The organism is Schaalia sp. 19OD2882, assembly GCF_018986735.1.
In the GTDB taxonomy this organism is placed as follows: domain Bacteria; phylum Actinomycetota; class Actinomycetes; order Actinomycetales; family Actinomycetaceae; genus Pauljensenia.
The window spans coordinates 1,781,238-2,011,923 of record NZ_CP065521.1 but is presented as its reverse complement, the minus strand read 5'-3'; the positions used below and the strand labels follow the sequence as shown (position 1 = coordinate 2,011,923).

Annotated in this window: 169 protein-coding genes, 7 tRNA genes, 3 rRNA genes and 2 riboswitches (2 of these 181 only partly in view); of the genes, 134 read left to right on the top strand and 45 right to left on the bottom strand. The window is 67.7% G+C overall.

The features are described from left to right. On the bottom strand, positions 1-747 hold the start of the coding sequence (gene pta, locus I6B53_RS08770; RefSeq protein WP_216763863.1) for a phosphate acetyltransferase. It extends 753 nt beyond the left edge of the window; the window shows 747 of its 1,500 coding nt (coding positions 1-747); it begins with the start codon at positions 745-747; its stop codon lies beyond the left edge, outside the window. A gap of 98 nt (positions 748-845) precedes the next feature. Here pta and I6B53_RS08765 point away from each other — a divergent pair, with 98 nt between their 5' ends. The 5 genes from I6B53_RS08765 (at position 846) to pgi (ending at position 8,119) form a co-directional block, all read left to right on the top strand. After that, positions 846-1,175, top strand: a complete 330-nt coding sequence (locus I6B53_RS08765; RefSeq protein WP_253953842.1) for a DUF3017 domain-containing protein — start codon at positions 846-848, stop codon at positions 1,173-1,175. A gap of 93 nt (positions 1,176-1,268) precedes the next feature. Next, the gene (locus tag I6B53_RS08760) at positions 1,269-2,486 is read left to right on the top strand and encodes an NADP-dependent isocitrate dehydrogenase (protein WP_216763861.1); all 1,218 of its coding nucleotides are present in this window, start codon (positions 1,269-1,271) and stop codon (positions 2,484-2,486) included. A 115-nt stretch (positions 2,487-2,601) separates the two neighbouring features. Further along, positions 2,602-3,939: a dicarboxylate/amino acid:cation symporter gene (locus I6B53_RS08755; protein WP_216763860.1), complete on the top strand. Its 1,338-nt coding sequence runs from the start codon at positions 2,602-2,604 to the stop codon at positions 3,937-3,939. A gap of 99 nt (positions 3,940-4,038) precedes the next feature. Further along, the gene (locus I6B53_RS08750) at positions 4,039-6,321 is read left to right on the top strand and encodes a 6-phosphofructokinase (protein WP_216763859.1); all 2,283 of its coding nucleotides are present in this window, start codon (positions 4,039-4,041) and stop codon (positions 6,319-6,321) included. Between the two features lie 115 nt (positions 6,322-6,436). Next, positions 6,437-8,119: a glucose-6-phosphate isomerase gene (gene pgi, locus I6B53_RS08745; protein WP_216763858.1), complete on the top strand. Its 1,683-nt coding sequence runs from the start codon at positions 6,437-6,439 to the stop codon at positions 8,117-8,119. Positions 8,120-8,250: 131 nt separating this feature from the next. Here pgi and I6B53_RS08740 read toward each other — a convergent pair whose 3' ends face one another. Then, positions 8,251-9,870, bottom strand: coding sequence for an alpha/beta hydrolase (locus I6B53_RS08740; protein ID WP_216763857.1), 1,620 nt, complete (start codon positions 9,868-9,870; stop codon positions 8,251-8,253). A 361-nt stretch (positions 9,871-10,231) separates the two neighbouring features. Here I6B53_RS08740 and I6B53_RS08735 point away from each other — a divergent pair, with 361 nt between their 5' ends. From I6B53_RS08735 to I6B53_RS08700, 8 genes are all read left to right on the top strand, one after another. Beyond that, positions 10,232-11,221 carry a malate dehydrogenase gene (locus I6B53_RS08735; protein ID WP_216763856.1) on the top strand — a complete coding sequence of 330 codons (990 nt, stop codon included), beginning with the start codon at positions 10,232-10,234 and terminating at the stop codon, positions 11,219-11,221. Between the two features lie 161 nt (positions 11,222-11,382). Then, complete coding sequence (purU, locus tag I6B53_RS08730) at positions 11,383-12,249, top strand: formyltetrahydrofolate deformylase (protein ID WP_216763855.1); 867 nt, start codon at positions 11,383-11,385, stop codon at positions 12,247-12,249. A 58-nt stretch (positions 12,250-12,307) separates the two neighbouring features. Then, positions 12,308-12,811 carry an adenylyltransferase/cytidyltransferase family protein gene (locus I6B53_RS08725; RefSeq protein WP_216763854.1) on the top strand — a complete coding sequence of 168 codons (504 nt, stop codon included), beginning with the start codon at positions 12,308-12,310 and terminating at the stop codon, positions 12,809-12,811. Continuing rightward, the gene (locus tag I6B53_RS08720) at positions 12,808-13,566 is read left to right on the top strand and encodes a CDP-alcohol phosphatidyltransferase family protein (protein WP_216763853.1); all 759 of its coding nucleotides are present in this window, start codon (positions 12,808-12,810) and stop codon (positions 13,564-13,566) included. The genes I6B53_RS08725 and I6B53_RS08720 overlap by 4 nt, the downstream gene beginning before the upstream one ends. Next, positions 13,559-14,488, top strand: coding sequence for a glycosyltransferase (locus I6B53_RS08715; protein WP_216763852.1), 930 nt, complete (start codon positions 13,559-13,561; stop codon positions 14,486-14,488). The genes I6B53_RS08720 and I6B53_RS08715 overlap by 8 nt, the downstream gene beginning before the upstream one ends. Then, positions 14,485-15,753 carry a Wzz/FepE/Etk N-terminal domain-containing protein gene (locus I6B53_RS08710; RefSeq protein ID WP_216763851.1) on the top strand — a complete coding sequence of 423 codons (1,269 nt, stop codon included), beginning with the start codon at positions 14,485-14,487 and terminating at the stop codon, positions 15,751-15,753. Before I6B53_RS08715 ends, I6B53_RS08710 begins: the two co-directional genes overlap by 4 nt. Beyond that, positions 15,740-17,017, top strand: coding sequence for a glycosyltransferase family 2 protein (locus I6B53_RS08705; protein WP_216763850.1), 1,278 nt, complete (start codon positions 15,740-15,742; stop codon positions 17,015-17,017). The genes I6B53_RS08710 and I6B53_RS08705 overlap by 14 nt, the downstream gene beginning before the upstream one ends. Continuing rightward, on the top strand, positions 17,014-18,423 hold the full coding sequence (locus I6B53_RS08700; RefSeq protein ID WP_216763849.1) for an O-antigen ligase: 1,410 nt from the start codon (positions 17,014-17,016) through the stop codon (positions 18,421-18,423). Before I6B53_RS08705 ends, I6B53_RS08700 begins: the two co-directional genes overlap by 4 nt. Here the strand turns inward: I6B53_RS08700 and I6B53_RS08695 are convergent. Then, on the bottom strand, positions 18,353-18,982 hold the full coding sequence (locus tag I6B53_RS08695) for an IMS domain-containing protein (RefSeq protein ID WP_216763848.1): 630 nt from the start codon (positions 18,980-18,982) through the stop codon (positions 18,353-18,355). The two genes, I6B53_RS08700 and I6B53_RS08695, sit on opposite strands and share 71 nt — an antisense overlap. 70 nt (positions 18,983-19,052) lie before the next feature. Between I6B53_RS08695 and I6B53_RS08690 the strand changes: the two genes are divergently transcribed. From I6B53_RS08690 to I6B53_RS08680, 3 genes are all read left to right on the top strand, one after another. Beyond that, positions 19,053-20,558, top strand: a complete 1,506-nt coding sequence (locus tag I6B53_RS08690; RefSeq protein WP_216763847.1) for an oligosaccharide flippase family protein — start codon at positions 19,053-19,055, stop codon at positions 20,556-20,558. Between the two features lie 105 nt (positions 20,559-20,663). After that, positions 20,664-23,558, top strand: a complete 2,895-nt coding sequence (locus I6B53_RS08685) for a fibrinogen-like YCDxxxxGGGW domain-containing protein (RefSeq protein WP_216763846.1) — start codon at positions 20,664-20,666, stop codon at positions 23,556-23,558. A gap of 5 nt (positions 23,559-23,563) precedes the next feature. Next, positions 23,564-24,292, top strand: coding sequence for a WecB/TagA/CpsF family glycosyltransferase (locus I6B53_RS08680; protein ID WP_253953841.1), 729 nt, complete (start codon positions 23,564-23,566; stop codon positions 24,290-24,292). Here the strand turns inward: I6B53_RS08680 and I6B53_RS08675 are convergent. Further along, complete coding sequence (locus I6B53_RS08675; protein WP_216763845.1) at positions 24,286-25,698, bottom strand: sugar transferase; 1,413 nt, start codon at positions 25,696-25,698, stop codon at positions 24,286-24,288. The genes I6B53_RS08680 and I6B53_RS08675 overlap by 7 nt on opposite strands. Before the next feature lie 198 nt (positions 25,699-25,896). Next, positions 25,897-25,982, top strand: a riboswitch (ZMP/ZTP riboswitch). A gap of 29 nt (positions 25,983-26,011) precedes the next feature. Here I6B53_RS08675 and glyA point away from each other — a divergent pair. From glyA to I6B53_RS08610, 13 genes are all read left to right on the top strand, one after another. Beyond that, on the top strand, positions 26,012-27,298 hold the full coding sequence (gene glyA, locus I6B53_RS08670; RefSeq protein ID WP_216763844.1) for a serine hydroxymethyltransferase: 1,287 nt from the start codon (positions 26,012-26,014) through the stop codon (positions 27,296-27,298). Continuing rightward, positions 27,298-28,191 carry a bifunctional methylenetetrahydrofolate dehydrogenase/methenyltetrahydrofolate cyclohydrolase gene (locus tag I6B53_RS08665; RefSeq protein ID WP_216763843.1) on the top strand — a complete coding sequence of 298 codons (894 nt, stop codon included), beginning with the start codon at positions 27,298-27,300 and terminating at the stop codon, positions 28,189-28,191. Before glyA ends, I6B53_RS08665 begins: the two co-directional genes overlap by 1 nt. 168 nt (positions 28,192-28,359) lie before the next feature. Next, positions 28,360-34,455, top strand: a complete 6,096-nt coding sequence (locus I6B53_RS08660) for an Ig-like domain-containing protein (RefSeq protein ID WP_216763842.1) — start codon at positions 28,360-28,362, stop codon at positions 34,453-34,455. A 40-nt stretch (positions 34,456-34,495) separates the two neighbouring features. Then, positions 34,496-35,461, top strand: coding sequence for a MoxR family ATPase (locus tag I6B53_RS08655; protein ID WP_216763841.1), 966 nt, complete (start codon positions 34,496-34,498; stop codon positions 35,459-35,461). A 41-nt stretch (positions 35,462-35,502) separates the two neighbouring features. After that, positions 35,503-36,765, top strand: a complete 1,263-nt coding sequence (locus tag I6B53_RS08650) for a DUF58 domain-containing protein (RefSeq protein ID WP_216763840.1) — start codon at positions 35,503-35,505, stop codon at positions 36,763-36,765. Further along, entirely contained in the window at positions 36,762-39,236 is a 2,475-nt protein-coding gene (locus I6B53_RS08645) for a transglutaminase domain-containing protein (RefSeq protein ID WP_216763839.1), read from the top strand. The genes I6B53_RS08650 and I6B53_RS08645 overlap by 4 nt, the downstream gene beginning before the upstream one ends. Next, the gene (locus I6B53_RS08640) at positions 39,229-40,329 is read left to right on the top strand and encodes an RDD family protein (protein ID WP_216763838.1); all 1,101 of its coding nucleotides are present in this window, start codon (positions 39,229-39,231) and stop codon (positions 40,327-40,329) included. The genes I6B53_RS08645 and I6B53_RS08640 overlap by 8 nt, the downstream gene beginning before the upstream one ends. A 77-nt stretch (positions 40,330-40,406) precedes the next feature. Beyond that, a complete protein-coding gene (locus tag I6B53_RS08635; RefSeq protein ID WP_216763837.1) occupies positions 40,407-41,792 on the top strand; it encodes an FHA domain-containing protein in 1,386 nt (461 codons plus the stop codon). Further along, a complete protein-coding gene (locus I6B53_RS08630) occupies positions 41,792-43,345 on the top strand; it encodes a serine/threonine-protein kinase (RefSeq protein ID WP_216763836.1) in 1,554 nt (517 codons plus the stop codon). Before I6B53_RS08635 ends, I6B53_RS08630 begins: the two co-directional genes overlap by 1 nt. A gap of 97 nt (positions 43,346-43,442) precedes the next feature. Continuing rightward, the gene (locus tag I6B53_RS08625) at positions 43,443-44,663 is read left to right on the top strand and encodes an arginine deiminase (protein WP_216763835.1); all 1,221 of its coding nucleotides are present in this window, start codon (positions 43,443-43,445) and stop codon (positions 44,661-44,663) included. A gap of 134 nt (positions 44,664-44,797) precedes the next feature. Further along, the gene (gene argF / locus I6B53_RS08620; protein WP_216763834.1) at positions 44,798-45,802 is read left to right on the top strand and encodes an ornithine carbamoyltransferase; all 1,005 of its coding nucleotides are present in this window, start codon (positions 44,798-44,800) and stop codon (positions 45,800-45,802) included. Between the two features lie 47 nt (positions 45,803-45,849). Continuing rightward, positions 45,850-46,767 (top strand): acetylglutamate kinase, encoded by a 918-nt coding sequence (gene argB, locus I6B53_RS08615; protein WP_216763833.1) that lies wholly within the window; start codon positions 45,850-45,852, stop codon positions 46,765-46,767. Beyond that, positions 46,764-47,654: an exodeoxyribonuclease III gene (locus tag I6B53_RS08610; protein ID WP_216763832.1), complete on the top strand. Its 891-nt coding sequence runs from the start codon at positions 46,764-46,766 to the stop codon at positions 47,652-47,654. The genes argB and I6B53_RS08610 overlap by 4 nt, the downstream gene beginning before the upstream one ends. Here the strand turns inward: I6B53_RS08610 and I6B53_RS08605 are convergent. After that, positions 47,642-48,823, bottom strand: a complete 1,182-nt coding sequence (locus tag I6B53_RS08605; protein ID WP_216763831.1) for a YhjD/YihY/BrkB family envelope integrity protein — start codon at positions 48,821-48,823, stop codon at positions 47,642-47,644. The two genes, I6B53_RS08610 and I6B53_RS08605, sit on opposite strands and share 13 nt — an antisense overlap. A gap of 26 nt (positions 48,824-48,849) precedes the next feature. Further along, positions 48,850-49,392 (bottom strand): 2'-5' RNA ligase family protein, encoded by a 543-nt coding sequence (locus I6B53_RS08600; RefSeq protein ID WP_216765437.1) that lies wholly within the window; start codon positions 49,390-49,392, stop codon positions 48,850-48,852. 144 nt (positions 49,393-49,536) lie between these two features. On the opposite strand from I6B53_RS08600, the gene galK reads away from it, so the two are divergent. From galK to eno, 6 genes are all read left to right on the top strand, one after another. Next, entirely contained in the window at positions 49,537-50,781 is a 1,245-nt protein-coding gene (galK, locus tag I6B53_RS08595; protein WP_216763830.1) for a galactokinase, read from the top strand. A 143-nt stretch (positions 50,782-50,924) separates the two neighbouring features. Further along, positions 50,925-51,425 (top strand): GtrA family protein, encoded by a 501-nt coding sequence (locus tag I6B53_RS08590; RefSeq protein WP_216763829.1) that lies wholly within the window; start codon positions 50,925-50,927, stop codon positions 51,423-51,425. A gap of 36 nt (positions 51,426-51,461) precedes the next feature. Further along, the gene (pth, locus tag I6B53_RS08585) at positions 51,462-52,061 is read left to right on the top strand and encodes an aminoacyl-tRNA hydrolase (RefSeq protein WP_216763828.1); all 600 of its coding nucleotides are present in this window, start codon (positions 51,462-51,464) and stop codon (positions 52,059-52,061) included. 39 nt (positions 52,062-52,100) lie between these two features. After that, entirely contained in the window at positions 52,101-55,778 is a 3,678-nt protein-coding gene (mfd, locus tag I6B53_RS08580; protein ID WP_216763827.1) for a transcription-repair coupling factor, read from the top strand. A gap of 55 nt (positions 55,779-55,833) precedes the next feature. Beyond that, the gene (locus tag I6B53_RS08575; protein ID WP_216763826.1) at positions 55,834-56,427 is read left to right on the top strand and encodes a hypothetical protein; all 594 of its coding nucleotides are present in this window, start codon (positions 55,834-55,836) and stop codon (positions 56,425-56,427) included. Between the two features lie 217 nt (positions 56,428-56,644). After that, positions 56,645-57,925, top strand: a complete 1,281-nt coding sequence (gene eno / locus I6B53_RS08570; protein WP_216763825.1) for a phosphopyruvate hydratase — start codon at positions 56,645-56,647, stop codon at positions 57,923-57,925. 136 nt (positions 57,926-58,061) lie between these two features. Here the strand turns inward: eno and I6B53_RS08565 are convergent, their stop codons facing one another. Then, positions 58,062-59,537 carry a zinc-dependent metalloprotease gene (locus I6B53_RS08565; protein WP_253953840.1) on the bottom strand — a complete coding sequence of 492 codons (1,476 nt, stop codon included), beginning with the start codon at positions 59,535-59,537 and terminating at the stop codon, positions 58,062-58,064. 126 nt (positions 59,538-59,663) lie between these two features. On the opposite strand from I6B53_RS08565, the gene I6B53_RS08560 reads away from it, so the two are divergent. Then, entirely contained in the window at positions 59,664-60,893 is a 1,230-nt protein-coding gene (locus I6B53_RS08560; protein ID WP_253953839.1) for a PDZ domain-containing protein, read from the top strand. 23 nt (positions 60,894-60,916) lie between these two features. Here I6B53_RS08560 and I6B53_RS08555 read toward each other — a convergent pair whose 3' ends face one another. Next, positions 60,917-61,483, bottom strand: a complete 567-nt coding sequence (locus I6B53_RS08555; protein WP_216763824.1) for a PPA1309 family protein — start codon at positions 61,481-61,483, stop codon at positions 60,917-60,919. A gap of 133 nt (positions 61,484-61,616) precedes the next feature. On the opposite strand from I6B53_RS08555, the gene I6B53_RS08550 reads away from it, so the two are divergent. The 10 genes from I6B53_RS08550 to I6B53_RS08505 all read left to right on the top strand — a co-directional run bounded on the left by I6B53_RS08550 (position 61,617) and on the right by I6B53_RS08505 (position 74,157). Next, positions 61,617-64,712 carry a UPF0182 family protein gene (locus I6B53_RS08550; protein ID WP_253953838.1) on the top strand — a complete coding sequence of 1,032 codons (3,096 nt, stop codon included), beginning with the start codon at positions 61,617-61,619 and terminating at the stop codon, positions 64,710-64,712. Positions 64,713-64,823: 111 nt separating this feature from the next. Further along, positions 64,824-64,900 (top strand) — tRNA-Met (locus I6B53_RS08545). A gap of 440 nt (positions 64,901-65,340) precedes the next feature. After that, a complete protein-coding gene (locus tag I6B53_RS08540) occupies positions 65,341-65,697 on the top strand; it encodes a type IIL restriction-modification enzyme MmeI (protein WP_367880380.1) in 357 nt (118 codons plus the stop codon). Further along, entirely contained in the window at positions 65,694-66,776 is a 1,083-nt protein-coding gene (locus I6B53_RS08535; RefSeq protein ID WP_216763822.1) for a DUF3320 domain-containing protein, read from the top strand. Before I6B53_RS08540 ends, I6B53_RS08535 begins: the two co-directional genes overlap by 4 nt. A 45-nt stretch (positions 66,777-66,821) precedes the next feature. Next, a complete protein-coding gene (locus tag I6B53_RS08530; protein WP_216763821.1) occupies positions 66,822-68,822 on the top strand; it encodes a hypothetical protein in 2,001 nt (666 codons plus the stop codon). 13 nt (positions 68,823-68,835) lie between these two features. After that, entirely contained in the window at positions 68,836-69,036 is a 201-nt protein-coding gene (locus I6B53_RS11310) for a zinc ribbon domain-containing protein (protein ID WP_216763820.1), read from the top strand. Positions 69,037-69,262: 226 nt separating this feature from the next. Further along, entirely contained in the window at positions 69,263-69,877 is a 615-nt protein-coding gene (locus I6B53_RS08520) for a hypothetical protein (RefSeq protein ID WP_216763819.1), read from the top strand. Positions 69,878-70,584: 707 nt separating this feature from the next. Next, positions 70,585-72,528 (top strand): HNH endonuclease signature motif containing protein, encoded by a 1,944-nt coding sequence (locus tag I6B53_RS08515; protein ID WP_216763818.1) that lies wholly within the window; start codon positions 70,585-70,587, stop codon positions 72,526-72,528. A gap of 11 nt (positions 72,529-72,539) precedes the next feature. Next, positions 72,540-73,370, top strand: coding sequence for a sulfite exporter TauE/SafE family protein (locus I6B53_RS08510; RefSeq protein ID WP_216763817.1), 831 nt, complete (start codon positions 72,540-72,542; stop codon positions 73,368-73,370). Between the two features lie 52 nt (positions 73,371-73,422). Then, the gene (locus I6B53_RS08505) at positions 73,423-74,157 is read left to right on the top strand and encodes an SGNH/GDSL hydrolase family protein (protein ID WP_253953837.1); all 735 of its coding nucleotides are present in this window, start codon (positions 73,423-73,425) and stop codon (positions 74,155-74,157) included. Between the two features lie 43 nt (positions 74,158-74,200). Here I6B53_RS08505 and I6B53_RS08500 read toward each other — a convergent pair whose 3' ends face one another. Then, the gene (locus tag I6B53_RS08500; RefSeq protein ID WP_216765432.1) at positions 74,201-75,484 is read right to left on the bottom strand and encodes an MFS transporter; all 1,284 of its coding nucleotides are present in this window, start codon (positions 75,482-75,484) and stop codon (positions 74,201-74,203) included. Between the two features lie 115 nt (positions 75,485-75,599). Here I6B53_RS08500 and I6B53_RS08495 point away from each other — a divergent pair, with 115 nt between their 5' ends. Then, entirely contained in the window at positions 75,600-76,148 is a 549-nt protein-coding gene (locus tag I6B53_RS08495; protein ID WP_216763816.1) for a flavodoxin domain-containing protein, read from the top strand. A 3-nt stretch (positions 76,149-76,151) separates the two neighbouring features. On the opposite strand, the gene I6B53_RS08490 is transcribed toward I6B53_RS08495, so the two are convergent. The 6 genes from I6B53_RS08490 to I6B53_RS08465 form a co-directional block, all read right to left on the bottom strand. Continuing rightward, positions 76,152-77,207 carry a glycosyltransferase family 1 protein gene (locus I6B53_RS08490; protein WP_216763815.1) on the bottom strand — a complete coding sequence of 352 codons (1,056 nt, stop codon included), beginning with the start codon at positions 77,205-77,207 and terminating at the stop codon, positions 76,152-76,154. Positions 77,208-77,333: 126 nt separating this feature from the next. Beyond that, positions 77,334-77,891 (bottom strand): dihydrofolate reductase, encoded by a 558-nt coding sequence (locus I6B53_RS08485; RefSeq protein WP_301554132.1) that lies wholly within the window; start codon positions 77,889-77,891, stop codon positions 77,334-77,336. Further along, a complete protein-coding gene (locus I6B53_RS08480; protein WP_216763814.1) occupies positions 77,888-78,700 on the bottom strand; it encodes a thymidylate synthase in 813 nt (270 codons plus the stop codon). The genes I6B53_RS08485 and I6B53_RS08480 overlap by 4 nt, the downstream gene beginning before the upstream one ends. Further along, positions 78,697-79,446, bottom strand: a complete 750-nt coding sequence (locus I6B53_RS08475) for a VPDSG-CTERM exosortase interaction domain protein (protein WP_216763813.1) — start codon at positions 79,444-79,446, stop codon at positions 78,697-78,699. Before I6B53_RS08475 ends, I6B53_RS08480 begins: the two co-directional genes overlap by 4 nt. Position 79,447: 1 nt before the next feature. After that, on the bottom strand, positions 79,448-79,927 hold the full coding sequence (locus I6B53_RS08470; RefSeq protein WP_216763812.1) for an OsmC family protein: 480 nt from the start codon (positions 79,925-79,927) through the stop codon (positions 79,448-79,450). 36 nt (positions 79,928-79,963) lie between these two features. Beyond that, positions 79,964-80,458 carry a DUF2505 domain-containing protein gene (locus tag I6B53_RS08465; protein WP_216763811.1) on the bottom strand — a complete coding sequence of 165 codons (495 nt, stop codon included), beginning with the start codon at positions 80,456-80,458 and terminating at the stop codon, positions 79,964-79,966. A gap of 59 nt (positions 80,459-80,517) precedes the next feature. On the opposite strand from I6B53_RS08465, the gene I6B53_RS08460 reads away from it, so the two are divergent. Next, on the top strand, positions 80,518-81,999 hold the full coding sequence (locus I6B53_RS08460; protein WP_216763810.1) for a sensor histidine kinase: 1,482 nt from the start codon (positions 80,518-80,520) through the stop codon (positions 81,997-81,999). 123 nt (positions 82,000-82,122) lie between these two features. Here I6B53_RS08460 and I6B53_RS08455 read toward each other — a convergent pair whose 3' ends face one another. After that, a complete protein-coding gene (locus I6B53_RS08455; protein ID WP_216763809.1) occupies positions 82,123-82,371 on the bottom strand; it encodes a WhiB family transcriptional regulator in 249 nt (82 codons plus the stop codon). 145 nt (positions 82,372-82,516) lie between these two features. Next, entirely contained in the window at positions 82,517-85,654 is a 3,138-nt protein-coding gene (locus I6B53_RS08450) for an FtsK/SpoIIIE domain-containing protein (protein ID WP_216763808.1), read from the bottom strand. 104 nt (positions 85,655-85,758) lie between these two features. Between I6B53_RS08450 and ligA the strand changes: the two genes are divergently transcribed. Then, entirely contained in the window at positions 85,759-88,122 is a 2,364-nt protein-coding gene (ligA, locus tag I6B53_RS08445; RefSeq protein ID WP_216763807.1) for an NAD-dependent DNA ligase LigA, read from the top strand. 10 nt (positions 88,123-88,132) lie between these two features. Here ligA and I6B53_RS08440 read toward each other — a convergent pair whose 3' ends face one another. Beyond that, on the bottom strand, positions 88,133-89,398 hold the full coding sequence (locus tag I6B53_RS08440) for a phosphatidylserine/phosphatidylglycerophosphate/cardiolipin synthase family protein (RefSeq protein ID WP_216763806.1): 1,266 nt from the start codon (positions 89,396-89,398) through the stop codon (positions 88,133-88,135). Positions 89,399-89,474: 76 nt separating this feature from the next. Between I6B53_RS08440 and gatC the strand changes: the two genes are divergently transcribed. Genes gatC through gatB form a run of 3 tightly spaced genes read left to right on the top strand, consistent with a single transcriptional unit; the run spans position 89,475 to position 92,775 of the window. Next, the gene (gene gatC / locus I6B53_RS08435; protein ID WP_216763805.1) at positions 89,475-89,771 is read left to right on the top strand and encodes an Asp-tRNA(Asn)/Glu-tRNA(Gln) amidotransferase subunit GatC; all 297 of its coding nucleotides are present in this window, start codon (positions 89,475-89,477) and stop codon (positions 89,769-89,771) included. Next, complete coding sequence (gatA, locus tag I6B53_RS08430; RefSeq protein ID WP_216763804.1) at positions 89,771-91,279, top strand: Asp-tRNA(Asn)/Glu-tRNA(Gln) amidotransferase subunit GatA; 1,509 nt, start codon at positions 89,771-89,773, stop codon at positions 91,277-91,279. Before gatC ends, gatA begins: the two co-directional genes overlap by 1 nt. Then, positions 91,279-92,775, top strand: a complete 1,497-nt coding sequence (gene gatB, locus I6B53_RS08425; RefSeq protein WP_216763803.1) for an Asp-tRNA(Asn)/Glu-tRNA(Gln) amidotransferase subunit GatB — start codon at positions 91,279-91,281, stop codon at positions 92,773-92,775. The genes gatA and gatB overlap by 1 nt, the downstream gene beginning before the upstream one ends. Positions 92,776-92,790: 15 nt before the next feature. Here gatB and I6B53_RS08420 read toward each other — a convergent pair whose 3' ends face one another. Continuing rightward, a complete protein-coding gene (locus I6B53_RS08420) occupies positions 92,791-93,546 on the bottom strand; it encodes an ATP-binding cassette domain-containing protein (RefSeq protein ID WP_216763802.1) in 756 nt (251 codons plus the stop codon). Continuing rightward, complete coding sequence (locus I6B53_RS08415) at positions 93,543-94,718, bottom strand: ROK family transcriptional regulator (protein ID WP_216763801.1); 1,176 nt, start codon at positions 94,716-94,718, stop codon at positions 93,543-93,545. Before I6B53_RS08415 ends, I6B53_RS08420 begins: the two co-directional genes overlap by 4 nt. 197 nt (positions 94,719-94,915) lie before the next feature. Between I6B53_RS08415 and I6B53_RS08410 the strand changes: the two genes are divergently transcribed. From I6B53_RS08410 to I6B53_RS08375, 8 genes are all read left to right on the top strand, one after another. Next, positions 94,916-96,466 carry a sugar ABC transporter ATP-binding protein gene (locus tag I6B53_RS08410; protein ID WP_216763800.1) on the top strand — a complete coding sequence of 517 codons (1,551 nt, stop codon included), beginning with the start codon at positions 94,916-94,918 and terminating at the stop codon, positions 96,464-96,466. Between the two features lie 27 nt (positions 96,467-96,493). After that, positions 96,494-97,759: a sugar ABC transporter permease gene (locus tag I6B53_RS08405; protein WP_216763799.1), complete on the top strand. Its 1,266-nt coding sequence runs from the start codon at positions 96,494-96,496 to the stop codon at positions 97,757-97,759. Positions 97,760-97,811: 52 nt separating this feature from the next. Beyond that, the gene (locus I6B53_RS08400; RefSeq protein ID WP_216763798.1) at positions 97,812-98,936 is read left to right on the top strand and encodes a sugar-binding protein; all 1,125 of its coding nucleotides are present in this window, start codon (positions 97,812-97,814) and stop codon (positions 98,934-98,936) included. Positions 98,937-99,122: 186 nt separating this feature from the next. After that, positions 99,123-100,550 (top strand): NADP-dependent malic enzyme, encoded by a 1,428-nt coding sequence (locus tag I6B53_RS08395; protein WP_216763797.1) that lies wholly within the window; start codon positions 99,123-99,125, stop codon positions 100,548-100,550. A 343-nt stretch (positions 100,551-100,893) separates the two neighbouring features. Next, a 16S ribosomal RNA gene (locus I6B53_RS08390) occupies positions 100,894-102,429 on the top strand. A gap of 270 nt (positions 102,430-102,699) precedes the next feature. Continuing rightward, positions 102,700-105,827: ribosomal RNA gene (locus I6B53_RS08385) — 23S ribosomal RNA — on the top strand. A gap of 111 nt (positions 105,828-105,938) precedes the next feature. Then, positions 105,939-106,056 (top strand): 5S ribosomal RNA (gene rrf, locus I6B53_RS08380). The 16S, 23S and 5S rRNA genes sit together here, the layout of an rRNA operon. Before the next feature lie 322 nt (positions 106,057-106,378). Then, a complete protein-coding gene (locus tag I6B53_RS08375) occupies positions 106,379-107,662 on the top strand; it encodes a threonine/serine exporter ThrE family protein (RefSeq protein ID WP_216765430.1) in 1,284 nt (427 codons plus the stop codon). A gap of 75 nt (positions 107,663-107,737) precedes the next feature. On the opposite strand, the gene I6B53_RS08370 is transcribed toward I6B53_RS08375, so the two are convergent. Then, positions 107,738-109,330, bottom strand: coding sequence for an aspartate:alanine exchanger family transporter (locus I6B53_RS08370; protein ID WP_216765429.1), 1,593 nt, complete (start codon positions 109,328-109,330; stop codon positions 107,738-107,740). Between the two features lie 382 nt (positions 109,331-109,712). On the opposite strand from I6B53_RS08370, the gene I6B53_RS08365 reads away from it, so the two are divergent. From I6B53_RS08365 to cydC, 12 genes are all read left to right on the top strand, one after another. Continuing rightward, on the top strand, positions 109,713-111,479 hold the full coding sequence (locus tag I6B53_RS08365; RefSeq protein WP_216765428.1) for an acetolactate synthase large subunit: 1,767 nt from the start codon (positions 109,713-109,715) through the stop codon (positions 111,477-111,479). A gap of 2 nt (positions 111,480-111,481) precedes the next feature. Continuing rightward, positions 111,482-111,994, top strand: a complete 513-nt coding sequence (gene ilvN, locus I6B53_RS08360) for an acetolactate synthase small subunit (RefSeq protein WP_216763796.1) — start codon at positions 111,482-111,484, stop codon at positions 111,992-111,994. Between the two features lie 2 nt (positions 111,995-111,996). Continuing rightward, positions 111,997-113,022, top strand: coding sequence for a ketol-acid reductoisomerase (gene ilvC / locus I6B53_RS08355; protein WP_216763795.1), 1,026 nt, complete (start codon positions 111,997-111,999; stop codon positions 113,020-113,022). 137 nt (positions 113,023-113,159) lie between these two features. Then, a complete protein-coding gene (locus tag I6B53_RS08350; RefSeq protein ID WP_216763794.1) occupies positions 113,160-114,218 on the top strand; it encodes a 3-isopropylmalate dehydrogenase in 1,059 nt (352 codons plus the stop codon). Positions 114,219-114,260: 42 nt separating this feature from the next. Further along, positions 114,261-114,369, top strand: a riboswitch (TPP riboswitch). Between the two features lie 34 nt (positions 114,370-114,403). Then, positions 114,404-115,597: a phosphotransferase enzyme family protein gene (locus tag I6B53_RS08345; RefSeq protein ID WP_216763793.1), complete on the top strand. Its 1,194-nt coding sequence runs from the start codon at positions 114,404-114,406 to the stop codon at positions 115,595-115,597. Beyond that, positions 115,594-116,652, top strand: coding sequence for an ABC transporter substrate-binding protein (locus tag I6B53_RS08340; RefSeq protein ID WP_253953836.1), 1,059 nt, complete (start codon positions 115,594-115,596; stop codon positions 116,650-116,652). The genes I6B53_RS08345 and I6B53_RS08340 overlap by 4 nt, the downstream gene beginning before the upstream one ends. 20 nt (positions 116,653-116,672) lie before the next feature. Beyond that, positions 116,673-118,259, top strand: coding sequence for an ATP-binding cassette domain-containing protein (locus I6B53_RS08335; RefSeq protein ID WP_253953835.1), 1,587 nt, complete (start codon positions 116,673-116,675; stop codon positions 118,257-118,259). After that, positions 118,259-118,729 carry an ABC transporter substrate-binding protein gene (locus I6B53_RS11110; protein ID WP_253953834.1) on the top strand — a complete coding sequence of 157 codons (471 nt, stop codon included), beginning with the start codon at positions 118,259-118,261 and terminating at the stop codon, positions 118,727-118,729. The genes I6B53_RS08335 and I6B53_RS11110 overlap by 1 nt, the downstream gene beginning before the upstream one ends. Next, entirely contained in the window at positions 118,726-119,067 is a 342-nt protein-coding gene (locus I6B53_RS11105; protein ID WP_253953833.1) for a hypothetical protein, read from the top strand. Before I6B53_RS11110 ends, I6B53_RS11105 begins: the two co-directional genes overlap by 4 nt. An 83-nt stretch (positions 119,068-119,150) precedes the next feature. Continuing rightward, positions 119,151-120,296 carry a branched-chain amino acid aminotransferase gene (locus tag I6B53_RS08325; protein ID WP_216763792.1) on the top strand — a complete coding sequence of 382 codons (1,146 nt, stop codon included), beginning with the start codon at positions 119,151-119,153 and terminating at the stop codon, positions 120,294-120,296. Between the two features lie 92 nt (positions 120,297-120,388). Then, the gene (locus I6B53_RS08320) at positions 120,389-122,023 is read left to right on the top strand and encodes an ABC transporter ATP-binding protein/permease (protein WP_253953832.1); all 1,635 of its coding nucleotides are present in this window, start codon (positions 120,389-120,391) and stop codon (positions 122,021-122,023) included. 32 nt (positions 122,024-122,055) lie between these two features. Continuing rightward, entirely contained in the window at positions 122,056-123,825 is a 1,770-nt protein-coding gene (gene cydC / locus I6B53_RS08315; RefSeq protein WP_216765424.1) for a thiol reductant ABC exporter subunit CydC, read from the top strand. On the opposite strand, the gene I6B53_RS08310 is transcribed toward cydC, so the two are convergent. Further along, positions 123,815-124,519, bottom strand: a complete 705-nt coding sequence (locus tag I6B53_RS08310; protein WP_216763791.1) for a type 1 glutamine amidotransferase — start codon at positions 124,517-124,519, stop codon at positions 123,815-123,817. The two genes, cydC and I6B53_RS08310, sit on opposite strands and share 11 nt — an antisense overlap. 60 nt (positions 124,520-124,579) lie before the next feature. Further along, positions 124,580-125,770 (bottom strand): cobalamin-independent methionine synthase II family protein, encoded by a 1,191-nt coding sequence (locus I6B53_RS08305; protein WP_216763790.1) that lies wholly within the window; start codon positions 125,768-125,770, stop codon positions 124,580-124,582. Positions 125,771-125,951: 181 nt separating this feature from the next. Here I6B53_RS08305 and I6B53_RS08300 point away from each other — a divergent pair, with 181 nt between their 5' ends. From I6B53_RS08300 to I6B53_RS08270, 7 genes are all read left to right on the top strand, one after another. Next, positions 125,952-126,788: a type II CAAX endopeptidase family protein gene (locus tag I6B53_RS08300; protein ID WP_216763789.1), complete on the top strand. Its 837-nt coding sequence runs from the start codon at positions 125,952-125,954 to the stop codon at positions 126,786-126,788. A gap of 60 nt (positions 126,789-126,848) precedes the next feature. Continuing rightward, the gene (gene ilvD, locus I6B53_RS08295; RefSeq protein WP_216763788.1) at positions 126,849-128,747 is read left to right on the top strand and encodes a dihydroxy-acid dehydratase; all 1,899 of its coding nucleotides are present in this window, start codon (positions 126,849-126,851) and stop codon (positions 128,745-128,747) included. A 3-nt stretch (positions 128,748-128,750) separates the two neighbouring features. Beyond that, entirely contained in the window at positions 128,751-130,511 is a 1,761-nt protein-coding gene (cimA, locus tag I6B53_RS08290) for a citramalate synthase (protein ID WP_367880379.1), read from the top strand. Between the two features lie 63 nt (positions 130,512-130,574). Then, on the top strand, positions 130,575-131,324 hold the full coding sequence (locus I6B53_RS08285; protein ID WP_216763787.1) for a hypothetical protein: 750 nt from the start codon (positions 130,575-130,577) through the stop codon (positions 131,322-131,324). A gap of 242 nt (positions 131,325-131,566) precedes the next feature. Beyond that, positions 131,567-132,253, top strand: coding sequence for a hypothetical protein (locus I6B53_RS08280; protein WP_216763786.1), 687 nt, complete (start codon positions 131,567-131,569; stop codon positions 132,251-132,253). A 52-nt stretch (positions 132,254-132,305) separates the two neighbouring features. Then, positions 132,306-135,152 (top strand): cell wall-binding repeat-containing protein, encoded by a 2,847-nt coding sequence (locus I6B53_RS08275; protein WP_216763785.1) that lies wholly within the window; start codon positions 132,306-132,308, stop codon positions 135,150-135,152. Positions 135,153-135,242: 90 nt separating this feature from the next. Continuing rightward, the gene (locus I6B53_RS08270; protein WP_216763784.1) at positions 135,243-136,292 is read left to right on the top strand and encodes a biotin/lipoate A/B protein ligase family protein; all 1,050 of its coding nucleotides are present in this window, start codon (positions 135,243-135,245) and stop codon (positions 136,290-136,292) included. An 85-nt stretch (positions 136,293-136,377) separates the two neighbouring features. Here the strand turns inward: I6B53_RS08270 and I6B53_RS08265 are convergent, their stop codons facing one another. Continuing rightward, entirely contained in the window at positions 136,378-137,094 is a 717-nt protein-coding gene (locus I6B53_RS08265; RefSeq protein WP_216763783.1) for a YggS family pyridoxal phosphate-dependent enzyme, read from the bottom strand. A gap of 128 nt (positions 137,095-137,222) precedes the next feature. Here I6B53_RS08265 and I6B53_RS08260 point away from each other — a divergent pair, with 128 nt between their 5' ends. Together I6B53_RS08260 and I6B53_RS08255 are read left to right on the top strand one after the other, a co-directional pair. Next, complete coding sequence (locus I6B53_RS08260; RefSeq protein WP_216763782.1) at positions 137,223-137,612, top strand: YccF domain-containing protein; 390 nt, start codon at positions 137,223-137,225, stop codon at positions 137,610-137,612. 6 nt (positions 137,613-137,618) lie between these two features. Then, a complete protein-coding gene (locus tag I6B53_RS08255) occupies positions 137,619-138,137 on the top strand; it encodes an aminoacyl-tRNA deacylase (protein ID WP_216763781.1) in 519 nt (172 codons plus the stop codon). Between the two features lie 15 nt (positions 138,138-138,152). On the opposite strand, the gene I6B53_RS08250 is transcribed toward I6B53_RS08255, so the two are convergent. Beyond that, a complete protein-coding gene (locus tag I6B53_RS08250) occupies positions 138,153-140,879 on the bottom strand; it encodes an RNA helicase (protein ID WP_216763780.1) in 2,727 nt (908 codons plus the stop codon). A gap of 133 nt (positions 140,880-141,012) precedes the next feature. Here I6B53_RS08250 and I6B53_RS08245 point away from each other — a divergent pair, with 133 nt between their 5' ends. From I6B53_RS08245 to I6B53_RS08235, 3 genes are all read left to right on the top strand, one after another. Continuing rightward, positions 141,013-146,949, top strand: coding sequence for a DUF6531 domain-containing protein (locus I6B53_RS08245; RefSeq protein ID WP_216763779.1), 5,937 nt, complete (start codon positions 141,013-141,015; stop codon positions 146,947-146,949). Then, on the top strand, positions 146,946-147,557 hold the full coding sequence (locus tag I6B53_RS08240; RefSeq protein WP_216763778.1) for a hypothetical protein: 612 nt from the start codon (positions 146,946-146,948) through the stop codon (positions 147,555-147,557). The genes I6B53_RS08245 and I6B53_RS08240 overlap by 4 nt, the downstream gene beginning before the upstream one ends. Before the next feature lie 871 nt (positions 147,558-148,428). Continuing rightward, a complete protein-coding gene (locus I6B53_RS08235) occupies positions 148,429-149,187 on the top strand; it encodes a pentapeptide repeat-containing protein (RefSeq protein WP_216763777.1) in 759 nt (252 codons plus the stop codon). 264 nt (positions 149,188-149,451) lie between these two features. On the opposite strand, the gene I6B53_RS08230 is transcribed toward I6B53_RS08235, so the two are convergent. Then, positions 149,452-150,519: a hypothetical protein gene (locus tag I6B53_RS08230; RefSeq protein ID WP_216763776.1), complete on the bottom strand. Its 1,068-nt coding sequence runs from the start codon at positions 150,517-150,519 to the stop codon at positions 149,452-149,454. 147 nt (positions 150,520-150,666) lie between these two features. Between I6B53_RS08230 and I6B53_RS08225 the strand changes: the two genes are divergently transcribed. After that, positions 150,667-151,275, top strand: coding sequence for a hypothetical protein (locus I6B53_RS08225; protein ID WP_216763775.1), 609 nt, complete (start codon positions 150,667-150,669; stop codon positions 151,273-151,275). A 32-nt stretch (positions 151,276-151,307) separates the two neighbouring features. Here the strand turns inward: I6B53_RS08225 and I6B53_RS08220 are convergent, their stop codons facing one another. Beyond that, positions 151,308-152,120 (bottom strand): hypothetical protein, encoded by an 813-nt coding sequence (locus I6B53_RS08220; protein WP_216763774.1) that lies wholly within the window; start codon positions 152,118-152,120, stop codon positions 151,308-151,310. A gap of 200 nt (positions 152,121-152,320) precedes the next feature. Here I6B53_RS08220 and I6B53_RS08215 point away from each other — a divergent pair, with 200 nt between their 5' ends. The 9 genes from I6B53_RS08215 (at position 152,321) to I6B53_RS08175 (ending at position 161,215) form a co-directional block, all read left to right on the top strand. After that, complete coding sequence (locus I6B53_RS08215) at positions 152,321-152,569, top strand: hypothetical protein (RefSeq protein ID WP_216763773.1); 249 nt, start codon at positions 152,321-152,323, stop codon at positions 152,567-152,569. A gap of 68 nt (positions 152,570-152,637) precedes the next feature. After that, complete coding sequence (locus I6B53_RS08210) at positions 152,638-153,393, top strand: pentapeptide repeat-containing protein (RefSeq protein ID WP_216763772.1); 756 nt, start codon at positions 152,638-152,640, stop codon at positions 153,391-153,393. 22 nt (positions 153,394-153,415) lie between these two features. Beyond that, entirely contained in the window at positions 153,416-154,027 is a 612-nt protein-coding gene (locus I6B53_RS08205; protein WP_216763771.1) for a hypothetical protein, read from the top strand. An 871-nt stretch (positions 154,028-154,898) separates the two neighbouring features. Continuing rightward, on the top strand, positions 154,899-155,657 hold the full coding sequence (locus tag I6B53_RS08200) for a pentapeptide repeat-containing protein (protein ID WP_216763770.1): 759 nt from the start codon (positions 154,899-154,901) through the stop codon (positions 155,655-155,657). Positions 155,658-155,937: 280 nt separating this feature from the next. Further along, on the top strand, positions 155,938-156,381 hold the full coding sequence (locus I6B53_RS08195; RefSeq protein ID WP_216763769.1) for a hypothetical protein: 444 nt from the start codon (positions 155,938-155,940) through the stop codon (positions 156,379-156,381). A 129-nt stretch (positions 156,382-156,510) separates the two neighbouring features. Then, the gene (locus I6B53_RS08190; protein ID WP_216763768.1) at positions 156,511-158,013 is read left to right on the top strand and encodes a sodium:alanine symporter family protein; all 1,503 of its coding nucleotides are present in this window, start codon (positions 156,511-156,513) and stop codon (positions 158,011-158,013) included. Between the two features lie 18 nt (positions 158,014-158,031). Then, a complete protein-coding gene (locus I6B53_RS08185) occupies positions 158,032-158,808 on the top strand; it encodes a fumarylacetoacetate hydrolase family protein (protein WP_216763767.1) in 777 nt (258 codons plus the stop codon). Positions 158,809-158,937: 129 nt separating this feature from the next. Next, entirely contained in the window at positions 158,938-160,410 is a 1,473-nt protein-coding gene (locus I6B53_RS08180; RefSeq protein ID WP_253953831.1) for a cytosine permease, read from the top strand. Between the two features lies 1 nt (position 160,411). Next, positions 160,412-161,215 (top strand): purine-nucleoside phosphorylase, encoded by an 804-nt coding sequence (locus I6B53_RS08175; protein ID WP_216763766.1) that lies wholly within the window; start codon positions 160,412-160,414, stop codon positions 161,213-161,215. Positions 161,216-161,234: 19 nt separating this feature from the next. On the opposite strand, the gene I6B53_RS08170 is transcribed toward I6B53_RS08175, so the two are convergent. Continuing rightward, positions 161,235-162,407 carry a MalY/PatB family protein gene (locus I6B53_RS08170; protein WP_216763765.1) on the bottom strand — a complete coding sequence of 391 codons (1,173 nt, stop codon included), beginning with the start codon at positions 162,405-162,407 and terminating at the stop codon, positions 161,235-161,237. 380 nt (positions 162,408-162,787) lie between these two features. On the opposite strand from I6B53_RS08170, the gene gltX reads away from it, so the two are divergent. The 4 genes from gltX (at position 162,788) to I6B53_RS08150 (ending at position 164,717) form a co-directional block, all read left to right on the top strand. Then, positions 162,788-164,299, top strand: coding sequence for a glutamate--tRNA ligase (gltX, locus tag I6B53_RS08165; RefSeq protein ID WP_216763764.1), 1,512 nt, complete (start codon positions 162,788-162,790; stop codon positions 164,297-164,299). 113 nt (positions 164,300-164,412) lie between these two features. After that, positions 164,413-164,484 (top strand) — tRNA-Gln (locus I6B53_RS08160). A gap of 35 nt (positions 164,485-164,519) precedes the next feature. Next, positions 164,520-164,592 (top strand) — tRNA-Glu (locus tag I6B53_RS08155). A gap of 49 nt (positions 164,593-164,641) precedes the next feature. Continuing rightward, positions 164,642-164,717 (top strand) — tRNA-Glu (locus tag I6B53_RS08150). 347 nt (positions 164,718-165,064) lie between these two features. On the opposite strand, the gene I6B53_RS08145 is transcribed toward I6B53_RS08150, so the two are convergent. Beyond that, positions 165,065-165,523: a rhodanese-like domain-containing protein gene (locus I6B53_RS08145; RefSeq protein WP_253953830.1), complete on the bottom strand. Its 459-nt coding sequence runs from the start codon at positions 165,521-165,523 to the stop codon at positions 165,065-165,067. After that, positions 165,520-166,257, bottom strand: coding sequence for an IclR family transcriptional regulator (locus I6B53_RS08140; RefSeq protein ID WP_216763763.1), 738 nt, complete (start codon positions 166,255-166,257; stop codon positions 165,520-165,522). Before I6B53_RS08140 ends, I6B53_RS08145 begins: the two co-directional genes overlap by 4 nt. 185 nt (positions 166,258-166,442) lie before the next feature. On the opposite strand from I6B53_RS08140, the gene leuC reads away from it, so the two are divergent. From leuC to I6B53_RS08080, 12 genes are all read left to right on the top strand, one after another. Continuing rightward, positions 166,443-167,858, top strand: a complete 1,416-nt coding sequence (leuC, locus tag I6B53_RS08135) for a 3-isopropylmalate dehydratase large subunit (RefSeq protein ID WP_216763762.1) — start codon at positions 166,443-166,445, stop codon at positions 167,856-167,858. 22 nt (positions 167,859-167,880) lie between these two features. Continuing rightward, positions 167,881-168,543: a 3-isopropylmalate dehydratase small subunit gene (gene leuD, locus I6B53_RS08130; protein WP_216763761.1), complete on the top strand. Its 663-nt coding sequence runs from the start codon at positions 167,881-167,883 to the stop codon at positions 168,541-168,543. A gap of 123 nt (positions 168,544-168,666) precedes the next feature. Further along, positions 168,667-170,004, top strand: coding sequence for a UDP-N-acetylglucosamine 1-carboxyvinyltransferase (murA, locus tag I6B53_RS08125; protein WP_216763760.1), 1,338 nt, complete (start codon positions 168,667-168,669; stop codon positions 170,002-170,004). Then, the gene (locus I6B53_RS08120; protein WP_253953829.1) at positions 170,001-170,912 is read left to right on the top strand and encodes a diacylglycerol kinase family protein; all 912 of its coding nucleotides are present in this window, start codon (positions 170,001-170,003) and stop codon (positions 170,910-170,912) included. The genes murA and I6B53_RS08120 overlap by 4 nt, the downstream gene beginning before the upstream one ends. 25 nt (positions 170,913-170,937) lie before the next feature. Further along, complete coding sequence (locus I6B53_RS08115) at positions 170,938-171,669, top strand: 1-acyl-sn-glycerol-3-phosphate acyltransferase (protein ID WP_216763759.1); 732 nt, start codon at positions 170,938-170,940, stop codon at positions 171,667-171,669. Positions 171,670-171,672: 3 nt separating this feature from the next. After that, the gene (locus I6B53_RS08110; RefSeq protein ID WP_216763758.1) at positions 171,673-172,746 is read left to right on the top strand and encodes an NAD(P)H-dependent glycerol-3-phosphate dehydrogenase; all 1,074 of its coding nucleotides are present in this window, start codon (positions 171,673-171,675) and stop codon (positions 172,744-172,746) included. 49 nt (positions 172,747-172,795) lie between these two features. Next, entirely contained in the window at positions 172,796-173,923 is a 1,128-nt protein-coding gene (locus tag I6B53_RS08105) for a D-alanine--D-alanine ligase family protein (protein WP_216763757.1), read from the top strand. 18 nt (positions 173,924-173,941) lie between these two features. Beyond that, positions 173,942-174,856 (top strand): RimK family alpha-L-glutamate ligase, encoded by a 915-nt coding sequence (locus I6B53_RS08100; protein WP_216763756.1) that lies wholly within the window; start codon positions 173,942-173,944, stop codon positions 174,854-174,856. Positions 174,857-174,870: 14 nt separating this feature from the next. Continuing rightward, positions 174,871-175,224 carry a metallopeptidase family protein gene (locus tag I6B53_RS08095; RefSeq protein ID WP_253953828.1) on the top strand — a complete coding sequence of 118 codons (354 nt, stop codon included), beginning with the start codon at positions 174,871-174,873 and terminating at the stop codon, positions 175,222-175,224. Positions 175,225-175,358: 134 nt separating this feature from the next. Further along, positions 175,359-175,434: transfer RNA gene (locus tag I6B53_RS08090), tRNA-His, on the top strand. 17 nt (positions 175,435-175,451) lie between these two features. After that, the gene (locus I6B53_RS08085; protein WP_216763755.1) at positions 175,452-175,598 is read left to right on the top strand and encodes a hypothetical protein; all 147 of its coding nucleotides are present in this window, start codon (positions 175,452-175,454) and stop codon (positions 175,596-175,598) included. Further along, positions 175,599-178,022: an excinuclease ABC subunit UvrA gene (locus I6B53_RS08080; protein ID WP_216763754.1), complete on the top strand. Its 2,424-nt coding sequence runs from the start codon at positions 175,599-175,601 to the stop codon at positions 178,020-178,022. It begins immediately after the preceding gene. On the opposite strand, the gene I6B53_RS08075 is transcribed toward I6B53_RS08080, so the two are convergent. Together I6B53_RS08075 and I6B53_RS08070 are read right to left on the bottom strand one after the other, a co-directional pair. After that, entirely contained in the window at positions 178,006-178,719 is a 714-nt protein-coding gene (locus tag I6B53_RS08075) for a FadR/GntR family transcriptional regulator (RefSeq protein ID WP_216763753.1), read from the bottom strand. The two genes, I6B53_RS08080 and I6B53_RS08075, sit on opposite strands and share 17 nt — an antisense overlap. A gap of 664 nt (positions 178,720-179,383) precedes the next feature. Then, positions 179,384-179,457, bottom strand: a tRNA-Pro gene (locus I6B53_RS08070). 112 nt (positions 179,458-179,569) lie between these two features. On the opposite strand from I6B53_RS08070, the gene I6B53_RS08065 reads away from it, so the two are divergent. The 6 genes from I6B53_RS08065 (at position 179,570) to I6B53_RS08040 (ending at position 186,387) form a co-directional block, all read left to right on the top strand. Continuing rightward, positions 179,570-179,640: transfer RNA gene (locus I6B53_RS08065), tRNA-Gly, on the top strand. 96 nt (positions 179,641-179,736) lie between these two features. Further along, entirely contained in the window at positions 179,737-181,029 is a 1,293-nt protein-coding gene (locus I6B53_RS08060) for an MFS transporter (protein ID WP_216763752.1), read from the top strand. Between the two features lie 195 nt (positions 181,030-181,224). After that, a complete protein-coding gene (locus tag I6B53_RS08055; protein ID WP_216763751.1) occupies positions 181,225-181,872 on the top strand; it encodes a TetR/AcrR family transcriptional regulator in 648 nt (215 codons plus the stop codon). Beyond that, on the top strand, positions 181,869-183,194 hold the full coding sequence (locus I6B53_RS08050) for an MFS transporter (protein ID WP_216763750.1): 1,326 nt from the start codon (positions 181,869-181,871) through the stop codon (positions 183,192-183,194). The genes I6B53_RS08055 and I6B53_RS08050 overlap by 4 nt, the downstream gene beginning before the upstream one ends. After that, positions 183,188-185,524, top strand: coding sequence for an FtsX-like permease family protein (locus tag I6B53_RS08045; protein WP_216763749.1), 2,337 nt, complete (start codon positions 183,188-183,190; stop codon positions 185,522-185,524). Before I6B53_RS08050 ends, I6B53_RS08045 begins: the two co-directional genes overlap by 7 nt. Continuing rightward, the gene (locus I6B53_RS08040) at positions 185,521-186,387 is read left to right on the top strand and encodes an ABC transporter ATP-binding protein (RefSeq protein ID WP_253953827.1); all 867 of its coding nucleotides are present in this window, start codon (positions 185,521-185,523) and stop codon (positions 186,385-186,387) included. The genes I6B53_RS08045 and I6B53_RS08040 overlap by 4 nt, the downstream gene beginning before the upstream one ends. 452 nt (positions 186,388-186,839) lie before the next feature. Here I6B53_RS08040 and I6B53_RS08035 read toward each other — a convergent pair whose 3' ends face one another. Next, on the bottom strand, positions 186,840-188,273 hold the full coding sequence (locus I6B53_RS08035; protein WP_216763748.1) for an MBL fold metallo-hydrolase RNA specificity domain-containing protein: 1,434 nt from the start codon (positions 188,271-188,273) through the stop codon (positions 186,840-186,842). 170 nt (positions 188,274-188,443) lie between these two features. Here I6B53_RS08035 and I6B53_RS08030 point away from each other — a divergent pair, with 170 nt between their 5' ends. From I6B53_RS08030 to I6B53_RS08015, 4 genes are all read left to right on the top strand, one after another. Continuing rightward, entirely contained in the window at positions 188,444-189,004 is a 561-nt protein-coding gene (locus I6B53_RS08030) for a hypothetical protein (RefSeq protein WP_216763747.1), read from the top strand. A 111-nt stretch (positions 189,005-189,115) separates the two neighbouring features. After that, complete coding sequence (gene tig / locus I6B53_RS08025; RefSeq protein WP_216763746.1) at positions 189,116-190,462, top strand: trigger factor; 1,347 nt, start codon at positions 189,116-189,118, stop codon at positions 190,460-190,462. A 440-nt stretch (positions 190,463-190,902) separates the two neighbouring features. Continuing rightward, positions 190,903-191,883, top strand: a complete 981-nt coding sequence (locus I6B53_RS08020) for an ABC transporter ATP-binding protein (protein ID WP_216763745.1) — start codon at positions 190,903-190,905, stop codon at positions 191,881-191,883. A 273-nt stretch (positions 191,884-192,156) separates the two neighbouring features. Continuing rightward, entirely contained in the window at positions 192,157-192,654 is a 498-nt protein-coding gene (locus I6B53_RS08015; protein ID WP_216763744.1) for an ABC transporter permease, read from the top strand. A 36-nt stretch (positions 192,655-192,690) separates the two neighbouring features. Here I6B53_RS08015 and I6B53_RS08010 read toward each other — a convergent pair whose 3' ends face one another. Continuing rightward, positions 192,691-193,329: a response regulator transcription factor gene (locus tag I6B53_RS08010; protein WP_216763743.1), complete on the bottom strand. Its 639-nt coding sequence runs from the start codon at positions 193,327-193,329 to the stop codon at positions 192,691-192,693. A gap of 1 nt (position 193,330) precedes the next feature. After that, the gene (locus I6B53_RS08005; protein ID WP_216763742.1) at positions 193,331-194,464 is read right to left on the bottom strand and encodes a sensor histidine kinase; all 1,134 of its coding nucleotides are present in this window, start codon (positions 194,462-194,464) and stop codon (positions 193,331-193,333) included. A gap of 205 nt (positions 194,465-194,669) precedes the next feature. Between I6B53_RS08005 and I6B53_RS08000 the strand changes: the two genes are divergently transcribed. From I6B53_RS08000 to I6B53_RS07985, 4 genes are all read left to right on the top strand, one after another. Beyond that, complete coding sequence (locus I6B53_RS08000; RefSeq protein ID WP_216763741.1) at positions 194,670-195,293, top strand: ATP-dependent Clp protease proteolytic subunit; 624 nt, start codon at positions 194,670-194,672, stop codon at positions 195,291-195,293. Then, entirely contained in the window at positions 195,290-195,949 is a 660-nt protein-coding gene (locus tag I6B53_RS07995) for an ATP-dependent Clp protease proteolytic subunit (RefSeq protein ID WP_216763740.1), read from the top strand. Before I6B53_RS08000 ends, I6B53_RS07995 begins: the two co-directional genes overlap by 4 nt. 246 nt (positions 195,950-196,195) lie before the next feature. Then, positions 196,196-197,449 carry an ATP-dependent Clp protease ATP-binding subunit ClpX gene (gene clpX, locus I6B53_RS07990; protein ID WP_216763739.1) on the top strand — a complete coding sequence of 418 codons (1,254 nt, stop codon included), beginning with the start codon at positions 196,196-196,198 and terminating at the stop codon, positions 197,447-197,449. 50 nt (positions 197,450-197,499) lie between these two features. Next, on the top strand, positions 197,500-197,877 hold the full coding sequence (locus I6B53_RS07985) for a chorismate mutase (RefSeq protein WP_216763738.1): 378 nt from the start codon (positions 197,500-197,502) through the stop codon (positions 197,875-197,877). A 53-nt stretch (positions 197,878-197,930) separates the two neighbouring features. Here I6B53_RS07985 and I6B53_RS07980 read toward each other — a convergent pair whose 3' ends face one another. The 4 genes from I6B53_RS07980 to valS form a co-directional block, all read right to left on the bottom strand. After that, complete coding sequence (locus tag I6B53_RS07980) at positions 197,931-199,457, bottom strand: hypothetical protein (RefSeq protein ID WP_216763737.1); 1,527 nt, start codon at positions 199,455-199,457, stop codon at positions 197,931-197,933. Between the two features lie 180 nt (positions 199,458-199,637). Further along, on the bottom strand, positions 199,638-204,125 hold the full coding sequence (locus tag I6B53_RS07975; protein ID WP_216763736.1) for a beta-galactosidase: 4,488 nt from the start codon (positions 204,123-204,125) through the stop codon (positions 199,638-199,640). Positions 204,126-204,255: 130 nt separating this feature from the next. Then, complete coding sequence (locus tag I6B53_RS07970) at positions 204,256-207,249, bottom strand: family 20 glycosylhydrolase (RefSeq protein WP_216763735.1); 2,994 nt, start codon at positions 207,247-207,249, stop codon at positions 204,256-204,258. 351 nt (positions 207,250-207,600) lie between these two features. Beyond that, positions 207,601-210,327, bottom strand: coding sequence for a valine--tRNA ligase (gene valS, locus I6B53_RS07965; protein ID WP_216763734.1), 2,727 nt, complete (start codon positions 210,325-210,327; stop codon positions 207,601-207,603). A 193-nt stretch (positions 210,328-210,520) separates the two neighbouring features. On the opposite strand from valS, the gene I6B53_RS07960 reads away from it, so the two are divergent. Beyond that, positions 210,521-211,255 carry a metal-dependent transcriptional regulator gene (locus I6B53_RS07960; protein ID WP_216763733.1) on the top strand — a complete coding sequence of 245 codons (735 nt, stop codon included), beginning with the start codon at positions 210,521-210,523 and terminating at the stop codon, positions 211,253-211,255. Between the two features lie 31 nt (positions 211,256-211,286). Here the strand turns inward: I6B53_RS07960 and I6B53_RS07955 are convergent, their stop codons facing one another. Continuing rightward, positions 211,287-213,125, bottom strand: coding sequence for a phosphoenolpyruvate carboxykinase (GTP) (locus I6B53_RS07955; protein ID WP_216763732.1), 1,839 nt, complete (start codon positions 213,123-213,125; stop codon positions 211,287-211,289). 232 nt (positions 213,126-213,357) lie between these two features. Between I6B53_RS07955 and I6B53_RS07950 the strand changes: the two genes are divergently transcribed. The 6 genes from I6B53_RS07950 to I6B53_RS07925 all read left to right on the top strand — a co-directional run bounded on the left by I6B53_RS07950 (position 213,358) and on the right by I6B53_RS07925 (position 221,117). After that, positions 213,358-214,806, top strand: coding sequence for a M20/M25/M40 family metallo-hydrolase (locus I6B53_RS07950; RefSeq protein ID WP_216763731.1), 1,449 nt, complete (start codon positions 213,358-213,360; stop codon positions 214,804-214,806). 93 nt (positions 214,807-214,899) lie between these two features. Then, on the top strand, positions 214,900-216,492 hold the full coding sequence (locus I6B53_RS07945) for an ABC transporter substrate-binding protein (RefSeq protein ID WP_216763730.1): 1,593 nt from the start codon (positions 214,900-214,902) through the stop codon (positions 216,490-216,492). Between the two features lie 65 nt (positions 216,493-216,557). After that, positions 216,558-217,505 carry an ABC transporter permease gene (locus I6B53_RS07940; protein ID WP_253953826.1) on the top strand — a complete coding sequence of 316 codons (948 nt, stop codon included), beginning with the start codon at positions 216,558-216,560 and terminating at the stop codon, positions 217,503-217,505. Next, positions 217,502-218,365: an ABC transporter permease gene (locus I6B53_RS07935; protein ID WP_216763729.1), complete on the top strand. Its 864-nt coding sequence runs from the start codon at positions 217,502-217,504 to the stop codon at positions 218,363-218,365. Before I6B53_RS07940 ends, I6B53_RS07935 begins: the two co-directional genes overlap by 4 nt. Then, on the top strand, positions 218,362-219,960 hold the full coding sequence (locus tag I6B53_RS07930; protein ID WP_253953825.1) for an ABC transporter ATP-binding protein: 1,599 nt from the start codon (positions 218,362-218,364) through the stop codon (positions 219,958-219,960). The genes I6B53_RS07935 and I6B53_RS07930 overlap by 4 nt, the downstream gene beginning before the upstream one ends. Then, the gene (locus tag I6B53_RS07925; protein WP_216763728.1) at positions 219,957-221,117 is read left to right on the top strand and encodes a peptidase C39 family protein; all 1,161 of its coding nucleotides are present in this window, start codon (positions 219,957-219,959) and stop codon (positions 221,115-221,117) included. Before I6B53_RS07930 ends, I6B53_RS07925 begins: the two co-directional genes overlap by 4 nt. A 33-nt stretch (positions 221,118-221,150) precedes the next feature. Here I6B53_RS07925 and I6B53_RS07920 read toward each other — a convergent pair whose 3' ends face one another. The 3 genes from I6B53_RS07920 to I6B53_RS07910 all read right to left on the bottom strand — a co-directional run bounded on the left by I6B53_RS07920 (position 221,151) and on the right by I6B53_RS07910 (position 225,474). Then, entirely contained in the window at positions 221,151-222,521 is a 1,371-nt protein-coding gene (locus I6B53_RS07920) for a Na+/H+ antiporter family protein (protein ID WP_216763727.1), read from the bottom strand. A gap of 89 nt (positions 222,522-222,610) precedes the next feature. Beyond that, the gene (proC, locus tag I6B53_RS07915; protein WP_216763726.1) at positions 222,611-223,414 is read right to left on the bottom strand and encodes a pyrroline-5-carboxylate reductase; all 804 of its coding nucleotides are present in this window, start codon (positions 223,412-223,414) and stop codon (positions 222,611-222,613) included. A gap of 155 nt (positions 223,415-223,569) precedes the next feature. Beyond that, a complete protein-coding gene (locus I6B53_RS07910) occupies positions 223,570-225,474 on the bottom strand; it encodes a helicase HerA-like domain-containing protein (RefSeq protein WP_216763725.1) in 1,905 nt (634 codons plus the stop codon). Positions 225,475-225,659: 185 nt separating this feature from the next. Between I6B53_RS07910 and I6B53_RS07905 the strand changes: the two genes are divergently transcribed. From I6B53_RS07905 to holA, 3 genes are all read left to right on the top strand, one after another. Next, a complete protein-coding gene (locus tag I6B53_RS07905; RefSeq protein WP_216763724.1) occupies positions 225,660-226,634 on the top strand; it encodes a ComEA family DNA-binding protein in 975 nt (324 codons plus the stop codon). After that, complete coding sequence (locus I6B53_RS07900; RefSeq protein WP_216763723.1) at positions 226,622-228,151, top strand: ComEC/Rec2 family competence protein; 1,530 nt, start codon at positions 226,622-226,624, stop codon at positions 228,149-228,151. The genes I6B53_RS07905 and I6B53_RS07900 overlap by 13 nt, the downstream gene beginning before the upstream one ends. Before the next feature lie 170 nt (positions 228,152-228,321). Further along, positions 228,322-229,308 (top strand): DNA polymerase III subunit delta, encoded by a 987-nt coding sequence (gene holA, locus I6B53_RS07895; protein WP_216763722.1) that lies wholly within the window; start codon positions 228,322-228,324, stop codon positions 229,306-229,308. Positions 229,309-229,869: 561 nt separating this feature from the next. Here holA and rpsT read toward each other — a convergent pair. Both rpsT and I6B53_RS07885 read right to left on the bottom strand, forming a co-directional pair. Further along, entirely contained in the window at positions 229,870-230,133 is a 264-nt protein-coding gene (gene rpsT, locus I6B53_RS07890) for a 30S ribosomal protein S20 (protein ID WP_216763721.1), read from the bottom strand. Positions 230,134-230,370: 237 nt separating this feature from the next. Beyond that, positions 230,371-230,686: the 3' portion of a type II toxin-antitoxin system PemK/MazF family toxin gene (locus I6B53_RS07885; RefSeq protein WP_253953824.1), read on the bottom strand. The gene runs 350 nt beyond the window's last position; 316 of the gene's 666 nt are visible here — the last part of the coding sequence; the start codon falls outside the window, past its right edge; it ends in the stop codon at positions 230,371-230,373.

The window sequence follows — 230,686 nt, the reverse complement described above, 5'->3', positions numbered from 1 at the left end:
CGGGTCCTCCACGCTGACCACGCGGGCGGCGGACACGTCCAGGCCCAGTTCGTCGGCGCGGGCGCGCACGGCGGTCTCGTCACCGACGAGGATCACGTCGGCGATGCCGCGCCGGAGGACTTCGGCGGCGGCGGTCAGGACGCGGTCGTCCTCGGGTTCGGGCAGGACGATCCGCTTCCTGTCGGCGCGGGCCCGGTCGATGAGATCGGCCTGGAAGGCCAGGGGAGTGACGGCGTCGGGTGCGGGGGCGGTGTCGAGAGCGGCCAGGGCGTCCTCTCCGAGGGGCAGCGGCAGGACGATCACGCCCTCTGGGTTCACTTCGGCGGCGGCGGGGGCCGGCAGCGCCACTGCGACGATCTGCGCGTGGTGGGCGGCGGCGCGTGCACGGGCCGAGGCGATCTCAGCGGCGACGAGTTCGGCGGGCAGACCTTCCGTCTCCACGGCCAGGACGACCTTCGCATTCGTCGAGGCGGCCAGGTCGAGATTCCAGCCCAAGGAGTCGAAGGAGCGCACGGGCGTGTCGACGACCCCGTCGACGAGGACGGTTTCGCCCTCAAGTGCGCGGACGGCGGCAACGGCGTCGACCAGGGCGGACTCGGTCCGGGTGGCGGCCGCGCGGGCGTCAGTGCCGACGAGGGCGTCGACACGGGCCAGGGGACCGCGCGCGGCGAGGAGGGCGGCGAGGTCGTCGTTGACCAGGGCTGCGGCGGAGGCCTCGGTGGAGATGACGAGGATTCGGGAAGTCACGGATGCTCCTTCGGGCGTTCAACGGGCGACCTTGCGAGGTCGGCGCAAGGCCAGCGTCAATCGTAGACCCGCTGCGCGGCGCCGGGTCTGGACCGGGTGTGACCTTGCCCGTGACGGCAACTACTGTGGGGCGGGTGAAGAAGGGTGTGACGAGGCGGCGCCTCGGGGTGTGGTTGACGACGGGCAGTGTGGTCTTCGTCGCCCTGGGGGTGTTCACGGTCGCGGTCCTGACGCTGACCAACCACCCGCACCGGGCGGTCCTGCTCCTGTCGGCCCTGCTGGGGGTCATGGGGGTGCTGCGGGCGGTGTGGCCGTCCAGGCCCTGGTTCGCCTCGCGTCACAGGGTCGGCGACGTCGCCCTGTACCTGTCGCTGGCCGCAGGGATCCTCGTGTTCTCACCGTGGACCGCCGCAATGGGGCAGGGCTGAGTCGGCCGAGGGGCCGACAGTCGGACGGGTATCTCGACATCGAGTAATCTTGCGTGGGAGGGACACCCGCAGGTGCGTGACGAAGGAGCCCACATGTCGAAAATCAAGGTCGCAGGCCCGGTCGTCGATCTCGACGGCGACGAGATGACCCGGATCATCTGGCAGTTCATCAAGGATCGCCTGATCTTCCCCTACCTGGACATCGACCTGCGATACTACGACCTGTCGATCCACAATCGTGACGCCACTGAGGACCAGGTGACCGTCGACGCCGCCCACGCCATCAAGGAACACGGGGTCGGCATCAAGTGCGCCACCATCACTCCCGACGAGGCCCGCGTGGAGGAATTCGGCCTGAAGAGGATGTGGAAGAGCCCCAACGGGACCATCCGCAACATCCTGGGCGGAGTCGTCTTCCGCGAGCCCATCATCATGGCCAACGTCCCGCGTCTGGTGCCCGGATGGACAAAGCCCCTCGTCGTGGGCCGCCACGCCTTCGGCGACCAGTACCGCGCCACCGACTTCAAGGTCCCCGGCGCCGGAACCGTCACCCTGACCTTCACCCCCGAGGACGGCTCCGAGCCCATCGTGCACGAGGTCGTGCGCATCCCCGAGGGCGGCGGCGTGACCATGGGCATGTACAACTTCAACGAGTCCATCGCCGACTTCGCACGCGCCTCCTTCGCCTACGGGCTCAAACGCGGCTACCCCGTGTACCTGTCGACGAAGAACACGATCCTCAAGGCCTACGACGGCGCCTTCAAGGACATCTTCCAGGAGGTCTTCGACACCGAGTTCCGCGCCGCCTTCGAAGCTGCGGGCCTGACCTACGAACACCGCCTCATCGACGACATGGTGGCCTCCGCCCTGAAGTGGGAGGGCGGGTACGTGTGGGCGTGCAAGAACTACGACGGCGACGTCCAGTCCGACACCGTCGCCCAGGGCTTCGGCTCCTTGGGCCTGATGACCTCTGTCCTGGTCACCCCCGACGGGCGCACCATGGAGGCCGAGGCCGCCCACGGCACCGTCACCCGCCACTACCGCCAGCACCAGGCCGGAAAGCCGACCTCGACCAACCCCATCGCCTCCATCTACGCCTGGACCCGGGGCCTTGCCCACCGCGGCACCCTGGACGCCACCCCCGAGGTCATCGGATTCGCCGAGACCCTGGAAAAGGTCGTCGTCGACACCGTCGAGGGCGGGCGCATGACGAAGGACCTGGCGATGCTCGTCTCGCCGGAGACCCCGTGGCTGACCACCGAGGAGTTCCTGGCGGCCCTGGACGAGAACCTCGCCCGGCGCCTGGCCTGAGGACTGCGCCCGCTGCCCGAGGCGTCCCGACATGTGGGAGTGCGTCGGGTGGGACAGGGACGAAGTGCATTCTTGACCCATCCTTCAACGCTTCGTGAGAGATGGAGACCTCCCCATGCGCAACTTCCTGACCAAGAGCGGGATCCTGGTGTGGGTGATCGTCGCGATCATCCTGGCCGTGGCCCTCGGATCCATCAGGATCGGCGAGGCCCACCTGGTCCCCGTGGAGCTCGGGCGCGTCTTCGCCACCTTCTCCGCCCTGTTCAGCCAGTTCCTGTCCTTCTCGATCCCCCTCATCATCATCGGCCTGGTGACCCCGGCCATTGCGGACCTTGGCAAGGGGGCCGGCAAGTGGCTGGGCATCACCGCAGCCATCGCCTACGGCTCGACCCTGGTCGCCGGCTTCGTCACCTGGCTCGTGTGCGCCCTGACCTTCCCCACCCTGCTCGGCGGTCGACTGGCCGACGTCAAGAAGCCGGGCGCGGCCCTGGAGACCTACTTCACGGTGGAGATACCGCCGGTCACCGGCGTCATGACCGCGCTTCTGCTCTCCTTCGTCGTCGGCATCGGCTTGTCGATGATCCCGCGAGGGGTCCTGCGCAAGGGATTCATCGAGTTCCGCGCGATCATCTCCAAACTCATCGACAAGATCATCATCCCGCTGCTTCCGCTGCACATCTTCGGCATCTTCCTCAACCTCACCTACACCGGCGAGGCCGGGTCGATCATCCTCACCCTGCTGTCGGTGGTCGTGGTGGTGATGCTGCTGGAGGTCGTCATCCTGGGCACCCAGTACACGGTTGCCGGCACCATCGCCCGAAAGAACCCCCTGACCTCGATCGTGAAGATGCTGCCCGCCTACTTCACGGCGCTGGGCACCTCCTCCTCCGCGGCCACCATCCCCGTGACCCTGCGCTCGGCGCGCAACATGGGGGTCTCCGAGCCGGTCGCGAACTTCACCATCCCCCTGTGCGCCACCATCCACCTGGCAGGATCGGCCTCGAAGATCTTCGCCTTCGCCTTCGCCATCGTCTTCACCCAAGGCATCCAGGTGAGCCTGTGGCAGTGGGTGGGCTTCATCTTCATGCTCGGCATCACCATGGTGGCCGCCCCCGGCGTTCCCGGTGGCGCCATTGCCGCAGCCACCGGCATCCTCACGTCGATGCTGGGCTTCGACGAGGCGGCGGTGGGCCTGATGATCGCCACCTACATCGCCCTGGACGCCTTCGGCACCGCCACGAATGTCACCGGCGACGGGGCGATCGCCCTGGTGGTCGACAAGCTTTCGGGTGGGCGCCTCGGGGACGAGGGAGACCCGCAGAACGCCCGGGAACTCTCCTTCGACGGCATGGCCTACCTGGACAGGGTCTCCGTGGCCGGCGTGGTCAGCCCGGAGGAGCTTGCCGCTTCGGCGGCCGCCAACGGCGGGGGACGGCCAGCGGGCGAACACTGATCCCGGTCCCGCTCCCAGGGCATGGTCAGGTCAGGGCAGGGGCCATAGACTTGAGGGGCCGACGAGGCGTCGGCGCCGACGACGATTGGAGCGCTCGCCATGGAACAGTCCGCGCCCGGTACCGGTGTGCGCATCGGTGTCCTCACCTCCGGCGGTGATGCCCAGGGAATGAATGCGGCGGTGCGGGCCGTCATCCGCACGGCGCTGGCCCACGGCGCCCAGCCGTACGCCATCTACGAAGGATGGTCGGGCGCCGTGGCCGGCGGTTCCGCGATCCGCCCGATGGACTGGGCCTCGGCCTCGAACATCCTCCACGCCGGGGGCACCCTCATCGGCACCGCCCGCTGCGACGAGTTCCGCGAGTACTCGGGCCGCCACCAGGCGGCACGCCACCTGCTGGAACACGACATCGACCGGCTGGTCGTCATCGGCGGGGACGGCTCCCTGTCCGGCACCAACGAATTCCGTGAGGAATGGCCCCAGCACGTCGCCGAACTGGTCGCCGAGGGCGTCATCGACGAGGAACGGGCGGCCGCCCACCCGCGGCTGGTGGTCGTGGGCCTGGTCGGGTCCATCGACAACGACCTCGTCGGCACGGACATGACCATCGGCGCCGACACGGCCCTGCACCGCATCATCGACGCCATCGACCAGATCTCCTCCACGGCGGCCTCGCACCAGCGGACCTTCATCGTCGAGGTCATGGGACGCCACTGCGGCTACCTGCCGCTCATGGCGGCCGTGGCCGGCGGCGCAGACCACGTCTTCACCCCCGAGGACCCGGCCCGCCCCGGCTGGGAGGACGAGATGACCGAGCGCCTCCAACTCGGCCGCAAGGCCGGGCGCCGCGAGTCGATCATCCTCGTCGCCGAAGGCGCCACCGACCACGAGGGCAACGACCTCACCACCGCGCACATCGCCCAGGCCCTCAAGGAACGCACCGGGGAGACCGCGCGCATCACGATCCTCGGCCACGTCCAACGCGGCGGCTCGCCCTCGGCCTACGACCGGTGGATGTCGACCCTGCTGGGATACGCCGCCGTCCAGGAGATCTTCGACTCCCAGGACCAGGAGGAGGCGTGCATCCTCGGTGTGCGCCGCAACCGCCTGACCCGCATCCCCCTGATGAAGGCCGTCACCGACACGCGCGCCGTCAAGGACCTCGTGGCCCGCGGCGACTTCGAGGCCGCCCAGGCCGCCCGGGGCACCTCCTTCACGACAATGGTGCGCATCAACGAGATCCTCTCGCGCCCACCCCAGCTCATGGAACGACCCGCAGAGGGCACGAAGCGCGTGGCCATCATCCACGTGGGGGGCCTGGCCCCCGGGATGAACACCGCCGCACGCACGGCAGTGCGCCTGGGCATCGCCCGCGGCTGGACCATGCTCGGGGTCGAAGGATCCTGGGCCGGCCTGTCGGAGAACAAGGTACGCGAAATGTCCTGGTCGGACGTGGAGGGTTGGGAGTTCCGCGGTGGCGCGGAGCTGGGCACCCGCCGGCCCGTCCCCGCGGTGGAGGAGTACTACTCCATCGGGCGTGCCATTGAACGCAATGACATCGACGCCCTCATCGTCATCGGCGGCATGAACGCCTACCTGGGCGCCCACGCCATGGATGCGGAGAAGGGCCGCTACCCGGCCTTCCGCATCCCGACCGTCCTGGTGCCGGCCACCATCGACAACAACGTGCCCGGCGCGGAACTGGCCATCGGCGCCGACACGGCCCTCAACAACGCCATCTGGACCCTGGATCGCATCAAGGAGTCCGCGGCCGCCTCGCGCCGTTGCTTCGTCGCCCGCATCATGGGGCGCACCTGCGGGTACCTCACCCTCATGTCGGGCATCGCCTCGGGCGCCGAATACGCCTACCTCAACGAGGAACCCGTCACCCTGGAGCGCATCGACGTCGACGCCAAGAAGATGCGCGCCTCCTTCGAAGAGGGGCGCCGCCTGTTCCTGGCCGTCGTCAACGAGGACAACGACACCCACTACACCTCCGAGTTCCTGGCCTCCGCCTTCGAGGCCGAGGGCAGGGGCCTGTTCGACGTGCGCCACAGCTCCGTGGGGCACCTGCTCCAGGGTGGCACGCCCAGCCCCTTCGACCGCCTCCTGGCCACCCGCTTGGCCGCCAACGCCCTGGACGAGGTCGCCGCCCAGTTCGAGTCCGGCAAGCCCAGGTCCGTCTACATCGGACAGGTCGAGGGCGAGAACTCCGTGCGCCCGGTGGACCGCATGTTCGAGGACCTCGATGTGCCCCACCACCGCCCCTTCGTCCAGTGGTGGGAGGAACTGCGCCCGGTGCTGTCCACCGTGTCCTTCAAGGACCCGGAGGCGGAGTTCATCCCCGTGACCATCCACGACCAGCCGGGCGGCGGCAGCTGAACGCGTGCGGCCCCGCCCTCGTCCCCGGACCAGGGGCCCGCGAGGCCGCCACCGGCCACCCCTACCCTTGGACCGACGCACCCGTGCACACGCACGCACCGCCGAAGGAGACACGATGAGTGACCTGACCCCCCTCGACCCGACGATGACCCCCGCGTGGGACGCCCTGGACGCCCGCGCCGAACTCTTCGACCCGGACCTGCGCGCGTGGTTCGCCGCCGACCCGAACCGCGCCACCACGTGGACCCGCACGGCCGGTGACCTGCACGTGGACCTGTCGAAGAACCTCGTCGACGAGGGCGTCCTGGCCGACCTGCTGGCCCTGGCCGAACAGACGAAGGTCGCCGAGCTGCGCGACGCCATGTACGCCGGCGCCCACATCAATGTCACCGAGGACCGCGCGGTCCTGCACACCGCCCTGCGCCGCCCCGAGGGCGATCACCTGGAGGTTGACGGACAGGACGCCGTGGCCGACGTCCACGAGGTCCTGGGCCGCGTCTTCGACTTCGCCGACCGGGTCCGCTCCGGCGAATGGGTGGGCGTCTCCGGCAAGCCCGTGCGCACCGTCGTCAACGTGGGTATCGGCGGCTCCGACCTGGGCCCCGTCATGGCCTACGAGGCCCTCAAGCCCTACGTGCAGGCGGGCCTGGAGTGCCGCTTCATCTCGAACATCGACCCCACGGACGCGGGGGAGACCACGAAGGACCTGGACCCGGAGACCACGCTGGTCATCGTCGCCTCCAAGACCTTCACCACCCAGGAGACCATCACCAACGCCACGGTGGTGCGCGACTGGTTCCTGGGCGCCCTGCGCGAACGCGGCCTGCTGGCCGCAGGGGACGATGCCGCCGAGAAGGACGCCGTCTCCAAACACTTCGTCGCCGTGTCCACCGCTCTGGACAAGGTCGCCGCCTTCGGCATCGATCCGGACAACGCCTTCGGCTTCTGGTCATGGGTGGGCGGGCGCTACTCGGTGGACTCGGCCGTGGGACTGTCCCTGGCAATCGCCATCGGCCCGGACGGCTTCGCCGAGTTCCTCGACGGCTTCCACACGATGGACCGCCACTTCGCCGAGGCCGCTCCGGCTGACAACGTGCCGCTGCTCATGGGCCTGCTGAACGTGTGGTACTCGAACTTCCTGGGCGCCGACACCCACGCGGTGCTGCCCTACTGCCAGTACTTGCACCGTTTCCCCGCCTACCTTCAGCAGCTCGCCATGGAGTCCAACGGCAAGTCCGTGCGTCGCGACGGCGCTCCCGTCACCTACGAGACGGGCGAGGTGTTCTGGGGAGAACCGGGCACCAACGGCCAGCACGCCTTCTACCAACTGATCCACCAGGGCACCCGCATGGTCCCGGCCGATTTCATCGCCTTCGCCAGGCCGGCGTGGCCGCTGAAGGATGGCGAGGCCGACATGCACGAGATGTTGCTGTCGAACTTCTTGGCCCAGACCAAGGCCTTGGCCTTCGGCAGGACCAGCGAGGAGGTGCGTGCGGAGGGCACGCCCGAGGCGGTCGTCCCGGCCCGCGTCTTCACCGGCAACCGTCCGACCACCTCGATCATGGCGGCCGAGTTGACCCCGTTGGTCCTGGGTCAGCTCATCGCCCTGTACGAGCACATCACCTTCGTCCAGGGCGCCGTGTGGGGCATCGACAGCTTCGACCAGTGGGGAGTGGAGTTGGGCAAGGTCCTGGCCAAGCAGATCCTTCCGGCTGTCGAGGGGGACGAGGAGATGCTCGCCCGTCTGGACGCGTCGACCCGGGGGCTCATCGGGTACTACCGGGTGAACCGTGTGTGATCGTCGCGCCGATCCTTGGCAGGGGCCGCCCTTTCGGGGGTGGCCCCTTGCCGTCGTGCCGGGCGAGGTCGGCGCGGGCGCGGCGGAGCCCCCGCCTCGGCGGCGGGGGCTCTCGTCCGTTCGAGGAACCGTCAGGACGCGGGACCGGGGGAACACGTCGTGCCCGCATCAGGCACGACCCCGTCGATGAGGTACTTGCTCGCGATCTTGTCGGCACACGCCGACTTTCCGGAGAATGACGCGCCGTGGCCGACGTCCTCCAGTGTCACGAGGACGGCGTTGCCCAACTGCTTGGTGAGCGACTGGGCGTACTGATAGGGGGTCGCGTGGTCGCCGGTGACCCCGAAGACGAGGATCGGCGTCGTCACCCGGGAGGCGTCGAAGGAGGTCGTGATGTCTTGGCCGAACTCGGGCAGTGTCGAGCACGACAGATCGGCGAAATCCTTGAGGACGTCCTGCGCGGACTGGGCATCGTCCTTGAGGAAGCTCGGCAGCTCCGTCTCCTTGACGTCGCTGACGAGGGCCTGGATGTCGGGCATGCGGGGGAACGAGTGGCAGGCGACGATCTCGCCGGCGGTGTCGACTTCGGCCTTCGACTCCTCGGCCTTGGCGATGAGGGCGTCGACGGCCTCCTGGTTCGAGGAGGTGGCCCGCGTCAACAGGGTGAGGGACTCGGCGCGATCGGCGGGGGAGCCGTAGAGGGAGCTCGTGACGAACTCGATGAGGGACTGACCGTTGAACTCGGCGCCACCGCTTCCCTTCAGCGGGGCGGAGTCGAGGGTCTTCTTCAGGTTGTTGATCCCCGATTCGTCGGTGAAGGGGCACGAGGCAGGAGTGCCGTCGGAGGTGCGCAGAGAGGGGCAAGCGGCGGCCATCGCCGCGGCCGCGCGGCCGACGGCGACCTGCTGGTCGAAGCTGTGGACGAGGGAGCCCCACTGGGCATCCTCGGCGGAGTCGAGGATCATCCGTCCGGCCTTGTCCGGGAAGAGCGTGGCGTAGGTGGCGCCGAGCATCGTCCCGTAGGAGTACCCGAGGTAGTCCAAGCGCTCGGCACCCGACAGGGCGCGCAACATTTCCATGTCACGGGCGACCTGCGAGGTCCCCATGTAGTGGGTGATCGGATTCGCCTCGATGCACTCGGCGAGTTGGACGGCTCGCACTTCCGACTCGGACTTGCAGGAGAGCGGGGTCGACGCCCCGATCCCTCGGGGGTCGAATCCCCACAGGTCATGGGAGGAGAGGATGCCGGAGAAGTCCGGGCTCAGAGGCAGTCCAAGGGTGTACTCGACCCCGGAGGCACCCGGGCCCCCGGGATTGCCGAAGAGGGGGGAGGCCGCGGACGGATCCCCTGTCGAGGGGATGCGGACGATCGCCAGGTCGACGGTCCGCTCATCTGTCGGGTCGGCCCAGTTCATCGGAGCCTTGACGGTCGCACACTTGACGCTCTTGGCGTCGACCCCGGCCTGGGAGAGCGCCTGCGCGTACCCCTCGGGGAGCTCCACTCCTTCACAGGCCGTCCAAGCGATCTCCTGGCTGTAGAAGCTCGAGAAGTGCTCGGCCTGCCAAGAGGCGTCGAGGCCGGTGTCCGAGGCGACGGGGACCGCCGACATCGAGTCCGGATGCGCGGAGGACGACATGTCGACGCCCGGGGCGGAGGAACATGCGGCAAGCAGGAGAGCGCACGACGCGAGGGGGACGAGGCGCGGGAAAAGAGGGGAACGGGGGCGAACTCCGGGTACGACTGGCGTCACGAGGAATCCTCCTTGTCACTTCATGTGGATCGTGGTTTTGGACTGAAGATGCGGATGTTGGTCTGCGCCGACATCCGAGTGCTGATCATCTGGGGACATTCTTGCAAGAAGCTGATCCGAATCTGAAGATTTGCTGGGAGTCGACGTGCTTCGCATGTGGAGATGCGGTGGATGCGAAGGCGAAACACACGGCCGGACAAGAACGAGTGACTCGCCTCACGGGGTGCGGAACGGCCCATTTGGGACCCGTCTCCCTGTGAGCCGCCTGTGCGGGATCGTACGCTTGGGGCATGTGCGCGGCGCAGACCGCCACCGGGGCGACGAACGTCGTCTTTCACCACCACTCAAGGAGTGCCTGATCATGGCAGAACCTCGCATCGTCACCGTCACCGGCGCCGCCGGCAACATCGGCTACGCCCTGCTGTTCCGGATCGCCTCGGGCCAGGTCTTCGGCCCCGACGTGCCCGTCAAGCTCAACCTGCTCGAGATCCCCCAAGGCGCCAAGGCCGCCGAGGGCACCGCGATGGAACTCGACGACTGCGCGTTCCCGCTGCTGGCCGGCGTCGACATCTTCACCGATGCCACCCCTGCCTTCGCCGGCGCCAATGCCGCCTTCCTCGTGGGCGCCATGCCGCGCCGGGCGGGCATGGAGCGCGCCGACCTGCTCGAGGCCAACGCGGGCATCTTCGGTCCGCAGGGTGCCGCCATCAACGCGGGTGCCGCAGACGACATTCGCGTCATCGTTGTCGGCAACCCCGCGAACACGAACGCCACCATCGCCGCCAACGCCGCCCCCGACGTGCCGGCCTCGCGCTTCACCGCCATGATGCGCCTGGACCACAACCGCGCGATCTCGCAGCTGGCAAAGAAGACCGGCGCCGCCGTGGCCGACATCGCGAACCTCGTCGTGTGGGGCAACCACTCGGCCGACCAGTACCCGGACGTGTCCTGGGCGACGGTGGGCGGCAAGCCCGCCACCGAACTGGTCGACGAAGCCTGGCTGGCCTCCGACTTCCGCCCGGTCGTCGCAAAGCGTGGTGCCGCCATCATCGAGGCCCGTGGCGCGTCCTCGGCCGCCTCGGCCGCCAACGCCGCGATCGACCACATGCACGACTGGGTCCTGGGCACCCCCGAAGGCCAGTGGACCACCTCGGCCATCATCTCCGACGGCAGCCACTACGGCGTTCCCGCAGGCCTGTGCTTCGGCCTGCCCGTCACCTCGAAGGGCGGCGAGTGGGAGGTCGTCGAGGACCTGGAGATCTCCGAGGGCTCGCGCGCAGGCATCGACCACAACATCGCCGCCCTCCAGGAGGAGTACGACGCCGTCAAGGCGCTCGGCTTCATCAAGTGAGTCGGGACGGGGGCCGCGGACACCCGGGTGTCCGCGGCCCTTCGCCGTGCCAGGCACGAAGTGTCCCTCTCGGCGGCGCCGGTGGCGGCGCTGTGGTCGGCGGTCTCGCCCTCGTGAGGGCCGAGCCTCATCGCACGCGTGGTCGACTACCCTTGGAACACATGAAGGACACCCCCGAATCCCCGGTCGAATTGGTCGTCACCCTGTCGTGCCCCGACCGGCCCGGCATCGTCCACGCCGTCACCGGCGTCATGACCGGCAACGGATGCAACATCATCCAGTCCCAGCAATTCGGTGCACCCGACTCCGGGATGTTCTTCATGCGGGTCGAGGTCGACTCGCCCGTGGGGCGCCGCCCGGTCGAGGACGGCATGGCCGAGATCGCCTCCCGCTTCGAGGCCACGTGGAACGTGGACGACCTGGGACGCAGACTTCGCACCGTCATCATGGTCTCGCGGGAAGGACACTGCCTCCAGGACCTCCTCTACCGTCAGCGCACCCAGGCCCTGCCCATTGACGTGGTGGCCGTGGTGGGCAACCACCCGGACCTGGCGCCGGTCGCCCAGTTCCACGGCGTGCCCTTCCTCCTGGTGCCCGTCACCGCGGAGTCCAAGGCCGAGGCCGAACAGCGCCTCCTCGACCTCATCCGTGCCGAGGAGGTCGAATTGGTGGTCCTGGCCCGCTACATGCAGATCCTCTCGGAGAAGCTCTGCCGGGCAATGGCAGGACGCATCATCAACATCCACCACTCCTTCCTGCCCTCCTTCAAGGGGGCCCGCCCCTATGCGCAGGCCCACGACCGGGGGGTCAAGCTCATCGGCGCCACCGCCCACTACGTCACCCCGGACCTCGACGAAGGGCCGATCATCGAACAGGACGTCACGCGCGTGACACACGCCGACTCGACCCCGGACATGGTGGCCCTGGGCCAGGACGTCGAACGGCGGGTCCTCGCCCAGGCGGTGAGATGGCACACGGAGCACCGGGTGCTCATGGACGGCACCCGCACCGTGGTCTTCTCCCGCTGAAGTTTCGAAGGCCTGAGGTTCTTTGACAAACGCGAGCACGTCGTCCACCGTTGTGGGCATGACATCTCGTCACACCATCGACGCGCCAGTGGCGCTCGCTCCCGCGCGGCGCGTGACGGGGTACGTTCCGGGCGGTTTCGACATGCTCCACGTCGGCCACCTCAACATCTTGCGGGCAGCGCGGGCACGCTGCGATCGCCTGGTCGTGGGCGTGGCCACCGACGAGTCCCTGCGCCGCATGAAGGGCAAGGACCCCGTCATTCCCCTGAAGGAACGCTGCGAATTGTTGGCCGCCCTGCGTTTCGTCGACGCAGTGGTCGTGGACCTGGACCAGGACAAGCGGGTGGCGTGGCGACTGCAGCCCTTCGACGTCCTCTTCAAGGGCGACGACTGGAAGGACACCCCCAAGGGGGAGCGCCTGGAAGCCGAGCTGGCCGAGGTCGGGGCCCGCGTCGTCTACCTGCCCTACACGGCGTCGACCTCGTCGACGATGCTGCGCAGGTTCCTCTCCCCGGACGAGGTCGAGGCCGAACTGGGCGAGGGCCTGGCGGTGACCAAGTGAGCGCCCCCACCCCCGGACACACCTCGTGGAGCGCGCGTTTCCGGGCCAACCGGGCGCGCCTGGACGCCGCCCAGAAGCCCGGCAACGGAGTACCCGCCTACACGCGGTGGGTGAACCGGCGCGGGGCGCGCCTGGTCGCCGCCGCCGGAGCCGCCAGCGGAATGACCCCAAACGGCATCACCTTCATCTCCCTGGCGTTCAGCGTGGCGGGCATGGTCGCCCTGGTCGCCCTGCCGGACCGGGTGTGGGCCGGAATCCCCGTGGCCGTCCTGCTTGCCACCGGATACCTGCTGGACTCCGCCGACGGGCAGCTCGCACGACTGACAGGAACCTCCTCCAAAGCAGGGGAGTGGCTGGACCACGTGGTCGACGCCTTCCGTACCCCGGCCATCCACTTCACCCTGGCCCTGGCACTCATGGTCCACCGGCCCCACCTGTGGTGGCTGGCCGTCGTCGCCGTTGTCCACGGCTTGGTGGCCTCCGGCCAGTTCCTCAGCCAGATCCTGGCCGAAGCCTTCATCCGCACAGGCGGGGGCACCCAGCGCCGAGGAGGCACCCTGCGTTCCTTCGTCCTGCTGCCCACCGACCCCGGCACCCTGTGCTGGTCCTTCCTCCTGTGGGGCCTGCCGCTCGCTCACGGAGGCCTGTACGCACTGCTCACCGCCGTGGCCATCGCCCACAGCGCCATCTCCCTGACACGCCGCCACGCGGACCTGCGCGCCCTGGACGAGGCCGGGAAGGCCACCCGTGCCTGAGATCAGCGTCCTCCTTCCGGCCCTCGACGCCGCAGCGACCATTGCCGAGGCCGTCACCTCCACCCTGCGCGCCCTGCCCGCCGACGCCGAACTGGTCGTCCTGGACGACGGCTCCACCGACGACACCGCCGACTGCGCCACCCGCGCCGCCGACGAGGTCGGACGCGCCCAGGACCTGCGGATCCTGCGGAACCCGCAGCCCGGGGGAGTGGCCCGCGCACTGAACAGGATGCTCGCCGAGACCGACTCGTGCCTCGTGGGACGCATGGACGCCGACGACGTGTCCCTGCGCGGCCGCTTCACCGCATGCCGTCGCGCGATTGCCGCAGGTGACGACTTCGTCTTCACCCAGGTGGTCAAGACCTCCGGGCGCCGCGTGCGCCCCAACCCTCCATTGACCCTGACGCCCAGCGGCTTCGCCGACGAACTGCTGCTCACCAACCCGGTTGCGCACTCCTCCATGCTGGCCACACGGGCAGCCATCGACACCCTGGGCGGATACCGCGAGGTTCCCGCCGAGGACTACGACCTGTGGCTGCGCGCCGCCACCGCCGACATGCGTCTGCGGCGCCTGGCGCGGTGGGGCCTGGTCTACCGGACCCACCCGAACCAACTCACCGCCACCCAGGGCTGGTTCGGCAAGTCCTGGCGCAACCCCGACCAGGCCGGCGCCTACGCGGACTTCACCGAACACCGCCTCGGCAAGCGACTCCTGCGCCCCGTGGCAATCGCGGCCCTGCCGGAAGCGGAGCGCCTGGCCGCCATGGGCGATTTCCGTGAAGTGGTCGGCGCCCACCTGGCCCGCGTCGGCGGCCTGCACGGAATCCTCCTGCGCAGGCGGCTGAGGCGCAGGATGGAATGGATCACCAGCGCCGCCGGCGACACCCGGGCTGCGGAGTCGAGAAGGAGAGACCAGAGATGACGATCCTCACCCTGCCACCGCGAGACGGCCTGCAGGTGGCCCTGCGCGTGCTGCGCACCCGCAAGTGGACGGTGCTGGCCACCCTGGTCGTCGTCATGGCACTCATGGGCGCCTACCTCATGCTCGTCGGCCGCACCTACACGGCCAGCACCAGTTTGCAGGTGGCGGTCATCGGCGCCGAACCCGCGCCCACGATGCGCACCGGCGTGGCCTCGGTGGACATGACCACCGAGATCGACCTGGTCCGATCCGGCGAGGCCGCCAAGCGCACCGTCGAAAAGGTCGGCGGCACCCTGACCGTCGAGCAACTCATCGAGGGCGTGCGAGTCGTCGCCGACCCCCTGGGCACGGTCCTGACCATCTCGTGGACCGCCGACGACCCCGAGAAGGCCAGGCTCATCTCGGCCACCCACGCCGAGTCCTACCTGCAGGTGCGCAAGGAACTGGTCCTCGAACGCGCCAAGGCCGTCATGGCGGAACTGGACACGCAGATCGGTGACCTCCAGCGTCAACTGGCCTCCGTACCCGGCGACTCCGCCTCCGAGGCCTCCACCCGCCAGGTGCTCACCTCCCGCATCGGCGCCCTCACGCAGCGCCGCGCCGCCCTGCTCGGTTACGACGCGCCCACCGGACGCGTCGTGACCTCGCCGGAACTGGCCGAATTGGTCGTCGGCCCCTCGCGGGTCCTCTACATGGCTTCCGCCGCCGCCCTGGGACTGATCCTCGGCCTGGCGCTGGCCGTCGTGCGCGAGCAGATGGACCACCGGGTCCGCGGCCCCAGGCACCTTGCCCAGATCATCGCCGCCCCCGTCTGGTCGGCAGACGTCACCGGCGCCGGCGACCTGCGCTGGTTCGGCGGCGCCCACCTGGCCACCATCGTCGGCCGCGACCGCGGCACCCCCGCCCTCGTCATCGGGTCCACCGAGAAGGAGTCCCCCTACCTGCTGGCCGCCTACCGGGCCGCCCAAGGAGAGGTGCGCCCCGACCAGAGGGTCGTCCTCCTCGACCTCGACGGGCCGCGCGCCGAGCTGATCCGCGCCCTGGCCGACGTCGACCACGTCGTCATCGCCCCCAACCCGGACATGCCCAAGGAAGAGGTTCGCCAGCTGGCCGACCAGATCGACCTGTCCGGAACGGAACTCATCGGCGCCTTCCACCTGCTGCCCGAGGCACCCATGAAGGGCGCCGACATCCGTGACATCGGAGAGGTCGGCGAAGCCACCACCGCGCGCCACAGGGGCGAGGGTGCGCATGGAATCCGCTGAGACCCCCTGGCACATCCAGGTCGTCGACCTGGAGGGAACTGGCACGCGCACCCGCACCGTCTCCGGCCGGGCCGGGGCCCCCACCACCCAGGCCCTCGTACGCCTCCACGGGCGCAGCCTGGCCCTCGTCACCGGCACCGAGGCGGACCTGGAGGAGGCCCTCAGGGGAGCCGCCACCGGCGAGGCGAACACCGAACGCGGATGGGCGCAGCTGCCACCGGGGCCGACGGACGGCCACGTGCCCACCGCCAGCGTCGTCATCTGCACCACCGGCCGCTGCGACATGCTCGCCCGGGCCGTGCAGGCCGTCCTCGCCCAGGACACGCCACTGCTGGAAGTGCTCGTCGTCGACAACGACCCGGCCTCCGGCGCCACCGGCCGCGCCCTGCGCGAGGTCGACGACCCGCGCCTGAGCATTGTCGCGGCCCCCGAACCGGGACTGTCCCGCGCACGCAACCGCGGCCTCGTGCGCGCTCGCGGCCAGGTCATCGCCTTCACCGACGACGACGCCCTGGTCGACCCCTCATGGCTGCGTCGTCTCCTCGAACCCTTCGCCGCCGACCCGCAGGGCCGCATCGGGGCCGTCACCGGCATCGTCCTTGCCGCGCAGATCGCCCACCCCGCCCAACGCTGGTTCGAATCGCGCGGTGGATTCCCGAAGGACCTCGCCCCCCGCGTGTGGACCCTCAAGGAGGCGGACCCGGCCCTGGCGCGCATGGGCGAGCCGGGCGAGGGCGGCCCCCTGCACCCGCACACGACGGCCCGCGTCGGGGCGGGCGTGTGCATGGCATTGCGCGCCCGGGCACTGCGGCAGGTCGGCCCCTTCGACGTCGCCCTGGGGGCGGGAACCCCCACCAGGGGAGGGGAGGACCTCGACATGTTCGCCCGCATCCTGCGTGCGGGGTGGGCGATCGTCCACACCCCCGACGCCCTCGTCCACCACCGTCACCGCACGGACGAGGACGGCCTGACCCTGCAGATCCGCGGCAACGGCTCCGGAACCGCCGCGCTGCTGACGAAGACCGTCCTGGCCGACCCCCGGGTCCTCGTCGACCTCGCACGCCGGGTGCCCGCAGTCGCCCGGCGGCTCAGGCCCGGCAGTGCGCGCGTCTCCGGTGCCGACCAGGACGTGCCCGCAGGACTCACCCGCGCCGAGATCGCCGGATTCCTCGAAGGACCCTTCGTGTGGGCCCGCGCCAAGGCCCGGGCCCATGCGGTGCGACGCGCGCGGCTGCGCGGCCGCCGACAGGGAGGCACCCGGTGAGGAAGACGCTGGCCGCCCTTGATGCGGCGCGTGAGGACCGGGCCAGGCTCTGGAGTGCACGCGCAGGGCGCCTGTGCGCCCTCGTCCCGCAGGTCGGCCCCCAGGCGGTGGACCTGGGCGCATGGGCCTTCGCCCTGCCCTTCGGCGGATACATCCTGTGGTGGGTCCTCGGATTCGGCGACATGGTGTGGCCGGTGGCGGCCCTGTGGATGGCCGCCTCGTGGTTCGGCGTGCGGGGTTTCAGCGTGCCCTGGCCGTGGGTCCTGTGGGGCGTGTTCGTCCTGTGGATGCCGTTGACCTTCCTCATGCTCGACACGCCGGGGCGCCTCGTGGGCGCCCTGTACCGCTACATCCTGGTGGTGGCGGCGACAGTCTTCGCCATGCACCTGCACAACGCCCGCAAGAACCTGCCGCTGCGCAAGGTGCTCACCGTCATCACGCTCTTCCTCGTCTCGGCGACACTGGGCGGATACCTGGCAATGGCCTTCCCGCAGCTCGTCGTCCACACGCCCCTGTCCTTCGTGCTGCCCAAGGGGCTGCTGGCCAATGAGCTGGTCCACGACATCGCCATCAGACGCACCTCCCAGTGGAACCCGAATTCGTACATCGACTCCGAGCCGCGCCCCTCGGCCCCCTTCCTCTACGCGAACACGTGGGGAAACGTGTACTCGCTGGTCCTGCCTCTGTCGCTGGTCCACCTGCGCCTGGAATGGGCGCTGCATTCACGCTGGCGTTGGCCCGTCGCGGCGGTGATCGCCGCCTCCGTCGTGCCGGCGGTGAACACCTTGAACCGCGGCATGTTCATCGGGCTGGGCGTGGTGGCGCTCTGGGTGGCCGTGCAGTACCTGCTCGCAGGGCGCTGGAAGGGGGTTGGCGCCGGGGCGGGGATGCTCCTGGCGGGCACCTTCATCTGGACGGTCTCGCCGGCGGGTGTGGAGTTCTTCGACCGCCTGGCCACGACGAAGTCCACGGTGGACCGCTTGTCCCTGTATTTCGCGACACTCAAGGACATCGCCGAATCCCCGGTCATCGGCTTCGGTGCCCCCAGGCCCGCCCCGAACCCCTGGCTTCCGGCTCTGGGCACGCAGGGGCACTTCTGGACGGTGCTCTTCTCACACGGTTTCGTCGGGGTGACCCTCTTCGTCGGCTTCCTCGTGGCCGTCATCCTCATGGGAGCGGGCCGCAGGGACCTGCTCGGAGCCGTCCTGGTGGGCACAGTGGCCGCAACCCTGGTCGAATCCGCCTTCTACGGGATGACGACGGGCCTCTTCGTCACTTTGGCGGCGGTGGCCCTGCTCACCCGCGGTGACAGTGTCGAGGCCGAGGTCGCCCGGCTCAGCAGTCCGCTTCCTCGGGGAAGGTCTCGTGGACGAGCTTCCAGGTCCCGCCGGTTTGTTCGAGGGTGAAGAGCATCCGTGAGCGCGTGGGTGCCGACGGGTCGCCGACGGACTGTCCGGCGTCGTCGGTGACGGTGACGCCGGAGGAGTCCACACAGGCCAGGACCGTCACGCGTGCGCCGTCCTTTTCGAGGACCTCACTGGAGACGATTTTCGGGTGGCCGCTCACGCGCATGCCTTCGGCCTGGTACTGGGCGGCCAGGGCCAGGTGCTGGTCCAGGGCGTCCCCGGCGAGCACGGCCGTCATGTCCTGGTCGGGGTTGGGCTGGGCAAGGGCCTGGGAGGTGCGTTCCAGGACTCCTTGGACGGCGGACTGTTCACTGACCCCGTCGGCGGACACGGGGGCCGCCGGAGGAGCCGGCGGGGCGGCGGAGGCGGCCTGGTCGCCGGACGGGCCAAAGTCCGCACCGGAGGTGGAGGCGTCCGCACTGGCCCCGGAGGCGGCGGAGGCACCGCCATCGGGTGTGGTGGTGCCCCGTCCCATCCACATGGCGCCCACAGCGAGGGCGATGACGAGGGCGAGGCCCACTCCGAGGAAGGGCAGGAGTTTGCGAGAAGGTGCTGGCACGGGGGTCCACCTGTGGTTCTAGGATTGCGGACGGATCACGGACAACTGTACAACCGAGGGGAGGACACGCATGACTGAGGGTTCCTCCACCGCCTCCCCCCGTTCCACCAGGGGATGGCTTGCCCGCGGCGGCAGCCTCGGCTTCGTGGGCGCAGCAGGAAGCGCCGTGCTCGGTTTCGCCCTGACGATCATGCTCACCCGCATGCTCGGCAGCCAGGGGGCCGGCGTCGTCATGCAGGCCACAGGTGTCTTCGCCCTGGTCGTGGCCCTGTCGAAGGTGGGCATGGACTCCACCGTCATCTACCTGTTGCCGCGACTGGTCCCCTCCGAGCCGGGGGAGGTGCGCCGCACCCTGACCTTCATGTCCCTCGTGGCCGTCTCGGTCAGCACCGCGGCCGCCCTCGTCCTCATCGCCTTGGCGCCCCTCGTGTGGGCAGCCCAGGGGCAGACCCTCGTCGCCGTCATCCGGGCCGTCGCCTGGTTCCTTCCGGCCCAGGCACTGCTGCTCGTCGCCACAGCCGCCTTGCGGGCACTGGGCGGGATGCGCGAATACGTCCTCGTCCAGAATCTCGCCCTGCCGCTGCTGCGGCCGCCGGCGGTGGCCCTGGCGGTGCTGGCCACCTCGTCACTGGTCATCGTGGGGCTCGCGTGGGCCGCACCCCTGGTCCTGGTCCTGGCGGTGGCACTGCTGCTGCTCTCGCGCAAGCTCCGCGCCTGGCCCTCGGACCCGCCCGGGAGGCTGTTGCCGCAGGGGCGGCGCACGCGGGAGATTCTCGCCTTCGCCACCCCCAGGACCCTTGCCGCCGGCCTGGAACAGGCGATCGTGTGGCTGGACGTGCTGCTGGTCGGCACGCTGCTCGGTGACGGGGCGGCCGGCATCTACGGGGGAGCCAGCCGATTCATCCAGGCGGGCATGCTCGTCGACTCGGCCCTGCGGATCGTCGTCTCGCCCAAGCTGTCCGCCCTGGTCAAGGAGAGGCGCCTGGAGGAACTGCGTGACCTCCACGCCACGGCCACCACGTGGCTGGTCCTCTTCGCCTCCCCGATCTACGTCCTCATGGCCGTGTACTCGCCGACTCTCATGACGGTTCTCGGGGAGGGTTTCGGCCAGGGCGCCCCGGTGGTCGTCGTCCTGTCCGTGGGCGCGTGCACGACCTTCCTGGCAGGCAACATCCACACGCTGCTCATCATGAGCGGGCACAGCGGATGGGCCGCGTGGAACAAGGTCGTCGTGCTCGTCCTCAATGTCGTGGGCAACCTGGTCCTGGTGCCGTGGGCGGGGATCGTCGGGGCGGCGGCCAGTTGGGCGCTGTGCATGGTCGTCGATGCGGTCCTGGCCTCGGTGCAGGTGCGTCACCTGCTCGGGGTGCGGCTGGGATTCGCCCAGTACCTGGTCCCGCTGGGGGTGGTCCTGGTCAGTGTCGGTGTACCTGCGGCACTGGTCCTGACCTGGTGGGGTCAGAGCCTGTGGGCCCTGGCCATTTCGTGTGTCTTGTCACTTCTGTGCTTCGGGGCCGCCTGCATCGTGTGGCGCGGGCCCTTGAAACTCCAAGGGATACTCGACAAACGTTCATGATTGCACACAAATGCATACCGCGAATGTGCAGGAACTGGGGTTCAAGTGTGACACCATTGCATGTCGACAAACTGTCGGCCGTCATCAACACGCAGTGGGGTTCACATGTCCATCCGCCGCGCCCTCGCGGGGTTCGGTGCCGCAGTGCTCGTCGCACTCGCATCAGTCGTCAACATCCAGTCCGTCGCCCTGGCCGACCAGGCCCGGGACGGCTCCTCGGCACAGGCAGCAGCCGCCTCCTGCTGGGAGATCAAGCAGAACCGGCCGGACGCTCCGGACGGCACATACTGGCTGCTGACCCCCCAGATGGACGCCCCCGCGCAGTTCTTCTGCGACCAGAGCACCGACGGTGGCGGCTGGGTCCTCATCGGACGAGGGCGTGAGTACTGGGAGTCGTACTCGCGAGGCCAGGGCGACACCGCCTCCCTGCGCACGCGCGAGCGTTCACCCAAGGCCTTCGCCGCCGCCCAGTACTCGGAGAAGACCGTCAACGAACTGATCGGCGGCACACCCGTCAAGGACCTCGAGGACGGCGTGCGCATCCTGCGAGCCACCGACGAGAACGGCCGTTCCTGGCAGAAGGTCGACATCGCCTTCACCCATCTCAACGCCTTCGAGTGGTTCTTCCACACCTACACCGATGGGCGCATCCGCTTCGACGGCGGGTCATGGCAGCAAGCCCCCCACTTCGTCTCCCGCGTCGGTGACACCGGCGTTGCGGGCCTGGACATCTCCATGTACTCGAACAAGGAGTACCGCACGGGCTTTGCCTTCGGGCCGGCGGTCAAGGCGGGTTCGACCTCCGCCAACTCCTACATCTGGCGTCAGAACTCCGGTGCCCTGCCCTACTCCGAGGTCTATGTGCGTCCCCGCCTGACCTCCACCGAAGGCTTCCAGCGCATCGACGACTCCGGCACCGGCGAGAAACTCGTGCCCGCCACTGTCTCCGACCTGGCTGCGGCGACCCCGTGGGGCGTGGTCGGCAACCTCAACGGCCGCACCTCCGAAGGCAACTCCCTTGCGCAGGCCTTCGTCCAGATCGGCCAGACCATGTACGTCGGAGGCAACTTCACAGGGGTCCAGCGTGGCTCCGGCGCCGCCCCGATCGCCCGCACGGGTGTGGCCGCATTCGACGTCGCCAGCGGAGAGCTTCGCCCTGACTTCGCGGTCACCGTCGACGGCCAGGTCAAGGCCCTGGCGGCTCTGCCCGACGGGCGACTGCTGGTGGGCGGCGAGTTCCGCACGGTCAACGGCTCCGCCCATGCCGGTACGGTCGTCCTGGACCCCACCACCGGAGCCGTCGACGAGTCCTGGGACCTGCAGGTCCTCAACCGCCTGAAGTCCGCGAAGGGCTCGGTGTCCGTGCGCGCACTGGACGTGGACGGCGACCGCATCTACATCGGCGGCTACTTCACTCACCTGCAGCGCCCCGGCAAGGCCCAGGTCTATGCCCGCAGCGCGGGCCGCGTCGGCCTGGACGGCACACCCGACCGTTCGTGGAACCCCGAATTCAACGGCTCCCTCATGGACCTGGACGCCACCGGCGAGAAGGACCGCTTCTACGCGGCCGGATACTTCACCACCTCGGGTGGCGGACGCTTCGAAGCGAACAAGGCCACCGTGCTGCGCACTGCCCCGGGCGCCGAGCCGGCCACCGATTTCCGTTTCGTCGGCTCGACGGACACGCGACGCAACTACCAGCAGACCGTCATCGACTCCGGCCCTCGTGCCTACATCGGCGGCTCGGAGCACTCGCTCTTCGGATACGACCCCACGAGCATGGAGCGCCTGTCCGGCGTCATCACCACGACCCTGGGCGGTGACCTGCAGACCACCACCACCGACGGAGTCACCGTCTACGGCGGCTGCCACTGCTTCTCCCGCGCCTACGACGGCGCCTACCGGTGGAGCGACCCGGGCCGCACATGGACCCGTTCCGTGCGCGTCCAAGGCGTGTTCGCCGTTGACGCCGCCACCGGTGCGATCCACGAATGGACCCCCTACCTGTTGCGTGGCAAGGGCTCCGGCGCCTGGGGATCCGGCATGTCGAATGACGGCACCCTGTGGCTCGGCGGCGACTTCACCGCCTCTCGCACGGTCAGCGGACGCAACCAGTGGAACAGCGGTTTCGTGCGCTACCCGGCCCGTGACCGCGTGGCGCCCGCCACTCCGGGGGGTCTGAAGGCCGCACTGTCCTCCGACAAGTCCACCGTTGCCCTGTCCTGGTCCGGCGTCGAGGGCGCCTCCACCTACCAGGTCCTGCGCGACGACCGTGTCGTGGCGTCGACCCGAAGTGCTTCCGTCAAGGTTCCCGCCGGGGGCGAGAACCGCTACTTCGTTCGTGCCGTGGACTCCGAGGGCAACATCTCCGCCTCCAGCCCCGTGGCCGTGCCCGGCAAGGACTCGGCGCCTGCGCCCAAGCCGGCTCCCAAGCCCGACCCGCGCCCCGAACCGAACCCGTCGCCCAAGCCCGCCCCCGAGCCCAAGGACGGCGCGCTGATCGGCGAGGACGCGCAGTGGAGCTACCTCTACCAGGCGGAGGACCCGGGTGCGAAGTGGTTCGCCCCCGACGCCGACCTCTCCACCTGGAAGACGGGTCAGGCGCCCTTGGGATACGGCGACTCGGATCTGCGCACGGTCCTCACCCCGCCTGACGCATCCCGCCCCGTCACCGCCTACTTCCGCACCCAGTTCACGGTGGAGGACCCGGCCGCCCTGGGCGACCTCGTCCTCAAGTACGTGGCGGACGACGGGGCAGTGGTGCGCATCAACGGGGTCGAGGTCTCCCGCACCCGCATGGCTCCTGGAGCGGTGGGACACTGGACCCGCGCCCACGAGGCGATCAGCACCCACAACGCCGTCTCCGAACCGACGGTGGTCCACGTGCCCGCCGAAGTACTGGTCAAGGGGGTCAACCACGTGAGTGTCGACACCCACGTCAACTGGTCCCGCAGCCGCTCCCTGACCTTCCGGGCGACCCTGGCGGACGAGGGCCGCTGACGGCCGTGCCCGACACCGGCCCCGAGCAGCCGTCCCCCTACGGGGGGATGGCTGCTCTCGTCTCGCGCCCTGGGACCACGACCACCTGGCTCAACCACTGGTCGCTGCTCAACGCCGACTGGCAGGCCCTTTCCCGCCTCGATCTCATCGGCATCGACGGCACCCTTTTGCAGATGCTCCTGGCCGCCTCCGGGGCCACGGTCAAACGCTCGTCGGCGGATCTGGTCCTTCCGGCGGTCCTCGATGGCGTTGACCGTGTGGCACTTGTCGGCGCCGCACCGGGCGTCGCCGCGCGGGCCGCGCGGCGCCTGGCACCGCGTGAGGTCCTCGCCGTGGACGGATTCGGGGAACTGCGCGCCCTGCGCGCCGACATGACCCCCTTGGTCGACTTCGACCCGACGCTGGTCGTCGTGGGTCTTGGTGCCGGCCTGCAGGACGCGGTCGCCCACGAGATCTCCACTGCCCTTCCCGGGGCCGCCGTGTGCACCGCGGGTGGCTGGATCGACCAGTACGCGGCGGCCGCCGACGACTACTTCCCCGCGTGGGTCCATGCCCTGCGTCTGGGGTGGGCGTGGAGGATCGCCCACGAGCCGCGGCGTCTCATCGGGCGTTACACGGTTGACGCCCTTCGTTTCCTTCTGGCCGCTCCCGTCCTGCTCCGGCGTCTGAAGGCGCTGGGCAGTGTCCAGGAGTGGGGGGTGTGCCTCACCACAGGTGACGCGAAGCCTCAGTAGGCCCCCTCTTGGCGCAGCACTGCGGCCACCGTGCGCAGCAGGATCCTCATGTCGAAGAGGAAGCTCCGGTTCTCCACGTAGTGCAGGTCCAGACGCACCGACTCCGTCCACGGAAGATTCGATCGGCCCGAGACCTGCCACAGGCCCGTCATACCCGGACGCACGTTGAACTTGCGCATGACGCGCGGCTCGTACTGCTCGACCTCGTGGGGCAGGGGAGGGCGCGGACCCACCAGCGACATGTGGCCGCACCACACGTTGAACAACTGCGGCAACTCGTCCAGACTCGTGCGACGCAGGAAACGGCCCACCCGCGTGATGCGCGGGTCGTCCTTGAGTTTGAAGAGCACCCCCGTGTCCGGGTCGTCGTCATCTCCGTGGCCGTCGGCCGCCCGCATCGCGCGCTCCTGTTCACGCAATTCGGCCAGGCGCGCTTCCGCGTCCACCGTCATCGTGCGGAACTTCACCATGGGGAAGAGTTGCCGGTGGCGCCCCACCCGCTGCTGGAGGAAGAAGGCGGGGCCGCCGTCCTCGCGGCGCACCAGGACGAAGAGGACGGCGAAGAGGGGGGCCAGGGCCATGAGCAGCAGCGTGGAGGCCACCAGGTCGAAGAGGCGGTGGACGACGGCCTCCAGGGGAGAGTACTGGCGTGTCTCGGCCCGCATGAGGGCCACACCCGGAGCCGAGGTGATCGTCAGGAGTTGCGGGCCCAGGCACGTGGGTTCGAGGACCACCGCCATGGACATTCCGGCGTCCTCCAGGCACCAGCGCAGATTCTGCAGGTCGGTGAGGTCCGTCGCCGAGCCGGAGGTGAGCAGCAGGACTCCTGCCCCGCAGTCCTCCATGGCGGGCACGATCTGGTCGAGTCGGTCCGCCAGGACCGTCGTGCTCAGCGGCACGTGGTCGTCCCACTCCATGAGGCCCCCGATGTGCAGGCCCAGGCGCGAGCTGTGGCGCACGAGAAGTTCCTCGAGGGGCACCGCGGAGCTTCGGGGGGCCAGGAGCAGCGCCGTGGAGGAGCGGTCACGGGAGCGGGTGCGCACACGGGAGTGCAACTCGTGCATGAGGGCGACCAGGGCGGGCAGGATGAGGCCGGCCAGCAGCGGTGAGGGCAGGGGGAGCGAGGTCCAGGACTCGGCCAGCGTCAGTCCCGTGAAACCGACCAGGGCGAGGGCGGCGAAACGCCGGGGCTGCCTGCGGGCGCGCAGGCCGTGACGGTGGGAGAAGACTCCGGTCAAGAGGAAGCCCAGTGCCCAGATTCCCACGGCCAGCAAGGTGCCCAGGAGCGCGTCCCAGAGGTTCCACAGTGCCCCGCCCAGGGGGAGGGTCACCAGCAGTGAGCTCACCAGTGCCACTGCGAGGGAGTCGGCCAGGACCAGGAGGTTCGTTGCCGCATCGGGGTGCACGGAGCGACGTCGAGCGCGCGCGACACCGCGCCGAGAGGCGTGGTGCGGGCCCGGAATTGGTAGATGAAATGTCATCCGTCGTTCTCTGTGCTGATGGTGCGGACGTCGGGACAATGCTCCCACGTCAATGAACCGAAACATGATACCCGGTAATCGAATGGTCATGTCAGTCGCCGCTCAATTGTGCGCGATATGCTGACCCCCGGTCGTGACTGGCGCACAGGTGGGTGACCACCGGGGAGCGATCCGACAGGCCGCGGGGGCCGCCCGCCTGGGTCCCCGAGGTGAGACTGGAACCAGATCAGGAGAACCCATGCCTTCCCTCAACGACATGTCCCTGGCCGAACTCGATCCGGAGATCCGCGCCGTCCTCGACGCCGAACTCCAGCGCCAGCGCACCACCTTGGAGATGATCGCCTCGGAGAACTTCGTTCCCCGCGCGGTCCTGGAGGCGCAGGGGTCGGTCCTGACCAACAAGTACGCCGAGGGATACCCCGGACGCCGCTACTACGGGGGCTGCGAGGCCGTCGACGTCGCCGAATCGCTGGCGATCGCCCGCGCCCTCGACGTCTTCGGCGGCGACTACGCCAATGTCCAACCCCACGCAGGCGCCCAGGCCAATGCCGCCGCCCTCATGGCCATGGCCGAGGTGGGCGACACGATCCTCGGCCTCGATCTGGCCCACGGCGGGCACCTCACCCACGGCATGAGGATCAACTTCTCCGGCAAGAACTACCGGGCCGTGGCCTACGGGGTCTCCCGTGAGAGCGGCCGCATCGAGATGGACGAGGTCCGCCGCATCGCCCTGCAGGAGCGTCCCAGGGTCATCATCGCCGGATGGTCCGCCTACCCGCGCCACCTCGACTTCCAGGCCTTCCGGGACATCGCCGACGAGGTCGGAGCCCACCTGTGGGTCGACATGGCGCACTTCGCCGGCCTCGTCGCCGCGGGTCTGCACCCCAACCCCGTGCCCTTCGCGGACGTCACGACGACCACGGTCCACAAGACCATCGGCGGACCCCGCTCAGGCATGATCCTGTCCTCACGCGGCCGGCAGTGGGGAAAGAAGATCAACTCCGCCGTCTTCCCGGGCCAGCAGGGCGGCCCCCTCATGCACGTGATCGCCGCCAAGGCCATCGCCATGAAGGTCGCCCAGACCGAGGAGTTCAAGGACCGTCAGCGGCGCACCCTCGAAGGGGCGCAACTGCTCGCCGAACGCCTGGGGGCGCCCGACGCCGTCAATGCCGGGATCTCCTTGGTCTCAGGAGGCACCGACGTCCACCTGGTCCTCGTGGATCTCGTGAAGTCGCAGATCGACGGGCGTGACGCCGAGGACCTGCTGCACGAGGTCGGCATCACCGTCAACCGCAATGCGGTCCCCTTCGACCCGCGTCCCCCCATGCGCACCTCCGGCCTGCGCATCGGCACCCCGGCCCTGGCCACCCGCGGCTTCGACGCGGCCGATTTCGCCGAGGTCGCCGACATCATCGTCACCGCCCTCGTCCAGGGGGCCTCCGGCGCCCCTGTCGAGGTCGAGGCACTGCGCACACGCGTGGCCGCCCTGACCGACAGGCACCCCCTCTACGTCGGGCTCGACTGATGCGCGCCCCGTGGAACGGACCCGCCAAGGTCCTCGACGGCAAGGCGACGGCTGCGGCCATCAAGGCCGAACTGGCCCAACGTGTGGCCGCCCTGCGTGAACGGGGGATCGTGCCGGGACTCGGCACGATCCTCGTGGGCGAGGATCCCGGCTCCATGGCCTACGTGGCCGGAAAGCACAGGGACTGTGCGGAGGTCGGCATCGAGTCCATCCGCGTCGACCTGCCTGCCCGGGCCGGCCAGGCCGACGTCGAGTCGGCCATCGACCGCCTGAACGCCGACCCCGCCTGCACCGGCTACATCGTCCAACTGCCCCTGCCTCGCGGCATCGACACCAATGCGGTGCTCGAGCGCATCGACCCGGCCAAGGACGCCGACGGCCTGCACCCGACGAACCTCGGGCGCCTGGTCCTGCGCGGCGCGGAGGACATCGACTCGCCCCTGCCGTGCACCCCGCGCGCGGTCATCGAGCTCGTGGAGCGCCACGGGATCGACCTTGCCGGTGCGGACGTGTGCGTCATCGGACGTGGAGTGACCGTGGGCCGCTCCATCGGGCTGCTGCTCACGCGCCGTGCGGTCAACGCCACCGTCACCTTGTGCCACACGGGCACCCGCAACCTGGCCGACAAGGTGCGCTCCGCGGATGTGGTGGTCGCCGCCGCGGGGTCGGCCGGCCTGGTCACCCCTGACATGGTCAGGCCGGGCGCCGTCGTCCTGGACGTCGGGGTGAGCCGTGTGGTCGGCCCCGACGGTGTGGCGCGCCTGCACGGGGACGTCGCCGACGGGGTGGACGAAGTCGCCTCGTGGCTCTCCCCGAATCCCGCGGGGGTGGGTCCCATGACCCGGGCCCTGCTTGTGACCAACGTCGTCGAAGCGGCCGAAAGGTGCCTGTGACTCTGCGCACGGCGGCGTGGAGATTGCCCCTCCACGTCGCCATTTCGCATTTGTCAATGATTTCTGACTGCCATTTCTCAGACAGTTCGGAGATATTCTCGGTTTCTGCGAATCTGTAGACTGATTCGACGTCGGATTCCCCGACATCCCTCGAATCGGAGTCAAGACGTGAGACAATCGGCCAGGACATTTGCACGACAGGACGCCCGCCGCTTGGCAGGGGCGGCCCTCATCGTGTGCGTCCTGGTCGTCCTGGTCGCCGCGGCCCTGAATCCCGGGGTGCGCGCCACCCACCTCGAACTCGATGACGGGGGCGTGTGGGTGACCAACCCGCGCCTGCAGGCCGTTGCCCACCTCAACCCCGACGCCCGCATCCTCGACTCCTCCCTGCACGTGGACACCGCCAAGGTCGACGTCCACCAGAACGGGGAGACCGTCTTCGTCAAGGACCTCGACACCTCGACCCTGTCGGGTGTGGACGTCGCCCACTCGACCCTGGGCGGTGGCGTCGCCAACCCGGGCCTCGACATCGCAGTCGGCGGGGACTGGATCGCCCTGACGGACGTGGCCAATGGACGCATCTGGCGTCAATCCACCTCCGCCCCGGCCGTCGTCGACAGGGAGGCGCAGGTCCCCGACCTGTCCGACCTGCCCGACGCCCACGTCACCGTCGGCTCCGACGGAGCGATCCACGCCGCCTCGGCCAAGGCCGAACGAGTCGTCACCCTCAGGCCCGGCGTCTCCGGCGAGGACGCCGAGGTCTGGCCCCTCAAGGACCTGCGTGCGGGCCCTCTGCAGATCGCCGCCGTCGGCCAGAACCCCGTCGTCCTGGAGTCCGACAGCGGGCGCCTCCATCTGCCCGGCGGCGTCGTCGTCGAGCTGCCCGGAACAGGGTTCGCCCTGCAGGAGTCCGGACCCGCCTCCGACTCCGTCCTCGTCTCGACGGCCGATGCGTTGCTCTCCGTCCCTTTGGCCGGCGGCGAGCCCCGGACGACTGCGGCTTCGGTCCCCGCCGGGGCGGCTGTGCGTCCCGTCCGACTCGGGGACTGCACCTACGGCGCGTGGGCGCGCAGCGGCTCCTTCATCCGGGACTGCGGGGACCCCGCCGCCGACGTCTCCCTCGTCGTCGACACCCTGGTGCCCGCCACCCACAGCGTCTTCCGCGTCAACCGACGCACCATCGTCCTCAACGACCTCGACAACGGCACCCTGTGGCTGCCGGACGAGAAGATGTTCCTCGTCGACGACTGGGACCAGGTCGACTCGACCCTGAAGTCCGAGAAGGAGGAGGAACAGGACAAGGCCGCCGAACGCACCGACGAGGTCGCCCTGCCCGAACGCTCCCAGGAGAACAAGACTCCCACCGCCAACGACGACGAGTTCGGGGTGCGCGCCGGACGAACCAACCTCCTGCCGGTCACCCAGAACGACGTCGACCCCGACGGAGACGTCCTGACCGTGCAGGAGGTCGGAGCCACGGACCTTGGTGTGGTCTTCGTCACCCGCGAGGGCGCAGCCCTGCAGATCGCCGTTCCCGAGGGCGCCAGCGGGGCGACGACCTTCGAGTACACGGTCTCCGACGGCCGAGGGGGGACCTCCACGGCGACGGTCGCCGTCTCCGTCCACCCCGATGACGTCAACGCCCCGCCGAAGCAACTCGTCGCCCAGTCCCTCTCCCTGGGGGTCGGGCGCTCGGCACGCATCAATGCCCTGACCAGCTGGTACGACCCGGATGGGGACCCCTTCTACCTCTCGGGCGTGCGCGCGCCCCAAGGGCTGACCGCCCGCACCCGCGACAACGGTGCCCTCGACGTCACCGAGGCCGGACACGGAGCCGGAAAGGACGTCGTCACCCTTCTGGTCTCCGACGGTCGAGTCGTGGGGGAGGGGCGTGTGGACGTGAGTGTCGTCGAAGGCGCCAACCAGGCTCCGGTGACCAACGCCGACCACATCGTCGTCCGCGTGGGATCGACCGCGACCTTCACCCCTGCCGCCAATGACACCGACCCCAACGGCGACCAGCTGCGCGTCGTCCAGGTCGAACCCGGCGGCGACATCGTCGGCGCCACCCTCGATGCGGCCCGCGGCATCGTCACCGTCACAGGTATCCGCCCCGGCACCACCTACCTCGGCTACGTCGTCAGCGACGGCCCGGCCTCGACCCCCGGCTTCATCCGCGTCGACGTCGTCCCGGAGGAGTCCGCGCCCCCCAGCGCCGAGGACGACATCGCCGTCCTTCCCGCCGTCGGGCAGGTCCTCGTGGACCTCCTCGCCAACGACTCGGACCCCACGGGAGGCGTCCTGGCCGTCCAGTCGGTGCGTCTGGCACCCGAGTCGCGACTGACCGTGGCCCTCATCGACCGGCGCATCGCCCGCGTGAGCGCCCCCCGCGGAATCAACGCCCCCGAAACCTTCACCTACACCGTCTCCAACGGGGTGGGGTCGGCCGAAGCCAGTGTCACCGTCGTGCCCGGGCCGCCCCTGGACACCACCGTGCCGCCCGACCCCATCGACGACGTCATCGTCGTACGCGCCGAGGACGTGGCCGGGATCTCCGTCCTGGACAACGACAGCTCTCCGACGGGCCTGCCGCTGACCGTCCAGGGGGAACTCCAGCACCAGATCCCCGCCGATGTGGCCACCGTCTTCCGATCCGGGGACCACGTGCGCGTGCGCGGCGGATCGCGGGCCGGCACGGGAACGATCGTCTACACGGTTGCCGACTCCGTGGGCAATGTGGCCTCCGCGCGCGTGGCAGTGACGGTGGTGGGCGCCGACGACGGCACGAACACGGCGCCGCACCCGCGCGACCTGGTCGCCCGGACCACTGTGGGCCAGTCGGTGACCATCCCCGTACCCACTGAAGGCATCGACCCCGAGGGCGACTCCACGACCCTGGTCGGCATGGCGACGGCCCCGACCAAGGGCACTGTGGAGCGCGTCAACAGCGCTTTCGTCTACACCCCCTCCGGAGAGGCCACAGGCACCGACACCTTCACCTACGTCGTCGAGGACCGCTTGGGAAAGCAGGGCACCGGCACGGTGCGCGTGGGGGTCAGTCCCCGCTCCGAAGTGAACGAACCCCCCGTGGCCGAACCGGACGAGGTCCGCGTACGTCCGGGCAGGCGCGTGTCCGTGGACGTCCTGGCCAACGACCTGGACCCCGACGGGGACGACCTCACGCTGGTCCCGGACTCGGCCGACGACCACGGAGCCGGCATGGACGTGGCGCAGAAGGCCGGACGTGTCGTCCTGACCGCCCCCGCCAAGGAAGGTACCCACCTCGTCACCTACATGGTCTCCGACGGCAATGGAGGCCGCTCCCAGGGGGTCCTGTCCGTGCTCGTGCGCGAGCAGGCCCCGCTGCTGCCCCCCATTGCCCGAGACGACGCGCCGGACGACACCCAGGTCGGCCAGGCCCGGCGCACCGGCACGGTGGTGCTGGACGTCCTGCGCAACGACGAAGACCCCGACGGCGACATCTCCCGCGCCACCGTGTCCTCGACCGACTCCGGGGTGCGGGTCCTGGACGGTGGACGCCTCGAAGTCTCCCTCGCGGACGAGGCGCGGATCGTCATCTACACGGTCACCGACGTCGACGGGCTCGCAGCCTCGGCGGTCGTCACCGTCCCCGGCCGACAGATCACCCGACCCACCGTCGACCTCACCACCGTGCCCATCCGCGCGCGTGCGGGCGAAGCCACCGACATCCCCCTCAACGACCACATCGTCTCCAGGGCCGGACGCCAGGTGATCCTCACGCGGGCCGAGTCCGTGAGCGCGGGCGTGGGTGCCGACGGCTCCGCCCTGGTCAAGGACGTCAAGACCCTCACCTTCCGCTCCCGGCCCGACTTCTCCGGCCCCACCCACCTGACCTTCGAGGTCACCGACGGGACGAGCCCCGAGGACCCGACCGGACGCACCGCGATCCTCACCCTGCCCATCGAGGTCGAACCCACTGCCAACCGTGCGCCGACGATCCGCGGGACCACGGTGCGCCTTGCCCGTGGACAGGCCGCGACGACCCTGGACCTGCGTGAGGTCTCCACCGACCCCGACTCGGCCGATGTCGCGGGTCTGCGCTTCTCCCTCGTGGGGGGCGCCCCCGCAGGGATCAACGCGTCGATCAGCGGGGCGACACTGACGATGAGCGCCACCAAGGACGCGTCGCTGGGCGCCGTCGGACAGCTGCGGATCGCCGTCGAGGACGCCCACGGGGGACGTGGTGAAGCCGCCTTCCCCCTGCAGGTCTCGGCCGAGGGCCCACAGGAACTGGTCAAGACGACCGAGGCTCGCGTGAGCGTGCGCGCCGGAGCCAGCGTGGACGTGGACATCGCCGCCTACGCGACGAACCCCGATCCCGCGCGGGGCCCGCTGCGCATCGTCGGTGCGCCGGTCGTGAACGGGGGCGTGCAGGTCAGCGTGCGCGGCACCGTCCTGTCGATCTCCGCTCCTGCGGGGGCCGTCGGGTCCTCCACCGTCTCCTACGTCGTCGTCGACGCCGCAGGCGGGGCCGAACGCGAGGTTCCCGGCGTGGTCCGCGTGGACGTGCAAGGGGTGCCCGGCGCACCCGCCGGCGTGCGCGGCGAGGCCCTGTCCACGCAGGTCGCCAGGATCTCCTGGACCGCCGGTCCCGCCAACGGCTCCGACATCACCTCCTTCACCGTCACCGACCACACCCAGGGCGACTCCGTCCAGTGCGGGGTCACCACCAGTTGCGACATGACGGGGCGTCGTGGCGAGGGCGTCCACGAGTTCTCTGTGACCGCGACCAACGCCGTGGGGGTCTCCGAGGCGTCCGCGCGGGTGCGTGTCCAGATGGTGGCCGCACCCGAGCAGCCGCCGGCGCCGACCATCAGGGCGGGCGACACCACGCTGACCATCGCCTGGCTCTCCGTCGAGCACGGCTTGAGTGCGCCCACCCGCTACGAGGTGAGGGTCACCGGACGCGAAGTCCTCTCCGTCCCCGCCGACGGGTCGAGCACCTACCGTGTGGACCTCAACGGTGTGCCCAACGGGGTCAGCCACGTCGCCCAGGTGCGCGCCGTCAACGCTGCCGGGGCCTCCGCATGGTCCCTGTCGAGTCGCGAGGTGACCCCCTACGGTCGTCCCGCCGCGGTCCCCGGCTTCACCGCCAGCCACAGCCCCTCGGACGACGGGGCCGAAACGGGTACGGTGGAGCTCACGTGGGCAAGCCCGGATCCCAATGGGCGCGCCATCGAGTACTTCACGATCACCGGCGCGGGGCGCACCGTGACCGTGGACGGAACCTCCCGCCGCGCGAGCATCCACGGGGTGCCGGTGGGAGGCGAGACCTCCTTCACGATCACCGCGACGAATGACCGGGGTGCGCCCGCCTCACACACCTCACCGCCCGTCTCCACCAGCGTCATCGTGCTGGGACGCCCGCCGGTGCCGAGCATCGAATCGGTGGCGGCGACCGGGCGCGACGCCGAGGTGCGCCTCAAGTGGAACCGCTCACCCGCCCAAGCGGGCTGGGCCCCGGCGGACCTGTCCTACCAGTGGAGCACCGACGGAGCGTGGCTGCCCCTGACGGGCGAGATCCTGTCCGGCAACGGCCTTCGCAATGGTGCGCCGACGAATGTGCGCATCCGGGCCGTCGCCACCCGCTCGGGCATCACCCTGCACTCCGCCATCGTCTCTTCTGCTCGGGTCGTCCCCTACGGGGCGCCCATCGCGCCGACCCTGGAGTGCGTGAGTCTGGGGGCGAAGGTCGAATGCTCGTGGACGGGCGGTTCGGGCAACGGACGTGAAGCCACATTCCACATCCAGGACGTGGCCGAGGCCGTCGGCGCCGAAGGGTCCCGCACCTTCGACGCCCAGCCCGGACCCACCACGACCGTGTGCATCCGCGTCACCCAGGCGGGCACCGGCACGCAGGCGGAGAACTGCTCGACCGTCAACAACCAGCAGACCGGCCCCCAGAACCCGCCGACGGTATTCTTGTGGGGACTCAGGGTCGACGGACTCAGCGCCACCCTGTACGTGCGCGACTTCCCCAAGCCCGGTGGCTGGTACGGCCACTGCTGGAACTTCGGTCCCGGCGGCAAGCAGGTCGACCTCGGCCCGGCCAACGGCGGTGGCCCCGTCGAGGTTCCGCGGTTCGGTTCCGTGACCTTCACCTGTGCGGGCAATCCCGACGACCCGTCCATCCAGGGCCGGCCCGGTAGCTTTGCCGTCGTCCTGACGAGCCCGACCGACCCCGTCACCTACACCTTCTTCGCCGCCCACGGCGGCAACTGACCCTCCGCCCTGACCCCCATCCACCGAGGAGAAACACCACATGGCCATCACTGCACAGGACGCCCAGCATTTCCAGGAGGGGTTCGCGGCAGCGGTCGAGAACGTCTCGAAGGCGCTCCTGGGCAAGGAGGACGTCATCCGCCTGGCCTTCACGTGCATGTTCGCCGAAGGGCACCTGCTGCTCGAGGACGCCCCCGGAACCGGCAAGACGGCCCTGGCCCGCGCAATGGCCGCGACGATCGACGGGGCGCACTCGCGCATCCAATTCACCCCTGACCTGCTGCCCAGCGACATCACGGGTGTGACCATCTACGACCAGCGCACCGGCGCCTGGGACTTCCACAAGGGTCCCGTCTTCGCCTCCATCGTCCTGGCCGACGAGATCAACCGCGCTTCGCCCAAGACCCAGTCGGCCCTGCTGGAGGTCATGGAGGAGGCGCGGGTGACGGTGGACGGGGTGCGTCACTCCACGGGCCGGCCCTTCATGGTCATCGCCACCCAGAACCCGGTCGAACAGGCCGGCACCTACCGCCTGCCCGAGGCCCAGTTGGACCGTTTCCTCATGAAGACCACCATCGGCTACCCGGACCACGAGGCCGGCGTGGCCATCCTCTCCGGCGCCAAGCAGCCCGACCGTGCCCGTGACCTGCGCCCCGTCCTCGACACCTCGCAGATCGTCGCCATGGCGGAGATGGCGGGGGAGAACCACGTCGACCCGAGCGTCCTCGACTACGTCCAGTCCCTCGTGGAGGCCACCCGCAAGGACCCCTCCGTGCGAGTGGGCGTCTCGACGAGGGCGGCCATCGGCATGGTCCGTGCCGCCCGCGTGTGGGCCCTTGCCCAGGGCCGCAACTACGTGGCCCCCCTGGACGTCCAGGCCCTGGCCGAGACCGTGTGGGCCCACCGTCTGGTCCTCGACCCGGACGCCGAGTTCGCCGGAGCCACCCAGGGCGCTTCCCTGCGTGCCGCCATGCGGGCGGTGTCCGTTCCCGTGGGACGCGCGTGAGCACTCGCTCGGACCTTCCCGCGCCCCGGAGTCCTCGCGCGGTGACCGACCGCCCCCGCCGCCGCATCGTCAGACGCGGCGGAGTGGTGCGTCGCGGCCTCGGCGATGCCGCCTCGCTGCTGCGCCGCACGCCCGTCATCGGTGCATTCGCGCGGGCGTTGGCGGGCATCACGCCGCTCGGATGGTCGGTGGCCCTGGTCGGGGGCCTCGCGGTGCTGGCGGGTCTGCGCTGGTCCTGGCCGGAGCTGCTCGTGCCCGGGGCGGGGGCGCTCGTCCTGGTCGCCGGGGCCTTCGTCCTGTCCTTCGCGCCGACCTCGTCCACGGTGGAACTGCGTCTGCTGCGCGACCGCGTGGTCGCCGGAGAGGACGCCGTCGGTGAGCTCGTCATCGGCAACCCTTCGCCGCGCGGGATGCGTCCGGTCCTGGTCGAGTTCCTCATGGAGGATTCGACGGTGTCGCGTTGGAGCCCCCGGGTGGAGGCCAAGGGCACCCACACCGATCCCTTCGTCGTCCTGACCCGCAGACGAGGGCGACGCGCAGTGGGTCCTGCGAGGATCGTCCGCGGTGACCTTCTCGGCCTCGTGCGACGGGTGCGGGCCCAGTCCGAGGCCCTGGACCTTCGGGTCCACCCACGTTCGGTCCCCTTGCCCTTCGACGCGGTCGGGCCGGTCAAGGACCTTGACGGGGTGGCCACCCAGGACCTGTCCTCGGCGGACGTCGCCTTCCGCTCCCTGCGTGACTACGTGCCCGGCGACGACCGCCGCAATGTCCACTGGCGTACGAGCGCCCGCGTCGGGCACGTCGTCGTGCGCGAATTCGAGGAGTCCCGACGTTCCCACCTGCTCCAGGTCCTCGACCTCGACGAGCAGGCGTGGACCGGTGAGAGCGCCTTCGAGGACGGGGTCGCCGTGGTGGCCTCCCTGGCGCGGGCGGCCCTGGCCGAGTCCGTCGAGGTGGCACTGCGCACCCACGCCGGCACCGTGAACTCGACGACCTCCAGGGCGGTTCTCGACGCCCTGACCGAAGTCGAGATGGAACCGGTCGTGCGCACACTGTCGGAGGTGGTCCACCTGGCGGTGGCCTGCGTGCCCGGCGCCTCCGTCCTCGTCCTGGTCACCGGTGGGGCGCGCTCCGTCACGAGCCTGCACTCCCTGCTCTCCGACCTGCCGCCCACGGTGGTCCCCGTCGTCGTGCGCTGCGTACCCGGCGCCGAGTCGACCACCCGTACCGTCGGGGGCCTGTCCGTCATCACCCTGGGAGCACTGGACGACCTTGCCGCCATGGTGAGGAGGATCGGACGATGACCACTTCTCCTCCGGCGCGACGCACCGGGCGCAGCAAGGCCGAACGCGGGGTCCGCAGACGCCGCACGGCCTCGTGGCGCTGGGGCGAGGTCGTGCTGCTCTCCCTGCTCCTCCTGGCCGCGGCCACACCGTGGGGTGGGGTCTTCTCAGGCACCATCGGCTACCGGGCCGCGTGGGCCGGAGTCCTGGTCGGCATCTGCGTGGCGCTGGTGGCCACCCGCATGCGCCTGGGCATCGCCGGCAGCTTCGTCGTCGCAGTCCTCGGACACCTCCTGGCCGGCGGCATCGCCTGCCTGCCGGGGACCACCACCCAGACGATCCTGCCCACGGTGGAGACCATCAGGCTGCTCACCATCGGCGTGGTCACCGGGTGGAAGGACCTGCTCACCGTCAAGGCGCCCGTCCTGGAGGCCGGGTCGGTCACCGTCGTCCCCTTCCTGGCAGGGGAGGTCGCCGCCTTCATCGCCGTGAGCATCGCCACGCGCCGCAGGAGAACCACCGTGGCGGTCCTTCCTCCGCTCGCACTGGGCCTTGCCGGAATCCTGTGGGGGTCCCAGCACGCCCCCTTCGCCCTGCCCATCGGAGTGGCGGTCGCGGTCCTTGCCCTCGTGTGGGCGGTGCTGGCCGTGGCCCGCGCCCGCAAGGGCCTCGGGGCCTCCGACCTGCGCATCGGGGAGAGCGTGCGCAGGGTCGACACTGCCGGCATCCTCGGCCTGGTGGTCCTGCTGGCCCTGTCGGGCGGCGCGGCGTGGGCCGTGCACCAGGTCACTCCCTCCGGGCTGCATCGCACGGTGCTGCGCGACCACTTCGAGCCGCCGCTGGACCTGCGTGAGTACACCTCTCCTGCCGTCCACTTCCGGTCGTGGCACACGGACGGGGTCGACAAGACCCTTCTGCGGGTCGCCGACCTTCCCCAGGGGGCGCGGGTTCGCCTTGCCACCCTGGACGCCTACGACGGGACCGTCTTCCAGATCGAGGGCAGCGCCCCGGCAAACACCTTCCTCCACGTCGGCCAACGATTCACCGACGATCCACTGCCCGAAGGGGAGAGCCCGACCCGACTCGGAGTCGAAGTGGTCGACTACACGGGGTCGTGGGTGCCGGCGGGGGCACGCACACGCACCCTGGAGTACACGTCGGCCCGCAGGCAGCAGCTGGCCGAAGCCCTGTACACCGCCAGCGGCAATTCCTCGGTCCTTTCAGCGATCCCCCTGGTCAAGGGTGACGCCTACACGGTGGGTGCCGTCCTCGACCGGGCGGTGCCCGACTCGGTCCTGGCCGACCACACGGTGACGGCCCTGCAGATGCCGGCCGACTCCAACGTTCCCGACGCCGTGCGCACCCGTGCGGCGGAACTCACCCAGGGCGCCGCGGCGGGATTCGAACAGGTCCGCATGTTGCAGCGCCAGTTGCACACCCAGGGCTTCTACTCCGACGGCACGGACGGACTGTCCCGGCCCGGACACCGGGCCGACCGCCTCCAGCACTTCCTCGAATCGGACAACATGGTCGGCGACGACGACCAGTACGTGCCCGCCATGGCCCTCATGCTCAGGTCCTTGGGCATCCCGTCGCGGGTCGTCATCGGATTCCTGCCTCCGACGGGCGCCGCAGGAACCGTCGAACTCACCGGCGACGACGTCCACATGTGGGTCGAGGTCCCCTTCGACGGGATCGGCTGGGTGCCCTTCGACCCGACCCCGCCCAAGGACCAGACGCTGCGTTCCCAAGTGCCCGAGCCCAAGCCCCGCCCTCGTCCCGAAGTCCTCCAGCCGCCCGAGCCGCCCGAGGACCCGGCCGAGGCGCCCACGGAGGAGGTCGACGAGAGCGAGGACGACAAGGACGACTCCACCACCGACCAGCGCTGGCCCCTCATCGTGGCGATGGCCTCCGTGGGTGGAATCCTGCTGCTCCTGTCCCCTCTGCTCCTGCTCATCGCCTTGCGCGCCATGCGCATGCGGCGCCGACGGGTCAAGGGCAGTCCGGAGATCCGGTCGCTGTCGGCCTGGGACGAGTTGCTGGACCGCAGCCGCGAGCTCGGCATCACCGTGCCCGCGGGGGTCACCCGCGCCGCGCAGGCGTTGGTCATCGACCGCGCCGCCTTCGGGCAGGAGTCCGGGCAGGCCACGGCCTTCCGCACGGCCGACGCCCAGCGCCGCCACGCGGCCGTCCTTGCCGACACCATCGACGCGGCGGTCTTCGGCCCCGAGGAGGTCGACGAGACGACGAGCCGGACGGTGTGGGGCCAGGTCGACGACTTGGTCCGGGCAGTGAGAAGCGCCGCAGGACGCAGGCGACGCTTCAAGGCGTTGTTCTCCCTGCGAGGACTTCACCGCCGGTGGGTGCGAGCAGAACCACTTCTTGCAAAAGTGGGAGTGGACAGGCGCACCGGCGCGTACGGTACGGTCAAGACCGGCGACGACACGGAAGGCGGCGCCACGGAGCTGACGGAGGAGGTGCACCATGGCTGAGATCAGGGTCGAAGGGCGAGTGCCCGTCACCGTGCCCGACCACTTGGACGGCCTCGTGGCCGCGGGGAACACCCCGCGGGTGAGCGCCCACGTGGTCGACGTGTCGGTCACGGCGGTGCTCCTGGCGGCCGCAGGCGCCACATTCGCCTGGCACTCGACAGGAACCGCCCCCGGCGTGGTCGTCCTTGTCATCCTCGCCTGCTGCCTCGTGGCGGCGCTCGTCCACGGCGCCATCAGCGTCCTCGGCCTCGTCGGACAGGGGCAGACCGTCGGCATGCGCGTGGCCGGGGTGCGGTGGATCGGCATCGAGACCGGCGCCCCCGACCCCGCCCGCAACCTCCTCAAACTCGCCCTCGAAATGATTTTCGCACTGCCGACCGCAGGCGTCGCCACGGCCTTGGTGTCCTACTACTCCCAGGGGGAGATGAACCGGACGTGGTTCGACCGGATCTGCGGGACCCTCAGTGTGCGCGCGGAGTCGGAGGCTCCTGCCCGCCTCCCCGCGCAGCAACTGCCCGAGGAACGTGAGATCGTCGAGGAAGCCTGCGAGCAGCTCGACGCCCCCAGGCACTACACCCTGCTGGACACTCCGACCCTGCCCAGTCTCGAGGAGACCCTCCCACCGGGCCACGAGCCCGTGCCCCAGGAGGTCGTGGCCTCCGACTCTCCCGTGCCCTCCACGTGGGCCAGTGTCGACACCGCGCGTCTCCTGTCGGACTCGCGCGCCCAGTCCGACCTGGAGCGCAGCATCGGGTTGCGACCCAAGGGGGCGGTGCGTCTCGTCTTCGACGACGGCACGAAGTTCGACCTCGTCGACGCCCTGGTCGTGGGACGCGCCCCCACGGCCAGCGGCGAACGCGAAGGAATGGCCACCTACACCCTGGCCGACGAAGAATGCGCCGTCTCCAAGTCCCACCTGCTGCTGCGTGTACGTGAGGGGGCGGTCTTCGTCGAGGACCTCGCCTCGACCAATGGCACGCGCCTGTCCACGCGCAACGGCACCGAGCGTTCGCTGACTCCGGGGGAGCCCGTCGAGGCCCCGCCCGGCACCCTGATCCTCTTCGGGACCCGCATGGTCCTGGTGAGCGGCTGACCCTGACGGTCCGCCACCGTGTCGGCCCCGTGCCGATCCCCCGACGTATCCGTGAAAAGCCCCAAGTGAGGACACTCATGAACATCTGCACCTGGTACCCCGGTGAATGCACTGTCGCACTCACCCCCGCCGGGGCGGTCGTCCTTGACCCCGGTCACGAGGAGATCGCCCCCGAATTCTGGAAGAAACTTGCCGAAGGGACGACCTTCGCGGGCATCGTCGAAGTGCTCACGACCCGTTTCGGCGGCTCCCTGACCGACATGCCCGGTTTCGCCGTGGTCCTTCACGAGGGCGAGGGCGGTCGGATCGCCGTGCGCGGAGACTTCACCATCGAGGTGCGCACCGAGGAGGAGACGGTCCGCCTGGACGGTGGTTCTCTCATCACGTGGTCCGAGCGTCGCGTGGGCCGGATCCAGGCGTGGTCCGTGGAGGCCCCCGGCGCCGACATCGCCAAGGTCCGTCAGACCCACGCCTTCGACGCCCGTGACGCGGTCCTGCCGGTGAGCCTGGTCGAGTACGGGCAGGTCCGCCCGGCCCCCTCCGGTGAGGAGTCCGCCGACGACGCATCGGAGGGCTCCCGGTGGGGTGAGGGATCGCCTGCCGCAGCCGCCACCGGGCACGTTGCCGAGCCCGGGTCCTTGACCGAGGGCGGGGCCGAGCCTTCACCGGAGGTCCGGACCGTGCCCACTGTGGAGCCATCCTCTGAGGACCGCTCCGCCGACGAACAGCCCGCGGCTGCCGAACCCGCCGCTGCCGAACCCTCCACGGAGGAGGCCGGCCCCGCCGGCGAGGCCGCCCAGGAGGCGCCCGCGACCCGCTTCCCCCTGGCCGCCCTTCCCGCAGAGGTCTCCGACACCATGGTGCTCGTGCGCGGGGAGGACGCCGGGGACGCGGTGGAACCCATGCGCACCCGCTGGAACTCCCTTGACCGTGCGCGCGCCGAACATGGGCTCGCCGCCGAAGGAGTCTCCGACACGAGGGTCCTGGAACCCGAGTCCCTCACCTACCACGGGGCCGAGGTCCTGGCCGTCATGTGCCTCGACGACCACCCCAACCCGCCCTTCACCCAGAAGTGCCGCATCTGCGGCAAGGGCATGAGCCAGTCCTTGGCGCGCATCACCCGTCCGCCGGTCGGACGCCTGGTCCTGTCCACGGGTGAGACCGTGCTTCTCGACCGCGACGTGGTCCTGGGCCGAAACCCCACCGCCACCGCGAGCGTGGGCAGGCGGGCCCCGCGCCTGGTCGCCATCGACGACGTCGAGCAGGAGGTCTCACGCAGCCACTGCGAGATCCGCGTCGACGGATGGGATGCGCGCGTGCGCGACCTGGGCTCCCAGAACGGCACCTACCTGCTGCGGGAAGGCGCCGAGGCCGAGAAGGTGGGGGAGGGCTCACCGGTCCTGCTTCGTCCCGGTGACGTGTTCCGGTTGGGGGCGACGGTCACCGTCCGGCTGGAGTCCTGATGGCGCCTGAGCCGGCTCCTCCCCGGATCCCCGGAGCCGACTACGTCCGACACGTCGGCTCGGGCGGGTTCGCGGACGTCTTCCTGTACCGGCAGCACGTCCCGGACCGCAATGTCGCCATCAAGGTGCCCCGCTACACCCTTGACACCGACTCGAGCGACGCCTTCCGTCGTGAGGTCAACCTCATGGCGCGCCTGTCCGCCCACCCCGCGGTCCTCACCGTCCACGGGGTGGGCACCTGCGAGGACGGGCGCCAGTACCTGGTCACCGAGTACTGCCCGCCACCCAGCCTCGTCGACCGCGTGCGTTCGCGCCCCCTTGCCGTCGACGACGTCCTCGACAAGGGGATCCGGCTGGCCGGTGCCTTGGCCTCCCTGCACCGCGAAGGAATCATCCACCGGGACGTCAAACCCGGCAACATCCTCCTGACCGAACTCGGCCTGCCCGTCCTGACCGACTTCGGCTTGGCTGCCTCCATGTCCGCCGGCCAGCACGACGGTGCCCGGGGTCTGTCCCTGCCGTGGTCGCCGCCCGAACAACAGCGCGGCAACTCCGTCCTGGACCCCACCGCCGACGTCTACTCCCTGGGGGCGACCCTGTGGACGATGCTGTGCGGCTACTCCCCCTTCGAAGTGCCCGGCGGCGACAACTCCGAGTCGGCGCTGACCATGAGGATCCTCAACGTCCCCGCGCCCCGCACGGGACGCGAGGACGTGCCCGAGGAACTCGAACGGGTCCTTGCCCGCTCGATGGCCAAGGACCCGGCGGCCCGCCAGTCCAGCGCCGTCGAATTCGCGCGCGGCCTCCAGCAGGTCCAGTGGGACCAGAGCCTGCCCGTCACCTCCTTCGACGTCCTCGAATACGGTGACGGCTCCGCCTCCAACGGGCGCGGCCCCACCTCCTTCCTCGTCGAGCCCGGCTCGCGGGGGGCCGCTCCGGCACCCTTGGGCCGCCAGTACGCGGAGACGAAGGTCTCGCGGGTCATCCTCATCGACGAGGCCGCTGCCGCCACCGCCGCCTCGCCCTCACTCAACTTCGTCCCCGACCAACGCCGCCTCGAAGGCCAGGCCACCTTGCCCCTCCTGCGCTCGCGGGCGGAGAGCCGTGGGGAAAGGGCGCGGCGGCGCAGCGTCCAACGCAACCTGACGACCGTCGTCGTCGGCTTCCTCGCCCTTGTGCTGGCGGTGGGCGTCGTCGCCGGGATGGCATTCAGGCACCTGTGGCAGTCCGCAGTGCCCACCGACTCCCCTCCGGCCGAGACCACCGAGTCCGGCGTCCTGACGAACGTTCCCGTGCCCACCGTCCGCTCGGCGACGGGCCTTTCCGGCACGGTCGGCCCGGACGGTGTCACGTTCTCGTGGGACTCCGCCGGACAAGGAGTGTCCTACCTGTACCGCGTGGTGGACCCCACCGAGGGCCGTCCCGTCCAGGAGACACCGAAGACCTCCGTCATCGTCGCGCCCGTCGAAGGTCGGACCTGCCTTGAACTGGTCGTTCGCCAGGAGAAGGGGGCCACCTCGGCACCCGTGGTCACCTGCGTGGTCACCCCCTGAGCGGGTGAGCGCGGAGTCGGTCGGGGATAGGCTTGTCGAGCGCCGCGCACCCGTGCGGCGCCACCCCGACAGCGGTGAACCCGACAGGAGGACTCGCGTGGCACCTTTCATCTCCTCGGACCTTGCTCCCCTCGAACAGGTCATGGTCCACCGGCCCGGCAAGGAGATGCTGCGCCTGACCCCGTCCAACATGGACGACCTGCTCTTCGACGACCTCCTGTGGTTGGAACGCGCCCAGGAGGAGCACGACACCTTCTGCGCGACCATGGCCTCGCGCGGGGTCGAGGTCCTGCACCTGCAGCGCCTTCTCACGGAGGCACTGGCCACCCCCGGGGGGCGCCGCGCCGCCCTTGAGGGGGCTTTCGACGAGGACGACCTGGGTGTGCTCACGGCCGACGACGTGCGTTCCTGGGCGGAGGGCCTGGACGCGGAGGCCCTGGCGGACCTGCTGGTGGCGGGCCTGACCAAGGAGGAACTGCTCGCGGCGACCTCGGTGAAGGACTCGGTGCTGCTGCGCACGAAGGCGGAGGACGACTTCGTCGTCCCGCCGCTTCCGAATCACCTGTTCACCCGTGACACCTCTGCGTGGATCGACCGGGGGGTGGCGGTGGGCACCATGCGTTGGCCTGCGCGACGACGCGAGTCCCTCAACGCGCGGATCATCTACCGCCACCACCCGATGTTCGCCGACGCCGAGGTGCCCATGTGGGACGACGGCCTGGGGCCGGACAGCGCCGCGGTGGAGGGCGGCGACCTCATCGTCCTGGGTGGGGGAGCGGTGATGATCGGCATGGGTGAGCGCACCAGCGCCCAGGGCGCCGAGCAATTGGCCCGCACACTGCTGCTGGACGGGTGCATCACCCGGGTCATCGCGCTGGAGATGCCCAAGACCCGCGCCCAGATGCATCTGGACACGGTGATGACCATGGCCGACGAGGGCGTGTTCGTGAAGTACGCCGGTTTGGGGATGCTGCGTTCGCACACGATCACCTGCCCGGACGGACGCGAATTGCAGGTGCGTTCGAATGAGGCCGAGGACATGCACCGGGTGATCGCCCAGGCGATGGGCCTGGACTCGGTGGAGGTGCTTTCGGCCCCGATGGGGCGCCATGCGGCCGATCGCGAGCAGTGGCACGACGGGTCGAATCTCGTGGCGCTGGCGCCGGGGGTGGTCGTCGCCTACGAGCGCAACACGACCACGAATGACTTCCTGGCCTCACGCGGCATCGAGGTCCTGCCGATCGCAGGTTCCGAGCTCGGCCGGGGCCGTGGCGGACCGCGCTGCATGACCTGCCCGATCTCCCGAAAGGTCTCCTGAGGGACGAATCTCACCACGCGACGGACGAATCTCGCGCGAGAATCGTCCGTCGTGGACGGCGGACGGATTGCGAGGGGAGGGGGCTTGCGTGGGAAACTGGAGGCACACCGAAGACGTACCCGGAAGGACCTCTGATGCACCACGCGCTCCACGGCCGACACCTGCTCAAGGAACTCGACTTCACCCCGGCCGAGTGGCTCGCTCTCATCGACCTGGCGGCCGAGCTCAAGGCGGCCAAGAAGGAGGGTCGCGAGGTCCGGCGTCTGGTGGGCAAGAACATCGCCCTCGTCTTCGAGAAGACCTCCACCCGCACCCGCTGCGCCTTCGAGGTCGCCGCTGCCGACCAGGGTGCCCACACGACCTTCCTGGACCCCTCTGCCTCGCAGATCGGTCACAAGGAGTCGGTGGCCGACACCGCCCGGGTCCTTGGCCGAATGTTCGACGGCATCGAGTACCGCGGCGATGACCAGTCCAAGGTCGACACCCTGGCCCGCCTGTCGGGTGTGCCCGTGTGGAACGGCCTGACCGACGACTGGCACCCCACCCAGATGCTCTGCGACGCCCTGACCATGCGCGAGCACGCCGGAAAGCCCCTCGACCAGGTCTCCTTCGCCTACGTCGGCGACGCCCGCTTCAACACCGGACGCTCCCTGCTGGTCAACGGCGCTCTCATCGGCGCCGACGTGCGCATCGTCGCCCCGAAGTCCCTGTGGCCCGACGACGAGTGCATTGCCGCCGCCCGCGAGGTCGCCGCGCAGACGGGCGCCACCGTCACCCTGACCGAGTCCGTCGACGAGGGCGTGGCCGACGTGGACTTCGTCCACACCGACATCTGGGTGTCCATGGGAGAGCCCAAGGAGGTCTGGGACGAGCGCATCGCCCTGCTCAAGGACTACCAGGTCAACGCCGCCCTCATGGCCAAGGCCGCTCCCGGCGCCAAGTTCATGCACTGCCTGCCGGCCTTCCACGACCGCAACACCACCGTGGGCGAAGAGATCTTCCAGGCCACCGGCCTGCCCGAACTCGAGGTCACCGACGAGGTCTTCGAAGGCCCTGCCTCCATCGTCTTCGACCAGGCCGAGAACCGCATGCACACCATCAAGGCCGTCATGGTCGCCACCTTGGGCCAGTGGGACTGACTGGCGCCCTCGCCCCGCCCCGCTCGCCCTCGTAGACAGGAGCCCCCATGGCCACCCGGCACGATCCCACAGACCTCAGCGCCACCCAGCGCGCCCAGGTCCTCAGTGAAGCGCTGGGTTGGATGCGCGAGTTCCGCGGCCAGACGGTGGTCGTGAAATACGGCGGACACGCCATGACGGATCCGCAGGCGCAGGTGGCTTTCGCCCAGGACATCCAGTTCCTGCGCCAGGTCGGCATGCGGCCCGTCGTCGTGCACGGCGGAGGCCCGCAGGTCAGCGCCATGATGAAGCGCCTCGGCATTGAAACGCCCTTTTGTGACGGGGTGCGGGTGACCACCGCGGAGGCCATGGAGGTGGTGCGCATGGTCCTCACCGGCCAGGTCCAGCGCACCCTTGTCGCCCAACTCAACTCGGAGGACTCGCTGGCGGTCGGCATCTCCGGCGAGGACGGCGCCCTCTTCCGGGCCACCCGTCGCAGGCGCGTCAGTGAGGACGGCACCGTGGTGGACTACGGGCTGGTGGGGGACATCGTCGAGGTCGACCCGGCGCCCGTCCTCGAATTGCTCGACGCCGGACGCATCCCCGTGATCTCCTCCATCGCCCTGGACGAGGACGACCCGGCGGGGGTGCTCAACATCAACGCCGACGCTGCGGCCTCGGCCCTGGCGGTGGCGCTTGGCGCCGCGAAGCTGCTGATGCTCACCGACGTGGAGGGCATCCACAGCGCCTACCCGGATCCCGACTCGCTCATCAGTTCCATCACGGCCTCCGAGTTGAGGGCCCTGGGTGAGGCAATCTCCTCGGGCATGATTCCGAAGGTCCAGGCCTGCCTTGAGGCCATCGACGGGGGAGTGGGGCAGGTGCATGTGGTGGACGGGCGCCTGGCCCACTCGGTCCTCATCGAGGTCATGACGGACGAGGGCACCGGAACCATGGTCCTTCCGGACGAGGAGGATCTCGCATGAGCGGGGAAACCGGGGTGGGCGGCATCACGGGGGCCGGCGGGCCCGACTCCCTGCTGCGGGTGGCCACCGTCAACCTCAACGGCATCAGGGCCGCCCACAGGCGCGGCCTGACCGCTTGGCTCGACGAGGCCGCCCCCGACGTGCTGCTCCTGCAGGAGGTCCGAGCGCCGGCCGATGTGGCCGCAGACCTTCTGGGCAGCCAGTGGCAGGGGGTGTGGGTGCCGTGCCGCATCAGGGGCCGCGCCGGTGTTGCGATGGCCGTGCATCGCGACCGCGCCGACCTGGTCGGTGCGCAGGGTGGCGTCGACGGCGCTCAGGGGGCACGCCCCTTCCTCTACGCCGACGAGGTCGACGTCGATTCGGGTCGCTGGGTCGAAGCGGAGGTCGAGACCTCATCGGGTGGGCGAGTGCGCGTGGTGTCGGCCTACTTCCATTCCGGTGAGGTGGGCACTGCCAAGCAGGAGGCGAAGATGGCGCACTTGGCGCGCATTGACACGCGCATGGGTGAGCTTCTGTCCTGCGGAGCCAATGTGCTGGTCGCGGGGGACTTCAATGTGGTGCTCTCCCGTGCGGACATCAAGAACTGGACGCCGAACCACAACAAGCGGGCCGGGGTCCTGGACGAGGAGATCGCCCACTTGGCCGGCTGGTTGGACGCCGGGTGGGTGGATGTGACGCGTGTGCTGGCAGGTGAGGTCCAGGGGCCGTACACGTGGTGGTCGTGGCGCGGCAAGGCCTTCGACAACGACGCGGGGTGGCGGATCGACCACCAGTTCACGACCCCCTCACTTGGGCAGATGGCCAAGCGCGTCGAAGTCTGCCGCGCGGCGTCCTATGATGCGCGTTTTTCGGACCACGCGCCCCTGGTCGTCGACTACGAGGTCTGAGGCGGGACGCAGGGCCGGGCGTCAAGCCCTCGGGTTCCTGTCGGCACGATGTCGCCGGAGGCAGCATTGTGCGGCCACAGCAGGGTGTGAGGCGCCGAGACGGTGACGTAGTTCGGGCATTCGACGAAGTGGACGCTGGCGGCGTCGGTGACGACGTGCAGCCGGGGCGGGTTGGCCATCCAGGCGCACATGGTCAGGACCAGACGCATCTGCAGGTTGAGCCACAGGACCAGGGTGACCAGAGCCGTGGCGGTGGTGAGCAGGGGTCCTTTGACGGCGCCTGCGGCCGAGGTGCCGACCATGCGCAGGACCAGGCTGGCGATTCCCGTCAGGGCCAGCCCCCACAGGAGGTCTCGTCGGGGGACCCGCACGCCGGCGACGTGCCTGATGAGCAGCCATGTGGCTGCTGCGAAGACGAGGAATTGGATGCCATTGGACGCGGCGGCGGCGAAGAGTCGGGGTGCGCGCCCTGAGATGCCGACCGTGTCGAAGAAGAGGTCTCCGGCCAGGTCCGTGACCACGGCCAGTCCCGCGCCGAGGACGAAGGCCACTCCGATCCCGAGCACTCCGACGGCATTGCGGGCCAGCAGACGCAGGAAACTGTCGGGGATCGCGGTGACGGCGAACATGGAGCGGATGGATGAGCCCATCTGGCCGACGACGTTGAGGGCCGCCCAGATGGCCAGGGCGAAGGAGACGCTTCCGGTCAGCGACAGGGCATTGGAGTTGATGAGGCTGTCCGGGTCGACGAGGCCGTCGGGGTTGGCTGCCGAGCGGAGCAGGTTCGGCAGGGCCGTGTCAATGCCGGCGTGGACGGCGCCGCGCAGTTCGTCGTTGCCGCCGAGCAGGGCGACGAAGACGGTCAGGCCCGCGGTCAGGGCGGCGGTCAGGGACAGCAGGGTGGTCAGTGCCATTCCTGTGGAGAGCAGGCCCCCGTTGCGGATGGAGTAGCGGGCAAGGGTGCGGGCCAGGCGCGTGTTGGGCCACCACTGTGTCAACGCCCGCAGGCGTTCGAGCGGGGTGCCTTCGCCCAGGGCGCGGGCAAGGGCGCGGAAGCTGCCGGCGGAGGCTTCGCGCAGGATCGTTGCTTGGCGTGAGCGGGTCGGGTTGGCGTTCTTCTCGATCTCGGGGGAGGCGGCGCCAAGGGTGTTGCCGCGTGCATGGCTCATGCCCTCACGCTACGGGACGGCGGGGTTCAGGAGGTGACGAGGTCGAAGAGGGCCTGCGAATGGTACATGCCGTTCTCGTCCACCCGGTCCAGGCGGAAACCCGGGACCATCCACGAGGCCTCGACTCCGCCCGCGAATTCGACCGCCCGCTGCAGGGTTTCATGGTCGACGCCTGCCGCCAGGGTCACATGCGGGTGGTAGGGGAAACGCAGAGGGTGGTCCAGTGGGCCCGACCGCAGGTCCTCGGCCAACATGGTGCACTCGGCGGCGCCTTCGTCGACATTGACGAAGGCCACGGGGGAGACGGGGGCGAAGGACCCTGCCCCGCGCAGGGTGACGCGGAAGGGGCGGTGTTTGAGGGCGATGGAGCGCAGATGTCGGATGACGTCGATGCGGGCGCAGGTGGGAACGGCCAGTGGGGGGACCAGCGTGATGTGTGCCGGGACGGAGGCCCCCATGGCGTCGCCGAGGTCCAGGCGGGCCTTGGTCAGGGCAGAGACCCACGGCTCGGGAATGGCGATGACGACGCCCAACCAGTCCTCGTCTGGGCGGCGCGGGGGTAGGTACATCATTCCTCGATTGCGGGTAACCACGTGAGAGATCATCGTAATTCACTTGGCTTTCCACTCTCTCCGTGTTAACGTTCTCAAAGTGTGGCCGACAGCACGAGGACGTGACGTGGGTCCGCCGAAGTGAAGGAGGTGTGGTGACCCGTGACTGAGATCGTGTGGAACACTGCGGCAGGTGGCGACCAAGGCGCGGCGGCCGCCCGCACGCTGTTCACCCAAGTCTTCGGGGGCGACCCCGTGGGCGTGTGGTCGGCCCCGGGACGGGTCAACGTCATCGGCGAACACGTCGACTACAACGGTGGCCCCTGCCTGCCGATCGCCCTGCCGCACCGGGCCTACGTGGCCGTGCGCCCCCGCGAGGACCGCATCGTGCGCCTCGTCTCCCCGCAGACCGTCGATGCCGTGGACGTCGTCGACCTGGACGAGGTCGCCCCCCGCGGGCAGGCGGGCGAGGTCAGGACGTGGGCGGCCTACCTGGTCGGCGTCGCCTGGGCCCTGGAGCAGGCAGGACACGGCCCCTTGGGTGGCTTCGACGTCGCCCTGTGGAACTGCGTGCCGCAAGGTGGCGGGCTGTCCTCCTCCGCGGCACTGGAGTGTTCGATGGCAGTGGCCCTGGACGAGCTATTCGACCTCGGCCTGGCGGGCACTGCCCAGGCCCCCGACGACCAGGGGCGCAAAGTCCTGGTCGATGCCTGCAGGCGCGCCGAGAACGAGATCGCCGGCGCCAACACGGGGGGCCTGGACCAGACGGCCTCACTGCGTTGCGCCGCCGGACACGCCCTTGCGTTGGACTGTCGGGACATGTCCACCGAGCAGATTCCCTTCGACCTGGCAAGAGATCACCTGGAACTGCTCGTCATCGACACCCGCGCCCCGCACTCCCTCAATGACGGCCAGTACGCCTCGCGCCGTGCGGACTGCGAAGCGGCTGCGGCAGTCCTCGGGGTCGACCTTCTCGTCGAGGTCGAGGACCTCGACGCAGCGCTGGCGAAGGTGGAAGATCCCCGCCAGGTCATGCGGGTGCGTCATGTGGTCTCCGAGGTCGCCCGCACGCGGGCCTTCATCGACCTGCTGCGACAGGGACCCCTCGAAGGTGAACGCCTGGCCGTGGCAGGAGCCCTCCTCGACGACTCCCACGACTCCCTCAGGGACGACTACCAGGTGACCTGCCGTGAGCTCGACCTGGCCGTGGACGTCGCCCGTGCCCACGGGGCCCACGGGGCACGCATGACGGGGGGAGGATTCGGGGGAAGCGCGATCGCCCTCGTCGACCAAGGGCAGGGGGCCGAGGTCGCGGCCCGTGTGGCAGAGGCCTTCGCGCTGGCCCGACTCAATGAACCGCACTTCATGATCGCCGTCCCGGGCGGACCGGCCGGCAGGGAGCAATGAGCATTGACGGTACCGAGGCCGCGACTCTTCGCTGGCGGCTCCTTGTGCGAGCCGCAGTGAGCCACGCGACCCCGCGGGCAGGCGTGTAACCTGCACTGAGGGTGCCGAGGTGGCGCCGTGAGGAAAAAGTGACGGAGGTGGGGATGTCGAGCGAAGTGGAGCACGCGGGCCCGGCAAGTTGGGCACCGCAGGCATTCCTGCGGCTGGTCGGGGGGATCCAGAAGATCATCCCGCCCTTCATGCGCCACTTGGTCCCCACGACCTTCATCGGCTACGCCCTCATCAACGGCAGCGGCTTCCTGGTGGACATCGCCTTCCTGGCCCTGTTCAAGGAGGTTCTCCACTGGGACCTCAAGATCGCCGTCACCGTGGGCTACGCGATCGCGGGACTGTACTCGCTGGTGCTCAACAAGTGGTTGAACTTCCAGGTGCACGGGCACTTCCTGCTGCACGGGTACCGTTACACGGTGGGGCTGGTCGCCCAGTACGTGATCTTCGTCGTCGGCCTGACCGTCGTCCTGCACGACCACTTCGGCATCAATGCGGAAATCGCCCGATTCACCTCCGCCTGCTGTGAAGGCATCTTCTTGTACGTCGTCATGCGAATCTGGGTCTTCAAGGAAGCCCTGAAGAAGAAGGGCTGAAGGGAGCGCCCGGTCCCGCACACTAGGATCGTTGCCATGAGTGAAACCCGGCCCTGGCTCGTCGTGGGCCTTGGCAATCCCGGCGCCCAGTACGCCGACACCCGACACAATGTCGGACACATGACCGTCGACGTGCTGGCGGCGCGTTGCGGGGCGCATCTGACCTCCCACAAGTCCGGCACCCATGTGGCCGACGTGCGCCTGGGGGTCCTCCCCGGTGGCGTACCCGGCCCCCGCGTGGTCCTGGCCGTGTCGGACGGGTACATGAACATCACCGGGGGGCCCGTCTCGCGCCTCATGACCTTCCTCGGCGTGGATGCGGAGCATCTGCTGGTCCTTCACGACGAATTGGACCTTCCCGCCCACGAGCTGCGTCTGAAGAGGGGCGGGGGCGAGGGCGGCCACAACGGCCTGAAATCCATCTCCCAGTCCATCGGCACGAAGGACTACCACCGCCTGCGCATCGGCATCGGACGCCCACCGGGACGCCAGGACCCCGCCGACTACGTCCTGGCCAGGATCACCGCCAAGGACAGGCCCGAGGTCGACGTCACCGTCGAACAGGCCGCTGACGTCGTCGAGGACGTCGTCCTACGAGGGTTCTCCCAGGCGCAGATGAGTTTGCACACCGCCTGAGGCAGATGTGGGGGCCGGCGGCTACCCTTGCATGGCCGCATGACTCCCAGGGGAAGGACCATCGTGAAACTCACGGGCCTGGCCGACCAACTCCTCGACGACCCCGCATTCGCGCAGGTCGTCGACTCCGTCGCGGCCTCCACCCCCGGCGTGGCCGCCGCACCGGTCGGAGTGCGCCCCGCCCTGGTGGCCGCCGTTGCGCAGCACCTGACGGGCACCTCCCGAACGCCGGTGGTCATGCTCACCGCCACCGGCCGTGACGCCGACCAGGCGGGCGCGGCCCTGGCCTCGTGGACGGATCCGGCGGGGGTGGCCGTCTTCCCCGCATGGGAGACCCTGCCCCACGAGCGCCTCTCACCCCAGAGCGACACGATGGCGCGGCGCATCGCGGTTCTGCGGCGCCTGGCCCACCCGGTGGCCGGTGACCCGCACGCCGGCCCCCTCCAGGTGCTCGTCGTCCCGGTACGCGCATTCCTGCAGCCCGTCATCGCGGGTCTGGGTGACTTGGAGCCCGTGCGCGTACGCCGAGGGGACCTCGTCGACCTGCCCGAACTCACCTCCCGGCTGACCGCGCTTGGCTACCAGAGAGTCGACATGGTCGAGCAGCGCGGCCAGGTGAGCGTGCGAGGCGGCATCCTCGACGTCTTCCCCCCGCACGAGCCCCACCCGCTGCGCCTGGAGCTCTGGGGGGACGAGGTCGACGAGATCCGCGCCTTCTCCCTGTCCGACCAGCGCACCCTGGGTGCGGCCGAGGACGGCCTGTGGGCCACCGCCTGCCGCGAACTGCTGCTCACCGAGGAGGTGCGTCGGCGCGCCCGGAACCTGACCACGACCCTGCCGGGCGCGGCCGAGATGCTGGAACTGGCGGCAGAAGGGATCCCGGCGCCGGGGATCGAGTCCCTGGCGCCCGTCCTCGTCGGCGGGATGCGACGCCTTGTCGACCTGCTGCCCCAGGGCAGTCCCGTCCTGGTCTCGGACCCCGAACGTGTGCGCGCCCGCGCCGAGGACCTGGCCCGCACCACCGAGGAATTCCTCACCGCCGCTTGGTCGGTCGCCGCCGGTGGGGGAGGGGTCCCCCTGGAGGCCGGCAGTGCGAGTTTCCTGGACCTGGACGAATTGCGCGGCGAGGGCGGGCGCACCTGGTGGGACCTGACCAGTCTTCCACCCGCCGAACTCGCCGACGCGACCGTGGCCGGTCAGGACCGCGCTGACGAGGGCGCCACCGCACCACAGGGCCGCAGTGGCGAAGGTCCGGGCGGGCCCCTCCTGGCCGACGAGGTGCGCCCACGGGTCGTCAGCCCGTCACTGGTCGGCATCGGCGCCCGCGAAGTGCGCCCCTACCGCGGCGACTTCGAGGCCGCCACCGGCGACATCGCGGAGCTCGCGCGCGCAGGGTGGCACCTCGTGGTCACCACTGAGGGCCCGGGGCCCGCCAAACGCCTCGTGAGCATACTCACGAGCGAGGGCATCGGGGCGCGCCTCGTCGTCGACGTGGCCACCCGCCCGGAGGAGGGTCTGGTCCTGGTGACCACCTCGCGCGCCGGACGCGGATTCGTCGCCCCCACCCAGCGCCTCGCGGTCCTCACCGACGGGGACCTCACGGGGCGGGCGGGCGCCTCCACCCGCGACATGCGCCGCATGCCCTCACGCCGACGCAAGGGAGTCGACCCGTTGTCACTGCACCCCGGTGACCACGTGGTCCACGAGCAGCACGGCATCGGACGCTTCCTCGAACTCACCCAGCGGACCATGGGGCGCGGCGAGGCGGCCGTCACCCGCGACTACCTTGTCATCGAGTACGCCCCCTCCAAACGCGGGCATCCGGGAGACCGCCTCATGGTGCCGACCGACTCGATGGACCAGATCTCCAAGTACACGGGCTCCGACCACCCGACCTTGACGAAGATGGGCGGGGCGGACTGGGCCAAGGCCAAGGCCAAGGCCCGCAAAGCCGTGGACGAGGTCGCCAAGGAACTCGTGCGCCTCTACGCCGTGCGTCAGGCCACCAAGGGCCACGCCTTCAGCCCCGACACCCCGTGGCAGCGCGAATTGGAGGAGGCCTTCCCCTATGTGGAGACCCCCGACCAGCTGGTCACCATCGACGAGGTCAAGGCCGACATGGAGAAGACCGTTCCCATGGACCGTCTGCTCACCGGCGACGTCGGTTACGGAAAGACCGAGATCGCCGTGCGCGCCGCCTTCAAGGCCGTCCAGGACGGCAAGCAGGTCGCGGTGCTCGTCCCCACGACCCTGCTGGTCCAACAGCACCTGGAGACCTTCCAGGAACGCTATGCGGGTTTCCCGGTGACCGTGGGGGCGCTCTCACGCTTCTCCACCCCGAAGGAGGCCGAGAAGGTCAAGGCGGGCCTGGCCTCGGGCGGAGTGGATGTCGTCATCGGCACGCACGCGCTGCTCACCGGGACGGTGGCCTTCAAGGACCTGGGGCTGGTCGTCATCGACGAGGAACAGCGTTTCGGCGTCGAACACAAGGAGACCCTCAAGGCCCTGCGCGCCGATGTCGACGTGCTGTCCATGTCCGCCACCCCCATCCCGCGCACCTTGGAGATGGCGGTGACCGGCATCCGCGAGATGTCGATCCTGCAGACCCCGCCCGAGGAGCGCCAACCCGTCCTGACCTTCGTCGGCGCCCACTCCGACGCTCAGGTGGTGGCCGCCATCCGTCGAGAGCTGCTGCGTGATGGGCAGGTCTTCTTCGTCCACAACCGGGTCGAATCCATCGACGAGGTCGCCTCGCACCTGGCGGACCTGGTGCCCGAGGCCCGCATCCGGGTGGCCCACGGCAAGCTGTCCGAGCACCAGTTGGAAGAGGTCATCATCGACTTCTGGAACCAGCACTTCGACGTCCTGGTGTGCACGACCATCGTGGAGACGGGCCTGGACATCTCCAATGCGAACACGCTGATCGTGGACCGCGCCGACACCTTCGGCCTGTCCCAGTTGCACCAGTTGCGCGGCCGCGTGGGACGAGGCCGGGAACGCGCCTACGCGTACTTCTTCTACCCCGGTGAGCGCACCTTGTCGGAGACCGCCCACGAGAGACTGAAAACCATCGCACAGCACTCGGACCTGGGGTCGGGTCTGGCCGTGGCCCAGAAGGACCTGGAGATCCGTGGAGCCGGAAATCTGCTGGGCGGGGCCCAGTCGGGCCACATCGAAGGAGTCGGCTTCGACCTGTACGTGCGGATGGTGGCCGACGCCGTGGCCGCCGTGCGCGGCAAGAAGCAGGAGCCGAAGGCGGATCTGCGCATGGACCTGCCGGTGGACGCCCATGTGCCCCCCGAATACGTGCCGGGGGAGAGGCTCCGTCTGGAGGTCTACGGCAAGATCGCGGCCGTGACCACTTCCGCCCAGGAAGCGGATCTGCGTGCGGAACTGGCCGACCGTTTCGGTCCCGTACCGCCCGAGGTCGACCTGCTGTTCGCGGTGGCGCGTCTGCGTGAGGTGGTTCGTCGGGCAGGGATCGAAGAGGTCACCGGGCAGGGCAGGTACATGCGTTTCGCGCCGGTGGAATTGACGGACTCGCAGATCGTCAGGCTGAGGCGTCTGCACCCGGGGGCCGTCATCAAGGCGGCCCTCCGGCAGGTGCTGGTCCCGGCCCCCATGACCGCGCGCATCGGCGGGCAGCCGGTCACAGGAGAGCCGCTCCTGGAGTGGGTGGAGACGGTGGTGACGAAGATCCTGCGCCCCCTGTCATAGAATGCTCGGGCCCCGGGGACGCCGCCTCCGAGGGACCGTGGAGTGAGGAGCGCACATGAGGACCACCGTCACCAAGGCCGTCGCAGGGGTGGCGATCGCCGCGTCACTGCTGGGGTTGGGGGCGTGCTCGGCCCAGCCCGGGGGTGCCCTGCGGGTGGGGGAGGAGGTCTTCACGGAGGCCCAGATCGACACTGCGATGCGTGAACTCGGCAGGGCCACCGGCCAGGAGGACGATCGTCTGGCGCTCATCCTGCAACTGGCTGAAGCCCCGGCCAGGCAGAAGCAGGCCGAAGCGGTCGGCATCACTGTCACCGAACAGCAGATTCGCGACCTGACCGACAAGGCGGTGGAGGCCGGCCACTGGAAGGAGCCGTTGCCCACCGACGTCTCCCAGACGACCCTGCTGCTGTTGGAGGACTCGTTGCGCGCCAGCCTGCTCGACCAGACACCGATGACCGCGGAGCAGAGTGCCAAGGGCGCGGCCGCGCGGCAGGCCTTCATGGAGGAGAACCCGGTGGCGATCAACCCGCGTTACGGCAACGACCCCCGGGTGGCCAACGGCGCGGGGCTCGGCCACGCCAAACCGATCTTCGGTGACGTGGTCGAGGTGCAGCCGTCGAAACCCGTGCAGGCCATGGGTGGCAACTGAGTGAGTTCGACGCACACGCGCGTGTCAGGCGGAGCGCATCCCCTCGATGAGGGGGTGCGCTCCTTTCGGGGGACCATTGTCGCCCTCGTCCCCGCCCGCTGGTGCCCCCGGGGGCATTTTGGGCGCCCGAAGGTGCGCATGGGGGTGGTCGGGGCCAGTGGCGCGTACTACCGTTGACCCTGACGTCAGTCACGCAATTGATCGATTGGAGAACAACGTGGCAATGATCGAGGCAATCGGAGCTCGCGAGATCCTGGACTCGCGCGGAAACCCGACCGTTGAGGTCGAGGTCCTGCTCGAGGACGGCACCGTTTCGCGTGCGGCCGTGCCCTCCGGCGCGTCGACAGGCGCGTTCGAGGCGGTCGAGCGCCGTGACGGCGACAAGGGCCGCTACCTCGGCAAGGGCGTCCAGGACGCCGTCGAGGCCGTCACCGAGGCCATCGCTCCCGAGCTCATCGGCGAGGACGCCTCTGACCAGCGTGTCATCGACGAGATCATGATCGATCTCGACGGCACCCCGAACAAGGGCAAGCTGGGTGCGAACGCCATCCTCGGCGTGTCGCTGGCCGTGGCCAAGGCCGCCGCCGACTCGGCGGACCTGCCCCTGTACCGCTACCTGGGCGGCCCCAACGCCCACGTCCTGCCGGTGCCGATGATGAACATCCTCAACGGTGGTTCCCACGCGGACACCAACGTCGACATCCAGGAGTTCATGATCGCCCCCTTGGGTGCGGACTCCTTCCGCGAGGCCCTGCGCTGGGGCGCCGAGGTCTACCACACCCTCAAGGGTGTCATCAAGGAGCGCGGCCTGTCCACGGGTCTGGGTGACGAGGGCGGCTTCGCACCGAACCTGGACTCCAACGCTGCCGCGCTGGACCTGATCCTGGAGGCCATCGAGAAGGCCGGCTTCAAGCCGGGCGATGACGTGGCCCTGGCCCTGGACGTCGCCTCGACCGAGTTCTTCAAGGACGGCGCCTACCAGTTCGAGGGTGAGGCTCGCTCGACGGAGTACATGGTCGATTACTACGAGAAGCTCATCTCCGACTACCCGATGGTCTCCATCGAGGATCCGCTCTCCGAGGACGAGTGGGACGCCTGGAAGTCCCTCACCGACCTCATCGGTGGTCGTGTCCAGCTGGTCGGCGACGACTTCTTCGTCACCAACCCCGAGCGCCTGCGCCGCGGCATCGAGATGGGCGCCGCGAACGCCTTGCTGGTCAAGGTCAACCAGATCGGTTCGCTGACCGAGACCCTGGACGCCGTGGAAGAGGCTCACCGCGCGGGCTACCGTTCGATGACCTCGCACCGTTCCGGCGAGACCGAGGACACCACCATCGCCGACCTGGCCGTTGCCACCAACTCCGGCCAGATCAAGACCGGTGCCCCGGCCCGTTCCGAGCGCGTGGCCAAGTACAACCAACTGCTGCGCATCGAGGAGGACCTGGGCGACGCCGCCCTGTACGCGGGCCGCACCGCCTTCCCGCGTTTCGGCCGCTGAGCGTCTGGTACGCCAGGTCGCCCGAGGTGACCGACACGGAGCCCCCGGACCCCGAGGTCCGGGGGCTCCCCCGTGAGATTCGTCCGTCGTCGACGGACTGGACGAGGAGCGACTGGATGAGTGCCGGCTGGGGCGATCAGGAGGCGCCGCCGGCAGGCAAGTCCGGCCCCAGGCCATCGGCCCACCCCAAGGTCCCGTCAAGCATCCGGGCCAAGGCCTGGTCGATCTCCGCATCCTGTTCGGCTGCGGCACGCCTCATGACCAGGAAGGCGTCCGGCTGGTCCAGGTCCTCCGAGGTCGGGACCACGTGCGGGTGGGCCCACAGGGCGTCACGGGCGGCGACACCGCCGTCGGCTTCGACGATCTGGAAGATGCTGGCAGCCCCCCGGGCCTTGCGGGGGCGCATCTGCAGGCCGATGAGTTGGCCGAAGACCTGCTCGGCGGGGGCGCCGGAAGCTCGTCGGCGTCGCATCATTTCGCGCAATTGGTCGCCGTGCGGCAGATAGGGGGCGGTGGCACGGGCGCTGACCACCTCCACCCAGCCCTCGATGAGGGCCAGCAGGGTCTCCAGGCGCGCCAAGGAGGCCCGCTGTTCGGCGGTCGGTTCGGATGCGAAGATGCCTCCTGACAGCGCGGTCTCCATCGACGAAGGGTCGCTGGGGTCGAAGTGGCGGGCGGCGGAGGCGATGGACTCGGTGTCCAGGGCGATGTGGGAGGAGTAGGTCTCCACGGCCCGCACGAGGTCGCCCGCCAGCCACGGCACCGCATGGAAGAGGCGGTGGTGGGCGCATTCACGTACGGCCAGGAATTGGAGGACCTCCTCGTAGGGGATGTCCAGGCCGTCGGCGAAGGCTTCGACCCCGCTGACTACCAGGGCCGTGGATCCCTGCGGGGCCAGGGGCAGGCCGACGTCGGTGGCTCCGAAACTGTCCCCGGCCAAGGCGGCCAGAGCATTGCCGATCTGGTGGGCGAAGGAGACGGCCGCGAGTTTCGGCATGATCTCCCGCGTCTGCCCGAGAAGGGCGCGCATGGACTCCGGCATCCCCTCGGGCAGGGGAGTGTCCGCGAAGGGGGCGCCGTCCTCGTCCCCGCGGGAGGGGCCCAGGCGTCCCCCCATGGCCTCGGACAGGGCGCGTGAGACATTGGACGCGACGGGCTCACACACGCGTTTCCACACGTCAAGGGTTTGGCTGACCCACTGGGTGCGGTTCCACACCATGCGCGTCACCGTCCCGGGACCCAGGTCGGTGACCGTGTCCAGCCACAGGTCGGCCACCGTCATCGCCTGCTTGGCGCGCTCGGCCTGGACGGCGGTGGGAGTGGGGTCTCCGGCCCCCCAGGCGCGTTGGCGCGCAATGTCGGCGGCCACCCGCCAGTTGACGGGGCCGGTGGTGGTGTCCATCAGATGCTTGAACTGGCCGAGGGCCGCCTGCATGTCGGCGACCGAGGGCACATGGCCGCCCAATTCGGAAGGATCGAAGCCTTGGGCGCGCATGGCATGCAGGGCCTCGGCGGCGGCGTCAGCGCCGAGCATGCCTCGAAGCAGCTCCTCGAAACGCTCGGTCGGATCCTGCCCGTCGTCCGGCTGGCCGGGTGTGCGCATGTCGTCCATGCTTCGACCCTAGTGCCCGCGCCCGTGCGACACCCGTGTGGATCCTGCACGTGCGCTGAGAGCGCAATGGGAATTCACCGTGGGCGGCGGGGCCTGCGCAGGTGCTCGGTGGCCATGGGGTCCACAATGGGGCATGTGGAATCCCCAGTGCCAAGCGCCGTCGTCGACACCCAGGAACGGCGAACCGCAGGTCACGCCCGCAGACCGTGGGTGAGCCTGCGCGCAACCTTTGTCATCTCTTCGCTGGTGACAGCGGTCGTCGTCCTCGTTCTCACGGTCATCCCGATGCCCTATGTCGTCGAGCGCCCCGGCCCCACGCTGGACGTGGGCGCGCGCGTGGGGACCATGCCCGTCATCGAGATCTCCGGTACGGATCCGGACACCGGCCAGTCCGTGTACACCGACCCCCTCCACGAGCCGGGGGACGAGGCCGGGGAGCTGCGCATGGTGACCATCTCGGAGCAGGGTGGGCCGGACTCCAGACTCTCCCTGATGGATCTGGCTCTGGCGTGGTTCGATCCGAAGGTGAAGATCATCCCGTATTCGCAGGTCTACGCTCCGACGACCACCCGCGAGCAGGTCTCGCAGGCGGCGCAGGCGCAGATGAAGTCCTCGCAGAACGCAGCGGCCGTGGTGGCCTTGGAGGAGCTGGGATGGAAGGTGCCGGCCACGATGACGGTCGCAGGCCCGGTCCCGGGAACCGACGCGGAGGGCAAGGTCCACGAGGGTGACGTGCTGCGCTCGATCCGCACCCCGGACGGGACAGTCCACATGGTGGACTCCGCCGAGGTGCCTTTCGCTCTCATGCGGACCGTACCGGTGGACACACCGCTGACGGTGACGGTGCTTCGGAACGGCAAGGAGACCCCGGTGCAATTGACGTCGTCGCCGGGAGCGCCCAAGGAGAAGGGCTCGAAGATGGGCATCTACCTGACGGCGGAGGTGAAGTTGCCCCTGCACATCGGTGTTACCGCCCAGAACATCGGTGGCCCCTCGGCGGGGATGATGTTCGCCTTGGGGATCATGGACCGTCTGACCCCCGGAGACATGACCGGCGGACAGTCGATCGCGGGGACGGGGACGCTGTCCTTCGACGGCAAGGTCGGTCCGATCGGCGGCATCCAGCAGAAAATGTGGGGGGCGGTGCGCGACGGCTCCCACTGGTTCCTGGCGCCGACCTCGAACTGCGACGAGGTCCACGGGCACGTTCCCCACGGGTTGCGCGTGGTCAAGGTCGACGACATCAAGGCGACCCGCGATGCCGTGACCCGCATTGCCGAGGGCCGTGGGCAGTCGCTGCCCACATGTGAGGCCGCTGATGCCGAGGCCGCCAAGCAGGCCCAGTCGGGGCAGTGAGGGTGGCTCCGGATGCGGGCCCCTCACTCCTCCTCGGGCAGCAGCGAGGCCTGGAGGGCCTCGACCAGGCCCGGGACCAGGCGTGATCCCTGGCCGACCTTGTCGTCACTGTCGTGCGAGCGTGAACGCACGGCGGACCACGACTCGCCACTGCGCAGGACGCCGACGGCCAGACGCACATCCGTGGCCTCGGGGTGCGAGGCGATGTAGTCGAGGGCGGCCTCGGGGTCACTGGGAGCCTGTGCTTCGACCTCGGGCGGGACGACGACCCTTTCGACGGTGAGGGCCGCCCCGGCGACCTCGTCCGGCCATGCGAGGTGGCCGAGGATCTCCTCCAGATCCTCCTCGGGCAGGTCCTCCTGGACGATGGCGCTCAGGTGGTCCTCGCCGCCGTCCCAGCTGCCGCGCAACTGTGCCGCCAGGTCCTCCGGCAGCCCGGGCTGGTCCAGCAGACGGCCCGTGGGGACCAGGGCGTAGAGGGTCGGCGCGTGGTCCCACCCCACGCGCGCCGCAGTCCGCTCGATGTCGACGACCACGTTGGCGAGGGCGACCTGGCGGGCGGTGGGGGTGAGGTCCTGTGAGGTGCTCATGGGCCCATCCTTGCACGAGGGCCCTGCGCGCCCACCTTGCTGACCAACCACGAGGGCCGCCCCCGGTCGCGAGGGCGTGGGTGCCCGACGGTAGGATGGCGGGGAATGCTGGCACCGTGAGGGAGGACATATTGTGAGCGCACCGACGAGCTCCACGCGAGGCCGCTCGAATGGCGCAGGCGGGCGCCGGATCGGACCGGGGACCGTCGTCGTCCTGGTCCTGGCTGCGCTCGGATTCTTCATCCACTGGGCGTCGAGTTTCTGGACCGAGATCCTCTGGTTCGACCAGATGGGCTCCCTTCGGGTGCTCCTGACCCGCTGGGGTGCGGTGGCCGGCATGTTCGTCATCGGGTTCTTGCTGGTGGCACTGCCCATGCGCTGGACGCTGGTGTCGGCGTGGAAGAACCGCAAGGCTGCGACCCGTGGGGAGTCCTCGGCCTCGCTTCGCGGATACCAGGAGGCCATCGAGCCTGTGCGAGGCTTCCTCTTCTGGGCGGTCCCCGTCTTCTTCGGCCTGACCAACGGCACGGCGCTGGCCGCGAATTGGCAGACGGTCCTGACCTTCGTCAACCAGACGCCCTTCGGACGCACCGACCCGCAATTCGGATTCGACGTGTCCTTCTACGTATTCACCATGCCCATGCTGGGGCTCCTGGTCGGCTACCTGCTGCGTCTGCTCGCCATGCTGCTCGTCGCCTCCTTGGTGGTGAACTACCTCTACGGGACGATCCGCCTGACTCCGCGCCCGCACGCCTCCAGGCCGGCGCGCCTGCAGGCCGGGATGCTGGCGGCCATGCTGGCGGCGTCGGTGGGCGTGCACTACTGGGTGGGGCGCTACGCACTGCTCACCCAGGACGGTGAGAGGTGGGACGGCGCGATGTTCACCGACATCACGGCGACCCTGCCGGCGCATTCGATCCTGGCCGTCGTCTCCGGCCTGGTCGCCGTCCTCTTCGTCGTCGCCGCCTTCAAGGGCACGTGGCGACTGCCGGCAGCGGGCATGGCGCTGACCGCCGTCTCCGCCCTCGTCATCGGGGCCGCTTACCCGGCGCTGGTCCAACAATTCCGTGTCGTGCCCAACGAACGTCAACTGGAGTCGGACTACATCCAACGCAACATCGACGCCACGCTGGCCGCCTACGGGCTGGAGGGGCTGGACTACAGGACCTACGACGCGAAGACCAGCGTCGAGCCCGGGCAGTTGCGCTCCGACACGCAGACCACCGCACAGATCCGACTCCTGGACCCGCTGGTCATCGAGAAGACCGTCCAGCAGCTGCAGCAGTCCAAGCCCTACTACGCCTTCGCCAACGGTTTCTCGGTGGACAGGTACACCGTGTCCGACGAAAGGCGCGACACCGTCATCGCCATGCGTGAACTCAACTTGGGCGGCCTGGACGAGAACCAGCGGACCTGGGCAAATCTGCACACGGTCTTCACCCACGGTTTCGGTGTGGTGGCCGCATACGGCAACCAGGTGACCGGGGGAGGGCTTCCCGCCTACTGGGAGCAGTCGATTCCCTCCAAGGGGGAGATGGGCGAGTACGAGCCTCGGATCTACTTCTCGCCCTCGGCCACCGACTACTCGATCGTCGGAGCGCCGGAGGGGGCGCCCGACCAGGAACTGGACTACCCGGACGACACCGCCCCCGGAGGCCAGGTGTCGACCACCTTCAAGGGCAATGGAGGCCCCTCGGTGGGCAATGCGTGGAACAAGCTCCTGTATTCGGTGAAGTTCGGGTCCACGGACATCTTCTTCTCCTCGCAGACCAACGAGGCCTCTCAGATCCTCTACGACCGCGACCCGCTGCTTCGCGTGTCCAAGGTGGCGCCCTACCTGACTTTGGAGCAGGAGGCGTATCCGGCGGTCGTCGACATGGACGGTGATCCGGCCACGCCGAAGCGCCTGGTGTGGGTGGTGGACGCCTACACGACCTCCGACGACTACCCCTATTCGGAGCACCGGGCGCTGGACCAGTCGACCGTGGATTCACGCAACTCCCAGGCCGGCGAGTTCGTCCAGGCGAACTCCGTGAACTACATGCGCAACTCGGTCAAAGCCGTCGTCGACGCCTACGACGGGTCGGTGCGCCTGTTCCAGTGGGACCAGCAGGACCCGGTGCTGGCCACATGGATGAAGATCTACCCGGACTCCGTCGAACCGATCAGCGCCATCTCCGGTGACCTCATGGGGCACCTGCGCTACCCGGAGGACCTGTTCAAGGTCCAGCGTGAACTGCTCACCTCCTACCATGTGACTTCCGCTCCGGATTTCTACACGGGTGGCGACAAGTGGCGCCTGGCGCAGGAGACTTCCACCGCGACGGCCGCCACCGTGACCCAGAAGGATCCGCTGGGCAACGAGACCCAGGTGCCCGTCGCCCAGCCCCCGTACTACCTGACGATGAAGATGCCGGGCCAGGACAGCGCCGAATTCTCGCTGACCTCGGTCTTCGTGCCGGGTGGCACGTCCAACAGGCAGGCCATGGCAGGCTTCCTGGCAGTGGACTCGGAGACGGGGTCCGAGCCGGGCAAAGCTCGTGAGGGCTACGGCAAATTGCGCCTCATCGCACTGCCGTCCTCGACGACGGTGCCCGGGCCCGGCCAGATCCAGAACGCCTACGACACGGGCGAGAAGATCGCCCCGCAGTTGAACATCCTCAATCTGTCGGACTCGAAGGTCATCCGCGGCAACCTGTTGACGCTGCCGGTCGGGGGCGGCCTGTTGTACGTGCAGCCGGTGTACATCCAGGGTTCGGGCAACGCCCAGTACCCGATCCTCCGTTTCGTCCTGACGGCCTTCGGCGACCAGGTCGGATTCGCGCCGACCTTGGCCGAGTCCCTGGACCAGACCTTCGGCGGGGATTCGGCGGCGACCTTGGCCCGCGGCGGTGGCACTCCGAGCGCGCCTTCGGACGAGGGCGGGGCCGCTGCGCCGAAGACTGCGCAGCAGCGCCTGGACGAGGCAATCGTGGCCGCCTCCAATGCGATGAAGGAGTCCGAGAAGGCCCGCGTGGCGGGCGACTGGTCCGCCTACGGAAAGGCGCAGAAGGACCTGGACCAGGCGCTCTCGGCCGCAGTGCAGGCCCAGCAGGAGCTGGGGCGCGACACCTCGGGCATTCAGGGGCAAGGCTCTGACGACGCGCAGTCGAGTGCGGCTGGAGCGCCCGGCGGTGCCGGGGCTGGAACGGGCGGTGCCGGAGGGAGTGCCAGCCAGTCGGGCAACTGAGGTGCGGTGACGTGGGCCCGGCGATGGGCGGTGGGTCTGTTGGTGGAGAGCCATCTCACCGGCCCCCGGTTTGAGGCCGGCGTGCTTGCAGGGTAGACTTGTTCTCACCGACGCGGGGTGGAGCAGTTCGGTAGCTCGCCGGGCTCATAACCCGGAGGTCGCAGGTTCAAATCCTGTCCCCGCTACCACCGAGGGCGGGATCCAGATGTGAAGTCATCCGGATCCCGCCCTTTCTCCATGCCTGCGGATGACGCCGGCTCTTGGTCTGCGCACGCAGGGGACACCGGGGTTGAAGGGTGGATCGGTCTGGCACACGGTCCTGGCTGTCGCCTCGGGGCATGTGGGTCTGAGATTCGATACATCGATTCAGTGAATTACTTGCCATCGTGCCGAATTAGTGTGAAGTGGGAGAAAGTCGGATCTTTCGCTGAACTGGAGACGTGGGTCCCCTCCGTATCCTTGATATCGATGTCAGGAAAGGAGCCTCAGCGGTGCGAATATACGACAACTTGCCCACGGAAGGAGTCCGCAAGGGAACCGGCAATGGTGAACGGGGAACTCGTCCGTCGAAGGTTCTTCCAGATTATGAAACCTTGGACATTGCGACAGGTTGCTTTGACCTTCGCGGATGGGCCGTGTTGGACGACGAGATTCGTCGACGCCGCGAACAAGGGGCAGACGGGCCCATCGTGCGTCTGCTCGTTGGGATGGTCACCGCCTCCCAACACGATCAGCGTCTACGCGACTTGGACATGGAGGGCGCAGGCGTCCAGCGCAAGCGTGCAGACCGCCTGATGGCACAGGAACGCAAAGCCGGTGTAGTCCGTGCGCTCGGCGAGCAGCCTTCACGGCGCCAGAGCTTCTGGCCGCTCACCGCCCTCTGGATCAAGTGGTCGATCGCGCTTTCGGCGCTACCCGGCAACTTGACAGCAATGAGGAACGCCTAGAAATCCTCTTCGCCCGCTACCAGGAGATGACCACATGACCATCGAGTCTCGACATGCTGGCGTGACGCTGGTGCTGCAGGTCTTGTCAAAGGAACTGGACCCGATCATCCAGCAGCGTCTCCTTCCGCACCTGAACGGTCTTCCCTGGACCGCCGTGCTATCCGAACTGGACCGGCGGTCCGGTCGTCTGGGTAGGACCTACGACCGCAGTGACCTGCAGTGCCAATTGCGCATGCTCACGGAGCGCCTGGGAGCCTGGGGCTTCCCATTCGACAATCGTGATCGGAGAGTCTCGCTTGCCGCGGGTGAACTGCGCCTTGTGCGCAACCGCTGGGCCCACATGGACGACTTTGATTCCTTGGATCAATGGCGAGCCGCCGATACTGCTCGAAGGCTCGTCGAACACCTTGAGATTCCCAGTGCTGAGCTCAGAAGAATTGCGGATGAAGCTCTCATGCGTCTCATCCGAGAGAATGTCGGACCGCAAGCGTCCCTGTCACCGGTGAGGGAACCCAGGGGTCCGTTGTCCGACACGCCCCGCACAGACGAGGACGAGCTGATTACGCCTCAACCAGAGGCGCTAGTCGACCCTGGTGCAACCACCAATGACCTGACGGGCCCGGAACGTGCGAGATGGGTGCCATGGACCATTGAAGTGCAAGCCGAGGAGTTTGGAGTCATTGAGGACCTGCCGAAGAAGCTGGCGAAGATGAAGGTCCGCGCCACCGCCCGAGAGATCGTCGACATGGAAGGTCCCGTTTCCATCTCACGGGTGGCGACTTTGGTTGCCCGCACGTACGGGGTGGCACGCTTGGGGGAGAAGCGACGCAGACAAATCGAGCGGCAGGTGCGCCAGAGCGTTGACCATGTGGACAGCGATGGATTCCTGTGGCCGACTGGTGTGAATCCGGAGACGTGGACAGGCTTTCGCCCCAATGACAGTCTTGCCGACCGTGACCTGACTGAGATCTGCCCTGCTGAATTGCGCAATGCCGCTGCAGTTGTCGGGCAGGGAATGAAGGGTGAGGAGATGATGCGCGCTGTTCTCCAGACTTTTGGTCGGAGTCGACTCACTAGTCGATACCGCAAGCACCTGACCGCTGCGCTCGAGATATGAGTGCCTTGCGTCACAATGAAGCCAGGCCAGAACTAGGAGGAAAGAATGCTGGGATATCGTAGTTCGTTCACGGTCGATCTGAACGATTCGCTTGAGATAAACGCTGCCAGCGCGGTCGACGTCCTACTGCGTGAGGGTTTCACTTGGCTGAGGAAGAAAGGCCTTCGGGAGATCGATGACCTAGTTCCTTTGTCCGAGCATGCTCTGCCCAATGGGGACAAAGTCATCCACACGATAGGACGGACTGCCGCAGGTGCGCATTACGGCAGACTCATCTACTTCGACCGGCCTCAACCTGCGGGCCAATTCGTCACCAGTTTGTTGGTGGGCCTGGACCCCAACGGGCGCACCTTGGCACCAAAAGTCGTCGTGGACATCGATGTGCCTCCGGATCCCCGAAGAGAAGGGCAACCGTGTTGGGCCAACCGGCCCAAACTCATCCAACAGTTTCTCGAGACATACACGTGTTTGGACGGGCGCATGCAGTTGCGTGACCAGCCGCAGTGGTTGTCGCACGGTGATGGTGTGGAAGCGCTGGTCGATCACTTGCAGGATCCCCACCGTCGAGGGTTGGTCATCGTCTGCGCAGAGGATGGGACGGTTGCCAAGAGTGACTGGACACGTATTCTGCAGGACATCACAGCGGAGACTTCCGGACAGGCCCTAGTCGTCGTATTGGACCAGGAATCCACATCCCATTTCAACGACTTGGTCTCGTCTGCCCATCACATAAAGGCATACTGTCCGCGCACCTTCAAGCGTTCTGTGGATGTGGATGACCCTCGCGATGCACTGCGGCACAGAACGTTGTCCGCCAAGAGGATGCTGGAGTCGCAACCAAGATTTTTGCGGCGCATGTACGGGCGCATCTGCCGCGAACAGGTCAACATGGTCGGCCTCGAGAAGTTCACGCGCCGCCTAGACTTCATCACCGGTCGTGAAATGGACATGGCGAATAAACAGCCTTCAGCTGTTGTTGTCGTGCCAGAAACTGCTGAGCCTGCCCTCCAAGCAGGGAAGCTGTCACTTCTAATCCCGACCATCGAAGCTGTGCCGTCCGATACTCTCATCGCTCCTTCCGCCTCTGCTGACGCACGACACGAGAACCTTGCGCAGAGTGTGATGCCCGCGAGCTCGTCAGCAACTGCTGAAGATCCGGCTCGCGTGGACGCCTTGGCAAGAGCTGAAAGTGCCGAAAAGCAAGTGATGGAACTCGAACGTCATGTTCGTGCTCTCGAGGCCTCGGAGGTCAGTTTGCGCGCAGCACTTGACCAAGCGAACTCTGCCATCAGAAATCTTGAAGAGCAGCGTGAGCTGACCGCCCTGGAACATGATGAGGTGTTGCAGGAAGTAAGTGCGGACCATGCAGCGAAGATCGAAGATCTGCAGTTGGAAATGCGACATCTCGAAGAAGAGAAGCGCATGGAAGGCAAAGCTCGCCGCCAAGCTGAATATCGTCTGGAACAGGCACGGCGGCTCCTGCATGAATCAGGTGTTGATGTTGGACACACGCGGGAGCTGCCGGAGGACCCCTACGACCAAGAAGTCTCAGAATGGGACGAGCTCCAAGTATTCGGGCCGGAGTGCTTCCAAAACCTCATTCTTCCGGTTGACTGGGGTCCCGCATTGGACCTGGCCGATCATGATCCTGCCGGTCAGTGGCTGGCCTACACGTGGGATGCGCTCGTATTCCTGGACGAATACTGCGCCTACCGGCTGTCTGCGGAGGGGCGCGACTTTCGCGGCGGCATCCGAGAGTACCTCAGTGGTGGCGCGCCAGCAGGCAAGCATCTCATCTCTGCCGATCGGTATCGTCCGAATGAATCCAACAGTGTGAAGGTACGAAAGAAGATGAGTGATGAGCGTTGCTTCCGAGTTTCGCCTGAGGTCGATGCCAGTGGGCAGCTCTTCATGTGCAAGCACTTGGTCATCCAGACGCGAGGATCCATCAGCCCGCGGCTGTACTTCGAAGATCGGACTGCTGATCTCGGCAAAATCGTGGTTGGCTACATCGGCCGCCACCTGAAGAACACGAAGACTTGCTGAAGAAGGTCGACCAATGCCGCTGATCAGTTGCCCGGAGTGTGGAACGCGTATCTCCGACACGGCGAGGACGTGCCTTTACTGCGGGGCGTGTGATTCCGAAGGTCGAGCTTTGCTCCACATTTCGACCGGTGAAGGCTCGAAGGTCGATTGGGATTCGGGTGAGCTGGCCCAAGCCTTGGGCGGCTCTCTGCCCTTTTGGGCCACAGCAGCGTGAGCAGCTTTGGCGGGGTTTCCTTCTGCTGCAGCAGATCGATCATGGTGCGCCAAGTCTGCTTCGATTCCTCAATCGAATCGTGCCGGTGGAGGAGCTGTGTCTGGATTCCGAGTCGTTGGCGATGCTCGAGGAAGGTGTTGCAAAGTTGGTGCCAAGGGCTGACGGAAAGGGGCTCCTGTCTACCTTGGTTGAACAGGGTGGGTCGAGTTTCTCTCACTAAGGTCGCTTGGAGAAGGTGTTGAATGTGTCGGATCCCATTGCCGTTCTGGCTCAGTTGCATTCGAACCTGCTCCTGCTGGAGACTCTGCGTGAGATCAACTCCCTTCAGGAAGGCATTATTGCCATTGCCGGCGAGTTCCATAGGGGCAGGATGGCTCTGGCCGAGGCTGCTTGGGTGAACCTCCTGCGTGCCAGAGCAATCGCCGGCAGTCGATTGCGTGAACAAGCCCTTCTCGATCTCGCCATGCGAGCCGAAGAGGACTTGATGAAACTGGAGCGAGAATTTGAGCATCTGCAAGAGTTACTGCATCGTTCGAGCAAAACGAATTTTCTGGGGAGATTCTTTGAATCTGATTCGTCTGACCCTGACACCAAGGCCAAATATGCGCTCGAATCCATCCAGGGAATCATCCGTATGTCCGAGGTGCAAGCAGTTACCTATTCCGTGTTGGATCAGCCGGATGCCACCAAACAGTGTCTGGAGGAGCTAGGTGGCTTCCTTGCAAGATGTCTGCCAGATCGGGACGCGCTGCTCGAAATCGCGCAACACACTTCCAAAGATCAAGGAGATCTGGTGGACCGTCTCTGCCTGGTACTCTCCGGTTATCCCGGCTGTGCCTGATGCGGGACGAGACATGATGTTGCGTGAGGTGGAGCCTGCTGATCGCAACACGACAAAGGGCAAACAGTACTTCGATGACACGTTTGGGAGAGGGAATTGTGGAGAATCCGAACCTCAAGAATGAAGGCGAGTGCTTGGCTAGGAGTGGAGCGGCCGAAATGCGAAGGTGTACGAACCGCTTCTGCAGGAGGGAACTTCCTAGTTCAAGCTCCAGACACGTTTGTGAGAGCTGTCGCACCAAAGGCATTAGAGGTTGCAAGAGCGCGGTGAAGCTGCTTGTCACTGTATTGCTGTTTGTGCTCACCTTGAAGAAGAGTGGTGATCTGCTCGAAGGTGCTGTCAAGTGACTTCTTGGTGCCACCGTCTCCACGATTCGACTTATGCGGTGAGTGGTCATGGTGAACTAGTGATGATAGGTGAGGGATCCTCATGTGCTCAACGGGCGTCGACTCTCCTCGGGGCAGTGAGGGTCTTCCGCACGTGAAATGCTGGGCGTCTGGAGTCGGCAGAACCGCATCGCATTCGTGGGAAAAGAGTCCAGCTCTTACTCGACTGAAGCAGTGCATATTCTGTGAAATGTGCGCGAGCTCCACTGGTCTGAAGAGTATCGCAATTGAGTCGCGAGGAATCGATGTGAGGTGGGGAAATGTTCCGGAAATGTCCAGAAATGGCTGGAACATTTGTACGAACTGGGGTAGACTGGTGTCATGGAGGACGCGAGCATGACCGGGCCTGGCAGTGGCGGAGTTCAGCCACTGCCCGAGGGGCTGCGTCGGTCCGGGGGCGAGGACGGGGCTGGGCTTGCTCTGCTCGTACGCCAAGTGCGATCCGCCCTGCAAGAGCTGGTCGTCGGTGGGCGCAGTGAGGCCTTGGCTGACGCCGAATTGGTCCAGGCCGTTCGAGTTGTGGAGTCCTTGGGGGTCATGGTCGACTCCGCCCGGGCCATCCTTGCCGGAGAAGTCACCAGGCGCTGCAAGCCCGTCGGAGACCAACCCAAACTCCACTTGGCCCACGACGCGCGCTCATCGGTCGACCTGCTCACGCGCCTGACCGGCGCCTCCGGTAGCACCGTCACGCGCAGATCCCGCATGGGCCGCACCTTCGAAGTCGTACGCGCCCTCACCGGCCAGGAGCTTCCCGCCACGCTGCCGTTGACACGTGCCGCCTTTCAAGCAGGCCTCATCGGCACCGACACCGTACGAGCCCTCATGTCCACACTGGGACAGTGCGCAATGCGCCCACACCACCCCGACCTGCTGGAGGTAGCCGAACGCGCCGTGATTGCCCAGACCCTGGGAGTGGGCGCCGGCGACGGGGAAAGGGGCAGGGGAGACGAAGCCTGTACCGGCGACGGGCAAGCCGGCACTGGCGAAGAAGTGAGCGTGGGAGGCGACGAAACTGCCATCGGCAATGAGCTGTCCCGCATCCCCGACCTCACCGTCGACGACCTTCGCGTCATGGGTGGTGCCGACCCGCTGGTCGAGCGAATGGTCCTGCCCGCCGACACGGTTGCGCAGGTGGCACAGCTGTGGGTCGCCGCAATCGACCCCGACGGAACCGCGCCCGACGAACGCGAACGCGACCAGAAGAGGGGCCTGTCCCTGACCGCCACCGACGGCGGAATGATCCGCATCCGCGGGCTGCTGGTGCCAGAAATCGGCGCACAACTGCAAAGACTCATCGACGCAGTCCTCAACCCGCGCGTCAACGATGCCCCGAAACTCACCGGAGAGCGGGCAGGAGGCGAAGGCCTCGGTCAAGGTGAATACCAAGAAGAAATCGTTGACGGAAGAAGAACGGGACAGGAGCCCCAAGGGGCAGCCGTGAGCGTGGACATCTCCTGCGACAACTCAGTCACAGGCCGGACGCGCGCACAGAAGATGCACGACGCCCTGGGCACAATCCTCAGTCGGGCAGCCACCCTGGGCACCATGCCCACCATCGCCGGAGCCGCCCCGACCCTGGTCGTCAACATCAATGTCGCCGACCTCGCCGACCCGCGCGGCTTGGCAAGCCTCACCGACGTACCCGCGGGCCCCGGTCGGATCGCGGCATCCGTCATCAGCTCGCACGCCGCCCGCCACATGGCCTGTGACGGAGTCATCGACAGAGTCGTCACCGCGGCCAACGGCAAGATCATCGCCCTCGACTCACAGTCCCGGACCTTCACCACCCACCAGCGGCGCGCCATCGAAGCCCGCGACGGAGGATGCGTGATCCCCGGCTGCACCGTCGGCCCCGCCTGGTGCGAAGTCCACCACGTGCACGAACACTCCCAAGGTGGCCCCACCCACACCGACAACGGGGTGCTGCTCTGCTGGCACCACCACCGCACCCTCCACCGCAACGGATGGGCCATCCGCTTCCAGGACGGCGCAGTGCAAGTCCGACCACCCGGATGGATGGGTCCCGAACGGTTGAACTGGATTCCCGCCAACTCCTCCCCCGGAAACCAGCTGCATCACCACCGCACAGTCGCCGACCAATTCTGGTCAACGGTGTACCCGCCCGGATCCGACCCACCCGTCCGAATCGGAGCCCCCGTCGGGCACCCGGGGGTCCGGGCCGGGGAAGCGAGCAGGCTCCCCACTTCCGGCGCACCTGCCAAACCCGACAGGCCGCCTGACCGACCTCCGAACCGCCGGGCGTAGGATCAAGGACCGTGACACGCACGCCCACAATCACCGCCGCAAAGGTCCTCGTGCCCGTCCTGGTCGGTCTTGGAGCAGGGCTCCTGTCCGGGCTCTTCGGCATCGGCGGAGGAATCGTCATCGTCCCCGCCCTCGTCGCCTTCCTCGCAATGGACCAACGGCGCGCATCGGCCACCTCCCTGGTCGCCATGATCCCCACCGCCACCGTCGGCGCCATCACCTACGGCATCCGCGGGCAGATCTCACTGACGGCAGCCCTGGTCCTGGTCGCAGGAACACTGGTCGGAACCCAGATCGGAGTGTGGCTGCTACGGCGCCTCCCCGAACGCATCCTGCCGTGGACCTTCGTCGCATTCGTGGCCGCAGTCCTCGTCTCCAGCCAGTTCCAAGTGCCCGTCCGCGACGCCGACCTGGTCCTCGACCTACCGCGCGGCGCCGCCCTCGTACTCGTGGGAGTCACTGCAGGAACCTTCTCAGGACTGGTCGGTGTCGGCGGAGGATCCATCATCGTGCCCGGCATGCAATTGCTCGTCGGCGTCGGCGACCTGCTGGCCCGCGGAACCTCACTGCTGGTCATCATCCCCACCTCGATCACCGGCACCTGGACCAACCTGCGACACGGGCTGGTCGACGTGCGCACGGGCCTGCTGCTCGGCACAGCCTCGTGCTTCACCGCACCCGTGGGAGTCTGGATCGCCGGCCTGGTCAGCCCCCGGGTCGGCGGCATTCTGTTCAGCATCTTCCTGGTCGTCATCATGGTCAACACCATCCTCAAGGCGCGGGCCCGCGAGCGTGCCAGGCGGGCAGCCGGCGGCCCCGAAGTCAACGAGCCCACCCGGTGAAAACGACCTTCCGATCAGTCGCCCGTCAGAACTCGTACTAGGATCCTTCGCTGTGAATCCCCTGCGTCGCATGCTGCTGCTTTCCGAGGCCGCCTGGGCCCGTTCCACCGTGAAACTCGACCCCGAACCGGAGGGGGAACGCTCCGGGCTGGTCCATCCGAAGGGCGTGGACGCGCACATGCCCAGTGACGAGGGCGAGGCGGCGCCTCTGCGATTCGTCGCCGTCGGCGACTCGCTGGTCGCGGCCTGCGGCGTGGACAGCCAAGAGCTCGGCATGGTTCCGGCCATCGCGCAACAGATCGCCGACCGGACCGGACGCCCCGTCCACTGGCGGACCCACGCCAAGCTCGGCGCCACCATGCGTCGCGTGCGCCACCGTTTCCTGCCCGAAGTGGACGGCCCCGTCGACGTGCTGCTGCTGTGTGCCGGCTCCAACGACATCATGGCCCGGCGAGGCGAGGAGGAGTGGGAGAGTGAACTGTCCGCGGTCCTCGACCGCGCGATCGAACTCAGCCCCAGGGTGCTGCTCTCCTCAGCAGGCCAGCCCCACAACAGTCCGCGACTGCCACGCGCCCTGCGCCAGCACCTTCGCGGCAAGATCGACCGCCAGACGGAGATCTCCAAGCGACTGTGCGCCGAACGTGGGGTCGCGTACGCGGATGTGGCCCATGTGGACCTGGTCGAGGGGTTCTGGGCGGGGGACGGCTTCCACCCGAGTGCGCAGGGATACGCCTTCGCCACCCGCTGCCTCGTCGACGCCATGGAGTGGCTGCCCAAGGCCTCCTGAGGCGCGAGCCGTTCGCGAGCGCGAAAAGGTCGAGGCGGTGCCTTCAGGACTCCTGGGGCGTCGGCCGCTTCGCGACCCGACTGGTCAGGGTCCAAGCCGTCGCCGTGCTCACCGTCAACAGCGTCAGCGCCAACAGGAACGGCGCCAGAGGCTGCCAGCCGTACAGGGCCGTGGCCGTCGCAGGGGCGAAGATCCACGTGATCGCGCCGGTTGCATTGAGGATTCCGGCTGCACCGCCCTGCTCCTGCGCGGTGACCGCCAGCGAGCCGCCGGCGGTGAATCCTGGCCCCACGGTGCCCATCCCCGCCCCGATGGAAAATGCGGCCACGCCGATCGTCACCGGATGCCACGTGAAGGTGAGCACCAGCAGTGCGACCAGGCCAACGCCGGCCCCGGTGCGCACCAGTGTCGCCGGAGCCCACCGGAGCCGCGGGACCACCAGCAGCTGCATGACCATCGCACCCGAGGCGATCACCAGCAGCATGACGGCTGTGGCGGGCACCGCCTGCTGAGCGCTGAGGTGAAGGCGGTCCTGCAGGACGAAGCCCGCGAGGATCTGGACGACACCTGCCGCGAAGAAGGTGCCGAAGGCGCCAGCCATCCACGGCAGAAGGCGGCGGTCCGTCCACGAGACCCGCGGTGGCAAAGCGGGAGACTGGCGGGCAGCGGCCGAAGAGGGTCGAGAATCCGGGGGTGAGGACACGGCTGCATCCTCGTCGACGACTGGGCCCTTCTCCCTCTCCCCGGGAAGCGCCCACCAGGCCAAGCCCAATGCGATCGCCACGAACCACGGGGTGGCGTGCACGGGCGCTTGGATCCACCACATGCCCAGCAGGGACGAGACCAGCGACCCCACCATGATCGAGGCGTTGACCACCCCGGAGAAGGTCGCCATTCCCGCCACGCGACTGGCCTGGTCGGGGCTGGCGCGGGCGATGAGGACCTGGGCGGTCGGTGGAATGGCGGCCATCGCGGTGCCGAAGAGCGGCCCGCGTGCCAAGACGATCCCGGCCCCGCTCAGCACTGCGCCGACCAGGCCCGCACTGCGCCCCCACACGAGGGCGGAGAAGAGCGCTCCAGCCGCCAGCGCGCACGTCAGTCCCAGCAGGGTGACTCGCCTCGGGCCCCACGCCACCGAGCGTCGCCCCCAGAACTGGCTGAGCATCGCCACGGCAAGGGCCGCCGCCGACACCGCCACGCCGATGATCCATTCCGGAAGGTCCAGGTCGCGTGACAGGGGAGCGATGGACGCGTTGAGCATGTTCTGGGCCGTGTAGGTGAACAGGACGACCAGCAGAAGGACTCGTAGCGTCGGGTCCGAAGTCATGGGGGAGTGGCGCAGGTGGGTCGATCGCACCGTTCGAGACTAGTCCTGACCTGCACGGTGTTTCATGACACATCGTCGCAGAAGGTCACGTCGATCTCAGGGTACCGTTCACTCCATGCATGTTCTTTCCTTGCATTCCAGCCGCTTCGGACACACCACTCGAATCGTCGCTCGCATGGCCGACATCCTGCACGGCCAAGGGCACCGGGTGACCTTGCGTCCCGCTGAGGTCATGCGCTCCATCGGCGATGATGTCGACGCGGTGCTCATCGGAGCCTCCGTCCGATACGGCTACTACTCGCCCAAGCTGCGTACCTTCACCCGCCGCCACGCCCAGCGTCTCAACGCCGTGCCCACGGCCTTCGTCGGCGTGTCACTGTCGTCGGAGAACCCTGCCAGGTCCGAGCCGATGACGAACACCTACTCGCGCAAGTTCCTGCAGGCCACCCCATGGGAGCCGACCCGGGCCATCCTGCTGGGAGGTGAGATCGACTTCGACCTGTATCGCGGGTTGGACGCCTTCGTCATGGACAAGATCCTCGCCCACACGGGCAAGCCGCACGGGCCGGGCGCGAAGGTCGACTACACGGACTGGGACAAGGTCGAGGCCTTCGCCCGCGAATTCGCGCAGCTCCTGACGCCCGAAGGTGAAGGCCGGGCCTGAGGGTCAATGCCCGAACCAGTCGTGGACCGCGCCTGTCAGGGCCCGCTCGAAGGCCTGGTCGGAATGGCCCGCGTTCACCCAGGCGACGAAGTCCCCACCCACACTCGCATCCACCGCCTGCCGGCAGCCCTCCGGGTCGGTGAGCACCCGGTGGAGCATGGTCGCGGCCTGCGTCGTGTCGCGGTAGACGAAGGGGTAGGCCTCGGGCAGCAGGGCCCGAGCCCACTCGCGGTCGGGGAAGATTCCGATGGCGCCGGCGCCCATCGCCTCCACGCAGCCCAAGCCGTAGGACTCGTCCACCGAGGTGGCCACGAAAGCGCGCGCGTGGGACAGGGCCGCCCAGTAGTCGGGTCTGCCGGTCAACAGCGGAGCAAGGTTCACCCAGTCGCGGGTCGCGATCGACCGGGCCACGTCGGAGTCCAGGTGTGTCTCGTGCAGGCGCATGTCGACGCTGAAGTCGACCTCGTCATGCACCTGGTCGATGACCTCGACGAAGTCCTGCGGGCGTTTGCGCGCCGACAAGTAGATCGACGGGTACAGGACCACGGGTACGGAAGGCTCGCAATGCCTCTGCACGTGCTCCAGGCGGAACCCGGGGTTCACCCATCCGAGTTGCAACCCGGAGGCCACATCCGCCACCGTCCACCGTTCGACGAGGTCACGGACCTCCTGTGCGCTTCGGCGTGAGACGGCGAAGGTGGGGAAGAGGGCGCAGGACAGTGCGATGGTCGCCACCTGCTCGCGTTGGACCAGCGGCGTCGTGGGCCACCACAGGAGATTCATGATGCGAGGATGCTCCACGCCCGTCTCCTGGTGCAGGTGGTTCCACACGGTGGGTGAGTCGGTGACGTCCATGTTGACGACCAGGAACTCCTCGGGGTCCACGAAGTCCAGGGGGACCACGTCGAATCCCTCGCACTGGCGGGCCTGCTCGCCCAGGACCACCGATCCGGGGAAGATGCGCAGCAGGCGCCGCACAAGGGTCGAGCCGGCGTCCTTGCCGGTGACGTGTCCTTCCTCACTGACTGTGGTCGCGTCCCGCTTGACGGCGATCCTCATCGCGCACCTCCTTTGGTCCCACCTCCATTGTCCCGCCCCGAGGTGCAGGTGCGCGAGGGTTTCAGGCGGCCCGGGTCTCGAAAGCCGTGAGGGCGCGATCCACCCTCCGGTGCGGGACGCAGGCCGTCAGGCCCTCACCCAGTGGGTGACCCTCCACCGGGCATCGCCCGAGCACTGGCGCCACTGGGCATCGGAATGCTCGGCGTCCACCCTCCACATCCGGGGGTCGATGTGCGGGGCTCGCACCAGGGGGGCGCCTTCGGGCAGGACCTTCGCCACATCCAGGTCCAGGTCGGTGACCACCAACTCGTCCACCAGGCCCATGGCCTGCTCGTACACCGTGGCCCCACCCGTGACCCACACGGTGTCGGCTCCGCGTCGGCCGGCCCAGTGGCGGCACAGGTCCACTCCCTGCTCCAGCGAGTGGACCACGACGGCGCCCTCGGCCCGGTACCCGGCATCTCCTGTGAGGACGACGTTGAGCCGCCCGGGCAGGGCCCGACCCAGCGCCTCCCACGAGGCGCGCCCCATGAGGATCGGGCATCCCATCGTCGCCGCCTTGAAGTGGGCGAAGTCGGCCGGCACGTGCCAGAGCATTCCCGTGCCCGACCCCAGGACCCGCCCGCGGTCCTGGGCCCAGATCGACGCCAGACGGATCGTGGCATCCCCGTCTGCGGCGCTCACACGGCCACCGGGGCACTGATGCGCGGGTGGTGTCGATAGTCCTGCACCGTGACGTCGTCGAAGTCGTAGTCGAAGAGTGAGGGTGCTTTGCGCAGTGCCAGCGTCGGGAAGGGGAATGGCTCGCGGGAGAGCTGTTCCCTCACCTGCTCAACATGGTTGTCGTAGATGTGGCAGTCGCCTCCCGTCCAGATGAAGTCACCGACCTCCAGGCCCGCCTGCTGGGCGAACATGTGGGTGAGCAGCGAATACGAGGCAATGTTGAAGGGCACGCCCAGGAACATGTCGGCGCTGCGCTGGTAGAGCTGCAGGCTGAGGCGCCCATTGCTCACGTACAACTGGAAGAAGGCGTGACAGGGCTCCAGGGCCATCTCGGGAAGATCGCCGACATTCCACGCGGACACGACCATGCGCCGCGAATCCGGATTGGTGCGCAGCGTCTCCATCACCTGGGAGATCTGGTCGACGCGCCGACCCTCACCCGCGTTCCACGAACGCCACTGGACCCCGTAGACCGGGCCCAGGTTGCCCTCCTCGTCCGCCCACTCGTTCCAGATGCGGATTCCGTTGTCCTGCAGCCACCTCACACTCGATTCGCCGCGCAGGAACCACAGCAGCTCCCCGACGATCGACTTCATGTGGACGGACTTGGTCGTGACCAGAGGGAAGCCTCGGGACAGGTCGTAACGCAGGTGCGCGCCGAAAACGCTGCGAGTGCCCGTGCCCGTGCGGTCTCCCTTGGGGGCGCCCTCGGACATGATCCGCGCCAGCAGGTCCTCGTACTGGCGGTCAAGTGGTGCATGCGTGGTCATCGTGTCTCCTCTTCCTGGCTCACGCCGGGCAGACGCAGGTGGGCAAAACGCCTTTCGACCTCGCCCTCATCGGTTGTGTCGACCTCGACGGCCACGCCCTCGATGAAGGAGTGCGGCGCCGGTCCCAGCGCCAGGTTGAGTCCGTCGACGACTCCGCGCGCCAGCCCCGCGCCGATGCCCCAGCCGACCGCCGCTCCGATCCCGAAGGGGATCATGCGCCCCACGGTCCCCTTCAGGGCCGAGGACGCCGCGCGCTTGCGCACCCACATGAGCATGAGGTCATTGAAGCGTTGGGCGCTGACCGTGCGGATGTCCAGGAAGCTGGAACGGAACCAGGACACCGCCTGGATGCCGACCTGTGCGGAGATGAGTTCGGCGCCCTCCTGGCCGGTCAGCACCGCAAGGACGAGGGCGTGGCGCTTGGCCGGGTCACGCAGGTCGATGCCGTGCAGGTGGGCGACGGTCAGCGCGTGGACGGCGGCCTCGGAGACGAAGGCCAGCAGTTGCACGCTGGAGGCGCCCAAGGACACCGCGGTGCCCACGCCCGGCAGCACGGCGGCACCACCGGCCGCAGCGGACTCGGCGCTCACCCGGCGCGCGAAGCGGCGGTGGGCCAGTTCGACGAGGTTGGCGGGGGTGGCCCTGGGGTACTTGCGTCGCAGGGCATTCGCCTGCGCCAAGGACAGCTCGTAGGGGACGTCGAGGGCCTTGCGCCAGGCGGCGGACAGTGCGTCGCCGACCCCCACGTCAGACCTCTTCCGAGGTGAAGGCCCGCGTGTACGGCATGACGTGTGCGAATGAGTGGCCGATCGTGCAATTGCGGTCGATGGCGGCCTCGGCCCGGCGCAGCGTGGCAGCCACGTCCTCCTCCCCCATGCCGGAGAGGTCCTGGACCAGTTCCACCTGGAAGGACTCGTAACGGTCCTCGGCCTTCACGTAGTTGCCGGACACGCCGACGAGTTGGGCGAAGTCCTCGCCCAGGGCAGCGGCCAGGCGCGCATCGGAAGACATGGCATTGCAGCCGGCCAGCGCGAGTTTCAGCAGGTCGCCGGGGGAGAAGCGGCCTGGGCCGTCACCGATGAGCACTTCGGCGCCGCGGGCGTTGCGGGCCACGTACTGGCGGGTGCCGGTGCGTTCGAGGTACAGGGCGGGGCCGGGGCCGCTTTCAGCGGCGGGTGCAGAGGGGGTGGGCGCGGAGGGGGTTCGTGTCGGGTCAGTGGTCGTCATGTGCCCATTGTGCGACGAGGGCGCCCTCGTCGCGACTCACAGGGCCGGGCGGGCGAGCCATTCAGTGGCGCAGTCCACCTCCGCGCGCAGGAGCACGTCGAGGCGATCGAGCACCTGGGTCTCGATGCGCGGGCCGAAGAGGGGAACCCGCACATGCACCTGCCCGGTCATCTCCCGCAGCGTGGCCGTCTGGCCAGTGGGGCGCAGCACCGACTCCGCACGCGCCTCGACCGGCATGTGCGGCACCTCGACGCTGAAGGTCCCGTGCCACAGGCCGTCCTCGCCGCGGGCCCACGTGTCGGTCAGGACGAGGGTCGGGCGTGCGCCTTCGGGTAGACGCATGAGGGCGATCTGGGGGATGTTCTGTGTCGGCACGACGATCGTCGTGGTCACGGTGGTCCCACGGGTGGAGACTTCGACCTCACTCATGCCGGCCTTGGAGGCGCGCAGGTGGGAGTATGCCTCGTCCAGGCACATGGCGGCGACCTCGTCGGGCAAGGCGGGGTAGGAAAGTGTTCGGGTGAAGTCCACGGTGTCTCCAGGCTCGCTCGTCGTCGGGGCGTTCGTCCTCGACCACTAGACTCTGCCACATGAGAAGCCTGACGCAACTGGCCGAGCAGGCCTCGTCCATCCCCCTCAGTGACGAGGACATCGACTGGCTGCACCTGCTCCTGGCCGACTGGCAGGTCCTCGCCGACCTGTCCGCCGCCGACCTCGTCCTGTGGCTGCCCACACGGGACGACCGGTTCGTCGCCGTGGCCCACTGCCGTCCGGCCACCTCCTCCACCGTGCACGTCGACGACATCATCGGTCTGTACCTGCCCACCGCCCGCGAGGTCGACATGCGGCGCGCTCTGGTGACTGGGCAGGTCGTGCGCTCCTCCTCGGCCAGGTGGGCGGGCACCTATTCGATGATGGAGACCTGTGTGCCCGTGTGGCGCAACGGCAGGGTCATTGCCGTGGTCACGCGGGAGGCGAATCTGTCCTCCCCGCGCCTTGCCCTGGGCTTCGAGGGGTGGACCGACTCTGCGGCGGACATCCTGTGCCACATGATGACCCGCGGCGAGTACCCCTACGACTCGACTCCGACAGTGACCACCCGCGGCGTGCCGCGCGTCCTGGACGGGGTGGTCCTGATGGACCCGGAGGGGCGCGTCATCAAGGCCACGCCGAACGCCATGTCCTGCCTGCGGCGCCTGGGCATCCGCCACAACCCCGTGGGCAAGATCCTCGTCCAGGAGATCACCGAGGTCGTCGGCGAGGAGACCGTCATCGAGGAGTCCTTGCCGGTGGTCGTCATGGGGCGCGCCTCGTGGCGGGCGGAGATCAACGCCCATGCCTCCACTGTCACCATGCGGGCCCTGCCCCTGGTGGAGGGGCGCAAACGCCTGGGAGCCGTCATCCTGACCCGTGACGTGTCGGAGGTGCGACGTCGCGAACAGGAGCTGATGACGAAGGATGCCACCATCCGCGAGATCCACCACCGGGTGAAGAACAACTTGCAGACGGTCTCGGCACTGCTGCGCCTGCAGGCCAGGCGCTCCGGACAGGACGCGGTCAAGGAGGCCCTGACGGAGGCGGAGCGCCGCGTCCAGGCGATCGCCACCGTTCACGACGCCTTGTCTCAGAATGTCGACGAGTCGGTGTCCTTCGACGAGGTCGCCCGTTCCGTGGTGCGCATGTCGGGTGCGGTGTCGACGACCGACCACCAGGTGGAGGTCGTCACCACGGGTGGTTTCGGGACGGTGCGTGCCGCCCAGGCCCAGGCGCTCGCCACCGTCTTGAACGAACTCGTGGCGAATTCCGTGGAGCACGGCTTCAGGCACGGCGGCGGCCACGTGTGGGTGGATGCGCGACGAGGGCGGGGCAAGGGTGAGGCGGACGGCGATGAGTCGACGCTGGTGGTCACCGTGGCCGATGACGGCGCCGGCTTCGAGCCGGGTTCGCCCATGAGCGGACTGGGCACCCAGATCGTGCGGCAGATGGTGCGCGGAGAGCTGCAGGGGTCGATCGACTATTCCCCGCGCGAGGGCGGGGGTACGCTGGTGTCCCTGCGGATGCGCGTCGAATGAGGCTCTGGCGAGGGCAGTCGCGTCGGGGGTCGCAAGCCGCAACCCGGGGGTGCGGACATGCGAAAGGGGGCCCGCAGGCGCGGGCCCCTTCGTCGGGTGTTCTGCGCGTTCGGGTGTCGCGCTTCAGGAGTTGCGGCGGGCGCGGGCTGCGCGGCGCTTGAGGGAGCGACGCTCTTCCTCACTCATGCCGCCCCACACGCCGGAGTCCTGGTTGTTGTCCAGGGCCCACTGCAGGCACACGGACTGGACCGGGCACTGGTGGCACACCGCCTTTGCCTGGGCCGCCTGTGCAATTGCAGGTCCGGTGTTCCCGATGGGGAAGAACAGCTCCGGGTCCACGGTCAGACATGCTGCCTTGCTCCGCCAATCCATGACGTGTTCCTTCCTGTGCTCTGATTGGATGAATGACATGCGCTCGGTCGGTGACGAGCGTGCAACAGGGACAAGTTTCTGACATGTCTGACCTCTGGGCAAGAGTTGACGTTCACATAGTCATAGAAGTGGTATGTGGGAGTGATCACTTTCCGGGTAATGGTGACATGTGCAGACGTGCCCGGTGGAGCACCCCGCTGTGCAGGAAAACGGCGCAGTTGCGGCCTCGGGGCTGGGCGCGAACTGCAAGGGAGCTGTGAATGCTCACCTGCTGCAGGATGCGCATGACCTCCGGCCCGGGATCGTGGACGAGGGCGACTGACCGTGTGTTCAGGCGCATTCTGCTCCAGTGGTCACCGGGTCGGAGCCGCACGTGCAGGGCCGTGTCCCCGGCCTCGCCCCCACCCTCGTCAAGGGCAAGTTCCACGCCGCTCGACGCGCACCACCGCTCAAGGACACCGACCATCCACTGCGGGTCGTCCGTGAGGACCTCAAGGGGGGAGGCAAGTGTCGTCGGAGCGAGTTCCCGTGCGCTGACAGGGCTCCACTCGGCCCCGATGCAGACCGAATGGTCGGAGTGCGGGACGGTGGGACGCACACCCCAGACTCCCTCCATCCCGGCAGGACAAGGCGCAATGGGAACCTGACACTCCCGCAGACGCGAAGCCCCGGTGAGGAAGCGTCCCGGCACGTCAGGGGGCACTGGTGCGCGCGCCACCCCCAGTCGCAGCAACTCATCCGCACTCGTGGCGGTGACGAGCCGCTGGGCGAAGGCCGACCCCAACTCCGCCCCGAGTCCACCTGGAGTGCCGGCCACGACCACCAGCCCTTCCTCCCGCGGGCGGGCCAGCACGGCGGCGACCAGGTCCCGAGCCGCAGGGCCGAGGCGACGTTCAAGGGCGGCGATGGCGCCGGGCAGGTCGTCGATGAGCAACACCCCCGGCCCGTGCTCCGCGATCTCCTCGACAAGGCATGCGAAGTCGCCCACACCTTCGGCCACGGTGGGGCGCACGAGTGAGGACAGCAGCAGGTCCGGGCAGGAGTCGACCTCCATGCGCCCCTGGAGGAGCACCCCGTGCAGGGGCAGCTCCTGCTGCGCGGCGATTCGCGAGGCCAGCGCCGTGGCCGCCCGGGCGAGCTCGCCGGCCAAGGCGCGTGGCCCTTCGACGCGCACGTGCCCGCCCGACCATTGCAGGGGTGAATGAGTGCCCGCCTCGAGGTCCTCCACCAGGGCGAGAGCGCCTGCGGGCAATTGCGACCACTGGAGCTGGAGCGGCAGCGGCGGGATCCACAGGGGCGAGGACTCGATTGCGGCCCGCCGCCACCGGTGCGCGATGGAGGTCACCAGCGCGCCCGGGTCGGCCACATGGCCGATCTGCACCTCGCCGCGCCCCGGGGCCACAGCGGGGATGACGGCGCGGCCCGGGATCCGTGGCAGCGAGGCGGCCACCGTGTTGCCCAACACGTCCAGGGACTCGGCGGCATCCAGGCAGCGCAGTGCCACGCGGAGCTCCATGTTCGCCTTCATCTGCGCGGTGATCGCTCCTGCGGGCCGCTGGGTGGCGGCGACGAGGTGCATTCCCAGGGAGCGTCCTTGGACTGCCAGACGGGTCAGTGCCTCCATGACACCGGGATGGGCCTGGGCGAGGACCCGGAACTCGTCAATGACGACGACCACACGGGGCAAGGCAGGGGAATCGGGCAGAGCCTCCCACCCGGAAAGGTCGGCGACCCCCGCCTCCCGCAGGAGGGCTTCACGTCTGCGCAGGTGGGTCTCCAGTCCGCGCAACGCCCTTTCGCTGGCGGCCTCGTCGAGGTCGGTGAGCACCGCCTCGACATGGGGAAGGTCGACCAGTGGCCCGAAGGCGGCCCCTCCCTTGTAGTCGACGAGCACCAGTCGCACCCGGTCCGGACCGTGTTCGCGACACATGCCGAGCAGCCAGGTCGTCAGGGCGACGGATTTGCCGGCCCCTGTGGTGCCCGCGACCAGGGCGTGCGGCCCGTCCTCGACCAGGTCGAGCGCCAGTGGACCCCGGGCGTCCACCCCGAGGACCGTTCCGAGGCCCCGGCGGGGTGCGGTGCTGCGTTCCCACAGTTCGAGGGCATCCACCTGGGTCGGCAGGGTGGAGGAGTCCTCCGCCGCCCGCACGCATTGCCACCACCAGGTCTGGCACACCGGGTCCTCGGGGGCGTCCACGACGGTGTCGCACCACGGAGGAAGCTGCGCCGCCTCGGGTGCCACACCGACCATGTGCGTGTCGGCGCCCGCGCCTGGACCACTGGGAAGCGGGTCGTCGCGGGTGAGCAGATGGACCTTCGCGCTCCCGTCGCCGAGCAGCCAGCGACTTGGGCCCTCGCCCACATGACCACCCACGTGCACAGTGGCGCCCCCGGTGGTGGCCGCCACCTGGCCGATCCACCACCTGGCGGCGGCAAGGGCGCCTGGTCCGGCGAATCCGGGCCTGCCCGTGAGGCTGGTGCGCAGCACGGGGGCCCGGGGACCGGCAACGGCGCTCCATCCGGCGAGATCCTGCTTCCCCGTGCGGGCCCCTCCTGCATCCCGGGCCGGGTGGGGAGTTTGGAGCGCGCCGGGCGTGTGGGCCGCCCGGGATGCCAGCGTGAGCGCGAGGGCGGCCGCGTCCCGCACGCCCCACCGGGCGCGGTGTCTGCGACGGCGCCGCCAGAACCAGATGAGGCAGACCACGGCGGCCAGGACGGCCAGGCCCAGAAGCAGCGGCCCGACCCAGGGGGCATTCTGCCCGGAGGTCAGGGCCCAGATCCTCCAGCCTCCGAACAATGCGAGAGGAAGAAGGAGGACGAGCGTCCCGGGCAAGCGCCTGCGGGCAGTGGGCGCGGGATCCGGGCCGTGCCATGCGAGGTCCCTGGGGCGCTCGCGGAGGAGGAACCAGTCCTCGCCCATGACGAGCACCTGGCCGGCCCGAAGGGAGACGGCCCGACCAGGCCGGAGTCGTCTGCGAAGGCACAGGGGGCCTCGTCCCGAGCGCACTCGGGTCCCATTGGTCGATCCGGCGTCGCTGACCCGGGCCAGCCCCCGCCCTCGCCCCCGCCCTCCGGAAGGGGTCCCGGTCTGCGGGTTCGGCAGGACGTGGAGGTGGCGGCGTGAGAGTGAGGGGGCAGTGAGCGGAACCTCGCCCTCGCGCCCGAGGACCAGCCCCTCCCGCAGGGGGATGACGACCCCGAGGTCCGGGCCGCGGACGCAGGCGAGGTGGGCCGCGCAGGCCAGGGCCTCGGCGGCGCGTACGCTGTGATCCTCACCGTTCATGGTCCGAGGCTCACCCACCGCGTGGCGTGCCACAAGGGGCGCCGGCACGGCCTGTGGACAATGCCCCTTGGGGGAACGTCCTGTGGATGGGGGACAATGTCGCCATGACTGTCGCCACGAATCCAGTGCCCACGGACCTTGACGCCGCACGAGCCAGGCACGAGGAAGTGGCCGCGACCATCACCCGGGCGCGCGCCGCCTACTACGACCGTGACGCCCCAACCCTGGACGACGCCACCTACGACGCCCTCTACCGCGAGCTCGAACTCATCGAGGCCGCATTCCCACAGCTCGCCGGCGCCGACTCTCCCACGGCCTCAGTGGGCGGCAGCGCCCAGTCGGCCTTCGCGCCCGTCACCCACGGCGAAAGGATGCTGAGCCTTGACGACGTCTTCTCCCTGGAGGAACTGGCGGCATGGGAGGAACGCGTGGCGGGCGAAGTGGGCCGCGAGGTCCCCATGACCGTCGAGGTCAAGGTCGATGGTCTTGCCGTGAACCTCGTCTACGAGGACGGCCGCCTTGTGCGCGCCGCCACACGAGGGGATGGCCGTGTCGGTGAGGACGTCACCGCCAATGTGCGCACCATCGGCTGCATCCCCGAACACCTCGCGGGCGGTGAGCACCCCCACCGCGTGGAGATCCGCGGCGAGGTCCACTTCCCGGTCACCGACTTCGACGAACTCAACCGGGTCCGTGTCGCCGCAGGTGAGAAGCCTTTCGTGAATCCGCGCAATGCTGCGGCCGGGTCCCTTCGCCAAAAGGACCCGTCGGTGACCGCCTCCCGCCCCTTGGCGATGCTCGCCCACGGCATCGGCGCCCTGGACGTGGGGGAGCGCACCTTCGAAGCACCTTCGACCCAACACGGCTGGTACCGGCAGCTCGAAGAGTGGGGACTGCCCGTCTCCCCCCACACCCGACTGGTCACGGGACGGGCGGCAATCGAGGAGCGCATTGCCCGGATCGGCGAGTTGCGCCGGAGCCTGGACCACCAGATCGACGGAGTCGTGGTCAAGGTCGACGACCTGGCGCTCCAACGCTCCTTGGGCACCACCTCGCGAACTCCCCGCTGGGCGGTGGCCTACAAGTTCGCGCCCGAAGAGGTGCACACCCGCCTGCTCGACATCCGCGTCCAGGTCGGCCGCACGGGCCGGGTCACCCCCTTCGGTGTCATGGAGACGGTTCTCGTGGCAGGATCGAATGTCTCGCGCGCCACCTTGCACAATGCCAGCGAGGTCGCCCGCAAGGGCGTACTCGTCGGCGACCTCGTCGTCCTGCGCAAGGCCGGGGACGTCATCCCCGAGATCGTGGGCCCTGTCGTCGACGCCCGAAATGGCAGTGAACGCCCGTTCGTCATGCCCACCCACTGCCCCTCCTGCGGCACCCTGCTGGCCCCCGCCAAGGAGGAGGACGTGGACCTGCGCTGCCCGAACCAGGCCTCATGTCCGGCCCAGATCACCCAACGCCTTGCCTTCATCGGCTCCCGGCAGTGCCTGGACGTCGAAGGCCTGGGGGACGAATCCGCCCTGGCCCTGACCCAGCCGGAGGGAAACAGGGACCAGGTCGTCGCCTCCCTGGTCGCCGGAAGCCCCGTCCTGTTGGAGGAGGGCACCGTCATCTCCTTCGACCCGGACGCGGTGGAGGCCGAGGACCACGCCGACCTCTTCGCCCACGCCGAGGCCCTGCTGCCCGCCCCGCAGGCTCCAGTGCTCACCTCCGAGGCCGACCTCTTCGACCTGGACATCCACTCCGTGCGTGGGCTCCGCGTCTGGCAGCACGGGCCCTTCCCCAAAAGCGTCAAGGACTCCACCGGTGTCGAGGCGGGGTGGAAACACACCCGATTCTTCTGGTCCTCCGGAGCGCGCAAGGCGGACGGCTCCTACCGCAAGGGTTCCGAGGAGCGCCCCTCCAAGGGCTTGGAGAACATGCTCGAGCAGCTGCGACGCGGAAAGGACCAGCCCCTGTGGCGAGTCCTCAATGCCCTGTCGATCAGACATGTGGGCCCCACGGGCGCCCAGGCGCTGACCCGAGCCTTTCCCTCCATGGACGCCCTGCGTGAGGCCAGTGTGGAAGACCTTGCCGGAGTCGAGGGCGTCGGGCTCACCATCGCCTCCTCCCTGCACGAGTGGTTCGAGGTCGACTGGCACGCCGCCATCGTCGAGAAGTGGGCGGCCGCCGGAGTGCGCATGGTGGACGAGGCCTCAGCCCCCGTCTCCGACGTCCTGGCAGGACTGACCATCGTCGTCTCGGGCGCGGTGCCCGGACACGACCGTGACAGCGCCAAGGAGGCGATCGTCGCCCGCGGCGGCAAGGCGGCCGGGTCCGTGTCGAAGAAGACCTCACTGGTGGTCGCCGGCGAGGGCGCAGGGTCCAAGGCCTCCAAGGCCGAGGCGCTGGGGGTGCCGGTCATCTCGGCGGACCTCTTCGAGCAGCTTCTCCAGGGCGGGCCCGCAGCCGTGGGAGTGCAGTGACCGTGGGGTTTCAGACGACGACCTGGAAGGGCTGGACCAATTGCTCCAGGATCCGCGTGGCCCAACTGCGGGCGTCCCACTCCTCGATGGTGAGGCGTCGGGCCGTGGTCAGGTCGTTGTCGAAGACCTGTTCCATGCGCGCGGCCAGTTCCGGGGAGAAGAACTGCATGTTCACCTCGTAGTTGCCCATGAGGGACAGGCGGTCGATGTTGGCCGTACCCACGGTGGACCACACCCCGTCCACCGTCATCGTCTTGGAGTGGACCATGGCGTGCTGGTACAGCCAGATCTCGATGCCCTCACGCAGCAGCTCCCCGTAGTAGGGGCGGGCCACCCAGTCGGCCAGGATGTGGTTGGAGAACTCGGGGATGAGGACCTTCACGCGAACCCCTCGCCCGGCGGCGGCCTTGAGAGCGCCGAGGATCTCCCTGTCGGGGATGAAGTAGGCCTGGGTGATGAGGACGTGGTGGGTGGCCCTCTCGATGGCGTCCACGTACAGGCCCCGCACCGGGTAGAGGATCCGGTTGGGCATGTTGAAGGCGGCGGTGACCTCGGCGGCCCACTGTTTGGCGCCGATGTCGGCCAGGACCGGGTGGTGACGCTTCCTGAAGTGGTTCCAAAAGTCGATGAACCCGTTCTCCAACTCCCACACGGCGTCACCGCTGACCCGCACGTGGGTGTCCCGCCACTCGTTGGCGAAGGGGTTGCCGATGTTGTATCCGCCCACGAAACCCACTGCGCCGTCCACGACGAGGATCTTGCGGTGGTCTCGCCCGGTTCGCCGAAGGTTCAGGGTGAGCATCCCCGGGCGGAAGACGGGGAAGCGGAGGATGTGCAGGTGGGGCAGGTCCGGGAAACTGTAGAAGGCCAGACGCTGGTTGAGCACGGCGAAACCGTCGTAGATGGCGTGGACCTCCACCCCGCGCCTGGCAGCTGCCACCAGGGCGTCCTTGAAACGCTGCCCCCATTCGTCCGAACGCCAGATGAAGGTCTCGAAGTAGACGTACTTCTTCGCCGACTCGATCTCGGCCAGCATGTCCGCGTACAGGGAGTGCCCTTCGGTGTAGGTGCGCACGACATTGTGCGCGATCGGGGTGTCCGCCGGGGGCAGGGTGGGGAATCCGTGACGTCCGCCGGGCACACGTTGCTTGCGCACGTGGTCGACGAGGTGCACGGTGACCAGTGCGGCGACCTGCGCGGCCACCAGGGCCTTGCCGGCGTTCTTGACCACGGTGATGGCCCGGGGGGACAGGATCGCTGAGGGACGCCACTTCATGGCGACAGCCTAGTGGGGGGCCCGCCGGGGTGCCGGGCGGGGCCCGGGCAGCCGCGAGGCGGGTAGGCTTTCGACCATGTCTCGCATCAGTACTGACGAGGTCGCCCGCGTCGCGGGGCTGGCCCACATCGCCCTGACCCCCGAGGAGATCACCCGCATCGCCGGTGAACTCGACGTCATCGCCTCCGCGGTGGCGAAGGTCTCCGAGGTCGCCACCCCGGACATTCCGGCCACCTCGCACCCGATTCCCCTGTCGAATGTGTGGCGCGCCGACGTGGTCGGCCCGACCCTGGACCGCGACGAGGTCCTGGCCCAGGCCCCCGCCAGCGAGGACGGCATGTTCCTCGTCCCGCAGATCCTTCAGGAGGACTGATGAACGAGCTCCTTGCACGCACCGCCCTGGACCTGGCTGCTGCGCTGCGCGCCGGCGAGATCACCGCGGTGGAGTTGACCACCGCGTGCCTGGACCGCATCGAGGCCCTGAATCCCCGCGTCAACGCCTTCCTCCACATCGACCGCGAGGGCGCCCTGGCCACCGCCGCCGAGGTCGACCGTCGCCGGGGAGCAGGCGAGGAGCTGCACCCGCTGGCGGGTGTGCCCATCGCCCTGAAGGACAACATGGTGACCCGCGGGATGCCCACCACCTGCGCCTCGAAGATCCTTGAGGGCTGGTTGCCCCCCTACGACGCAACCGTCGTGGACAGGATCAAGGCGGCGGGCCTGCCGATCGTCGGCAAGACGAACATGGACGAGTTCGCCATGGGCTCGTCCACGGAACACTCCGCCTTCGGGCCGACTCGCAACCCGTGGGACATGGAGCACATTCCCGGCGGCTCGGGCGGCGGTTCGGCGGCAGCGGTCAGCGCCTTCATGGTGCCCCTGGCGCTCGGCTCCGACACCGGTGGTTCCATCCGCCAGCCGGGTTCGGTCACCGGCACCGTCGGCGCCAAACCCACCTATGGTGCAATCTCCCGTTACGGCCTGGTCGCCATGGCCTCCTCCCTGGACCAGATCGGCCCGGTCACCCGCACGGTGGCCGACGCCGCTGCGCTGACCGAATTGGTCGGTGGACACGACCCGCTGGACTCGACCTCGCTGAACGCCCCCGTACCCGACCTTGGCCAGGCGGTGGCTCGTGTGGCCGGGGCCGGGCGCCTGGAGGGACTGCGAGTGGGAGTGGTCACCGAATTGTCCGGCGAGGGCTACCAGGAGGAGGTCCTGGCCTCCTTCACCGCCACCGTCGACGAACTGCGCGGGGCGGGCGCTGAAATCGTCGAGGTCTCCTGCCCGAGCTTCGACTACGCGCTGGCCGCCTACTACCTCATCATGCCCGCAGAGGTGAGTTCGAACCTGGCTCGCTTCGACGGCATGCGTTACGGCATCCGGGTCGAACCCGGCGAAGGCCCCGTCACCGCCGAGCGCGTCATGGCCGCCACCCGTGAAGCGGGTTTCGGCGACGAGGTCAAGCGCCGCATCATCCTGGGCACCCACGTCCTGTCGGCCGGCTACTACGACGCCTACTACGGCAGCGCCCAGAAGGTCCGCACCCTCATCCAGCGTGACTTCGACCGTGTCTTCGCCGACGTGGACGTCCTCGTCTCCCCGACGGCACCGACCACGGCCTTCCGTTTCGGCGACAAGATCGACGATCCGATGGCCATGTACCTCAACGACATCGCCACCATCCCCGCCAACCTCGCGGGTGTGCCGGCCATGTCCGTGCCCTGCGGCCTGGACGGGCAGGGACTGCCCATCGGCTTCCAGGTGATCGCCCCTGCGCACGCCGACCTGAAGATGTACGAGGTTGCCGCCCTCGTCGAGACGCTGGTGGAGGACGTCGCTTCCGCCTGCCCCGCCGCCACCTGGGAGGAGACCCTGTGATGACCGAACTCATGGACTTTGATCGTGCGGTCGCCGACTTCGACCCGGTCCTCGGCATCGAGGTGCATGTCGAACTGGGCACGGCCACGAAGATGTTCGACGCCGCCCCCAACGCCTTCGGCGGCGAAGCGAACACGCACGTCACCCCCGTCTCCTTGGGCCTGCCCGGCTCGCTGCCCGTTGTCAACGGCACTGCGGTGGAGTACGCGGTCAAGATCGGCTTGGCCTTGAACTGCCAGATCGCGCAGACCTGCCGTTTTGCGCGCAAGAGCTACTTCTACCCGGACCTCACCAAAGCCTTCCAGACCTCCCAGTACGACGAGCCCATCGCCCATGACGGATGGGTGGATGTCGAGCTGGAGGACGGCACCTTGTTCCGCGTCGAGATCGAACGCGCCCACATGGAGGAGGACGCCGGCAAGAACACGCATGTGGGTGGCGCGGACGGACGCATCCACGGGGCCGAGTACTCCTTGGTGGACTACAACCGTGCCGGCGTGCCCCTGGTGGAGATCGTCACCCGCCCCATCGAGGGCGCCGGCGAGCGCGCCCCCGAGGTGGCGCGCGCCTACGTCCAGACCCTGCGTGACATCTTTCGCGCGCTGGAGGTCTCCGAGGCGCGCATGGAGCGCGGCAATGTCCGCGCCGACATCAACGTCTCCCTGCGCCCCGACCCGCAGGCCCCCTTCGGCGTGCGCAGCGAGACGAAGAACGTCAACTCCTTCCGTTCCATCGAGCGGGCCGTCCGCTTCGAGATCCAGCGTCAGGCGGCGATCCTGTCCGGCGGCGGTATCGTCATCCAGGAGACCCGCCACTTCCACGAGGACGACGGCTCGACTTCACCCGGACGTGGCAAGTCGGACGCCGAGGACTACCGCTACTTCCCCGAGCCGGACCTGGTGCCGGTGACCGCCTCGCGCGAGTGGGTCGAAGAGCTGCGCGCGGGCCTGCCGGAGCTGCCGGTGGCCAAGAGGCGTCGTCTGCGCCAGGAGTGGGGCTGCTCCGAGATGGAGATGCGTGACGTCGTCAACGCCGGGGCCCTGGAGCTCATCGAGGCGACGACGGCGGCCGGGTGCCCCGCGGGTGCGGCCCGCAAGTGGTGGATGGGCGAATTGGCGCGCAAGGCCAAGGAGAGCGAGACCTCCTTGGCGGACATGCCCGTGACCCCCGCCGCCATTGCGGAGTTGCAGGGCCTGGTGGATTCCGGGCGCCTCACCGACAAGCTGGCGCGTCAGGTCCTCGAGGGTGTCCTTGCCGGCGAGGGCTCACCCGTCCAGGTCGTCGAGGCCCGCGGCCTCGAGGTGGTCTCTGACGAGGGAGCCCTGACCGCTGCCGTCCAGGAGGCGTTGGAGGCCAACCCGGGCATCGTCGAGAAGATCAAGGGCGGCAAGGTCCAGGCGGCCGGCGCCCTGGTCGGCGCGGTGATGAAGGCGACGAAGGGGCAGGCCGACGCCGCCCGCGTGCGCGAACTCATCATGGAGATGGTCGGCGCCTGAGGCGCACGGCGGGGGTCAGGCGCGAGGGGTGTCCCGGTAGCGCCTGGCCCCTGTCATTGCTGCGATGACCTCCTCGGTGCTCACCCGGGAGGCGTCGAATCGCCCGTTGATGCGCCCATGGCGCAGGACGACGATCCTGTCGGCCACGGCCCGCATGTCCGCAAGGTTGTGGCTGATGAGGATCACCCCCAGCCCCAGGTCCCGAAGTCCCGACACGTGGGTGAGGACCTCGGCGGTCTGGGCCACCGACAGTGAGGCGGTGGGTTCGTCCAGGACGACGATCCGCGGGTCGGCGACCAGGGTGCGGGCAATGGCCACGCACTGGCGTTGTCCGGCGGACAGCTGCGTGAGGGGCGCGTGGACGTCGGGGATCCGCGAGCCGAGGGCGTCCAGGAAGCGGCGGGCCTGGCTCTCCATGGTGGCCTCGTCGAGGAGGCGGTCGCCTGTGCGGATCTCCCTGCCGAGGAAGATGTTCGCCGTGACGTCGAGGTTGTCGCACAGGGCGAGTTCCTGGAAGACGGTGGCGATGCCCAGGGTGAAGGCCGCACGCGGCGAGGGGATCGTCACCGGCTGCCCGTCGACGAGGATCCGTCCGCGCGTGGGCTGTTCGACCCCGGTGACCATTTTCGCCAGCGTCGACTTCCCGGCGGCGTTGTCACCGACCAGGGCGACGATCTCGTGCCTGTCGAGGGTCAGGTCGACGTCGACGAGGGCCTCGACACCGCCGAAGAGCTTGGTCAGGCCGTGCAGTTCCAGCAAGGGTGGGGTCATCGTCGACCTGCCTCGGTTTCGGTCTCGCGTGCCAGGGCCAGCGCACCGAGGACCTCGGCGCGTCCTTCCAGGGTCGTCGTGGTCAGCGCGATGTCCGTGGGCAGGAAGGCGCGTCGCGAGAGTGCTTCGTTGACGGGGGTGAGGAAGACGTCTCCGGTGGAGGCCAGTTCTCCACCCAGGACGATGTGGGTGGGGGCGGTGGCCACGGCGAGGTCCGCCACGACGGCGCCGATGGCGGCGGCGGCGTCGGCGACGACCTGTCGGCACCCCGGGTCGCCCTCGTTGGCGCCCCGGACGATGTCGGCCAGTGAACGGATGGAGCGGTTCATGCGCATGAGGCCGAGCAGGGCGTCGGCGCCGACGACGGTTTCCAGGCAGCCGCGCGATCCGCAGCGGCAGATGATCCCTGCGGGGTCGACCTGGACGTGCCCGATCTGTCCTGCCAGCCCGCGGTTGCCGCGGTGCAGGCGGCCGTCGACGACCAGTCCTGCGCCCACGTGGTGCGAGGCGTGGACGTAGATGGCGTTGTCGACTCCGCGCAAGGATCCGAAGCGGGATTCGCCCAGGGCTGCGGCGTGCGCGTCGTTCTCGACGAGTACGGGGGCGCCGAGTCTGCGTCCGAGGACCCCGGCCACATCGAGATTCTCCCAGTCCGACATGTCCGCCATGTGTCCTCCCGGCGAGGGCGTCCCCGTGGCGGGGTCCACGGGCAGGGGCAGGACGAGGGCGAGGGCATTGACCTCCGACAGGGTGGAGTCGACGTTCTCCGCGAGTTCCATGACGAGCAGCGCCGCCCTGTCCAGGGTCGTGTCGGCCCTGTGGTTGCTGGGCAGGGGCAGGCGTTGGCCGGCGCTGACCTCGTGGCTCTCGTCGGCCACTTCGATGCTCAGGTGCCGCGGTCCCACGTGGATCCCCACGCACAGGGAGGAGGAGGTGGCCATGGACACCAGTTGGGCGCGCCTGCCGGAGCGGATGGTGGTGGAGGTGCGCACGACGCCGTTGGCGGTGAGTTGCTTGACGATGTTGGACACGGTCGCGGGGGACAGGCCCGTGGCGGCGGCCAGTTCGACCTGGGTGATACGTCCGAATTTCTTGACCGAGTCGACGATGCGTGCAGAGTTCGCTTCGCGAAGGGATGACGGTGATCCCGGCGCGATGCTCGTCGAACTCATTCCCCCACGCTAGCAGTACTTTCGCCGCATGATCCTGTGGGAGTCCGCGGAGGTGTCCGACATCTGTTGAGTTCGGAGATGTAACGATCTGGTCACGCTTGCGTTCAAGTCTTGATCTCAAGGTCGTGGGGGACCTATCGTTCCAAATGGATGGGCAGTGAAGTCCGTCACCGATTCATCGACGAATTGGAGGAGAGATGACAACAGCCCCCGTCATCCTCGAAATGCAACACATCGTCAAGGAGTTCCCCGGCGTGCGCGCCCTCGACGACGTGACCATGACCGTGCGCAGAGCCGACATCCACGCCATCTGTGGAGAGAACGGAGCCGGCAAGTCCACCCTCATGAAAGTCCTGTCCGGCGTCCACCCGCACGGCTCCTACGGCGGGCGGATCGTGCTGGACGGGGTCGAACAGACCTTCTCCTCAATCAAAGCCTCGGAGAAGGCCGGCATCGTCATCATCCACCAGGAGCTCGCCCTCATCCCCGAACTCTCCGTGGCCGAGAACATCTTCCTCGGCTCGGAGATCACCCGAGGCGGCCTCATCGACTGGGACGCCGCCAAGGTCCGCAGCATCGACCTGCTGGCCAGGGTCGGCCTCGACGTCGACCCCACGACACCGGTGAAGAACCTCGGAGTCGGCCAACAGCAGCTGGTCGAGATCGCCAAGGCCCTGTCCAAGGACGTCAAGGTCCTCATCCTGGACGAGCCCACCTCGGCCCTCAACGAGGAGGATTCGGCGAACCTCCTGTCACTCATGAAAGGACTCAAGGGCAAGGGCATCACTTGCCTGATGATCTCCCACAAACTCAACGAGATCGCCGCCGTCTCCGACGCGGTCACCGTCATCCGTGACGGACGTACTGTCGAGACCTACGACGTCGTCGCCGGCGAGGTCGACGAGGACCGGATCATCCGCGCCATGGTCGGCCGCTCCATCGAGAACCGCTACCCCGAACACACCCCCCACATCGGGGAAATCCTGCTCGAAGTGCGCAACTGGAGCGTCGAATCCGAAACCGTGCCGGGGCGTCTGGCCGTCAAGGGAGCCTCCTTCCACGTGCGACGCGGCGAGATCGTCGGCTTCGCCGGGCTCATGGGAGCCGGCCGCACCGAATTGGCCAGGTCCGTCTTCGGACACTCCTACGGGCGCCATGTGGGTGGAAGCGTCGTCCTCGACGGCGAGGAAGTGGTCATGGACACCGTCTCCAAGGCCATCGACAAGGGCCTGGCATACGTCCCCGAGGACCGAAAGACCCTGGGCCTGAACCTCCTGGACACCATCCGCCAGACCATCGTGTCGGCAAACCTCAAGGCCATCGTCTCCAGCGGCCTGCTCGACATGGACAAGGAACGTCAGATCGCCGAGAAGTACCGCCAAGACCTGCGGATCAAGGCCCCCACCACGCACACCGGGGTGGTCACCCTCTCCGGCGGAAACCAACAGAAGGTCGTCCTGGCCAAGTGGATGTTCCCCGACCCGAAGGTCCTCATCCTCGACGAGCCGACCCGAGGCATCGACGTCGGCGCCAAGTACGAGATCTACAAACTCATCCTCTCCCTGGCCGACCAGGGCCGGGCAGTGGTCGTCATTTCCTCCGAACTTCCGGAACTGCTCGGGATCTGCGACCGCATCTACACCATCTGCGAGGGCGAGATCACCGGCGTCCTCGACCGTGCCGACGCGGACCAGGAGTCCCTCATGCGGCGCATGACCACATCCTCAACCACCCCTGCGGCGCACTGAGCGCCCCTGCCACGAAAGACCGCGACAATGAAGTTCCTCAAGCAGGTTCTCGGGGGCAACCTCCAGCAGTACACGATGGTGCTCGCACTGCTCGCGCTTGTCCTCGCCTTCGAATTCGTCTCCGGTGGGCGCATGCTCACCTCCTCCAACTTCCAGAACCTCGTCTCCGGAAACGCCTACGTCCTCATCCTGGCCATCGGCATGGTCATGGTCATCGTCATCGGCCAGATCGACCTGTCCGTCGGATCGGTGGCAGGTTTCGTCGGGATGTGCGTCGCCCTGGGCATCAAGGATCTGGGGCTGCCCTGGTGGGCGGCACTCCTGGGTGGACTGACCCTGGGTGTCGTCATCGGGGCCTGGCACGGCTTCTGGCTGTCCAAGGTCGGCATCCCCGGGTTCATCACCACCCTTGCCGGCATGATGATCTTCCGCGGTGGAGTCATCTGGATCTCCAACTCCATCTCGGCCCCCGTGCCCGACCAGTTCAAGTACCTCGGCGCCGGCTACCTGCCCGAATGGGGGCCCGCGTGGACCCAGATGAACAACTCGACCCTGGTCCTGGGAATCGCCGCCGCCGTGTGGTTCGTGTGGTCCGAGTTCCGCCGTCGCTCGCGCGCCCAGGCCCACGGCATCGAGGTCCCCGTGTGGATCCCCGCCGTTCGTTCGGCCCTCATCGTCGTCGTCATCGGATATCTCACCTACCTCTTCGGTCACGGTCGCCCGGGGACCTCCTTCCCGATCCCCGGCCTCATCCTGGTCCTGTTGGTCGTGATCTACCACGTCATCACCCAGCGCACGACCTTCGGACGCCACATCTACGCCGTCGGCGGCAACAAGGCCGCAGCCGCCCTCTCAGGTGTCAACACCGCCCGCACCTACTTCCTGGTCATGGTCAACATGTCCTTCCTGGCCGCACTGGCAGGCATCCTCTTCGTCGGTCGAGCCACCTCCGCAGGCCCCTCCGACGGCAACATGTGGGAGCTCGACGCCATCGCCGCCGTCTTCATCGGAGGTGCGGCGGTCTCCGGCGGCATCGGCACCGTGGTCGGATCCATGATCGGTGGCCTGGTCATGGCCGTCCTCAACAACGGCCTCATGCTCATGGGCGTCGGCGCAGACAAGACCCAGGTCATCAAGGGTCTGGTGCTGCTGGCCGCCGTGGCCTTCGACGTCTACAACAAGCAACAGGGCAGGCCCTCGATCCTCGGCCACCTGGCAAAGGGGTTCAAATCCAAGGAACAGGCGGCCCCGACCTCATCCACGACACCGACCCCCTCGGGCACCGACGCCTGAGAACCGGTCGCACTGACTCGTCCAAATTCCCCACACCCGAAAGGAAAGACCCATGAAGAAGAACCTTGTCGGGGCGCTGGCGCTCACAGCCGTCGCCGCCCTCGCCCTGGGAGCATGTTCCGGTGGCGGCCGAGAAGGGGCCTCCTCCGGCGCCAGCACCGACACGGCGGCCTCTGGCTCGGCACCTGCGAGCACCACCGGCTTCCCCGCCGACTCCACGGTCGGCGTCGCACTGCCGTGGCTGGGCACCCAGAACTGGAAGGAGGCCGAGACGATGTTCAACGAGCAGCTCACGGCCGCCGGCTTCAAGCCCCTCGTCCAGTCCGCCGACCAGAAGGTCCCCCAGCAGCAACAGCAGATCGAAGCCATGATCGAGCAGGGCGCAAAGGTCATCGTCGTCGGCCCCATCGACGGCACCCAGCTCGGCTCGGTCCTCGACAAGGCCAAGGAGGCCGGCGTGGCCGTCATCGGCTACGACCGTCTCATCGAGAACACCGCCTCCGTGGATGCAGTCGTCCAATTCGGCTCCGTGCGCACCGGTGAATTGCAGGGACAGTCACTGCTCGACGGCCTCAAGGCCAAGAAGGGCAACGGCCCGTACAACATCGAGCTCTTCGGCGGCGGCCCCGCCGACCCGAACGCCCCGAACTTCTTCAAGGGAGCCATGAGCGTCCTCAAGCCCAAGATCGACGACGGCACCCTCAAGGTCGTCTCCGCTCAGATGGACTTCACCCAGGCCGCCACCCCCGACTGGGACAACGCCAAGGCCCAGTCGCGCATGGACTCGCTGCTGTCCGGCTTCTACGCCGACAAGAAGATCGACGGTGTCCTCTCACCGAATGACGGCATCGCACGCGCCATCCTCACCTCGGCCGAGCAGGCCGGCCAGGAACTGCCCGTGGTCACCGGGCTGGACGCCGAGAACGAGTCCGTGGTCTCCATCTGGCAGGGCAAGCAGTACTCGACCGTGGCCAAGCCCACCCAGGACCTCGTCGTCAAGACCGTCGAGTTGATCCAGGCACTCCAGAAGGGCGAGGCCCTGCCCGAGCCGACCGAGCGCGCCAACAACGGCAAGGTCGACGTGGCCGTCTACGCCCTCGACCCGATCGTCGTCACCAAGGACAACGTCAAGGACGTCTTCAAGGACGACAAGGCCCGCCTCGAACTGCTCAAGTGAGACGCGCCGACTGACAACCGCCTGGACCCCCGCCCTCGTCCCCGCATCCCTTTGCAAACCGGAACGGACGAGGGCGGGGGTTCGTCCGGCCTACGACAGTGCATCGCCGCGAATCCGGCGGGCCCATACGATGGTCCCATCCGTGAAGAAACCGCGTCCGCACGGGACGCCGAACAGAGGAACTCGATGCGCACTTCGCCCTCGTACACCGCCTCCTACAGGCTCGAACTCGACGAGACCCGCGCCTCCGTGGCCACCATCGTCGACGAAGTCACCAAGACCGGCGCCCAGGTCAAGGGCCTGGACGTCGCCGACTCGGACCGCGGCCGCCTGGTCATCGACCTGACCTGCGACACGCGCGACTCCGCCCACCGTCGCGAGGTCGAAGACGCTCTGGACGGCATCGAGGGCGTGCGGACCACCTCGGTGGCCGACCAGACCTTCATGTCGCACATCGGCGGCAAGATCGAAGTCTCCTCCAAGGTGCCGCTGCGCAACCGCGACGACCTCTCGCGCGCCTACACACCGGGTGTGGCCCGCGTGTGCACGGCCATCCACGACTCACCCCAGAAGGCGCATCTGCTCACCATGAAGGCCAACTCGGTGGCAGTGGTCTCCGACGGCACCGCGGTGCTGGGGCTGGGCGACATCGGCCCGGAGGCGGCCCTGCCCGTCATGGAGGGCAAGGCGGTCCTGTTCAAGCAATTCGGCGGCGTCGACGCATGGCCCGTGGTCCTCGACACGAAGGACACCGAGGAGATCATCCGCATCGTCAAGGCCATCGCCCCGGCCTACGGCGGCATCAACCTGGAGGACATTTCGGCGCCGCGATGCTTCGAGATCGAGGAGCGCCTGCGCGCTGAACTCGACATCCCCGTCTTCCACGACGACCAGCACGGCACGGCCATCGTCGTCCTGGCGGCTCTGCTCAACGCCCTGAAAATCGTCGGCAAGAGGATCGAGGACGTGCGCATCGTCGTCTCGGGCGTGGGTGCGGCCGGCAATGCCATCATTCGCCTGCTGCTCGCCCAAGGGGCACTGGACGTGGTCGGCTACGGGCGCACCGGCGCCCTGGCGGCCGACAGGACCGAAGGAATGCACCCCTCGCGCAAGGCCCTGGCCGAGGCGACGAATCCGCGCCTGGTCCACGGCGGCTTGAAGGAAGGGCTGAAGGGCGCAGACGTGTTCATCGGCGTGTCCCAGGGTGGGATCCTCGCGCCCGAGGACGTGGCCACCATGGCTCCTGATGCCATCGTCTTCGCCCTGGCCAACCCCACCCCGGAGGTCGACCCCATCGGAGCCGCCCAGTACGCGCGCATCGTGGCCACTGGGCGCTCCGACTACCCGAACCAGATCAACAACGTCCTGGCCTTCCCGGGTCTGTTCCGCGGCCTGCTGGATGCCAAGGTCAAGGAGATCACCACCGAAGTGCTCCGCGTGGCCGCCGTGGCCATTGCCGGAGTCATTTCCGCTGACGAGTTGAACGCCAGTTACATCATTCCGGGCGTCTTCGACGAGCGCGTGCCGCTGGCGGTGTCCAAGGCCGTCCGCAAGGCCGTGCGCGATCTGCCGACCATCGACATTCCGGTCCAGGAGCACATGGGAACCCGCTGACGCTGCGGATCGGTGCGCCGGGTGAAGGCGCTGGCGACGGGTGGGGGACGCGTGTGGCGACCCTCACCCGTCACTGATTTGACGAGGTCGCGACACCCTGCTTAAAGTATTCCTCGTTGCGCCGAACGGCAGGGCCTCGAAGGCCCGGGAACATGGCGCGGATCGCCTTTCGGAGAAGCGCTTGTGAGTTGCTGATTCGGTTGTGTGGTTGTTGTTTGTGAACTCGATAGCGTGTTTGTTTGTTTATGCCTGTTTTTTGTTTTGAGTTGTTTTTTGGTTGGGATTCCTGTTGGCTGGCTTTCTTGTTTTGGGGGGTTGGTTGGTGGGGTTTTCCGAGTGTTTTTGTTCGGAGAGTTTGATCCTGGCTCAGGACGAACGCTGGCGGCGTGCTTAACACATGCAAGTCGAACGGGCTGCTCTGAGCTTGCTTGGGGTGGTTAGTGGCGAACGGGTGAGTAACACGTGAGTAACCTGCCCTCTTCTTTGGGATAACGGTCGGAAACGGCTGCTAATACCGGGTATTCACTTTGCCTCGCATGGGGTGGGGTGGAAAGGGTTTTTTCTGGTGGGGGATGGGCTCGCGGCCTATCAGCTTGTTGGTGGGGTGATGGCTTACCAAGGCTTTGACGGGTAACCGGCCTGAGAGGGTGACCGGTCACATTGGGACTGAGATACGGCCCAGACTCCTACGGGAGGCAGCAGTGGGGAATTTTGCACAATGGGCGCAAGCCTGATGCAGCGACGCCGCGTGAGGGATGGAGGCCTTCGGGTTGTGAACCTCTTTCGCCCATGGTCAAGGCTAGTTTTTGTTCTAGTTGAGGGTAGTGGGTAAAGAAGCGCCGGCTAACTACGTGCCAGCAGCCGCGGTAATACGTAGGGCGCGAGCGTTGTCCGGAATTATTGGGCGTAAAGGGCTTGTAGGCGGCTTGTCGCGTCTGCCGTGAAATCCTCTGGCTTAACTGGGGGCGTGCGGTGGGTACGGGCTGGCTTGAGTGCGGTAGGGGAGACTGGAATTCCTGGTGTAGCGGTGGAATGCGCAGATATCAGGAGGAACACCGGTGGCGAAGGCGGGTCTCTGGGCCGTTACTGACGCTGAGGAGCGAAAGCGTGGGGAGCGAACAGGATTAGATACCCTGGTAGTCCATGCTGTAAACGTTGGGCACTAGGTGTGGGGGCCACCCGTGGTTTCTGCGCCGTAGCTAACGCTTTAAGTGCCCCGCCTGGGGAGTACGGCCGCAAGGCTAAAACTCAAAGGAATTGACGGGGGCCCGCACAAGCGGCGGAGCATGCGGATTAATTCGATGCAACGCGAAGAACCTTACCAAGGCTTGACATGCACCGCGACACTGCAGAGATGTGGTGGCCTTCGGGGTGGTGTGCAGGTGGTGCATGGTTGTCGTCAGCTCGTGTCGTGAGATGTTGGGTTAAGTCCCGCAACGAGCGCAACCCTTGCCCTATGTTGCCAGCACGTTGTGGTGGGGACTCGTGGGGGACTGCCGGGGTTAACTCGGAGGAAGGTGGGGATGACGTCAAATCATCATGCCCCTTATGTCTTGGGCTTCACGCATGCTACAATGGCTGGTACAGAGGGTTGCGATACTGTGAGGTGGAGCGAATCCCTTAAAGCCGGTCTCAGTTCGGATTGGGGTCTGCAACTCGACCCCATGAAGGTGGAGTCGCTAGTAATCGCAGATCAGCAACGCTGCGGTGAATACGTTCTCGGGCCTTGTACACACCGCCCGTCACGTCACGAAAGTTGGTAACACCCGAAGCTCATGGCCCAACCGTTTGGGGGGAGTGGTCGAAGGTGGGATTGGCGATTGGGACGAAGTCGTAACAAGGTAGCCGTACCGGAAGGTGCGGCTGGATCACCTCCTTTCTAGGGAGCCCGTGTTGGGGGCTGTCCTGCGCGCGTTTGTGTGTGGGATGGTTTCTTGTGCTCATGCTTGGTCGCTGCCTGTGTGGTGGTGGGTGTGGGTGCGTTTGGGTTGCAGGTATGGGTGGGCGGACACGCTGTCGGGTTCACGTTCAACACCTGTTGGGCGTGTGTGCTCGTGCTTGTGGGGCTGCTGTTGGTGGTCGTGTGGGCGTGTGGTGGGTTGTTTGTGTTTTGTATAGTGGTTGTGAGCATCTTTTTGTTCTGTGGTTTTGTTTAGTTTTTGTGGGCATTCGGTGGATGCCTTGGCACCAAGAGCTGATGAAGGACGTTGCGGCCTGCGATATGCCTCGGGGAGTTGGCGAGCGAGCGTTGATCCGAGGGTGTCCGAATGGGGGAACCCAGCCGGGGTTGTGCCTGGTTACCATCATCTGAAGTTCATAGGGTGGTGGGGGGAACGCGGGGAAGTGAAACATCTCAGTACCCGTAGGAGAAGATATTCCGTGAGTAGTGGCGAGCGAAAGCGGAGGATGGCTAAACCGTGTGCGTGTGATAGTCGGCGGGCGTTGCGTGTGCGGTGTTGTGGGGCTCAGCTGTTCCGTCTTCTGCCGGGGGCGGGCATTGCGCGTGTCGTGGAGGTGAACACTCTGGGATGGGTGACCGTAGTGCGTGACAGTCGTGTAGCTGGACGTGGCGCGTGTGGTGTGGGTTGGGTGCCCGAGTAGTGCGGGACTCGTGAAATCTCGTGTGAATCTGCCAGGACCACCTGGTAAGCCTGAATACTACTTGGTGACCGATAGTGCATAGTACCGTGAGGGAATGGTGAAAAGTACCCCGGGAGGGGAGTGAAATAGTGCCTGAAACCGGGTGCCTGTAAGCCGTCAGAGCCTTGTGGGGTGATGGCGTGCCTTTTGAAGAATGAGCCTGCGAGTCAGTGGCACGTGGCGTGCTTAACCCGTGTGGGGTATGCGTAGCGAAAGCGAGTCTGAAATATGGCGTGTGTCGCGTGTTCTGGACCCGAAGCGGGGTGATCTACCCATGGCCAGGTTGAAGCGATGGTAAGACGTCGTGGAGGACCGAACCCACCAGGGTTGAAAACTTGGGGGATGAGCTGTGGGTAGGGGTGAAAGGCCAATCAAACTCCGTGATAGCTGGTTCTCCCCGAAATGCATTTAGGTGCAGCGTCGTGTGTTGCCTTCCGGAGGTAGAGCTACTGGATGGCCGATGGGCCCTCGCGGGTTACTGACGTCAGCCAAACTCCGAATGCCGGTGAGGTCGAGCATGGCAGTGAGACGGCGGGGGATAAGCTTCGTCGTCGAGAGGGAAACAGCCCAGATCATCAGCTAAGGCCCCTAAGCGTGCGCTAAGTGGGAAAGGATGTGGAATCGCGTTGACAACCAGGAGGTTGGCTTAGAAGCAGCCATCCTTGAAAGAGTGCGTAATAGCTCACTGGTCAAGTGGTTCTGCGCCGACAATGTAGCGGGGCTCAAGCGTACCGCCGAAGCTGTGGCACCCACACGTGGCGCCTGGGCAGCGTAGTTGCCTGTGGTGGTGTGGGTGGGTAGGGGAGCGTCCTGCGTGCGGTGAAGCCTGCTGGTGACGGTGGGTGGAGCGTGTGGGAGTGAGAATGCAGGCATGAGTAGCGATTCTGGGGTGGGAATCCCCAGCGCCGATTGACCAAGGGTTCCAGGGCCAGGTTCATCCGCCCTGGGTTAGTCGGGTCCTAAGGCGAGGCCGACAGGCGTAGTCGATGGATGACCAGTTGATATTCTGGTACCGGACACCAACCGACAAGTGTTGAAGCCATTGTGCTAACCACCTGCTCCGCTGTGCTCTTGGTGTCCTTCGGGACGCGGGGTGTGGTGGGGTCGTGGGATCCTGGTGGTGTGTAGGCAAGCGTGTTAACAGGGGTGACGCAGGAAGGTAGCTGCCGCGCGGTGATGGTTTACCGTGTCCAAGGGTGTGGCCCGTCTGCCAGGCAAATCCGGCAGGCTTGTGGGTGAGGCCTGATGGGGGACCCCGCTTGGGGGTACTGGTGGTGATCCTATGCTGTCTAGAAAAGCCTCGACGTGAGGGTGGTGTCCGCCCGTACCCCAAACCGACTCAGGTGGTCAGGTAGAGTATACCGAGGCGTTCGAGTGAATCACGGTCAAGGAACTCGGCAAAATTCCTCCGTAACTTCGGGAGAAGGAGGACCCCCAACCGTCCATCACCAGCGCGTGGGCCGGCGGTGGGGGGTCGCAGAGAATTGGGAGAAGCGACTGTTTATCAAAAACACAGGTGCGTGCGAAGTCGTAAGACGATGTATACGCACTGACGCCTGCCCGGTGCTGGAAGGTCAAGAGGAAGACTCAACACGTTTCGGCGTGTGAAGGTCTGAATTCAAGCCCCAGTAAACGGCGGTGGTAACTATAACCATCCTAAGGTAGCGAAATTCCTTGTCGGGTAAGTTCCGACCTGCACGAATGGCGTAACGACTTCTCCGCTGTCTCGACCGTGAACTCGGCGAAATTGCAGTACGAGTAAAGATGCTCGTTTCGCGCAGAAGGACGGAAAGACCCCGGGACCTTTACTACAGCTTGGTATTGGTGTCCGCTTGTGCTTGTGTAGGATAGGTGGGAGACTGTGAAGCTCCGGCGCCAGCCGGGGTGGAGTCGTCGTTGAAATACCATTCTGGTTCAAGCGGTCATCTAACCTCGGCCCGTGATCCGGGTTGGGGACAGTGCCTGGTGGGTAGTTTAACTGGGGCGGTTGCCTCCTAAAGAGTAACGGAGGCGCTCAAAGGTTCCCTCAGCCTGGTTGGTAATCAGGTGGCGAGTGCAAGTGCACAAGGGAGCTTGACTGTGAGACCGACGGGTCGAGCAGGTGCGAAAGCAGGAACTAGTGATCCGGCCATGGCACGTGGGTGCGTGGTCGCTCAACGGATAAAAGGTACCCTGGGGATAACAGGCTGATCTTGCCCAAGAGTCCATATCGACGGCATGGTTTGGCACCTCGATGTCGGCTCGTCGCATCCTGGGGCTGGAGTTGGTCCCAAGGGTTGGGCTGTTCGCCCATTAAAGCGGTACGCGAGCTGGGTTCAGAACGTCGTGAGACAGTTCGGTCCCTATCCTCTGTGCGCGTAGGAAACTTGTGGAGATCTGTCCCCAGTACGAGAGGACCGGGATGGACGAACCTCTGGTGTGCCAGTTGTACCGCCAGGTGCACGGCTGGTTGGCTACGTTCGGAAGGGATAACCGCTGAAAGCATCTAAGCGGGAAGCCTGCTCCAAGATGAGGTTTCCAACAGGAACCCTGTTCCTGTGAAGGCCCCCCACAGACTATGGGGTTGATAGGCCAGAGGTGGAAGCACCGCAAGGTGCTCGCGAGCCGACTGGTACTAATTGGCCAACACTAAACAACACCCCCACCCCGGTGGGGGGACACGGGACAACACCGCTCACAACCACTGTACAAACCACGACCAACCCACACCCCCCAACACCAGGGGGCGTGGAACACGGTTGACACCATTGCGGCGGTCATGGCGTGGGGGAAACGCCCGGCACCCATTCCGAACCCGGAAGCTAAGCCCCACAGCGCCGATGGTACTGCACCCGACAGGATGTGGGAGAGTAGGACACCACCGCAACACAACCACCCAACATGGGGGCCCAGAGCACACGCTCCGGGCCCCCACAACCACACCCACACAACAACACCAACGATCGCCATGCCCCCACGACCGGATGCAATGAGCGGATCTGGTGTTGGCGTCCTTCTGTCGCCAACACCACCCTCGACACGCCTTGGTCACGGACACACGTCCCTGATCCGGACGGAAGGGCAATGCCACCATGTCCAGCGTGAATCAGAGCGATGACATGACGCCCGCCGAAGGCGAGGCACCGAACGCGACCAATGCCCCGAGTTCCGAGCTGCAGGTCCCCAGCTCGACATTGACCACCCACCGCATGCGGGCCCACGACCGGCTGGCCGTGCAGTCCCGCGTGGTCCTTCGCTTGGGGCAGATGCTCCTGGCCTCGGGGGCCAGCGCTTTCCGCGTCAAGGACACCATGCGGATGCTCGCCAAGGCCGTGGGAATCGAGGAGCACCACGCCCAGGTCACCTACACGGAGATCGTTGCCACCGCCTACGCAAACGGCACCTTCCGCACGGAGCTCGCGGAGAACCGCGTGATGGGCGTCAACGCCGATCGGATCGACCGCCTCAACAACTACGTACGTTCCATCAGGGGCACCAGCGTCCTGGTGGAGGACGTCGAACGCCACCTGGACGAGATCGAGAAGGTCAAGCCTTTGTACGGCTGGCTGCAGAACGCGCTGGCCTCGGGCCTTGCCTGCGCCGCCTTCTCATTCCTCAACAAGGGCGGGTGGGTCGAATGCCTGGTGGTCGCCGTGGCGGCCTTCGCGGGGCAGTGGGTCCGCCGTCAGCTGCTCCACCGGCGCATGAACCACTTCGGCGTGTGGATGGCCAGCGGCGCAGTGGCGGCCCTCATCTACATCGGCGCGGTGGCCGCCGCACAGACCTGGCTGCACCTTGAGCCCACGCACCAGGCGGGTTTCATCTCCGCGATGCTCTTCCTGGTGCCCGGCTTCCCGCTGGTCACCGGCATCATCGACTTGGTGCGCCACGACTTCCAGGGAGGCATCGCCCGCCTGGTGTACGTCGCCCTGCTGGTCATCAGCGCCGGCATGGCCGTGTGGATCGTCTCGGCAACCTTCCAGTGGTCGGTCACCCCGAACCTCGTGTACGAACTGCCCGTACTTGTGCTGTACCTGTTGCGGATCCTCGCGAGCTTCGTGGCCTCCTTCGGATTCGCCATGCTCTTCAACTCTCCGTACAAGGTGTGCGCCGCGGCGGCCGTCATCGGCGCCACGGTCAATGTGGGCCGACTTGCCCTGCAGGACGAATTGGAACTGCCGGTTCAGGCGGCGGTGGGCCTGGCGGCGCTGGCGGCAGGCCTGCTCGCGGCCGAGATCGCACGTCGCACTCGCTTCTCACGTGTGACCCTGTCGGTGCCGGCAGTGGTCATCATGATTCCCGGAGTGCCCTTGTACCGTTCACTGGCCTACCTCAATGACGGAGAGACGGCTCTGGCCTTCGGATCGATCTTCACAGTCCTCTTCTCGATCACCGCGATCGGCGTGGGTCTGGCGGTCTCGCGGATGCTCACCGACAGGACGTGGCTGGTCGAACCCCAGCTTGCCCTGCCCCGGGTCGGTCAGCAGGACTGAAACCGGGAACGAAACGCCAACCGCAACGGCCCGCTCCCCCGGGGGGGCGGGCCGTTGCGGTGCAGTGCCGCAGACTCAGAGCCCGCCCAGGACCTGTGCGACGAAGATCTTGGCGATCATCGCCACCGGGTAGACCAAGGCGTAGCCCAAGGACACGCGCGGGTCGGCATTCGTACGCGAGTTCACGAATGCGAGGACCGCCGGCTGGGTCTGGGCCCCGCCCAGCAGACCGGAAAGTTGGGTGCCACCCATCTTGAAGACCCACCGCATGGTGATGTACAGGCCGATGGCCATGATCGAGGTCATGATGAAGCCCAGGATGAAGATGTTCAGCCATGCGCCCGAGGTGAAGGCCTCGATGATCTGACCGCCCGCCTTCGCGCCCGCCTGTGCGAGGAAGATGAGCAGACCGAGCTCGGCCATGACCTGGCAGGCCGTGAAGGGCAGTGCCGTGACGAAGGAACCGATGCGTCCGATCCTGCCGAAGACCAGGCCGACGATCAGGGTCCCGGCAGCCGAACCGATCGTGAAGTAGGCGCCCGTCGGCGTGAGGATCGGCAGCTCGCCGATGGCAATTCCGAGCGCCATGCCCAAACCCAGGGCGATGGGGTTCAGGTCGGACAAACCGCGCGCGGAGTCGCCGAAGAACTTCGTGATCTCGGCCATCTTCGAGGTCGGGGCCACCACGCGCACTCGGTCGCCCTGTTGGAGGACCAGGCCCGGCTCGGCCACCATGTCGACGTCGCCGCGACGCACACGCGAGATGGTCGCCGAGAACTTCTTCGACATCTCCAGATCTGCCACCGTGCGGCCCGCGAGCTTCGGGTCGGACACCGTCATGCGGCGGAAGTCCAGGTAGGTGCGGTCCTGGATGAGGGAGTGGGAGGATGCGTGGCCGAGTTCAGTGGCCACCCGTGCCACGAGTTCGCGGGGGCCGACGACGGTGACGAGGTCGCCCGGGTCCAGGGTGTCGGTGAGGGAGGGGCGTGAGATGGGGCCGGTCTCTCCGCGGCGCAGACGCGAGAAGGTGACCTTTCCTCCGAGCTTCTCCGCCATGTCGCCGATGCAGGGGTGGTCCTCGCGCTCCACGCGGATGGTCCTGTTGGCCAGGGGCGAGGGCGCGTCCCGGTCGTTCTTGCCGTAGGCCAGAGCCAGGGTCGCGGCGATCATCATGCCGATGACGCCGAAGAGGTAGGCGATCGCATAGCCGACCGTGGCCCGATCCAGCTGGTTCGAGGCCTCACCTGCGGCGGCCAGGGCCGGGGTGTTGGTGACGGAGCCGGCGAAGGTGCCGGCGATGAGGGCCGTGTCCATTCCCATCAGGTGGCCGACCTGGACCCCGACGAGGGCGGTGAGCGCGTAGAGGGCGACCATGGTCACCAGGGGGCCGATGGCGGACTTCAGGTTGTGGAAGAAGGACGCACCCGAGTTGATGCCGATGGCGAAGGTGAACAGTGCCAGGCCGAGCGTTCCGAGCTGTCGGGTGACCTCCAATTCGACGCCGTAGGACTTCGCCCATGCGGCCAGTCCGATCGCGAGGAAGAGAACCGCTGCGGCGCCCAGACCCACGCCCTTGATCTTCAGGTGCCCGAAGGCCATGCCGACGCCGATGAGAAGGAAGAGGAAGAGTACGGGCTGCTCGGACAGCACCTCGAAGACTTGCACCACGGTCACTCGCTCCAAGATCGTGAGGAAGGTGGAAAAGGAATGTCATCCCAAGTATCCCAGTGGGTCCGGGGCCCATCGGCGGCCCATCGTCCCAGCCGGACACGGGCCGAAGGCCGCCCTGCACACCCCGGCGCGGGGCGCCCGGGGAGCAGCCCTTCCCGGGGTGGGCCCGAAGTGTGAGACGAGAGGCACGTGCGGCCGCCACCCGCTTACGGTGGTGGGGTGCTCGACATTCGCATCGCCGGCTCCGCCGCCCTCGTCCTCGTAGCAGGGCGTGCGGTTCCTGCCGTGTGAAAACGGGTGGATCGCACGCCTTGTCCCCACGCCTCAGCCGCGGAGGGGGCTTTTTCATGGGACTCGCCCTTCCACCTGAGAGGACACCCTGGTGAACGACACTGACAACACCCGGACGATGACCGGCGCCGCCGCCATCGTCGCCACCCTCGAAGCCCTGGGCGTCACCGACGTCTTCGGAATGCCGGGCGGTGCGATCCTGCCCACCTACGACCCCCTGATGAGTTCCTCGCTGCGCCACATCCTCGTGCGCCACGAGCAGGGGGCGGGCCACGCCGCCGAAGGCTACGCACTGGCCTCCGGAAAGGTCGGCTGTGCGATCGTCACCTCGGGCCCCGCGGCCACGAATGTCATGACGGCACTGGCCGACGCGAACATGGACTCCGTGCCGATCGTCGTCATCTCCGGCCAGGTCGGCGCCTCCCTCATCGGCACCGACGCCTTCCAGGAGGCCGACATCGTCGGCGCCTCCGTGCCCGTGACGAAGCACTCCTTCCTCGTCACCCGCGCCCAGGACATCCCCGCCCGCATCGCGGAGGCCTTCCACCTGGCCGCCACTGGCCGACCGGGCCCCGTCCTCGTCGACATCACCAAGTCCGCGCAGAACGCCACCATGGAGTTCCACTGGCCACCCACCCTGGACCTGCCCGGATACCGCCCTGCCGGCAAGCCCCACATGAAGCAGGTGCGGGCCGCCGCCAAGGAACTGGCCACCGCCCAGGCGCCCGTCTTCTACGTCGGAGGCGGCATGATCCGCTCCGGCGCCAGCCACGCCCTTGCCCGCCTCGTCGAACTCTCCGACGCCCCCGTGGTCACCACCTTGGCGGCGCGCGGCGCTTTCCCCGACTCCGACCGGCACAACCTCGGCATGCCCGGCATGCACGGCACCGTCGCGGCCGTCGGCGCCCTGCAGCGCGCGGATCTCATCGTCGCCCTCGGGGCGCGTTTCGACGACCGGGTCACCGGCAACCTCGACTCCTTCGCCCCCCGGGCCAAGGTCGTCCACGTCGACATCGACGCGGCCGAGATCTCGAAGAACAGGGTCGCCGACGTGCCCATCGTCGGCGACCTCGCCCTGGTCACGGACGCACTGGTCGACGCCTTCCCCGCCGCCCAGGCCGAAACGGGCAAGGCCGACCTGTCCGGCTGGTGGCGCTACCTGGACCGCCTGCGCAGGAAGTACCCGATGGGGTGGGCCCAGCCCAGCGACTCCATGATGGCCCCGCAGGACGTGCTCACCCGACTGTCGCGCATCGCCGGCCCCGACGCCATCTACGTCACCGGTGTCGGACAGCACCAGATGTGGGCCGCCCAGTTCATCGGCTGCGAACACCCCCGCCACTTCCTGTCCTCGTGCGGGCTGGGAACCATGGGCTTCGCGATCCCTGCGGCCATGGGTGCCCGGGTGGGAGCCCCGGACCAGGTGGTGTGGGCCATCGACGGTGACGGGTCCTTCCAGATGACCAACCAGGAGTTGGCCACCTGCACCGTCAACGGCATCCCCATCAAGGTGTGCCTCATCAACAACTCAGTGCTGGGCATGGTGCGCCAGTGGCAGTCACTGTTCTACGGGCAGCGCTACTCGAACACCACGCTGAACCCCGTCGAGGGGGACCAGGTCCCCAACTTCGAGATGCTGGCCACCGCCTACGGTGCGGCGGCGCGGACCGTGCGCAGCATCGACGAGGTCGACGAGGCCATCGAGTGGGCCATGTCGATCAACGACCGCCCGGTCCTCATCGACTTCCGCGTCTCCAAGGATGCGATGGTGTGGCCGATGGTCGCGGCAGGAGTGTCCAATGACGAGATCCGCTATGCCCAGGGCATGGCGCCCGACTGGGAAGTGGAGGACTGACAATGGCACAGTTCCACACGCTGTCCGTCCTGGTGGAGAACAAACCGGGTGTCCTCATGCGGGTCGCCTCCCTGTTCGCCCGGCGCGCGTTCAACATCAAGTCCCTCACCGTGGGTGAGACCGAGGTCGAGTCCGTTTCACGCATGACGATCATCGTCTCCGCCGAGGACACCCCCTTCGAGCAGGTCACCAAACAGCTGAACAAGCTGGTCAACGTCCTCAAGGTCGTCGAATTGGAGGAGGAGGCGAAGGTCGAGCGTCGCCTGCTCATGCTCAAGGTCCAGGCCGACCAGTCGCGCCGCACCGGCGTCCTGCAGGTCGTCGACCTGTTCCGTGCCCACGTCGTCGACGTCCAACCGGACACGGTCGTCATTGAGTCCATCGGCTCGCTGCCCAAGCTCGAGGCGCTGCTGCGCGCCCTCGAACCCTACGGAATCAAGGAAATCGTCCAGTCGGGCGCCGTGGCGATCGGCCGCGGGTCGCGTTCGATCACGGATCAACTGAAGGAGAAATGACCATGGCAGAGATCATCTACGACGACGGCGCCGACCTGTCGATCATCCAGTCCAAGAAGGTCGCCGTCATCGGCTACGGCTCCCAGGGACACGCGCACGCCCTCAACCTCAAGGACTCCGGAGTGGACGTCGTCGTCGGACTGCGCCCGGGATCGTCCTCGTGGGAGAAGGCCGAAGGCGCGGGCCTGGCCGTCAAGGACATCCCCGAGGCCGTCGAGGGCGCCGACGTCATCATGATCCTGACCCCCGACCAGGCCCAGCGTCACGTCTACGCCGAGCAGATCGCTCCCAACCTGAAGGACGGCGCCGCCCTGTTCTTCGCCCACGGTTTCAACGTCCGCTTCGGCTACATCGCCCCCGAGGCCGGACACGACGTGTGCATGGTCGCCCCCAAGGGCCCGGGCCACACGGTGCGCCGCCAGTACGTCGAGGGCAAGGGGGTGCCGGCCCTGGTCTGCGTCGAGCAGGACGCCTCCGGACAGGCCTGGGAGCTGGCCCTGTCCTACGCCAAGGCCATCGGCGCCACTCGCGCCGGCGTCATCAAGACCACCTTCACCGAGGAGACCGAGACGGACCTCTTCGGCGAGCAGGCCGTCCTGTGCGGTGGCGTCTCGCGCCTCATCCAGTACGGCTTCGAGACCCTGGTCGAGGCGGGCTACCAGCCGGAGATGGCCTACTTCGAGGTCCTCCACGAGCTCAAACTCATTGTCGACCTCATCAACGAGGGCGGGATCTCCAAGCAGCGCTGGTCGATCTCGGACACCGCCGAGTACGGCGACTACGTCTCCGGCCCTCGCGTCATCGGCCCGCAGGTCAAGGAAGCCATGAAGGAGGTCCTTGCGGACATCCAGGACGGCACCTTCGCCCGCCGCTTCATCGCCGACCAGGACAACGGCGGCCTGGAGTTCAAGGCGCTGCGCGCCCAGGGCGAGGGCCACCCGATCGAGGCCACCGGCCGTGAGCTGCGCGCCAAATTCGGTTGGGCCCAGGTTGACGCCGACTACACGGAGGGCTCGGCCGCCCGCTGACCCCCACTGAAGGCCCGGGGCCCGCGTCCGGTGGATCCCACCGCCGGATGCGGGCCCTTCGGAGTCGGCGCCGACCTCCTCGGACCAACGGGTGGACGCTCCGGAAGGGGGCGCCGGGCGGCGGGTTGAATGCTGCCATGACGATTCTTGATCTGGCAGTGATTCCCGGCGACGGCATTGGCAAGGAGGTCGTGCCCGAGGGACTGAAGGTCCTGGCTGCGGCACTGGCCGGCACCGGAGTGGAGTTCACCACCACCCACTACGACTTGGGCGCCGATCGCTGGCACCGCACCGGCGAGACCCTGACCGACGCGGACCTGGAGGCCATCAAGGGTCACGACGCGATCCTCCTCGGAGCCGTCGGAGACCCCAGCGTGCCCTCCGGTGTGCTGGAGCGCGGGCTGCTGCTCAGGCTCCGCTTCGCCCTCGACCACTACGTCAACCTGCGCCCCTCGAAGTACCACGAGGGCGTGCCCAGCCCCCTGGCCAACCCGGGCGACATCGACTTCGTCGTCGTACGCGAAGGCACCGAAGGCCTGTACTGCGGCAACGGGGGAGCCGTGAGGGTCGGCACCCCCCACGAGATCGCCACCGAAGTCTCCGTCAACACCGCTCACGGCGTGGAACGCGTGGTCCGCTACGCCTTCGCCAAGGCCGCCTCGCGCCCCGCCAAGCACCTGACCCTGGTCCACAAGCACAATGTTCTGGTCCACGCCGGACACCTGTGGCGCCGCACCGTCGAGGCGGTGGCCGCCCACTACCCCCAGGTCAGCGTCGACTACTGTCACGTGGACGCCGCCACCATCCACCTGGTGACCGACCCCCAGCGTTTCGACGTCATCGTCACCGACAACCTCTTCGGTGACATCCTCACCGACGAGGCCGGGGCCGTCACCGGCGGCATCGGTCTGGCGGCCTCCGGAAACATCAACCCCGATGGCGTCTTCCCCTCGATGTTCGAACCCGTCCACGGCTCCGCCCCCGACATTGCGGGGCAGGGCAAGGCCGACCCGACGGCCACCATCAGCTCGGTGGCCCTCATGCTCGACCATCTCGGACACGCGGCCCCTGCCCGCCGCATCGAAGCCGCCATCGAGGCGGACATGGCGGCCCGGGCGACTGCGGCTGCGGCAGGAGCGCCCTTGGTGCGTTCGACCAGTCAGATCGGCGACGCGATCGCCGCCCTGGTCCACTGACGGGCGGGGTTGTCTCCCGGCGCACACTGCGCCTATCGTTGAAGGACATTGCACGGGAGCCCTCATCCAAGGGCTGAGAGGGAGGTCGAGCCTCCGACCGGTGAACCTGATCTGGGTCATGCCAGCGAAGGGACGCAAGTCCACCCCCACGGGTGTCCGTGCTCGCACGCGACCTCGGAGGGGACATGGACACCAGCAGTCGGCTTCCCGACCGCCTTCCCGGCGACGACCCGCAGATGAGCGTGGTCGATCCCGTGTGGCCGGTCATCACCCGTGAGGCCGCAGGGGCCGTCCTGGGGGCACTCGCCAGCCCGGTGCGCGCCACACGGGTCCTCACCGTCTCCTCGCGGCCCATGGCCGCCGCCTCCTTGGTCGACACCGACGCCGGTCCCCTCTTCCTCAAACGCTACGGCCACGCCAGCGTGCGCCCCGCACACCTGGAAGCCACCCACCGCTTTGTCGCCCACCTGGCCGACCACGGTGTACCCACCCCGCGCTTCCTCCCCTTCTCATCCGGTAGGACCGCCATGACCTGCGAGGACGGAATCTGGGAGGTGTGCGGGGCCGCCCGCGGCGAGGACCGCTACCGCCTGACCCACTCCTGGCAGCCTCCCCGGAGCACCGCGGACGCCCACGCCCTGGGCAGGGCGGGAGCGGAGATGGCCCTGGCTTCGGCCTCCTTCGATCAGCCGCGCCAGGCCGACGCCATCTACCAGAGCCGCCTGGACCTGTTGGCCGACGCGGACCCGCGCGGCCGCGTCCACGAATGGCTCGGCCGCCACCGCGCGGTCACCGAGGTGTTCGAGCTCCTCGGCGCGGACGTCGACTCGGTGATGGCTCCCCACTTCGAGGCGGCTGCCCGCCTGAACGGTCACCTGGCCGACATGCCCACCCAATGGACCCACGGAGACCTGCACGTCTCCAACGCCTTCTGGGACGAGGACGGGGTGTGCGACCTCGTCGACTTCGGCCTGGCCGACCGCAATGTCGCCGTCCTGGACCTGGCGGTCATGGTCGAACGCAACGCCTTCGAATGGCTGGAGATCATGAACGGGCGCACTGATGCCGTGCGTCGTGACATCGCCGAGGCTCTCGTGCGCGGCTGGCACGAGGTGCGCCCACTGGACCCGGCCGAGCGCGCCGCCCTGCCGGCCATCATGCCCGTCGTCCAGTCCGAGTTCGCCCTCAATGTCATCGAGTACCAGTGGGGGGTCCTCGGCAACGAGGCCTCGGCACGCTGGGCCCTCGACGTGTTCCTCGGCGCGCACACCACCTGGTTCACGTGCCCCCAGGGCCGGCAGTTCACCGCCTGGCTCGGCACTCTGATGTGCGACCTGCCCGAGGGGCCCGCATCGCCCGAAAGGAGAGACCACCGATGACCCGTACGCGCCGCCTGACACCGTTGGCCGCCCTGGCGCTCCTGCCCGCGCTGCTCACAGGACTCCTCGGATCCTGCACCGCCGGGGCGCCCGTGACCCCCGACGCCTCCGGGGCCCGGAGCGCCGAGCCTGCGAAGGTGAGGATCGTCCTGGACTGGACACCGAACACCAACCACACGGGAGTCTTCGTCGCCCAGGAACGCGGCTACTACCGGCAGGAGAACCTGGAGGTCGAGATCCTGCCCTTCAACAAGGCGGGGGTCGAAGCCGTCCTGGCCACCGGCGGCGCCGACTTCGGCTTCTCCGGTGCGCCGTGGACCACGCAGGCCAATGTCAACGGCCAGGACGTCCAGATGGTCCTGACCCTCATGCGCAAACCCGCCGTGGCGATCGCCGTCAAGGCCGACAATCCGTCGATCTCCTCACCCAAGGACCTGGATGGCAGGACCTTCGCCTCCTGGGGCTCCTCCGAACTGGTCGGCTCCGTCCGCGAGATGATCCGCGCCGACGGTGGCACGGGCACCTTCGACCAGGTGATGCTGGGCACCAGCGCCTACGAGGCCGTCCACTCCGGCACCGCCGACTTCGCGCAGGGCCTGGTCACTTGGGAGGGGATCGAGGCCGACCTGCGCGGCACACCCCTGCGATTCTTCCGCCCGGCGGACTTCGGCGTGCCCCTGGTGCCCTCCGAGGTCGGGATCGCCTCGACCCGCACCTACCTGGCGGACCACAGCCAGGTGGCCCGAAGGTTCCTGCGCGCCACCCGCCGGGGGTACGAGGACGCCGTCAAGGACCCGGCGGGCACGGCCGACGTGCTCGTCGCCGCCAACCCGCAGGCCAAGATCGACCCCGAATTGGCCCGGTGTTCCCAGCAGCTTCTGTCCACCGAGTACTGGCCCGACGAGGACGGGCGGGTGGGGCGCTGCGACCGTGATGCCTGGCAGGCCTACCTCGACCACCTCGTCGACAAGGGCTACTTGGTCGACTCCACGGGAGCCCCCGTGACAGTGGCGCCGAAGGTGGACGACCTCGTGACGAACGAGTACCTAGAGTGAGATCTCGGTGGCGTCCGCGCGTGCTCGTCGCCGCGTCGGCGGGTCCGGTGCTCCTGGGAGCCTGGGAGGGGATCGTGCGTGTGGGCGACGTCCCCGCGAGGATCCTTCCTGCCCCGTCGAGCATCGTCGAGGGCGCCGTGGGGGACTGGGTGAACCTCGGCCGCGCCAGCATGACCACCGTGGTCGAGGGAGTGAGCGGGCTGTTGCTGGGCATTGCCGTGGGGGCCCTCCTCGCCCTGGCACTGCACCTGTGTCCGAGTCTGGGAGCAGGGGTCCATCCGCTGCTGGTCGTCTCCCAGGCGGTCCCCCTCATCGCGGTCGCGCCCCTCATGGTCATCTGGTTCGGATTCGGCGTGAGCTCGAAGATCCTCGTGGTCGCCGTCTTCTCCGCCTTCCCGGTGGTCCTTCCTTTCCTCAGAGGTCTGGATCTGGTGCCCCGCTCCCATGTGGAGGTGGTGCGCGCCCTGGGGGCCGGCCGGGCGTGGGTGCTGGCGCAGGTGCGCCTGCCCTGGGCGTGCGAGCGCTTCTTCTCCGGGGTGCGGATCTCGGCGACCTACGCCTTGGCCACCGCGGCGACCGCCGAGTTCATGGGTGCCCGGGACGGGCTGGGCATCTACATCCTGTCCGCCCAGTCCTCATTTCGCACGGACCTCGTGTTCGTCGGCGCAGCAGCCCTCACCCTGCTCACCGTGGTCCTGGTCGGTGTGGTCGTCCTGGTGGAGGAGGCCGTGCGTCCGAGACCGCGGTTGTCGGGCAGGCGCAGGGCCTTGGCGCGGGTGGTATCGGCGTCGGGGCCGAGGGAGTCCCAGGTGAGGCCACCGGTGCGGCCCGGCCCATCGGTGACGGTCCGGGGGCTGGGAAAGACCTTCCGGGGGCAAGGCGGCCCCGTCCCGGCGATCTGCCAGGTCGACCTGGATCTGGAGGCGGGCTCCGTCATTGCCCTGGTCGGCCCCTCCGGATGCGGCAAGTCGACGATTCTGCGGATCCTCGCCGGCCTTGAGGTGGCCGACAGCGCACGCATCGAGGTCGATGGGCAGCTGCGGCGCAATCTCAGGGATCTCATCGCGTGGATGCCGCAGGGGGACTCCCTGCTGCCATGGTTGGACGTGGCCGACAATGTCGCCCTGGCCCGGCGCCTGCAGGGGGCGGACCCGGTGGCGGCGCGCCGTGCCGCCCTGGACAGCCTGAGCGACGTGGACCTGGAGGACTTCGCCGCCAGCGCCCCCTCGCAACTCTCGGGAGGGATGAGGGCCCGGGCGGCCCTGGTACGAACCGTCCTGGCAGCATCCCCGATCGTCCTGTTGGACGAACCCTTCAGCGCCCTCGACTCCCTCACCCGCACCGAGATCCAGGACTGGACCGCGCGGATCCTGCGCACTTGCGGCGCCACGGTGGTCCTGGTCACCCACGACATCTCCGAGGCCGTCCAGATGGCCGACAGGGTCGTCGTCCTGTCGGCGCGGCCCTGCCGAGTCGTCGGCACCGTCGACGTGGACCTGCCCTCACCGCGTGGCGCGCACACGCGCACCCAAGCGCACTTCCACCACCTGTGTGCCCTCGTCGAAGACCTGCTCACCTGCACCCCTCCGATTCGAAAGGAACACTGATGAGCGACACGCTGGTGCGCATGCACCTGGAATACGTCCACCCCTGGCCCAACCACGCCGGGCTCTTCGTCGCCCGCAAGGAAGGCTTCTACGCCGAAGAGGGCCTGGACGTCGACCTGGTCTCCGACGGGGACGACCGCGGCGACGCGGCCGCCAAACTGGCCCGCGGTGAATACGACCTGGCTTCCGTGCGCCTGGGGCAGGTGGTCGAATCGCGTGGTACCGACACGCCCCTGATCTCCATCGGCACCTTCAACCAGCGCCAACTCGGCGCCGTCATGACCACACCCGACACCGGAATCCGCCGCTTCGCCGACCTCGAAGGTCGCAGGGTGGCCATCCCACCGGTGGGCCGCCTGGTCCAGGAACTCCGCGAGGCGGTCCTCGCCGACGGGGCGGACCCGGACCGGGTCATCATCGAACACCCCGAATGGGAGGTCGACATCCGCGCCGTCGAACAAGGACTTTGAGAGGCCGTCTTCAATGTGCGCGCCAGGAGGCCCTGCGACACGACACCGAACTGTACCGGCGCTTCCTTGCCGCCACCGCGCGCGGCTACCGCCGGGCCATGGAGGACGAGGAGGCGGTCGTGCGAGCCATGTCGGCGGCCCTGTGGCACGTCTCTCCCGCAGTCATCCGCGCCTCGACCCGGAAGATCCGCGACTCGTGGTTCACTCCCGAGGGCCGTTGGGGAGAGATCCAGGCCGACTTGGTCGACTCCTACACCCGTTGGATGCGCGAAGGCGGGTGGACCACCGCGCCGGTCGAGGCCACCTGCGGCGCATGGCGCAACGACCTGCTTGCCTGATCCGGGTCACATCACGGAAGAAGGCGTGGGGGGCGCCCGGAGCGGGCATATCCTGTCCACGACGACCAACCGAGGAGGCCCCCATGTCGCTCGACCACACGCCCACGGAATTGGAAACACTGTCCGAGCTGCCGCTGCCCGCGGCCGACGAACTGGTCGAGCGTTTTCCCCTGACCCCCAACCCGGCCCCGGCAAGCGACGCCGTCCACGAGGAGGTCATGTCGAACCCGGGCTTCGGCAAGGCCTTCACCGACCACATGGCGCACATGGTGTGGACCCTCGAGGAGGGCTGGCACGGGCGTGAAGTCCTCCCCTTCGCCAACCTTTCCCTGTCCCCGGCGGCCTCCGTCCTGCACTACGGGCAGGAGGTCTTCGAGGGGATCAAGGCCTACAGGCACGAGGACGGGTCCGTGTGGACCTTCCGGCCCGGATACAACGCCGCCCGCATCAACCACTCCTCTTGGCGATTGGCGATGCCGGCCATCGACCACGAGGACTTCGTCGCCTCCTTGGCCGCCTACGTGCGCGCCGACGAACGCTGGGTGCCCTCCGGCGAGGGCGCCAGCTTGTACCTGCGGCCCTTCGTCGTGGCCACCGAGCCCTTCCTCGGGGTGCGCTCGGCCCACCGTTTCGACTACTACGTCATCGGCTCGCCCTCGGGCCCTTACTTCAAGGGCGGCCCGAAGGGCGTGTCCATCGAGGTCGTCAGGGGCTTCCACCGGGCGGGCCCCGGAGGGACCGGCTCGGCCAAGTGCGGCGGCAACTACGCGGCCTCCCTGCTGCCCCAGATGGAGGCGTGCGAACGCGGCTTCGACCAGGTCTGCTTCCTGGACACCTACGAGGAGAAGTACTTGGAGGAGCTGGGCGGCATGAACGTCTTCGTCGTCATGTCCGACGGCAGCGTGCGCACCCCGCAGCTCTCCGGCACGATTCTCCAGGGGGGGACCCGTTCGGCGATCTGCCGCCTCATGCGCGACCGGGGGGTGGATGTGCGTGAGGAACGCATTGCCGTGGACGACCTGGTGGCGGGAGTCGAGTCCGGCGCCGTGGCGGAGGTCTTCGCCTGTGGAACCGCGGCCGTCGTCACTCCCATCGCGCGCCTGGCCGGCCAGGACTTCGACGTGCGCCTGCCCGTGGGCGACAGGACCCTGGAGATCCTCCACGCGGTCACCGACATCCAGATGGGACGGGCGGAGGACCCCTACGGGTGGACCTACCGGATCCTGTGACGCGGGCGCGTGCTGTGTGACGCGAACCCTACGTGACGAGGTGTCAGTACATGCTTTAGGCTTACCTAAGTTGTGTGCTGACAAGGAGAGTCGTGGAGACGAACGCAGACCTGCGCGTCGAAAGGCTGAGGACCATTGCCCTGGCATGCGGTGCCAGCCTGGCCCTGGGCATCGCCTACCTCTTCGTCGGACGCGCAGTGGACGCCGCGCTCGCGGGAGCCCCACCCCACCTCACCTTCGCCGCCGCCCTCGCCTGCGTCCTCGTCTCCGCCCTGCTGGCCCGCCAGGTCGGCCGCATGTGCGGCCGCGCCCTCGTCCGACACGAGCACGACACCCGCCACACCCTGCTCGCCCACGTCTTCACCCTGGGCGCCACCCAACGCACGAAGGAACGCGCCGGGCGGCTGGTCAACACGATGACCGATGGCGTCGAACGCCGCGCCATGCACACCTCCTCCTTCGTCGCGCCCATGACGGCCTCACTGCTCACCCCACTGCTCGTCGTCGCCCTGGTGGCCCTCACCCTGGACTGGGTGAGCGCCCTCGTCCTGGCCGTGTCCATCCCCGTCGTCCCCGCCACCGTCCTGGCCTTCCAACGGGCCTTCAAACCCGTCTCCTCCCGCTACCGGGCCGCATCCCGGGCGCTGGCCGCACAGGAACTCGACGCCATCCAGGGCCTGTCCACCCTGGCCAGGATGAACGCCGGCAGACGCATGGGCGTCGTTCTGGCCCGCGCCGCCGAGGACGTGCGCGTGCGCGTCATGCGCTACCTCGCCGGAAACCAGGTGGTTCTGCTGGTCGTCGACGCGATCTTCTCCCTCGGCATGATCGTCGCCGCCACCGCACTGGCCCTGTGGCGCCACGAGGCGGGCGCACTGAGCGCCGGACAGGCCCTGGCCCTGGTGCTCCTGTCGACGATCATGCTGGACCCGCTGGACCGCATCGGCCAGTTCTTCTACATCGGCATGGGAGGCATGGCTGCCGGACGCGAGATGAAGCGCTTCCTCGCCGAAGAACCCGCCGCCGTCGACGCCCCCGACGTCCGCGAACCCGCCCCGTGCCCGCCGGGCACCGCCGCCACCATCCGCTTCGAGGACGTCCACTTCGCGTGGAACCCGAAGGTCCCCGTCCTGCGCGGGGTCGACCTGGCGCTCGACGGTGGCCAGCACGTCGTCGTCACAGGCGCCTCGGGCGCCGGCAAGTCCACCATGTCCGCCCTGCTCCAGGGTCATGCGCGCCCCGACAGCGGCCGCATCCTGCTGGACGGACACGACCTGCGGGACGTGCCCCTTGCGTGGGTGCGCCGCCAGGTGGGGGTCGTCGAACAGAGCACCCACCTGTTCACCGGGACCCTGCGCGACAACCTCCTCATCGCACGTCCCGACGCCGAGGACGCCGCACTGCTGGAGGCCCTGCACCGCGCGCACCTCGACGACCTGCTCACCCGCCTGCCCGACGGCCTCGAGACCCCCGTCGGACAACGCGGCCTCGCCCTGTCCGGCGGAGAAGCCCAACGCCTGGCCCTGGCCCGCGCGATTCTCGCCGACACGCCCGTCATGCTCCTCGACGAACCCACCGCGCACGTGGACCTCACCTCCGAACGGGAGATCCTCGCCGCCCTGGACGACCTCACCCGAGGGCGCACCACCCTGACCATCTCCCACCGCGCCGCGACCATCGCCCACGGGGGGCGCAGCGTCGACCTGCAGGAAGGAGTCCTGCGATGAGCACTCTCGACGCAGTCCCCACCGAACGACGGATGACCCCGTGGTGGCTTGCGCGCCGCCTCATCTCGGTCGCGCGCCCCGTCATCGCACCCCTCGGCCTGTCCATGCTCTTCCGCCTGGTCGCCCTGCTGTGCGGTATCGCCATCCTCGCCATCGCAGGGTGGCAGGTCCTGGCCCACGCCACTGGGGATGCGGCCGCCTGGCCCCTGTCCACCACCGCGTGGGTGCTCGTCGGACTGTCCGTCGCCAAAGCGGTCCTGCGCTACCTCGAACAGTTCTCCGGACATTGGGTCGCCTTCCGCTCCCTGGCCATGCTGCGCACCTTCTTCTACGACCACCTGGAACCCCAGGCGCCCTGCCTGACCGACGCCATGGACTCCGGGGACCTCATGAACCGGGTGACGAAGGATGTCGACAGGGTCGAGGTCTTCTTCGCCCACACTCTGGCTCCCGGTGTCACCGCCCTGCTGGTGCCCCCCATGGTCCTGGTGGCACTGGGACAGACCACCTCGTGGTGGCTGGCACTGGTCCTGGCCCCCGTGCTGCTGCTGGCCGGAGTCGTCGTCCCCTCGCTGGGTGCCCGGGCCAGCGACCGGGCCGCCACCGAGGCGCGGCGCACTCACGGAGAACTGGCCCACCACGTCACCGACTCCGTCCAAGGAGTGCGAGAGGTCCTCGCCTTCGGCGCCCAGCAGCGGCGCGACGCGGAAATGTCCGACATCGAGCAGCGCATCGGCGCAGCCCAGTGGACGATGAGTCGGTGGATCGCCGATCGGCGCGGCCTCAACCAGGCGATGCTCGGCCTGGCCGTCGTCGCCGTGGCCTGGGTGGGAACGACACTGCTGACCCGGGGCGCCATCACCCCCGCCCAGCTCGGCGGCGCCATCGCGGCCGCAGCGGCCTCACTGGCCCCGGTCCTCGCGGTCGAGGACTTCGCCGCGGACCTCGACCAGGCGTGGGCCTCGGCCCGCCGCATCTTCGAGATCACCGACCGCACGCCCCAGGTCGGCGACCCCGAGACCGTCTCCGAAAGCGCGTTGGCCTGCACGGGCCTGGAGGACATCACCTTCGACCACGTGGACTTCACCTACCCGGATCCCAATGGGCGGCCCCGCCCTCGTGTCCTGCACGACGTCACCCTGACGATCCCGGCGGGGTGCGTCACCGCAGTCGTCGGCGCCTCCGGTTCCGGCAAGTCCACCCTGGCCGCCCTGCTCACCCGCTCATGGGACCCGGAGCGCGGGGCGGTGCGCTTCGGCGACACCGACCTGCGCGGCCTGCCCCTGCAGCGCCTGCGCGACCTCGTGGCCATCGGCGAACAACGCCCCCACGTCTTCAACGACACCCTGCGCGCGAACCTCCTGCTTGCCCGGCCCGACGCCACCGAGGAGGAACTCCGCCAGGCCCTGGACCGCGCGGACCTCACCGCCTGGGTGGCTGCGGAGCCCGACGGGCTGGACACGGTGGTCGCCGAGATGGGGGAGCGCCTCTCCGGCGGGCAGCGTCAGCGCCTGGCTCTGGCCCGCACACTTTTGCGCGGCGCCCCCGTCACCGTCCTGGACGAGGCCACCAGCCAGGTCGACGCCGCCACCGAAGAACGGGTCCTGGCCGGCATCACCGAGGCCACCCGAGGTCGCACACTGGTGGTCATCGCCCACAGGCTGTCCACCGTGCGCCACGCGGATCGGATCGTCGTCATGGACGCCGGCCGCGTGGTCGAGACCGGCACGTGGGAGGAACTCGTGGCCGCAGGCGGGGCGTTCTCGGCCCTGCTGGCCCGCGAGGAGCTGGTCAACAGCTGACCCAGGCGGCAAGGTGTTCGCAGGTGTCGCGCAGGCGTTCGGCGTGCGACCTGTAGGACGCCAGCAGGGATTCGCGGGTCTCGGCGTCCGCACCGCCGCGGGTCAGCCAGTCGATGACCAGGGCCTCGGTGACCTCCGGGTGGAACTGGACGCCCAGGGCCGAGCCGATGGTGAAGACCTGCGGGCAGGTCTGCGAAGTGGCCCACAGGCATGCGCCTTCGGGCAGACGTGTCACCGCATCCGCATGGTCGCCCCATGCGTAGGGGGTGCCGGCAATGGCCTCCGCCAGGTCCGCGAAGGGCCCGTCCTCGGGCAGGTCCGCCGACCACCACAGGTCCGTCAATCCCTTCTCGCTGGCGGCGCCGACGCCGACCTCACCCCCCGTGGCCACGGCCAGCAGCTGGTGGCCCAGGCAGATCGCGAGAACCTTCACGTCGTCGGCCACGCAGCGGCGCATGAGTTCACGCGTGGCGGGCAGCCACGGGGCGGCCTCGTCGGCGTATGCGTCCATCGTCCCTCCGAGGACGACGAGGGCGCCGGGCAGGGCGGATGTCCCCGCCGAGTGCGCCTGGAGAAGGCCGGTGAGGGCCTCCGGCTGCTCCCAAGCGCGCAGGAGGCGCGCTTCGGGCAGCAGTTCGGACAGAAGGCCCGGCCCCACGTGGTCGTCGTGCTGGATGAACAGGACATCATTCATGCCGGACAGCCTACGACCCCGTGCGACCGGGCCCCCTGAAGGTACTGGTCAGTCGACCAGTCAGCCGACCAGGCGCGCCCCTTCGGTCAACGCTTCGAGCTTGGCCCACGCGATGTGCGAGTGGATGCGCCCGCCCAGACCGCAGTCCGTCGAGGCCACGACGCGGTCCGCGCCCACGAGATCCGTGAAGTGGTGGATGCGCTGGGCGACCAGACGCGGGTGCTCGATGACATTCGTCGCATGTGACACGACGCCGGGGACCAGGTACTTGCCCTCCGGCAGGGTCGTGTCCTTCCAGATCTCCCACTCGTGGGCGTGGCGGGCATTGGCCGCCTCGAAACTCAGGCCATTCGCATTGACCGACAGGGCCAGGTCGACGATGTGCTTGAACTCCAGGTCGGTGGAGTGCGGGCCGTGCCACGAGCCCCAACACACGTGGTAGCGCACCAGGTCCGGGTCGATGCCCTCCAGCGCGTGGTTGAGGGCGTCAATGCGCACCCGGGAGAAGGCGCGGTAGGCCTCCAGCGACGGGTCGACGGCGAACTGGTCCCAGCCCTCGGCAAGGTCGGGGGCGTCGATCTGAACGGTCAGGCCGGCGTCCGTGATGCGCTTGTACTCCTCGTGCAATCCCTCGGCGAAGGCCCAGACGACGGCCTCGTCGTCCTCGTAGAAGGCGTTGGCCACGCGCGCTGCCGACCCGGGGGAGATCGCGGCGACGAATCCGTCGTCCACGGTCTTTCCTGCCGCTTCGAGGGCGCGCTTCGTTCCCGCGATGTCACGCTCGACCGCGTCGGTGCCGATGTAGGTGAGTTCGGCTGTGACGGTCGGGAAGGCCACGGGGGTCTTGTTGGCGATGTGGATGCCGGATTCGGGGTCGGAGTAGGCGTCGGCGAAGCGGACCCAGTCGCGTCGCTCGGCGAAGGAGGAGAAGGAGATTCTCCCGTCGCGCCCGGCGGGAGGCCGGACGTCTAAACGGACGACGTCCTCGATGGACAGGCCGGAAAAGCGTGAGAAGGAGTAGGTCCACCAGGCCCCGTAGTCGACGTTGTCGATCATGGCGTGGCCGTATTCGCCGTCGTTGACGATCGAAAGTCCGAGGTCAACCTGGCGCTTGACGACCTGGTCGACCTCGTCGGCGAGGAGGGCCGTGAAGGCGGCTTCGTCCATGGTGCCGTCGCGGCGGGCGCGGTTGGCGTCGATGAGGGAATCGGTGCGGGGCAGGGAGCCCACGTGGGTGGTGCGGATCGTCATCTCCGGGTTCCTTTCCAGTGGCCGTTCCAGACGAGGACGAGGCTAGGTGAGGCGGCAGGTCACTTCCGCGGCTGTCCACGGTGGGATCCTGTGTGACAGAGGTGAATCCGGCGCATGAGCGGGTTGCGGGGTGTAGCGTGACTGTGGACCGACGCCGTCGCTGCGGAAAGGCTCGCACCACATGACCGGGTTCCTGCGCTCGCGCCCCGTCCTCGGTTTCATCCTCCTGGCGTACACGGGCGCGTGGATCGTGTGGTCGCCGATGGTCCTGGGCTCCTCCGGCCTGCGAGTCCTTCCCCTGGAGATCTCGGACACCGCGGTCAAGGTCATCAACGTCCTCGGCCTGTTCGCGGGCCCCTTCATCGCGTCCCTCGTCATGACGAAGGTCGTCCACGGGTCCTTCAAGCCGTGGCTGGCCGGGTGGATGCGCGTGCGCCCGTGGTGGGTGTGGCCGGTCGCCCTCGTCCTCTTTCCCGCAGTCATGGCCGGCCTCATGATGCTGTTGGCCGGCCCTGCGACTGGCCAACCCGCCCTGAGCGGCCCGGCCGCCGTCATCGCCCCGGTCCTCATGTTCCTCGGATTCCTCATCGGCGGACCCGTGCAGGAAGAGCCCGGTTGGCGCGGTTTCGCCCTTCCCCAGCTCCAACAACGGTTCCACCCCCTGGCGGCGGCAACCGTTCTGGGTTTCGTCTGGGCCCTGTGGCACCTGCCCCTTTTCGCAGTTGCCGCCTGGGACACCCCGAAGGACTCGATCCTCGACGTCCTCCTCCACGTCTCCATGGTCGTCCTGCTCTCGATCGCCATGTCGTGGGTGGCCAACCTCGGAGGCGGCAGCGTCCTGCTGGCGGTCCTCGCACACAATGCGGTCAACTGGATCTGGATCGTGTGGCCGCTGCTCACCGGACGCACGGTCCCCGGTGGGTCCTTGGCACTGTTCTTCGGCAGCGCCCTCCTCGCCCTCGTCGCCATCTGCGCATCGGCGGGCCGACTCGCAGTGCCGTCCACCCAGCGGCCCTGAACCGAACTGACCGGCCGGTACTCCTAGGCTTGACGCGACGACTCACCCAGGAGGACGACCATGGCACCTGCCAGGCAATTGCGATCCGCCACCTCGACTCAGGGCCGCAACATGGCGGGAGCCCGCGCCCTGTGGCGCGCCACGGGCATGGGCGACGACGACTTCGGCAAACCCATCATCGCGGTGGTCAACTCCTTCACCGAATTCGTCCCCGGGCACGTCCACCTGCGTGACGTCGGCAGGATCGTCGCCGACGCCATCGTCGAGGCCGGGGGAGTGGCCAAGGAGATGAACACGATCGCCGTGGACGACGGCATTGCCATGGGACATGGCGGCATGCTCTACTCGTTGCCCAGCCGAGAAGTCATTGCCGACTCCGTCGAGTACATGGTGAACGCCCACTGCGCCGACGCCATGGTGTGCATCTCGAATTGCGACAAGATCACCCCGGGCATGCTCATAGCCGCCATGCGCCTGGACATCCCCTGCGTCTTCGTCTCCGGCGGCCCCATGGAGGCCGGCAAGGACATCGACCCCGCCACCATCATCGGCCCCTCACTGGAGGGGCACGGCAACCTCGTCACGGTCATGAACGCCACCGCCAACGACGCCATCAGCGACGAGGCGCTGACGGCCCTGGAAAAGGCCGCCTGTCCCACGTGCGGATCGTGTTCGGGCATGTTCACCGCGAACTCCATGAACTGTCTGACCGAAGCCCTGGGCCTGTCCCTTCCCGGCAACGGATCCACCTTGGCCACCCACAGTGCCCGCCGTGACCTGTTCACCCGCGCAGGAGCCCTGGTCGTGGACCTGTGCCGCCGCCACTACGACCAGGGCGACGACTCGGTCACGCCCCGGGCAATCGCCGGCCGGGACGCCTTCCGCAACGCCATGACCCTGGACATGGCCATGGGTGGCTCCTCCAACACGGTTCTGCACCTGCTGGCCATCGCACATGAGGGCGGGGTCGACTTCGACCTGGAGGACATCGCCGAACTGGGGCGCTCCGTGCCCTGCCTGTCGAAGGTCGCGCCGAACCACAACGACTACCACATGGAGGACGTCCACAGGGCCGGCGGCATCCCGCGCCTGCTCGGCGAACTCGACCGGGCAGGAATGCTGCGACACACCGTCCACTCCGTGCACTGCCCGGACCTGGCCTCCTGGCTGGCCGCCTGGGACCCGCGCTCGCCCCAGGTGAGCCCAGAGGCGCTGGAACTGTGGCATGCGGCTCCCGGCAACGTGCGCACCACCGAGGCCTTTTCCACCTCCAACAGGTGGGTGGACCTGGACCTGGACGTGGAGGCCGGATGCGTGCGCGACGTCGCCCACGCCTACACGGCCAACGGCGGCCTGACGGTCCTGTTCGGCAACCTCGCTCCGGAAGGAGCCATCATCAAGGCCGCCGGCATCGACCCCGAACTGTTCCACTTCGAGGGCCGTGCCCGAGTGATGGAGTCCCAGGAGGAGGCCATCACGAAGATCCTCGACAAAACCGTCGAAGCCGGAGACGTGGTCGTCATCCGCTACGAGGGCCCGGCCGGCGGCCCCGGAATGCAGGAGATGCTCTACCCGACCTCCTTCCTCAAGGGGCGGGGCCTGGGCAAGGCGTGCGCCCTCATCACCGACGGCCGTTTCTCGGGCGGAACCTCCGGGATCTCGGTGGGGCACATCTCTCCCGAGGCCGCCGACGGTGGTTTGATCGGCCTCGTCGAGGACGGGGACAGGATCGTCATCGACGTCGACGAGGGGCTGTTGCACCTGGACGTCGACGAGGACGAGATCGCCCGCCGCCGCGCCGCACAGGAGGCGCGCCCGGCGCCGTGGACGCCGCTGGAACGCGACCGCCAGGTCTCTCCCGCCCTGCAGCTCTACGCGGCCACCGCACTGTCCGCCTCCAAGGGGGCCGCCCGCGACGTCACCCGCGTGCTCGGCGCCCGCGGGCCTCGGGAGGGATGACCGGTGGACGCCGCACCCCACGTCGCCCTGTACGACACCACTCTGCGTGACGGAGCCCAACAGGAGGGGATCTCCCTGTCGGTGGCCGACAAACTCGCCGCCCTGGAGGTCCTCGACGACCTCGGTGTCGACGTGGTCGAAGGCGGATGGCCGGGAGCCATCCCCAAGGACACTGAGTTCTTCGCCCGCGCGGCCAAGGTCGCACTGCGCCATGCGCGTCTGGCGGCCTTCGGGGCCACCGTCAAGGCCGGGCAGGACCCCGCTTCCGACCCGCAGGTCCTGGCTCTTCGCGACTGCGGGGCGCCCATTGTCACACTGGTCGCCAAGTCCGATCCCCGCCACGTCGTCAAGGCCCTGCGCACGGGCTTGGACGAGAATCTGCGCATGGTCTGCGACACCGTCCGATTCCTTCGCGAAGCCGGACGTGAGGTGGTCGTCGACCTCGAACACTTCTTCGACGGCCTGGCCGCGGACCCGCAGTACGGGTACGCGGTCATGTGCGAGGCCGCCCGGGCCGGGGCCTCCACCGTGGTCCCCTGCGACACGAATGGCGGAAACCTGCCGGGCGTCATCGGCCAGGTCGTCGAAAGCGCTCGGGCCCGCCTGGACGCCGCCGGATTCGAGGACGTGGTCCTGGGCATCCACGCGCACAACGACACCGGCTGCGCGGTGGCCAATTCCCTCATTGCGGTGGAGGCGGGCGCGCGCCAGGTCCAGGGCACGGTCAACGGCTACGGTGAACGCACCGGCAACGCGAATCTGCTCACGTGCGCCGCGAACATCGAACTCAAGACCCGGTGGACCTGCCTGCCCGAAGGCTCCTTGGCGAAGTTGGACCGGGTCTCCCATCGGGTGGCCGAGTTGGTGAACATCGCCCCGCACCCGCGTGACCCCTACGTGGGGCGCAGTGCTTTCGCCCACAAGGCGGGTCTGCACGCCAGCGCCATCCGCGTGGACGCCGACCTGTACCAGCACATCGACCCGGCGCTGGTGGGCAATGACATGAGGATGCTGGTCTCCGAGATGGCGGGTCGCGCCTCGGTGGAACTCAAGGCCGCCGAACTGGGCGTGGACTTGGCCGGTGACACCTCGGTGGCGGCCCGCGTGGCCGCCAAGGTCAGGGGCCGCGAGGCCGAGGGTTACACCTACGATGCGGCCGACGCCTCCTTCGAGCTGCTGCTGCGCCATGAGCTGGGGCGCTTGCCCGCATTCGTGCGCGTGGAGTCGTGGAAGGTCATGACCCAGGAGATCGCCGAGGTCCAGGGGGAGCCCTTCACCCAGTCGGAGGCCACCGTCAAGGTCCACACCGACCGGCGCCACATCCGCACCGCGGAAGGCAACGGCCCGGTCAACGCCCTGGACCGGGCCCTGCGTCACGTCCTGACCCGCGACTACCCGGTGGCCGCCTCCTTCAGGCTCACCGACTTCAAAGTGCGCATCCTCGAAGAGAATCGTGCCGGCACCGATGCCACCACCCGCGTCCTGGTGACGATGGGCGACGGGCACCGGTCGTGGACCACTGTGGGTGTGGGCACCGACGTCATCGAGGCGTCGTGGGAGGCTCTCTTCGACCCTACTGGTGGGGGCTGTTGGCTGCCGGCGTGGAGCCCATGTTGGCGCAGTGACACCGGCCACCCGTGCTGCTGTCCGATTGGTGGAGAGAGCCGGTGCGAGGGCGCGGCTCGAAGCGGATCGGTACTCGGTTCTCCGGCCCCACCGCAGCCGGGGGGCGATGGGTGGATCATTTGTTTGAGATATTGTTGAACCGGTTCGCCGATGAACCGGTTCAAGGCGGCGGTGTGGCCGCATCGATGTCTGGGAGGTCTGATGTCCAGGTCGTATGTGACTCGCAGGGAGTACGACGAATGGGTTCGCGGAGCGGCAAGTCTGGCGCGCGCGCTGCGCTATCCGGTCACTGAAGCCATGGTCAACGACAGCGTCGGGATAGTCTTCGGCGACGACCAGTACGACGCATTCGAGAAGGGGCTGTGGGAGCCGACGGCCTACGAGGTGATGATCATCTTCGAGGCCATCAACCAGGCGGCAGTGGATGGTCTGCCGGCGGGGGCGGCGCCTTACTCGGAGTACTCGGGACTGTGCGACAAACTCATGATCCTGCACCCCGGCAAGTACTGCGCCTCCCACTACCACCTGCGCAAGACCGAATGCTACGAGGTGGTGATGGGATCCATGGACGTGTTCTACGGTCCCACGACCCTCAACCCCCGCCAGGAGGAACTGCTCGAATTCGAGGCGATGCCGATTGGTTCACCCTGGCCCGAGGGCGTTGAATTGCCTGCTGGTCGGGAGGAGTCGTACGCGGACCTCACCAGCTACGTACGCCTGGAGGCAGGTGACCCGAAATTCGTCATGCACCGCAAGCACCTCCATGCCTTCAGGTGCCCGCCCGACTCCCCGGTGCCGCTGGTCGTACGTGAAGTGTCGACCTACAGCCACGAACCAACCGAGGCCGCCCACGACAAGCCCGTGCCTTTGGAGACGTGGAGCGGATTGCACGACAACACCTTCCTTGCGCCGGAAGCCAACGCCGGTCGCCTGGTCACGAAGATCGTCTGAACGTGCACCGGTGGACGAAACCCCAAGGGGACACCCGGGGCAGTGTCCACCGTCCCGGCTCTGCTCCAACGGCAAAACCCCGCTTGTGCCTCTGCGGAAATGCCGGTCGTGCCGCCCCGGGGCCCCTTCCATTCGGCATCGCGGTTTCTGAGGGAGTCCTCACGTCGGGGGCGTGGGTTCGCACAGTGAAGTCCGGCGACGTTACCATTTCCAGATCCGAACCGTCACTGTGAGGAGGGGCAATGGAGCGCGCAACCCACGTGGCACGACCTCGCCTGAGCGCCGCCGAGGTGCGGCGGATCCTCGTGGTGGGAACCCTGTCCTTCACCTTCGTCGTCGTACTGACGGTCATGTCCTTCTTCGAATTGCGTCATGTGGACTCCGGTGACGAGGACGGGGCCTTGACCGCCGCAGCAGGGGCAGGGTCCTCCACGGCCATGCTTTCGGCCGCGGCGACCTACAGTGGAACGGACGAGGTCGTGCCCGCCGAAGTCCAGGAGTTGGTCCGCACGGAGGTCGCGCCCCTGAAGCTGGAGTACCCGGCAGGGGGCGGGCCGGTCGGTCCCAGTCAGCTCGTGCGCGGGCTTGCCGGCGCACAGGTCACCTCCACGGACTCCCAGCGGATCGTCTTGGTCAACCATTCCGCTGAGGAGGAGATCGTCCTCGTCCTGCGCGCAGGAGACCTTGCCTCGGCCGCAGTGCAGGACTGGCAGTGCCAGTGGGTGGGGGAGTACCTTGCCGCCCTCGACGCCGATGACCACCCGCGTCGTGACGCAGCCGCCGGGGCGCTGGCTGCGCAACCCGACCTGCCCGGCCGCCCCACCGGCGTGGATCCCGCGGTGAAGGTGCGCACTGAGGTCATCGCCCCGCTGCTCGAAGGCAGGGACCAGGGAGCGCGCGACTGGGTGACCTACAACTGCGGACGCTGACGTCTTGTCGGGGGCCACCCACGTCGCGGTCCTGGCCACCTATGGTTGAGGCATGCGGATCCTCGCCACCACACTGATGTCAGCAGCCCTGCTGGTTGCCAGCACTGGCGTCGCCCTCGCGCAGCCCACGCCGGATGTGCCCGCTCCACCCCCTGTGACCTCGCAGGAGAGCGGCCAGTCCGACTCCGCTGAATCCGACGCCCCTCCCTCGGACGGCCCTACCTCGGGACAGGGGGCGCCATCGGGCGACACGATCCCTCAATCCGCGGTGCAGCGCAGCGCCGAAGCCCTGCCGCCGGTACCCGACATCTCCGTGGGTTCCCAGGATCCGAATCGGCAGCCGCGTTCCCTGTGGGCGAGTGGGGGCGAGGGCGTCCACCGCCTCGACTCCGGCGACCCGGCGCGCACCCGCACCGACTCGATGCTCTCCGTCTTTCCGGGTGGCGCACAACGCGTCGTTGTGGCCTCGACCCAGGTGCCGGGGGCGGCCGCTGAAGCCGCCTCCCTGGCGGCCAACCTCAAGGCGGCTTTCGTGGGTGTCGGCGCCTCACTGACTGCCGAGGAGACCCGGCTGCTCGGTTCCTTGCGCCCGCACAAGGTCCTCACGGTGGACGTCGAGGGCGCATTGGCGACCGCCGTGGGCAACGCGGCCGGGCGTGCTCCGGTGGTCCCCCTCACCCAGGCGCAGATCCTTCTGGTCCAGCCCTCACTGAGCGGCATTGTCACCATCAACTCCGACGCCGCCGACCAGGCAACCGCAGTCTCCTTGGCTGCGCGGACGGGGTCGGTGGTGCTGGCGCGTCCCTTGGCCCAGGACACTCGCGCGGTCCTCGCGCAGCGTTCCACGACCCGGCTGCTGGCGGTGGGGGCCTCCGGCGCGGTCGAAGCCGACGTCCGGCAGGCCTTGCCGAATGTGCCAGTGACCGACGTGCGGGGAGGGGACCGCGCGGCCACTGCCCTTGCCGCCATGCGTGTGGGATGGAACGGGAAGGTGCCGTCGGCCATGGTGGTCCCCGTGCTTCCCGCCGTGGATGACCTCAGTGCCGGCGTCGTGGCGGCCCTGGACGCCCAGCCGCTCCTGCGCGCACAACCCACGTGCCTGGACGGCGACACGTGGGAGGCGTTGCGCAGGGCAGACGTGTCCCGCAGGACCGTGTGGGGAACCACCGGGCAGGCGAGGGCAGAGGCCGCCCACGCGCGCTGCGGTTCCGTCGCGAACCTTCCGACGGCCAGGCTCCACGGCAAGGACGCCTTCGCCACCGCTGTGGCCCTGTCCGCGGCCTTCCACAAGGGCCCCGCGGACACCGTGGTGTTGGTCGGGCGTGGGGGAGTGGCCGATGGGGTTGCTGCAGGCCCATTGGCCGCCCGCCTCGGCGGACCGATTCTCCTCACCGCCCGCGACGCCCTGCCGGCCAGCACCAGGGTGGAGATCCAGCGTTTGGCGCCCAGGCGCATCGTCATCGTCGGAGGCGAAGGCGTCGTCTCAGCGGCCGTGGCTGCGGAGGCGGGGCGCCTGGCGCCGGTGCGACGATACGGGGGAGCCACCCGAGTGGAGACGTCGGCGGCGATCGCCGCCTCCTTCGGGCACTCGCGCACCGTCCTGGTCGCAGGGGCCCTGGGACTGCCGGACGCCCTGCCGGGTTCGGCCATGGCCATCGGCAGCGACGCGCCGGTCCTGCTCTCCCCTGCGGGAGGAGCGGGCCTGACCGCGCAGCTCAAGGCCCTGTCGGCGCGCTCGGTGACCCTGTTGGGCGGCACCGGCGTTCTCACGCAGGGCGCCGCGAACGCCGCGGCAGCTGCCACCGGCGTCGCCCCCGGGCGCCTTGCCGGTGCCGACCGTCATGCGACCGCGCGTGCGGTGGCCACCCATTTCGAGGGTGCCACCACGTATGTCATGGCTGGCAGCAACGCCCTGGTCGATGCCATGAGCGCTGCCCCCATTGCCGGACGCCTGGGGATGCCCGTCATCTTCGCCACCCCGCACTGTCAGCGCGCCGACCAGGTGGCCTTCCTGGCCGGTCGCGGCCTCACCTCGAAGGTCGTCGTCGGCGGTGGCGGCGCAGTGAGCACGGTCGAAGCCAACTACACCTGTGGCAAGTGGCAGGCGGTCCCGGGTGGGGTCACCACCTGCGAGCCACTGTGGCGCGCGTGGAACGCGTCCCTGCCGGCATCGGTGCGCCCATGGTGCGCGCCCTCCGGGCGCCTGGGACCCGTCACCGCCATCGGCAAGACCCCCTCGGGACAGAACCTCAAGTGGGGGTGGAACGGAACGAAGGTCGGACTCACCCAGCGCGCACTGGGTCTGGGGTCACGCTGGGAGACCATGGACGCCACGACGGTCAACGCGGTGAGGAACTTCCAGGCCCGCCGCGGCCTTCCCGTCACGGGCGTCGTCGATCGGGTCACGTGGGACGCCATGGGGACCGGGTACGGCTTCGACATCGACGCGTGGAGGACGAACATGTGGGTGGCGCCCACGGCCACACGCTCCCAACGCATCGAAGCGATGATCGGCTACGCCCACGCGCAGGCCGGATCGGAGTACACGTGGGGTGGTGCCGGCCCCAAGCAGCTGGGTTACGACTGCTCCGGCCTGGTGCTGCAGGCCCTGTACGCCGCGGGCCTGGACCCCAGGCCCATTGACGTGATGAAGCACCAGTGGCCCGACTACCGAACCTCCCGGGAACTGGCTCACCACCCGGGGCTGACCAAGGTGCCGTGGGACCAGATGCGCCGCGGTGACCTGGTGTTCTACCAGACGGACGGGGTGATCGACCATGTCGCCATCTACCTGGGCAATGGACGCATGTTCGAATCCGGAGGCAACGCCATGAACGCCCACGAAACCGCTCTTCGGTGGGGCGACCGTTGGACGTGGGTCGCCAGGCCCTTCGTCTGAGGAAGTGGGCCGGTCCACACGCAGGATCGCCCTGGTCCCCGGGCCGACTCGCTTTTGTCCGGCCAGCACCGCCGGGGCACAATCGTTCCCATGCGAGGTGAGTACAGGGCCCCCGGTGGACAACTGGTCGTCGTAGACCTGGAAGTGGCCGGCGGCCTGCTGGCACACGTGCAGGTCAGTGGGGGTTTCGCCGTGGCTCCTGCGCAGGCGTTGCCTCGGCTGACCACGGCCCTTGAAGGCATGGACGCCAAGGCGTCGGTGGCCGAATTGACGGCGGCAATGGACGCCGTGCGCGAATCGGGTGACGAGCTGCTGGGGGCCACCACCCAAGGCGTGGCCATTGCCGTGCGCCGCGCGCTGGGCCAGGCACTGTCGTGGGAGGACATCGACTTCGAGGTCATCCACGGGCCGGTCCTGGATCCGGTCGTCAATGTCGCCCTGGACGAGACGCTGGTCGAAGAGGTGGCCGCCGGGCGCCGCAAACCCTTCATGCGGCTGTGGGAGTGGGAAGGATGCCAGGTGGTCATCGGCTCGTTCCAGTCCTACGCCAATGAATTGCAGGCCGAGGGCGTGACCCGCCACGGCGTCACCGTGACCCGTCGTGTCTCCGGTGGTGGGGCCATGTTCATGGAGTCGGGAAAGTGCGTGACCTTCTCCCTGGTGGTGCCCACCGCCTTGGTGGAGGGGATGAGTTTCGAACAGTCGTACCCCTACTTGGACCAGTGGGTCATGGAGGTCTTGGAGTCACTGGGCGTCAAGGCGCGTTACGTTCCCCTCAACGACATCGCCTCCGACCGGGGCAAGATCGCCGGCGCCGCGCAGAAGCGGTGGGCCAATGGCCACATGTTGCATCATGTGACCATGGCCTATGACATCGACCCGGTGAAGATGAACGAGGTCCTGCGCATCGGGATGGCCCCTCTTCGCGACAAGGGGACGAGGTCGGCGGCCAAACGGGTGGACCCTTTGCGTTCACAGATCGGGCTCTCACGTGAGCAGGTCGTGCAGGCATTCCACGACCATTTCGTCAAGAAGTACGGTGCGTCCGTGTCGACGCTCACCGAATCCGAGTTGGAGGTTGCGCGCGAACGCAGCCGCACGAAGTTCGCCACCGACGAGTGGACCTTCCGGTTGCCGTGAATCGACAGGGCGCCCTCAGCACACGGCCGCGCACAGGTCCTGCCCGAGGGCCCCGTGGTGGGTGCGCTTCACGCCGGACCCCTCGTCATGTGCGTGGGCCGAAGATGGCGGTGCCCAGACGCACCACGGTGGCGCCCTCGGCAATGGCCCATTCGATGTCGCCGGACATGCCCATGGACAGGGCCAGGGCGGCTTGGTCCATTCCCAAGCGACGAGCGGTGTCGTCCCGCAGGTTTCGCAGCGTGGCGTAGGCGCGGCGTACGGGAGCCTCCTCGTGGGAGTTCAAACCGACGGTCATGAATCCGGCCAGGCGCAGGGTGGGGGTGGACAGGATCGCGTCGACGAGGGCGGGGGCCTCGCGCACGAGGCACCCGGATTTGGTGTCCTCCTGCGAGACGTTGACCTGGACGAGGACGGGCAGGGCGGGGCAGTTGGGGTCGTGGGCGGCACGAACCCGGGTGGCCAGGCGCTGCACCAGATCCACGCGGTCCACCGTGTCAATCGCGTCCACGCAGGCCAAGGCCTGGTTCACCTTGTTCGACTGGAGGGGGCCGATCAGGTGCACCCGCGCGCCTGCGACACTGCGGATCGCCACGATGGTGGCCTGGGCCTCCTGGACCCGGTTGTGACCGAGCAACACCGGCAGTCCCAGGGCGCCAAGCGCCGCAGCCGCCTCAGCGCAGCGTTCGGGCGACTGGGTTTTGACCGCCACCTGCAGGTCGACCCTGTCACTGCGGCTCGCGGCCTGCGCCGCCTGGTCGATGCGGACCCTGGCGGCCTCGATGTTCTCCCACACACCCATGGGTCCACACTATTGCCCCGCTCCGGCAGGCGTTCAGGGATGAACCGGGGTGTTCCCCGGCCGGCCCGCAGATGAGGACTTGCCGGGCAGATGGGACAATCGGGGTGAGCGGACGGAAGGAGTCCTCAATGCGCACAGTGCTCAACATCATCTGGCTGGTCTTCGGCGGCTTCTGGTTGTGGCTCGGCTACATCTTCGCCGGTGCCATTGCCTGCATCCTCATCGTCACCATCCCCGCGGGAGTCGCCTGCTTCCGCATCGCCAGGTACGTCCTGTGGCCCTTCGGCCGCCGGGTGGTCCAACAGCCGGGGGCCGGTGCGGGCTCGGCCATCATGAACATCGTGTGGTTCATCTTCATGGGCATCCCGTTGGCCGTCGGACACGTGGTCACCGCCGGTGCCCAGGCCGTCACGATCGTCGGCATCCCGCTGGCCATTGCGAATCTGAAGATGATCCCCGTGACGGCCTTCCCCTTCGGCAAGGCCGTCGTGGACGACCCGAACGCCTCCATCCTCTGAGGCCCGATGGGTCGCAGAAAGGACCGCAACGGGGTCTCCGGGGCGCCCACACGCGCCCTGGAGGCCCTTGTCGCTGCCGGAGTCGACCACACGGTCCACATCTACGACCACGACCCGCGGGCCCGGACCTTCGGGCAGGAAACCGTGGACAGGCTCGGCATTGCGGCCGAACGCACGTGCAAGTCCCTCATGGTCAGGTGCGAGGTCGCTCCCGGTGCCTGCGAATACGTGGTCGCCGTCATCCCCGTCCGCCATCACCTCTGCCTCAAGGCGGTCGCCAGGGCCGCAGGCTGCAAGTCGGCCGCCATGGCCGACCCGAAGGTCGCCGAAAGGCGCACAGGCTACGTGGTCGGTGGCATCAGTCCCCTGGGGCAGACCACCGCCCACAGGCTCTTCCTCGAAGAGACCGTGTTGGACCAGGCCAGCATCCTCATCTCCGGCGGACGGCGCGGCATGTCCGTGGAAGTGGACCCGTGGGTGCTTGTCGAGGTCTTCGACGCGGTGCCGGCGCCCTTGGTCGCCTGACCCGCAGGAGCCGAGTCAGCGGCTCCCGAAGTCCACCACACGCAGCACCAGGCGGTCCTCCCGTGTGACGGCAGCCAGGTCCACCACCGCCACGATCCTCCAGTCTCCGTCACCATCAGGGTCAACCAGGGTCTGCGTGACCAGCCAGGATGCTCCGGCGAGCCTGTCCGCCTCCTCGGCCGACACCCCGGCCAGTGTGAGATCCGCAGCCGACGGCGACTCGTCGATCAGCACCAGCGCGGCAGAACGCGCCGACTGGTCGATGCCGATCCAGTCGTGGTGCGACCAGTAGGCGCCCAAGGCCTCGTCCCATGCGGCCTCGTCCCAGTCCCCTTCGGCGTCCAAACGCCCCAAGGCCTCCACGTCGTCGCGGGCCGCCAGCTCCACCCGGTGGAACATCGCCTTGACCACCTCGCGGCGCAGCGCGTACCTGTTCGCCGAAAGCGGCACCGTGCCGTCCTCGCGCGCCCCGAAAGCCAGCTCCACACCCACGGCGCCGCCCTCGTCGGAAAGAACCATGGGGGCGCGGCCGGACGCCAACGCTTCCCACTCGTCCAGCAGGGAGGAATCCACTGAACGGATCAGGCGGCCCAGCCACTCGACGACGCTGGACAGTTCTTCGGTCATGAGCTCGTCGGGCACCAGTTGACGCAGCGCCCGGTAGGCGTCGGACAGGTACCGCAGGACCACACCCTCACTGCGGCCCACGTCATGGCGCGAGACCAGCCCCGAGAAGGTCAGGCAGTTCTCCACCATCTCGCGCACCACCGACTTCGGGGAGATCTCCAGGTCACCCGCCCACGGGTTCGAGCGCACCCACATGTCAAAGGCCCCGCCCAGCAGCTCCTCCAAGGGCCTGGGCCAGGAGACCTCCTCCAGGGCCGCCATGCGTTCGTCGTAGTCCATGCCCTGAGCCTTCATGGCCGCCACCGCCTCGCCGCGCGCCAGACGCTGCTGGGCGAAGAGCAAAGGTCGCGGATCCTCCAGAACCGCCTCGACCACGCTGATGACATCCATCGTGAAGGTGGGGCAGTCCGGGTCCAGCAACTCGAAAGCCGCCAAGGCGAAGGGTGAAAGCGGCTGGTTGAGGGCGAAGTCGTCGGGCAGGTCCCCCACCAGTCGCAGACGAGGGCGCCCTTCGAGTGCGGCGCGGGCGGAGGACACGTGCTCAGCCACCCCCGAACGCGTCATCGAGGTGACGATCTCCCCCAGGCGGCGCAGATGCGGGTTCACCTCACGCCCGATGTCGTCGTTGTCGGTGGCCAGGTGCACCAGGTGCTCGCCCGGGTCTCTCCCGGCCGCCTCCGCACCCGCCAGCACGTTGAGGACCATCGCGTGGGACATTTCGAAACGCGACTGCAGCCTCTCCGGGGCTGCGGACACCAGACGCTCATAGGTGCTGCGCGTCCACGAGATCTCCCCCTGCTTGCCCTGCTTGGCGCCCTGGGACTTCTTCGATGACTTCTTGCGTGCCCGCCTGGCCTCGCGCTCGTCGCGTGCGGCTGCTTCGGCGGCGCTCAGTCGCGCGCGCTCGCGGGCCGCCTCGACCTCGTGCCCGGGGGCGAGGACGCGGACGAAACCCACCGTGTCGAAACCCGCCCGCCCAGCGCGGCCCGCGATCTGGTGGAACTCCCGGGCGGACAGGTGCCGCATTCGCTTGCCGTCGAACTTCACCAAGGAGGTCACCAGGACCGTGCGGATCGGCACGTTGATGCCCACCCCCAAGGTGTCGGTCCCACAGACCACGGCAAGCAGTCCCTCCTGGGTGAGCCTTTCCACCAGGCGCCTGTAGCGCGGCAGCATCCCCGCGTGGTGGACGCCGACACCACGTTGCAGCAGGGACTTGAGGGTCTGGCCGAAGCCCTTGCCGAATCCCACGGTGCTCAGGGCGCGGGCGATCCGCTCGCGTTGGTCCTTTCCGACCAGGTCGACCTTCTCGAAGGACTGGGCGGTGTCCAACGCGTCCTTCTGGGCGAAATGGACGATGTACACGGGCCAGCGTCCCTCGGCGAGCAGCCGTTGGGTGGTGGGGGAAAGGTCGTCGACGACGTAGTCGAACTCCAGGGGGACGGGCCGCTCGGCATCGTCGACGAGGGCGACGTCGCGGCCCGTGCGCCGCTTCCACGACTCCTCGAATCCGGCGGTGTCGCCCAAGGTGGCGCTCATGGCGACGAACTGGGCGTGCTGGAGTTCCAGGAGAGGCACCTGCCAGGCCCACCCGCGCTGCGGGTCGCCGTAGAAGTGGAACTCGTCCATGACCACCAGGTCGGCGTCCAGGCCGGGTCCTTCCCGCAATGCCTGGTTGGCCAGGATTTCCGCAGTGCAGCAGATGATCGGCGCGTCCCCGTTCAGGGCCACGTCGCCGGTGACCATGCCGACATTGGCGGCGCCGAAAAGGTCCACCAGGGTGAAGAACTTCTCCGAGACCAGGGCCTTGAGCGGCGCCGTGTAATAGGAGCGCCCGCCCCTGGCCATGGAGACGAAGTGGCCGGCCAGGGCGATCATCGACTTTCCGGAGCCGGTGGGGGTGGCGGCAATGACGTGATTGCCCGCGAGGATTTCCAGCAGCGCCTCCTCCTGGTGCGGGTACAGGGGGCGACCGGTCGACGCGGCCCATTCGGTGAAGGCGTCCAGAAGTGCGTCGGCGTCAGGGGTCGCTCCCAGTGCACCCCGGTCCTCCAGGCGGTCGAGAAGGGCGTTGAGGGCGTGCGCCGGAGCGGCGGGCGGCGTCGGGCAGGTCATGGGGCCATTGTGGCTCATCGGCGGGCGGCATTCGTGGTGGGCGACGGGTGGCCTGGTGACAATCACGATTCACGTGGTGCAGTATGTACAAATGGTGTGACAACCTGTGACGGACAACCGGACGGAGCGGATCGTGCGACTCGATGCTGGAAATGTTGGCGCTTTGCGCGGAATGCCGGATGTGAAGTACGACTTCGCCGTCTCAGCCGACGTGGCTGCGGCCTTCACGGCGGCCGCCACTGCCCTGACCGACCAGACGGCGTCACGCAACAGTGCCCGCACCACTGGCTCGACCGGCTTCAAGGGCCACTACGCGCAGCTCTTCGCGGACAATGGCACCACCCAGATGGATGACCTACGGGAAATCGCCGCGAAGCTGCGTTCGGTGGCCACCCAGATCGCTGAGGTCGACGAAGCCGCCCGCCAGGAGAACGAGCGCCGCCGCAAGGCCCGTGAATGGGCTGAACGCCAGGCGAATCGCAACGTTCTGGATGATCTTCACGACGTGATCTTCGGTGGTGAGGACCCGCCCTTCGAGTCCATTGACGAGAATTCCAAAGGCCCCAGCAAGACTGCCGAGGACCCTGCGACCAAGGAACGCAAACCGCTCAGCGGAGGCGGGGGAACCGGGGGAATGTCCTCGGCCACACCTGAGAACCTGCGCAGTTTCGCCACATCGACGCGATCTCTGGACACGGACCTGTCGGGCAAACCTGCCGAACTCGAACGCCAAGTGACATCCTTCGCGTCATCGTGCTCGTGGGCGACCCTGGACGCTTCCAGCCTCATTTCGGGCCTGCGCAACTGGCTCACCCTCAACGGTCAGGACGCCCAGTGGGCCGACACGGTGGCCGCGGCCTTCGAAGCGGCAGGCAGCAACGGGGACTTGTCCCTGCCCGACGCTGCCATCGCCCAGGCGCTCGCCGCCGCAGGAGTGTCCGAGGGGCGCGAGGATCTGAAGATCGACCCGCCGGTGGCCTACGGCTCTCCGCCCACCACCGGGTACTCCGACGACCCGGTGAACACCGCAACGGGCGGGTTCCTCGAATTCGAGATGGACCTTCCCTTCCTGGGCCGCAGTGAGCCCTTGTCTTGGGGCCGTTCCTACAATTCGCTCGACACTGGGGGCGGCGCCTTCGGCGTCGGCTGGTCCTCATGGTGTGAGGCCGGCCTGGTCATTGACGCCGAGAGTGCCCGTATGCGCTTGCAGGACGGCCGTGTGATCGTCTTCCCCCGCGACGGGCAGGGGTGGGCAAGGGCGACCGGCGAGAACCTGTGGCTGGAGGCCACTGACGAGGGCGGCTACGTGGTCACCTCCTCGTGGGGACTGCGCTCGACCTTCGATTCCTCGGGTCTGCCGCGCACCCACGAGGACGGCAAAGGCGTCCTCGTCCTCACTCACGAGGACGGCCGCCTGGTGCGGATCGCCCACGAATCGGGGCGCGCCATCGACCTCGTCCGGGACGGGCAGGGGGAACGGGTCACTGCACTGGTCGCCTTGGACGGACGCCGGATCGTCTACACGTACGACGAATCCGGCCGCCTGAGGCGCGTGCACGGCCCCGGCGTGGACAGGAACTACACGTGGAACGCCGCTGGCCTGCTCGAACAGGTCATCGACGGCGACGGGGTGGTCGAAGTGGCGAACACTTTCGACGCCCAGCGCCGGGTCGCCACCCAGCGTTCGCCCTTCGGACGCACGACCCGCTACTCCTACCTGCCCGGCGGAGTGACCGTCACCAGCGACCCCGACGGCACGCGCTCGAACACCTGGGTCCACGACGCACGCGGGCGCCTGGTGGGAATCGTCGATTCCGACGGTCGCCGACAGTCCACCTCCTACGACAGGTTCGGCAACCCCGTTTCCGTGCGGGGACGCGACGGCGAACTCACCGTCACAGAGTACGACCCGCGTGGACGTCTGAGCCGGCGGCTGCTGCCCACAGGGGCGCGACTGTCGTGGACGTGGGACGACTTGGATCGCCTCGTGTCACTGCGGGTCCTTGCGGGCGAGGACGCGGAGGAGGCCGTCACCTCCTTCGAATACGAGGGCGACTCGCGCAACCCGAGCCACGTCATCGACGCCGAGGGCGGTGTCACCCGCTTCGAATGGGACGGGCCGCTGTTGCGCAGGACCATTGACCCGACGGGCGTGGGCGTGCGCCTGGACCATGACGAGTTCGGCGAGGTCGTCGCCGTGACGAACTCCTTGGGCGATGTGGCGCGCTTTGAACGTGACGCCTTGGGGCGCGTGACTGCGGCGGTGACACCCCTTGGTCACCGCACCACCTACGGCTACGACAGTGCGTCGGGCGCCCTCGCGTGGAAGCGTGAGCCCGACGGTGGCCTGACCAGGTGGGAGTACACGCCGGGCGGACGCCTGAAGACCATTGTCGATCCGATGGGCGGGCGCACCGAGGTCGAGGTCGGCGAACACGGCAAGGACCGCTCGACCGTCGACCCCTTGGGGCGCCGACTCGAACACGGCTATGACGACCTGGGCAACCTGTCGAAGGTGACCCTGCCGGACGGCTCGTCCTGGGACTTCGCCCACGACGCCATGTCCCGCATGACGGGCTTCACCGATCCGATGGGCGGCACGTGGGGCCTGGAGCACGGCCCCTCTGGCATGGTCTCGGCCGCCACCGATCCGGTGGGAGTGCGCCGTACGGTGGAGCGCGACGTCAACGGCCAACCGACGGCTGTCGTCGACGGTGAAGAGAGCGTGCACGGCTCCTATGACCGCCTCGGGCGTCTGGTGGCCGTGACGGGTCCTGACGGTTCCTCGTCGATCCAACGCTTCGACCGCCTGGGACGGGTGGTGGAGATTGTCGACGCCTGTGGGGCGGTGACCCGGATCGACCGCGATGCGGCGGGCCGCATGGTTGCGGTCGTCCACCCTGACGGAACCGTCCACCGCTACGAGTACGACGCCTGCGGACGCTGGTGTGCCACCGTGTCGACCGGCGGGGACCGCTACGAGTTCCACTACGATGCGGACTCGCAGGTCGTGGGGGAGACTTGGCCGACCGGCGACACGGTCACCACCCGCTTCGACGAGTGCGGGCGCGTGGTCGCCAGGCGAGAGCCGGGGCGTGGTCTGGTTCGCGTCGCCTACGACAAGTGCGGCCGGATCGTCCGGATGACCGACGGTTTCAACGGGCCGCGCCGCTTCGTCTACGACGAGGCCGGTCAGATGGTCCAGGCCATCAACGCCTTCGGTGGCGTCACCCGTTTCGAGTACGACGACTTGGGCCACCAAGTGGCTGTCATCGACCCGATGGGTGGGCGCTTGACCCGCACTTTTGATTCGGCGGGCCGCATGACTTCCCAGACGGATGCGCTGGGGCGAACCACCACCCACACCTTTGACAAGGCGGGCCGGCCGACGTCCACCGTGGACGCTTCGGGCAGGCGCACAAGCTTCGAGTGGGCTGACGGCCGCTTGGTGACCACCATCGTGGACGGTCGCGTGGTCCAGCGGATCAGCCATGACGCCTCTGAGCGTCGCGCCACTGTCACCGACGCCTCCGGCCAGGTGGTCGAGCTGCGCACGGATCCGATGGGTCGTCTGGTGTCGCGTACCCGTGACGGAGTGGGTGTCCACTACACCTACGACTCGTCGGGCAGGCGCACCTCCATGCGGGGGCCCGACGGTTCGGTGACGACCTACGAGTACGACCGCAACGGCTTCGTCACTCGCATGTCACATCCGACCACTGGCGAGATCACTTTCGAGCGTGATCCCTTCGGACGCATCACGCGCCTTGGAGCCCAGGGCATCCGGGCCGAGTACACGTACACCGGTGCCGGCCTGGCCAGCAGCGTCATCAACCGTGGCGGTCTGATCCAGCGTTCGTACGTGGAACGCGACGAGTTCGACCGCATCCACGTGCAGACGATCGACGGGTTGAGCGTGCGGCACAGTTTCGACGAGGCCGGGCAGCTGGTCTCCTCGGTGTCCTCCGAGGGTTCGTCGATCTTCTACGAATGGGACGAGGGCGGACGCCTGACCCGTGAAACCCGTGACGGGGCGGCCACGGTGCGCACCTACGACGCGGCCGGGCAGTTGCGTTCCTCCGTGACGCCCGACGGGACACGCACCAGCTACACCTACGACCGGGTCGGCCGTCGCGTGAGTGAACGCAGTGGGGCGCAGGAGCGCCGCTTCTCGTGGGACCACCGCGGATTCTTGTCGGGTGTGACGGTGATGTGGCATTCGGGTGACTCGCCGGTGGTGGCCAGGACCGATTTGGCGGTGGATGGTGGCGGCGAATTGTCGCGTGTGGGCCGCGAGGACGTCTACTGGGATTCCGGGGCGCCTTTGCCGACTCTGGTCCAATTCGGTCAGAACGTGGTGGTGGACGCCTTGGCGGCCACCAGCGTCCACGGTCCGGCGGCCCGCGGCGCCGCATGGCTGGTTCCGGAGTTCGGCGAATCCTTGGCCACAGGCAACCCTGTTCCCGCAGGTGTGGGGCCGGAGACCTCGGCGGCTGCGGGTGTTGGGGCGGCCCATCCGGGGTTGACCCCGTCGATCTCTGCCAGCGCCACGCCCTCGATCGGCGACATGGACTGGATGACGTATCGGGTCATGGATCGGACCACCCAGTCCTTCCTGTCGCCCGACCCTGTGCGTCCCGTGCTCGGATCCTCCTGGGTCGGCAACCCGTATTCGTGGGCCGGAAACAACCCGGCGGTGGCCTTCGACCCACTGGGGCTGTCCCCGGTTTCGGAGGCGGAGCTGAAGGCCTATGCCGCCCAGAACAACGGGATGCTGGCCAACGCGTGGAATGCCGCCTCGTCCTGGGTCAAGGACAACTGGGAGTACATTGCTGCGGGCGTCGTCATCGTGGCCGGAGTGGCTGTCATGTGCACGGGCGTGGGCGGCCCGATCGGCGCAGCAATGATCGGTGGCGCCTTGATGGGTGGCGGTATTTCGATTGGTACGCAGAAGTACCAGAACGGTTCGGTCGACTGGGGCAAGGTGGCCACCGATGCCGCCATTGGTGGTATTTCCGGCCTGGCCGGCGGCGGCGCGGGCGCTCTGGTCACGCGGGCGACCAGTGGGGTGGGGTCGTGCTTGGGGCGCAACATCCTCACGGGCGTGGGGGAGAACATCGTCGAGGGTGCTGTTTCGAACACCTTGGACTACGTCACCGGACCTGGACCCATCACCTTGTCGGGAATGGCGGGTGCGGCGGGTTCTGGTGTTGTCCAGGACGGTTTGATGGGTGCTGGTGGGGGTGTTCTGAACAAGTTCACGGGCGCTTCCGGCATCGGCTGTTTCACGGCCGGCACCGAGGTGCTGCTGGGCGATGGGACCACGAAACCGATCGAGAGTGTCGAAGTCGGTGACATGGTGGCGACTGTGGACCCGGCCAGCGGTCAGGACTTGGTTGCGCCTGTGGAGCAGGTGCATGTCTTGGAGGATGTGGACACTTTGGTGGTGTCCACTGAGGTGGGGCAGGTCGAGACGACTGCCGCGCACCCGTTCTACGTCCAAGGCAGGGGTTTTGTTGCTGCTGGGGAGCTTCGTGAAGGAGATCTTCTGCGTCAGCCGGGCGGTGAGCTGGTTGGTGTGGTTTCTGTCGAGGCGACGGGTCGCAAGGAGACGGTGCACAACCTCACGGTCGCTGGTACGCACACTTATCATGTGCGTACCAGCGGCGGCGTGGACGTCCTGGTGCACAACCGTTGCGATGTTCCGCCTGGTACTACCCCCGACCTTCCTCAGAATCCGAATCTTCGAGAGATGGCAGAACAGATTCGGTTGAACGCAGAGTCATTCTTTCCGCGGGTACGGAGGACGATTGCGGTTGGCATGGACTCCAAGGGGGGATTATGGGCCGGTTCAAGCAACGGTTTTGATCGAGGGCAGGCGGCCATGTGTGATAAACTTGGTATTGAAATAGTGCCTACTATGAACGGCAAGCATGCGGAAGAGGAGCTGCTGAATGGAGTTCCAGATTTGGTAGCAGTCGGTACGTCGAATCGCATGCCCTGTGGTCCTGCTGAGCACGACTGTGCGGGCCAACTCGCGGACAAAGGAATTCAGGTGGTTGAGCCGTGAGTCTGACACCGTTCATGGTTCATTCGGATGAGCTCGGGCAGCGCCTGAGTGCCCTGTCGGGGGAGCAAGCAGGACGATTCTTCGTCGCGGCGGGCCAGGTGTTGCGGCCGGCGTACGAGCAGTGGTGTGCCGATGAGGGCATCACGGGCGACGCGGATCTGCTGGACGAGATTGTCGAGTGGGTCGCCACGCCGGCGGGTCAGCGGGATGCTGAGATCGGGCGGCGTTTGAAGGTGCGCAGTGAGGCGATACCGGAGGATCCGGAAAGCGAGCGCGACTGGTCCACGGAAGCCATGGATTGTCTGATTTGCATGGATTTGGGTCTCGGAGCATTGCTTGGTCAGCAAGTCAAGGTGTCGTACGCGTGGTATTTGTTCGAGCCCACCATGGTGTCGGTGTCGGTGCGTCTCTTTGGGGTAATGCCTGGCAGTGGTGGGGATGACGGAGAGGAATTGGTGTTGGAGGACCCGCAGTTTCGGCAGGTCGACGATGCTCTGGCGATGGCCATCGACTCCTTGATCGCCTCCGATCCGAGCTTTGATGCACTGGTGCGGGACTTGGCTCCCGTGTTGCCTCCGGAGTTCCGACGAAGTTCACCGACTCTTTGAAGACTCCAAAGCCGGTCGAGTCGGCCGAATATCTCCAGTGGCTGGGTCGACACCGGGCAGGGTGGCTGCCAGTCGTGGACGAAACGAAAAATGGCGTCAATTGCGTGAGCGCTGTGGCTGGTGGCTTGAAAGAGTCAGGCTGCACACATGTGCGTGTGGGGGCATGTGGTCATCGGCGTGTTCGAGGTGGATTCCCAGGGTGACGTCTGTGCGTGCCAACCTGAGCAAGGTCGATGACTGCACCGAGAAAGAGTGGAGTCCTCAAGGCGCCAGTTTCGGCAATTGCGAGTCAATACGGCGACGACATCCACGCGATCCGGTCCCTTGGCGTGCGCCAAGAGGAGCACAGGGGGCGGGGCGTAGGTGCCGGCAAGTTGCGCCAAGGCTTGAGCGGTGACAGCTTCGGTCATCGTCCTCATGTACGCCAATGGGGTCTGGCCCTGGGCAGCTCTACGAAGCCGGGGTCAGGAACCCTTGGGCGCGGGTGTCACCGTAGCCCACCCCAGCTGCGTTGAAGCCGACAGGCAAGGAAAGAACTGGCGCCAAGCTGAAGAAACACCGGGATCGGCAGCGTGCCACATGCAGGCATGCCCCTGGACCTTCAGGGGTCGACGGACCGGAGAGTCGCCTGAGGCGCGCATTTGCACGCTGCCTCCGGGGACGCCTCCTCGAAGCAGTCGCGACCATGGATCTTCCCAGTCGTCAGTGTCTCAACCAAAACCTGATGCTCGTGCCGGTACATTGGATCTCTGGATCGAGTTGACGACACCCGGAGCTGTGGCTGCTCACAGGAGGCGGCCGCATCCGAATTGTACGAATGCGGAGCGTGTGACGTGGGCAATGCCGAAGTGAGAAAGAGTGAGGAGTGGGTGTGGGTACCGTGGGAATTGTTGAGTTGCGTGATGGTTATGTGGAGCCGTCCGGGAAGATGATTCCTCATGGCTACATCAAACATCAGCGGGTGTCGGGTGTGGATTGTTCGGGTCTGGTGTTGGACAATTTCGGCACGTGGGACGTGCATTTGACGGAGTGTTCTTTCGAGCGTGTGAAGGCGAAGTATTTCTCTCCGGGTGAGGGGGGTGTGGTGTCGGAGTTCGTGCGCTGCTCTTTCGATCGTGCGACCTTGAGGGGGCTTGGGGGTGGTATGGTGCGTTTCGTTGAGTGTTCTTTCCGGGGTGCGCGTCTTTCCGGGTGGAATGTGTCGCGCAGTGATGTGGTGGATTGTGATTTCGAGGGTGCTCGGTTGCGGGATGTGATGTTTTGGGCTCATGTGGATGAGCCGGCCACGTCGTCGACTCCTGCGGAGTCGTGGGACAACGAGATTCGGGGGAATGATTTTTCCGGTGCCACGTTGATGGGGGTGGAGTTTCGTACGGGGGTTGATTTGTCGTTGCAGAAGTTGCCGGTGGGGGAGCAGTACTTGCAGGTGATGGATGTGCCGGCCGGCCTGGAACGAGGCCGCGAGGCGGCCAAGGGGCTGGAGGGTGAAGATTACGAGGCTGCCGACTTCCTGCTGCAAATGATGGCGGAGAAGTATGAGCGCGGTCAGCGTCAAGCCTTCGTTGCCAAGGCGAAGCGCCACCCGGACCTCATGTGGTCGACAATGCGTGCGGCAATGCACGACGTGTGACCGCGCAGAACAGGAGACAACAATGAGTCTGAGACCCTTCATGGTCCATTCGGATGAGCTCAGGCAGCATGTGGTGTTGCGGATTTACTCAAGCGGATCCTCGACTGGGATTCGCACGTGCTGTTTCCCGCGATCTTGCGGTGGATGGTGAGATGTTTGCCAGTACTTAGGGTCTTCCGGAGGATGCTTCCGGTGACAGTGACCAGGTGATTGCAGCACCGGAAGCCGGAGACTGCCCGATCGGCCAGCTTCGAGTGATGCTTTCTAAGGTGTTGCCGACGAAATTCCGGGTCGACGAGGATGATTCGACGTACTGAATGCTTGGGACCGGCCTGTGCGGAAATGGTCATCCGAGCCAAGGATGAGGCTTGGGGGCGCAGGATCTGCTTCAAAAGGTTGGGTGCCACAGGGCTTCAAGTCTCGGTGGATGAAGATGCCCAGTGGTTGTGTGGACAACTGCGTGCGCGGTTCCCAGTCGCGAACGAAACGAAGAATGGCCGCGGTGGCTTGGTCGCTCTGTTCTGTGATGTGGAAGAGCCTTGCGGTGGTCATGCAGGTGGGACAGACCGAGGTGAGCTTCGCATGTTCGAGGTGGATTTCCAGGGCGACATCGGTGCGTGAAGACTTGAGCAAGGCCTGGATGAACAGTTCTGCGAAGTCAGGGTCCTCCAGACTCCAATGCGTGTAGGCGTTGGCCGTCTCTGCGATGGTGAGGTCGCGGTCTGGGCCTTCGGAGCGCGCCTTGACCGGCGCGGGCGTATGCTCCCAAGTGCGAGGAGAACACCGTGTGGGTGATCCTTTCCAGCGGACGTGGCTGGCCTCGTCGTGTCCCATGGCTTCCTCGTTGTTCCCGCGCAGGTAGGCGACCTCGGCCAGATGACGTCTGTCGATCCGGTCAGTGGTCAAGATGTAGTGGCTGCTGGGGAGCTTCGTGAAGGAGATCTTCTGCGTCAGCCGGGCGGTGAGCTGGTTGGTGTTGTTTCTGTCGAGGCGACGGGTCGCAAGGAGACGGTGCACAACCTCACAGTCGCTGGCGCCCACACCTATCATGTGCGTACCAGCGGCGGCGTGGACGTCCTGGTGCACAACCGTTGCGATGTTCCGCTGGGGAACTCGCCTGACCTTCCAACACAGCAGAATCTTCGAGAGATGGCAGAACAGGTTCGACAGGCTGGCCTGCACCCGGCGTCCAGGAATGTGAGGACTTTTGCTGTTGGACTTGATGAGAATGGTAAGATGTTCATTGGATCCAGCAGCGGATTCGACAAGGGGCAACGGGAAATGCTCGCTGAACTGGGACTGAAGCGTGTGGTCGGCAGCAGGAAGCTCCACGCGGAGAGAAGAGTTTTTGCGGGCGATGGAGCGAAGGAAAACTGGCCGACTGCTGGAAGTCGGGACCTCAAGGCGCATGCCCTGTGGACCCAGCGAACATGACTGTGCTGCGAAACTGGCCAATGAAGGGATTACGGTGACCCAACCATGAGTTCAACACCATTCGAGGAATTGTCGGACAATGTCGAGGAGCAAGCGGCGCTCCTGTCGGGGGAGCAGTCCGGCCGTTTGTTCGTTGCGGCCGCCCGAGCCTTGTATCCGGCCTATGTGCGGTCGTGTTCCGAGGTCGGGATCGAAGGCGACCAAGACCTGATGAATGAGATTCTCACGTGGGCGCAACAGCCTGCAGGCCAGCGCGATGAGGCGGTCGGGCGGAGCCTGTTCTCCCGCGCAGAGGAGATGCCTGAAGAGGAGGTGGGTGAAAGCGAGTTCGGAACCATTGGCATCGATTGTTGGACGTGCGCCTACGTGGGCCTCGGCTCTCTGGTCGACGGAGAGTATCTCGGTGATGGTGCGTGGTCGCTCCTCGAGCCCACCATGGAATCGGTGTCGGAGCGTCTCCTTGGGGGAATGCCTGGCAGCGGTGGGGATGACGGAGAGGAATTGGCGTTGGAGGACCCGCAGTTCGTCGAGGTGCGGGACGGTGTGGATCGTGCCTTCGCTTTGTTGAGTTGTGGTGGTCTGAGCATTGTTGAGTTGGTGGAGGTGCTGGCGCCGTTGCTTCCGCCTGAAGCGCGCTGGCCTGTGGACCTCTGAGGCTCGGTTCTCGCGTCGTGAGGGTCGGGGGCTCAGTTCTGGATTCCCCAAGGCCATTTCGGGGTGTGCATGATTCGGTTGAGGAATTCTGGGGTCCAGAGGGGTTCGAGGTCGAAGTACTGGAACATGCGCATCGGCTGGGTCGTGACCCTGGAGTGAGGTGCCCAATCCTTGGTGAAGCGGATGAGGGCTTCTTTGGCTTGGTCGGGGCGGCCGATGGCTTGGAAGAGGCGGGCGGCGTCGAGGTGGGGGCATCCGATGATCTTGGATTCGCTGTGTTCCAGGTAGGTGTCGAGGGCCAGGTCTGTGCGCCCGTCTCTGAGGATGTCTGCGAGGACGAGTCCTCCGGTTTCGCGGTCGTTGATGTCCAAGTGGCGGTAGCGGATTTTCAGGTCGGCGATGAGGGTGTCGGGGTCGGGGCCCTCGGTGTTGACCTTGACTGGCCTGTAGTCTCGTGGGGTGGTGGATCCGGAGAGGCGTTCGAAGGCGATGGCTTGGACGGTGCGCCACATGTTGGCGATGTGGGGGTGGCGGGCGGTGGCGACTTTCGTTTGGGTCAGGTCGTTGATGAAGTGTGTGGCCCGGTCGATCTGGTGGGTGTGGCGGGCTGCCCGCACATAGGCGTCCATGTGGGTGGGTGCTGCTTTGGTGGCGTTGTCGGTGTTGCCCATGAGGCCGGTCTCTTCGTGGTCCATGGCTTGTTCGAGGTCGCAGGTGAAGTAGGCGATCTCGGCCAAGGCGATGGACTTGTCCGGGCAGTCCGGGGCCTGTTCCAACTGGGTGAGGCCCTCGGCGACCTTGCCTTTGCGGATCATCTTGCATGCGTCTTCAATCGGAGAACCCATGAGTACAGAGTATCGACACCTTCAGCCGCACGCCCAACCTGTGGACCCCTGCACCACCCACAGTCCTCAATCTGCGGGATGACACTTGGGAATGGGGCACTTCGAGACGATGCCGTTGACCGCTGGGGCAGGTTGTTGATGAAGTGTGTGGCCCGGTCGATCTGGTGGGTGTGGCGGGCTGCCCGCACACGGGCGTTCATGTGGCCGGGCGCTACATCTGTGGCATTGTCGGCGTTGCCCATGAGGCCGGCCTCACTGTGGTCTCCATCGAAGCGGCGGGCCACGAGGCTGCTGAGGATTGTCCATGGCGTTTGCGTCAGTACATCGGTGACAAGATACACTTGGCTGTGCGGGACGAGGTTGAGGTCCTCTACGGCAGGGGATTCAAGTACTTTGGCGTCGACGCAGACTTTCGGCATGTGAGCATGGATCGCGGGATCGAGGAGTGAACGCCCCGAGCAGGGGCGATGGTGGCTTGGGGCGGGGTCGTTCTTCGAATCGAAGGGATTCTCTGGTGGTGTCCGAGAATGCGGTTGGATTGGAGTTGCGCCCTGGTGGCCAATGGCTTCCGGATGAGTGGCACGGGTCGATTGGTGGGGTTCGTGCGTCGGGTGTGGATTATTCGGGTCTGGTGTTGAACAATTTCCACTTGTGGGATGTGCGTTTGACGGAGTGTTCTTTCGAGCGCGTGAAGGCGAAGTATTTTGCTCCCGGGGGTGGGGGTGCGGTGTCGGAGTTCGCGCGCTGCTCTTTCGATCGTGCGACCTTGAGGGGGCTTGGGGGTGGTATGGTGCGTTTCGTTGAGTGTTCTTTCCGGGGTGCGCGTCTTTCCGGGTGGAATGTGTCGCGCAGTGATGTGGTGGATTGTGATTTCGAGGGTGCTCGGTTGCGGGATGTGATGTTTTGGGCTCATGTGGATGAGCCGGCCACGTCGTCGACTCCTGCGGAGTCGTGGGACAACGAGATTCGGGGGAATGATTTTTCCGGTGCCACGTTGATGGGGGTGGAGTTTCGTACGGGGGTTGATTTGTCGTTGCAGAAGTTGCCGGTGGGGGAGCAGTACTTGCAGGTGATGGATGTGCCGGCCAGTCTGGAACGAGGCCGCGAGGCAGCCGAAACCTTGGAAGGCAAGGACCGCTTCTTCGCCGATTCTATCTTGAAGTGGATTGCGACCGAGTATGCGCGCGGTCAGCGTCAAGCCTTCGTTGCCAAGGCGAAGCGCCACCCGGACCTCATGTGGTCGACAATGCGTGCGGCAATGCACGACGTGTGACCGCGCAGAACAGGAGACAACAATGGGTCTGACACCGTTCATGGTTCATTCGGATGAGCTCGGGCAGCGCCTGAGTGCCCTGTCGGGGGAGCAAGCAGGACGATTCTTCGTCGCGGCGGGCCAGGTGTTGCGGCCGGCGTACGAGCAGTGGTGTGCCGATGAGGGCATCACGGGCGACGCGGATCTGCTGGACGAGATTGTCGAGTGGGTCGCCACGCCGGCGGGTCAGCGGGATGCTGAGATCGGGCGGCGTTTGAAGGTGCGCAGTGAGGCGATACCGGAGGATCCGGAAAGCGAGCGCGACTGGTCCACGGAAGCCATGGATTGTCTGATTTGCATGGATTTGGGTCTCGGAGCATTGCTTGGTCAGCAAGTCAAGGTGTCGTACGCGTGGTATTTGTTCGAGCCCACCATGGTGTCGGTGTCGGTGCGTCTCTTTGGGGTAATGCCTGGCAGTGGTGGGGATGACGGAGAGGAATTGGTGTTGGAGGACCCGCAGTTTCGGCAGGTCGACGATGCTCTGGCGATGGCCATCGACTCCTTGATCGCCTCCGATCCGAGCTTTGATGCACTGGTGCGGGACTTGGCTCCCGTGTTGCCTCCGGAGTTCCGACGAAGTTCACCGACTCTTTGAAGACTCCAAAGCCGGTCGAGTCGGCCGAATATCTCCAGTGGCTGGGTCGACACCGGGCAGGGTGGCTGCCAGTCGTGGACGAAACGAAAAATGGCGTCAATTGCGTGAGCGCTGTGGCTGGTGGCTTGAAAGAGTCAGGCTGCACACATGTGCGTGTGGGGGCATGTGGTCATCGGCGTGTTCGAGGTGGATTCCCAGGGTGACGTCTGTGCGTGCCAACCTGAGCAAGGTCGATGACTGCACCGAGAAAGAGTGGAGTCCTCAAGGCGCCAGTTTCGGCAATTGCGAGTCAATACGGCGACGACATCCACGCGATCCGGTCCCTTGGCGTGCGCCAAGAGGAGCACAGGGGGCGGGGCGTAGGTGCCGGCAAGTTGCGCCAAGGCTTGAGCGGTGACAGCTTCGGTCATCGTCCTCATGTACGCCAATGGGGTCTGGCCCTGGGCAGCTCTACGAAGCCGGGGTCAGGAACCCTTGGGCGCGGGTGTCACCGTAGCCCACCCCAGCTGCGTTGAAGCCGACAGGCAAGGAAAGAACTGGCGCCAAGCTGAAGAAACACCGGGATCGGCAGCGTGCCACATGCAGGCATGCCCCTGGACCTTCAGGGGTCGACGGACCGGAGAGTCGCCTGAGGCGCGCATTTGCACGCTGCCTCCGGGGACGCCTCCTCGAAGCAGTCGCGACCATGGATCTTCCCAGTCGTCAGTGTCTCAACCAAAACCTGATGCTCGTGCCGGTACATTGGATCTCTGGATCGAGTTGACGACACCCGGAGCTGTGGCTGCTCACAGGAGGCGGCCGCATCCGAATTGTACGAATGCGGAGCGTGTGACGTGGGCAATGCCGAAGTGAGAAAGAGTGAGGAGTGGGTGTGGGTACCGTGGGAATTGTTGAGTTGCGTGATGGTTATGTGGAGCCGTCCGGGAAGATGATTCCTCATGGCTACATCAAACATCAGCGGGTGTCGGGTGTGGATTGTTCGGGTCTGGTGTTGGACAATTTCGGCACGTGGGACGTGCATTTGACGGAGTGTTCTTTCGAGCGTGTGAAGGCGAAGTATTTCTCTCCGGGTGAGGGGGGTGTGGTGTCGGAGTTCGTGCGCTGCTCTTTCGATCGTGCGACCTTGAGGGGGCTTGGGGGTGGTATGGTGCGTTTCGTTGAGTGTTCTTTCCGGGGTGCGCGTCTTTCCGGGTGGAATGTGTCGCGCAGTGATGTGGTGGATTGTGATTTCGAGGGTGCTCGGTTGCGGGATGTGATGTTTTGGGCTCATGTGGATGAGCCGGCCACGTCGTCGACTCCTGCGGAGTCGTGGGACAACGAGATTCGGGGGAATGATTTTTCCGGTGCCACGTTGATGGGGGTGGAGTTTCGTACGGGGGTTGATTTGTCGTTGCAGAAGTTGCCGGTGGGGGAGCAGTACTTGCAGGTGATGGATGTGCCGGCCGGCCTGGAACGAGGCCGCGAGGCGGCCCAAGCCTTGGAGGGAAAGGACCGCTTCGATGCCGACTTTCTCTTGAAGTGGATTGCGACCGAGTATCAGCGGGGTCAGCGTCAAGCCTTCATGGTCAGGATGAAGCATGACTCAGATCTCATGTGGACCATGATGCGTGCGGCAATGCACGACGTGTGACCGCGCAGGACGATTCCTCCAATGGGCGGCCACGCCTGCCGGGCATCAGGATGCGAGCCCGGGGCAGCTGAAAGTGCCCAGCAGCGCGCCGCCCTCGTCGACCCGTCCCAAGCGGAACGCGCAACCTGCGTCGTCGACCGGAGTTGGTATGGCCTCACGTTGACGATGTGAGAACGAACGCACGGCGCGTCCAGTCGCGCCTCACATCATTTGTGAGACTGAACGGCTACAGTGGCGCCGACGCTGAGCCCACTGGGGGCTCGCGAGAGGAGATCAATCGATGGGAATCTTGGCCGACTACTTCATCGCCCCTGATGACAACGCAGCGGAGGCCATCCTCGACCGGGTCGGCGGCCCCAGTGTCGCCGATGAAGAAACCGGCGCTCCCGCGCTGCCCTGCACACAACTCGACATGGACCCCGCCGCCCAACTCACCTGGGTTGCGATGATGAGTCCCGACACTGCCGAGGGGGCCGCCTCGCAGGACATGGGTGCGACAATCGGCATCAGGAACGAGGGCGAGGTCGCCGTCATGCGCCTGTCAACCGCCGGTCGTGACGCTCTTGCCGCCCTGGCCACGAATCCCGACGACCCCGAGGCCGCCGAAGTCCTGGTTGAACTGGCCGACCCGGACGAGATCCTCGAAGACGGAGCCGAACTGGTGGCACTGGCCGTCCAGGCCAAGCAGGCAGGACACCCCCTGTACCTGTGGATGGCCGTCTGAACACCTGACCTGCACCACGCACGCGGCGTCGACCGGAGGATGGACCTGCCGACGGTCGGCGCCGTTCATGTGGGAGCATCGGCGGGCCCATCAACCCGCGCAAAGCGCACCGGCCGCAAGGAGCACCCGATGTCAGTCATCGCCGCCGCCCAAGAGACCTTGTCCCTCGCGGACCAAGTCCTCGCGGTCGCAGACTGGCTCACCCTGCACGTCACCGTCTGGGTGCTGGTCGGCACCGGCCTGTTGCTGACCATCGCCTCACGCGGAGTCCAGATCCGCCACCTGCCCTCCATGATCCGCACCGTCACCGCCTCGCGCGGAGGCGCCCAAGGCGGGATCTCCTCATTCCAGGCCTTCACCATCTCCTTGGCCGCCCGCGTCGGAGTCGGCAACATCTTCGGTGTGGCCGCAGCACTGCTCATGGGCGGACCCGGAGCCATCTTCTGGATGTGGATCGTCGCCCTGGTCGGCATGGCCACCGCCTTCTTCGAAGCCACACTGGCCCAACTCTTCAAGGTCCGCGCCTCAGACGGCACCTACCGTGGCGGACCCGCCTACTACATGAAACTCGGCATGAAGAGCCCCGCCTTGGCGGCAGTCTTCGCCGTCATCACCGTGGTGACCTGCGCCTTCGTCATCACCTCCGTCCAAGCCAACGCCATTGCCGGCACGCTGCTGTCGGCCCTCGGCGACGCGGGTGCGAACCCGATCGACACCCTCTTCGGACTCACCCCCGCCCAGCTGGTCATCGCCGCCCTGCTCTTCGTCTTCTCCTCCATGGTCATCTTCGGCGGCATCCGCACCGTCGCACGCGTCACCGAGTGGATGGCGCCCATCATGGCGGTCATCTACATGGTTCTCGTGGCCGTCATCGTCATCCTCAACATCGGCCACTTCGGTGCCGTCCTCGCCCAGATCTTCACTTCCGCCTTCGCGCCGGAGCCGCTGGTGGGGGGACTGGGAGGAGGTGTCCTCGCCGCCCTCGTCAACGGCACCAAGCGCGGCCTGTTCTCCAACGAAGCCGGTCAGGGCACCGCCCCCAACGCGGCCGCCACCGCCACCGTCGAGCACCCGGTGAGCCAAGGCCTCATCCAGTCCCTCGGCGTCTTCATCGACACCATCGTCGTGTGCACGGCCACAGCATTCGTCATCCTCATTGCCGGCCCCGACGTCTGGGGCGCCGAGGGTGTCAACCCCGCGAACCTCACGTCGATGGCAGTGGCCAACGAATTGGGCCAGTGGACGATCCTGCCGATGGCAGTCCTCGTCTTCGTCCTGGCCTACTCCTCCATCATCGCCGCCTACGTCTACTCCGAGACGAACATGACCTTCATGACCCGCGCCAAGTGGGCCACCTGGCTGGTGCGCGTGGTCTCCGTCGGCTCGGTGGTCCTGGGCGCACTGGTCTCCCTGGACCTCGTGTGGAACACCGTGGACATCGCCATGGCAGTGATGACGGTGACGAACCTGGTTGCCTTGGTGTGGCTGAGCAAGTGGGGGCTGGGAGCCCTGCGCGACTGGGAGGCCCAGCGCAAGGCCGGGGTGGCCGAGCCATCCTTCGTCGGGGTCGACAACCCGCACCTGCCCGGTGACGTGCCCACTGACGTGTGGGCCACTGAAGGCACCCGCTGAGAGGGATAGGCTCGCCCCATGCGAATCGTGCGCTTCTCCGACGGCGGCTCACCCCTGTACGGGGCTCTTGAGGACGACTCTGCAAGGATCGTCGGACTCAAAGGTGACCCGCTGTTCAGCCCCGTCGAACCCTCCGGGCGTCTCTTCGACCTGGAGGAGGTGCGCCTGCTCTCGCCGGTGATCCCACGATCCAAGATCGTCGGCATCGGCAAGAACTACGCCGAGCACGCCCGCGAGATGGGCGGCGAGCCGCCGACCGAACCCGTCGTCTTCCTCAAGCCCAACACCTCCGTCATCGGCCCGGACGACCCGATCGTCCTTCCCGAGTGGTCCGGTGAAGTCCACCACGAGGCCGAACTGGCCATCGTCATCAAGACTTTGGCCAAGGACGTCCCCCTGGAGCGTGTGGACGAGGTCATCCTGGGCTGGACCTGCGCCAACGACGTGACCGCCCGCGACCGCCAACGCGCCGACGGGCAGTGGACCAGGGCAAAGGGCTTCGACACCTCCTGCCCGATCGGACCGTGGATCACCGTCGACCCTCGGCTGGACGTGGACGACCTGCAGGTCACATGCCGGGTGGACGGCCGCCTGCGCCAGGACGACAGAACCTCGTCGATGCTCATGTCGCCGCGCCAGTTGGTGTCCTACGTGTCCTCGATCTTCACCCTGCTGCCCGGCGACGTCATCATCACCGGCACGCCGGCGGGCGTCGGCCCCATCGAGGCCGGACAGCGGGTCGACGTCGAGGTCGAAGGCATCGGCGTCCTGTCGAATCCTGTCGTGCGCCGCTGACACACCTTCCCCACCCCCTGGAGGTGCAGGTCAGGGGAGAATCCTCGGAGAAACTCCGCGCGTGAATCCCCCGTGCGGTAGCTCCACGCACGGGTACCCTTCCTGTGAACGCCGACACAGGAGGTATCCATGCCAGACCCGTCCACCACGCCCGCTGCCATTGGAAGCGACGCCCTTGCGGTCGAAATGGCCGGCCTCGACGTCATTCCCGAGTCCGAACGCAAAGGCAAACCCTCCGACCTGTTCATGCCGTGGTTCGCGGCGAACATTTCCGTGCTGGGCATCTCCTGGGGTGCGTGGGTCCTGGGCTTCGGCCTGTCCTTCTGGCAGGCCGTCATCGCCTCCGTGATCGGCGTTTCCCTGTCCTTCCTGGCCTGCGGCTTCATCTCCATTGCCGGCAAACGCGGATCCGCCCCCACCCTGGTTCTTTCACGCGCCGCCTTCGGCTACGACGGAAACAGGATCTCCGCCATCATCTCGTGGATCCTCACCGTGGGCTGGGAGACCTTCCTGTGCATCATGGCCGTCCAGGCCACCGCCACCGTCATGGCCGCCCTGGGCTTCACCAACCACGTGCTGGCCCAAGTCATCTCACTGGTCCTGGTCGTCCTCATCTCCGCAGGCGCGGGCGTCCTGGGCTTCGACACCATCATGAAGGTCCAGACGTGGATCACGTGGGCCACCGCGGTACTCACCGTCATCTACCTGGCCCTGGTCCTGCCCACCATCGACCTGGCAGCCGTCAACGCCCTTCCCGCAGGGTCGGCCACCGCCTTCATCGGCGCCCTGTGCATGCTGCTGGTCGGCTTCGGCTTCGGCTGGATCAACGCCGCCGCCGACTACTCGCGCTACCTGCCGCGCACGGCCTCCACGGGGGGAGTGGTCGGCTGGACCACTTTCGGGGCAGCCCTGCCCACCGTGGTCCTGGTCCTCTTCGGCCTGCTGCTGGTCGGCTCCAACGCCGACCTGTCGGAAAAGATCGGCGCGGACCCCATCGGCGCATTGACGACCATCCTGCCCACGTGGTTCCTCATCCCCTTCGCGCTGGTCGCCATCCTTGGCCTCATCGGCGGCATCGTCATGGACATCTACAGTTCCGGCCTGTCCCTGCTCTCCTCCGGTGCTCCCGTCACCAGGCCCGTCGCCACCGCCATTGACGGCACCATCATGCTGGCCGGCACCATTGCCGTGGTCTTCTTCGCCGACTCCTTCATCGGCCCCTTCACCGGCTTCCTCACCACCCTGGGTGTGGTCATCGCCGCGTGGGGTGGGGTCATGTTCGCCGACATCGCCCTGCGCAGGAGGGACTACGACGAGCCCGCCCTGTTCACCCGGGACGGCATCTACGGGGCCGTCAACTGGGGCGCCGTGGCCAGCCTGCTGGTCGGATCCGTCATCGGATGGGGACTGGTCGTCAACTCCTCGGCCTCATGGCTGGCCTGGCAGGGCTACCTGCTGGGTCCGCTCGGCGGGCGCGAAGGCGAGTGGGCGTACTCGAACATCGGCATCCTCGCGGCGATGCTCATCGGATTCGCCGGATACTTCCTCACCTCGGCCGGCAGGGTCCGCCGCCAGGAGGACGCCGCACGGGAAGGCAAGTGACATGCAGGTCGATCCGCGATTCCCCACCGCCCTCGTGGGAGATGAGCAAAGGCGGGCCGCCCTCGTCATCGCCGAAGCCACCGGCCTGCCCTCCCACGACGTCCTCGTGGTTCTCGGCTCGGGACTGTCCGCCGCCCTGGACGGGTGGGGAGCACCGCGCGCCGGCGTGCGCCTGTCGGAGCTGCCGGGTGTGGCTGCCCCCGTGGCCGACGGGCACGAGGACCGGCTGGACTCCTACGAGCGGGCAGGGCTCCACGTCCTCGTCGCCCGCGGGCGCACCCACCTGTACGAGGGCGTCTCCGCCGGCACGGTGACGGCCCTTGCGCGAGCGGCCGCCGCGGGCGGAGTGCACACGGCGATCCTGTGCAATGCCAATGGGTGCCTGCGGGACTGGCGCCTCGGAGACGTCATGGCGGTGGAGGACCACCTGAACTTCTCGGGAACGTCACCCTTCGACGGGCCACTGTTCCTCGACGTGTCGGCCGTGTGGGACGGGGAACTGACCGAGGCCCTGGCGGACGTGTGCCAGCGGCGCGGCACCTACGCGATCCTACGCGGCCCCGAATACCAGACCAGGGCGGAGACCCGCTGGCTGGCGACCACCGGCGCCGACTGCGTGGGCATGTCCACCGTCATGGAGGCCATCACCCTGCACGCTCTGGGGGTGAGGGTGTGCGGGATGAGCGTCGTCAGTGACCTGTCCTTCGCCGAGGCTCCCACCGACCCGAACGCCGTGGTCGAAGCCGCCGCCCAAGCCGGTCAGACCCTGCGCGCAGGCGTGGAAAAGGTGCTGACCCTCCTGTGAGAGCAAGGCCTCACGTGTCTCAGGGCAGCAGGCGCAGGATCCTCTCGACGATTTCCTCAGCGGTGCTGGGCGAGCACGCCAAGTTCACCCGCGCCCAGTCCCCGTAGGACTCGCCCAAGGCGGCCCCGTCATTGGTCGCCACGTGGGCGCGCCGCAGGATCTGCTCGGAGGGGTTCGACCCCGCCAGCGGGGTCGCGCCAAAACCCCACCACGCCAGGTAGGTGCCCTGAGGGCGGATGAAGTCGATGCCGCTACCGTCCAGGGCCCGTTCGACCAGGTCCACATTGCCCCGAACGACCTCCATGACCTCCTCCAACCACGGGCCCCCGCCCTCGTAGGCGGCAATGGTCCCCAACGCGCCCAAGGTCACCGGCTGGTGGTCGAAAAGGTGGGTGGCGGCGTCCCAACGGGCGCGAAGCGCCGCATCCGGGACGATCACCTGCGCGTTCGGCAGGCCCGCGATGTTCCACGCCTTGGTCGCGGCCGTCGCAGTGATCGTGTGGGCGGCGAACTCCTCTCCAATGCGCGCGTAGGAGATGAAAGGCGAGTCGTCCAGGACGATCGGGGAGTGGATCTCGTCGGAGAAGACCAGTGCGTCATGACGCTGGACGACCTCGTGCAGGCCCCGCAGTTCCTCCTCGGACAGGATACGGCCGGTCGGGTTCCACGGATTGCACAGGATGACCAGCCCAGCCCCGCCCTCGAGGGCGCGGTCGATGCCCTCGAGGTCAAGGCGCCAGCCGACCCCGCCGGCCGCCACCCCGTGCAGGGAGGGGACGTCGATGACGCGGCGGTCGAGCATCCCCGGAAGGGTGAGGAAGGGCATGTACGCGGGAGTGGGCACCACGACGGCGCTGCCCGGGCGCGTGAGTTTCCTGATCGTCGTCACCAGGGCAGGAAGGACCGCCCCGCTCATGCGCACATGGTCGGGGTCCAGCGCCCACCCGAAGGCACTCGCCTGGAAGGCGCTGGTCGCCTCCTGCACGCGTGGCAGCAGCCACGACGGCCTGTATCCGGTCAAGCCGTCGTGGAGCGCCCGGCAGATCGCCTCTTCCACCACCGGTGCGGTACCGAAGTCCATCTCCGCCACCCACGCCCCGATCGTCGGGCGGCCGTCCGGTGCGGCCATGCCGCTCCATTTGAGGGATCCGGTGCGGTGAAGGTGATCCTGCGTGGGCATGTTCAGGGGCATGTGGTCTCCGATTCATGGACAGTGTCCGGTTGAGATGGTCGGTGGATGGAGTGGCGAGGACGCCGGGGTGGTGCCCGGGTGGTGCGCGGCGGCGGACCTCAGGAGCCCAACGCTTTCGCCGTCTTCGAGGCCCGACGAACTCTGTTCAACCTTCCGCGGCACAGCAGTCTTGCGGGTCAGGAGAAACCTCTGCTGCCCACTGTCGGCCGATCTGGAAGTGGACGGGAGTGGTGCATCATGCCTCCGCTGGCTGTGAGGTGGGGTGTGGGAGCCCGATGGTGGGCGCTCCAGCACTGAGACCATCATTGCCGAAAGCCCCCACTGTTGCATGCCCTTGCCGGAGCCCTGGCGCATCTGCGACCCCGAGTAGACTCGAGGCCATGACAGACTCCACGCCCACCGGCGCCGACGTGCGCGTCCGCTTCTGCCCCTCCCCGACAGGGACTCCCCATGTGGGTATGGTCCGCACCTGCCTTTTCAACTGGGCGTGGGCGCGCCACACGGGTGGCACCTTCGTCTTCCGCATCGAAGACACCGACGCCGCGCGCGACTCCCAGGAGTCCTTCGACCAGATCATCGACTCCCTCAAGTGGCTTGGACTGGACTGGGACGAGGGCGTCGGCAAGGGTGGCCCGCATGAGCCCTACCGCCAGTCCGAACGCATGGACATCTACGCCGACGTCGCGCGCAAGCTCTTCGAGGCCGGCCACGCCTACGAGAGCTTCTCGACCCCGGAGGAGATCGAGGCGCGCCACCGTGCGGCCGGACGTGACCCGAAGCTCGGCTATGACGGCTTCGACCGCGACCTGACCGAGGAGCAGAAGGCTGCATACCGTGCCCAGGGGCGTGAGCCCGTCCTGCGCATGCGCATGCCCGACGAAGACGTGACCTTCGAGGACCTGGTCCGCGGCGAGATCACCTTCAAGGCGGGCTCCGTGCCCGACTACGTCATCGTGCGCGCAAACGGGCACCCCCTGTACACGCTGGTCAACCCCGTCGACGACGCCCTCATGGAGATCACCCACGTCCTACGCGGCGAGGACCTGCTCTCCTCGACCCCCCGCCAGGTCGTCCTCTACCGGGCCCTCATGGACCTGGGCATCGCCAAGCACATGCCGCGCTTTGGTCACCTGCCCTATGTCATGGGTGAGGGCAACAAGAAGCTGTCCAAGCGCGACCTGGAGTCGAATCTGCTTCTGCATCGTGAAGCCGGCATGACGCCGGAGGGCCTGAACAACTATCTGGCACTGCTCGGCTGGGCCATCGCGCCCGACCACGACGTCTTCACCATGGGCGAGATGGCCACCGCCTTCGACATCTCCGACGTCAACCCGAACCCCGCGCGCTTCGACCACAAGAAGTGCATCGCCATCAACGCCGAGCACATCCGTCGCCTGGAGCCGTTGGACTTCCGCGACCGCCTGGTGCCTTTCCTGCACGAGGGTCGGTACGTGAGCGCCGCGACCTTCGCCGAGCTCACCTCGCGCGAGCAGGAGATCCTCACTGCGGCTGCGCCCCTGGTGCAGACCCGCATCCAACTGTTGGGTGAGGTCAAGGGCATGGCGGGCTTCCTCTTCGTCGCCGACGAGGCTCTGGAGGTCGAGGACGCCTCGGTGGCCAAACTCAAGGACAATGCCGGCCAGGTGCTGGCCACGGCCATCGAGGTCGTCGAGTCCTTGGGGGAGGGGGAGTTCACCACCGCCACCTTGGAGGAGAAACTGCGTGAGGCGATCGTCGAAGGTATGGGCATCAAGCCGCGCGTGGCCTTCGGGCCGATCCGCGTGGCCGTGACGGGCCGTCAGGTATCGCCGCCGCTGTTCGAGTCCATGGAGATCCTGGGCCACGAGTCCTCGCTGGCGCGCATGCGCGCCCTGGCGGCCAGGCTCGCCTGACCCGGGCGGCGAACGTGGCGACGACCACGTCGTCAGGATTTGGTGGAGCCCGGCTGATGCAGTAGAGTTTTCATCCGTCGCCCGGAGCGAGAGCCCCGGGACCGGCACCACCATGGGGTATGGTGTAATTGGCAACACGACTGATTCTGGTTCAGTTGTTCTAGGTTCGAGTCCTGGTACCCCAGCGATCATGGATCCTTCGAGTGATCCTGCGATCAAGGCCCCCATCGTCTAGCGGCCCAGGACGACGCCCTCTCACGGCGTTAACACCGGTTCAAATCCGGTTGGGGGTACGCAAGCACGTCCCGGCATGTGCACGCACCGACTTGGAAACAGGTCGCGGCCCCCATCGTCTAGCGGCCCAGGACGACGCCCTCTCACGGCGTTAACACCGGTTCAAATCCGGTTGGGGGTACCAGTCAAGGCCCCGGCTCCCGCCGGGGCCTTCACCGTGGCCATGGGCAGTCTGTGACCTGACTGTCGACCTTGCAACACCGTTGACACCTGCCCGTGCCAGGATTCAGTCAGGTGGCCCACGCAACTGGCTTCTGACGGATGCGCTTTGTGGAGGTGCTCGGAGGTTTCCGACGTCAAAGGCGAAAAAATGACCATCGTTCTTGACGTCAGAGAGTCGCTTTTGACGTCAGACCCGGTCCTCAAAGGCGCGAGCCGCCCCGCCCTCGTCGGTGGCGGTCCGCTTGGGCACCTGACGACGGACGAATCTCGCTGAAGGACGGACGAATCTCGCGGAGTGGGGGACGAATCTCAGCGGGTGATGGGCAGGTTCAGGGCCTTCGAGGCTTCCTCGACTCCGCCGGCGTTGGAGACCTTGGTGAAGCCGGCCTGCTCCATGAGGGCCTTGGCCTGCCCGGCGCGCCTGCCGGAGCGGCAGTACAGGGTGTAGTCGGCGTCCTTGTCCAGGGCCGCGATCTTGTCGGCGAAGTCCGGGGACTGCACATCGATGTTCGTGGCACCCTCCAGATGCCCCTCGGCGAACTCCTCAGGGGTGCGCACATCCAGCAGGACCGTGGAGGCAGCAGGAGAGGACGACTGGGAGGCCGAAGACGACTCCTGGGCGGATGGGGCCGGCGCCGAGGAGGACTCGGATGCGTCAGAGCCGGAAGCAGAGCCGGCAGGCGCGGTCGACGCGCAAGCGCCGAGCCCAAGGACAAGAGCCGCTCCAAGAGCAAGGGTGAGGGCGCGACGGGCTTTCATCTGGGTCATTCCTCCATTCCTTCCACCGAGCGGAGGAAGTCCGACAGGCGATTGGCGGCGGCCACCACGGAAGGACCGTGCTGGCGGCCGGGCTGACGGCCGATGCGTTCGATCGGCCCGGAGATCGACAGGGCGGCAATCACCCGCCCGGAAGGGCCGCGCACGGGCGCCGACACGGAGGCCACGCCCGGTTCGCGCTCGCCCACGGACTGGGCCCAGCCGCGCCTACGCACCTGGGAAAGCATCGTGGCATTGAACGAGGCCTCGTACAGGCCGCGGTGCAAACGGTCCGGCTCCTCCCAAGCCAGCAGTACCTGGGCGGCAGAGCCGGCACGCATCGACAAGGTGGCGCCCACGGGGATCGAGTCGCGCAGACCCATCTCGCGTTCGGAGGCGGCCACGCACACGCGGTAGTCGCCTTGGCGGCGGAAGAGCTGCGTGGACTCCTTCGTGTGGTCGCGAAGCGCCACCAGGACCGGCATCGAGGCGGCCAACAGGCGGTCCTCACCCGCAGAGGAGGCAAGCTCCTGAAGGCGTGGCCCCAGGACGAAGCGGCCCTGCATGTCGCGAGCCACCATGCGGTGGTACTCCAAGGCCACCGCAAGGCGGTGGGCGGTGGGTCGTGCCAGACCGGTTGCGGAGACCAACTGGGCCAAGGTGGCAGGTCCGGCCTCCAGGGCACCGAGGACCATTGCGGCCTTGTCCAGGACTCCGACACCACTCGAGGAGGAGGAGTCATCCATGGGAACATCCTGTCATCTCACTACCTGAGATGGCAAATCCTCGCATGTTGGAACGATCGACGATTGGGGTGAGAGACAGCGCGAAGGGCGGAAGTGCCTCCGACGCGCGCACATGCGAATGAGCCCGCACCCCCGCCCTCACCCCCCGGGCGCACGGGCAACCCGACGATCCCGAGGAGGTCCCCATGGCCGCAACGATGGCGGAGAAAGTGTGGCGCGACCACGTCGTCAGCCAAGGCGAAGGTGGCGCCCCTGACCTGCTCTACATCGACCTGCACCTGGTCCACGAGGTCACCAGCCCCCAAGCATTCGAAGGACTGCGCCTGTCAGGACGCAGCGTGCGCAGGCCCGACCTGACCATCGCCACAGAGGACCACAACACCCCCACCTTGGACATCGACCTGCCCATCGCGGACGACACAAGCCGCATCCAGATCGACACCCTGCGCGCCAACGCCAAAGAATTCGGCATCCGCCTGCACTCCCTGGGAGACGCCGACCAGGGCATCGTCCACGTGGTCGGACCGCAACTGGGCCTGACCCAGCCGGGAATGACCATCGTCTGCGGCGACTCCCACACCTCCACCCACGGCGCCTTCGGGGCACTGGCCTTCGGCATCGGCACCTCGCAGGTCGAACACGTCCTGGCCACCCAGACCTTGCCGCTGGCCCCCTTCAAGACCATGGCGATCACCGTCAACGGCTCCCTGCCGGCAGGCTCCAGCGCCAAGGACATCATCTTGGCCGTCATCGCCAAGATCGGCACCGGCGGGGGACAGGGCTACGTCCTGGAGTACCGCGGCCAGGCCATCCGCGAGCTCTCCATGGAGGGCCGCATGACCATCTGCAACATGTCCATCGAGGCCGGGGCGCGCGCAGGCATGGTGGCGCCCGACCAGACGACCTTCGACTACATCAAGGGCCGCCCTCACGCCCCCGAGGGCGCCGACTGGGACGCCGCCGTCGAGTACTGGACCTCCTTGGCCTCCGACGAGGACGCCACCTTCGACGCCGAGGTCGTCCTGGAGGCCGCCGACATCGAACCCTTCGTCACATGGGGCACGAACCCCGGACAGGGGGTGCCCCTGTCGGCCACCGTCCCCGTGCCCGAGGACATCGCCGACGAGACCCAGCGCGTGGCCGCCGAGAAGGCCCTGGACTACATGGGGCTGGAGGCCGGCACCCCCATGCGGGACATCCGCGTCGACACCGTCTTCCTCGGCTCGTGCACGAACGGGCGCATCGAGGACCTGCGGGCCGCCGCCGAAGTGGTCAAGGGCCGCACCAAGGCCGAGGGCGTGCGGATGCTCGTCGTGCCGGGCTCTGCGCGGGTGCGCATCCAGGCCGAGGCGGAGGGCCTGGACAAGGTCTTCACCGACTTCGGCGCCGAATGGCGCAACGCCGGATGCTCCATGTGCCTGGCGATGAACCCGGACAAGCTCGCCCCCGAGGAGCGTTCGGCGTCGACCTCGAACCGAAACTTCGAAGGGCGTCAGGGCAAGGGCGGGCGCACACACCTGGTCTCGCCCGCGGTCGCCGCCGCCACAGCCGTGCGCGGCACCCTGTCCTCGCCCTCCGACCTGGCCCCGCTGGTCGACTGACGCGCACGAAGGAACGAACACCATGGAAAAGTTCACCACCCACACCGGTATTGCCGTCCCGCTGCGCCGCTCCAACGTCGACACCGACCAGATCATCCCGGCCGTCTACCTCAAGCGGATCTCGCGCACGGGCTTCGAGGACGCCCTCTTCGCCGGATGGAGGAGCGACCCGGACTTCGTCCTCAACCAGGACGCCTACCGTGAGGGCTCGATCCTGGTGGCGGGCCCGGACTTCGGCACCGGCTCCTCGCGTGAGCACGCCGTGTGGGCACTCAAGGACTACGGGTTCCGCGTCGTCTTGGCCCCGAAGTTCGCCGACATCTTCCGCGGAAACGCCGGCAAGCAGGGCTTGGTGGCCGGCCTCGTCTCGCAGGAGGACGTCACCCAACTGTGGAAGATCCTCGAAGCCGAGCCCGGCACCCGGGTGACGGTTTCACTGGAGGAGCGCTCCGTGACCTGCGGCACCTTCCGCTGCCAATTCCAGATCGACGACTACGTCCGGTGGACCCTCATGGAGGGCTTGGACGACATCGCAATGACTTTGCGTCACGAGGCCGGGATCGCCGCCCATGAGGCCGCCCGCCCCTCGTTCAAGCCGCGCACCCTGCCCGCCAAGCACCTGCCGAAGGAAGAAGTGAGGCCCGCGCGTCCCGTCGCGGACCCGGGTGTGCCGGGCGTGCGTTGACCCGGGCCCGTCGGAGACATGTGCCGCGCGTGTGTCCGAGCCGACTGGTCCGGCAATGTCGGCATGCTTCCCACTGAACTACAGTTGGGGCAGTCCCTCGGTCACGAACAGGAGAGCCCACGCATGTCCTCGGTCCTCAGAGTCGAAGGCGGCCACCCGCTGTCGGGTACGATCACCGTTCGCGGCGCCAAGAACTTCGTCCCCAAGGCCATGGTCGCCTCGCTGCTGGGCAGCCAGCCCTCCCGCCTGGACAACGTGCCGCTGATCCGCGACGTCGACGTGGTCTCGGACCTGCTCGGCGCCCACGGCGTGCAGGTCTCCTTCGACCAGGCCGCAGGCTCCATGACCCTGGACCCCCGCAACGTCCAGCGCGCCCGCCGATCCGACATCGACGCCCTTGGCGGAGCCTCACGAATCCCGATCCTCTTTTGCGGACCGCTGCTGCACCAGCTGGGAGAGGCTTTCATCCCGGAGCTCGGCGGCTGCAACATCGGCGGACGCCCCATTGACTTCCACCTGGAGACCCTGCGCAAGTTCGGCGCCAATGTCGAAAAGCGTGAGGACGGTGTCCACATCACCAAACCCTCCGGCGGCCTGCACGGTGCCATCGTCGAATTGCCCTTCCCCTCCGTGGGCGCCACCGAGCAGACCCTGCTCACCGCCGTACGCGCCGAAGGCAGCACGACCCTGCGGGGCGCGGCCGTCGAGCCGGAGATCATGGACCTCATCAACGTCCTGCAGAAGATGGGGGCGATCATCTCCGTCGACACCGACCGGACCATCCGCATCGAAGGCGTCGACTCCCTGACCGGCTACACGCACCGCGCGCTGCCCGACCGCATCGAGGCAGCCTCGTGGGGTGCCGCCGCACTGGCCACCCACGGGGACATCACGGTCCTGGGCGCGCACCAGCCCGACATGACGACCTTCCTCAACATCTTCCGCAAGGTCGGCGGGGCATTCGACATCGACGAGGACGGGATCCGCTTCTTCCACCCCGGGGGCGACCTGAAGCCCGCAGCACTGGAGACGGCGGTGCACCCCGGCTTCATGACCGACTGGCAGCAGCCGCTGGTCGTGGCCCTGACCCAGGCCAAGGGCCTGTCCATCGTCCACGAGACCGTCTACGAGAAGCGCTTCGGATTCACCAAGGCGCTGGTGAAGATGGGCGCCAACATCCAGCTGTACCGCGAGTGCCTGGGAGCCACCCCCTGCCGCTTCGGGCAACGCAACTTCTTCCACTCCGCCGTCATCTCCGGGCCCACCCCGCTGATGGCCGCCGACATCGAGGTCCCTGACCTTCGTGGCGGCTTCTCGCACCTCATCGCGGCGCTGGCCGCCAAGGGCACGTCGACCGTGTCGGGGGTGGACGTCATCTCTCGCGGCTACGAGCATTTCCTCAGCAAACTCGGCCAGCTCGACGCGCGTGTGGCCTACGTCGACGGGGCCACTTCGCGGTGACCGAGGAGTCGGGCCGTCACATCGCCCTCCTCGTCTCCTCGACCTCGGCCCACGGCAGGGCGCTGCGCGTCGGACCCGAGGTGGTGCGCACCCTCAAAGCCTCAGGTTGGCAGGTTGATGTACGGGTGACCAGCACGGATGAGGATCCTTCGGATGTGGCAGCCGCCTCCTCCTCGCCGGTGGTGGCCGCCTTGGGAGGCGACGGCTATGTGGCTGCCGTGGCCTCGGCACTGCACCGCACCGGTGCCCTCTTCGCCCCACTGCCCGGAGGACGCGGCAACGACCTGTGTCGCGCCCTGGGCATCGGCACGGATCCTGTCGCCCACGCCAGGCGCCTTGCCTCCCCCGAAATCGTCGAACGCCCCCTGGATGCGATCCGCGTCACCCCCGACGACAGGCCGGAGCGCCTCGCCTTCGGCATCGTCTCCTTCGGGCTGGACGCCACCGCCAACCGTGTGGCCAACGAGACCGAATGGATCAACTCCGGGCCCTTGGCCTACGCGTGGGGCGCCTCCCTCGGCATCGCCCGCCACCGCCCGTGCCCCATGTCGGCCTTGGTCGACGGACAGCAGGAAGAGGTCGGCGGTTGGCTGCTGTCCGTGTCCAACTCCGGTTGGTTCGGCGGCGGCATCAACCTTGCCGAAGAGTCCGACCCCGGTGACGGCCTGCTCGAACTGGTCCACGTCGGGCCGCTCCCGCTGCGCCGAGCGCTGCCGCTGCTGGCCAAGGTGCTGCTGACCCGCGGGCACGACCCGGCCCTGACCGTGCGTCGGGTCCGAGAGGTCCGGGTCACGACCCCGGACGGTTTCATCGCCATGGCCGACGGCGACAGGATCGGCACCGTACCCCTGACCATGTCCGTCGTGGCGGGAGCTGTCCGGGTGCTCGCACCCTCCGACCCCGGGTGAGCGAGGCCCACTACACTTTGTGGCCATGAGCACACAGGTCACTGGCTTCTACCGTTTCGCCAGGGGAGTCCTCAACACCTTCCTTCCTCCATGGATCCGCCTGCGCACCAGCGGCTCGGACAACCTGCCGCGCCAAGGCGGCTTCATCCTCGTGTGGAACCACACCTCCCAAGTGGATCCTGTCATCGCCTGCTGGTTCGTGGCCCGACGCGGTTACGCGGTGCGCTTCGCCGCGAAGATCGAGGCCTTCCGCGCTCCTGTCGTCGGGCCGATCTTCCGTGGGCTGCGCCTGGTGCCTGTCGACCGCAGGTCGAAGGACCCGGGTGCGGTGCTCGCCCACATGAAGCAGGCGCTGGCCGACGGCGACTGCATCGGCATCTCTCCGGAGGGGACGCTCACCCAGGACCCCGACGTGTGGCCCATGCGCTTGAAGACCGGGGCGGCGCGCCTGGCATTGGACACTCGCGCACCGGTGGTGCCCATGGTCATGTGGGGGCCGCACCGGATCCTGCCCTACGCCGGGAAGTTCCCGAACCTGCGCCCCCGTCAAAAGGTCGACCTGACCGTGCTGCCCGCCGTGGACCTGTCCGACCTGTATTCCGAGGCCGGCTCCGACGACCACGCTGCGGTCGAGACCGCCACGGCGAGGATCCTCGCGGCCCTGACCGCAGGGGTGGCCGACCTGCGTGGAGAGCAGCCGCCGGACAAGGCGTGGGATCCGGCGACCAAGGCGCGTACCGTCGTGAGGCAGGCGTGAGACATGGACACCATTGAAACCACTGACTCCGCCGACACGACGGCCACCACTGAGGCTTCCGAATTCGCCCGTGCCGCGGTGCTCGGCACCGGCGCATGGGGCACCACCTTCGCCCAGGTCCTGGCGGACACCGGCCTTCCGGTGTGCATGTGGGGCCGCAACGCCGATGTCGTCGACATGGTCAACAGCGGGGAGAACTCCACCTATCTTCCGGGCATCGAGTTGTCGCCGCTGGTCACCGCCACCACGGACCTCGGTGCAGCCGTCGCCGGCGCCGACCTGGTGGCCGTCGTCGTACCCGTGGCCGCCGTACGCGAGACCCTTACCGCCGCCGCACCCCACGTGGGTCCCGAGGCCGTCCTGATCCTACTGGCCAAGGGCCTGGAACTCGGCTCGCTGCGCTGCGTCCACGAGGTCGCCGGCGAGGCCACGGGACTTGACGGCTCGCGCATCGCCGTCCTGTCCGGCCCGAACCTGTCGCGAGAAATCGCCGAACACCACCCGACGGCCACCGTCGTGGCCTGCCCGGACCGGGCGGTGGCCGCCCGCGTCGCCCACGCCTGCCACACCCCGTGGTTCCGCCCCTACGTCTCCCAGGACGTCATCGGCTGCGAAATCGCGGGCGCGGTGAAGAACGTCATCGCCGTGGCCATCGGCGCCGCAGAAGGCATGGGGCTGGGCACGAACACCCGGTCGACCCTCATCACCCGGGGACTTGCGGAGATGACCCGACTGGGCACCGCGCTCGGGGCCAATCCGGAGACCTTCGCGGGTCTGGCCGGCATCGGGGACCTGGTGGCCACATGCTCCTCACGACTGTCGCGCAACTACTCCTTCGGCTTCCGCCTGGGCCAGGGCATGACCATCGACCAGGCGCTGGCGCTTTCGCCCGGCGTGGTCGAAGGCATCCGCACGGCTGCGCCCCTGTTGGAGTTGGCCGCACGGGCGGGCGTGGACATGCCGATCACCGAGGCCGTCGTCCAGGTGGCCCACAAGGGGGCGACCATCGCGCAGATGGGGGAGATGCTGCTCTCGCGCCCACAGAAGATGGACGGCTGGCGCATCGACCTCGTCTGAGGGATTTCCGGGGACGAGGGCGGGACGGGGCTCGCCTAGGATTGAACCCATGAGTCACTCGCGCCGTCCTCGTGTCCTTGTCATCATGGGTGGACGGTCCGGCGAACACGAGATCTCCTGCGCCACGGCCGCCGGGATCCTGCGCGCCCTGGACCGCGACCGTTGGGATGTCCTGCCTGTGGGAATCACCAGGGACGGCCGATGGGTGCGTGTCCCCGACGACCCGAGCCTGCTCGAATTCGTCGACGGACACGGCCAGTCGGTACCCGAGGACGGCTCCGGTGTCGTCCTCGTGCCCGGGACCTGCCGCCTCCTCGAACTTCCTTCTTCCACGGACGAAGGCGCTGCCACCACCGTTCGCGACCTGGGCGAGATCGACGTGGTCCTTCCCCTGCTGCACGGCCCCTACGGCGAGGACGGCACCATCCAGGGCCTGTTCGAGATGGCCGATGTGCGTTACGTGGGCTGCGGCGTGACCTCCTCGGCTGTGTCCATGGACAAACACCTGACCAAGACCGTCCTGGCGGCCGCCGGCATCGACGTGGGCCGCTGGGAACTGCTCACTGCACGCCAGTGGGAGGTCGACCCGGCCGAATGCACCCGCCGCGTCGAGGCGCTGGGCTACCCCGTCTTCGTCAAGCCCTGCCGGGCCGGCTCCTCCATCGGCATCAGCAAGGTCGACGGACCCGAACAACTGGCAGCCGCCGTCAAAGAGGCCGCCAACAATGACCCGCGCATCATCGTCGAAGCCGCCACCTGCGGTCGGGAGATCGAATGCGGCGTGCTGGCCGGCATCGGTGGGGCGGCCCCCACCACCGCCAACCTGGGTGAGATCGTCGTACCCGAAGGCGAGTTCTACGACTACCAGCTGAAGTACTTCGACACGGAGGGCGTGTCCCTGGAATGCCCCGCCGACGTCGACCCCCATGTGGCCCAGCGGATCCGCGAGACCGCAGTGCGCGCCTTCGAAGCGCTCGAATGCGAGGGCCTGGCGCGTGTGGACTTCTTCCACGATCCCACCACCGGTTCCGTCTGCGTCAACGAGGTCAACACCCTGCCCGGCTTCACCCCGTTCTCCATGTACCCGCGCATGTGGGCCAGCGTCGGTCTGGAGTACGCGGCCCTGCTCGACCACCTGCTGACCGAGGCTCTTGAGCGCCCTTTGGGCCTGCGCTGATCGGCTAACGTGTGCACCATGACGAAGCCCAAGGTCACGCTGGTCACCTCCGCCGACATGCCCAACCTCTACCCGGGTGAGGAAGGGCTGCTGGACGCCCTGTCCGAACGCGGAGTCGACGCGCGCATCGCCGTCTGGAACGACCCGGACCAGGACTGGGACCGGGCGGGCATCTGCGTGGTGCGTTCCGTCAGCGACTACGCCAAGGACCGCAGGGCCTTCCTGGAGTGGACCAAGCGCCCCAGGCGCGTCCTCAACCACCCGGACGTCCTGGAATGGAACTCCGACAAACACTACCTGACGGGGCTGGCCGCCTGCGGCCTGCCCACGATCGAGACCGTGTGGCTGGAGCCCGAGACGAATCTGTCGAAGATCCAGATCCACACGCGTTTCCCCGCCTACGGGGACTTCGTCGTCAAGCCGGCGGTGTCCTCCGGCGTGCGCGACATCGGCCGCTACACCTCCGTGGACCCCTACCAGCGGCAGGCGGCGATCACCCAGGCCCTGGACCTGCTGTCCAAGGGCCGCACCGTCATGGCCCAGCGCTACCTGGAGGAGATCGACCTGCACGGAGAGATCTCCCTGGTCTTCTTCAACGGCCTGGTCTCCCACGCGGTGGAGAAGAAGGCGGTGCTGCACCCGGCCTCGGTGACCGAGTCCGAGATGCACGTCAAGACCGAGACGAAGGAGATCACCGACGCGATGGCGTGGCAGTGGGGCGAACAGATCCGCGCCGCCATCCACTCCTACGTGCGCGACCGGATGGGTCGCGACGAACTCTTCCTGTTCAACCGGGTGGACCTGGTGCCCGACGGCAAGGGTTCCTTTCACGTCATGGAGGTCTCGCTGGTCGACGCGGACCTGTACCTGGGCTCCAGCGAGAAGGCCCTGTCGAACTTCGCCGACGCCATTGCCATGCGCGCCTTCTGGTGAGCCGGTGAGGTGACGTGCCCGTCGAGATGAGCCGGGAGGACTTCGAGGCCCTTGTCGAGGACGCCTTGGAGGAGATCCCCGACGAATTGTGGGACCTGGTAGACAATGTGGCGATCATCGTCGAGGACGCGCCGCCGCCCGACCAACCTGGCGACCTGCTGGGCCTGTACGACGGGGTGCCGCTGACCGAACGCGGGGACTACGCGGGATTCCTGCCCGACCGGGTCTTCATCTTCCGTGAGCCGACACTGGCCATCTGCCAGGACGAGGAGGAGGTCGCCGAGGAAGTGTGCATCACCGTGATCCACGAGATCGCCCACTTCTTCGGCATCGAGGACGACCAGCTGCACGAGTGGGGCTGGGGCTGAGGGGCGCTGGCGCCGAAGCCGGTCGGGCGGCTGACGACGTGTCCGACACCACGGATCAGCGGGTCCCGGGCGATTTCCGAGGGTGGCCGGCACTCTGGTAGAGTCTTCTGCGTTGCGCCGCTGGCGCGACGACGGTGGCTGTAGTTCAGCTGGTAGAGCACCTGGTTGTGGTCCAGGACGTCGCGGGTTCGAGTCCCGTCAGCCACCCCACCAGAGGCCCTGCGTCGATGACGTCAAGGGCCTCTTTTGACGCCACCACCCGCAGTGACTTCAGGGGCCACGCCGAACCGATCCGAAGGACCGTGACCATGCCACAGGAACAGACCCCCAGCGCCGACCTGCCCGCCACCGACCGCCTCACCATGGCGGCCTGAATGCGACCGGCCGACCACGCGCCCACCCCGACCTCGTCCTCGGACAACCTTGACGTCATCCGCGTGCGCGGGGCACGCGAGAACAACCTCAGGGACGTCGACGTGGACGTGCCCAAACGCGCCCTCACGGTTTTCACCGGCGTGTCCGGGTCCGGGAAGTCCTCACTGGTCTTCGACACCATTGCCGCCGAATCCGAGCGGCTGCTCAACGAAACCCACTCGGCCTTCGTCCAAGGATTCCTGCGAACCCCGCCGCGCCCCGACACCGACGAACTCACGGGTCTGACCGCCTCGGTCACCGTCAACCAGGACCCGATGGGCGCCAACCCCAGGTCCACCGTCGGCACGGCCACCGACGTCGACGCGAAACTGCGGGTTCTCTTCGCGCGCCTGGCCACCCCCCACATCGGCGGCCCGCAGGCCTTCAGCTTCAACGTCCCCTCAGTCAGCGGCGCAGGCGCGGTCACCGTCACCAAGGGGGAGCGCACCGTGGCGCAGAAGAAGAGTTTCTCCGTGGTCGGCGGAATGTGCCCGCGCTGCGAAGGCAGGGGAGAGGTCTCCGACCTGGACATGGGTGAAGTCGTCGACATGAACCTGTCCATCGACGAGGGCGCCATCCTGGTCCCCGGCTACAAGGTGGGCGGCTGGTCGGTGCGCCAGTTCTCCGAATGCGGGCTCTTCCCCTCCGGCGTGCCGGTGCGGACCTTCTCCAAGCGGCAGCTGGAGACCTTCCTGTACGGTGAGCCCACCAAGGTCGTCATCTCCGACATCAACATGACGTATGAGGGGTTGGTGCCGCGTCTGCGCAAATCCATCCTCTCCAAGGACGTCGACTCCCTGCAGTCCCACCTGCGCGCGTGGGTCCAACGCGCCGCCACCTTCACCACCTGCCCCGACTGCCAGGGCACGCGCCTTGCCGAGGGCGCCCGCACCTCCACCATTCGCGGGCGCTCCATCGCCGACCTCTGCGCCATGGAGGTCCGCGATCTGGTCGAATGGGTGGCCGACCTGGACGAACCCTCGCTGGCACCGCTGCTGAAAGGCCTGGTCGAGGACCTGCGGGCCATGGTCGACGTGGGCCTGGGATACCTCTCGCTCTCGCGCGCCACCGGCACCCTGTCCGGCGGAGAGGCCCAACGCATCCGTATGGTCCGCCACCTCGGCAGCGCCCTGTCCGACGTCACCTACGTCTTCGACGAGCCCACCACCGGCCTGCACCCCCACGACGTGGCCCGTATGAACGAGCTGCTGCTGGGCCTTCGCGACAAGGGCAACACCGTGTTGGTCGTCGAACACGACCCCGAAACCATTCGCCTGGCCGACCACGTCATCGACATGGGCCCAGGTGCGGGCGCCGCGGGCGGCACCGTCGTCTACGAGGGTGATGTCGCGGGATTGGTCCACGCAGACACCCCGACGGGCCGCCACATGGCGGACCGTGGGCGCCTCAAGGACGAGGGCGCAGTGCGAGCCTGCACGGGCGTCATCGAGATTCGCGGCGCGGCTACCCACAACCTGCGCAACGTCGACGTCGACCTGCCATTGGGGCTCCTTTGTGTGGTCACCGGCGTGGCCGGCTCCGGCAAGTCCTCACTGGTGCCCGGGTCCCTGCCGAAGGGTTGCGGGGCCCTGGTCGTGGACCAGAGCCCGATCAAAGGCTCCTCGCGCTCCAACCCCGCCACGTGGACGGGCATGTTGGAACCCATCCGCAAGGCCTTCGCCAAGGCCAACGGCGTCAAACCCGCCCTGTTCAGCGCAAACTCCGAAGGTGCCTGCCAGAATTGCAATGGCTCGGGCTTCATCCGCACCGAATTGGGTTTCATGGAGACCGTCACCACCACCTGCGAGGTCTGCGAGGGGCGCCGCTTCGACGATTCCGTGCGCCAGTACCTCCTGGGCGGCCTGGACATCGTCGAGGTCCTGGCCTTGTCGGCCCAGGACGCCGCCAACCTCTTTGCGGCTCCCGACTCGAAGGTGCCGGCAGCGCGCAAGATCTGCGAGGCCATGGTCGCGGTTGGCCTCGGCTACCTGGGGATCGGCCAGGCCCTGACCACATTGTCCGGCGGAGAGCGTCAGCGCCTCAAGTTGGCCGCACACCTCCTGGACGAGGACGCGAAGGTGCTGGTCCTGGACGAGCCGACCACCGGCCTGCACGTGCAGGACGTGGACCGGTTGTTGGAACTGCTCGACCGGCTCGTCGACGCGGGCAAGTCAGTGATCGTCGTCGAGCACAACCTGGCGGTCATGGCTCACGCGGACTGGATCATCGACATCGGTCCGGGCGCCGGCAGTGACGGTGGGCGCATCGTGTTCGAAGGAACGCCCTCCGCCCTCGTCGCCGTCAGCCGGGCCGGGAAGGGAACCGTCACCGGAACCCACCTGGCGGCCCACGTGACCCCGTGCGGTGTCAAATGGTGTCGTTGAGCGCCGTCAACCCCTTCTGCCGAAGCGCCGAGCGCACGGGCAGGACCATCCGCAGCATGGCTTCCTCGGCCTTCGGCGAGTCGCCCTTCGCGATGGCCTCGGCGATCTCGTCGTGCAGGGCCAAGCTGGCCGTCGTCGGATTCAGCGGGTAGACGCCCATCTTGGCTCGACCGCGCAGGACCTCGCCGACCATGTCGGTCAGGGCACGGAAGGCCTCGTTGTGGCTGGCCACGAGGATCGAGGAATGGAAGGCGATGTCGGTCAGCACGAAGCTGTCCAGGTCATCGGTGGCCACCTCGGAGTGCATCTGTGCGGCCAAGCTGAGGATGTTGCGCCTCTCGGAGTCGCTGGCGCGCACGGCGGCGGCTGAGGCCGCCACCGGCTCGATGGCTGTGCGCAGCTCCGTCAGCGCGCCCAGGGTCGTGCCATCCGGGTCCTCGTCCAGCTGCCACTTCATCAGCGTGGGGGACAGGACCGTCCACTCCGAGGCCGGTCGCACCGTGATGCCGACGCGTCGGCGCGAGTCGACCATTCCCATGCATTCGAGGGAACGCACGCAGTCCCGGGCGATTGTGCGAGACACCCCGTACTGGGCCTGGATCCATTCCAGGGTGAGGGGCTCTCCGCCACTCAACGCGCCCTGGACGATCGCGCGTCCCAGGGCGTCGAGGACGTTGACGTGAAGTGTGGTGGGCATCGGTTGCTCTTCGTTGTTTCGGTCAGAATGTGTGGTGGGGGCAATGCCTCCACCGGAACTCCGCTGCCTGTGGATCCCTGGGCCCGGTGACGTCCGGTGCTTCGAATTCCAGAGGATTTCGGGCAGAATCATCCCTTTCGGACAATGATGAACGGTTGAACGACAAGTGTCACACCGATGGATGCTTTCATTGCAGTCGGTAAGGGAGATTTGAAATACTCTGTGAGCTTCGTTGCCCGGGGTGGAGGGGCGAGGGGCGTGGGTTCGGCCAGGGTCCGAGGCCGGGTGGACTTGCGCCTCCTACGGGTGTGAATGCCTGACTTCAAGCGGATTTCGGGCTGAATTGGATGGGCCTTGTCCATGCATTTTCCGGTGTCAACGAGGTCGGTTGTCGACTGTGGAGAGTTGTCGAAGAGTGAGCGCCGGTGGGGCTTTGGTGTGAGATGAATGTCACGATGGTCGAATGTTCATTTGAGCGGGAGTTCGCTGGAACATCGTGCACCAGTGTGTGGGGGCAGTGCGAAGGGGGCATGGGTTCGGGCTTGGTGCATGTCGCCCTCGCAGTGCGCGCCGTGGTGCCCTCGTCGTCGCCGGTGACGTGCGCGCGGGGGCTTGCTGTGAGAACCCTCGCCTTCCGGAGCGGTCGTCCGGGACTTCGCTTGAGTCGGGCCGGCGGGATTTGAACCCACGACATCCTGCTCCCAAAGCAGGCGCGCTACCAAGCTGCGCCACGGCCCGATGTGGACGCCACGGCGCCCACGAGTCTCGATCATAGGCCGTGAGCGCCGCCGGTTCGCAATCGCGGCGCCCTCGCGCTACGATCTACCTGCCCGGCCAGCCGGTCGGGACTGCGGGCGTAGCTCAATGGTAGAGCCTCTGCCTTCCAAGCAGATGGTGCGGGTTCGATTCCCGTCGCCCGCTCCGCAGCACCAAGCCCTGTCGGCGATCCCGACGGGGCTCGGTCGTCAACATTTGGGCACCCCGGGATCGAGATGGCGCCGGTGGTAGGTTCGCGCCATGGCAGAGGACCACGCGTTCGGGACTGGAACCGGCGGCGAGGGCGGCGTCGAAGGCGCTGCGCCCCCGCAGATCCCCGTGCTTCTCGCCGTCGTCCTGTTGGTGTACGTGGGCCAGACGACTCTGAGCCCGGTGCTCGCACCACTGTCTCGAGCAGTCGGACTCCAGGAGTGGCAGATCGGTGTCACCATGTCCCTGGCCGCACTCATGGTCGCCCTCGTCAGCCCGTGGTGGGGCCTGCGCTCCCAGGAACGCGGAGCCCGCCCCGTCCTCGTCGTGGCCCTGGCTGCAGGAACCGCCACTCTCGCCCTCTTCGCCGTGCTGGTCCGCAGCGCCATGGCCGGACTGGTCGGGGGAATCCTGCTCTTCGTGCTCTTCCTGCTGATCCGCGGCCTGGCCTTCGGCTCGGCCCTGTCCGCCGTGGGGCCCGCCGCCCAGTCCTGCGTCGCCGCCGCCACGCCGGATGGGCCCGAACGCGTGCGCGGGCTGGCGGCGATCGGGGCCGTCCAAGGGGTGGCGATGATCGTCGGCGCCACCGCCGGGGGAGTGCTGGCTCGCTGGGGACTGCTGGTTCCCGTGGTCCTGGCCCCGGTGCTGGTGGCCTTGGCATTGGCCGTGGTGGGCCTGTTGCTGCGCCGGGAGGCCAAAGGGCATGCGGGCGAGGTCGCCGTCAAGGTCGACCCGCGCGACCCTCGGGTACTGCCGTACCTGGTGGTCGGGTTCGTGCTGTTCACCGGCCTGGGATTCGTCCAGATCCTCATGGGGTTCCTGGTCCAGGACCGTTTCGGTTACGACGACCGGACCACAGGACTGGTCACCGGTCTGCTGCTGCTCGCAGCAGGAGTCGGACAGGTGCTTGCCCAAGGGCTCGTCGTGCCGCGCAGCAGATGGTCTCCAGTCCAGTTGCTCCGGCGCGGATCGGTGATCTCGATGGTGGGCTTCGCACTCCTGGTTCCCGAGGCCGGGACGGTGATCGTCGCTCTGGCGGTCTTCGTCATCGGTTTCGGGTTGGGGATCGCTCTTCCGGGATACACCGCCGGCCCCACATTGCTGGTCTCGAAGCAGGAGCAGGGAGGTCTGGCGGGCCTTGTCGGGTCCACGAACGGGCTCACCTACGTCATCACGCCCACCGTGTCGACGCTGCTGTACGGACTGTGGCCGCTGCTGCCCATCATCATCTCGGTCGTCCTGATCGGCGTGGTGGTTGTGCTGGTGTTCCTCCACCCGCGCTTCGTCGCCGACGCCAAGGCGCGACTCGGAGGGGTGGGGATCGGCCAGGACGACAACGCCTGACCGGCCCGGCCCTTCTTCGTCTCTCCCATTCTCCGCCCACACTTGTCCAGGGTGACGTGTGTCGCGTGATGGACGATTCTCAAGAAACGACGGACGAATCTCGCGGGATGACGGACGAATCTCGCGGGGGAGGTTCAGGTGTTGACCGACCGGCGGTCGGTCAGTTAGGGTGGGGGCACTGACAAGGAGACCGACATGACACGCATCGTCAAGACCGCGGATGTGCGCCGAGGTGAAATCCTCGACGCCGCCGAAGCACTGATCCTTCACCACGGCTACCAGGGCATGACCATGGCCCAACTCATGGCGGAGGTCGGCGTGGCCAAGGGCACGCTCTACCACCACTTCCCCTCCAAGGAGGCGATCCTGCGGGGCATCGTCGAGCGCCAAGCCACCCAGATGCTCGAGCGCTCCCGCCAGGCCGCCGCCGCCCCCGCAAGCGTCGTCGACAGGATCCTGGCCGTCATCGCAGGCAACAGGGTCAGCGAGGACGAGGACGCCCTGGTCGAACACTTCAACGCCACACGCAACGCCGAGTTCCACCTGCTCGCACTGGTCGCCCTCGTCCGCGACATCGCGCCGGTCCTGGTCGCCCTCGTCGAAGAAGGCAACGCCAGCGGAGAACTGCACTGCACCGACCCGCTGACCACCTGCGAAGTCCTGCTGGCAGCAACAGGAACCCTGACCGACACCGGCATCTTCCCCGACGCCAACGAACACGCCCAGCGGCGAATCGTCGGCATCCTCACCATCGCCGAGGAACTCCTCGGCGTGCCCAGTGGTCGCCTTCTCGAACCCGCTCTGCAGACCCTGGACGTCCGCACCGAGGAGGTCCACTCATGAAACCCCTGCACCTGCTGGTCCTCGGCGCCTTCGTCAACTCCTTGGGCACCGGCATGACCGCCTTCGCCATCGGCGTCCACATGTACGCCGTCCACAAAAGCGCCACCGCCGTGGCACTGGCCCAACTGTGCGCATTCGCCCCAGTGGTGCTGCTGGCACCCGTCGCCGGCGTCATGGCCGACCGGCACGACCGTCGCCTCATGATGGCAATCGGGGACGGCGGATCCGTCCTCGGACTGGCCCTGGTCGCCGCCGCCCTGCTCACACAGGCTCCCTCCTGGCTGATCCTGGTCGGCGTCACCGCTTCCTCCGTCTTCGCGGCCCTCACCGAACCCGCCCTCAAGGCCAGCGTCTCCGACCTGGTCAGCCAGGACGAGTACGTTCGCGCCTCCGGCCTGTTCTCCCTGGCAGCCGCCGCCAAGTTCCTCCTGGCCCCCATCGCCGCCGCATTCCTGGTCGGAGTTGTCGGAACCGTCGGCATCGTCACCATCGATGCCGCCACATGCCTGGTGACCGTCGGCATCAGCTTGTACGTGCGCCAACTCGTGGGCACTCGCCTCTCGCGGCGCGACAGGGGAGTCCTTGCAGAGCTGCGTGAAGGCTGGCAGGCCGTGGTCGGCAACACCCCCGTGCGCACGGCGGTCATGCTGATCGGCATGGTCACCGTGGCCACCGGCACCGTCCAGACCCTGCTCAAGCCGATCCTGCTGCCCATCGCCTCGGTCGAAACCGTCGGAACGGTGGAGACCGTGGCCGCAATCGGCCTGTTGCTCGGCTCGGCCCTGCTGGCCCCGCTCGGCTCGATGCGCCCCACGACGCTGCTCACTCTTGGCCTGGTCGGCATGGGGGTGGCCATGGCAGCCTTCGCCCTGCGTCCCGACCCCGTGTGGATCGGCGCCGTCGGCCTGGCGCTGTTCCTCGTCCTGCCGATCTGCAACGCCGGCGCGGAGGCGCTGGTGCGCTCCCGCCTGCATGTGGACGTCCAGGCGCGAGCCTGGGGCCTCATCTCCCCGCTCTCCCAAGCCGGGTACTTGATGGCCTTCGTCGCCGCAGGGCCCTTGGCCGACCGGGTCATGGAGCCCCTCATGGCCCAAGGCGGCTCGTGGGCCGACAGCATCGGAGTGGTCATGGGCACCGGAGCGGGACGCGGCAGCGCGGTCCTGGTCACCATCATGGGGCTGTCCGTCATCGCCGTCGGAGTGGGATCGCACCTTCTCAGAGGCGTCCTGGACCCCACCGGTGAGACGGACGACGGCGTGGCGACAGGCGGAGCCCCCGCGCCGCACCAGGCGGCGTCCGACAAGGCGGTGGCGCCATGCTGACCCGACTGCTCATCGCCGACCTGCGCCGATCACCCGTGGTCACCCTGTGCCTCCTGCTTCTGCTCACCCTGGTGGCCACTCTGGTCAGTGCATCCACCACACTGCTCATGCGTACAGGAGCCGCCATCGACCAACTGTGGCGCCAAGCCCTACCGCCGGACATCGTCCAGATGCACTCGGCCGACATCGACGCGCCCACCATCGAGCGCATCACCGAATGGGCCGCCAGCCGCCCCGACGTTGCCGACGTGGAGGTCATGCGCACCATCCCGGCTCCCGGCTCGGCCCTGTGGATCGCCGGGGTCAGCCAGGACGACTCAGTCCTGGAACCCGCCTTCGTCACCCAGAGCCGGCGATTCGACCTGCTGGTGGATGCCGCCGGCAATCCGCTACGGCCCCAGAGCGGCCAGATCGCCCTGCCCATCCACTACCTGCTCAGTGGCCAGGCGAAGGTCGGCGGCCTCGTCGAGGTGCGTGGCGCAAACCTGGACCTGCGACTGGAAGTCATCGACTTCGTGCGCGACGCCCAGATGAACTCCTCGATCGTCATGTCGAAGCGCCTGGTGGTCAGCCCCGAGGACTTCAAACGGATCGATGCGGCCATGGACGAGGTCGAGCACCTGGTCGAAATGCGTCTCACGGAAGGCGCCAGCATGTCGGGAGTGCTCGACTCCTACGTGGCCGCAGGGCTTCCCGCCAAGGGAATCGGCGTGGACCGCACAGTCCTGCAACTGGTCAACGGACTGTCGACAATGCTGGTCGCCGCCATCGCCATCCTGCTGGCCCTGCTGCTGGGCGCGGTGTGTGCCCTGGCCCTCGGCTTGGCGGTCAGTGCCTCGCTGGAGGCCGACATGCCACGCATCGCCGCCCTGCGGGTGATCGGTGCACCCGGCCGAGACGTCATGGGGATGCTGCTGGCAAAGAATCTGACCCTGGCGGTGCTGGCCGCATTGCTCGGACACCTCGTGGCCATGCCCGTCGGACGGGCCGTCGATCAGATGGTCCTGCTGCCCTTGGGCACGCCGCCGACCACGTGGCCGATGCTGCTTCTCCCGGTCGTGACGGCACTGGTGGCGACCCTCATGGTGCTGGTCGTCGACGTCCTCGTCGTTCGTCGCGTCCTGGCCCAGCCCGTCCTCGAAGCCCTGCGTGGAGCCACCGGCGCGGCTGCCGGCCGACGTGGCACCAAGCGCGGGCCGTCCCGCCCTCGTCGCCTGGCCACGGGCCCGAACCTGCCCGTCCCCGTCGCCCTGGCCCTGCGCGGAGCCCTCAGCCGCCGCGGAATCCTGCTGGCCGCCGTCCTGGCGATCGCCACAGTAGTGTCCTGCGTCCCCGCGAACTTGGCCACCACCTTGTCCGACCCACGATTCGCCACATTCCTGGGCATCGGTCAGGGTGTGGACGTACGCCTTGACGTGCGCGCCGACGAGGCCGACCTGGTCGAGGTCGCCACGCAGGTCGACGCGGACCCGCAAGTCCGTGCCGCCGAAGTGTTCGAAGCACAGAAGTGGGAGGTGCCCGACAAGGAGGGGCAATGGGCCTCCCTTCCCGTCGAGGCCGGACAACACGCAACCTTCCCCCTGCGCTACGAGGCCGGGGCCGCGCCCGGCGCAGGTGAAGTGGCCCTCTCGCACGCCCAGGCCGAGCAGGCCGGAGTCACCGTGGGGCAGAGCGTCCGCATGCGTCCCCAAGGCGGAGAAGATGAAGTGTCGCTGCGGGTCAGCGGCATCTACTCCGACGTCACCAATGGCGGACGGACGGCGAAGGTCACCGATCTGCCGGCCGGAGAGACCACATGGCAGCTTCTCGCCATCGACCTTGTCGAAGGCGCCGACTCGACCGCCTGGGCGGACGACATGCGTCAGAAGGGGCCGGGTGTGAAGGTCAGTGTGGTCGAGGAATACGCCTCCCAGACCATGGGCGCCACTCGCGGGCAAACGGCGATCGTGGCAGCCTGCGCGGCTGCACTCTCCCTGGCCACCACATTCCTCGTCCTGCACCTGGCCGCCGTCTTGCAGTTCCTGCGCGAAGCCCCGTGGACTCGGGCACTGCTGCTCACGGGAGTGAGCGTCAAGCAGGTGCGCCGTCAGCGGCTTCTTGAAGCCGGCCTTGTCGCCCTCGTCGGCATCGTCGCGGGCGTCCTGCTCAGCCGCCTGATGGGCGGGCAGGTCCTTGCGGCCGTGCTCTCCGCCTTCGGGGCGCCCGGGATCGAACTTCTTGCCGACCCATTCATTGTCATCGTCGCGGCGCCGCTTGCCTTGCTGGCCGTGACCCTTGTCGGCGTGGGCCTTGCCGTGCGCCGCGCCACCAACGGAAGGACCCTCTCGTGAACACGAACACGCTGCTTGCCGCCTCCGGCCTCGTTTCCGACCCGGACCGTGATCCGGTTGCCGCCCGCCGAGCCACTGCCCCCGAGGCTGTGGCGACCCGCAGGCCCGAGGCCGCAATCCGTCCCATCCTCGAGGCTCGGGCCGTCACGAAGGACTGGGGCCAGGTGCGGGTCCTCCACGGGGTGGACCTGGCGGTCGCTCCCGGAGAGTTCGTCGCCGTCATGGGGCCGTCGGGCTCCGGAAAGTCGACCCTCATGCACATGCTCGGCGGCGTGGACGTGCCCACCAGCGGCCAAGTGATGCTCGACGGTGAGGACCTGTCCGCCGCCGACGAGGAGACCCGCGCCGCCCGGCGCCTTCGCACCCTTGGCTTCGTCTTCCAAAAGCCTGAGTTCCTGCCGACCCTGGACATCGGCGACAATGTGGCCCTGCCCGGCCTGGTGGCGCGCACGCATCCCCGCCCCGAAGTCCTGGCCCGGGTGGAGCAGCTGATGGACAGCGTCGGCGTCGGCCACTTGTCGCGGCACCGCGTCGACGAGGTCTCCGGCGGTCAGCTGCAGCGCGCAGCGATCTGTCGGGCGCTGGTCAACGAGCCGCAGCTGCTGCTCGGCGATGAGCCGACCGGTGCTTTGAACAGGGCCAGCGCCGCAGAGGTGCTGGACGTCCTCGGGGCGATCAACGCGGCCGGGACGGCCATCATCCTGGTGACCCACGACGCGTCAGTGGCCGCGCGTGCAGATAGGGTGGTGGTGCTGGTCGACGGCCGGGTTGCCGAGGAAGTGCATCTGGGCCGCGACAGTGGCGCCGACCGGCACGTGCGGCTGGCGCGAGTCAGCGAAGTCCTTGCCGCCCACGGAGTCTGAACCCATGCGGTGTCAAAAGCCACCCCTCCTCGTGAGAATCGTCCGTCGTATCGGGAAGTTCTTCCTTGGTGTCGTGAAACTCATCCTTGAACTCGGGGGCTGAGTCTCTCGGGCCTGTGGAACCTAAGTCGGACAAGAACAGTGATTCTGCTGTTCTCGTTTGGTGTCTGGCCAACTGCAAACCTCTCAAGAGGCGGGCGCATGAGGTGAGCCCGATCGGGCGCACGCAGGTGTTGGCGGTGTCGTGGAAAGTGCTGGCATCGGCCGAGATGTTGGGGCAAGCCGCACTCGCGGACGCACAAGCGTCACGCAGTGCGACAAATTGTCCCGGAATCGGGCCTGGATGTCGCTTCGGGTGACGCTGGTGCCGGCGAAGACGCGTGTGGGCGCACTCCTGCGTGTGCCTTCGCCGACGGGACGGCGGACGAATCTCGCGGAATGACGGACGAATCTCACGGGTTGAGGGTGGCGTTGACCTGGCGGATTCGGCCCGAGCGGACCCGGATGTGTTCGCCCCGTGTGGGGACCACGGCCACCACCCCGACCTCGTCACCGAGGCGCTCCGACAGGGCCTGCGCGGACTCCGGCTCTCCGTGGACGCAGAACACGTGGCTGGGCGGCGGGTCCAGGGCGGCGATCCAGTCGACCAGTTCGGAGCCGTCGGCGTGCACGGAGAACTCCTCGTCCCTGACGATCTGCGCGCGCACCGCCACGTATGCGCCGTACATCTTCAGATGCCGCGCACCCTCCACCAGCGCGCGTCCGCGCGTACCCACCGCCTGGTATCCGGTGAGCACCACCGTGTGGCGAGGATCCGGCAACATCGTCTCCAGATGGTGCAGAACACGCCCGCCGGTGGCCATGCCGGAGGCCGAAATGATGATGCACGGCTGCTCCGGGTGGTTCAGGCGCTGGGACTGCCTCGGGTCGCGCACTTCTCGCAGGTCCAGCTCCGACAGGGCCAGACCCTGGACCTCGGGCGTCAACTCCTCGGCATTGCGCGGCGCCTGGTAGATCCGCAGTGACGCCAGCGCCATTGGCGAGTCCATGAACACGGGAACCCGTGGGATCCGGCCCTCGGCCTGCATCCGCGCCAAGGTGTGCAGCACCACCTCCGTGCGATCCACTGCGAAGGCCGGCACCAGGACCGACCCGCCGCGTTCGATCGTGCGTCGAATGGCGTCGGCGAACACCTCGTGCGGCGGCTCCTGCGGCTCGAAATGCTCCCTGTCCCCATAGGTCGATTCGACCAGGACCACATCCGCCCCGGGCGGGATCTCGCGGGGACGCAGCACCGGGTGCGTGTGCCGCCCGATGTCGCCGGAAAAGAGCACGGAACCCTCGTCGGTGCGCACGTGGATGGAGGCCGAGCCGAGGATGTGCCCGCTGCGCACCCATGTGGCCACCACTGCGTCTCCCAGGTCCAATTCGGTGTCGAAGTCGACGGTGCGGAATAGGGGCAAAGTGTTCTCCACGTCGCCGATCCGGTAGAGGGGCTCGGGGGAGCGGTGCTTTGAGTATCCGCGTTCGCGCGCGTACTCCGCGTCACGCTCCTGCAGGAAGGCGGAATCGCGCAGGATGATCTCAGTGAGGTCCGCAGTGGCCCGCGTGCACCAGATGCGCCCGTGGAAGCCCTGTTTGACCAGGCGGGGGAGCATCCCCGAATGGTCCATGTGGGCGTGGGTGAGCAGCACGTCGGAAATCGATGAGGGTGGGATCGGAAAGTCCGCCCAGTTCAGACGGCGAAGGTGCTTCTCGCCCTGGTACATCCCGCAGTCGACGAGGATGTGGCGGGGCGTGGCGGTGTGTGCATCGAGGGTCAGCAGGTGCTTGGAGCCGGTGACGGTTCCGGCCGCTCCGAGGAAGGACAGCGTCGTGGTTCCCATGCCTCCAGCCTGCCCCCTTCACCCATGCGACGCGCGGCGAAAGGTGACGCACGTCTCGGAAATCATCCGCATCGTGTGCGTGCGTCGGCCATTCCGGGATCCAGGGCGAGGCGTGGGAACGAAAGGCCGCCCTCGCCCCCCGGAAGGGGCCGATGGGGCAGACTTGTCGCATGACGAACCTTGGCGCGCAAGAGGTGCCGTCCCCCATGACCAAGGCGGCGTCCTGGTTTTCTGCCGCCACATTCGCCTTCTCGATCGTCGTGCTCGAAATGGTCGTCCTGTTCATCCTCACCGGCGTGTTCTTCGGCCACGAACCGGCAGCCGGCCTGGTCCTGATGTTCCTGGCCGTCCCCATCACCCTGTTCAACGCGCTGGCGCGCCAACTCACCCTGGGTCCGTTGGCCGCGCGCATCCGGATCGACGGGGCAGTGCGGCCCGCGTCCGTGCCAACGGTCCTGCACCTGCTCATGGTGCCGGTGGGGTGGACCTGGTACCCCTTCCTCTTGCTCGTGGAGCACCTGCAGACCATTCCCGCGTTCGCGGGTGGGCCCGGTGATGACTCGGCGCGATACCTCGCCATCCATGTGGCCCTGGTGTGGGGCTGCGCATTCGGGTTCATGAGGGCCGCCGCCGCAGACAATCGAAAGGCGGTCATGGCCGGGCGCGCCACCGAGGGCGAGGAAGGGGTTGTGGGTGAGGGTGACGTGGCGCTCGGCGACGCCCCTGTGTGACGAGGAAGCCGCTGGCCGTCGTGGCATCGAAGTGGCGCGCTGACATAGAATCGTCGGGTTGTCGTGCGCCCGTTTTGCGCACCCACCGGACAAGACGTTGGAGAACAATCCGTGAAGAGCACCGTTGAGACCCTTGAGCCCACCAAGGTTCGACTGACCGTCGAGGTCCCCTACGAGGAACTCAAGTCCGAGATGGACAAGGCGTACAAGGACATCGCCTCCCAGGTCTCGATCCCCGGCTTCCGCAAGGGTCACGTCCCGGCTCGCATCATCGACCAGCGTTTCGGCCGCGCTGCCGTCATCGAGCAGGTCGTCAACGAGGTCCTGCCCGGCCAGTACTCCGACGCCGTGGCCGAGCACGAGCTGCGCCCCATGACCCAGCCCGAGGTCGAGGTCACCGAGATTCCGGCGACCTCCGGCGCCCCCGGCGGCCAGCTGGTCTTCACCGCCGAAGTGGCCGTGGTCCCCAGCTTCGAGGTGCCCGAGCTCGACGGCATCGAGGTCGACACCACCGAAGTCTCCGACGAGGACGTCCAGAAGGAGCTCGACGACCTGCGCGGCCGCTTCGCAACCCTCAAGCCCGTCACCCGCAAGGCCAAGACCGGCGACTTCGCCACCATCGACCTGGTGGCCACCATCGACGGTGAAGAGGTCGACTCCGTGGCCGACGTGTCCTACGAGATCGGCTCGGGCAACATGCTCGACGGCCAGGACAAGGCCCTGCGCGGCACGAAGGCCGGCGACGAGGTCACCTTCACCTCCACACTCAAAGGCGGCGATCACAAGGACGAGGAGGCGGAGGTCACCCTGACCGTCAAGTCCGTCAAGGTCCGTGAGCTGCCCGAGGCCGACGACGACTTCGCCCAGATGGTCTCCGAGTTCGACACCGCCGAGGAACTGCTGGCCGACCTGCGTGAGCAGGTCTCCAAGCAGAAGACCTCCGAGCAGGCCCTTCAGGCCCGCGACCGCCTGGTCGATGCCCTGTTGGACAAGGTCGAGATCCTTCTGCCCACCGAGGCCGTCGACCACGAGGTCGAGCACCGCGTCGAGGAGGGCGCCTCCGCCAAGGACAAGAAGGAGGCGCGTGAGGCCATCGAGCGTGAGCTGCGCACCGAGCTGCTTTCCGAGGCCCTCGCCAAGAAGCTGGACGTCAAGGTGGGCCAGCAGGAGCTCATCGACTACGCCATCCAGATGTCGCAGACCTATGGCGTGGACATCAACCAGTTGTTCTCCTCCCCGCAGCAGATGTCCTCGGTCATCGCGGACCTGGGTCGCGCCAAGGCGCTGGTCGAGGCCCTGCGTGGTGTGACCGTCAAGGACACGGCCGGCGAGGTCGTCGACCTGTCCGCCTTCCTGGGTGAGGCCCCCGTCGAGGTCGAAGAGTCCGACGAGGACGAGGCCGACGGCGCCGTCGAGGATGTGGCCGTGGCGATCGAGTCTGCTGAATCCGGCGAATGATCGCCTGAGCTCGTACCTGCGAGAACTCGAAGGGTCGGCACCGCCAAAGCGGTGCCGGCCCTTTCCCTGTTGGACTTGGCGCCATCCCGCCAGAGGCCAGGACGCGCCGGGGGTGGTCTCGAACTCGGTGAACTCCAACGGCCAGACCTGATTGGCGTCACCGGCTCCGGTGGCGAAGGCAGCCTTGCGCCGCTCGACGAGTCCACGGTGTTCCTTCTGGGAGCCTGCGGTCCTTGCCTTGGCTCCGCACCTGACCTCAGACCCGGAGAGCCGGCGACCATCACGGGGGCAGGACCTGACACCTGTCACATGAAGGAGTGGACACCTCCCACTACCGGGCATTTCCCCGGGTTCCTAACGTTTTCGGTATGGGAGAGGGGCCCTTCGAGCGGCCGGACCTGCTCCCCGACAAGATCGAGAACGCCTTGAAGGAGAAAGCCATGACCGCCGTCAGCACCAGGTTCAGAACTGGCCCGGCCTCGTCCCCGGACCCCCGCCCACGCCACGCAGCATCGGGCACGGTCCCGGCCGTGGCGATTTCGGGTCTGGGCTTCACCTACCCGTCAGCCACCTCCCCCGCCCTCGTCGACGTGAAACTGGATGTCGCACCCGGGCAGATCGTCGCCCTGCTGGGCCCCAACGGTGCCGGCAAGTCCACGCTGGTCAGCCTCATGCTGGGCCTCAACAACCCGGACCGCGGCAGCGTCCAGATCTTCGGTCTGGCACCCCGCGCGGCAGTGCGCCAAGGGGAGATCGGGGTCATGCTGCAATCCGCCGGCATGGCCGACTGCGTGACCGTGCGCGAACTGGTCGCCTTCATGGCCCGCCAGCACGCCCGCCCCATGGACGTCGATGAGGCCATTGACCTGGCAGGTCTGAGGGACGTCGCCGGGCGCCGCGTGGAAAGGCTCTCCGGCGGCGAACGCCAACGCGTGCGCTTCGCCTTGGCCCTGGTCGGCCAGCCGCGACTGCTCATCCTGGACGAACCCACGAATGAGATGGACGTGGCCAGCCGCTACACCTTCTGGAACGCCGTGCGCTCGACCGCCGCGAAACTCGGGCGCACCGTCTTCTTCACGACCCACCACATGGAGGAGGCCGCGACCGCCGCCGACCGGGTGCTGGTCATCGCCCACGGCAGGGTCGTCGCCGATGAGACCCCCGAGCAGTTGCGTGCACGCGCGGGTCGCCCGCAGGTGCAGTTCCGGTGGGGTGCCACCCCGCCGCAGAACTGGATGGAGCGCCTCAGCGGCGACCTGTCCCACTCCTGCATCGACGGCCTGCAGATCCTGCACACGAGCAATGCCGACCGAACCCTGCGCGAATTGGTCAACCTGCTGCCCGAAGCGGTTGACATCACCATCCAGGAGGCCAGCCTGGACCAGGCCTACCTCTCCGTCATCGACCCCGACCGCGCCTGAGCGCCACCGGATCCACGAAGGAGGAACTCCCATGCATTCCTACGTCGCCTTCGAAGTGCGCCGCATCCTGCGCACCCCCCGATTCCTTCTGCTCACGATGGTCGTCCCGATCGCGATGAACATCGTCTTCGTCCAGCTCAACGGCGGGAACCTGCCCGCCGACAAACTCCAGGCCTTCGCCACTGGCTACATGATGAACATGGCGACCTTCGCGACCCTCTCCGCTTGCCTGACCATCGCCGGCAACCGGCTGGCGCAGGAGCGGGGAAGCGGTTGGTTCTCGTACCTCACCCTGACGCCGCTGCGCCCCGTCGACATCGTGGGGGCAAGATCCTCTCGGCGATCCTCCTGGGGGTCCCGGCGGTTCTGGGTGTCTTCATCTCAGGGGTCGTCGTCAATCACGTGCCCTTGGATCCGGCGCACCTGGCCATGGCCCTGGGCGTGGTGGTCGTGGGGTCCACGGTCTTTGCGGCCCTGGGTGTCGTCATAGGCCTGGTGACCCGCCAGGAGAGCAGTTATGCGGCCGCGATGACCGTCCTCATGCTCTTCTCCATCGTCGGAGGCCTGTGGATGCCGCGGGAGATGATGCCCGACTGGTTGGCCGCCATCACCACGTGGACCCCGTCCTTCCAGATCGCCGACACCGGCAAGGCGATCATGTCGGGCCTGTCGGCGGCACCCGTCCAGGCCGGAGCCGTCTTCACGGTCTGGACCGCACTCTTCGTGGCCCTGGCGCTTGTGGCCTTCCGTCGTTCGGCATCCAGCCGCTGACGAGGACGGGAGCGGGGCGGTGACGAGGCCGTGGCCTCAGAGCCAGCCCCGCTCGGTCGCCAGGGACACGGCCTGCATGCGGGTCGAGACCCCCAAGCGGGTCATGGCATTGGACAGGTAGTTGCGCACGGTGCCGGCCGACAGGAAGAGGACACCCGCGGTCTCCTCCGTTGTGGCACCCTGCGAGACCGGGGTGAGGATCTCGACCTCGCGGTCGGTCAGTGGGCAGGGGCCCACCCGCAGGGCGTCGGCCGCCAAGTCCGGGTCGATGACGGTCCCACCGGCGGCAACCTTCTTGATGGCGTCCAACAGCCGGGCGCCGGTCGTCGACTTCACCAGGTAGCCGTCGGCCCCGGCGGCCAGGGCCCTGTGGACGTGACCGCTGCCCGGCAGGGCTGTGAGCAGCAGGACTTTGCAGTCGGGCGCCACCTGCTTGACGTGGGAGGTTGCCTCGATCCCTGTGGCCCCGGGCATGTCGATGTCCATGACGACGACGTCCGCTGACAGGTCGAGGACGGTCCGGGCCACCACGTCGCCCCGTCCGACGCGCCCCACGACCTCGAAGGCGGGTTCCACACTGAGCAGGGCTTCGAAGGCCTCGGCGACCAGATCCACGTCCTCGGCGATGAGCAGACGCAGCACGGGTGTCCGGGGGACGGTCGGGTCCTGGCTCATGTCACTCCTCGACGAGGTCGGCGGCGGGCAGACGCACTGTGACCGTGAAGTGTCCCTGTGCGTCCTGATCGGCCTCCAGTGTTCCACCCATGGCCGCGGCCCGCTTGCGCAGCTCGGCCAGGCCCGTCCCGCTTGCGGACTCGTTGCCGGCCGGTGCCCCGTCGTTGACGATGCGAGTGACCAGCGTGTCGCCCTTGTGACGGATCGTGATGCTGCAGGTCGTCGGCCGGGCGTGCTTGAGCATGTTGGTGACGGCTTCACGGACCACTTGGGCGCAGAACCTGGAGTGTGGGCCGTCGGGCAGTTCGGCGACGTCCAGGGAGGTGTTGATGCTCTTCACGTGGCACAGGGCTGCTGCGGAAGCAACTTCTTCGGCCAGTCCGGCCACGACGACCCCCGACGTCAAGGAACGCAGGGCCAACTGGCCTGAAGCCAGGGTCTTGTGGGTGGCCTCCATCTGCGCCGCCGCCTTGTCCGGCGAGGTCGCCAACAACTGGATCGCTGCCTGGTTGCGCAAGGAGGCTGCGACAAGGGTGCGCCCCAGGACGTCGTGCAGTTCCCTGGCGATCCGCAGGCGCTCCTGGTCCACGCGAGTGCGAGCGATTTCCTCCTGGACCACGTCGAGCTGGCGCAGCAGGGTGATGACGCGGACCAGGACGTACAGGATGACGGTGACCAAGGTGGAGATGAGGATGATCGCGGACTCGACGGCCACCATCTGCGGGGCAGGAATCGAAATGCTGAGGATTGCGCCGGCGAAGAGGATGATTTCGAGGGGCCACACCCACCACTTGGGTGCAACCGCGATGGCAATGCACGCCGCTGCCACACCCAACATCGCCCAGTTGTCCGACAGGGCAAAGGAGGTGAGCGCCAGCGCCCCTGCCGCAGCGCCCCAGAGCCATGAGACCGGGCGTTGGGCGATGACCCATCGGCGCACGAGGTGGAAGAGGACGGCGACCAGGGTGCTGGCCACCAACCCGATCGATCGACACGGGTGCTGCTGCGTGGTGTCGATGGCCGTCAGGACGGCCAGCAGCAGGGCGTATCCGACCACCACGTGGATGACGAAACCCGCCAGACCCGCCTCGGTGACCTTGAATCGGTGGGAGTCCGGGGTCGCAGGAGGCTTCATGGTCCACAGCGTAACGTCAGGCGCCTGTGACCACTCCGGTGCGCCGTCAGCGAAAAGGCGCTCTGCGAAGGCGGCGTCGGCCTCGTCACCGGGTAGGTTTGAGGACAGTCGGGATCGGCCGGGTACGGCCGTACCCACGGTCGAAGAGGGGCGCCCGCGCGCGGTGGGCCCCTGGAGCGGGGGAGACCCCTGAAGTGGAGGAAACGTGACCAGCGATTTCACCGCCCACGGCGGCGGGAAGACCGCAGCGGGTCTGAGCGACGCCGTCTACCAGCGTCTGCTCAAGGAGCGCATCATCTGGCTGGGCGGCGAGGTCCGCGACGAGAACGCCAACGCCATCTGCGCCCAGATGCTCCTGCTTGCTGCAGAGGACCCGGACCGCGACATCTACCTGTACATCAACAGCCCCGGCGGTTCGGTCACCGCAGGTATGGCCATCTACGACACCATGCAGTACATCAAGCCCGACGTCGTCACCGTCGGCATGGGCCTGGCCGCATCCATGGGCCAGTTCCTGCTGACCGCCGGCACCCCCGGCAAGCGCCTCATCACTCCCCACACGCGTGTGCTGCTGCACCAGCCTCTGGGCGGGGCAGGAGGCTCGGCCACGGAGATCCGCATCAACGCCGACCTGATCCTCAAGATGAAGCAGGAACTGGCGGAGATCACCGCGGCCCGCACCGGCAAGTCCGTCGAGCAGATCGAGGCCGACGCCGACCGTGACCACTGGTTCAGCGCCCGCGAAGCCGTCGAATACGGTTTCGTGGACCGGATGGTGGAGACCCCGCAGGAGATCGGCCGCCGCGCCGAGGACGGAGAGACCCGATGAGCACCCGCCCCTACTTCGAGGCGATCGCCCGCCAGTTGCCCGAGTCGCGCTACGTCCTGCCCAGCTTCGAGGAGCGCACCGCCTACGGTTTCAAGCGCCAGGACCCCTACGCGAAGCTCTTCGAGGACCGGATCGTGTTTCTCGGCGTGCAGGTGGACGACGCCTCCGCAGACGACGTCATGGCGCAGCTGCTGGTCCTCGAATCGCAGGACCCGGACTCTCTGATCACCCTGTACATCAACAGCCCCGGCGGCTCCTTCACGGCGCTGACCGCCATCTACGACACCATGCAATTCGTGAAGCCGCAGATCCAGACCGTGTGCTTGGGTCAGGCGGCCTCCGCTGCGGCGGTTCTGCTGGCGGCCGGCAGCCCCGGCAAGCGTCTGGCACTGCCCAACGCGCGCGTCCTCATCCACCAGCCGGCCATGGAGGGCATCCAAGGTCAGGCAAGTGACATCCAGATCGTCGCCGACGAGATCGACCGCATGCGCCTGTGGCTGGAGGAGACCATCTCACGCCACTCGGGCACGCCGGTGGAACAGGTGCGCCGCGACATCGAACGCGACAAGATCCTCACCGCCGCCCAGGCCAAGGACTACGGCCTGGTCGACCAAGTACTGGCCTACCGAAAGTCCGCCGAGCCCACCGCACACTGACGCCGACGGCCCCGGTGGCCACCTCCTTCATCCGGAAACGAGGGCGGGGCAAAGGGTTGGACAAGGATGAGAAGTAGCCTTGGGCGAACCCTCACCTCATGCGAACCCGCCCCGCCCTCGTCACCCATCACACCTGCGGCGAGATGTCCGCGTGCCCTCTGGCACCGCGACACCCCCTGACATAAGCTTGAAAACGCTGGGAGCCATCCCGTCCGCACCCACCGAGACCCCGCAGGAGGACCCGACGTGAGCCGACTCACCGACGGCGCAGAGCTGCTCAAGTGTTCTTTCTGCAGCAAGAGCCAGAAGCAGGTGCGAAAACTCATCGGCGGATCCGGCGTCTACATCTGCAATGAATGCATCGACCTGTGCAACGAGATCATCGAGGAAGAACTCACCGACGAGCCCACCGCCTCGCAGACCCCGCTGCCCAAACCCAAGGAGATCTACGAGTACCTGGACTCGTGGGTCATCGGCCAGGAACGCGCCAAGAAGGCCCTGTCCGTCGCCGTCTACAACCACTACAAGCGGGTGCGTTCACGCGAGGCCGGCAATGAGGAGAACATGCTCGGCACCAAGTCGAACATCCTCCTGCTCGGCCCCACGGGAACCGGCAAGACCCACCTTGCCCGCTGCCTGGCTTCCCTGCTGCAAGTCCCCTTCGCCATCGTCGACGCCACCGCCCTGACCGAAGCGGGCTATGTGGGCGAGGACGTGGAGAACATCCTGCTGCGCCTCATCCAAGAGGCCGACGGCGACATCAAGAAGGCCGAACGCGGCATCATCTACGTCGACGAGATCGACAAGATCGGCCGCAAAGGGGAAAACGCCTCCATCACCCGTGACGTCTCCGGCGAGGGCGTCCAGCAGGCCCTGCTCAAGATCGTCGAAGGCACTGTGGCATCCGTGCCGCCCCAAGGGGGGCGCAAGCATCCGCACCAGCAGTTCCTGGAGATCGACACTTCCGGAATCCTCTTCATCGCGGCAGGCGCATTCGCCGGAATCGAAGAAATCGTCAAGGCCCGCTTGGGGCAGCGCTCCACCGGATTCGGGACCGACCTGAAATCCGTGAAGGAAATGGGAGACCTCTACGAGGAAGTCACCCCCGAGGACCTCCACAGGTTCGGCATGATCCCCGAATTCATCGGACGTTTGCCGATTCTCACCTCGACGAAGGAACTCTCGGAAGAAGACCTCACCCTGGTCCTCACCGAGCCCACGAACTCGCTGGTCGGCCAGTACCAGCACCTTTTCGACCTCGACGGGATCGAGTTGGACTTCACCCACGACGCCCTGCTGGCCATCGCAGCCCTGGCGAACAAGCGCCGCACAGGCGCACGTGGGCTTGCCTCCATCATGGAAAAGACCCTGTCGGACCTCATGTTCGACCTGCCCAGCCGCACCGACGTGGCCCGGGTGGTCATCACGCGCGACTGCGTCGAAGGCACGGGGGAAGCCGAATTGCACGCGGAGGGCCGCCGGGGGATCCGCTCGGCCTGAGGCGACGGTGGCCCGGCGCCGGGCCACCGGGAAGGGAAAAGGGGAGCGTCATGGGTGATGGGGCCGTCGCAAGCGATCCGCGCAGCGAAGACATCCGCGGCCTCGGGGAAGGGCTGCCCGCCGAGCTGCTGGAGGCGCGAGCCACCATCGACAACATTGACGCCGCCCTCATCCACATCCTGGCCGAACGCTTCCGCTGCACCCAGAGGGTCGGTCACATCAAGGCCCGCCACGACATGCCGCCCGCGGACCCCGCGCGCGAGCGCCGCCAAGTGCGGCGCATGCGGGCCCTGGCCGAGTCGGCCGGACTGGACCCGGACTTCGCGGAGAAGTTCTTGTCATTCATGGTCACCGAAGTCATCCGCCACCACGAGGACATCAAGCAGGGCTATCGCATGGAGGCCGCCGCCCAGGCGAAGGAGGGCTGAGCGCCCTCGTGGCGGCGGCGTCGCCAAGGTGGTGTCTCACTTGGTGTGGTGCCTCACTTGGTCGGCGTATAGGCCGACATCGCACCGTCAGCCCCCGCGGACACCCACATCTCCGGCGTGACCAGCACACCACGGGCGCTGGTGCCCGCCGGCCCCGGGGCGCTCTGGCCGGTGAACATGTCGACCAGCACCGGCGACTCGAAGCCGAAACGGTACAGGCCCTTCGTCTGGGACACGGTGGCGGGAATGCCGGCACTGGCCAGCACGCAGGTGCCCTCGGACTCTTCGATGTACCAGGTGTCAGGCAGGGCCACTGCGCTTTCCAGAAGCGCGATCTTGCTGCACTCCTCCCGCTGGAGGACCTTCCACTTCGTCTTCGCCCACGACGTGTCGCCACTCTTCACCCACGCGCTGAACTCCGCCGTGGTCAGCATGCCGTGCTTGACGGGCAGGTCCGTGCGCATCTCTGCGTCGACAGGAATGTCGAAGGTCTCGCCCTTCGTCCCGTCGGCTGCGAACACATGGGCCCTCGCGCCGTCGACCAGCACCCAGCCGTCGGCCAGGGCCAGGAAGGTGCTGACCGAGGAGCCTTTGAGCCCCAAGTCGACCTGCTCGCCGGTGCGCAAGTTCATGAGCACCTGGGCGCCGGGCACGTAGGTGAATTCGGCGCCCCCGGACACGAGGGTGTGGGACAGGGGGATCGACCCGTAGTCGGCCGCGAAACCGTCCACATGCACCTCCCAGTTGGGGCCGCCCAGGCCCGTCCACAGGGAACAGTCCCCGGCAGCCGTGCAGGCGACGGCCCGATCGCCGTCGGAGGACACCCACGCCCCCTTGGGCCAGGGCACCTCGGTGGCTTCACCCGTGGACTGGTCGTAGAGGGAGCTCGGTGTGACCACGTAGGAGCGCCACACGACCGAGGCCGTCTGGGTGTCCGCGCCCACCTCGAAGTCGGTCCTCCAGGACTCGGTGACACTGGTGCCTTCCAGCGTGTAGGCGGTGAGGCGCCGCTGGGTGGGGGACAGGGTGGAGGTGCGAACCAGGTGCTTCCCGTCGCGTGAGGCGGTCAGGAAGGTGGCCTGGGCTCCCTCTTCGGCCGGGACGGTCCACACGACCTCGTTGCCGGACAGCCACGCGTGCGACCACTCGGTGGCATTGGCGTAGGTTCCGTCGCCGTTCAGGCGCGCCAAGCCCCATCCTCCAAGGACCAGGACGAGGACGAAGAGCATTGCCGTGGCGCCGACCTGCAAGGGCTTGCGACGCACGAAGCGCCACAGCGCCTCGACCAGGGGCGGCAGGGGAGTGTTCGACGTGGCCGATGCCGCCATGTCCGGCGTTTGCCCGGAGCCCGGCGGGGGTGTGGTCGGTCGGGCGGCCAATGCCTTGTGCACGGTGGGATCTGTGGACGTGGCCAACCATTCGAGCAGTTTCGGGTAAGCGTTCGGGTGTGCGGCAAGGGCCGCGTGCAGGTCCGAGCGGGCTGCCGCGATGCGGGCCAACTGTGCGTGGGATGTGGTGGGGTCCTGTGTGAGAAGGGCGTCGAGGTCCTTCTCCGAGCCAGGCAGTCCCGTGTGAGTCATGCCACCATTAAACCGGGAAGTTGCTTCCCCGTCCTGTTGGAAACATTGTCCGGACATGCTGCCTTCACATTCATGCAGACCAGAGCGGCACGTGCCGAAAATGAAGGCAACAGGGGGCGGGGCGCGGACCTCAATGGCCCGACGCTCCCGCCCCCCGGAATCAGACGAATCGCTCGCGCCTCATTCCACGTGCCGCGCCTTCAACCGCAGCAGGAGCAATCCTGCGCCGAGAAGAAGAACAGAGCTTGCGACCACGAGTGCGGCGCTCGATCCGGTTGATGCCAGGCCCCCGCTTTGCGACCCCTGTTCGGTCCCGGACTTGTTCCCATTGCGACCAGGCGAAGGCGTTCCTGCCCGATCCGCTTGGAGGACCTCAAGAGGAGTCGACGCGCTGGAGGACGTGCCCACTTGGGTGAGGACGACGCGGTGCATTCCCACTGCCGCGTTCTCGGGGATGGTCGCCGAGATCGAGACAGTGCCCGAAGAGTCGCTGGTGGCCCGTGCAAGAACGATCGGGTCGGAATGGAGCACGGCCTCGATTTGCGAATTCGCCGCAAAACCGCGGCCGGTGATCGTCACTGTGCTTCCGCGAGCCGCCCGGGCCGGGCTCACCTCGACACTTGGAGTCGGTTGGGGCTTGGGGTCGGGCTCGGGTCGAGGCTGGGGATCCGGCTTGGGCTGGGGATCCGGCTTCGGCTGAGGATCAGGTTCGGGTTGAGGGTCGGGCTCAGGAGTGGTCTGCACGGGAAGCGTCGTCGAGTGCAGGACGCGAAGGGTCATCGATTCGGGACCCATACCGGCCTCCTTCGCCGCCAGCGCCACGGCGATGACGTTTTCGCCGCGCGGATTCAGGAAAGCGGAGGGGATGGTGAATGAATTCTGCGGCCCCTTGTCACCGATGTACACACCCGTGTTCCAACCGTTGACGAAAAGGGTCATCTGGGCCTTGTCGGCGCGCGAGGTGAAGCGATCGGAGTTCACGTCCAGACGGAAAGCCGTGTCCTGACCTTCGGGCACGTCAAGGTTCACATGGGCGCGATACCAGTGGACGCCGGCGGAGGGAGCGTGCAGATCGGAGGTCTTCACCCACGCCGAGTCGTCGAAGGACGGCATGTGCCATCCGAGTGCTTCGCCTCCCAGACCGCCGTTGTTGTAGATCGTCCCCGACGGGTTCGTCTCGGCGATGCGGGCGCTTTCAGCGGAGGCTCCCTTTATCCTCCACGTCACAGGTCCACGGTTGCCGAGTTGGGCATCGAAGAGGCCACGGTTCTCCTTGGACTGCGACTTGGCATTCCCGGAGCCGTTGCTCCAGTCGAGGCTCAGACCCAGGTTGTGGACAAGCACCGCGACGACAACCTTCTCGCCGGCCTTGACGCTTCCGGTCGGGGCCGAGACCGACTTCCAACCACCGGTGGCATCGATCGCCCCGGCGTAGGTCCCATTGACCCAGACTTGGGCGAAACCTGGGTTCTTGCCCTGCGGCGGCACTCCCTTGGAGGCCGTCGCGAGGAAGGACAGTTGGGGATCGTCCGAGTCGGCGGTGTAGGAAGCGCGGTACCAGACCGATCCCGAGTGGAATCCGTAGTGATTCGAGTCGAGGACGACCTTCTGGTGGCGTCCAGGACCCTGCTGGTTCACGTCCCGGTTCCTGTAGCGCTGGATGCCCGCGTACTCCTCGGACTGCTTCGATGCAGTGGCGTCGGCGAGCACCCACGTCGAGTCGTCGTGGTTGACCTTTGCTTCGGAGTCGTCCTGTGCCGACACGAAATGCAGTTCCTGGTCGGAAACGGCGATTGGCCCGTCGACAGAACCCGTCGAGACCCCTGCCGCAGGATCGCCCAGAGCCTTTCCGTTCCATGTCACCGAAGTCGTGCCCAGGGGAGCCATGGCGCGGATCTCGCCGGACGACGAGGCCGATCCGGTGATGGCCAGGGAAGTGCCCTCCATGCGAACCGTCCGGGCCAGTTCGACCCCTTCGACGGCCGCGCTGAAGGCGTCGGAGCCGTTGTGTCCGTCGAGCAGCCACGTCGTTGCCGCAGCTTTCCTGTCGATGACACGCAGGACCAAGGTGCCGGTGGCGTCGGTGATCGCAATGTCCTGCGGGGCATCCCTGTGGACGTAGTTGAGACGCAACTGCCCCGAGGCGGAGTCCCAGGTCTTCTCCACTGCGTCGGGCAGAACCACGGTCGGTTCGTCGGAGTAGTGGAGAACCGTCTCTCCTGCGCTGCCCGAGGCCGCCACAAGGTACTGGACATGACCGGCATCGGTGACAAGGGGCTGGCCGAAGAGCTGGGAGGTCGTGTAGTAGAGGTCCCGACCGGCCAGCTTCTTGTCCGCAGTCACGAGCAGGGCGTCACGCCCGTTGAGTGTGAGAGTCGTCCCCTCCTTCTGCGGGATGCGCGGCCACATCACGGAACCGTCATCGGGCGAGGGAATGTCCTCATGTGGAAGGGACGCGGCGGAGGGGAAGAGTCGAAGAGCGTCGAGACTGACGTAGGTGTCCGAGGAGCCGGGGAAGGGGGCGCCGTCGACCGTGACCTTCACCTTGTGGCGGGCCGGAGCCGACGTGTCGGCCGCCCTCCACGAGAAGACGGTCTGCTGCGGGAGGGGGCTGCTGGTGGTCTTCTCCTCGGTCTTGCCCACCGGGGTGTCATCGACTGTGACACTGGCCGAACCGTGGTTCTCCGAATGGGGGGCGATGATGTCGAAACCCACGCCCTCGAACTCGAAGGCGAAGCTGTCCCCGGCGGTCTTGGAGAAGGTTTCGTCCCCGTTGATGTCCCCGGCCGTCCAATTCTGTCCGGTGGCGTGCTGCCATCCGCCCGTGAAGGAGATGGTCGAGGTCTCGGAGTCGTTGACGACCACGGGGGACTCGCCAACGGGGTCCAGGACGTCGAAGGCGTCGATCCCGACCACTTGTCCGCCGGTGTTGGTCACCGTGATGCGGTGGTCGCCCGGAGCCAGCCCCGCCTTCTTGAAGGCCTCGAATTGGAGCGGCTTGTTCTGGTCGGTGTCCACCCGTGTCGTCGTCACCTCGACAGGAGCCTCGTCGTCGATGGCGACCGTGAAGGGACCGTGGTCGGTGCCCGTGGTCGTGATGAGGCGGATCCCGCCGCCCTTGAACGAGAAGGATGCGGAGTCCCCGGCATTCGCCGAGGCCGTCACCGTCTTCTTCCAGGCGGTCGGATCCTCCGTGGTCTTCCACTGGCCCTTGTAGACGACGGCCGGATCCCGGTCGTCGGTCGAGAAGCCCGCCTTGTCCTGCGGTCCGTTCTTCGGCTTTCCGAGGCTGAGCGGAATGGTGAAGGACGTCGGAGTCTCGTCATTCGAGTCCGACAGGCGCATTGCCAGGGTTCGAGCGCCATTGCCCGTCACCGAGTCCGCCGAGGAGTTCAGGCGCGAGTAGACGTTGACGGAGGAGCCCGAGACGATTGACGGCTTGGGTGCCGTCACCGGGCCCATCCCAGCCAGTTCGGGAACGGCTTTGGAGTAGTACCCGATCTCCTTTTGCACCCCGGCCTTCGCCGTGAGCATCCGGTCCTCGGTGATTCCTGCCCCGTAGTCGTAGGAGGTGAATCCCGAAGCGGGGGAACCCGTCCATCCCCAGTTCGTCCCGCCGAACGCCATGTAGAAGTTGAATGCGGTCACGCCGTTGCCGATGTTGTGCGCACCCCATTGGCGGGTGAATGCCTCATCGGTGTACTCGTAGCACTTCGAGGCGTTGAAGGACGCCCCCCAGGGCGTGAAGGCGCCGCCTTGGGACTCCGTGATGAAATGTGGACTCTTCGGCGCGTGCACCCTGAACTTGAATTCGGAGTCGCTGATCGATTTGCGTGGGGACGAACAATTGAAGCCGACGGGGTAACTGTCGTAGGCGTAGAAGTCCAGTCCCGTCGACGAGGTGTCGCTGAAAAGCCCATTCAGGTTGTAGTCGTTGTGGAAGGTCGGGACGGTGATTCCATCACTCTTCACCTGGGTGGTCAGTTCCTTCAGGAACTCCACGTCCTGCCTGTTGGCGTCCACCAGTTCGTTCTCCACCTGGTAGAGAAGGACGGAACCGCCGCCGGTGGTCACCTGGTGCTTGGCGATGATCGCGTCAACGGCCTTGAGCCAGGACTTCGAGGCCTCCAATGCCTTGGAGTCGGTCGATCGCAGTCCTCCACCGAAGTTGCTCATGTAGGCGGGAAGGCCACCCATCGAGATCTCGGCATTCACGTAGGGGCCGGGGCGGGCGATGACGTACAGGCCCTCCTCCTTGGCGATCCGCAGGAGCAGGTCGAGATCTTTCACGGTGTTCTCGGTGAAGTCGAAGGGGCCGTTCTCCTCACTCTGGTGCATTCCCCAGAAGAAGTAGAGGGAGACGGCGTTGTATCCGTTGGCACGCATCTTCTGCATGATGTCGCGCCACCCGTTGACGTCGGGCAGACGCCAGTAGTGGATCTCGCCGGACCAGATGTTGAGGCGCTGTCCGTCCACCATGAACGAGTGCTCGTCAAAGGTGACGGTATGGGCTTTGCCGTCGTTGCCGGGGAAGAGGATGTTCGCCCGGGGGAAGACTGTCGACGAGGTCGGTGCGGCTTGGGCGGCGTCGACGAATCCGGCGCTTCCTGTCAACGCGAGAGCGAGGGCCAGCGACGCTGCCGACAAGGGTTTGAAGAGTTTCGTCATGATCGTTCCTGGAAGAAGGGATGACTGGGTGAGGAGGGAATGGGCTCCACATGCGGGCACTGGCCCGCGGGCGATCCTGTGCCATGGTGCCGGTGGGCGAGGACTTCCTCGCCCACCGGCAGGGGTCCGGTTACTTCATCCGGCGTCGCGCGGCGACAGTGAAGGCGACACCGGGCACCACGAGGGCGAGCAGTGCCACGACGACCATGGACACAGGGGCGCCGGTCAGGGCCAGGTTCTTGTCCGTGGGCTTGGTGCCGGGCGTGGAGGCTCCGGGCTTGCCCCCCGGCTGCTTCGGGTCGGGGGAGGCGCCGGGGGCCTGGGTGAGCGTCAGCTTCGCCTCGGCACTGACTTGGGCCGCACGGTCCGTGACCACCAGGGTGTGCGCTCCCGGCTTCGTCGAGGTCGGAATCGTGAGCGTCGCAGTGAACTTCCCGTCGGCATCGGCGACCGGCTCGGCCAGACGCACCGGGTCGGAGTGCAGGTCGACCGTGAGTTTCGCCTTCGGGGCGAAACCGGTTCCGGTGAGCACGACGGTATCACCGGGGCGCACCGTGTCCTTGTCGAGGCTGAGGGTCGGCTTGGCGGGCGGAGCCGGGGTGTTCGCCACCGAGTGGGTGATCTCGGCCGAGGCGGCGCCCTCGTTGATCGCCTGGGTGACGCGCACCTTCATGCTGACGGGAAGCTGGGCTCCAGCAGTGTCGGGGGCGGCACCCTTCCACATGAGGTCGACACGGTTGCCGGCGGCCAGGTCGCCGGTCCAGGTGATGACCCCGGCCTGGACGCTGGGCGCGGGGATGGCGGCCGGGCCGCCGGGCGTCAGGGCCTCGATCTCCCAGAGGGAGACCCCGTACTTCGTTCCGTTGAAGGAACGGCGGCTCGTGGCCTGGACCTTGAGGGCCGACACCGGGTCGTCGGTGGTCACGGGGATCTCGTCGAGACCCACCGCGGTCTTGCCCGTGGGGCAGGTGTAGGAACGCTCGCCCAAGGAGACCCACTGGCCGGACTCCTTCAGGACGGACACCGAGTAGGTCGGCGCACAGGCCTCCTGCCAGGAGAGCTTGACCTTGTCCAACACCATCGGACGGGCCAGGTCGACCTGGATCCACGCGTCATCGGCGTAGTTCGAGGACCAGCGCGAGTCTGCGGCGGTGGAGCCGTCGATGACATTGTCGGGGGTGAATTGGGAGGGCTGACCGTTCCACAGTGTCTCCGTTCCCGACGCCTTCACCGTGGCCCCCTCGGAGGCGAGGGCGACATTGCGTGAGGGAGCCTGCGGAGCATTGCCGGCCGAGTCGACGACCTTGACGCTCACCTGGTCGGCCTTGAGGCCCTTGGCCGTGGCGGAGGAATCGATGGTCACGGTGGACTTGACCTCGATGGCGGAGGTGTTCGTGGCCGAGGCCGTGTAGGACAGCTCCGATCCGGCAGAGACCTCGCCCGCTCCAGGATCGGCCCCAAGAGCGGCCGAAACGGTGAGGTCCTGTTTGGGGGGTGCGACAAGGGCGGGTCCGACGGCGCTCATGTCGGAGGTGAAGGTTGCGTGGTCGCGATTGTCGTCAGCGTTCCACGTGCGCGCGGCGAAGGCGTCGACGAGGGGCCGGGAGTTCTGCGCGACCTGCTCCTCGGTCTCCATCGGGGCGTTGTCGGACCAGATGGCGAAGGAGGCTCCACGCAGCCACTGCGGGTAGGGCCTGGGCCACTGGTACTGGGTGTGCTGGTGATTCGTCGGGAAGGTGCCGGCCGTGAACTCGTTGTAGACGACGTCCGGCTTGGGACGATTGTGGTAGGCGCCGTTGGGGTAGTACAGGACGTAGTACATGTACTTGTCGTTGAAGTTGACCAGCCTGTATCCCTTGTCGACGAAGGTCGTCACAGGGGCCATCTTGGCGTCCCACGCGGTCCAGTAGTCGATCGTCGCGCTCTTGGACAGCTCGACGCTCTGCTTGTTGTCCGAGCGGTAGAAACCGTCGTTCCACACGCGCACGTCGGTCTTGCCCAGGGTCTCCAGGTGCCCGATCATCTCGTTGATGAAGGTGGTGAAGCCGTCGGCGACAGTCGCATTCGGGTTCCCGGTCGCCTGTTCGGCGTACTTCTTCAACTGGGGATAGGTGTACTCGGCCCTCGCGAAGTCGATGAACTCGTCGGCGCCCAGATGCCACTTGTCGCCGGGGAAGAGGGGAGCGTACTCGGTGAGGAGCTCCTTGACGAAGTCACGGGCCTCCTTCTTCGAGTAGTCCAGCCCCTTGCGGGCCTCGTCGGTGTTTCCCAGGCGCCATTCGGGGTGCTTGGCCAGTGCGTGGCGCAGGTGGCCGGGCATGTCCAGCGCCGGGATGACCTCGATGTGGTATCGGGCGGCCAAGGCGATGAGCTCACGAAGATCGTCCTTGGTCAGATGCTCGTCCGACACGATCTCCGGATGGGTCTCCGAGGTGAGGCGGAAGCCCTCGTTCTCGGAGAAGTGGTACTGGAGGACGTTGACCTTGCGCCATGACAGTTCCGGGATCAGGCGGAGGAAGAAGTCCTTGGAGTAGAACTTGCGGGCGGCGTCGATGTGGAAGGAGCGTTCGACCACGTCGGGCCAGTCGGTAACCACCGCCGCTTCGGCGCCACCCGAGGCGGAGATCGACTGCAGGAGGGAGCGGGTGCCCCAGTAGGCGCCCACCCGGCTCTTGCCCGTGATCGTCACCGTTTCCTTGACGTCGATGCGGTAGCCCTCCTCCGAGGGTACGTCGAGGGAAGGATCCACGGCCAGGACGATGTCGCCGGGGCGGGCCTCGCTTGCGGCTCCCTGCACCGCCGAGACGTCGGGAGCCGACAGGGCCGTGCGCAGTTCGTCGACGAACAGCTCCGCGTCGGAACGGAGGCCGTCGTGACCTTCGGGGACCAGGACGCGGGCCCCTGCGCGGAGGATCCACGGGGCCACTCCCGAAACGGGCTCGATCGAACGCAGGGCGGGGACGACTCTGCTCAGGCCCTTCCCCCGCAATTGTGCGGCTGCATCGGGTGAAGGAGATGCGGGATCGGCGAAAGCCGGCGCGATGGGGACGATCATGGACACGACCAGGGCGAAGAGGGCGAGGAAGACTGATGCGCATCGGTGCGCAGGTCTGGAGATAGGCATGCGGGAACACCTTTCGGGTGAACGAACAGGCACTGGAATGGGGAGCCTGTCAACATGACCCCGCTTCGTCGCGTAAGGCTGAAAACAGATTGATGACGCATGCACACGGTAACACTGTGGAGGGGGTGCGGTCCACGCCTTTACAGAGTATCCATCGGCATTCAAATGACATATGTGGGTGTGCGGGAAATGGTGACGTGTGCCGTCGGGAATGGAAAGGGATGGACAGGGGCACTTCGGACCGGGGAATTCACACATCCGGTCGGTGAAAAATGCGAAAAGGGACAAAACGAAAGCGCGGTCCGCGGAACCAGCCCGCAGACCGCGCCCTCGTCGATGAGGCGAGGTCGATCACGCCTTCTTCTTCGCCGGAGCCTCCCCCAGCTCGAAGGACGTCACCACGACCGTACAAGCCTCGTCCTGGGCCTCGTGAGCCACGAAATTCGGTAGACCCTCCACGCGGGTGGCGGCCGCAAGATCAGCGGCCACCTCATCCAGGTGCGGCAGCAGAGCCTTGGGGGCACCGACCTCGACCCGCAGGAAAGGCGTGCGCGGGCTCACCTTTGCCTCCGACTTCACGCGGCGCAGCACCACCAAGGCCGCCGAGGCAGCCTCAAGGAGCGCCGGATCGCCCTCGACGCCCGCAAGGTCCTCCGAGACCGGCCAGGCGGCGCGATGGACCGAGCCCTGGCGGTACCACGACCACACCTCCTCGGTGACGAAGGGCAGGAAGGGGGCCAACAGACGCACGATCGCGTCGATGACCAGCGCCAAGGCCGTCCGCGCCGATCGTGCCTCCTGCGGGCTCCATCGGCCCTCACGGTTGTAGGCGCGCTCCTTGACCAGCTCCAGGTAGTCGTCACAGAAGGTCCAGAAGAAGGACTCGGTGGCCTCAAGCGCCTTCGTGTGGTCGTAGGCGGCCAGCGCCGCTCCCGCCACGTCGAGCACGCCGCGCAGGGCGGCCAACACCGAGCGGTCCAGGGGAAGACTCACATGCGAAGGATCTAGGTCGAGGTCAGTGCCCTCACCCCCCATGGTCAGGGCGAACTTCGAGGCGTTGAGGACCTTGATCGCCAAGCGACGGCCGATCTTCATCTGCGCCTCGTCGAAGGTCGCATCCAGGCCCAGGCGGGCCGAGGCCGCCCAGTAACGCACCGCGTCCGACCCGTACTTCTCCAACAGGGCCATGGGCGTGACGACATTGCCCTTGGACTTCGACATCTTCTTGTGGTCGGGGTCCAGGATCCAGCCGGAGATCCCTGCATGTCTCCACGGAAGGGCACCGAACTCCAGGTTGGCGCGCACCACCGTCGAGAACAGCCATGTGCGGATGATGTCCTGGCCCTGCGGGCGCAGGTCCATCGGGTAGGTGCGGGAGAACAGGTCCTCGTCGTCCAGCCAGCCGCAGGCCAACTCCGGCGACAAGGACGAGGTCGCCCACGTGTCCATGATGTCCAGCTCACCGACGAAACCGCCGGGCACTGCGCGCTGGTCCTCGGTGAAGCCCTCGGGCACATCCGTCGACGGGTCCACGGGCAGGGCGGACTCGGCGGGGATGATGATCTGGTCGTGGTCGACCTGGCCGTCCTCGTCCACGCGGTACCACAGGGGGAAGGGCACGCCGAAGAAGCGCTGGCGGCTGATCAGCCAGTCGTTGTTCAATCCCGTGACCCAGTTCTCGTAGCGCACCCGCATGAACTCCGGGTGGAACTCCAGGTCGCGCCCGCGCCGTACCAGTTCCCCGTTGAGGTCCGCTCCGGAGGCCGGGTTCGTCCAGGCCTTGCCGCCGTTGCGGATGTACCACTGGCGCGAGGTGACGATCTCCAGCGGCTTGTCCCCCTTTTCGAAGAAGTTCGTCTGACGCACCGTCTTGACCGGCTCGCCTCGCATCTCTCCCGAGGCACGCAGGCGCGCCACCAAGGCCTCGCGAGCACTGAAGGTCGTCTTGCCCGCGATCTCGGTGAACGCGGCCACACCCTCGTCGGTGGTGATCCACTCCGGGACCTCGGTCCGGATTCGCCCGTCCTTGCGCAAGATTGCGCGCAGCGGCAGGTCCAGGTCTCGCCACCAGTCGATGTCGGTGGTGTCGCCGAAGGTGCAGCACATGGCGATGCCGGCGCCCTTGTCCATCTCCGCAGCCGGGTGGGGCAGGATCGGGACCTCGACGCCGAACACCGGAGAGGTGACCGTCGTGCCGAAGAGCGGCTTGTAGCGCTCGTCATCCGGGTGGGCGACCAGGGCCACGCAGGCTCCCAGCAGCTCTGGGCGGGTCGTCTCGATGCACACGTCGACGTCGTTGTCCACCGGTGCCCCGGCCGCCAAGGCATTGGCCGCGGCCTGCGCGTCGGTGATGTGGAAGGCCAGGCGGTGGTAGAAGCCGGGGTACTCACGCGACTCCAGTTCCGCCTGGGCCACGGCCGTCTGGAAGGTGACGTCCCACAAGCCCGGGGCCTCGCTCTGGTAGGCCTCTCCGCGCGCCAAGTTGCGCAGGAACGCGGCCTGGGCGACCTTGCGGGCGCGCGCCCCGATGGTCTGGTAGTGCTGGTTCCAGTCCACAGACAGGCCCAGGTGGCGCCACAGGGCCTCGAATTGGGCCTCGTCCTCGACGGTGAGGCGTTCGCACAGCTCCACGAAGTTCTTGCGGGAGATCGGCACTTGGTCGGCAGCCTTGACGGACTTGCCCTCGCCGCCCTCGTGCGGGGGAACGAATCCTTCGACGTAGGGCAGGGTCGGGTCGACACGTACGCCGAAGTAGTTCTGGACGCGGCGCTCGGTGGGCAGGCCGTTGTCGTCCCACCCCATTGGGTAGAACACGGCCTTGCCGGTCATGCGCTGGTAGCGGGCCACCACGTCGGTGTGCGTGTAGGAGAACACATGTCCCACGTGCAGCGATCCGGACACGGTGGGCGGCGGGGTGTCGATGGAGTAGACCTGTTCGCGCGTGGCGGTGCGGTCGAAGGCGTAGGTGCCGTCGGCCTCCCAGGTGGCGCCCCACTTGTCCTCCAGGCCCTCTGCCCCTACCTTGTCCGGCACCTGCGGGGCGGGAACGGTTGTGGGCGTGGGTGCGTCGTCGCGCATGGTGCGTCTCTCCATCCGAGTCGTGGACTTGTACGCCCCAAGGGTACGAGGTCGGTGCCAAGCGAACCAAAGCCCGCCCCAAGCCCGCGAGATTCGTCCGTCCTCCGGTGAGACTCGTCCGTCACTTCGCGAGATTCGTCCGTCGAGCCAATGGAGCTCCGACGCCGCCGAGCGACCTTGCTAGCGTGACGACATGACGCTTTCAGGTCTTTCGGCCAGCAATCAGAACTACGTGAAGGCCGTGTGGGCGCTCGGCGAATGGTCCGACGAGCCCGTGACCGCGTCCACCATCGCCGCTCGGACAGGAGTTCGCCTCTCGACGGCCTCCGACGCGATCCGCAAACTCACCGATCAGGGGTATCTCGCTCACTCCCCCTATGGCGCCGTGGAACTCACTGACCAAGGGCGAGCCGCCGCCCTCGAACTCTTGCGCCGCCACCGCCTCATCGAAGCATTCCTCGTCCAGACCCTCGGCTACGGGCTCGACGAAGTGCACGCCGAGGCCGAGGTTTTGGAGCACACGGTCTCCGACCTCATGATCCGGCGGATCGACGACCTTCTCGGGCATCCGTCGCGCGACCCCCACGGGGATCCGATCCCGCGCGCCGACGGGCGCATCGAGGACGCGACCTACCGCAGGCTCTCCTCGTGCCGCGTGGGCAGTGCGGTCCGGGTGGAGCGGATCGCGGATTCCGATCCGGAACTGGTGCGCCACCTCGCTGAAAACGGCGTCGTCTTCGGTGCTCGACTGCGTCTCCTCGAAAACGTCCCCTATTCGGGCGGCATCGATTTCGTCGTCGAATCGAGCGGTGATCGGGTCTCGCTCAGTCGGCAGGCCTGCGAGGTCATTCGCGTGGCCCCCCTCGACGACCTCGACGAGGAGGAGGGCACCCGAGCGAAGGAGAAAGGGCGGCACCCCGGTCCGTGACAATGACGGGGCACCGCCCTGGTCCGAGCGCTCAGCGGTCGAACTCGCCGACGATCCTTGTGTGAACCGCAGTGATCGCCTCTGGCAGGTCGCGGAACCGTGCAAGGTGCTCGCCACGATGCGCCAACTCCTGCTTCCAGCGATCGACGTCGATCGACAGGATCCGCTCGAGGTCGGCCTCGGGCAGCTCCAGGCCCGTGAGGTTGAGCTCCTCGCGCGTCGGGACGACACCCACAGGAGTCTTCGTCCCCTGCGCCTTCCCGTCCTGGAAATCGATGAGCCACAGCAGCGCGCGCAGGTTCTCACGGTATCCGGGCCAGAGGAAGTGGCCGTCCTCGGCGTCGCGTTGGAACCAGTTGACGTGGGCGAACAGCGGCGGCTCCGTGAGCTTGCCGAGCACATCGAGCCAGTGCGCGGCGTAGTCGCCCTCGGAGTAGGACATGAAGGGGCGCATCGACATCGGGTCGTAGCGCAGCATGCCCTCGACGCCCTCGGCGGCAAAGGTTGCTTCGGCTCCCAAGGTCAGGCCGTCGTAGACGCCCTCGGCGAGGTCGGTGATTGCGCGGATGAGAGGCTCCCGGTCGCGGGTCCGTCCGCCGAAGATCACCGCATCGATCGGGACTCCCGCAGGATCGGAGGCGTCGGCGGCAACAGTTGTGACATTGGTCAGCGGTGTTGCGAATCGGCTGTTCGGATGCGCCCAAGGGGCGTCCTCGTCCTCGTCGGAGCGCTCCGAGATGCGCTGGCCTTTCCAGTCGAGCCAGCCGTCGAGTGGAGCCGGGTGGTCGGGGGTGCGTCCCTCCCACCACACCTCCTGGGTGATCTCGTTGTAGGCGACATTGGTGAACAGGGCACCCGAGTCGTCGCCGATGGCTGACAGGGCGGCGGGGTTGGTCAGCTCGTTGGTGTCCTTGGCGACGCCGAACACGCCGTTCTCGGAGTTCATGCCGTAGAGGCGCCCGTCCTCGCCGACCCACAGGTAGGTGATGTCGTCGCCGTAGAACTCGACGCGGTAGCGGTCGCCGAGGGCGTCGGGCGGCAGGGTCATCGCGAGGTTCGTCTTGCCCGAGGCCGAGGGGAAGCCGCCGCACACGTGGTAGGTGCGTCCCGTCTCCTTGTCGACGATGCCGAGGAGCATGAACTGCTCGGCGAGGAACTTGCCGCTCCTGAAGCCGTCGTAGGAGGACTGGCGAAGGGAGTGGGCGATCTTGCCGAGCATGGCGTTGCCGCCGTAGGCGGAGCCGTAGTGGAGGATGAGGCGCTGGTCGGCGATGGTTGCGAAGAGCCTTTCGTCCTCGTCGGTGCCCTGTTTGAGGGAGTCGAGGTCGCCGGTGACGTGGACGGAGCGCACGAAGAACGACGGGTCTTGGAGGGTCGAGAACAGGTCGAGGCCGACGCGGGCCATGCGGATGATCTGGATGGCGACGACGCGGTTGTCGGAGAGTTGGACTCCGGCGGCCCATGCGGCGATCGGCGATCCTGGGACGGCCATGAGGTAGGGGATGACGTACATGGTCTTGCCGGCGAGTTTGCCCGCCATGCGTTCGCGCTGGATCTTCACGACCTCGTCGGCGTGGCGCCAGTTGTTGTAGACGCCCTGATCCTCGGGGCGCGACGTGGCGACGACGGTGCGGCCCTCGGAGCGGGCGGTGTCCTTGGGATGCGAGCGCGTGTAGTGGCGGCCCTTGCCGGCGGGCAGGATTTCCCCTGCTTTGAGTGCTTCGGCGACCAGGCGCTCGTCATCGGCCGTGCTGATGACCTCGATCGCGTCGGGCGTGGTGAGCAACGCCCATTCCTCGACGAAGTCTCGGATGGCGGGGGTGGTGACGCCGGCCGTGTCGAGGGCTGCGCGGATCTGGGGTGTGTTCATGAAGGATTCTCCTGTTCTGTGCCGTTTGCACGGTTCATCTGTGCCGCGAACCAGCCTAAGTACGTCGAGCTGAAGCTACAACTTCGACCTGCCGAACTTTTGTCGAGTGGGGTCGATTCGTCGCGGCGAAGTGACGGAGTTGGGGCTTTCGTCCGATGTGAGCTGTGGCGGATGCGCGGATCGACCGCACATCGGCAAGGGGGCGGATGGGAGGATGGCGAAGATGAACGGCATGAGGATTCACGAAGGCGGGGCTGTGACTCGAAGTGACTCGGCGTCGAATCCAGGTCCTGGCCAACTGGCGGGGCGGACACTGGAGCTGTTGCGTGAACTCGTGCGCAATGCATGTGTGAACGACCTGACCCCCGACTCCGGCCAGGAGGTCCGAAACGCCGACACGCTCGAAGCCTTCTTCGACGGCGTCGACGTGTCCATCACCCGACTCGAACCCCACCCCGGCCGCGTGAGCCTGGTCGTCCAGGTCCCCGGCACCGACCCGGGTGCCGACCCCCTGACCCTCATCGGCCACACCGATGTCGTCCCCGTCGACCACGACGCCTGGACCCGTGACCCCTTCGCCGCCGACATCGACCACGGTGCCGTGTGGGGCAGGGGAGTGGTCGACATGCTCCACCTCACCGCCGCCATGGCCGTCGTCACCCGCGCCGTCGCCCAAGGCCCACGGCCCGCCGGAACCCTGACCCTCGTCGCAGCGGCGGACGAAGAAGCCCGGGGTGGTCTCGGCATGGCGTGGATCGACCGGGAATGCCCGGACCTCATCCCCTGGGACAACTGCCTGGGTGAATCCGGAGGCTCGCACCTGCACGGGGTGGACGGTACCGACTCCGTCGTCATCGCCGTGGGAGAAAAGGGTGCCGCCCAGCGTCGACTCCACGTGCAGGGCGATCCGGGGCACGCCTCCGTGCCGCTGGGCAAGGACAGTGCCATCACCCTCATCAGCAAGGTCGCCGCGCGCCTGGCCGACGCCCAGCTGCCGGTCGCCACCGACGACACATGGAGCGGATTCGTCCGCGCATTCCGGTTCGACGCCCACCTGGAGGCCGCCCTCGTCAATGGGACCTACCGGGGAGACTTCCACGAATTCGCCGACCTGGCCGCCTACGCGCACGCCGTGTCCCGCATGACCCTGGCCTGCACGGTCCTTGGTGCAGGAGGCCCCATCAACGTCCTGCCCTCCTCGGCCCACCTGGACCTTGACGTGCGCACCCTGCCCGGACAGGATGACGAGGCCGTCGACGCCGCCCTGGTCCAGGCCCTGGGCGACCTGGCGCCCCGGGTCCGCATCGAAAGACTCATCTGCGAGGACGCGACCGCCTCACCCCTGGACACGCGCCTGGGACGCACCCTGGTGGAAGTCCTCCACGAGCAGCACCCGCACAGCCGGGTCGTGGGAACCCTGTTCCCGGGCGGCACCGACCTGCGTTTTGCCCGCAGGCGAGGCGGCATCGCCTACGGTTTCGGGTCCCACGCCACGGCCCGGACCCTGGGGCGGGTGTGGGCGCAGATGCACGCCCACGACGAGCACCTGCACCTGGAGGACCTGGACCTGACCGTGCAGGCCCTTGAGGCCGTGGTCACGCGATTCCTGCAGGTCACGGACAGCGGGTCAAGACCAGGGGCAGGGGCTTGCGCGCCGGAGGGGCATCTCACACCTTCCTGAAGGTCGAACGCGTTGGGCGATTCGCCACCGCAATCCCTACCCTCTACCCGTGGGCCCGAACGGGCCCGGAGAAAATGACAGGGGGGGATCGACATGCCACGCGTCGGACGAACGCTGCGCAGGACCGCAGCGGCCGTGATGCTCACAGCGACACTGACCGGACTCGTGGCCTGTGCGCCCACCACCGGAGCCCAGTCGGGAGCCCCCCGAGCCTCTGACGGCGTCCTCGACGTCGGCCTGCCCGGCTCCCTGTCCACCCTGGACCCCGCCCACGAGGCCGGCATCCTCAACTACTGGGTCGCCCAGATCACCTCCGAGGGGCTGCTGGGCGTGGCCCCCGACGGCAAGTTGGTCCCTGCCCTGGCGAAGGAATGGCACACCGAGGACGGCGCCACATGGACCTTCACCCTGCGTGACGGCGTCAAGTTCCAGGACGGAACCCCGATGACCATGGAGGACGTCCTCTTCTCCATCGACGTGGCCAAGGACCCCCAGAAGTCCCTGTCCACCTCCGTGTACTGGCCCGCGGGCGTCAAGGCCGCCGCCACGGACGACACGACGCTGACCATCACCCTGCCCAGCCCGAACATCGCCTTCGGGTGGACGGTGAGCGCCAACGGCGGCCTGTGGGTGACCTCCAAGGCCTTCTACGAAAAGGCGGCCAGCTACGGCTCCGCGAAGGACCTCATCCTGGGCACGGGCCCCTACAAGGCCACCGAGTTCCAGCCCGACTCCCACGCGACCTTCACCCGCGTCGACACGTGGTGGGGCCAAGGTGGAGGCGCGGACACGGTCAAGGTCGAATTCTTCTCCGACGAGTCCGCGCGCCTGCTCGCCCAGCAGGCCGGTGAACTGGACGTGTCACTGCAGGTCCCGGCCGCACAGCTGGCCCAGTACGAGGCCATCGCCGGCACCACCGTCAACACTGTGGCCGACCGCTCCTTCGTGGGACTCACCTTCGACGCGGGCGTCAAGCCCTTCGACGACATCCATGTGCGCCGCGCCATCGCCCACGCCATCGACCGGGAAGGCATCGTCTCCTCCGTCCTGCAGGGCCGGGGCGAGGTCGCCACCTCCATCGAGGCCCCCGAGCAGCTGGGCTCCGAGATCGGCGTGGACGCCGCCACGCAGCTCATCGCCGGTATCGCGCCCCTGACCCGCGACATGGACAAGGCGAAGGCGGAACTTGCCGCATCCTCGGTTCCCACCGGTTTCGAAGCCGAACTGCTGTACCCGACCTCAATCCCCGAAATGGGCACGGCCGCCTTGGCCATCGCCGAGGACCTCAAGGCCCTGGGCATCACGTTGAAGGTCACCGGCCAACCCGTCGAGCAGTGGATCGCCACCCTGGGCACCGGCCAGTACGGGCTGTCGTACATGTCCTACACGCCGACCACCGGCGACCCCGGTGAAGTCACCGGGTGGCTGCTGGGCGCCACCAACCCGGCCCGCTACGCCAACAAGGCCGTCGTCGACGAAGTCGTCGCCTCCTTGGGCCAGACCGACCCGAAAGCCAGGGCCGCCGCCCTCGTCAAGGGGACCACGACCGCCTTGGACGAGGTCGCCTACGCACCCATGTGGTGGGGCAGGTCCTCCATGGCGCTGGGCCCGGGCGTGACGCCGGTCGAGCCGTCGACCTACTTCCTCATGACCCACTGGGTCACGGCCCTCGAGTTGGTCGGTTGACCGCGACGGCGACCCCAGGTCGCGGGCCTGCGCCTTCCCGAGGTTCCGCTGCCGTCACACGGTACGTGGCGGCCCGGCTGGCGCAGGCCGTCGGCGTCCTGATGGTCCTTTCCGTCATCGTCTTCTCGCTGCTGCACATGGCCCCCGGGGACCTGGTGAAGAACCTCGTGGGGACCCGACGCGTCACCGACGAAATACGGCGCGCCATCGTCGAGCACCATGGACTGGACCGGCCTGTGGTCGTGCAGTACCTCACGTGGCTCACCCGGGCCGTGCGTGGCGACTTCGGCACCTCCGTGCGTTCCGGCGCGCCCGTCCTGGACGTCATCGGCGATCGCCTGCCATTGACCGTGGGGCTCACGCTGCTGGCCTTCGTGTTGGCCGTCGGCATCGGCATCCCCTTGGGGGTCCTCGCGGCGCGCCGGCGGGGCACCGGCGTGGACCGGGTCGTGACCACCTCAGCGGTGGTGGGCATCAGCGCCCCGGGCTTCGCGCTGGGCCTGCTCCTGCTCCACGTGTTCGCCGTCACGCTGCGCTGGTTCCCCACCCACGGTGGGGGCGAGGGCGTGGCGGACCGCGTGTGGCACCTGAGCCTTCCTGCGCTGGCGTTGGCGGTCGGCACGGCGGCGATGCTGGTGCGCATCACGCGAGCAGCGGTGGCCCACGAACTGTCCCAGGACTACGTGCTCTTCGCGCGCTCGCGGGGTCTGGGGCGGCGACGCACGAGCCTCATGGTCATGAAGAACGCCGCGACGCCGGTGCTGACCTCTGCGGGACTGGTTCTGGGCGCCCTGTTCGGATCGACCGTCCTGGTGGAGGAGACCTTCTCCCTACCGGGATTGGGCCAGCTGCTGGCCGACTCGATCACCTTCAAGGACGTTCCCGTGGTCCAGGCGATCGTCCTGCTGGTGGCCGCCGTCATCGTCGGTGTGACCTTGACGGTGGACCTGCTGGTCCTGGCCGTGGACCCGCGCCAACTCGACCATCGTGCGAGACGGAGGCCCATCCGATGAGTGCGAGTGATCTGGTCCGCTCAAGTCTTCGCGGCACCGCCGTCTCCTTGCGACGCATGCCGGGATCAGTGGCCGCGTCCTTGGTGCTGGTCCTGCTGCTGATCGTCCTCAGTGGCATCTCGCCCTTCCTGGAACCGGTGGCCCTGACGAAGGACCTCGCGCTGGGGGTGACGCCAGCGGGCACTGCCGGGCACCCGTTGGGTACCGACACCTTGGGGCGCGACGTGCTGCTCATGAGCATGGCCGGCACGGCCTCGGCGATCGTCGGGCCCGTGGCGGTGGCCCTGGGGTCCACGCTCCTGGGCATCGTCTTCGGCATCACCGCCGCATGGCGGGGCGGTCTGTGGGACGCGGTCGTCTCGCGTGCCTGCGAGATCCTGCTGGCGCTGCCCGTGACCCTGCTGGCCATCGTCGTCGCCGGCATTCTCGGGGGCGGCTACTGGGTGACGGTGGCCGTCCTGGTGCTGCTCTTCGCGCCTTCGGACGTGCGCATGGTGCGCGCCGCCACCTTGCAGCAGCTGCCGCGCCCCTACGTGGAGTCCGCGCTGGCACTGGGCATGCCGACCGGCAGGATCCTCACCTTCCACCTGCTGCCCAATGTGGCCCCCATCATCTGGGCGAATCTCTTCGTCAACGTGGCCTTCGCCCTCGTGTCGCTGGCGGGACTGTCTTTCCTCGGATTCGGCGTGTCCGCCCAGGCCGCCGACTGGGGACGGCAACTGGCTGACGGGCGTGCCTTCATCTTCCAGAACCCGGCGGCCAGTGTGGTCCCGGGGGTCCTGGTCATCGTGGCGGCAGCTGCCATCAACGTGGCGGGGGACTGGGCATCCAGTCGATCGGAGAGGAGGGCCGCCCGGTGAGCGCCACCTCATTCGTCGCCCACGGGGTCACGGTGACCACCCGGGACGGCCGACGCATTGTCGAAGGCGTGGACCTGCGGGTCGAGGCCGAGCGCACCCTGGTGGTCGTGGGAGAGTCCGGGGCGGGCAAGTCCCAGTTGGCCAGGGCCCTGTGCGCCCTGGAACCCCCGGGTTTCACCGTCACCGGCACCGTCGAACTGGGCGGGCGCAGCCTGGACCTGGGCGCGGACGCTCACAGCATCGGACGCCAGCGGGGCGCGGGAATCGTGTGGCTGCCGCAGGACCCCTTCACTTCACTGTCGCCCACGCACACCTGCGCCCAACAGATCCTCGCGCACCCTCCCGCATCCTCCGTCGAGCGCCAGGCGATGGTGGCCGCGCGCCTTGCGGAGGTCGGCCTGCCCGCGCGGGTGGCCAATGCCCGCCCCCACGAGCTTTCCGGCGGCATGCGCCAGCGGGTGGCGATCGCCGCCGCCCTGGATGCCACCCCGAAGGTCCTCATCGCTGACGAGCCGACCACTGCCCTGGACGTCACCACCCAGGCGGAGATCCTCGACCTGCTCGCAGACCTGCGTGAACGGCACGGGATGACCCTGATCCTGGTCACCCACGACCTGGCGCTGGCCAGACGCCACGGGGACGACGTCCTGGTCATGCGAGGCGGCCGGGTGGTCGAGGCCGGACCCGTGGGTCGGGTCCTGTCCGATCCGCAAGAGGCCTACACGCGCCGGCTCCTGGACCTGGAGCCACGTCTGGACGGGCCCGATCCGCGTGCACACGCCGACAGGGGAGTCGATGCGTCCGGTGCCGCTGCCGAGCCGGCGCCCCTGCTCACGGTGGGCAACCTAGGCCGCACCTTCCACGGCTCCGGCGGAGCCCGCCACGTCGCCCTGGCCGGAGTCGACCTGAAGGTCGCCCGGGGCGAGGCCGTCGCCGTGGTGGGCGAATCGGGTTCCGGAAAGACCACCCTGGCCCGCTGCATCGTGGGCCTGGAACACCCCGACACCGGTACGGTCCACATCGACGCCCCGCCCCTGGGACCCGCGCGGCGCCGCGGATGGCGATCCTGGCCCGTGCCCCCGGTCAGCATCGTCTTCCAGAACCCGTATGCGGCCCTCAACCCGTCGTTGACTGTGGGCACGACCCTGCGAGAGGTCCTGCGAGCCGTCGGCCGCCCCGACGAGGACGTCGCCCACCTGCTGCGAAGCGTCGGCCTGCCCACCGAACACGCGCGCCGCCCACCGGCCGACCTGTCCGGAGGCGAACGCCAAAGGGTGGCGTTGGCCAGAGCCATCGCCACACGCCCCTGCCTGTTGATCTGCGACGAAGCCGTCTCCGCCCTTGACGTGTCGGTGCAGGCCCAAGTGCTGGACCTGCTGGTCGACCTGCAGGAGGAACTGGGTTTCGCCCTGCTGTTCATCACCCACGACCTGGCGGTGGCCCGCAGCGTCTGCGACAGGGTGGTCGTCATGAAGGACGGCCGCATCGTCGAGGACGGGCCGACCTCGCGCGTGCTGCACCAGCCGGAACACCCCTACACCCAGGCGCTGCTGGCCGCCGTGCCGAGCGCACGCCCCCGGGAGGAGTCCACATGAGCATCTGCCCGCGTGCCTTCACACCCGGGGAACACTTGGCGGAACTCCTGCGCGTCGAAGGCGTCCCCGAGAATCTGCTGGAACACTGGTGCGCCATCGGGCCACGACATGTGCCCACACTGTGGGAGCACACGCTGGCCGACGGCGGCCGGGTGCTCGTGTGGGAGACCCATCGGGTGCTCGCCAGTCAGCGGGTCATCGTCGGCTGGTGCGTGGCCTCCGCCGCCTCTTGCGCGGGGGAGGAGGGCGGGGACGGTGCTCACCCCACGTGGGACCAGAGCGTGGTGGAGCCCGCCTTGGCCGCCCTGGTCGAATCCGTCGCCGCCGCCGCCCGCCGGGACAGGGCGCTGCTGGTCAAGGCCCAATCCCTTCCCGAGGACCACCTCCTGGCCCGGGTGCTGGAAGGGCGCGGATTCATCCCCTTGGAGGAGCCCCCCGCCCCGACCTCGTCCGCCTTGCACGCGACCTCGCCCCTGCACGGAATCCGCGGGTGGGTGCGATGCAGCGACGGGGCGGGCCCGGACCTGCAGGCGATGCCCTTCCACCAGCGCCAGAAGACCGAGTACACCTGCGGACCCGCCTGCGCCCTCATGGTGCTTCCCGATGGGCTGGAGCGCGTCGACGCAACCAGTGGCGGTGCCGGCCAGGAGATCGCCATGTGGCGTGAAGCCACGTACACGGGCGGCTGCGGGCACTACGGGCTGGGCGCGGCAATGGCACGCAGGGGAGTTTCCGTGACCATCTGCTGTGACGTGGAAGGGCCGGTCATCGGCCTGCCGGGGCCCGGCGCCCTGCACTCCGAGGCCGTGCGACGGCTCATCCACGACGACCACCGCCGTCAGGCACTGGAGGCCGGCGCCGCCGAGAGAATCGAGCCGCTGGCCCTGGAGACGTTGGACCGCGCGCTGGAGGACGGACGCCGGGTGCTGGTGCTGGTGGATCTGGTCCTGCTCAACGGCGAGGACGTGCCCCACTGGGTCCTCGTGTGGGCCAAGACGGGCGGACACTACCTGGTGCACGACCCGTGGAATGACGAGCACATGGGCGAGTCCTGGGTGCACACATGCGCCATGCCCATTTCCGGGCGCGACCTGTGGAGGATCGCCTCATGGGCCGAGGGCGGGCGCCCACCCCACCGCGCGGCCGTCATCGTCTGAGTCCGAGGGCCCGACCTGCCTGACCCCCGGCCCTCACAGAACCATTGCTGCGACCCACCCGGCAAGCAGCAAGGGGACGTTGAAGTGCAGGAAGGTGGGGATCACCGTGTCGCGCATGTGGTCGTGCTGACCGTCGACGTTCAAGCCACTGGTCGGGCCAAGCGTCGAGTCGGAGGCCGGCGAGCCAGCGTCGCCCAGGGCGCCCGCCGTGCCGACGATCGCCACCGTCGCAATGGGGGAGAATCCCAGGGCGATGCACAGGGGCACGTAGATCGTCGTGATGATCGGCAGGGTGGAGAAGCTGGAGCCGATGCCCATCGTGATGACCAGTCCGACGACGAGCATCGCCAGGGCGGCGCCCGCCTTGTTGCCGGAGAACAACTCCGCCGAAGCCTTGACCAGCGGCTCGATGTGGCCGGTGGCCTTCATGACCGAGGCGAAACCGTTCGCGGTGATCATGATCAGACCGATGAGGGACATCATCCGCATGCCGCCGGAGAACACGTCCTCCGCGTCGCGCCACTTGACCACGCCGGTGGCGACGAAGAGCAGCAGACCGATGAGTGTGCCGATGAGCATCGGGTCGGCCTCCGACCCGGACAGGGCGAGCCACGTCTGCAGGCCCACGCAGATGATGATGGCGCCCAGGGCCACGAGGACCTTGCGCCCGTCGATGACGGGCGCACCCGAGTCGATCTCCGCCGTGTCGGCCACCGTGTCCTCCACGTCGTAGTCACGCGGCTTGCGGTAGGTGACCAACAGGGCGGTGAGCAGGCCCAGGGCCATGCCGGCGGCGGGGATCGCCATGGCTTGCAGGGGGTTCACGCCGGTCACGTCCAGACCGGCCTCGCCGATGAACTTGTAGAGCAGGTCGTGCAGGAAGATCCGGCCGAATCCGATGGGCAGGAACATGTAGGTGGTGACCAGGCCGAAGGTCATTGCGCAGGCGATGGCGCGACGGTCGATGCGCAGGCGGCTCATGACCACGAGCAGCGGCGGGATGAGCAGCGGGATGAAGGCGATGTGGATGGGGATGAGGTTCTGGCTCATCACCGCCATGGCCACTGTGCCGCCGACGATGCCCCACTTGGTCCAGGCAGCGACCTTCGACGTGGCCGAATCGTCCTCGCCGTCCAGGCGGTCGATGATCCACGAGGCCAGGAGTTGAGGCAGACCCGAGTGGGCCACCGCCATGGCGAAGGCGCCGAGCAGCGCGTAGGACAGGGCGATCTTCGCCCCGCCGGCCAGGCCCTCCTGGAAGGCGACCATTGTCTGGCCCAAGGACAGTCCGGCGACGATTCCGCCGGTCAGGGCACCGATGAACAGGGACAGGACGACGTGCACGCGCAGCAGGGCGAGCACCAGCATGACGAGGACGGACAGGATGACGGCGTTGAGCAGCATGGGGAGCTCCGTGATGGGGTGGGATGCGGGAGGCGGGCGCGTGGCACCCGCCCGCGGAGGCAGGTCGTGAATGCGGGGTGGCTGGGATGTCAGCCGAGCTGCGCGTCGCGTGCGACAGCGGCGTCGACGGCGTGGAGAAGGGCCGTTGACAGGCCCGCCTCCTCACCCGCGAGCAGACCCGCGATGGTCGTCCCACCCGGTGAGGTCACCCGGTCGATGAGTTGGGCGGGGACCACACCCTTGGCGCCCTCGGCAAGGACGAGGTCGGCCGATCCGGCCACGGCCTGCGCGGCGATGCGCACGGCGGTGGCCTTGGGAAGCCCGTACTTCACGCCGGTACGCGCCAAGGAGTCGATGATCTGGAAGACCCATGCGGGGCTGCAGCCCGCCAGGGCGGAGAAGGCGGGGAAGTCCTTCTCGTCCAAGGTGACGGTGGTGCCCACGGATTCCATGAGGCGGGTGACGACCGCCAGGACCTCGGGGTCGACTTCGGCCGAGCAGATGCCGGTCATGGAACGGCCGATGAGGGCGTTGACATTGGGCATGACGCGCACGACGGGCACACCCACCCCGAAGTCGGTGACGATGGCGCCGATGGTGCGCCCGGCGGCGATGGAGACGACGGTGGATTCGCGCTCGCGGACGACCTCGGCGATCTCACGGATGACGGCGGACTGGACTTGGGGTTTGACGCCCAGGACGACGATGTCGACCTGCTGCGCCAAGGAGGTGTTGGAGGGGGCCCAGGATGCGCCGACTTCTTCGGCCAGTGCTGCGGCCCGCGCGCCCGTGCGATTGGTCAGGACGAAGTCCGTGGCCGAGATTCCGGCGGCGACGGCTCCGCGCACGATGGCGCTGACCATGGCTCCGGTGCCGATGAACCCGATGCGCATGCGAATCCCTTCCTCGTACTGCCCGTGCTGCGACTGGGCGTCGCGTGCTCATCGCACTCTAACGCGGTGAAGGTGGGTGTGGTGGGTGCGTCCGCGCCAAGGGCGCGGGCGGCCTCGGGCTTCTTGTCAGTGGTGCTCGCGTGCTCCGCCCCCGCTCAGCGCCTCGTGCCGAAGATGCTTCGGGTGATCTCGCGTCCGATGACACTGCCGGCCGAGCGGACCACGGAGCCAAGGGCCTTCTCGATGAATCCGTTGCGGCGCGCGGCGGCCTTCTCGGCCGCCTTCTCCTCGGCGATGCGGCGGCGTTCCTCTTCACGGGCCTCGCGCTCTGCGGCGCGTTCGGCTTCGCGGGCCGCACGTTCGGCTTCCTTCTGGGCTTCACGCGCCGCGCGTTCGGCCTCCTTGGCCTGCGCCTTCTCGGCCGCGGCAGCAGCCTTGGCCTCGGCGGCAGCGGCAGCCTCCTCCGCCTTGCGGGCCTCCTGCTCTTTGGCGGCCGACTCGCGCTCACGCTGAGCGTCCAAGGAACGCTGCTCCAGGATCTCCTTGGCGGACTCGGGGTCCACCACTTCGGAGTACTTCTGTGCCAAAGGTGAGGCCGCCAGGATCCCCTCGGGAACGCCCGCGCCGGCGGGCCCCATGGTCGAGGTCGGCGCCCACATCTTCGTCGGGGCGACAGGGGTCGGCTGACCCTTGGGTCCAAGGACCGTGACGATCGCTTCGCCGGTGCCCAAGGTGGTCAGGATCTCGTCCAATTCCAGGTCGGTCTTGGGGAAGGTCTTCACCGTCTGCTCCAGTTTCACCTGGTCGGCAGGCGTGATGGCGCGCAGACCGTGCTGGACGCGCGAACCCAACTGGGCCAGCACGTCCGCGGGGATGTCCTTGGGAGTCTGGGTGACGAAGACGACGCCCACCCCCTTGGAACGGATGAGACGCACAGTCTGGACCACCTGGCGGATGAACTCCTTCGTCGCGTCCGCGAAGAGCAGGTGGGCCTCGTCGAAGAAGAACACCAGCTTCGGCTTGTCCGCGTCGCCGACCTCGGGCAGGTCGGTGAACAGATCCGCCAGCATCCACATGATCGCGCTGGACACCAGTGCCGGACGCGACTGGATGTCACCCACCCCCAGCAGCGAGATGATGCCACGCCCGTCCGTGGCCACGCGCAGCAGGTCGGAGGTCTCGAAGCCGGGTTCACCGAAGAAGGTGCCACCGCCCTGCGCCTCCAGGGCCGTCAGGGTGCGCAGGATGACGCCCGCAGTGGCTTTGGAGACCCCGCCGATCTCCGCCAGCGCCTCCTTGCCTTCCTCGGAGGTGAGGAAGGTGATGACGGCCCGCAGGTCGCCGATGTCGATGAGGTCCAGCCCGTGCTGGTCCGCCCACGCGAAGATCAGTTGCAGGCACTGCTCCTGCGTGGTGTTGAGGTCGAGGGCGCGGGCCAGCAGGATCGGGCCGAAGTCGATGATGCGCGCCCGCACGGGCACACCCGTGAACTGCACCTTCGCATCACCCAGGGTGAGTAGCTCCACGGGGAAGCCCTGAGCGGTCCACGGTTGCCCATTGGCGGTGGTGCGTTCCAGCAGCTTCGGGGAGGCGGGCCCGCCCTCGGCAATGCCCGTGAGGTCCCCCTTGACATCACACAACAGGACCGAGGTGCCCGCCGACGACAGGCCTTCGGCCAACAGCTGCAGGGTGCGGGTCTTGCCCGTGCCAGTGGCCCCGGCCACAAGCATGTGGCGGTTGACGATCGACAGGGGGATGGCGGTGGTGACGCCGGGGACGGGGGAGTCGCTGTCCAACAGGGTGCCCAGAATGATGTGGGGGACGTCGAAGGAGTAGGCCTGCTTGATTCCGGCGGCGAATGGGCTGAGGTCCGCGTCGGGGACCGGCGCAGAGGGGGTGGGCAGCGCCGCCTCGACAGGCGACGAGGCCGGAGCCCCTGCCGCCTCAAGCGCGGCTCGCGCCGCCTCCGCCTGGGCGCGGGCCGCCTTGGCCTCGGCCTCGGCCGCTCGTGCTTCTGCTTGGGCCAGTTGTGCCTTCAGGGCTTCGATGTCCTCACTCACGAGGAAGATTCTAGGCACGGCCACCCACGTCTGGGACGGTGAGTGGACGACGGGAGCCGGTCGCGCCGTCCACAGGCCGGCTGGCGTTGGGTGTCTTTCCACAAGGGGACGAGGGGGGACCGCCTTGTCCACAGGGGCGCGGCCCAGGGGTACCGGTCGACGGGGGCGGCTTCTAGCGTGGCGGCATGCAGCACGTCTCCCGGATTCGCCGACGGCTCCTCACCAGAGCGGTCTTCGACGCGGCCTCCCACCCGCAGGGACGCGAGGGCGGTACGGCCGGCGAGGACCAGGGCGTGCCTCCACCAGATGCCGGTGGGCCGGACCTCCGCATTGGAATGGAAGGCCGCTTCGAAGGGGGAGGGCAAGCGGGGCGTCGACGAATCAGAGAGGGTGCGGCTCCTTGGGACCAGTGGCGCCGCCACTCCTACGGGCAGGAGGATCCGCCTGTGGCCCTGCGCCTGCTGCCGAGCCCGCCAGTGGCAGCAGTGCTGGTCGTCGTCCTGACCATTCTTGCCGGGTGGGGGATCCTCCGAATGGTGCTGGCCGGAGGAACGGCGCCGCAGGACTTGGCCCACGCCCAGAGCGACACGCCGGCGCGTGAATCCGACCAAGCAGACGGTGACCTGGGGTTGATGCGCGAGGACGCCGGGCCCGTCTCCGCCCAGTCCGCAGCCGGGCCGGGCCAGGCCCTGCGCGACGAAGGAGCGCCGGCCGGGACGACCACGCAGGTGACCGTGTACGTCAGCGGCCAGGTGGCCCGTCCCGGTGTGGTCGTCCTGCCTCAAGGGGCCAGGGTCCACCAGGCCGTGGCGGCAGTGGGCGGGCTCGGGCCGCAGGCCGACCCGTCGAGTGTGAACATGGCTCGGATACTCCTGGACGGCGAACACGTCCTCGTCGCCGCCTTGGGGCAGGCCTCACCGCCGGCCGACGGTGGCCCCGGCGCCGGTGGGGGAGCAGACGCTGCGGCCTGCGTGGACCTGCGCACCGCTGACGCCACCACGTTGGAGACACTGGACGGCGTGGGGCCGGCGCTCGCGGGTCGCATCATCGCCCACAGGAAGAGAGGGGCTCCCCTGGACAGCCTGGCCGACCTGGACGCCGTGCCCGGCATCGGGCCCGCACTGCTCGCACGGATCGGAGCGGGCACGTGCCAGAAGTGACCCCTCCGCGGGTGCGGGACCTGCGACTGCTGGCTCCCGCCGTTGCCCTGTGGGTGGGGGCATGGGTCGGGACATCCGAGGTGGCACTGGCACCCGCTTGGGCGGGGGCGACGCTGGTCGCAGGTGGCCTCACCCTTGTCGCCATCCCGGCGCTCGCCCAGCGCGCATCGCGCCGCCCTCGTCACGCGGCGGCACCCGTCGGGTCCCTGCTCGCAGCTGCGGCCCTGGTCCTGTGCGCGCTGGGGGTGGGTTTGAGCGTGGGCTGGGCGGCCCAGCACCAACGCCAGGCGGATCCCGTCGTCACCCTGGCTCGCGATCCGCCCGCGCAGGTCGAATTGCTGCTGCGACTCGAAGCCGACCCTCGATCGAGCACGGCCCGATGGGAACGCGGAGCGATGACCGTACGGGCGCGGGTAGACGGCTCCGCCTCCGGCGCCACAGTGCTGCTGCGCGCTCGCGGAATGGAGAGCCTGGCCAGGGGAGATCTGGTGCGTGCGAAGGGAGGACTGGACCCCGCCTTTCCCGTAGGTGGCACGTGGATCGGCACCCTGCACGCCGACCAGGTGAACCCGGTCGAGCGACCCGGAGGATGGCGGGGAATCTCACGCGAGGTGCGCGCCTCCCTGGTGCGCGTGTGCGGCGACCTGGATCCCCAGGCACAGGGTTTGGTCCCGGGGTTCGCCATCGGCGACGACTCCCGCTTGCCGCACGACCTGGCTGAAGCCATGCGCGCCACCTCCCTCACCCACCTTACGGCGGTCTCCGGGGCGCATGTGGCGATCCTCATGGCAGTGGTGATGCTGCCGTTTCGGAACCACCGCGTCCTCGGCGTCCTGGTTCCGGCGCTGGTCCTGGCCGCCCTGGTGGCACTGGTCGGACCTGAGCCGTCCGTCCTGCGAGCCGTCTCGCTGGCGGCGGTCCTCATGGTCGGCACTCTGGCCCGTAGACCCGGCAGCGCGGAGGCAGCATTGTCGCTGGTGGCAGCCGCTTTCATCCTGGCCGACCCGTGGGCTTCCCGATCCTTCGGGCTGGTCCTGTCCGTCGCGGCGGCATGGGCGGTGCTCGTGCCCGCACACACGTGGGACCGGGTGATCCGTCGGAAACTTGCTGAAGGAGGCCCGGCGCGCACGCTTGTGCGAGCAGTGGCACGTGCGGCAACAGTGCCCTTGGCCTGCCAGATCGTCGTGGCTCCGATTCTCCTGCTGCTGAGACCCAACCTGCCCACGTGGGGGGTCCTGGCCAATGTCCTTGCCGCACCCGCCGTGGCACCGGCGACCCTGCTCTCACTGGCAGCCACCGCCCTTGCGCCCGTGGTGCCGGGCCCGGCCCACGCCTTGGCACAAGCCGCAGCCGTCTTCACCGGATGGATCGCCGGGGTGGCCGAGCACCTGGCGGCCTGGCCGTGGGCAGGCCTTCCTCTTGCGACAGGACCAGGACCCCTCGCCCTGGTCCTGGCACTCGGCGCCGGGGGACGGCTGGCGTGGACCTGGGGGCGAGGGCGCTGGAATCTCCACTGACCTCACCCGTCGGGCCGTGCGCCGCCCCATCTGCGGGGGCGTGCGCACCATCGTTTCGGTCGTGGAGGCCGGCAAGGACGCCTCCCTGCCACTGCTCACCCGAGATGTGGCAGGGGCGTGACACACTGGTCACCGACCGGAGCCGATGGGACATGCAAGGGGGAGGGCCAATGGCAGGACGCGCGCCTCGAAGGGGGACACCGGCCCCGGTGAAGGTGGAACTGGCTCCCGTCGTCCTGGTCAAAGGATCCGAAGGACTGCTTGCCGACCGTGCCACCGCGAAACTGCGGGCCCTTGCGCTGCAAGCGGACCCGAATGTCGAACGCACCGAACTGGGTGCCGCCACCTACCAGGCGGGACAATTGGAAGTCATCACCTCGCCCTCACTCTTCGGTGAGGCGCGACTGGTCACCGTGCCCGACCTGGAAGCACTCAACGAGGCCCTTCAAGAAGACCTCCTGGCCTACTTGGTTGCACCGGCGCCCGACGTGTGGCTGATCCTCAGACACCCGGGCGGAAACGCCAGGGGCAAGAAGGTCACCGACGCTGTCGCCAAGGCCGGATTCCCCGTCATTGCGGCCGAACCCCTGAAGAAGGACGCCGACAAACTCGACCTGCTGCGCGCCGACGCCAAGGAACGTGGGCGTGCCCTGGACAATGACGCCGCTCAGATGCTGGTCGAGGCCCTGGGGGAGGACGTGAGGTCCATGGCGGCGGCCCTCGCCCAGCTCATGGACGATGTCGAGGGGCGCATCACCGTCGAACACGTGCGCACCTACCACGGGGGTCGGGTGGAGGCGAAGGGATTCGACGTTGCCGATGCAGCCATTGCCGGGCAGAGTGCCCGCGCGCTCACCCTGCTGCGTCACTCCTTGGCCACCGGTACCGACCCGGTGCCCCTTGTCGCCGCCCTGGCCATGAAGGTCCGCCAACTGGCCAAGGCATCGATCTGCGGTTCGGCCCAGGCGGCGGGCATGAGCCCGTGGCTCTTCGACAAGGTCCGCCGCGATCTGCGCGGATGGGATGACACGAGTCTTGCGGCGGCCGTCGAGGCCGTCGCCTTGGCCGACGAGGAGGTCAAGGGCCTGTCGAAGGACCCACATCGGGCGATCGAGAAGGCCGTCATCACCGTGTGCAGACTCCGCGGCAGCCGCTGACCCCCAGTGCGTGCGAGGGTCTGGCCCGCACCTCTTCCTGCACAGAGTCCCCACGGGCGTGCTTGGACATAAGGCTCCCGGTTGCCCGATTTCCGTCGGAGGGGCATTCGTGCCGATGATGCTGCATCGCGCCGACGTTGCTGTTCTCCTCCCGACGTTGCAGCGTCGGCAGCTGGGGCGTGGTGTCGGTAGCCGGATCACGATGTCGGAAGCAGCCCCCTGCGAACAGCCCGCCCTCGCCTCAGATGATGCCATCGGTGAGCCATTCCGCACACAATGCGCGCCATTGAGGCCTCCACGCCTCAGCGGAAGTGGCTGGATTCCGGGCTTTCGGGAAGCCGTCGAGCGGAGCGGCAAGCGGCATTGTGTGCGGAATGCGCGGCGGCCCGGTGCTCCATCCTCCCGGCGATCAGTGGGTGGCCCCCTCGAAGTCGACCCCTTCTGCCCTTCAACTCACGTTCCGCCCCGACCCCAAGTGCGCGGGAGCCCCGGCAGACGTGCAGGCGCCGGTGACCACGTGGGTCACCGGCGCCTGTCCAGTGGTCGATCGGTGAGGCGGGCTCAGCCGAGGGAGGCCACGCGATGCGCGAGCTTGGACTTGCGGTTCGCGGCCTGGTTCTTGTGGATGACGCCCTTCGAGACGGCCTTGTCGAGTTTGCGCGAGGCGACACGCAGGGCCTCGACAGCGGCCTCCTTGTCGCCGGCCTCGACGGCTTCGCGGGCCCTGCGCACGAGGGTCTTCAGCTCGGACTTGATGGCCTGGTTGCGCACGCGACGCTTCTCGTTGGTGCGGATCCGCTTCATCTGGGACTTGATGTTCGCCACAGTCGGATGACTCCTTGGAATTCGTTCGGACAGGTCGGTGAGGGCTGTGCCAGAACCGGGACTGGGACGTGGGGACATCCACGAACGGTTCGGACCAGACCCCCTGCCCGACCAGGCCGGGAGTCCGACTGGCCACATTACCAGCCGGGTGGGGCTCACTCCAATCCCCGAAGGGGATCCCGGCGCGTGAATACGCTCACCGTTCAGGCCGTGCACCCGGAGCGGGCAGAGGCAGGTTCACTCCACCGGACAGTCGCGGATCGCCTCCAGCAACGCCTCGAAAGTGGAACGGGGCAGGGCGGCTCCCTCGCGCCTGATCTCAGAGGCAGGCACCCACAGAGGGCGGTTGAGACGCACCTCGGAAGGACGCCCCTGCGGGTCCCAGTCGCCGCTGCCGATGTCGAACCAGTAGCGGCCCCAGCGTGCCTCCTGCGCCGCGTCCCGGTCATGGTCCTTCGACGTCATCTGTGCGACGTGCACCCCGCTGCCGGCGCGTGAGAGCACGACCACGGGCCGGTCCTTCCCCTTGGACGAGTCCTCCTCGTACGGGATC

Bases quoted from the DNA above. Each gene is read 5' to 3' on its own strand.
- I6B53_RS08600 (WP_216765437.1), bottom strand. From the start codon at position 49,392: ATGTACCTACCCCCGCGCCGCCCAGACGAGGACTGGTTGGGCGTCGTC.
- I6B53_RS08325 (WP_216763792.1), top strand. From the start codon at position 119,151: ATGTCGCTCGACCACACGCCCACGGAATTGGAAACACTGTCCGAGCTG.
- gatA (WP_216763804.1), top strand. From the start codon at position 89,771: ATGAACGAGCTCCTTGCACGCACCGCCCTGGACCTGGCTGCTGCGCTG.
- I6B53_RS08170 (WP_216763765.1), bottom strand. From the start codon at position 162,407: ATGCCCCTGAACATGCCCACGCAGGATCACCTTCACCGCACCGGATCC.
- I6B53_RS08060 (WP_216763752.1), top strand. From the start codon at position 179,737: ATGGCAGAGGACCACGCGTTCGGGACTGGAACCGGCGGCGAGGGCGGC.
- I6B53_RS08480 (WP_216763814.1), bottom strand. From the start codon at position 78,700: ATGACCACGCATGCACCACTTGACCGCCAGTACGAGGACCTGCTGGCG.
- I6B53_RS08175 (WP_216763766.1), top strand. From the start codon at position 160,412: ATGCAGGTCGATCCGCGATTCCCCACCGCCCTCGTGGGAGATGAGCAA.
- I6B53_RS08340 (WP_253953836.1), top strand. From the start codon at position 115,594: ATGACCCGTACGCGCCGCCTGACACCGTTGGCCGCCCTGGCGCTCCTG.
- I6B53_RS08140 (WP_216763763.1), bottom strand. From the start codon at position 166,257: ATGGATGACTCCTCCTCCTCGAGTGGTGTCGGAGTCCTGGACAAGGCC.
- I6B53_RS08490 (WP_216763815.1), bottom strand. From the start codon at position 77,207: ATGAGGATCGCCGTCAAGCGGGACGCGACCACAGTCAGTGAGGAAGGA.
- I6B53_RS08760 (WP_216763861.1), top strand. From the start codon at position 1,269: ATGTCGAAAATCAAGGTCGCAGGCCCGGTCGTCGATCTCGACGGCGAC.
- I6B53_RS07950 (WP_216763731.1), top strand. From the start codon at position 213,358: ATGAGGATTCACGAAGGCGGGGCTGTGACTCGAAGTGACTCGGCGTCG.
- I6B53_RS08005 (WP_216763742.1), bottom strand. From the start codon at position 194,464: ATGAAGCCTCCTGCGACCCCGGACTCCCACCGATTCAAGGTCACCGAG.
- I6B53_RS08285 (WP_216763787.1), top strand. From the start codon at position 130,575: ATGTCCAGGTCGTATGTGACTCGCAGGGAGTACGACGAATGGGTTCGC.
- I6B53_RS08460 (WP_216763810.1), top strand. From the start codon at position 80,518: ATGAGAAGCCTGACGCAACTGGCCGAGCAGGCCTCGTCCATCCCCCTC.
- leuC (WP_216763762.1), top strand. From the start codon at position 166,443: ATGGCCGCAACGATGGCGGAGAAAGTGTGGCGCGACCACGTCGTCAGC.
- I6B53_RS08450 (WP_216763808.1), bottom strand. From the start codon at position 85,654: ATGAACGGTGAGGATCACAGCGTACGCGCCGCCGAGGCCCTGGCCTGC.
- argB (WP_216763833.1), top strand. From the start codon at position 45,850: ATGGCCACCCGGCACGATCCCACAGACCTCAGCGCCACCCAGCGCGCC.
- holA (WP_216763722.1), top strand. From the start codon at position 228,322: ATGGCAGGACGCGCGCCTCGAAGGGGGACACCGGCCCCGGTGAAGGTG.
- I6B53_RS08100 (WP_216763756.1), top strand. From the start codon at position 173,942: ATGACGAAGCCCAAGGTCACGCTGGTCACCTCCGCCGACATGCCCAAC.
- mfd (WP_216763827.1), top strand. From the start codon at position 52,101: ATGACTCCCAGGGGAAGGACCATCGTGAAACTCACGGGCCTGGCCGAC.
- I6B53_RS08500 (WP_216765432.1), bottom strand. From the start codon at position 75,484: ATGACTTCGGACCCGACGCTACGAGTCCTTCTGCTGGTCGTCCTGTTC.
- I6B53_RS08030 (WP_216763747.1), top strand. From the start codon at position 188,444: ATGACGAACCTTGGCGCGCAAGAGGTGCCGTCCCCCATGACCAAGGCG.
- I6B53_RS07975 (WP_216763736.1), bottom strand. From the start codon at position 204,125: ATGACGAAACTCTTCAAACCCTTGTCGGCAGCGTCGCTGGCCCTCGCT.
- I6B53_RS08190 (WP_216763768.1), top strand. From the start codon at position 156,511: ATGTCAGTCATCGCCGCCGCCCAAGAGACCTTGTCCCTCGCGGACCAA.
- I6B53_RS08310 (WP_216763791.1), bottom strand. From the start codon at position 124,519: ATGAATGATGTCCTGTTCATCCAGCACGACGACCACGTGGGGCCGGGC.
- ilvC (WP_216763795.1), top strand. From the start codon at position 111,997: ATGGCAGAGATCATCTACGACGACGGCGCCGACCTGTCGATCATCCAG.
- I6B53_RS08255 (WP_216763781.1), top strand. From the start codon at position 137,619: ATGGGTCGCAGAAAGGACCGCAACGGGGTCTCCGGGGCGCCCACACGC.
- I6B53_RS08645 (WP_216763839.1), top strand. From the start codon at position 36,762: ATGACCACTTCTCCTCCGGCGCGACGCACCGGGCGCAGCAAGGCCGAA.
- gatB (WP_216763803.1), top strand. From the start codon at position 91,279: ATGACCGAACTCATGGACTTTGATCGTGCGGTCGCCGACTTCGACCCG.
- I6B53_RS11110 (WP_253953834.1), top strand. From the start codon at position 118,259: ATGAGCGACACGCTGGTGCGCATGCACCTGGAATACGTCCACCCCTGG.
- I6B53_RS08410 (WP_216763800.1), top strand. From the start codon at position 94,916: ATGACAACAGCCCCCGTCATCCTCGAAATGCAACACATCGTCAAGGAG.
- I6B53_RS08590 (WP_216763829.1), top strand. From the start codon at position 50,925: ATGTCGAGCGAAGTGGAGCACGCGGGCCCGGCAAGTTGGGCACCGCAG.
- I6B53_RS08690 (WP_216763847.1), top strand. From the start codon at position 19,053: ATGACTGAGGGTTCCTCCACCGCCTCCCCCCGTTCCACCAGGGGATGG.
- gltX (WP_216763764.1), top strand. From the start codon at position 162,788: ATGACAGACTCCACGCCCACCGGCGCCGACGTGCGCGTCCGCTTCTGC.
- I6B53_RS08265 (WP_216763783.1), bottom strand. From the start codon at position 137,094: ATGGGTGTGTGGGAGAACATCGAGGCCGCCAGGGTCCGCATCGACCAG.
- I6B53_RS07925 (WP_216763728.1), top strand. From the start codon at position 219,957: ATGAGCATCTGCCCGCGTGCCTTCACACCCGGGGAACACTTGGCGGAA.
- I6B53_RS08115 (WP_216763759.1), top strand. From the start codon at position 170,938: ATGAGCACACAGGTCACTGGCTTCTACCGTTTCGCCAGGGGAGTCCTC.
- I6B53_RS08020 (WP_216763745.1), top strand. From the start codon at position 190,903: ATGACCGCCGTCAGCACCAGGTTCAGAACTGGCCCGGCCTCGTCCCCG.
- I6B53_RS08530 (WP_216763821.1), top strand. From the start codon at position 66,822: ATGCTGGGATATCGTAGTTCGTTCACGGTCGATCTGAACGATTCGCTT.
- I6B53_RS08455 (WP_216763809.1), bottom strand. From the start codon at position 82,371: ATGGATTGGCGGAGCAAGGCAGCATGTCTGACCGTGGACCCGGAGCTG.
- I6B53_RS08300 (WP_216763789.1), top strand. From the start codon at position 125,952: ATGACCGGGTTCCTGCGCTCGCGCCCCGTCCTCGGTTTCATCCTCCTG.
- I6B53_RS08345 (WP_216763793.1), top strand. From the start codon at position 114,404: ATGGACACCAGCAGTCGGCTTCCCGACCGCCTTCCCGGCGACGACCCG.
- I6B53_RS08050 (WP_216763750.1), top strand. From the start codon at position 181,869: ATGAAACCCCTGCACCTGCTGGTCCTCGGCGCCTTCGTCAACTCCTTG.
- I6B53_RS08635 (WP_216763837.1), top strand. From the start codon at position 40,407: ATGAACATCTGCACCTGGTACCCCGGTGAATGCACTGTCGCACTCACC.
- I6B53_RS08705 (WP_216763850.1), top strand. From the start codon at position 15,740: ATGGAATCCGCTGAGACCCCCTGGCACATCCAGGTCGTCGACCTGGAG.
- I6B53_RS08725 (WP_216763854.1), top strand. From the start codon at position 12,308: ATGACATCTCGTCACACCATCGACGCGCCAGTGGCGCTCGCTCCCGCG.
- I6B53_RS08260 (WP_216763782.1), top strand. From the start codon at position 137,223: ATGCGCACAGTGCTCAACATCATCTGGCTGGTCTTCGGCGGCTTCTGG.
- I6B53_RS08415 (WP_216763801.1), bottom strand. From the start codon at position 94,718: ATGAGTTCGACGAGCATCGCGCCGGGATCACCGTCATCCCTTCGCGAA.
- pgi (WP_216763858.1), top strand. From the start codon at position 6,437: ATGAGTGACCTGACCCCCCTCGACCCGACGATGACCCCCGCGTGGGAC.
- I6B53_RS08405 (WP_216763799.1), top strand. From the start codon at position 96,494: ATGAAGTTCCTCAAGCAGGTTCTCGGGGGCAACCTCCAGCAGTACACG.
- I6B53_RS11310 (WP_216763820.1), top strand. From the start codon at position 68,836: ATGCCGCTGATCAGTTGCCCGGAGTGTGGAACGCGTATCTCCGACACG.
- I6B53_RS08555 (WP_216763824.1), bottom strand. From the start codon at position 61,483: ATGAGCACCTCACAGGACCTCACCCCCACCGCCCGCCAGGTCGCCCTC.
- I6B53_RS08110 (WP_216763758.1), top strand. From the start codon at position 171,673: ATGGACACCATTGAAACCACTGACTCCGCCGACACGACGGCCACCACT.
- I6B53_RS08185 (WP_216763767.1), top strand. From the start codon at position 158,032: ATGCGAATCGTGCGCTTCTCCGACGGCGGCTCACCCCTGTACGGGGCT.
- I6B53_RS08250 (WP_216763780.1), bottom strand. From the start codon at position 140,879: ATGACCTGCCCGACGCCGCCCGCCGCTCCGGCGCACGCCCTCAACGCC.
- I6B53_RS08755 (WP_216763860.1), top strand. From the start codon at position 2,602: ATGCGCAACTTCCTGACCAAGAGCGGGATCCTGGTGTGGGTGATCGTC.
- I6B53_RS08105 (WP_216763757.1), top strand. From the start codon at position 172,796: ATGAGTCACTCGCGCCGTCCTCGTGTCCTTGTCATCATGGGTGGACGG.
- I6B53_RS08640 (WP_216763838.1), top strand. From the start codon at position 39,229: ATGGCTGAGATCAGGGTCGAAGGGCGAGTGCCCGTCACCGTGCCCGAC.
- I6B53_RS08630 (WP_216763836.1), top strand. From the start codon at position 41,792: ATGGCGCCTGAGCCGGCTCCTCCCCGGATCCCCGGAGCCGACTACGTC.
- I6B53_RS08350 (WP_216763794.1), top strand. From the start codon at position 113,160: ATGACGATTCTTGATCTGGCAGTGATTCCCGGCGACGGCATTGGCAAG.
- I6B53_RS08180 (WP_253953831.1), top strand. From the start codon at position 158,938: ATGCCAGACCCGTCCACCACGCCCGCTGCCATTGGAAGCGACGCCCTT.
- I6B53_RS08605 (WP_216763831.1), bottom strand. From the start codon at position 48,823: ATGAGCCATGCACGCGGCAACACCCTTGGCGCCGCCTCCCCCGAGATC.
- I6B53_RS07905 (WP_216763724.1), top strand. From the start codon at position 225,660: ATGCAGCACGTCTCCCGGATTCGCCGACGGCTCCTCACCAGAGCGGTC.
- I6B53_RS08085 (WP_216763755.1), top strand. From the start codon at position 175,452: ATGACGTCAAGGGCCTCTTTTGACGCCACCACCCGCAGTGACTTCAGG.
- I6B53_RS07945 (WP_216763730.1), top strand. From the start codon at position 214,900: ATGCCACGCGTCGGACGAACGCTGCGCAGGACCGCAGCGGCCGTGATG.
- I6B53_RS08540 (WP_367880380.1), top strand. From the start codon at position 65,341: ATGGGCCGTGTTGGACGACGAGATTCGTCGACGCCGCGAACAAGGGGC.
- I6B53_RS08035 (WP_216763748.1), bottom strand. From the start codon at position 188,273: ATGGGAACCACGACGCTGTCCTTCCTCGGAGCGGCCGGAACCGTCACC.
- I6B53_RS08280 (WP_216763786.1), top strand. From the start codon at position 131,567: ATGGAGCGCGCAACCCACGTGGCACGACCTCGCCTGAGCGCCGCCGAG.
- I6B53_RS08145 (WP_253953830.1), bottom strand. From the start codon at position 165,523: ATGACCCAGATGAAAGCCCGTCGCGCCCTCACCCTTGCTCTTGGAGCG.
- ligA (WP_216763807.1), top strand. From the start codon at position 85,759: ATGACTGTCGCCACGAATCCAGTGCCCACGGACCTTGACGCCGCACGA.
- I6B53_RS08195 (WP_216763769.1), top strand. From the start codon at position 155,938: ATGGGAATCTTGGCCGACTACTTCATCGCCCCTGATGACAACGCAGCG.
- purU (WP_216763855.1), top strand. From the start codon at position 11,383: ATGAAGGACACCCCCGAATCCCCGGTCGAATTGGTCGTCACCCTGTCG.
- I6B53_RS07995 (WP_216763740.1), top strand. From the start codon at position 195,290: ATGAGCACCCGCCCCTACTTCGAGGCGATCGCCCGCCAGTTGCCCGAG.
- I6B53_RS07920 (WP_216763727.1), bottom strand. From the start codon at position 222,521: ATGCTGCTCAACGCCGTCATCCTGTCCGTCCTCGTCATGCTGGTGCTC.
- I6B53_RS08225 (WP_216763775.1), top strand. From the start codon at position 150,667: ATGAGTTCAACACCATTCGAGGAATTGTCGGACAATGTCGAGGAGCAA.
- I6B53_RS08055 (WP_216763751.1), top strand. From the start codon at position 181,225: ATGACACGCATCGTCAAGACCGCGGATGTGCGCCGAGGTGAAATCCTC.
- I6B53_RS08270 (WP_216763784.1), top strand. From the start codon at position 135,243: ATGCGAGGTGAGTACAGGGCCCCCGGTGGACAACTGGTCGTCGTAGAC.
- I6B53_RS08205 (WP_216763771.1), top strand. From the start codon at position 153,416: ATGGGTCTGACACCGTTCATGGTTCATTCGGATGAGCTCGGGCAGCGC.
- gatC (WP_216763805.1), top strand. From the start codon at position 89,475: ATGTCTCGCATCAGTACTGACGAGGTCGCCCGCGTCGCGGGGCTGGCC.
- I6B53_RS08735 (WP_216763856.1), top strand. From the start codon at position 10,232: ATGGCAGAACCTCGCATCGTCACCGTCACCGGCGCCGCCGGCAACATC.
- I6B53_RS08665 (WP_216763843.1), top strand. From the start codon at position 27,298: ATGCGCGCCCCGTGGAACGGACCCGCCAAGGTCCTCGACGGCAAGGCG.
- I6B53_RS08515 (WP_216763818.1), top strand. From the start codon at position 70,585: ATGGAGGACGCGAGCATGACCGGGCCTGGCAGTGGCGGAGTTCAGCCA.
- I6B53_RS08470 (WP_216763812.1), bottom strand. From the start codon at position 79,927: ATGACGACCACTGACCCGACACGAACCCCCTCCGCGCCCACCCCCTCT.
- I6B53_RS07980 (WP_216763737.1), bottom strand. From the start codon at position 199,457: ATGACTCACACGGGACTGCCTGGCTCGGAGAAGGACCTCGACGCCCTT.
- I6B53_RS08565 (WP_253953840.1), bottom strand. From the start codon at position 59,537: ATGGACGACATGCGCACACCCGGCCAGCCGGACGACGGGCAGGATCCG.
- ilvD (WP_216763788.1), top strand. From the start codon at position 126,849: ATGGCACCTGCCAGGCAATTGCGATCCGCCACCTCGACTCAGGGCCGC.
- I6B53_RS08305 (WP_216763790.1), bottom strand. From the start codon at position 125,770: ATGACGATCCGCACCACCCACGTGGGCTCCCTGCCCCGCACCGATTCC.
- pth (WP_216763828.1), top strand. From the start codon at position 51,462: ATGAGTGAAACCCGGCCCTGGCTCGTCGTGGGCCTTGGCAATCCCGGC.
- I6B53_RS08395 (WP_216763797.1), top strand. From the start codon at position 99,123: ATGCGCACTTCGCCCTCGTACACCGCCTCCTACAGGCTCGAACTCGAC.
- I6B53_RS08655 (WP_216763841.1), top strand. From the start codon at position 34,496: ATGGCCATCACTGCACAGGACGCCCAGCATTTCCAGGAGGGGTTCGCG.
- glyA (WP_216763844.1), top strand. From the start codon at position 26,012: ATGCCTTCCCTCAACGACATGTCCCTGGCCGAACTCGATCCGGAGATC.
- I6B53_RS07970 (WP_216763735.1), bottom strand. From the start codon at position 207,249: ATGCCTATCTCCAGACCTGCGCACCGATGCGCATCAGTCTTCCTCGCC.
- I6B53_RS08080 (WP_216763754.1), top strand. From the start codon at position 175,599: ATGCGACCGGCCGACCACGCGCCCACCCCGACCTCGTCCTCGGACAAC.
- I6B53_RS08610 (WP_216763832.1), top strand. From the start codon at position 46,764: ATGAGCGGGGAAACCGGGGTGGGCGGCATCACGGGGGCCGGCGGGCCC.
- I6B53_RS08375 (WP_216765430.1), top strand. From the start codon at position 106,379: ATGCGGGCCCACGACCGGCTGGCCGTGCAGTCCCGCGTGGTCCTTCGC.
- I6B53_RS08440 (WP_216763806.1), bottom strand. From the start codon at position 89,398: ATGAAGTGGCGTCCCTCAGCGATCCTGTCCCCCCGGGCCATCACCGTG.
- I6B53_RS08560 (WP_253953839.1), top strand. From the start codon at position 59,664: ATGGGGCATGTGGAATCCCCAGTGCCAAGCGCCGTCGTCGACACCCAG.
- I6B53_RS08420 (WP_216763802.1), bottom strand. From the start codon at position 93,546: ATGACCCCACCCTTGCTGGAACTGCACGGCCTGACCAAGCTCTTCGGC.
- ilvN (WP_216763796.1), top strand. From the start codon at position 111,482: ATGGCACAGTTCCACACGCTGTCCGTCCTGGTGGAGAACAAACCGGGT.
- I6B53_RS07960 (WP_216763733.1), top strand. From the start codon at position 210,521: ATGACGCTTTCAGGTCTTTCGGCCAGCAATCAGAACTACGTGAAGGCC.
- I6B53_RS08400 (WP_216763798.1), top strand. From the start codon at position 97,812: ATGAAGAAGAACCTTGTCGGGGCGCTGGCGCTCACAGCCGTCGCCGCC.
- proC (WP_216763726.1), bottom strand. From the start codon at position 223,414: ATGCGCATCGGGTTCATCGGCACCGGAGCCATGGTCAGCGCCATCGTG.
- I6B53_RS08495 (WP_216763816.1), top strand. From the start codon at position 75,600: ATGCATGTTCTTTCCTTGCATTCCAGCCGCTTCGGACACACCACTCGA.
- I6B53_RS08535 (WP_216763822.1), top strand. From the start codon at position 65,694: ATGACCATCGAGTCTCGACATGCTGGCGTGACGCTGGTGCTGCAGGTC.
- I6B53_RS07985 (WP_216763738.1), top strand. From the start codon at position 197,500: ATGGGTGATGGGGCCGTCGCAAGCGATCCGCGCAGCGAAGACATCCGC.
- I6B53_RS07955 (WP_216763732.1), bottom strand. From the start codon at position 213,125: ATGAACACACCCCAGATCCGCGCAGCCCTCGACACGGCCGGCGTCACC.
- I6B53_RS08685 (WP_216763846.1), top strand. From the start codon at position 20,664: ATGTCCATCCGCCGCGCCCTCGCGGGGTTCGGTGCCGCAGTGCTCGTC.
- argF (WP_216763834.1), top strand. From the start codon at position 44,798: ATGCACCACGCGCTCCACGGCCGACACCTGCTCAAGGAACTCGACTTC.
- I6B53_RS07935 (WP_216763729.1), top strand. From the start codon at position 217,502: ATGAGTGCGAGTGATCTGGTCCGCTCAAGTCTTCGCGGCACCGCCGTC.
- murA (WP_216763760.1), top strand. From the start codon at position 168,667: ATGTCCTCGGTCCTCAGAGTCGAAGGCGGCCACCCGCTGTCGGGTACG.
- I6B53_RS08045 (WP_216763749.1), top strand. From the start codon at position 183,188: ATGCTGACCCGACTGCTCATCGCCGACCTGCGCCGATCACCCGTGGTC.
- I6B53_RS08575 (WP_216763826.1), top strand. From the start codon at position 55,834: ATGAGGACCACCGTCACCAAGGCCGTCGCAGGGGTGGCGATCGCCGCG.
- I6B53_RS08710 (WP_216763851.1), top strand. From the start codon at position 14,485: ATGACGATCCTCACCCTGCCACCGCGAGACGGCCTGCAGGTGGCCCTG.
- leuD (WP_216763761.1), top strand. From the start codon at position 167,881: ATGGAAAAGTTCACCACCCACACCGGTATTGCCGTCCCGCTGCGCCGC.
- I6B53_RS08750 (WP_216763859.1), top strand. From the start codon at position 4,039: ATGGAACAGTCCGCGCCCGGTACCGGTGTGCGCATCGGTGTCCTCACC.
- I6B53_RS08010 (WP_216763743.1), bottom strand. From the start codon at position 193,329: ATGAGCCAGGACCCGACCGTCCCCCGGACACCCGTGCTGCGTCTGCTC.
- I6B53_RS08275 (WP_216763785.1), top strand. From the start codon at position 132,306: ATGCGGATCCTCGCCACCACACTGATGTCAGCAGCCCTGCTGGTTGCC.
- I6B53_RS08075 (WP_216763753.1), bottom strand. From the start codon at position 178,719: ATGCCCACCACACTTCACGTCAACGTCCTCGACGCCCTGGGACGCGCG.
- I6B53_RS08220 (WP_216763774.1), bottom strand. From the start codon at position 152,120: ATGGGTTCTCCGATTGAAGACGCATGCAAGATGATCCGCAAAGGCAAG.
- valS (WP_216763734.1), bottom strand. From the start codon at position 210,327: ATGCGCGACGACGCACCCACGCCCACAACCGTTCCCGCCCCGCAGGTG.
- cydC (WP_216765424.1), top strand. From the start codon at position 122,056: ATGACCCCGTGGTGGCTTGCGCGCCGCCTCATCTCGGTCGCGCGCCCC.